Annotated in this window: 221 protein-coding genes and 2 pseudogenes (1 of these 223 cut by a window edge); 127 read left to right on the forward strand and 96 right to left on the reverse strand. The window is 50.8% G+C overall.

Annotation, left to right across the window (positions count from 1 at the left end):
• The first annotated feature begins 254 nt into the window (after window positions 1–254).
• The 6 genes from OGY83_RS02535 to OGY83_RS02560 all read left to right on the forward strand — a co-directional run bounded on the left by OGY83_RS02535 (window position 255) and on the right by OGY83_RS02560 (window position 11,499).
• On the forward strand, window positions 255–1,778 hold the full coding sequence (locus tag OGY83_RS02535; RefSeq protein ID WP_286635182.1) for a type I restriction-modification system subunit M: 1,524 nt from the start codon (window positions 255–257) through the stop codon (window positions 1,776–1,778).
• On the forward strand, window positions 1,768–3,030 hold the full coding sequence (locus tag OGY83_RS02540) for a restriction endonuclease subunit S (protein WP_286635183.1): 1,263 nt from the start codon (window positions 1,768–1,770) through the stop codon (window positions 3,028–3,030). Before OGY83_RS02535 ends, OGY83_RS02540 begins: the two co-directional genes overlap by 11 nt.
• A gap of 21 nt (window positions 3,031–3,051) precedes the next feature.
• Window positions 3,052–6,336 carry a type I restriction endonuclease subunit R gene (locus tag OGY83_RS02545; protein ID WP_286635185.1) on the forward strand — a complete coding sequence of 1,095 codons (3,285 nt, stop codon included), beginning with the start codon at window positions 3,052–3,054 and terminating at the stop codon, window positions 6,334–6,336.
• A complete protein-coding gene (locus OGY83_RS02550; RefSeq protein WP_286635187.1) occupies window positions 6,333–7,088 on the forward strand; it encodes a M48 family metallopeptidase in 756 nt (251 codons plus the stop codon). The genes OGY83_RS02545 and OGY83_RS02550 overlap by 4 nt, the downstream gene beginning before the upstream one ends.
• Window positions 7,089–7,226: 138 nt before the next feature.
• On the forward strand, window positions 7,227–8,984 hold the full coding sequence (locus tag OGY83_RS02555; protein WP_286635189.1) for a DUF262 domain-containing protein: 1,758 nt from the start codon (window positions 7,227–7,229) through the stop codon (window positions 8,982–8,984).
• Window positions 8,977–11,499, forward strand: a complete 2,523-nt coding sequence (locus OGY83_RS02560; protein WP_286635191.1) for a DUF262 domain-containing protein — start codon at window positions 8,977–8,979, stop codon at window positions 11,497–11,499. Before OGY83_RS02555 ends, OGY83_RS02560 begins: the two co-directional genes overlap by 8 nt.
• A 429-nt stretch (window positions 11,500–11,928) precedes the next feature.
• On the opposite strand, the gene OGY83_RS02565 is transcribed toward OGY83_RS02560, so the two are convergent.
• Entirely contained in the window at window positions 11,929–12,273 is a 345-nt protein-coding gene (locus tag OGY83_RS02565; protein WP_194210759.1) for a hypothetical protein, read from the reverse strand.
• 204 nt (window positions 12,274–12,477) lie between these two features.
• Here OGY83_RS02565 and OGY83_RS02570 point away from each other — a divergent pair, with 204 nt between their 5' ends.
• The 6 genes from OGY83_RS02570 (at window position 12,478) to OGY83_RS02595 (ending at window position 16,488) form a co-directional block, all read left to right on the forward strand.
• Window positions 12,478–13,167: a LolA family protein gene (locus OGY83_RS02570; RefSeq protein WP_286635194.1), complete on the forward strand. Its 690-nt coding sequence runs from the start codon at window positions 12,478–12,480 to the stop codon at window positions 13,165–13,167.
• A 12-nt stretch (window positions 13,168–13,179) separates the two neighbouring features.
• Window positions 13,180–13,650: an SRPBCC family protein gene (locus OGY83_RS02575; RefSeq protein ID WP_166465617.1), complete on the forward strand. Its 471-nt coding sequence runs from the start codon at window positions 13,180–13,182 to the stop codon at window positions 13,648–13,650.
• Between the two features lie 208 nt (window positions 13,651–13,858).
• Entirely contained in the window at window positions 13,859–15,001 is a 1,143-nt protein-coding gene (locus tag OGY83_RS02580) for a transglutaminase-like domain-containing protein (RefSeq protein ID WP_286635197.1), read from the forward strand.
• Complete coding sequence (locus OGY83_RS02585) at window positions 14,979–15,335, forward strand: hypothetical protein (RefSeq protein ID WP_079939955.1); 357 nt, start codon at window positions 14,979–14,981, stop codon at window positions 15,333–15,335. The genes OGY83_RS02580 and OGY83_RS02585 overlap by 23 nt, the downstream gene beginning before the upstream one ends.
• On the forward strand, window positions 15,332–15,613 hold the full coding sequence (locus OGY83_RS02590) for a heavy-metal-associated domain-containing protein (protein WP_003833910.1): 282 nt from the start codon (window positions 15,332–15,334) through the stop codon (window positions 15,611–15,613). Before OGY83_RS02585 ends, OGY83_RS02590 begins: the two co-directional genes overlap by 4 nt.
• A gap of 209 nt (window positions 15,614–15,822) precedes the next feature.
• On the forward strand, window positions 15,823–16,488 hold the full coding sequence (locus OGY83_RS02595) for a YecA/YgfB family protein (RefSeq protein WP_286635199.1): 666 nt from the start codon (window positions 15,823–15,825) through the stop codon (window positions 16,486–16,488).
• Window positions 16,489–16,515: 27 nt separating this feature from the next.
• Here the strand turns inward: OGY83_RS02595 and tyrP are convergent, their stop codons facing one another.
• Window positions 16,516–17,727 (reverse strand): tyrosine transporter TyrP, encoded by a 1,212-nt coding sequence (gene tyrP, locus OGY83_RS02600; RefSeq protein WP_123267408.1) that lies wholly within the window; start codon window positions 17,725–17,727, stop codon window positions 16,516–16,518.
• Between the two features lie 225 nt (window positions 17,728–17,952).
• On the opposite strand from tyrP, the gene OGY83_RS02605 reads away from it, so the two are divergent.
• Entirely contained in the window at window positions 17,953–18,192 is a 240-nt protein-coding gene (locus OGY83_RS02605) for a YecH family metal-binding protein (RefSeq protein WP_003034586.1), read from the forward strand.
• A gap of 45 nt (window positions 18,193–18,237) precedes the next feature.
• Here the strand turns inward: OGY83_RS02605 and ftnA are convergent, their stop codons facing one another.
• Entirely contained in the window at window positions 18,238–18,735 is a 498-nt protein-coding gene (gene ftnA / locus OGY83_RS02610) for a non-heme ferritin (protein WP_079939951.1), read from the reverse strand.
• A gap of 194 nt (window positions 18,736–18,929) precedes the next feature.
• Window positions 18,930–19,265: a YecR family lipoprotein gene (gene yecR / locus OGY83_RS02615; RefSeq protein WP_148361843.1), complete on the reverse strand. Its 336-nt coding sequence runs from the start codon at window positions 19,263–19,265 to the stop codon at window positions 18,930–18,932.
• Between the two features lie 267 nt (window positions 19,266–19,532).
• Here yecR and OGY83_RS02620 point away from each other — a divergent pair, with 267 nt between their 5' ends.
• Window positions 19,533–20,171, forward strand: a complete 639-nt coding sequence (locus OGY83_RS02620) for an RpiB/LacA/LacB family sugar-phosphate isomerase (protein ID WP_286635201.1) — start codon at window positions 19,533–19,535, stop codon at window positions 20,169–20,171.
• A gap of 33 nt (window positions 20,172–20,204) precedes the next feature.
• Here the strand turns inward: OGY83_RS02620 and OGY83_RS02625 are convergent, their stop codons facing one another.
• Window positions 20,205–21,626: an MFS transporter gene (locus tag OGY83_RS02625; RefSeq protein ID WP_286635203.1), complete on the reverse strand. Its 1,422-nt coding sequence runs from the start codon at window positions 21,624–21,626 to the stop codon at window positions 20,205–20,207.
• 129 nt (window positions 21,627–21,755) lie between these two features.
• Between OGY83_RS02625 and OGY83_RS02630 the strand changes: the two genes are divergently transcribed.
• Window positions 21,756–22,007, forward strand: a complete 252-nt coding sequence (locus OGY83_RS02630; RefSeq protein WP_003034595.1) for a DUF2766 family protein — start codon at window positions 21,756–21,758, stop codon at window positions 22,005–22,007.
• A gap of 139 nt (window positions 22,008–22,146) precedes the next feature.
• On the opposite strand, the gene OGY83_RS02635 is transcribed toward OGY83_RS02630, so the two are convergent.
• On the reverse strand, window positions 22,147–22,650 hold the full coding sequence (locus OGY83_RS02635; RefSeq protein ID WP_286635205.1) for a non-heme ferritin-like protein: 504 nt from the start codon (window positions 22,648–22,650) through the stop codon (window positions 22,147–22,149).
• 553 nt (window positions 22,651–23,203) lie between these two features.
• Between OGY83_RS02635 and OGY83_RS02640 the strand changes: the two genes are divergently transcribed.
• From OGY83_RS02640 to otsA, 6 genes are all read left to right on the forward strand, one after another.
• Window positions 23,204–23,761 carry a DJ-1/PfpI family protein gene (locus tag OGY83_RS02640; RefSeq protein ID WP_286635207.1) on the forward strand — a complete coding sequence of 186 codons (558 nt, stop codon included), beginning with the start codon at window positions 23,204–23,206 and terminating at the stop codon, window positions 23,759–23,761.
• Window positions 23,762–24,076: 315 nt separating this feature from the next.
• On the forward strand, window positions 24,077–25,066 hold the full coding sequence (locus tag OGY83_RS02645; protein WP_079939946.1) for an arabinose ABC transporter substrate-binding protein: 990 nt from the start codon (window positions 24,077–24,079) through the stop codon (window positions 25,064–25,066).
• Window positions 25,067–25,198: 132 nt separating this feature from the next.
• Complete coding sequence (gene araG, locus OGY83_RS02650; protein ID WP_123267404.1) at window positions 25,199–26,713, forward strand: arabinose ABC transporter ATP-binding protein AraG; 1,515 nt, start codon at window positions 25,199–25,201, stop codon at window positions 26,711–26,713.
• A 14-nt stretch (window positions 26,714–26,727) separates the two neighbouring features.
• On the forward strand, window positions 26,728–27,714 hold the full coding sequence (gene araH, locus OGY83_RS02655; protein ID WP_003034609.1) for an L-arabinose ABC transporter permease AraH: 987 nt from the start codon (window positions 26,728–26,730) through the stop codon (window positions 27,712–27,714).
• Window positions 27,715–27,889: 175 nt separating this feature from the next.
• Window positions 27,890–28,693: a trehalose-phosphatase gene (gene otsB, locus OGY83_RS02660; RefSeq protein ID WP_286635211.1), complete on the forward strand. Its 804-nt coding sequence runs from the start codon at window positions 27,890–27,892 to the stop codon at window positions 28,691–28,693.
• Window positions 28,668–30,089 (forward strand): alpha,alpha-trehalose-phosphate synthase, encoded by a 1,422-nt coding sequence (otsA, locus tag OGY83_RS02665; protein ID WP_286635212.1) that lies wholly within the window; start codon window positions 28,668–28,670, stop codon window positions 30,087–30,089. The genes otsB and otsA overlap by 26 nt, the downstream gene beginning before the upstream one ends.
• Before the next feature lie 17 nt (window positions 30,090–30,106).
• Here otsA and uspC read toward each other — a convergent pair whose 3' ends face one another.
• Window positions 30,107–30,535: a universal stress protein UspC gene (gene uspC / locus OGY83_RS02670; RefSeq protein WP_079939943.1), complete on the reverse strand. Its 429-nt coding sequence runs from the start codon at window positions 30,533–30,535 to the stop codon at window positions 30,107–30,109.
• A gap of 793 nt (window positions 30,536–31,328) precedes the next feature.
• Here uspC and flhD point away from each other — a divergent pair.
• The 6 genes from flhD to cheW all read left to right on the forward strand — a co-directional run bounded on the left by flhD (window position 31,329) and on the right by cheW (window position 36,754).
• On the forward strand, window positions 31,329–31,670 hold the full coding sequence (gene flhD, locus OGY83_RS02675) for a flagellar transcriptional regulator FlhD (protein ID WP_003034622.1): 342 nt from the start codon (window positions 31,329–31,331) through the stop codon (window positions 31,668–31,670).
• Entirely contained in the window at window positions 31,667–32,251 is a 585-nt protein-coding gene (gene flhC, locus OGY83_RS02680) for a flagellar transcriptional regulator FlhC (protein WP_008785071.1), read from the forward strand. Before flhD ends, flhC begins: the two co-directional genes overlap by 4 nt.
• A gap of 124 nt (window positions 32,252–32,375) precedes the next feature.
• Window positions 32,376–33,263 (forward strand): flagellar motor stator protein MotA, encoded by an 888-nt coding sequence (gene motA, locus OGY83_RS02685; protein ID WP_016153442.1) that lies wholly within the window; start codon window positions 32,376–32,378, stop codon window positions 33,261–33,263.
• Window positions 33,260–34,189: a flagellar motor protein MotB gene (gene motB, locus OGY83_RS02690; protein ID WP_016153441.1), complete on the forward strand. Its 930-nt coding sequence runs from the start codon at window positions 33,260–33,262 to the stop codon at window positions 34,187–34,189. The genes motA and motB overlap by 4 nt, the downstream gene beginning before the upstream one ends.
• Before the next feature lie 4 nt (window positions 34,190–34,193).
• Window positions 34,194–36,230, forward strand: a complete 2,037-nt coding sequence (gene cheA, locus OGY83_RS02695) for a chemotaxis protein CheA (protein WP_286635214.1) — start codon at window positions 34,194–34,196, stop codon at window positions 36,228–36,230.
• A 20-nt stretch (window positions 36,231–36,250) separates the two neighbouring features.
• Window positions 36,251–36,754 (forward strand): chemotaxis protein CheW, encoded by a 504-nt coding sequence (gene cheW, locus OGY83_RS02700; protein WP_003034638.1) that lies wholly within the window; start codon window positions 36,251–36,253, stop codon window positions 36,752–36,754.
• Between the two features lie 76 nt (window positions 36,755–36,830).
• Here cheW and OGY83_RS02705 read toward each other — a convergent pair whose 3' ends face one another.
• A complete protein-coding gene (locus tag OGY83_RS02705) occupies window positions 36,831–38,090 on the reverse strand; it encodes a dicarboxylate/amino acid:cation symporter (RefSeq protein ID WP_003833882.1) in 1,260 nt (419 codons plus the stop codon).
• Window positions 38,091–38,497: 407 nt separating this feature from the next.
• Between OGY83_RS02705 and tar the strand changes: the two genes are divergently transcribed.
• The 10 genes from tar to bglB all read left to right on the forward strand — a co-directional run bounded on the left by tar (window position 38,498) and on the right by bglB (window position 50,019).
• Window positions 38,498–40,153, forward strand: a complete 1,656-nt coding sequence (gene tar / locus OGY83_RS02710) for a methyl-accepting chemotaxis protein II (protein WP_286635216.1) — start codon at window positions 38,498–38,500, stop codon at window positions 40,151–40,153.
• 43 nt (window positions 40,154–40,196) lie between these two features.
• A complete protein-coding gene (gene tap / locus OGY83_RS02715) occupies window positions 40,197–41,798 on the forward strand; it encodes a methyl-accepting chemotaxis protein IV (RefSeq protein WP_286635217.1) in 1,602 nt (533 codons plus the stop codon).
• Window positions 41,799–41,817: 19 nt separating this feature from the next.
• A complete protein-coding gene (gene cheR / locus OGY83_RS02720; RefSeq protein ID WP_003833874.1) occupies window positions 41,818–42,690 on the forward strand; it encodes a protein-glutamate O-methyltransferase CheR in 873 nt (290 codons plus the stop codon).
• Entirely contained in the window at window positions 42,687–43,736 is a 1,050-nt protein-coding gene (locus OGY83_RS02725; protein WP_003833872.1) for a protein-glutamate methylesterase/protein-glutamine glutaminase, read from the forward strand. Before cheR ends, OGY83_RS02725 begins: the two co-directional genes overlap by 4 nt.
• 17 nt (window positions 43,737–43,753) lie before the next feature.
• Complete coding sequence (gene cheY, locus OGY83_RS02730) at window positions 43,754–44,143, forward strand: chemotaxis response regulator CheY (protein ID WP_003034656.1); 390 nt, start codon at window positions 43,754–43,756, stop codon at window positions 44,141–44,143.
• A 10-nt stretch (window positions 44,144–44,153) separates the two neighbouring features.
• On the forward strand, window positions 44,154–44,798 hold the full coding sequence (gene cheZ, locus OGY83_RS02735; protein WP_003034659.1) for a protein phosphatase CheZ: 645 nt from the start codon (window positions 44,154–44,156) through the stop codon (window positions 44,796–44,798).
• A 158-nt stretch (window positions 44,799–44,956) separates the two neighbouring features.
• Window positions 44,957–46,108: a flagellar biosynthesis protein FlhB gene (flhB, locus tag OGY83_RS02740; protein WP_079939875.1), complete on the forward strand. Its 1,152-nt coding sequence runs from the start codon at window positions 44,957–44,959 to the stop codon at window positions 46,106–46,108.
• The gene (gene flhA, locus OGY83_RS02745) at window positions 46,101–48,179 is read left to right on the forward strand and encodes a flagellar biosynthesis protein FlhA (protein ID WP_003034666.1); all 2,079 of its coding nucleotides are present in this window, start codon (window positions 46,101–46,103) and stop codon (window positions 48,177–48,179) included. The genes flhB and flhA overlap by 8 nt, the downstream gene beginning before the upstream one ends.
• Window positions 48,179–48,571, forward strand: a complete 393-nt coding sequence (gene flhE, locus OGY83_RS02750; protein WP_079939876.1) for a flagellar protein FlhE — start codon at window positions 48,179–48,181, stop codon at window positions 48,569–48,571. Before flhA ends, flhE begins: the two co-directional genes overlap by 1 nt.
• Window positions 48,572–48,879: 308 nt before the next feature.
• On the forward strand, window positions 48,880–50,019 hold the full coding sequence (gene bglB, locus OGY83_RS02755; RefSeq protein ID WP_286635218.1) for a beta-galactosidase BglB: 1,140 nt from the start codon (window positions 48,880–48,882) through the stop codon (window positions 50,017–50,019).
• On the opposite strand, the gene mrdA2 is transcribed toward bglB, so the two are convergent.
• Both mrdA2 and argS read right to left on the reverse strand, forming a co-directional pair.
• Entirely contained in the window at window positions 49,991–51,928 is a 1,938-nt protein-coding gene (gene mrdA2 / locus OGY83_RS02760; RefSeq protein ID WP_123267395.1) for a peptidoglycan DD-transpeptidase MrdA2, read from the reverse strand. The genes bglB and mrdA2 overlap by 29 nt on opposite strands.
• A 230-nt stretch (window positions 51,929–52,158) precedes the next feature.
• Window positions 52,159–53,892, reverse strand: a complete 1,734-nt coding sequence (gene argS / locus OGY83_RS02765; RefSeq protein ID WP_079939879.1) for an arginine--tRNA ligase — start codon at window positions 53,890–53,892, stop codon at window positions 52,159–52,161.
• 238 nt (window positions 53,893–54,130) lie between these two features.
• Between argS and OGY83_RS02770 the strand changes: the two genes are divergently transcribed.
• Both OGY83_RS02770 and cutC read left to right on the forward strand, forming a co-directional pair.
• Complete coding sequence (locus OGY83_RS02770) at window positions 54,131–54,697, forward strand: VOC family protein (RefSeq protein ID WP_003833855.1); 567 nt, start codon at window positions 54,131–54,133, stop codon at window positions 54,695–54,697.
• A gap of 2 nt (window positions 54,698–54,699) precedes the next feature.
• Complete coding sequence (cutC, locus tag OGY83_RS02775; RefSeq protein WP_191214397.1) at window positions 54,700–55,446, forward strand: copper homeostasis protein CutC; 747 nt, start codon at window positions 54,700–54,702, stop codon at window positions 55,444–55,446.
• Between the two features lie 230 nt (window positions 55,447–55,676).
• Here cutC and cmoB read toward each other — a convergent pair whose 3' ends face one another.
• The 5 genes from cmoB to OGY83_RS02800 form a co-directional block, all read right to left on the reverse strand.
• Complete coding sequence (gene cmoB / locus OGY83_RS02780; protein ID WP_003833851.1) at window positions 55,677–56,645, reverse strand: tRNA 5-methoxyuridine(34)/uridine 5-oxyacetic acid(34) synthase CmoB; 969 nt, start codon at window positions 56,643–56,645, stop codon at window positions 55,677–55,679.
• Window positions 56,642–57,385, reverse strand: a complete 744-nt coding sequence (cmoA, locus tag OGY83_RS02785) for a carboxy-S-adenosyl-L-methionine synthase CmoA (protein WP_003034686.1) — start codon at window positions 57,383–57,385, stop codon at window positions 56,642–56,644. Before cmoA ends, cmoB begins: the two co-directional genes overlap by 4 nt.
• A gap of 40 nt (window positions 57,386–57,425) precedes the next feature.
• Window positions 57,426–57,821, reverse strand: a complete 396-nt coding sequence (locus OGY83_RS02790; RefSeq protein WP_003833847.1) for an MAPEG family protein — start codon at window positions 57,819–57,821, stop codon at window positions 57,426–57,428.
• A 251-nt stretch (window positions 57,822–58,072) separates the two neighbouring features.
• The gene (locus tag OGY83_RS02795) at window positions 58,073–58,891 is read right to left on the reverse strand and encodes a DUF72 domain-containing protein (protein ID WP_286635221.1); all 819 of its coding nucleotides are present in this window, start codon (window positions 58,889–58,891) and stop codon (window positions 58,073–58,075) included.
• The gene (locus OGY83_RS02800) at window positions 58,888–59,454 is read right to left on the reverse strand and encodes a hydrolase (RefSeq protein WP_126317822.1); all 567 of its coding nucleotides are present in this window, start codon (window positions 59,452–59,454) and stop codon (window positions 58,888–58,890) included. Before OGY83_RS02800 ends, OGY83_RS02795 begins: the two co-directional genes overlap by 4 nt.
• Window positions 59,455–59,741: 287 nt before the next feature.
• Between OGY83_RS02800 and aspS the strand changes: the two genes are divergently transcribed.
• From aspS to ruvB, 6 genes are all read left to right on the forward strand, one after another.
• A complete protein-coding gene (aspS, locus tag OGY83_RS02805) occupies window positions 59,742–61,514 on the forward strand; it encodes an aspartate--tRNA ligase (RefSeq protein WP_123267390.1) in 1,773 nt (590 codons plus the stop codon).
• 1 nt (window position 61,515) lies between these two features.
• Complete coding sequence (nudB, locus tag OGY83_RS02810) at window positions 61,516–61,959, forward strand: dihydroneopterin triphosphate diphosphatase (protein WP_191228585.1); 444 nt, start codon at window positions 61,516–61,518, stop codon at window positions 61,957–61,959.
• Between the two features lie 28 nt (window positions 61,960–61,987).
• A complete protein-coding gene (locus OGY83_RS02815) occupies window positions 61,988–62,731 on the forward strand; it encodes a YebC/PmpR family DNA-binding transcriptional regulator (protein ID WP_003833836.1) in 744 nt (247 codons plus the stop codon).
• A 34-nt stretch (window positions 62,732–62,765) separates the two neighbouring features.
• On the forward strand, window positions 62,766–63,287 hold the full coding sequence (gene ruvC / locus OGY83_RS02820) for a crossover junction endodeoxyribonuclease RuvC (protein ID WP_003034867.1): 522 nt from the start codon (window positions 62,766–62,768) through the stop codon (window positions 63,285–63,287).
• An 80-nt stretch (window positions 63,288–63,367) separates the two neighbouring features.
• Window positions 63,368–63,979 carry a Holliday junction branch migration protein RuvA gene (ruvA, locus tag OGY83_RS02825; protein ID WP_043016727.1) on the forward strand — a complete coding sequence of 204 codons (612 nt, stop codon included), beginning with the start codon at window positions 63,368–63,370 and terminating at the stop codon, window positions 63,977–63,979.
• A gap of 8 nt (window positions 63,980–63,987) precedes the next feature.
• Window positions 63,988–64,998 carry a Holliday junction branch migration DNA helicase RuvB gene (gene ruvB / locus OGY83_RS02830; protein ID WP_003034872.1) on the forward strand — a complete coding sequence of 337 codons (1,011 nt, stop codon included), beginning with the start codon at window positions 63,988–63,990 and terminating at the stop codon, window positions 64,996–64,998.
• 78 nt (window positions 64,999–65,076) lie between these two features.
• Here the strand turns inward: ruvB and znuB are convergent, their stop codons facing one another.
• Window positions 65,077–65,862, reverse strand: a complete 786-nt coding sequence (gene znuB, locus OGY83_RS02835) for a zinc ABC transporter permease subunit ZnuB (protein ID WP_003034874.1) — start codon at window positions 65,860–65,862, stop codon at window positions 65,077–65,079.
• Complete coding sequence (znuC, locus tag OGY83_RS02840) at window positions 65,859–66,614, reverse strand: zinc ABC transporter ATP-binding protein ZnuC (RefSeq protein WP_003833829.1); 756 nt, start codon at window positions 66,612–66,614, stop codon at window positions 65,859–65,861. The genes znuB and znuC overlap by 4 nt, the downstream gene beginning before the upstream one ends.
• Window positions 66,615–66,692: 78 nt before the next feature.
• On the opposite strand from znuC, the gene znuA reads away from it, so the two are divergent.
• The 3 genes from znuA (at window position 66,693) to lpxM (ending at window position 70,063) form a co-directional block, all read left to right on the forward strand.
• Window positions 66,693–67,637 (forward strand): zinc ABC transporter substrate-binding protein ZnuA, encoded by a 945-nt coding sequence (znuA, locus tag OGY83_RS02845; RefSeq protein ID WP_003844151.1) that lies wholly within the window; start codon window positions 66,693–66,695, stop codon window positions 67,635–67,637.
• Window positions 67,638–67,652: 15 nt separating this feature from the next.
• The gene (gene mepM, locus OGY83_RS02850) at window positions 67,653–68,972 is read left to right on the forward strand and encodes a murein DD-endopeptidase MepM (RefSeq protein WP_079939887.1); all 1,320 of its coding nucleotides are present in this window, start codon (window positions 67,653–67,655) and stop codon (window positions 68,970–68,972) included.
• Between the two features lie 119 nt (window positions 68,973–69,091).
• Window positions 69,092–70,063, forward strand: coding sequence for a lauroyl-Kdo(2)-lipid IV(A) myristoyltransferase (gene lpxM, locus OGY83_RS02855; protein WP_286635225.1), 972 nt, complete (start codon window positions 69,092–69,094; stop codon window positions 70,061–70,063).
• A 46-nt stretch (window positions 70,064–70,109) separates the two neighbouring features.
• Here the strand turns inward: lpxM and pyk are convergent, their stop codons facing one another.
• Both pyk and OGY83_RS02865 read right to left on the reverse strand, forming a co-directional pair.
• On the reverse strand, window positions 70,110–71,552 hold the full coding sequence (pyk, locus tag OGY83_RS02860; RefSeq protein WP_003034890.1) for a pyruvate kinase: 1,443 nt from the start codon (window positions 71,550–71,552) through the stop codon (window positions 70,110–70,112).
• Between the two features lie 119 nt (window positions 71,553–71,671).
• Window positions 71,672–72,541 (reverse strand): MurR/RpiR family transcriptional regulator, encoded by an 870-nt coding sequence (locus OGY83_RS02865; protein ID WP_003034893.1) that lies wholly within the window; start codon window positions 72,539–72,541, stop codon window positions 71,672–71,674.
• Window positions 72,542–72,905: 364 nt separating this feature from the next.
• On the opposite strand from OGY83_RS02865, the gene zwf reads away from it, so the two are divergent.
• The 3 genes from zwf to kdgA all read left to right on the forward strand — a co-directional run bounded on the left by zwf (window position 72,906) and on the right by kdgA (window position 77,102).
• On the forward strand, window positions 72,906–74,381 hold the full coding sequence (gene zwf, locus OGY83_RS02870) for a glucose-6-phosphate dehydrogenase (protein ID WP_003833817.1): 1,476 nt from the start codon (window positions 72,906–72,908) through the stop codon (window positions 74,379–74,381).
• A gap of 233 nt (window positions 74,382–74,614) precedes the next feature.
• Complete coding sequence (gene edd / locus OGY83_RS02875) at window positions 74,615–76,426, forward strand: phosphogluconate dehydratase (RefSeq protein WP_286635226.1); 1,812 nt, start codon at window positions 74,615–74,617, stop codon at window positions 76,424–76,426.
• 34 nt (window positions 76,427–76,460) lie between these two features.
• Window positions 76,461–77,102, forward strand: a complete 642-nt coding sequence (gene kdgA, locus OGY83_RS02880; protein ID WP_250672111.1) for a bifunctional 4-hydroxy-2-oxoglutarate aldolase/2-dehydro-3-deoxy-phosphogluconate aldolase — start codon at window positions 76,461–76,463, stop codon at window positions 77,100–77,102.
• Window positions 77,103–77,169: 67 nt separating this feature from the next.
• Here kdgA and purT read toward each other — a convergent pair whose 3' ends face one another.
• Window positions 77,170–78,348: a formate-dependent phosphoribosylglycinamide formyltransferase gene (gene purT, locus OGY83_RS02885; protein WP_286635229.1), complete on the reverse strand. Its 1,179-nt coding sequence runs from the start codon at window positions 78,346–78,348 to the stop codon at window positions 77,170–77,172.
• Between the two features lie 132 nt (window positions 78,349–78,480).
• Here purT and yebG point away from each other — a divergent pair, with 132 nt between their 5' ends.
• The 4 genes from yebG to ptrB all read left to right on the forward strand — a co-directional run bounded on the left by yebG (window position 78,481) and on the right by ptrB (window position 82,141).
• Window positions 78,481–78,771 (forward strand): DNA damage-inducible protein YebG, encoded by a 291-nt coding sequence (yebG, locus tag OGY83_RS02890; protein WP_003034906.1) that lies wholly within the window; start codon window positions 78,481–78,483, stop codon window positions 78,769–78,771.
• Between the two features lie 121 nt (window positions 78,772–78,892).
• The gene (gene yebF, locus OGY83_RS02895) at window positions 78,893–79,246 is read left to right on the forward strand and encodes a protein YebF (protein WP_286635231.1); all 354 of its coding nucleotides are present in this window, start codon (window positions 78,893–78,895) and stop codon (window positions 79,244–79,246) included.
• A 94-nt stretch (window positions 79,247–79,340) separates the two neighbouring features.
• Entirely contained in the window at window positions 79,341–80,000 is a 660-nt protein-coding gene (locus OGY83_RS02900) for a tellurite resistance TerB family protein (protein WP_079939893.1), read from the forward strand.
• A gap of 86 nt (window positions 80,001–80,086) precedes the next feature.
• Window positions 80,087–82,141 carry an oligopeptidase B gene (gene ptrB / locus OGY83_RS02905; protein WP_286635233.1) on the forward strand — a complete coding sequence of 685 codons (2,055 nt, stop codon included), beginning with the start codon at window positions 80,087–80,089 and terminating at the stop codon, window positions 82,139–82,141.
• Here ptrB and exoX read toward each other — a convergent pair.
• The 3 genes from exoX to OGY83_RS02920 form a co-directional block, all read right to left on the reverse strand.
• Window positions 82,132–82,794: an exodeoxyribonuclease X gene (gene exoX, locus OGY83_RS02910; protein ID WP_191214405.1), complete on the reverse strand. Its 663-nt coding sequence runs from the start codon at window positions 82,792–82,794 to the stop codon at window positions 82,132–82,134. The two genes, ptrB and exoX, sit on opposite strands and share 10 nt — an antisense overlap.
• 23 nt (window positions 82,795–82,817) lie before the next feature.
• Window positions 82,818–83,474: a carbon-nitrogen hydrolase family protein gene (locus OGY83_RS02915; RefSeq protein ID WP_079939896.1), complete on the reverse strand. Its 657-nt coding sequence runs from the start codon at window positions 83,472–83,474 to the stop codon at window positions 82,818–82,820.
• A gap of 106 nt (window positions 83,475–83,580) precedes the next feature.
• On the reverse strand, window positions 83,581–83,811 hold the full coding sequence (locus OGY83_RS02920; protein WP_003034925.1) for a DNA polymerase III subunit theta: 231 nt from the start codon (window positions 83,809–83,811) through the stop codon (window positions 83,581–83,583).
• 143 nt (window positions 83,812–83,954) lie between these two features.
• Between OGY83_RS02920 and yobA the strand changes: the two genes are divergently transcribed.
• Genes yobA through OGY83_RS02935 form a run of 3 tightly spaced genes read left to right on the forward strand, consistent with a single transcriptional unit; the run spans window position 83,955 to window position 85,564 of the window.
• Entirely contained in the window at window positions 83,955–84,329 is a 375-nt protein-coding gene (yobA, locus tag OGY83_RS02925) for a CopC domain-containing protein YobA (protein WP_286635236.1), read from the forward strand.
• Window positions 84,330–84,332: 3 nt separating this feature from the next.
• Window positions 84,333–85,205, forward strand: a complete 873-nt coding sequence (gene copD, locus OGY83_RS02930; protein WP_079939898.1) for a copper homeostasis membrane protein CopD — start codon at window positions 84,333–84,335, stop codon at window positions 85,203–85,205.
• A gap of 20 nt (window positions 85,206–85,225) precedes the next feature.
• Window positions 85,226–85,564: a YebY family protein gene (locus OGY83_RS02935; RefSeq protein WP_286635239.1), complete on the forward strand. Its 339-nt coding sequence runs from the start codon at window positions 85,226–85,228 to the stop codon at window positions 85,562–85,564.
• A gap of 336 nt (window positions 85,565–85,900) precedes the next feature.
• On the opposite strand, the pseudogene OGY83_RS02940 reads toward OGY83_RS02935, so the two are convergent.
• Window positions 85,901–86,359, reverse strand: a pseudogene (locus OGY83_RS02940) (tyrosine-type recombinase/integrase); the annotation flags it as partial.
• 46 nt (window positions 86,360–86,405) lie between these two features.
• Between OGY83_RS02940 and OGY83_RS02945 the strand changes: the two are divergent.
• Both OGY83_RS02945 and OGY83_RS02950 read left to right on the forward strand, forming a co-directional pair.
• Window positions 86,406–86,768, forward strand: a complete 363-nt coding sequence (locus OGY83_RS02945; RefSeq protein ID WP_191214408.1) for a lysis system i-spanin subunit Rz — start codon at window positions 86,406–86,408, stop codon at window positions 86,766–86,768.
• Window positions 86,732–87,024: pseudogene (locus tag OGY83_RS02950) on the forward strand (DUF2213 domain-containing protein); the annotation flags it as partial. The gene OGY83_RS02945 and the pseudogene OGY83_RS02950, both read left to right, overlap by 37 nt.
• On the opposite strand, the gene OGY83_RS02955 reads toward OGY83_RS02950, so the two are convergent.
• Together OGY83_RS02955 and OGY83_RS02960 are read right to left on the reverse strand one after the other, a co-directional pair.
• Complete coding sequence (locus OGY83_RS02955; RefSeq protein ID WP_191214409.1) at window positions 86,991–87,467, reverse strand: HK97 gp10 family phage protein; 477 nt, start codon at window positions 87,465–87,467, stop codon at window positions 86,991–86,993. The pseudogene OGY83_RS02950 and the gene OGY83_RS02955 sit on opposite strands and share 34 nt — an antisense overlap.
• 366 nt (window positions 87,468–87,833) lie before the next feature.
• On the reverse strand, window positions 87,834–88,199 hold the full coding sequence (locus OGY83_RS02960) for a hypothetical protein (protein WP_286635243.1): 366 nt from the start codon (window positions 88,197–88,199) through the stop codon (window positions 87,834–87,836).
• A gap of 209 nt (window positions 88,200–88,408) precedes the next feature.
• Between OGY83_RS02960 and OGY83_RS25250 the strand changes: the two genes are divergently transcribed.
• From OGY83_RS25250 to OGY83_RS25160, 5 genes are all read left to right on the forward strand, one after another.
• On the forward strand, window positions 88,409–89,218 hold the full coding sequence (locus OGY83_RS25250) for a tail fiber/spike domain-containing protein (RefSeq protein WP_370616185.1): 810 nt from the start codon (window positions 88,409–88,411) through the stop codon (window positions 89,216–89,218).
• Between the two features lie 93 nt (window positions 89,219–89,311).
• On the forward strand, window positions 89,312–89,776 hold the full coding sequence (locus OGY83_RS02970; protein ID WP_286635245.1) for a hypothetical protein: 465 nt from the start codon (window positions 89,312–89,314) through the stop codon (window positions 89,774–89,776).
• Window positions 89,777–89,872: 96 nt separating this feature from the next.
• A complete protein-coding gene (locus OGY83_RS02975; RefSeq protein ID WP_191214411.1) occupies window positions 89,873–90,901 on the forward strand; it encodes an acyltransferase family protein in 1,029 nt (342 codons plus the stop codon).
• A 205-nt stretch (window positions 90,902–91,106) separates the two neighbouring features.
• Window positions 91,107–91,799 carry a tail fiber protein gene (locus OGY83_RS02980; protein ID WP_286635246.1) on the forward strand — a complete coding sequence of 231 codons (693 nt, stop codon included), beginning with the start codon at window positions 91,107–91,109 and terminating at the stop codon, window positions 91,797–91,799.
• A 59-nt stretch (window positions 91,800–91,858) separates the two neighbouring features.
• On the forward strand, window positions 91,859–91,942 hold the full coding sequence (locus tag OGY83_RS25160) for a tail fiber assembly protein (protein ID WP_075553027.1): 84 nt from the start codon (window positions 91,859–91,861) through the stop codon (window positions 91,940–91,942).
• Window positions 91,943–92,139: 197 nt separating this feature from the next.
• On the opposite strand, the gene OGY83_RS02985 is transcribed toward OGY83_RS25160, so the two are convergent.
• Window positions 92,140–94,047 (reverse strand): acyltransferase family protein, encoded by a 1,908-nt coding sequence (locus OGY83_RS02985; protein WP_286635247.1) that lies wholly within the window; start codon window positions 94,045–94,047, stop codon window positions 92,140–92,142.
• Between the two features lie 234 nt (window positions 94,048–94,281).
• On the opposite strand from OGY83_RS02985, the gene OGY83_RS02990 reads away from it, so the two are divergent.
• Both OGY83_RS02990 and pphA read left to right on the forward strand, forming a co-directional pair.
• Window positions 94,282–94,671, forward strand: a complete 390-nt coding sequence (locus tag OGY83_RS02990; protein WP_048235213.1) for a HumD family translesion DNA polymerase — start codon at window positions 94,282–94,284, stop codon at window positions 94,669–94,671.
• Window positions 94,672–95,091: 420 nt separating this feature from the next.
• Window positions 95,092–95,733 carry a protein-serine/threonine phosphatase gene (gene pphA, locus OGY83_RS02995; protein WP_286635250.1) on the forward strand — a complete coding sequence of 214 codons (642 nt, stop codon included), beginning with the start codon at window positions 95,092–95,094 and terminating at the stop codon, window positions 95,731–95,733.
• Here pphA and OGY83_RS03000 read toward each other — a convergent pair whose 3' ends face one another.
• From OGY83_RS03000 to yebS, 5 genes are all read right to left on the reverse strand, one after another.
• Window positions 95,734–95,925 (reverse strand): YdfD/YebW family protein, encoded by a 192-nt coding sequence (locus OGY83_RS03000; protein WP_003034941.1) that lies wholly within the window; start codon window positions 95,923–95,925, stop codon window positions 95,734–95,736.
• Between the two features lie 102 nt (window positions 95,926–96,027).
• Window positions 96,028–96,264, reverse strand: a complete 237-nt coding sequence (locus OGY83_RS03005; RefSeq protein WP_029139506.1) for a YebV family protein — start codon at window positions 96,262–96,264, stop codon at window positions 96,028–96,030.
• A gap of 100 nt (window positions 96,265–96,364) precedes the next feature.
• Window positions 96,365–97,786, reverse strand: a complete 1,422-nt coding sequence (rsmF, locus tag OGY83_RS03010) for a 16S rRNA (cytosine(1407)-C(5))-methyltransferase RsmF (protein ID WP_286635252.1) — start codon at window positions 97,784–97,786, stop codon at window positions 96,365–96,367.
• An 82-nt stretch (window positions 97,787–97,868) separates the two neighbouring features.
• Window positions 97,869–100,502 (reverse strand): PqiB family protein, encoded by a 2,634-nt coding sequence (locus tag OGY83_RS03015; RefSeq protein ID WP_286635254.1) that lies wholly within the window; start codon window positions 100,500–100,502, stop codon window positions 97,869–97,871.
• Window positions 100,471–101,754: a membrane integrity lipid transport subunit YebS gene (gene yebS, locus OGY83_RS03020; protein WP_079937509.1), complete on the reverse strand. Its 1,284-nt coding sequence runs from the start codon at window positions 101,752–101,754 to the stop codon at window positions 100,471–100,473. The genes OGY83_RS03015 and yebS overlap by 32 nt, the downstream gene beginning before the upstream one ends.
• Before the next feature lie 128 nt (window positions 101,755–101,882).
• On the opposite strand from yebS, the gene msrC reads away from it, so the two are divergent.
• From msrC to htpX, 4 genes are all read left to right on the forward strand, one after another.
• A complete protein-coding gene (gene msrC / locus OGY83_RS03025; protein WP_003034953.1) occupies window positions 101,883–102,380 on the forward strand; it encodes a free L-methionine (R)-S-oxide reductase MsrC in 498 nt (165 codons plus the stop codon).
• Window positions 102,381–102,476: 96 nt separating this feature from the next.
• A complete protein-coding gene (proQ, locus tag OGY83_RS03030; RefSeq protein ID WP_003833781.1) occupies window positions 102,477–103,163 on the forward strand; it encodes an RNA chaperone ProQ in 687 nt (228 codons plus the stop codon).
• Between the two features lie 19 nt (window positions 103,164–103,182).
• Window positions 103,183–105,231 (forward strand): carboxy terminal-processing peptidase, encoded by a 2,049-nt coding sequence (gene prc / locus OGY83_RS03035; protein ID WP_286635257.1) that lies wholly within the window; start codon window positions 103,183–103,185, stop codon window positions 105,229–105,231.
• A 192-nt stretch (window positions 105,232–105,423) separates the two neighbouring features.
• Window positions 105,424–106,305 carry a protease HtpX gene (htpX, locus tag OGY83_RS03040; RefSeq protein ID WP_003034964.1) on the forward strand — a complete coding sequence of 294 codons (882 nt, stop codon included), beginning with the start codon at window positions 105,424–105,426 and terminating at the stop codon, window positions 106,303–106,305.
• Between the two features lie 47 nt (window positions 106,306–106,352).
• Here htpX and OGY83_RS03045 read toward each other — a convergent pair whose 3' ends face one another.
• Window positions 106,353–107,726 carry an MFS transporter gene (locus OGY83_RS03045; protein ID WP_286635258.1) on the reverse strand — a complete coding sequence of 458 codons (1,374 nt, stop codon included), beginning with the start codon at window positions 107,724–107,726 and terminating at the stop codon, window positions 106,353–106,355.
• A 174-nt stretch (window positions 107,727–107,900) separates the two neighbouring features.
• Between OGY83_RS03045 and kdgR the strand changes: the two genes are divergently transcribed.
• The gene (gene kdgR, locus OGY83_RS03050) at window positions 107,901–108,692 is read left to right on the forward strand and encodes a DNA-binding transcriptional regulator KdgR (protein ID WP_003833778.1); all 792 of its coding nucleotides are present in this window, start codon (window positions 107,901–107,903) and stop codon (window positions 108,690–108,692) included.
• 114 nt (window positions 108,693–108,806) lie between these two features.
• Here the strand turns inward: kdgR and OGY83_RS03055 are convergent, their stop codons facing one another.
• Complete coding sequence (locus tag OGY83_RS03055) at window positions 108,807–109,046, reverse strand: YobH family protein (RefSeq protein ID WP_003034975.1); 240 nt, start codon at window positions 109,044–109,046, stop codon at window positions 108,807–108,809.
• A gap of 164 nt (window positions 109,047–109,210) precedes the next feature.
• Between OGY83_RS03055 and mgrB the strand changes: the two genes are divergently transcribed.
• The 6 genes from mgrB (at window position 109,211) to rlmA (ending at window position 113,553) form a co-directional block, all read left to right on the forward strand.
• Window positions 109,211–109,354, forward strand: coding sequence for a PhoP/PhoQ regulatory lipoprotein MgrB (gene mgrB, locus OGY83_RS03060; RefSeq protein WP_003034977.1), 144 nt, complete (start codon window positions 109,211–109,213; stop codon window positions 109,352–109,354).
• 74 nt (window positions 109,355–109,428) lie between these two features.
• Window positions 109,429–109,713, forward strand: coding sequence for a YebO family protein (locus tag OGY83_RS03065; protein WP_003833774.1), 285 nt, complete (start codon window positions 109,429–109,431; stop codon window positions 109,711–109,713).
• Between the two features lie 636 nt (window positions 109,714–110,349).
• Window positions 110,350–110,493: a DUF2627 domain-containing protein gene (locus tag OGY83_RS03070; RefSeq protein ID WP_003034983.1), complete on the forward strand. Its 144-nt coding sequence runs from the start codon at window positions 110,350–110,352 to the stop codon at window positions 110,491–110,493.
• 12 nt (window positions 110,494–110,505) lie between these two features.
• The gene (gene cspE / locus OGY83_RS03075; RefSeq protein ID WP_001062678.1) at window positions 110,506–110,715 is read left to right on the forward strand and encodes a transcription antiterminator/RNA stability regulator CspE; all 210 of its coding nucleotides are present in this window, start codon (window positions 110,506–110,508) and stop codon (window positions 110,713–110,715) included.
• Window positions 110,716–110,934: 219 nt separating this feature from the next.
• Window positions 110,935–112,680, forward strand: a complete 1,746-nt coding sequence (ftsI2, locus tag OGY83_RS03080; RefSeq protein ID WP_003833773.1) for a peptidoglycan DD-transpeptidase FtsI2/PBP3(PARA) — start codon at window positions 110,935–110,937, stop codon at window positions 112,678–112,680.
• Between the two features lie 63 nt (window positions 112,681–112,743).
• Window positions 112,744–113,553 carry a 23S rRNA (guanine(745)-N(1))-methyltransferase gene (gene rlmA / locus OGY83_RS03085; protein ID WP_123267377.1) on the forward strand — a complete coding sequence of 270 codons (810 nt, stop codon included), beginning with the start codon at window positions 112,744–112,746 and terminating at the stop codon, window positions 113,551–113,553.
• On the opposite strand, the gene mntP is transcribed toward rlmA, so the two are convergent.
• The 5 genes from mntP to manX form a co-directional block, all read right to left on the reverse strand.
• Window positions 113,550–114,116, reverse strand: a complete 567-nt coding sequence (mntP, locus tag OGY83_RS03090) for a manganese efflux pump MntP (protein WP_003021013.1) — start codon at window positions 114,114–114,116, stop codon at window positions 113,550–113,552. The genes rlmA and mntP overlap by 4 nt on opposite strands.
• A 432-nt stretch (window positions 114,117–114,548) precedes the next feature.
• A complete protein-coding gene (locus tag OGY83_RS03095; protein ID WP_003021010.1) occupies window positions 114,549–115,007 on the reverse strand; it encodes a DUF986 family protein in 459 nt (152 codons plus the stop codon).
• Window positions 115,008–115,067: 60 nt separating this feature from the next.
• The gene (locus OGY83_RS03100) at window positions 115,068–115,919 is read right to left on the reverse strand and encodes a PTS mannose transporter subunit IID (protein ID WP_003833769.1); all 852 of its coding nucleotides are present in this window, start codon (window positions 115,917–115,919) and stop codon (window positions 115,068–115,070) included.
• A gap of 12 nt (window positions 115,920–115,931) precedes the next feature.
• Window positions 115,932–116,732, reverse strand: coding sequence for a PTS mannose/fructose/sorbose transporter subunit IIC (locus tag OGY83_RS03105; RefSeq protein ID WP_003021004.1), 801 nt, complete (start codon window positions 116,730–116,732; stop codon window positions 115,932–115,934).
• Between the two features lie 58 nt (window positions 116,733–116,790).
• Complete coding sequence (gene manX / locus OGY83_RS03110; RefSeq protein ID WP_003841624.1) at window positions 116,791–117,753, reverse strand: PTS mannose transporter subunit IIAB; 963 nt, start codon at window positions 117,751–117,753, stop codon at window positions 116,791–116,793.
• Window positions 117,754–118,066: 313 nt separating this feature from the next.
• Here manX and OGY83_RS25255 point away from each other — a divergent pair, with 313 nt between their 5' ends.
• Complete coding sequence (locus tag OGY83_RS25255; protein WP_370766360.1) at window positions 118,067–118,225, forward strand: protein YoaL; 159 nt, start codon at window positions 118,067–118,069, stop codon at window positions 118,223–118,225.
• The gene (yoaE, locus tag OGY83_RS03115) at window positions 118,213–119,772 is read left to right on the forward strand and encodes a CNNM family cation transport protein YoaE (protein ID WP_079937505.1); all 1,560 of its coding nucleotides are present in this window, start codon (window positions 118,213–118,215) and stop codon (window positions 119,770–119,772) included. The genes OGY83_RS25255 and yoaE overlap by 13 nt, the downstream gene beginning before the upstream one ends.
• 6 nt (window positions 119,773–119,778) lie before the next feature.
• Here the strand turns inward: yoaE and pdeD are convergent, their stop codons facing one another.
• The 4 genes from pdeD to pabB all read right to left on the reverse strand — a co-directional run bounded on the left by pdeD (window position 119,779) and on the right by pabB (window position 125,005).
• Window positions 119,779–121,380 carry a cyclic di-3',5'-guanosine monophosphate phosphodiesterase PdeD gene (pdeD, locus tag OGY83_RS03120; RefSeq protein ID WP_286635261.1) on the reverse strand — a complete coding sequence of 534 codons (1,602 nt, stop codon included), beginning with the start codon at window positions 121,378–121,380 and terminating at the stop codon, window positions 119,779–119,781.
• A 130-nt stretch (window positions 121,381–121,510) separates the two neighbouring features.
• Window positions 121,511–122,875, reverse strand: coding sequence for an L-serine ammonia-lyase (gene sdaA / locus OGY83_RS03125; protein ID WP_079937503.1), 1,365 nt, complete (start codon window positions 122,873–122,875; stop codon window positions 121,511–121,513).
• A gap of 183 nt (window positions 122,876–123,058) precedes the next feature.
• Complete coding sequence (locus OGY83_RS03130) at window positions 123,059–123,637, reverse strand: CoA pyrophosphatase (protein WP_003020991.1); 579 nt, start codon at window positions 123,635–123,637, stop codon at window positions 123,059–123,061.
• 3 nt (window positions 123,638–123,640) lie between these two features.
• Window positions 123,641–125,005 carry an aminodeoxychorismate synthase component 1 gene (gene pabB, locus OGY83_RS03135; RefSeq protein ID WP_286635895.1) on the reverse strand — a complete coding sequence of 455 codons (1,365 nt, stop codon included), beginning with the start codon at window positions 125,003–125,005 and terminating at the stop codon, window positions 123,641–123,643.
• Between the two features lie 80 nt (window positions 125,006–125,085).
• On the opposite strand from pabB, the gene OGY83_RS03140 reads away from it, so the two are divergent.
• The gene (locus OGY83_RS03140; RefSeq protein WP_003020986.1) at window positions 125,086–125,265 is read left to right on the forward strand and encodes a YoaH family protein; all 180 of its coding nucleotides are present in this window, start codon (window positions 125,086–125,088) and stop codon (window positions 125,263–125,265) included.
• Window positions 125,266–125,271: 6 nt separating this feature from the next.
• Here OGY83_RS03140 and OGY83_RS03145 read toward each other — a convergent pair whose 3' ends face one another.
• Window positions 125,272–125,616, reverse strand: coding sequence for a RidA family protein (locus tag OGY83_RS03145; RefSeq protein ID WP_003020984.1), 345 nt, complete (start codon window positions 125,614–125,616; stop codon window positions 125,272–125,274).
• 140 nt (window positions 125,617–125,756) lie between these two features.
• Between OGY83_RS03145 and yoaA the strand changes: the two genes are divergently transcribed.
• From yoaA to rnd, 5 genes are all read left to right on the forward strand, one after another.
• The gene (gene yoaA, locus OGY83_RS03150) at window positions 125,757–127,667 is read left to right on the forward strand and encodes a DNA repair helicase YoaA (RefSeq protein WP_079937501.1); all 1,911 of its coding nucleotides are present in this window, start codon (window positions 125,757–125,759) and stop codon (window positions 127,665–127,667) included.
• Between the two features lie 58 nt (window positions 127,668–127,725).
• Complete coding sequence (tsaB, locus tag OGY83_RS03155; RefSeq protein WP_079937500.1) at window positions 127,726–128,421, forward strand: tRNA (adenosine(37)-N6)-threonylcarbamoyltransferase complex dimerization subunit type 1 TsaB; 696 nt, start codon at window positions 127,726–127,728, stop codon at window positions 128,419–128,421.
• 94 nt (window positions 128,422–128,515) lie between these two features.
• Window positions 128,516–129,100: a Slp family lipoprotein gene (locus tag OGY83_RS03160; protein WP_003020975.1), complete on the forward strand. Its 585-nt coding sequence runs from the start codon at window positions 128,516–128,518 to the stop codon at window positions 129,098–129,100.
• Window positions 129,101–129,304: 204 nt separating this feature from the next.
• A complete protein-coding gene (fadD, locus tag OGY83_RS03165) occupies window positions 129,305–130,990 on the forward strand; it encodes a long-chain-fatty-acid--CoA ligase FadD (protein WP_003020970.1) in 1,686 nt (561 codons plus the stop codon).
• 84 nt (window positions 130,991–131,074) lie between these two features.
• Complete coding sequence (rnd, locus tag OGY83_RS03170; protein ID WP_286635896.1) at window positions 131,075–132,190, forward strand: ribonuclease D; 1,116 nt, start codon at window positions 131,075–131,077, stop codon at window positions 132,188–132,190.
• A gap of 49 nt (window positions 132,191–132,239) precedes the next feature.
• On the opposite strand, the gene OGY83_RS03175 is transcribed toward rnd, so the two are convergent.
• From OGY83_RS03175 to dmlA, 4 genes are all read right to left on the reverse strand, one after another.
• Window positions 132,240–133,205 (reverse strand): PDR/VanB family oxidoreductase, encoded by a 966-nt coding sequence (locus OGY83_RS03175; protein ID WP_286635264.1) that lies wholly within the window; start codon window positions 133,203–133,205, stop codon window positions 132,240–132,242.
• Window positions 133,206–133,274: 69 nt separating this feature from the next.
• Window positions 133,275–134,399, reverse strand: a complete 1,125-nt coding sequence (yeaW, locus tag OGY83_RS03180; protein ID WP_286635265.1) for a carnitine monooxygenase, oxygenase subunit YeaW — start codon at window positions 134,397–134,399, stop codon at window positions 133,275–133,277.
• Between the two features lie 45 nt (window positions 134,400–134,444).
• Entirely contained in the window at window positions 134,445–136,046 is a 1,602-nt protein-coding gene (locus tag OGY83_RS03185) for a BCCT family transporter (protein ID WP_191228598.1), read from the reverse strand.
• Between the two features lie 251 nt (window positions 136,047–136,297).
• Window positions 136,298–137,380, reverse strand: coding sequence for a multifunctional D-malate/3-isopropylmalate/tartarate dehydrogenase (gene dmlA / locus OGY83_RS03190; protein ID WP_286635266.1), 1,083 nt, complete (start codon window positions 137,378–137,380; stop codon window positions 136,298–136,300).
• A gap of 103 nt (window positions 137,381–137,483) precedes the next feature.
• Here dmlA and OGY83_RS03195 point away from each other — a divergent pair, with 103 nt between their 5' ends.
• Window positions 137,484–138,401: a LysR substrate-binding domain-containing protein gene (locus OGY83_RS03195; protein ID WP_079937494.1), complete on the forward strand. Its 918-nt coding sequence runs from the start codon at window positions 137,484–137,486 to the stop codon at window positions 138,399–138,401.
• Between the two features lie 87 nt (window positions 138,402–138,488).
• Here OGY83_RS03195 and minE read toward each other — a convergent pair whose 3' ends face one another.
• The 3 genes from minE to minC are packed head-to-tail and all read right to left on the reverse strand — an operon-like array spanning window position 138,489 to window position 140,302.
• Window positions 138,489–138,755: a cell division topological specificity factor MinE gene (gene minE / locus OGY83_RS03200; RefSeq protein ID WP_003833739.1), complete on the reverse strand. Its 267-nt coding sequence runs from the start codon at window positions 138,753–138,755 to the stop codon at window positions 138,489–138,491.
• A 3-nt stretch (window positions 138,756–138,758) separates the two neighbouring features.
• A complete protein-coding gene (gene minD, locus OGY83_RS03205) occupies window positions 138,759–139,571 on the reverse strand; it encodes a septum site-determining protein MinD (RefSeq protein ID WP_003020956.1) in 813 nt (270 codons plus the stop codon).
• 23 nt (window positions 139,572–139,594) lie between these two features.
• Window positions 139,595–140,302: a septum site-determining protein MinC gene (gene minC / locus OGY83_RS03210; protein WP_191215697.1), complete on the reverse strand. Its 708-nt coding sequence runs from the start codon at window positions 140,300–140,302 to the stop codon at window positions 139,595–139,597.
• A gap of 126 nt (window positions 140,303–140,428) precedes the next feature.
• Here minC and OGY83_RS03215 point away from each other — a divergent pair, with 126 nt between their 5' ends.
• The 3 genes from OGY83_RS03215 (at window position 140,429) to ycgN (ending at window position 141,990) form a co-directional block, all read left to right on the forward strand.
• Complete coding sequence (locus OGY83_RS03215) at window positions 140,429–140,722, forward strand: YcgL domain-containing protein (RefSeq protein WP_003020949.1); 294 nt, start codon at window positions 140,429–140,431, stop codon at window positions 140,720–140,722.
• A gap of 69 nt (window positions 140,723–140,791) precedes the next feature.
• On the forward strand, window positions 140,792–141,451 hold the full coding sequence (locus OGY83_RS03220) for a fumarylacetoacetate hydrolase family protein (RefSeq protein WP_061548571.1): 660 nt from the start codon (window positions 140,792–140,794) through the stop codon (window positions 141,449–141,451).
• A 92-nt stretch (window positions 141,452–141,543) separates the two neighbouring features.
• A complete protein-coding gene (ycgN, locus tag OGY83_RS03225; protein ID WP_286635267.1) occupies window positions 141,544–141,990 on the forward strand; it encodes a cysteine cluster protein YcgN in 447 nt (148 codons plus the stop codon).
• Between the two features lie 29 nt (window positions 141,991–142,019).
• Here ycgN and OGY83_RS03230 read toward each other — a convergent pair whose 3' ends face one another.
• The 3 genes from OGY83_RS03230 to nhaB all read right to left on the reverse strand — a co-directional run bounded on the left by OGY83_RS03230 (window position 142,020) and on the right by nhaB (window position 144,688).
• Window positions 142,020–142,361 carry a TehB family protein gene (locus tag OGY83_RS03230; RefSeq protein WP_286635268.1) on the reverse strand — a complete coding sequence of 114 codons (342 nt, stop codon included), beginning with the start codon at window positions 142,359–142,361 and terminating at the stop codon, window positions 142,020–142,022.
• Window positions 142,362–142,471: 110 nt separating this feature from the next.
• A complete protein-coding gene (gene dsbB, locus OGY83_RS03235) occupies window positions 142,472–143,002 on the reverse strand; it encodes a disulfide bond formation protein DsbB (protein WP_194210791.1) in 531 nt (176 codons plus the stop codon).
• Window positions 143,003–143,143: 141 nt separating this feature from the next.
• Window positions 143,144–144,688: a Na(+)/H(+) antiporter NhaB gene (gene nhaB / locus OGY83_RS03240; RefSeq protein ID WP_043016062.1), complete on the reverse strand. Its 1,545-nt coding sequence runs from the start codon at window positions 144,686–144,688 to the stop codon at window positions 143,144–143,146.
• A 236-nt stretch (window positions 144,689–144,924) separates the two neighbouring features.
• On the opposite strand from nhaB, the gene fadR reads away from it, so the two are divergent.
• Window positions 144,925–145,644 carry a fatty acid metabolism transcriptional regulator FadR gene (gene fadR, locus OGY83_RS03245; RefSeq protein ID WP_079937490.1) on the forward strand — a complete coding sequence of 240 codons (720 nt, stop codon included), beginning with the start codon at window positions 144,925–144,927 and terminating at the stop codon, window positions 145,642–145,644.
• Window positions 145,645–145,746: 102 nt separating this feature from the next.
• Here the strand turns inward: fadR and OGY83_RS03250 are convergent, their stop codons facing one another.
• Window positions 145,747–147,279 (reverse strand): SpoVR family protein, encoded by a 1,533-nt coding sequence (locus OGY83_RS03250; RefSeq protein ID WP_079937489.1) that lies wholly within the window; start codon window positions 147,277–147,279, stop codon window positions 145,747–145,749.
• A 322-nt stretch (window positions 147,280–147,601) separates the two neighbouring features.
• Here OGY83_RS03250 and OGY83_RS03255 point away from each other — a divergent pair, with 322 nt between their 5' ends.
• Window positions 147,602–148,900, forward strand: a complete 1,299-nt coding sequence (locus OGY83_RS03255; RefSeq protein WP_286635269.1) for a D-amino acid dehydrogenase — start codon at window positions 147,602–147,604, stop codon at window positions 148,898–148,900.
• A gap of 12 nt (window positions 148,901–148,912) precedes the next feature.
• A complete protein-coding gene (dadX, locus tag OGY83_RS03260; RefSeq protein ID WP_286635270.1) occupies window positions 148,913–149,983 on the forward strand; it encodes a catabolic alanine racemase DadX in 1,071 nt (356 codons plus the stop codon).
• A gap of 106 nt (window positions 149,984–150,089) precedes the next feature.
• Here dadX and OGY83_RS03265 read toward each other — a convergent pair whose 3' ends face one another.
• Window positions 150,090–151,823: a potassium/proton antiporter gene (locus tag OGY83_RS03265; RefSeq protein ID WP_079937487.1), complete on the reverse strand. Its 1,734-nt coding sequence runs from the start codon at window positions 151,821–151,823 to the stop codon at window positions 150,090–150,092.
• A 97-nt stretch (window positions 151,824–151,920) separates the two neighbouring features.
• Window positions 151,921–152,835, reverse strand: coding sequence for a muramoyltetrapeptide carboxypeptidase (gene ldcA, locus OGY83_RS03270; protein ID WP_194210794.1), 915 nt, complete (start codon window positions 152,833–152,835; stop codon window positions 151,921–151,923).
• A gap of 98 nt (window positions 152,836–152,933) precedes the next feature.
• Here ldcA and emtA point away from each other — a divergent pair, with 98 nt between their 5' ends.
• Window positions 152,934–153,545, forward strand: a complete 612-nt coding sequence (emtA, locus tag OGY83_RS03275) for a membrane-bound lytic murein transglycosylase EmtA (protein ID WP_079937485.1) — start codon at window positions 152,934–152,936, stop codon at window positions 153,543–153,545.
• Window positions 153,546–153,556: 11 nt separating this feature from the next.
• On the opposite strand, the gene ycgR is transcribed toward emtA, so the two are convergent.
• Entirely contained in the window at window positions 153,557–154,291 is a 735-nt protein-coding gene (gene ycgR / locus OGY83_RS03280) for a flagellar brake protein YcgR (RefSeq protein ID WP_003020911.1), read from the reverse strand.
• A gap of 201 nt (window positions 154,292–154,492) precedes the next feature.
• Here ycgR and OGY83_RS03285 point away from each other — a divergent pair, with 201 nt between their 5' ends.
• The gene (locus OGY83_RS03285) at window positions 154,493–154,747 is read left to right on the forward strand and encodes a GlsB/YeaQ/YmgE family stress response membrane protein (RefSeq protein ID WP_003020908.1); all 255 of its coding nucleotides are present in this window, start codon (window positions 154,493–154,495) and stop codon (window positions 154,745–154,747) included.
• A 772-nt stretch (window positions 154,748–155,519) separates the two neighbouring features.
• Here OGY83_RS03285 and OGY83_RS03290 read toward each other — a convergent pair.
• The 17 genes from OGY83_RS03290 to OGY83_RS03370 all read right to left on the reverse strand — a co-directional run bounded on the left by OGY83_RS03290 (window position 155,520) and on the right by OGY83_RS03370 (window position 176,187).
• Window positions 155,520–157,490 (reverse strand): TonB-dependent receptor plug domain-containing protein, encoded by a 1,971-nt coding sequence (locus OGY83_RS03290; RefSeq protein ID WP_286635271.1) that lies wholly within the window; start codon window positions 157,488–157,490, stop codon window positions 155,520–155,522.
• Between the two features lie 23 nt (window positions 157,491–157,513).
• A complete protein-coding gene (modD, locus tag OGY83_RS03295; protein ID WP_286635272.1) occupies window positions 157,514–158,371 on the reverse strand; it encodes a ModD protein in 858 nt (285 codons plus the stop codon).
• Window positions 158,368–159,180, reverse strand: a complete 813-nt coding sequence (locus OGY83_RS03300; RefSeq protein ID WP_286635273.1) for a class I SAM-dependent methyltransferase — start codon at window positions 159,178–159,180, stop codon at window positions 158,368–158,370. Before OGY83_RS03300 ends, modD begins: the two co-directional genes overlap by 4 nt.
• 9 nt (window positions 159,181–159,189) lie before the next feature.
• A complete protein-coding gene (locus tag OGY83_RS03305; RefSeq protein WP_191214426.1) occupies window positions 159,190–159,951 on the reverse strand; it encodes an ABC transporter ATP-binding protein in 762 nt (253 codons plus the stop codon).
• Window positions 159,948–160,907, reverse strand: a complete 960-nt coding sequence (locus OGY83_RS03310) for a FecCD family ABC transporter permease (protein WP_502873096.1) — start codon at window positions 160,905–160,907, stop codon at window positions 159,948–159,950. Before OGY83_RS03310 ends, OGY83_RS03305 begins: the two co-directional genes overlap by 4 nt.
• 26 nt (window positions 160,908–160,933) lie before the next feature.
• On the reverse strand, window positions 160,934–161,956 hold the full coding sequence (locus OGY83_RS03315) for an ABC transporter substrate-binding protein (RefSeq protein ID WP_286635275.1): 1,023 nt from the start codon (window positions 161,954–161,956) through the stop codon (window positions 160,934–160,936).
• Between the two features lie 207 nt (window positions 161,957–162,163).
• Entirely contained in the window at window positions 162,164–163,876 is a 1,713-nt protein-coding gene (locus OGY83_RS03320; RefSeq protein WP_286635276.1) for an alpha,alpha-trehalase, read from the reverse strand.
• A gap of 170 nt (window positions 163,877–164,046) precedes the next feature.
• A complete protein-coding gene (gene dhaM, locus OGY83_RS03325) occupies window positions 164,047–165,477 on the reverse strand; it encodes a dihydroxyacetone kinase phosphoryl donor subunit DhaM (RefSeq protein ID WP_286635277.1) in 1,431 nt (476 codons plus the stop codon).
• A 10-nt stretch (window positions 165,478–165,487) separates the two neighbouring features.
• Window positions 165,488–166,120 carry a dihydroxyacetone kinase subunit DhaL gene (gene dhaL / locus OGY83_RS03330; protein ID WP_123267351.1) on the reverse strand — a complete coding sequence of 211 codons (633 nt, stop codon included), beginning with the start codon at window positions 166,118–166,120 and terminating at the stop codon, window positions 165,488–165,490.
• An 11-nt stretch (window positions 166,121–166,131) separates the two neighbouring features.
• Complete coding sequence (gene dhaK, locus OGY83_RS03335; protein ID WP_003833521.1) at window positions 166,132–167,202, reverse strand: dihydroxyacetone kinase subunit DhaK; 1,071 nt, start codon at window positions 167,200–167,202, stop codon at window positions 166,132–166,134.
• 325 nt (window positions 167,203–167,527) lie between these two features.
• Window positions 167,528–168,802, reverse strand: a complete 1,275-nt coding sequence (locus tag OGY83_RS03340; protein ID WP_079937475.1) for a Glu/Leu/Phe/Val family dehydrogenase — start codon at window positions 168,800–168,802, stop codon at window positions 167,528–167,530.
• Between the two features lie 322 nt (window positions 168,803–169,124).
• On the reverse strand, window positions 169,125–170,093 hold the full coding sequence (locus OGY83_RS03345) for a Csu type fimbrial protein (protein ID WP_286635278.1): 969 nt from the start codon (window positions 170,091–170,093) through the stop codon (window positions 169,125–169,127).
• A gap of 13 nt (window positions 170,094–170,106) precedes the next feature.
• The gene (locus OGY83_RS03350; RefSeq protein WP_286635279.1) at window positions 170,107–172,392 is read right to left on the reverse strand and encodes a fimbria/pilus outer membrane usher protein; all 2,286 of its coding nucleotides are present in this window, start codon (window positions 172,390–172,392) and stop codon (window positions 170,107–170,109) included.
• Between the two features lie 55 nt (window positions 172,393–172,447).
• The gene (locus OGY83_RS03355; protein ID WP_286635280.1) at window positions 172,448–173,170 is read right to left on the reverse strand and encodes a fimbrial biogenesis chaperone; all 723 of its coding nucleotides are present in this window, start codon (window positions 173,168–173,170) and stop codon (window positions 172,448–172,450) included.
• 14 nt (window positions 173,171–173,184) lie between these two features.
• Window positions 173,185–173,715, reverse strand: a complete 531-nt coding sequence (locus OGY83_RS03360; RefSeq protein ID WP_079937471.1) for a Csu type fimbrial protein — start codon at window positions 173,713–173,715, stop codon at window positions 173,185–173,187.
• A gap of 309 nt (window positions 173,716–174,024) precedes the next feature.
• A complete protein-coding gene (locus OGY83_RS03365) occupies window positions 174,025–174,756 on the reverse strand; it encodes a MerR family transcriptional regulator (protein ID WP_008784993.1) in 732 nt (243 codons plus the stop codon).
• Window positions 174,757–174,960: 204 nt separating this feature from the next.
• A complete protein-coding gene (locus OGY83_RS03370) occupies window positions 174,961–176,187 on the reverse strand; it encodes a diguanylate phosphodiesterase (RefSeq protein WP_286635281.1) in 1,227 nt (408 codons plus the stop codon).
• A gap of 318 nt (window positions 176,188–176,505) precedes the next feature.
• On the opposite strand from OGY83_RS03370, the gene ycgZ reads away from it, so the two are divergent.
• The 4 genes from ycgZ to OGY83_RS03390 all read left to right on the forward strand — a co-directional run bounded on the left by ycgZ (window position 176,506) and on the right by OGY83_RS03390 (window position 178,042).
• Complete coding sequence (ycgZ, locus tag OGY83_RS03375) at window positions 176,506–176,742, forward strand: regulatory protein YcgZ (protein WP_123267345.1); 237 nt, start codon at window positions 176,506–176,508, stop codon at window positions 176,740–176,742.
• Window positions 176,743–176,783: 41 nt separating this feature from the next.
• The gene (locus tag OGY83_RS03380) at window positions 176,784–177,056 is read left to right on the forward strand and encodes a hypothetical protein (protein WP_286635282.1); all 273 of its coding nucleotides are present in this window, start codon (window positions 176,784–176,786) and stop codon (window positions 177,054–177,056) included.
• Between the two features lie 34 nt (window positions 177,057–177,090).
• Complete coding sequence (locus tag OGY83_RS03385) at window positions 177,091–177,357, forward strand: biofilm development regulator YmgB/AriR family protein (protein ID WP_008784990.1); 267 nt, start codon at window positions 177,091–177,093, stop codon at window positions 177,355–177,357.
• A gap of 133 nt (window positions 177,358–177,490) precedes the next feature.
• Window positions 177,491–178,042 (forward strand): LuxR C-terminal-related transcriptional regulator, encoded by a 552-nt coding sequence (locus OGY83_RS03390; RefSeq protein WP_286635283.1) that lies wholly within the window; start codon window positions 177,491–177,493, stop codon window positions 178,040–178,042.
• Window positions 178,043–178,119: 77 nt separating this feature from the next.
• Here the strand turns inward: OGY83_RS03390 and OGY83_RS03395 are convergent, their stop codons facing one another.
• The 3 genes from OGY83_RS03395 to OGY83_RS03405 form a co-directional block, all read right to left on the reverse strand.
• Window positions 178,120–179,379 (reverse strand): MFS transporter, encoded by a 1,260-nt coding sequence (locus OGY83_RS03395; protein WP_286635284.1) that lies wholly within the window; start codon window positions 179,377–179,379, stop codon window positions 178,120–178,122.
• Window positions 179,380–179,444: 65 nt separating this feature from the next.
• A complete protein-coding gene (locus tag OGY83_RS03400) occupies window positions 179,445–180,392 on the reverse strand; it encodes a PfkB family carbohydrate kinase (protein WP_286635285.1) in 948 nt (315 codons plus the stop codon).
• A 30-nt stretch (window positions 180,393–180,422) separates the two neighbouring features.
• Entirely contained in the window at window positions 180,423–181,859 is a 1,437-nt protein-coding gene (locus OGY83_RS03405) for a glycoside hydrolase family 32 protein (RefSeq protein ID WP_286635286.1), read from the reverse strand.
• Between the two features lie 174 nt (window positions 181,860–182,033).
• On the opposite strand from OGY83_RS03405, the gene OGY83_RS03410 reads away from it, so the two are divergent.
• Window positions 182,034–183,029: a LacI family DNA-binding transcriptional regulator gene (locus OGY83_RS03410; protein WP_286635287.1), complete on the forward strand. Its 996-nt coding sequence runs from the start codon at window positions 182,034–182,036 to the stop codon at window positions 183,027–183,029.
• Between the two features lie 183 nt (window positions 183,030–183,212).
• Window positions 183,213–184,265, forward strand: coding sequence for a LacI family DNA-binding transcriptional regulator (locus tag OGY83_RS03415; RefSeq protein ID WP_416089226.1), 1,053 nt, complete (start codon window positions 183,213–183,215; stop codon window positions 184,263–184,265).
• Between the two features lie 40 nt (window positions 184,266–184,305).
• Here the strand turns inward: OGY83_RS03415 and OGY83_RS03420 are convergent, their stop codons facing one another.
• The 4 genes from OGY83_RS03420 to OGY83_RS03435 all read right to left on the reverse strand — a co-directional run bounded on the left by OGY83_RS03420 (window position 184,306) and on the right by OGY83_RS03435 (window position 188,637).
• The gene (locus OGY83_RS03420) at window positions 184,306–184,725 is read right to left on the reverse strand and encodes an RbsD/FucU family protein (protein WP_286635288.1); all 420 of its coding nucleotides are present in this window, start codon (window positions 184,723–184,725) and stop codon (window positions 184,306–184,308) included.
• 46 nt (window positions 184,726–184,771) lie between these two features.
• Window positions 184,772–185,536, reverse strand: coding sequence for an SDR family NAD(P)-dependent oxidoreductase (locus tag OGY83_RS03425; protein ID WP_191214444.1), 765 nt, complete (start codon window positions 185,534–185,536; stop codon window positions 184,772–184,774).
• A 109-nt stretch (window positions 185,537–185,645) separates the two neighbouring features.
• Window positions 185,646–187,520, reverse strand: a complete 1,875-nt coding sequence (locus OGY83_RS03430; RefSeq protein WP_191214445.1) for a TRAP transporter large permease — start codon at window positions 187,518–187,520, stop codon at window positions 185,646–185,648.
• Between the two features lie 73 nt (window positions 187,521–187,593).
• Entirely contained in the window at window positions 187,594–188,637 is a 1,044-nt protein-coding gene (locus tag OGY83_RS03435; protein ID WP_286635289.1) for a TRAP transporter substrate-binding protein, read from the reverse strand.
• 662 nt (window positions 188,638–189,299) lie between these two features.
• Between OGY83_RS03435 and OGY83_RS03440 the strand changes: the two genes are divergently transcribed.
• From OGY83_RS03440 to fucO, 6 genes are all read left to right on the forward strand, one after another.
• Complete coding sequence (locus tag OGY83_RS03440) at window positions 189,300–190,154, forward strand: amidohydrolase family protein (protein WP_286635290.1); 855 nt, start codon at window positions 189,300–189,302, stop codon at window positions 190,152–190,154.
• Between the two features lie 13 nt (window positions 190,155–190,167).
• Complete coding sequence (locus tag OGY83_RS03445) at window positions 190,168–191,547, forward strand: PTS transporter subunit IIC (RefSeq protein ID WP_079937456.1); 1,380 nt, start codon at window positions 190,168–190,170, stop codon at window positions 191,545–191,547.
• A gap of 28 nt (window positions 191,548–191,575) precedes the next feature.
• Window positions 191,576–192,571: an aldo/keto reductase gene (locus tag OGY83_RS03450; RefSeq protein WP_286635291.1), complete on the forward strand. Its 996-nt coding sequence runs from the start codon at window positions 191,576–191,578 to the stop codon at window positions 192,569–192,571.
• Window positions 192,572–192,618: 47 nt separating this feature from the next.
• Entirely contained in the window at window positions 192,619–193,719 is a 1,101-nt protein-coding gene (locus OGY83_RS03455) for a mandelate racemase/muconate lactonizing enzyme family protein (RefSeq protein WP_286635292.1), read from the forward strand.
• 29 nt (window positions 193,720–193,748) lie between these two features.
• The gene (locus OGY83_RS03460) at window positions 193,749–194,645 is read left to right on the forward strand and encodes a dihydrodipicolinate synthase family protein (protein ID WP_286635293.1); all 897 of its coding nucleotides are present in this window, start codon (window positions 193,749–193,751) and stop codon (window positions 194,643–194,645) included.
• Between the two features lie 79 nt (window positions 194,646–194,724).
• A complete protein-coding gene (gene fucO, locus OGY83_RS03465; protein ID WP_286635294.1) occupies window positions 194,725–195,876 on the forward strand; it encodes a lactaldehyde reductase in 1,152 nt (383 codons plus the stop codon).
• A 53-nt stretch (window positions 195,877–195,929) separates the two neighbouring features.
• Here fucO and OGY83_RS03470 read toward each other — a convergent pair whose 3' ends face one another.
• Entirely contained in the window at window positions 195,930–196,541 is a 612-nt protein-coding gene (locus OGY83_RS03470) for a GntR family transcriptional regulator (protein ID WP_079937451.1), read from the reverse strand.
• 555 nt (window positions 196,542–197,096) lie between these two features.
• Here OGY83_RS03470 and OGY83_RS03475 point away from each other — a divergent pair.
• The 4 genes from OGY83_RS03475 to OGY83_RS03490 are packed head-to-tail and all read left to right on the forward strand — an operon-like array spanning window position 197,097 to window position 201,034.
• On the forward strand, window positions 197,097–198,017 hold the full coding sequence (locus OGY83_RS03475; protein WP_286635295.1) for a helix-turn-helix transcriptional regulator: 921 nt from the start codon (window positions 197,097–197,099) through the stop codon (window positions 198,015–198,017).
• A gap of 38 nt (window positions 198,018–198,055) precedes the next feature.
• The gene (locus OGY83_RS03480) at window positions 198,056–199,153 is read left to right on the forward strand and encodes a chemotaxis protein (RefSeq protein WP_079937449.1); all 1,098 of its coding nucleotides are present in this window, start codon (window positions 198,056–198,058) and stop codon (window positions 199,151–199,153) included.
• Window positions 199,154–199,199: 46 nt separating this feature from the next.
• Window positions 199,200–200,771, forward strand: coding sequence for a cobalamin adenosyltransferase (locus OGY83_RS03485; RefSeq protein WP_286635296.1), 1,572 nt, complete (start codon window positions 199,200–199,202; stop codon window positions 200,769–200,771).
• Window positions 200,768–201,034 (forward strand): YkgJ family cysteine cluster protein, encoded by a 267-nt coding sequence (locus OGY83_RS03490; protein WP_048224059.1) that lies wholly within the window; start codon window positions 200,768–200,770, stop codon window positions 201,032–201,034. Before OGY83_RS03485 ends, OGY83_RS03490 begins: the two co-directional genes overlap by 4 nt.
• 171 nt (window positions 201,035–201,205) lie before the next feature.
• Here the strand turns inward: OGY83_RS03490 and ychF are convergent, their stop codons facing one another.
• Both ychF and pth read right to left on the reverse strand, forming a co-directional pair.
• Window positions 201,206–202,300, reverse strand: coding sequence for a redox-regulated ATPase YchF (ychF, locus tag OGY83_RS03495; protein WP_286635297.1), 1,095 nt, complete (start codon window positions 202,298–202,300; stop codon window positions 201,206–201,208).
• 115 nt (window positions 202,301–202,415) lie between these two features.
• A complete protein-coding gene (pth, locus tag OGY83_RS03500) occupies window positions 202,416–203,000 on the reverse strand; it encodes an aminoacyl-tRNA hydrolase (RefSeq protein ID WP_003020814.1) in 585 nt (194 codons plus the stop codon).
• A 274-nt stretch (window positions 203,001–203,274) separates the two neighbouring features.
• Between pth and ychH the strand changes: the two genes are divergently transcribed.
• The gene (gene ychH, locus OGY83_RS03505) at window positions 203,275–203,556 is read left to right on the forward strand and encodes a stress-induced protein YchH (RefSeq protein WP_003833480.1); all 282 of its coding nucleotides are present in this window, start codon (window positions 203,275–203,277) and stop codon (window positions 203,554–203,556) included.
• A gap of 123 nt (window positions 203,557–203,679) precedes the next feature.
• On the opposite strand, the gene lysC is transcribed toward ychH, so the two are convergent.
• Window positions 203,680–205,041, reverse strand: a complete 1,362-nt coding sequence (gene lysC / locus OGY83_RS03510; protein ID WP_286635298.1) for a lysine-sensitive aspartokinase 3 — start codon at window positions 205,039–205,041, stop codon at window positions 203,680–203,682.
• Between the two features lie 607 nt (window positions 205,042–205,648).
• Here lysC and OGY83_RS03515 point away from each other — a divergent pair.
• Together OGY83_RS03515 and OGY83_RS03520 are read left to right on the forward strand one after the other, a co-directional pair.
• Window positions 205,649–207,034: a diaminobutyrate--2-oxoglutarate transaminase gene (locus tag OGY83_RS03515; RefSeq protein WP_008784983.1), complete on the forward strand. Its 1,386-nt coding sequence runs from the start codon at window positions 205,649–205,651 to the stop codon at window positions 207,032–207,034.
• Between the two features lie 15 nt (window positions 207,035–207,049).
• Window positions 207,050–208,513 (forward strand): pyridoxal phosphate-dependent decarboxylase family protein, encoded by a 1,464-nt coding sequence (locus OGY83_RS03520; RefSeq protein WP_286635299.1) that lies wholly within the window; start codon window positions 207,050–207,052, stop codon window positions 208,511–208,513.
• A 97-nt stretch (window positions 208,514–208,610) separates the two neighbouring features.
• Here the strand turns inward: OGY83_RS03520 and dauA are convergent, their stop codons facing one another.
• The 4 genes from dauA to lolB form a co-directional block, all read right to left on the reverse strand.
• Window positions 208,611–210,293, reverse strand: coding sequence for a C4-dicarboxylic acid transporter DauA (dauA, locus tag OGY83_RS03525; RefSeq protein ID WP_079937422.1), 1,683 nt, complete (start codon window positions 210,291–210,293; stop codon window positions 208,611–208,613).
• A 124-nt stretch (window positions 210,294–210,417) separates the two neighbouring features.
• Window positions 210,418–211,365 carry a ribose-phosphate diphosphokinase gene (prs, locus tag OGY83_RS03530; RefSeq protein ID WP_001518537.1) on the reverse strand — a complete coding sequence of 316 codons (948 nt, stop codon included), beginning with the start codon at window positions 211,363–211,365 and terminating at the stop codon, window positions 210,418–210,420.
• Window positions 211,366–211,634: 269 nt separating this feature from the next.
• Window positions 211,635–212,486 carry a 4-(cytidine 5'-diphospho)-2-C-methyl-D-erythritol kinase gene (gene ispE / locus OGY83_RS03535; RefSeq protein ID WP_286635300.1) on the reverse strand — a complete coding sequence of 284 codons (852 nt, stop codon included), beginning with the start codon at window positions 212,484–212,486 and terminating at the stop codon, window positions 211,635–211,637.
• Window positions 212,483–213,106, reverse strand: coding sequence for a lipoprotein insertase outer membrane protein LolB (gene lolB, locus OGY83_RS03540; protein WP_079937420.1), 624 nt, complete (start codon window positions 213,104–213,106; stop codon window positions 212,483–212,485). The genes ispE and lolB overlap by 4 nt, the downstream gene beginning before the upstream one ends.
• Window positions 213,107–213,317: 211 nt before the next feature.
• On the opposite strand from lolB, the gene hemA reads away from it, so the two are divergent.
• The 6 genes from hemA to kdsA are packed head-to-tail and all read left to right on the forward strand — an operon-like array spanning window position 213,318 to window position 218,622.
• The gene (gene hemA, locus OGY83_RS03545; protein WP_003833420.1) at window positions 213,318–214,574 is read left to right on the forward strand and encodes a glutamyl-tRNA reductase; all 1,257 of its coding nucleotides are present in this window, start codon (window positions 213,318–213,320) and stop codon (window positions 214,572–214,574) included.
• Window positions 214,575–214,615: 41 nt separating this feature from the next.
• Window positions 214,616–215,698 carry a peptide chain release factor 1 gene (prfA, locus tag OGY83_RS03550; RefSeq protein WP_286635301.1) on the forward strand — a complete coding sequence of 361 codons (1,083 nt, stop codon included), beginning with the start codon at window positions 214,616–214,618 and terminating at the stop codon, window positions 215,696–215,698.
• Window positions 215,698–216,531: a peptide chain release factor N(5)-glutamine methyltransferase gene (prmC, locus tag OGY83_RS03555; RefSeq protein WP_286635302.1), complete on the forward strand. Its 834-nt coding sequence runs from the start codon at window positions 215,698–215,700 to the stop codon at window positions 216,529–216,531. Before prfA ends, prmC begins: the two co-directional genes overlap by 1 nt.
• Window positions 216,528–216,920, forward strand: a complete 393-nt coding sequence (gene sirB2 / locus OGY83_RS03560) for an invasion regulator SirB2 (protein ID WP_079937418.1) — start codon at window positions 216,528–216,530, stop codon at window positions 216,918–216,920. The genes prmC and sirB2 overlap by 4 nt, the downstream gene beginning before the upstream one ends.
• Before the next feature lie 2 nt (window positions 216,921–216,922).
• A complete protein-coding gene (gene sirB1 / locus OGY83_RS03565; protein ID WP_079937417.1) occupies window positions 216,923–217,732 on the forward strand; it encodes an invasion regulator SirB1 in 810 nt (269 codons plus the stop codon).
• Between the two features lie 35 nt (window positions 217,733–217,767).
• Complete coding sequence (gene kdsA, locus OGY83_RS03570) at window positions 217,768–218,622, forward strand: 3-deoxy-8-phosphooctulonate synthase (RefSeq protein WP_286635303.1); 855 nt, start codon at window positions 217,768–217,770, stop codon at window positions 218,620–218,622.
• 66 nt (window positions 218,623–218,688) lie between these two features.
• Here the strand turns inward: kdsA and bdcA are convergent, their stop codons facing one another.
• Window positions 218,689–219,402, reverse strand: coding sequence for an SDR family oxidoreductase (gene bdcA / locus OGY83_RS03575; RefSeq protein WP_079937416.1), 714 nt, complete (start codon window positions 219,400–219,402; stop codon window positions 218,689–218,691).
• A gap of 72 nt (window positions 219,403–219,474) precedes the next feature.
• Between bdcA and OGY83_RS03580 the strand changes: the two genes are divergently transcribed.
• Together OGY83_RS03580 and OGY83_RS03585 are read left to right on the forward strand one after the other, a co-directional pair.
• Window positions 219,475–220,068, forward strand: coding sequence for a TetR/AcrR family transcriptional regulator (locus tag OGY83_RS03580; RefSeq protein WP_286635304.1), 594 nt, complete (start codon window positions 219,475–219,477; stop codon window positions 220,066–220,068).
• Between the two features lie 120 nt (window positions 220,069–220,188).
• A complete protein-coding gene (locus OGY83_RS03585; RefSeq protein WP_353622044.1) occupies window positions 220,189–220,485 on the forward strand; it encodes an amidohydrolase family protein in 297 nt (98 codons plus the stop codon).
• A gap of 53 nt (window positions 220,486–220,538) precedes the next feature.
• Here the strand turns inward: OGY83_RS03585 and chaA are convergent, their stop codons facing one another.
• Window positions 220,539–221,639, reverse strand: a complete 1,101-nt coding sequence (gene chaA / locus OGY83_RS03590; protein WP_079937414.1) for a sodium-potassium/proton antiporter ChaA — start codon at window positions 221,637–221,639, stop codon at window positions 220,539–220,541.
• Window positions 221,640–222,038: 399 nt separating this feature from the next.
• Between chaA and chaB the strand changes: the two genes are divergently transcribed.
• A complete protein-coding gene (gene chaB / locus OGY83_RS03595) occupies window positions 222,039–222,269 on the forward strand; it encodes a putative cation transport regulator ChaB (protein ID WP_079937413.1) in 231 nt (76 codons plus the stop codon).
• Window positions 222,270–222,465: 196 nt separating this feature from the next.
• Window positions 222,466–223,161: a gamma-glutamylcyclotransferase gene (locus OGY83_RS03600; RefSeq protein ID WP_016156738.1), complete on the forward strand. Its 696-nt coding sequence runs from the start codon at window positions 222,466–222,468 to the stop codon at window positions 223,159–223,161.
• A gap of 54 nt (window positions 223,162–223,215) precedes the next feature.
• Here the strand turns inward: OGY83_RS03600 and OGY83_RS03605 are convergent, their stop codons facing one another.
• Window positions 223,216–223,461: a DUF1883 domain-containing protein gene (locus OGY83_RS03605; RefSeq protein WP_003020763.1), complete on the reverse strand. Its 246-nt coding sequence runs from the start codon at window positions 223,459–223,461 to the stop codon at window positions 223,216–223,218.
• A gap of 262 nt (window positions 223,462–223,723) precedes the next feature.
• Entirely contained in the window at window positions 223,724–224,077 is a 354-nt protein-coding gene (locus tag OGY83_RS03610) for a DsrE/DsrF/TusD sulfur relay family protein (RefSeq protein ID WP_047410733.1), read from the reverse strand.
• Between the two features lie 219 nt (window positions 224,078–224,296).
• Between OGY83_RS03610 and OGY83_RS03615 the strand changes: the two genes are divergently transcribed.
• Window positions 224,297–225,682, forward strand: coding sequence for a YchO/YchP family invasin (locus OGY83_RS03615; protein WP_286635305.1), 1,386 nt, complete (start codon window positions 224,297–224,299; stop codon window positions 225,680–225,682).
• A 21-nt stretch (window positions 225,683–225,703) separates the two neighbouring features.
• Here the strand turns inward: OGY83_RS03615 and narL are convergent, their stop codons facing one another.
• Window positions 225,704–226,354, reverse strand: a complete 651-nt coding sequence (narL, locus tag OGY83_RS03620) for a two-component system response regulator NarL (protein WP_003833392.1) — start codon at window positions 226,352–226,354, stop codon at window positions 225,704–225,706.
• Window positions 226,347–228,143 carry a nitrate/nitrite two-component system sensor histidine kinase NarX gene (gene narX / locus OGY83_RS03625; RefSeq protein WP_123267325.1) on the reverse strand — a complete coding sequence of 599 codons (1,797 nt, stop codon included), beginning with the start codon at window positions 228,141–228,143 and terminating at the stop codon, window positions 226,347–226,349. Before narX ends, narL begins: the two co-directional genes overlap by 8 nt.
• Before the next feature lie 340 nt (window positions 228,144–228,483).
• On the opposite strand from narX, the gene OGY83_RS03630 reads away from it, so the two are divergent.
• Both OGY83_RS03630 and OGY83_RS03635 read left to right on the forward strand, forming a co-directional pair.
• Window positions 228,484–229,875, forward strand: coding sequence for a NarK family nitrate/nitrite MFS transporter (locus OGY83_RS03630; protein WP_079937409.1), 1,392 nt, complete (start codon window positions 228,484–228,486; stop codon window positions 229,873–229,875).
• A gap of 515 nt (window positions 229,876–230,390) precedes the next feature.
• A protein-coding gene (locus tag OGY83_RS03635; RefSeq protein ID WP_191235268.1) for a nitrate reductase subunit alpha crosses the window boundary here: on the forward strand, window positions 230,391–230,686 show its start. 3,448 nt of this gene lie beyond the right edge of the window; only the first 296 of its 3,744 coding nucleotides appear in the window; the start codon lies at window positions 230,391–230,393; the stop codon falls past the right edge of the window.

Below are 230,686 nucleotides of genomic sequence, written 5' to 3' on the forward strand. Positions count from 1 at the left end.
ACTCCGGGTACCATGGGAAAGAACAGAATAATCAAAGCAATAAGCAGTGTCGTGAAACCACCTCCGGGTGGTTTTTTTGTTTTTGTCTATTACGTTCATCATCCTGCCCCATTGTTTTTTTCCTCTTTATTTTCTTATTTCATTTTGATTTCGGTCAGAGTATGACATGCCCCACAATATGTTTTCCGGTATTATTAGTCCATTAATTGCCAATGCTGAATGCTGGTGCAATCACTCTCGTAATTGGATGATTCATGAATAATAAAATCAGTCAGGATACTATCAACAAAGCCCTGTGGTCCGCGTGTGACACTTTCCGTGGCACTATCAGTGCTGATACCTATAAAGACTTTATCCTTACCATGCTGTTCCTCAAGTACATTTCGGATGTCTGGCAGGATCACTATGATGAATATAAAGAACAGTATGGCGATGCGCCGGAGCTGATTGAAGCCATGATGGCAAACGAGCGTTTTGTGTTACCGAAAAGCGCCAGTTTCTATGCACTGTATGAACGCCGTCATGAGCCGGGCAATGGCGAGCGTATCGACCAAGCCCTACATGCCATTGAAGAAGCCAACGGCACTAAGCTGAAAGATGCCGGGAAAAGCGTGTTCCAGGATATTTCGTTTAACACTGACCGCTTGGGTGAAGAAAAACAGAAGAACATCATCCTGCGACAGCTGCTGGAAGACTTTGCCGGTGAAGATCTTAACCTGAAGCCAAGCCGTGTAGGTACGCTGGACGTCATCGGTAATGCCTATGAATATCTAATCAAAAACTTTGCTGCCAGTGGTGGACAGAAGGCTGGGGAGTTCTATACCCCGCCGGAGGTCTCGGACCTGATTGCTGAACTGCTCGACCCACAACCCGGTGATACCATTTGTGACCCTGCCTGTGGTTCTGGTTCGTTGTTAATGAAGTGTGGGCGTAAAATTGTCTCCGGGCATGACAGCCGCAACTATGCATTGTTCGGTCAGGAAGCGATCGGTTCTACGTGGTCGCTGGCGAAAATGAATATGTTCCTGCACGGCGAAGACAACCATAAAATCGAGTGGGGCGATAGCATTCGTAACCCGAAGTTGCTCGATAAAAATGGCGACCTGATGCTGTTTGATATCGTGACCGCTAACCCACCGTTCAGCCTGGATAAGTGGGGACATGACGAGGCCGAGAACGATAAGTTTGGGCGTTTCCGTCGCGGTGTACCGCCGAAGACTAAAGGGGATTACGCCTTTATCTCGCATATGATCGAAACCCTGAAACCGGGAACGGGTCGTATGGGCGTAGTGGTGCCGCACGGTGTGCTGTTCCGTGGCTCCAGCGAAGGCAAAATTCGTCAGAAGCTGATTGATGAAAACCTACTCGATGCGGTGATTGGCCTGCCGGAAAAACTGTTCTATGGTACGGGGATTCCGGCTGCGATTCTGATTTTCAAAAAGCAGAAAGTGGATGATAAGGTGCTGTTTATTGATGCCAGCCGTGAATTTAAGGCGGGTAAAAACCAGAACCAGCTCAGCGCAGAAAATATCCAGAAGATCGTTAAAACCTATCGAGAAGGCGATAACGTCGAGAAATATGCGTATCTTGCCAGCCTGAAAGAAATTCAGGACAACGACTATAACCTCAATATCCCGCGCTATGTCGATACCTTCGAGGAAGAAGACGAGATTGATTTGCTGGCTGTGCGTGCTGAGCGTGAGCGACTGAAAGCGGAACTGGCGAAACTGGAAACGGAGATGGCGGGGTATTTGAAGGAGTTGGGTTATGGTGCCTAAGGGGTGGAAGCGAGTTGCCATTAAGGAAGTGTGCGAGTCAATAATTGACTGTGTTAATAAGACAGCACCAGTTGTAGATTATGAAACTCCTTTTAAGATGATTCGTACGACAAATGTACGTAATGGAAGGGTAAACACTGAAGATGTCAGATTTGTGACTGAAGATACTTATCTACAATGGATTCGCCGAGGGAAACCTAAAGTCGGTGATATCATTTTCACGCGTGAAGCACCAGTAGGAGAAGCAGGTGTTCTGCAAGATGCGGAGGGAGTTTTTCTCGGTCAAAGAACAATGATGTATCGAGCCGATAACCGCCTTTCAGATAATTATTTTCTATTTTACTCACTCTTGAGCCCCTTCTGCCAGAAACAAATCGAAGATTTTAGTAATGGCGGCACTGTTGCTCATATGAGAGTACCTGATTGCGGTGAGATTTTGGTTAATCTCCCTCCACTCGTAGAACAAAAGAAAATCGCCAAAATCCTTTCAACGTGGGAAAAGGCGATTTCGGTGACGGAAAAGCTTCTCGCCAACAGTCAGCAGCAGAAAAAATCCCTTATGCAGCAATTGCTTACCGGGAAGAAACGCTTGCTGGATGAGAGTGGGGTGAGGTTTAGTGGTGAGTGGAGCACTGTAAGCTTGGAGCATATTTGTAATATTAACCCCAGACGTCCACCTGAACCTTCTGACGGTATCGTTTCATTCATATCTATGGATTTGGTTTCAGAGGATGCGAAAATATTAAATACAGTAGAAAAACAATACTCAGATGTTTCGACAGGTTTTACTTCATTTATTGATGATGATGTTCTTATTGCTAAAATTACCCCCTGCTTTGAAAATGGGAAAGGGGCATATGTACAAGGCATGATGAATGGAATTGGCTTTGGCAGCACGGAGTTCCACGTTTTAAGAGCTAACCAAAAAGCTAACCCAAAATTCATTTATTATTTGACAAATACTACTGAGTTTCGAATCCGGGGAGAAGCGAATATGCAAGGTTCCGCTGGGCAGAAACGAGTTACCACTGATTATTTAAAAGCTCTGATAGTTTCGCTACCATCGACTATTGAAGAACAACAAAAAATCGCCGATGTCCTGTCCGCAGCCGACGCCGAAATCTCCACGCTGGAGAAAAAACTCGCCTGCCTCAAAGACGAGAAAAAAGCCCTGATGCAGCAGTTACTGACTGGCAAACGTCGTGTCTCCGTGCCAGTAAAAGTGGAAGAGAAAGAAGCCGTTAGTGCATAACGCGAAGAACAAGGAACGCTCATGAATCAGACGTACACGCCAAAATTCCAGGAAGAATACAGTGCCAAAATTCCGGCGCTGACGTTACTGACCAGCCTCGGCTGGTCGTTTTTATCTCCGAAACAGATTATGGATTATCGGGGCTACAAACAGGATGAGGTGGTGCTGCGTCCGGTTCTTCGTGAGGCGTTGTCTAAGCGTTCCTTTATGGCGAGCGGTAAAACTTGCCAGTTATCGGAAAAGGCACTGGATAACCTGATATCGCAGGTTTGTTCTCCGGCGCTGAATGAAGGGCTGCTGAAAGCCAATGAGCGGATGTACAACCATCTGCTCTACGGTATCGCCGTCACCGAATTTGTCGATGGCAAGAAGGTCAACCCCACCATAGCACTGGTTGACTGGGAACACCCGGAAAATAACCAGTTCCACTTTACTGAGGAATTTACAGTATTGCGGTCGGGCGGTGTTGAAACCCGCAGGCCGGATATTGTCTGTTTTGTGAATGGTATCCCGCTGGCAGTCATTGAAGCGAAAAGCCCGGCAGGTCACGGCAAGAAAGGGCCAACCATTGACGAAGGGATATCCCAGAGTATCCGTAATCAGCTCAACGATGAAATCCCGCAGCTGTTTGCCTATAGCCAGTTATTACTTTCAATTAACGGGCATGACGGACGCTATGGTACCTGTCATACACCAATGAAATTCTGGGCGGCATGGCGCGAAGAGGATATAACCGATCCTCAGATGTATGCTCTGCGCAACCATCAGTTATCGACGGAACAAATTCATGCGTTGTTTGATCATCGTCCTTCAGCCGATCTCGACTGGTACCAACAGTTAATAGCCGCTGGTGAACTGGCCGTCAGCGGGCAGGATAAACTGCTTATCAGCCTGCTTTCGCCGGAACGTCTGCTGGAGATGACCCGCTTCTTCACCCTGTTTGATAAAAAGACAGGGAAGATAGTCGCTCGCTATCAGCAGGTGTTCGGCATAAAAAGACTGCTGGAACGCATCAGTACTCGCAGACCGGATGGGGGCAGGGAAGGTGGGGTGATCTGGCATACCACGGGGTCAGGTAAATCGTACACCATGGTGTTCCTCAGCAAGGCGCTGATCCTTCATGACAGCCTGAAGCAGTGTCGTATTGTGGTGGTGACGGACCGTATCGATCTTGAAGAACAGCTCAGCGGTACCTTTGCATCCGGCGGCGAGTTGGCCGGGAAAAAAGACAAAGCCAATGCAATGGTGACATCCGGGCAGATGCTGGCGAAACAGATTGGTTCCGGTAAAGAACGCATCATTTTCACCCTAATCCAGAAATTTAATTCAGCGACAAAACTCCCTGAATGCGTCAATACCTGCCCCGATATCATCGTACTGATTGATGAAGGACACCGCAGTCAGGGCGGTGAAAACCATGTACGTATGAAACTGGCCCTGCCGAATGCCGCCTTTGTGGCATTTACCGGTACGCCATTGTTGAAAGAAGATAAAACCACCAATAAATTCGGACCGATTGTCCATGCTTATACCATGCAGCGGGCTGTCGAAGATAAAGCCGTTACGCCTCTGCTCTATGAAGAACGTATCCCGGATCTGGAAGTGAATGATAGGGCGATTGACGCCTGGTTTGACCGCATTACCGATGGGTTAAGCGAAGCGCAAAAAGCCGACCTTAAGCGTAAATATGCCCGTAAGGGTGAGGTTTACAGTGCAGATGACCGTATCCGTCTAATTGCGTTAGATATCGCCACGCACTTCTCGAAGAATATTGATGAGGGGCTGAAAGGCCAGCTTGCCTGCGACAGCAAGATTTCCGCCATCAAATATAAAAAGTATCTTGATGAAGCCGGGTTGTTTGAGTCAGCTGTAGTTATCAGCCCGCCGGATACCCGGGAAGGGAATACCGAAGTGGATGAAAGCAAACTGCCGGAAGTGACGAAATGGTGGAAGGATAATGTCGGCACGCAGGATGAGTCTGTGTATACCCGTAATATCATCAGTCGTTTCGATACCGATGATAAGCTCAAATTACTGATAGTCGTTGATAAACTGCTCACCGGGTTTGATGAACCAAAGAATACCGTGCTGTATATCGACAAGCCGCTTAAATCCCATAACCTTATCCAGGCGATTGCCCGGGTAAACCGTCTGCATCCACTGAAAAAGTTTGGCCTGCTGATTGATTATCGCGGCATTCTGGCTGAACTGGACACGACTATCGGCAAATATCAGGATCTCGCCTCCCGAACCCAGGGAGGATACGACATCAAGGATATTGACGGGCTGTACAGCGCCATGAGCTCTGAATATAAACGTCTGCCGCATCTGTATAACCAGTTGTGGGCCATATTTGCCGGTGTTAAAAACAAAAATGATACTGAGCAGTTACGTGCAGTACTGGTGCCTAAAATGGAAGAACGTGACGGAGAGATGGTCGACATCCATCAGAAAACCCGTGATGATTTCTTCGAGGCGTTAACGGCCTTTGCCGGATGCCTGAAAGTGGCACTGCAGTCCGCTACCTTCTTCACCGACAAGAGCTTTACGGAACAAGACCGAAATCTCTATAAAGAAACCGTAAAACAGATGTCCAGCCTTCGCCAGTGGGCGATGCAGGTAAGTGGAGAGCAGGTCAATTATGACGACTACGCTGAGCAGGTGAAAAAATTACTGGATAAGCATGTCACCGGCGTTGAGGTTCGTGAACCGGATGGCGTGTATGAAGTCGGTAAAATGGGCAAGAGCGAAAAACCCGAAGAGTGGGATAACAATAAAACCCGCAATGAAACCGACATCATTAAAACCCGTGTGACGAAGATGATTGAGCAGGAGCTGCGTGATGACCCGTACGCTCAGGAGGCATTTTCCAAACTCCTGCGCATGGCTATCGAAGAAGCAGAAAAACTGTTCGACCATCCACTAAAACAGTATCTCCTATTCCGTGAGTTTGAAGAAAAAGTGGAAGCCCGTAAGCTCAGCGATATCCCGGATGCGCTGGCGGTGAACAGGTATGCTCAGGCGTATTACGGTGTATTTAAAAAAGAGCTACCTGAGGTTTTTGCGGTAAACGATGTTCAGGTGCAGGAGAAGTGGACGAAGCTGGCTTTTGAAGTGGACAGTATTATCGTCAAAGCAGTAGAAGAAAATTCCCTGAACCCTCAGGATATAGAGAAAGCGGTCAAGACAAATATTTTACCGCTGCTGTTTACGTCCTGCCGGGAGATAGGGGCTGGAATGATCCAGGTGAACCGTATTGTGGAAACCATCATCCAGATCCTGCGTGTTGGCTTGATGAAATCATGAGTGAAAAAGAATCGCCATCAATGAAAGCGCTACGCATTGTTTATGGTGATGAGGTCATCACCGTACAGTGTATTCCGCGTCAGGTCGTAAAGGGCAGAGTACTCATCAAGGTACATCCCGATTGTCGGGTTGTGGCCTCTGTACCGCCAGAAACACCGGAGCACGAGGTATTGTCTGCGCTGAAAAAACGAGGGCGCTGGATCTATCAGCAACTGCGTGATTTCAGGGATCAGCAGACACATATTGTTCCGCGTCAGTATGTCAGCGGGGAAAGCCATTACTATCTTGGCAAGCAATATCAGTTGAAAGTGACAGAAGACGCTACGGTGCCGCAACGAGTGAAAATGTTGCGTGGGCGACTGGAAGTGACGGTCAGGCACAAATCGGCAGAAAAAGTTAAAGCGTTGCTGGCCGAATGGTATCGGGAACGCGCCAGAGATGTCTTTCAACGCAGGCTTGATTTATTGATACCGCAGACCCTTTGGGTCAGTGGACGTCCGCCGATACGTTTACGGGCGATGCAAACGCAATGGGGTAACTGTTCTGCAAAAGGCTGTCTGACCCTGAATCCATGGCTGGTTAAGGCATCCTCAGAATGCATCGATTATGTATTGCTGCATGAGTTATGCCATGTGGCTGAGCACAACCACAGCGAGGAGTTTTACCGTCTGATGGGGCAGGTTATGCCGGGCTGGGAAAAGGTTAAGAAGCGACTGGATGGTATGGCTGGGATGTTGTTGGCAGATATGTAGTTTCTAACTTATTCCAATGGGCTCATTTGTCTAGGGGAGTCAGGAACGAGTTAATTAGATTTTCCAAGTTCAAGCCTAAAATACAAATTTGACAGCATCAAATCCTTCGATAGTGACAACACGGGAAGTTGAACAACGATGAATACAGCTCATTCAACAGAAAAGCTTTATCTTAGAAATATCTATGAACTTTTGGGAGAAAATTATTACATACCTGCTTATCAGCGGGGATATCGCTGGGGGGCGATCCAAGTAAAAGAACTACTGGATGATATCTGGGAGTTCAGTCAACCGCATGGCGGTAATGATTCTTCATTTTACTGTCTACAGCCTGTTGTTGTGGTTCGAGGGGAAGATTGTTGGCAGGTCGTGGATGGGCAGCAAAGGCTAACCACGTTACGTCTTATCCTGCACTTTTTGGAGCAAGAGCACCTGAAGAGACCCTTAGAGGAGGCATACAAAAAAAGCGTGTATATGTTGAAGTATGAGACCCGACCGGGATGTGAAGCATTTTTGCAGGGGATTCATAAAGAATCCAATACTGACAATATTGACTTCTTTCATATGGTCCAAGCGTATAATGCTATTAGAAATTGGTTCTCCGACAAAGATTATAATGATAATAATAAACTCTTGGCGACGTTATTAGCTAAGTCTACTGAAGAACGCTCTGTAAAGGTTATTTGGTATGATTTAAGTGACGAATGCCTTAACAACGATTATGCCATTGATGTTTTTTCCCGTATCAATATTGGTAAAATACCTCTGACCAATGCTGAGTTGGTTAAAGCATTGTTTTTACAGCGAAGTCATTTTCACAATGATCAAGCAAGATTGAAGCAGTTACAGATTTCGACGGAATGGGATATTATTGAAAAGCGGTTGCAGGAACCAGCATTCTGGTATTTCATAAGTAATTCAAGTAAACACTACCCAACACGAATTGAATACATCTTCGATTTAATGAAAGGGAAAAAGTCTAATGACGAGACATTTTTCACTTTCCATAAGTTCCATGAAGATTTCAAGTCTGGCACGGCTAATATTGAGCATCTGTGGCAAGGGATAAAGCGTTATTTCCTGAGCTTTGATGAATGGTTCCAGGACAGAGAACTATACCATTTGATAGGCTTTTTGGTTGATTGCGGTGAGAAAGTTGCGGATTTAAAAGCTGAGTCGGAGCGAGAGAATTCAACGAAAACAGAGTTCAAAAAATATTTGAAAGATCGTATTCGTCTCCAGGTCAGGTGCCAGTTAGATGAGCTTTACTATGATGAGCCTGTCATTAAAAAATTGCTTCTGCTCTTCAATATTCAAACTTTATTGTCAACGAGGGAAGCAGATATACGTTTTCCTTTTGACCGCTATAAGCAAGAAAAATGGGATATTGAGCACATTCGGTCCCAGACAGATTCTGCCCCTGTTGGGGTTGCCCGCAGGGTGTGGTTAAAGGACATTGAGGTTTACTTCAGTGGTAGTCGGTTTAAAGGGGATTCTTTAGAAAGAGAACAAGAATTTGCTGCCATAGCCACTGAACTCTTGACCTTGGAACATATCGATAATGAATTTGACAGGCTTTATAATGAGGTAATTAGTTACTTTGGCCAAGATGAAGTGTCCTGGGGAGATGAGCTAGGCAACTTGGCACTGCTGGACTCTTCAACCAACCGCAGTTACAAAAATGCCTTGTTTCCAATTAAACGCGCCCGCATCATAGACAATGATAAGCGCGGAGTTTTTGTCCCCATTTGTACCAAGAACGTCTTTTTAAAATATTATAGCCAGTCTGTAACTGAACTTGTTCATTGGTCAGAATCTGATGCTAAATATTATCAGGAAGCAATAGGTCAAACGTTGAAAGACTATTTGCCTGACCAAGGAGAGAATAGTGAGTAATATAAAAATCGATTCGCGTTCGGGTGCACGACTCAGTTTTTTTCAGTTGTTTGAACAAAGATATATGCAGGTAGAAATCCCTATAATCCAACGGGATTATGCCCAAGGCCGGATAGAAGTTGCAGAGGTTAGAGATACCTTTTTACAAGCATTACATGGCTATTTGGAAAAAGGTCTGCCTTTTCAGGATTTGGACTTCGTTTATGGTAGCGTGATTAGCAATGATACTGGACGGCATCGTTTCATCCCCTTGGATGGTCAGCAACGATTGACCACCTTGTTCTTACTACACTGGTATCTTGCTCAAATTGCAGATCAGCAAGAATCCTTTCGACGGGTATTAAGTACGGACGGGAATTCCCATTTTACCTATGAAACTCGCAGCAGTTCGAGAGAGTTTTGCAATGCATTGGTTGGCAATAATATAGATTTCGGTGCTTTGTTGCTGGAGTCTGGTACTGAGTGTCTGAGTAAGACGATTAAAGACAGGTCATGGTTCTATTTATCGTGGGAGAGTGACCCTACTATTAGTTCAATGCTGACGATGCTGGATGCGATTCATCTCCAATTTTCTGGAAATGTAGATTACTTTGATAAGCTTACCGACAAAGACAAACCGGTAATTACATTTAGATTTCTTAACCTTTCTGAATTCAACCTCACGGATGATTTGTATATCAAAATGAATGCCCGAGGCAAGCCGCTGACAGAATTTGAAAACTTTAAGGCAAGGCTGGAAAAAACCATTAAATCATTCACCGGAGATTGGCCGGAATATAGACTAAGTTTCAAAGATACGCCTGTGTCTGGCTATGAATATTTCATTCATAAAATTGATACGGATTGGGCTGATCTGTTCTGGTGCTATCGAAATGTTGTAACCAAAGATAATTCTTTTGATGATGAGTTAATGAACTATGTTGCCATATATGCAGCCAACTTTCTGTTACTGCAAGAAGCAGAGGATAGTTATAGCTTACAAAAGCAACTGTTTGGTTCGGGTGGTAAAGTTAACTCATTATCCTTTATGGAGTATGAACAGTATGGATATTTGTCACAGCCGCTAATAGCTGAATTGATTATGCAACTGGATCTGTTACGTGGTCATGCTAGTTCATGCTCGGGTTTGTCCATATATCTGGATAATAACAGATATTATGATGAAGAATCTATTTTCAAAAAAATCATTACTAATAACTCAAGTTTTTCGGAAAAGGTTAGGTTTCATGCTTTTTACGCTGGTGTAGCGAACGGCAAGATAGGGGAGGAGTTAGCATCCTGGATGCGAGTTGTATTCAACCTCACGGAAAACACTATTTTCAATACTATAGATGATTATCATAAAGCATTGCTGTCTATCAATGAATTGTCCCAACGTGATGACACTGTGCTGAATTTACTCATCCAGGATGTAATGATAAAAGGTTTTCTCGCGGTTCAAGTATCTGAAGAAAAACTGAAAGCTCATCTTTTGATAAAATCTTCTGAGTGGAAGGAGGCTATTCTTGCACTTGAAAACCACGAATATTTCAGGGGGCAAATAGGTTTCGCATTGAAGTTCAGCGGTATTGCTGACTACTTTAACAGTCACGGAAACGTTGATTGGGATGATGTGAAGGAAAACTATTTTACACGATTCAAACACTATGCAGATACTAGTTCGGCAGTATTTAGTGCAATAGGCGAAAGCTCGAAAGTATTAGATTTTGCATGGGAGCGTGCTGTGCTTTCAAAAGGTGACTATCTTACCTCGACAACAGCGGATAGATTCAACCTTCTCAGTTCACGTACAAATAAGAATAACGTCGACCGCGATCATTCCTGGCGTCGTCTATTGCGGCAAGACTCAAATATTCTTTGGAATGCAAGGCAACAACATGTTAAAGCCGTGTTGGATGATTCGGATTTTGATATGGGTGATTTAAGGGGTGGATTAGAGAGGATTTGTGCTAAGGCATTAAGTGAGCAGCCATTTAACTGGCGTACTATCTTGATTGAGAAGTCAGAGTTATTTAGCCTTTCTAATCAGGGGTTTATTGTATTAAATACTCACGAGAGCGTATTGTTACATGAGTCTCAGCGAAATCACTATCAAAGTGAAATTTATTCCAAGTACTTAGAGTTGGAATTAAAAGATAGAAAACTGAATACAGCTCCTTTCAAGCACAAGTTCTACAATAGCGTACGTAGTGGGGAAGATATATCATTTCTACATTTAAGTGGTTTTTCTCTTCATGGGCAACAGGTTGAGTTGGAAATATTCTTCAGAGACAACCAATATAACATCTTGTGCTACCGAAATGATGAGACAGTACCATTCTTAGATGAACTGCAGAGTGCTATGGAATCTTGTGGATTTATTGTTCTAGCTGATTCGAAGGATTACAATCCTGAAGACTGGCAATGTAGTGATGATAATTATGTGTACTACTGTGAAGAGCCTGATCGCGCATTAGCAATAATATCCAACCTTTGCACTCGGCTAAGTGATCTAACCCGCGAGCAATTGTCATAGCATTAAGTGAGGTTGCTGTATGTGAATACATGCAGTAACCCGAAACCACCGTGTGGTCAGATACAACGTGACACACGGTGAGTTTCAGCTATGTGCTGATTCTGTGTTCAGCGTTACCCAAGTCTATCTATTTACAGCCAATTACAGTAAAGTAGAAGGACAACTACAGCAAAGTTTCGCAATACACTGCTATGTAACTCATTGATTCTGCGTAGAATTTAAAATCACTCGGCGTTCGCGCTGTGTGGGTTCAAGTCCCACTCCGGGTACCATGGGAAAGAACAGAATAATCAAAGCAATAAGCAGTGTCGTGAAACCACCTCCGGGTGGTTTTTTTGTGTCTGTTTTTTAAAAGCCATAGATACCTTGCGTCAGGTAGCCTGCCAGAAACGTAAACTGCCCTCTATATACTCACTATTGCTAATCAATCTATCGCCGAATCGGCGCGTTAAACATAAAGCCCCCTCGGGCAGGGTTGTTGATAAACCCATCGCGGGCGGGATTATAGTTGTGGTCCTGGAAACCATTCATCAGGATGGGATCGCCAAAGCCATCCTGTATCGCCAGCTGTCTGTGGATTCGGTTTCGTGCCCTGAGCGTGAAAGCGAAATCATCCGTCCCGCCAATGATGATCACGCCATTACCAGCTCGAAGTGCTGCGCTTAACTCTTGCTCTCTGACAGCCTGGTTTTGTAACGCACTGGCTGTGGCAGACGATGACGCCAGCAGCAGTAATATGAGAACGGCGCATGAAAATACCGATGGCAGTTTCATGATTAATACCTATTAAAAGTATGGCTATTAAAGTATAGCTTTATGTTGTCATCTCAACTGAAAACAAAACCAATAATTTAAACCTTCTGTCCATACTGAGTCTGAGGGGCCGGAAGAGCCGTGCCATGCAGTTAAGGACTATAATAAAACCAGTCGACAGGTGATGACTTCTGTTTGCAGACAGGGCTGGTTCAGGGGGCTGTTATGAACATTTCATCTTTTCCGATAGTTATGTTCGCAGCATTGCTTACCTTTAGTTGTTCAGCAGGTTCGGTGGAAAAAGGGGATATCTTTTCGCAGAATGTCAGGGATACGGATCCCATAGCATTTTCCCAACAGTTATTTAATAACCTGACGTCTTATCAGGTCATGATGCGCTCCTCGCCGCCATCCGATGAAAGCAAAATAATCCGCTACAGCTTTCAAAAGCCCGGCTATGTGCGGATGGATTTTACCCAACCGCATTCAGGTGCGGTACTTATCTTTAATCCTGTCAGCGGTAAAGTGACGTTATGGCCATTTGGTGTGGGTACGTTGCCCATTTTGCACCTGTCGCCTACTAATTCATTGATCCAGGATGAGCGTGGTCATCGGGTGGATCGCTCTGATATCGGCGTGTTGTTGGGCAATATTCGTCATCTGCAACGTGAAGGGGCAACGACCACTATTGGTAAGGAAAACCTTGCAGGACGGGCGACGACGCACGTATCTGTGGTTGGGCCTGGAACAATGGCGGTTGATGGTGTTCACCGCTATGACGTCTGGCTGGATAATTATCACGGACTCCCTGCCAAAGTGATCAGCTATGCGCCAGATGGGCAGCGATTAGAAACCGTGTTTCTGGATACTATGGTCATTAACATCCGTTTTCCTGCCAATTTCTTCTCGCCTTGAGGAGCCCGCTCTATGGCTGACTATCAGTTTTCCACCGTCTGGCGGGTTGAGGCTTCAATTCAGGAAGTATGGGATGTTTTATCTCATCCCGATCAGTGGCCTGAATGGTGGGGAAGTCTGGAACGCATCGTTGAGATTAAAAAAGGTGATATACAGGGCATTGGGGCGCTGCATCGTTATACCTGGAAAGGAGCGCTTCCTTATCGCTTAACCTTTGACATCAACGTGTTGAATATTTTGCCTTGCTCACTGCTTGAAGGGCAAGCCAGTGGGGCGGTTGAAGGGCGAGGCGTGTGGTCTTTTTCGGCCAGTGGCGCAGAAACTATCGTCAGATATGACTGGAATGTGCGTACCACGATCCGCTGGATGAATTATCTTGCCCCGCTGGCAGCACCTGTTTTTCGCTGGAATCACGATATGGTCATGCGCGAGGGGGCCAGAGGGCTAGCCCGTAAGCTGGCTACGAATGTCTATATTTTCTGAACTCGCCCTCACGGCTGTACTTTTTGCCTGTCTATGGCTTACTATCTGTCGCGCAGTTTCATATTTCATTCACAGTTAACAGGTCTGTTATTGATGAATAACCTCCATCGGCTCACCTTTTTATGTCAGCGTCTGTCTGCTGTGATGATCGCATACGGTTTTTACCTTCTTAGCCGTAGCCCAGCTCTTACAACATGGACAGACAGCAATGCAACGTCGACAATTTCTCAAAAATAGCGTTCTCCTTTCCGCCGCCGGTTTAGTCGGTCCTGCGGTTATTAGCCAGACGGTTCACGCCGCTGAGCCATCCGTTGCACCCGTCGCGCGTCGGCGCTTTGTGTTATCCCAAACGTATAAACTTACTCCTCCAAAGGGGTCGAGCGGCGTAGTGAAACTGTGGATCCCGCTTCCGGTAGATACCGCGTTTCAACAAATGACGGCCCTTGCCTTCAGTGGAAACTACAAGCAGGCGTACGTTACCACTAATAATACTTATGGCGCGAAAACGCTGTTTGCCACCTGGCCTGACTCGCAGGGCGAACTTTTGATTAACGTTGATATCGACATTGAAACTGCCGACTGGGAACCGTTGAAGCAGGACGCGTTAAAAAGCTGGCAAGCGCCGGAGCAGATTATTTATCCACTGGAGGTAAAACCGTACCTGCTGCCGACGACACATACCCCAGTTGATGGGCAGGTTCTGGAAACCGCGCGTAAAATTACCGGTAATGAGCAGGATCCGCTGAAAAAAGCACGCCTGATTTACGAGTGGGTGAGTAGCCATATGGAGCGCGATAACGACGTCATTGGCTGCGGTACGGGGGATGTGGCGGAGATCTTAAAAAGCGGTAAGCTCAAAGGAAAATGCACCGACATGAGCTCCGTTTTTGTGGCTCTGGCACGGGCCAGCGGCATCCCGGCGCGGGAACTGTTCGGCATCCGTCTGGGCAAAGCCAATAAGCTCGAACGTTACTCGAAAAGTGCTTTTGGCAAAGCAGACAGCACAGGTGTTGCTGATGTGAGCGGCGGACAACATTGCCGCGCCGAATTCTATCTGGCCGGTTACGGCTGGTTACCTTGCGATCCTGCTGATGTGACCAAAATGCGTCTGGCAGAGAAAAAATCGCATCAGGACGCCGATGTCCAGGCGGTAAACACTTACCTGTTTGGTAACTGGGAAATGAACTGGGTTGGATTTAACTACGGGCGTGATTTCGAGCTGTATCCGGCAACGGAACAGGGAGCCATGAACAACTTTGGCTATCCTTACGCTGAAGTTGATGGCGACCCGATCAATTTCTACGATCCTAAAGCGTTCTCCTACAGCTATGTCGCCACAGAACAACGCTAAAGGGGCGGGACTCACCCTGTTGACGGCCGCTGCGGCTGCCGTCACCGCCGGCTTATGCTGCGTTGGACCGCTGCTCTACCTGCTGTTTGGTATTTCGGCGGCGAGCTTTGCTGTCTTCACCCGGTTCGAATTCTTGCGAATTCCCCTGATGCTGGTGTCATTGGGCTTATTACTGCGCGTTTTCTGGCGGCTCTATTTTTCCAAACGACTGTGGTGCTCCGGGTGGCTAACGCTGAAGCAAGCGCGCATTCTCTACTGGTGCGCGCTGGCGTTGATTTTGCCGGTGCTATTTTATCCAACGCTCGTTGCCTGGTTTTATGAGGTATTTGAATGAAAATCTTCACATTAGTTGCATGCTTGTTGCTGCCGCTGTGGGCCCAGGCGGCCAATCAAAAAGTGGTGCTGGATATACAAAATATGACCTGCTCGCTGTGCGTTATTTCGGTCAATCAGGCACTACGTGAAACCGACGGTGTGATTAAAGCAAAATCCTCCCTAAAAACCCGACAAGCAGAAGCGATCGTGCCAGAAGGTTTCCCAACCGATACTTTACTTAACGCGGTAGCGAAAACGGGCTATACCGCAACGCTCAACCGTATTGAACAACAGTAAACCACCTGCGGGTGGTTTTATTGTTTTTTCCCGGTATGATGCCCGGCGGCTTAGTGTTCTCTTTTGTGCGTTAACTTCCGGAATTCCCCTCGTTTCCTGTTAACCTGAACGGGCGGCAACTGTATGCCGCATATGCCCATTTGTATCTGTTATCCCTCCAGCCATGTAGGATGATCACAGGCAAGATTTTTTGACTAAGGAAAAGCGTTATGAAAACGGGACCATTAAACGAGAGCGAACTGGAATGGCTGGATGATGTACTGACTAAGTACAATACGGACAAGGCTATTCTGGATGTGTCAGAACTGGATGGTTTGCTGACGGCGGTGCTGAGTTCACCGTATGAAATTGAACCAGAGCAGTGGCTGGTCGCGATTTGGGGCGGTGCGCAGTATGTCCCTCGCTGGTCTTCCGAAAAAGAAATGACGCGTTTCATGAACCTGGCGTTTCAACATATGGCGGATACGGCCGATCGTCTGGATGAGTATCCTGAGCAGTTTGAGCCGCTGTTTGGTTTGCGTGAAATTGACGAGCATGAACTGACTATCGTTGAAGAGTGGTGCTTTGGTTATATGCGCGGCGTCGCACTGTCAGACTGGTCCGCGTTACCGGACACGCTAAAACCAGCACTTGAGGCTATTGCGCTGCACGGTACGGAAGAGAACTTTGCGGTGGTTGAGAAACTAACGCCGGAAGCATTTGAAGAGAGCGTGGACGCCATCCGCCTGGCTGCGCTGGACCTGCATGCTTACTGGATGTCGCATCCTCAGGAAACGCCGGTCAAAGTACCGGTGAAGGTGGATGCCAAAGTAGGGCGCAATGACCCTTGCCCGTGTGGCAGCGGCAAGAAATATAAGCAGTGCTGTTTGCATTAACAGAAAGGGGCGAAAGCCCCTTTTGTTTTAACCCACTTCTGGTAGTAATCCTGCTGCAATAGAAAACTGTACTGCTATCACCACAATGCCGCACAAAAATACCAGCGCCAGCGCCGGAGTACCGCCTGTTACGCGGTAGTTGGCCTGCGGATTATGTTTTCTGCTCTGCCAGGCCAGCATCGAGGGAATGAGCAGCGCCAGCACCGCCAGGGCAACGCCCGCATACCCCAGCGCCATGACAAAGCCACGCGGATAGAACAGCGCGAATGCCAGAGGCGGCAGGAAGGTCACCACGCCGGTTTGCATTCTTCCCGCTACGGTATTGCGGCGCTGGAAGAGATCGGCCAGGTAGTCAAATAATCCCAATGCAACGCCGAGGAAAGAGGTTGCCAGCGCGAGGTCGGCAAACAGATGCACCGCCAGTTCGACGTGCGGCGAAGCCACGACCTCACGCAATGCCTGCAATAAGCCATTTAAGCCTGCGTGGTTGGCTAAAAGCCCCATGAACGTTGTCGAGTTAATGCTGCCAAGCGTCGCCAGTTGCCAGAAGATATAGGCGACCAGCGGAATAGCGCTACCCGTAATAAACACCCAACGCAGTTTACGAATGTTGCCGTTCATATAGCTGACGATACTGGGAACACTGCCGTGAAAACCGAACGAGGTGAAGATGACCGGGATTGCGGAGAGCGCCAGCCCCTGTTGCAGCGGCAGCGTAAGCAGGTTCACTTTATGAATATGCGGCATTAACAGAGCCAGCATCGCCACCAGGAAGATTATCTTGGCACTGAATAGCAGACGGTTGAACAGATCGACCAGCGAGGTCCCAACACAAACCACGCCACCGGCAACAAAGGTGAACAGCAGTACGCCTGTTGTCGGGGATATATTTGTTCCAGTCCAGTCGCTGATGCTGGAGGCCAGCAGTTCACCTGCGCCACTGATATACGCTGCCGTCAGGGCGTACATTAAAAACATCATGCTAAAGCCCGTTACCCATTGTCCGTAACGGCCAAGATAACGTTTTGCCAGCGTACCCAGCCCGGTGTCTGCCGGGACATGTTGATACACTTCAAGTAGCAACAGCGCGGTGTAGCACATGAGTGCCCAAAGACTGACTAACAACACCAGCGTGACGCTAAACCCCACGCCTGCCGCAGCCAACGGCATTGCCAACATACCGGCACCAATCGTGGTTCCCGCCACGATAAAAATACTACCCAGGGTTCTGTTTTTCACGCTTTCCTCTGTCCCAGAGATAATCAACGGTTATATCTGCGGCGCAGGTTAAGGCAAAACGCTATTTTCGTCAAATCACCGTTACAATGACTGTACATTAATATTTACAGTATTTTGACCATTAAGATGTATAACAAATGACATTTATCTGCGGAAAAACCTGCGTTAGCGCAAAGCGGCGCCGTGCGGTTCACATTAGGCTACGGACTTTATTAAGGAGGTTGTATGGAATCTATTCACGGTCACGAAGTGCTTAACATGATGATTGAATCTGGTGAGCAGTATTCAAATGCCAGCCTTGAAGCGGCGATTACGGCACGTTTCGGCGAGCAGGCGCGTTTTCACACTTGTTCTGCGGCGGATATGACGGCAGGCGAGTTGGTGGCGTTTTTAGCGGCGAAGGGAAAGTTTATTGCAAAAGAAGACGGCTTCTCTACGCACGAAAGCAAGATCTGCCGTCACTGATTTTAATGGGTAATGATGGCGGGTTGCCTTCATTACCCCAAAATATTAATTCTGTGTATCAAGCGTAGCCAGTTCTTTATCGATGAAATAAAGACCTTCGCCGCTTTTTCCTGCCAACGACAGCTTATCAATAACAGATTTAAATAATTTCTCTTCTTCATGCTGCTCGGCAACATACCATTGCAGGAAATTAAAGGTTGGATAATCCTGATGGGTCATTGCCGCGTGTGCCAGCTCATTAATTTTCTGGGTGATTAGCTGCTCGTGTTCGTAAGTAACACGGAACAGTTCGTCCAGAGACGCATATTCAGCAAAGGGTGAAGAAACGGTATTAATACGCGGCAAGCTGCCGGTATCGGTCAGGTAGTCGAACAGACGCTGCATGTGCGTCATCTCTTCCTGGGCGTGACGGCGCAAAAACGCGGCGGCACCTTCAAAGCTGTGATAGCTGCACCACGCGCTCATCTGTTGGTAGAGCAGGGATGAATATAATTCAAGGTTCATTTGCTCATTCAGTTGGTCGATCATTTCTGCTTTCAGCATGGTTCTGCTCCACAAACGTTATTATATATTGACGTGGCGTCACTATAATTTGTTATTTAATTATTTGCAAAAGGTAAAATAATAAATTCATTTATTAAAAATACGAATGGGAATAAAACGCATTAACGCTATTAAACAGAGGATATAAATAATAAAAGGACAGAAGACCAGCAATAATGTGCTGGTCGGAAATATTAATAACTCAAGGAAGGCGACTGGGGTACCGCGACGCCGTGGCACTGCCACGCGAGCGTAATTTTGGTATTCAAACATAAAGAACCGGCATATACGCTACAGGTTGACACCGGCTGACCAAACGCTTCAGCGCTGGCATAGCCCAGGCGCTGACACTCTTTGGTGGCTGTCCCTTGAGTAACGTAGTCATCGGTACGTGCCGTTTGCAACATGGCCTGATTATAAGTCAGGCGAACCACACCAGTAATGGCGCTGGCTTCGCTGACCTGTGCCTGTTTTGTAATTGTGCATCCTGTCAGCACGAGCGGCAAAAGCGCAAGGATAAAAGTCTTCATGAGATCGCTCTGAAAGTTCGAAGATACACTATCATGGCATACAGAGGCCCTCATCAATGGCTTGAATAGCCCGAAGATCACCTGTGATTAATCACAACGAGGTCATTTGTTTGAGGCAATTCTGAACTGTTCAGACAAGAATGTGAGCGTCACTTTATTTTTTAAAACCAAATTTCATTAAATTTGAAAGTATGATTGCAAAATAGTAATGTGGCTGAATGTTATGACTTTCAGCGGGCTACCGCAGCGCATTCAGGAGAGTACAGAATGAAAATTGCATTGATGATGGAAAACAGTCAGGCAAGCAAAAACGCCATCATCCATAACGAGCTTAAAGCCGTTGCGGATGAGAAGGGTTTTCCGGTCTATAACGTTGGGATGAGCGACGAAAATGATCATCATCTGACTTACATCCATTTAGGAATTATGGCCAGCATCCTGCTTAATTCCAAAGCTGTAGACTTTGTTGTTACAGGTTGCGGTACGGGCCAGGGGGCAATGATGTCACTGAATATCCATCCGGGTGTGGTGTGTGGCTATTGCCTCGATCCTGCAGATGCGTTCTTGTTCTCTCAGATCAACAACGGCAACGCGCTTTCTCTGGCATTCGCCAAAGGTTTTGGCTGGGGGGCTGAGCTGAATGTACGCTATATGTTTGAAAAAGCGTTCACCGGGCGTAACGGCGAAGGCTACCCGCCGGAGCGTAAAGAGCCGCAGGTGCGTAACGCCGGTATTCTGAATCAGGTGAAAGCAGCTGTGGTAAAAGAAAATTATCTGGACACGCTGCGCGCGATCGATCCTGAGCTGGTGAAAACCGCTGTATCAGGCCCGCGCTTTCAGCAGTGCTTCTTTGACAACTGCCAGGACAAAGCAATCGAAGCATTTGTACGCGAGGTGATTGGCTAAATCCTGTTGGCCCGGCGGCGTTCACCCTCCGGGCTACCTGTTCTTATTCGATACTGCGCTTCCTGCATCACGGGTGAGCCGCAGCGTATCCACCATACCTACCAGACAAATAATGGCAATAGCGACAAAGGCCAGCCGGAAACTGATCCCCGGAATATTGCCCAATGCCAGCCTTTCACTGACCACATCGCCAATGCGGATGCCAATAGCGGCTAAAGAAATGCCCAATCCCACCGCTAATTGTGTTGCCGTACTGAACAGCGTATTAGCGTAGCTCATTTGTGCTGCGGGGACGTCCGCGAAGGCAAGCGTGCTGACGCCGGTAAACTGAATTGAGCGGAACACGCCACCCAGATACAACACCAGCAAAATAACCCACACGGGGGTCTGCTGCGTAATTAATGCACAGGCCAGCAGCGCCAGGACGTTAAGCGCACCGTTAATCAACAGCAGTTTCTTAAAGCCCAGCCAGCGTATCAACGGTGTGGTGGCAGGTTTAATTGTCAGATTGCCGACAAATACCGCCAGCACCAGCGAACCCGCGTGAAAAGCGTTCATGCCAAAACCTACCTGAAACATTAACGGCAGCAGAAACGGCACGGCGCTGATAGAGGCACGAAACAGCGATCCGCCATACATGGTGACGCGAAAAGTCGGGACGTTCATGGCATCAAGGCGAATCATTGGCCAGGCGGTGCGACGAAAATGATGCAGGGCAAACAGAAAGGTCACTGTTCCTAGCGCCAAAAGCCCGGCGGTCAGCCAGCCCTGAGGCTGTTGGGTTCCCAGTAACTCCATGGCATACACCAGGCTCACCATCGCAACAGAGGTTGCGATAAATCCAGTTATATCAAATGGGCGGCGCTCGTCGTCTTGAATATCCGGGATAAAACGTAGCGCCAGCGCAATCGCCAGTATTCCGAGCGGTACATTAATGAAAAAAATCCAACGCCAGTTGGCATAGCTGGTAATGAATCCGCCAAGGGGAGGGCCAATGATGGGCGCGACTAACGCGGGCCAGGTCAGGGTCGCAATAGCGGTGATCAACTGATGTTTAGGCGTGGTGCGCAATACCGCGAGTCGGCCAACAGGAACCATTAGCGCGCCGCCTACACCCTGTAAGATTCGCATGGCGACAAAGCTCTCAAGGCTTTCGGAAAAACCGCATAAAACCGAGGCGAGAGTAAATATCGCCAGCGCCAGGGTAAACACTTTTCGGGCGCCGAAGCGATCCGCAATCCAGCCGCTGGCGGGAATCAGCACCGCGAGGGTGATCAGATAGGCGCTGATACCTATGTTCAGGTCAACTGCCTGTACGCCAAAACTTTTTGCCATGTCGGGCAGAGCGGTGGCAATCACCGTGCCGTCAATAAACTCCATAAAGAAAGCCCCGGCAACAAGTAATGCAGCCGGGGATAGACCGCGTTTGTTCTCAACCGCTAAATGTTCACTCATGTTGTGCTTGCCATCTCAAAAGAAACTGACTGGAACTTTTTTTATTTTCAGCGCATTCGTAATGCCTGCGCGGCTATCGTTTCGTTCGTTGAATGGGTACTATGACGACCTTTCTATAAGGAGCTCACTATGTCCCAAACACTGAATGCCGATCAGGAACTGCTCTCGGACGTTGTTGCCTGTCAGCTGGTTATCAAGCAGATTCTGGATGTTCTTGATGTTATTGCCCCAGTAGAAGTTCGGGAGAAAATGTCCAGCCAGCTGAAAAGCATCGACTTTTCCAGCCATCCTGCAGGCGCCGATCCGGTCACTATGCGCGCAATACAAAAAGCGGTTGCCTTGATCGAGTTGAAATTCACGCCGCAGAATGAATCTCACTAAAATAAACCGTTGTTTCAGGTTTTAGAAAGGTTTTTTTGCGCCTCGTAGAATGAGAGGCGTGAGTGTAGAGATAATTTAGCGCCAGCCGGATAAGGTGCGTCGCATCGTTATCCGGCATTAACATGATGAAAATTGAAGATTAGTGATGTTGATAGTTCACGACGTTCAGCAGGTGCTTATCGGTTTGTGCCATGCACAGTCCCGCACGTTTAGCGCTGCGTACTTCATCAAGAATCGTCTGTAACAGCACGCCATCCTGCTGCTGATCTTTTTCCAGATCGTGAAGAAAATCAATGGTTGTTGCATCATTCAAGGCTTCTGCTTCATTGGTTAAGCGAGATAGCTTGCTGTAACGCTGTTGGTATTCATCCAGCGTTTTCTGAAACAGTTCTTCAAGGGAAGTTAGTTCATCACCCGGAACATCAATAGCCTTGACGATGGGGTTAGCCCCGGCACTTTTCATAAAATTAAACATACGCATCATTTGAGTCACGTTACCTTGCGCCTGGGTGCGTAGAAAGGTTGCGGTGCCAGTCAGGCTGTGTTCGTAGCACCATTCACTGAGATGCAGGTAAAGATTCGATGCGTAGAACTCGAGGTTCATTTGTGTGTTGAGTTTATGAACAATTCCAACTGCAGCCATATCAATATCCTTATTTCCAGAAAGGGGGATGTACGTTACTTACGTCAGTGCAACGGGCTGCCGCTACACTTCACCTCTACGTACAATTAAAACTGTTAGCAGAATAAATCCGTTCCGCCGGTCCTTTAGTGATCACGAATTATATTCGCTCCCGATCGAGATTCAGCATAACGCCTGTCCCAACATAAGAAAATCCTTAAATCTGCGTATTTATGATTTTTTACATATTGTCATAGCAATATTAGTGATTTTTCTGCTTGTGCATATAAATCATGTGAATGTAAGAGATTGATATTTATATCATTAAAGCGAAATGTTGATATTGAAATGGTGTTTCATATCACGAAATTGAATTTCACAATCAGGTATTGTCTGTCACCAGATGATTATCTGCTCTTAGGATGAAGAAATTTCACCATTGAGATGTGTGGTTGAACGTTATCTGCTGACTAATTTTTTGCGCCAGATCAGTTTTGTGGAAACTAATAAAGTTAAGCACCTGAATGATTCGGCATTTATTGTTAGGTGTATTTGGAAAAATCGAGGAGTGTGTATGAAAAAGGTTGCCGTGCTACTGGCACCTGGTTTTGAAGAGGCGGAAGCCATTGTTACCATTGATATTCTGCGCCGCCTGCAGATCGAAGTTGAAACACTGGCCTGCGCCGAGTCCCGTGCGGTGGTGAGTTACCATGACGTGCCGATGGTGACGGACAGCACGCTGGCTGTGCGCCAGACGGATCTTTACGATGCCGTTGTGTTACCCGGCGGGCCGCAGGGCAGCGTTAATCTTGCCGCCAGTGAGGCTGTCATCCAGTTTATCGCTCGCCATGACGAGGCAGGAAAACTCATTTGCCCGGTGTGTTCTGCGGCTGCGCGCGTGCTGGGTGGCAACGGCCTGCTGAAGGGGCGTCGCTACGTGTGTTCGGGGGATCTGTGGCAAAACGTCACGGATGGGGAATATATCGATGCGCCGGTTGTGGAAGATGGCAACCTGATTAGCGGTAAAGGGTTAGGGCATATTTTCGATTTTGCTTTCACGCTTGCGGCGCGTCTATTGGGAGATGACCTTCCGGTTCGCGATCACGCTGACCACATTTATTACCGATGGTAATCATTCTCCCGAATGCTTCGGTATTCGGGAACAAGGATTCGTTGGCTGACCTTATGGACTAATCTGCTATCTCTCTTTTTTCCCGTCGACAAAACCGCGTTTTTTTATGTCATTTCCCGCTGAATTTATGTACGCAATTACTGTAATTCTGTGGTGTGATGCCGCTCTCTTATGGAGAATCAATTTCCCGCTAAAAATACTCTCAGCACTGGCATTAATCTTATCAATAAAAGGTAATGCCTTGTTTTACGTCCGAATTACAAAAAATCGTCTGATTTTACCCTACATAAAAGAACGTTAAAGCTGGAGTTAACCATGCACAAATTCACTAAAGCGCTGGCTGCCATCGGTCTGGCTGCCATTATGTCACAATCCGCTATCGCTGAATCCATGAAGCTCGGTTTCCTGGTCAAACAGCCGGAAGAACCGTGGTTCCAGACGGAATGGAAATTTGCCGATAAAGCCGGTAAAGACCTTGGTTTTGAGGTGATTAAAATTGCCGTTCCGGATGGCGAGAAAACCCTGAACGCCATCGACAGCCTGGCTGCAAGTGGAGCAAAAGGGTTTGTGATTTGCACGCCAGATCCAAAACTGGGGCCAGCCATTATGGCTAAAGCGCGTGGCTACGATATGAAAGTCATTGCCGTCGATGATCAGTTTGCCAACGCGAAAGGTAAGCCGATGGATACCGTACCGTTGGTGATGATGGCGGCAACCAAAATTGGTGAGCGCCAGGGTCAGGAGCTGTACAAGGAGATGCAAAAACGCGGTTGGGATGTGAAATCCTCCGCCGTAATGGCCATTACCGCCAACGAACTGGATACCGCACGTCGTCGTACTTCTGGCTCAATGGAAGCACTTAAAGCCGCAGGCTTCCCGGAAAAACAGATTTACCAGGTCCCAACAAAATCGAATGACATCCCCGGCGCATTCGACGCCGCCAACTCCATGCTGGTTCAGCATCCTGAAGTCAAAAACTGGCTGATTGTCGGCATGAACGACAACACCGTGCTGGGTGGCGTACGTGCGACCGAAGGGCAGGGCTTCAAAGCGCCAAACGTGATTGGTATCGGGATTAACGGCGTTGACGCGGTTAGCGAACTGTCTAAAGGCGAAGCGACCGGGTTCTACGGCTCACTGTTGCCAAGCCCGGACGTGCACGGCTACAAATCCAGTGAAATGCTCTACAACTGGGTAACGAAAGGTGCAGAGCCACCGGCATTCACTGAAGTAACAGATGTGGTGCTGATTACCCGCGATAACTTCAAAGAAGAGCTGGCGAAGAAAGGCTTAGGCGGTAAGTAACAGAAATGCTGCCATGTTGCAGGCCGGATAAGGCGAAGCCGCCATCCGGCGCAATGCCCGGTAGCGCTGTGCTTACCGGGCCTACGTCCGGCGGTTTTCCAGGCCGGCAAAATCCTGACTCACGGAGACGTTATGCAACAGTCTACCCCGTATCTCTCATTTCGCGGCATCGGCAAAACGTTCCCGGGCGTTAAGGCGCTGACGGATATCAGTTTCGACTGCTATGCCGGACAGGTGCATGCGCTGATGGGCGAAAATGGCGCCGGGAAATCAACACTCTTAAAAATTCTCAGCGGTAACTATGCGCCAACGACGGGATCTTTGACGATCCGCGGACAGGAAGTTTCGTTTGCGGATACCACTGCCGCACTCAACGCCGGTGTCGCCATTATTTATCAGGAACTGCATCTCGTCCCGGAAATGACCGTTGCCGAGAATATTTATTTAGGGCAGTTACCGCACAAAGGCGGGATTGTGAACCGCTCGCTGCTGAACTATGAAGCAGGAATCCAGCTGAAGCATCTGGGAATGGATATCGATCCCGATACCCCATTGAAATACCTCTCCATTGGTCAGTGGCAGATGGTGGAGATTGCAAAAGCGCTAGCGCGAAATGCCAAAATTATCGCCTTTGATGAACCCACCAGCTCCTTGTCGGCTCGCGAGATTGAGAATTTATTTCGCGTTATCCGTGAGCTGCGCAACGAAGGACGCATCATTCTGTACGTTTCGCACCGTATGGAGGAGATTTTTGCCCTTAGCGATGCCATCACCGTGTTTAAAGATGGTCATTACGTCAAAACGTTCACGGATATGCAGCAGGTCGATCATGATGCGCTGGTGCAGGCGATGGTCGGGCGCGACCTCGGGGATATCTATGGCTGGAAATCCAGGCCGTATGGCACAGAGCGTCTGCGGCTGCATGAAGTCAAAGCTCCAGGCGTGCGTACGCCAATCAGTTTATCTGTGCGAAGCGGTGAAATTGTCGGACTGTTTGGCCTGGTGGGGGCCGGACGTAGCGAATTAATGAAAGGGTTGTTCGGCGGTACGCGTATCACGGCGGGCCAGGTATTTATTGATGAACAGCCTATCGATATCCGTAAACCAAGCCATGCCATTGCAGCAGGGATGATGCTGTGCCCGGAGGATCGCAAAGCCGAAGGGATCATTCCGGTCCATTCAGTGCGCAACAACATCAACATTAGTGCACGGCGTAAGCATGTTCTGGGGGGATGCGTGATCAACAACGGCTGGGAAGAGACCAATGCCGATCACCATATTCGTTCACTCAACATCAAAACGCCGGGTGCAGAGCAACTGATCATGAATCTCTCCGGCGGTAATCAACAGAAAGCTATCCTTGGTCGTTGGTTATCGGAAGAGATGAAAGTGATTTTGTTGGATGAACCTACACGCGGCATTGATGTGGGCGCCAAGCATGAAATTTACAACGTGATTTATGCCCTCGCAGCGCGCGGTGTGGCCGTATTGTTTGCTTCCAGTGACCTGCCAGAAGTGCTCGGTGTCGCCGACCGTATTGTGGTGATGAGAGAAGGCGAAATTGCCGGTGAGTTACTTCATGAACAGGCGGATGAGCGCCAGGCGTTGAGCCTTGCTATGCCTAAAGTCAGCCAGGCTGTAGCCTGAATAAGGAGAGTATGATGTCTTCCGTTTCTACATCGGGTTCTGGCGCAGCGAAGTCGGCGCTAAATCTGGGGCGCATTTGGGATCAATACGGCATGCTGGTGGTGTTCGCCGTGCTGTTCCTGGTTTGTTCCCTCTTTGTGCCAAACTTTGCTACTTTTATCAACATGAAGGGGTTAGGGCTGGCGGTATCGATGTCGGGTATGGTTGCCTGCGGGATGCTGTTTTGCCTGGCATCCGGTGATTTCGATCTGTCTGTCGCATCTGTGATTGCCTGTGCTGGTGTTACCACTGCCGTGGTCATTAACATGACCGAAAGTCTGTGGATTGGCGTGGCTGCCGGGCTGCTGCTCGGTATTCTGTGTGGTCTGGTGAATGGGTTCGTGATTGCGCGGTTAAAAATTAACGCCCTGATCACTACTCTTGCGACAATGCAGATTGTACGTGGTCTGGCCTATATTATCTCCGACGGTAAGGCAGTCGGGATTGAAGACGAGCGTTTCTTCACACTCGGCTATGCTAACTGGTTTGGTCTGCCGGCGCCTATCTGGATCACGGTCGTTTGTTTCATTGTCTTTGGCTTACTGCTGAACAAAACCACGTTTGGGCGTAATACGCTGGCCATTGGGGGCAATGAAGAGGCGGCGCGCCTGGCAGGGGTTCCGGTTGTTCGTACCAAGATTATTATCTTTATTCTTTCCGGTCTGGTATCCGCCATTGCCGGGATTATCCTCGCATCGCGTATGACCAGCGGCCAGCCCATGACCTCAATCGGTTATGAGTTGATCGTGATTTCAGCCTGCGTGCTAGGGGGCGTTTCGCTTAAAGGCGGCATCGGAAAAATCTCATATGTGGTGGCCGGGGTGCTGATCCTGGGTACAGTTGAGAATGCGATGAACCTGCTGAATATCTCTCCGTTCGCGCAGTATGTAGTACGCGGCCTCATCCTGCTGGCGGCGGTGATCTTCGACCGTTACAAGCAAAAAGCGAAGCGTACCGTTTGATGATTTAAACCCCAACTTTTTAGTCTAGCTTCTGCCCATCGCCAGCCGCTACCCGGCTGGCGATTGTTTTTCCAAATGGCGAGCATGGTCACACTGTCTATACTTATATCCGTCATACATCATCTATACGCCGCGATCCGCGTGGCGTTCTGACCATGATGAGGAGGATAACCGGGTGACAGCATCACTGATCTTACCCCCTGAACAATCTGCAAACTGTGCTTATTTTTTTGATCTCGATGGGACACTTGCTGAGATTAAACCCTTTCCCGACCAGGTCGTTGTCCCTAAGACAATCCTGCAATGTTTACATCAGTTAGCGACGCATAATGCGGATGCGCTGGCATTGATTTCAGGGCGCTCAATGGCTGAGCTTGACGCACTCACTACTCCGTTTCGTTTTCCGCTTGCCGGAGTGCATGGGGCAGAACGCCGTGATATCAATGGTCAAACGCACATAGTACACCTGCCTGAAGGTATCGAGCGTGAAGCCGGGGCGTTATTACACGCAGCGTTAGTGACATTACCAGGGGCAACGCTGGAAACCAAAGGCATGGCTTTCGCGTTGCACTATCGCCAGGCACCCGAACATGAAGCGGCGCTGATTACCCTGGCAGAACACATCACGCGCAGATGGCCGCAGCTTGCTTTACAGCACGGTAAATGTGTCGTGGAAATAAAGCCTAAGGGCAGCAATAAAGGCGACGCGATAGCTGCATTTATGCAGGAAGCGCCTTTTGCGGGCCGGATCCCTGTGTTTTTTGGTGACGATCTGACAGATGAAACAGGATTTGCTGTGGTTAACCGCGCTGGTGGTATTTCCGTAAAGGTGGGGATCGGGCCGACGCAGGCGACATGGCGTCTGGATGGCGTCAGGGATGTCTGGCGCTGGCTGGAGAAAATTAACTCTTCGCAGCAAGAATCGAAAGCAACGAATAACAGAAGAGGTGGCTATGAGTCGTTTAGTCGTAGTATCTAATCGTATCGCCTCACCAGATGACAAAGGGAGCGCGGGTGGGCTCGCGGTCGGTGTACTGGGCGCGTTAAAAGCTGCTGGTGGTTTGTGGTTTGGCTGGAGTGGTGATACAGGTAATGAGGATAAACCGTTAAAAAAGGTCACGCGTGGCAATATCACCTGGGCCTCGTTTAATTTGAGTGAGCAAGATTACGAAGAGTATTACTGCCAGTTTTCAAATGCCGTTTTATGGCCTGCGTTTCACTATCGCCTCGATTTGGTACAGTTTCAGCGCTCTGCCTGGGAAGGCTACCAACGGGTTAATGCCTTACTGGTGGATAAACTTCTGCCGCTGCTTGGCGATGACGATATTATCTGGGTTCATGATTACCATCTGTTGCCGTTTGCCAGCGAACTGCGTAAACGCGGTGTGAATAACCGCATCGGTTTTTTCCTGCATATTCCTTTTCCGACGCCGGAAATTTTTAATGCGCTCCCCCCACATCAGGCGCTGCTTGAGCAGATGTGTGATTTCGATTTACTCGGTTTCCAGACCGAAAACGATCGTCAGGCTTTTCTGGACTGTCTCGCAGCCCAGACTCGGGTGTCCACGCATAAAGATAAGCACCACCAGGCATGGGGAAAAGCGTTTCGCACTCAGGTCTATCCCATCGGTATTGAACCTGATGAGATTGCACGACAGGCGTCCGGACCGCTGCCGCCAAAACTGGCACAGCTAAAAGCGGAGCTTAAAAATGTGCAGAATATTTTCTCCGTGGAGCGTCTGGATTACTCCAAAGGCTTGCCGGAGCGCTTTCAGGCCTATGAGGCTTTACTGGAACATTATCCGCAGCACCACGGTAGAATTCGCTATACGCAGATAGCTCCGACCTCGCGTGAAGAGGTGCAGGCCTATCAGGATATTCGCCACCAACTGGAAACAGAGGCAGGGCGAATCAATGGCAAATATGGGCAACTGGGCTGGACGCCGCTTTATTATTTGAACCAGTACTTTGATCGTAAATTGCTGATGAAGATCTTCCGCTACTCTGACGTAGGGTTGGTGACTCCGTTGCGCGATGGTATGAACCTGGTGGCGAAAGAGTTTGTGGCCGCACAGGATCCTGCTAACCCTGGCGTGCTGGTGTTATCGCAATTTGCCGGGGCTGCGAATGAGCTTACTTCCGCGCTTATTGTTAATCCCTATGATCGGGATGAAGTGGCAGGCGCATTAAACCAGGCGCTGACGATGCCACTTGCTGAGCGTATTTCCCGCCACGCTGAGATGCTTGCAACGATCATTAAAAATGATATCGACAGCTGGCAGGCGCAGTTCATTTGCGATCTGGAAAAAGTGTCCCTACGCCAGAGTAAACAGCCATTGCCAGGTAACGTTTCTTCCTGCTCTAAACTGGCGTGACGTTCAAAAAATGAAGATCAATCTCCAGCCAGCGGAACTAACAGAACGTCCACCTGGCTGGCACCGACCACGCTTTTCGCTGAACAGGACGCGCGCGAAAAAAAACTGTGGTTATGGTTGCCGTAAATGACCAGATCAACAGCGTGTTTACGGCAGACATCCAGGATATGTTCATTCAGAGCCCCATAGGTAATGAAGGTATGTTCAATGGGGTATTCTGCTTCTTTGCTGAGCTTGTCGATAAAATCCTGAGTCTCCTCCTGCATCACTTCACGCAGGTCTTCCAGCATGGGGGCAGCAAACTGGTTATACAGTTCGGGGTCTGAGACCAGTGTAATCAGGCTAATTCGGGCGTTGACAGGACGAGCGATAGAAACCGCCCTGGCTAACAACTGCTGACTTTCAGGGGTGGCGGCAACAGCAACAAGAATGTGCGAATAGCTCATAACTCGCTCCTTTTTTTCAAGAATTATGAGAGGATTTTTCAGTTTTACTCAGCTTACTCCATACTGCAACGTTTCCTTCCTTCATAGTGTGAATGTCATCATGATTATTCATTAATTATTCTTATAAATAGAATAATCGATTCATATTGGTTGCAGATATGTTCAGGTAACTTAAGTAAAACCCACTGCTAATGAAAACAATGTGTTAATAAAAAATAAACATATTTTAACATTTAAGCGGTTATCACTGTCTGGTATTAATTAATCAACCTTATTATTTAAGTCTTTGTTTACAAAGCATTTAATTAAAATAACGCTTTACATTAAATATGTGATCCAACTCGCTATTTCACGACGTGATATTAACGTTTGTGAACAAAATACTATTCGCTTTTAATGCAAGAATATTCGTACGCCAGGAATTGAAATGAAGAATATGGGGTCAGAAAATAAGCAAAGTAAAAGCCGCGCTGATGGATTTATGTTAAGTGTTTGGCTGATTTATGTGATCTTGATCACATATTCTTTAAATTCGCAGTATAGCTCCGTTGTATGTGTAACTGACGGCGGGTAGAGTTGCGTCGAATTAGGAAAAATCTTAGACATTTGTAAGAATTGATGTGAGCTTGTAAGGGACGCTGCCTTCTTAAGAAGGAATGTTTAGACAACGCGTAAGTGTCGTCACGCTGCTATGTATTTGACCTTTTGCTTTTTTTTACCGGGCCTTCCCGGCGACATCACGGGGTGCGGTTTTGCCGCATGAAAACAATGTTGGTTATTATGGATGCAAATAATGCATACATCCGAGTTGCTGAAACACATTTATGACATCAATTTGTCATATTTATTGCTTGCACAGCGTTTGATCGTTCAGGACAAAGCATCTGCGATGTTTCGCCTTGGTATCAGCGAGGAAATGGCGGACACGTTGGCAACATTAACACTTCCTCAAATGGTCAAACTGGCCGAAACAAACCAACTGGTATGTCATTTCCGTTTCGACGATCACCAGACTGTTACTCGCCTGACGCAAGACTCCCGCGTTGACGATCTTCAGCAAATTCATACCGGTATCATGCTTTCAACACGCCTGTTAAGCGACATTGATGATGCAGCACGTAAGAAAAGGGCTTGATGATGAGCGAAAAAAGCATTGTTCAGGAAGCGCGTGATATCCAGTTAGCAATGGAATTAATCACATTAGGCGCCCGTTTGCAAATGCTGGAAAGCGAAACGCAATTAAGCCGTGGTCGACTTATCAAGCTGTACAAAGAATTACGCGGTAGCCCTCCGCCAAAAGGGATGCTGCCGTTCTCCACCGACTGGTTTATGACGTGGGAACAAAACATTCATGCTTCAATGTTTTGTAACGCATGGCAATTCCTGCTCAAAACCGGTTTGTGCAGCGGCGTGGATGCCGTGATCAAAGCGTACCGTTTATATCTTGAGCAGTGCCCGCAGCCGGAAGAGGGGCCGCTGCTGGCGCTAACTCGCGCATGGACGCTGGTTCGTTTTGTCGACAGCGGATTGCTGGAGTTGTCCCAATGCAATTGCTGCGGTGGGAATTTTATCACCCACGCACACCAACCCGCAGGTAGCTTTGCCTGCAGTTTATGTCAGCCGCCATCACGGGCCGTAAAAAGACGTAAACTTTCCCAGAATGCTGCCGATATTATTCCACAACTGCTGGATGAACAGATCGAACAGGCTGTTTAACTGATACGGTGTGGATAAACACTCCAGCAGCGGTAAGCGATTACCGCTGCTTTTTTTTGTCCTGACCTTACGTTAATTGCCCGACTGCGCATCCTGTCATAGTCAATTGCGAAAGGATGATGTCGTGCTTATCTTATTAGGTTACCTGGTTGTTATTGGTACAGTTTTCGGCGGTTACATGATGACCGGCGGACACCTTGGGGCACTCTATCAACCGGCTGAGCTGGTGATTATCGGTGGCGCGGGTATTGGGGCATTCATCGTCGGCAATAACGGGAAAGCCATCAAAGGGACGATGAAAGCGATCCCGATGCTTTTTCGTCGTTCAAAATACACCAAAGCGATGTATATGGATCTGCTGGCGCTGCTGTATCGCCTGATGGCCAAGTCACGTCAGCAGGGCATGTTCTCGCTTGAACGCGACATCGAAAACCCCAAAGAGAGCGAAATCTTCGCTAGCTATCCGCGCATTCTTGCGGATGCCGTAATGCTTGATTTCATTGTCGATTATCTGCGTTTGATCATCAGCGGCAATATGAATACGTTTGAAATTGAAGCGCTGATGGACGAAGAAATTGAGACTCACGAAAGTGAGGCCGAAGTTCCGGCTAACAGTCTGGCAATGGTGGGTGATTCATTACCGGCGTTCGGCATTGTGGCGGCGGTCATGGGGGTTGTTCATGCGCTGGCTTCTGCCGATCGTCCGGCGGCTGAGCTGGGTTCGCTGATTGCGCATGCGATGGTAGGGACATTCCTCGGTATTTTACTGGCCTATGGATTTATTTCTCCGCTTGCCAGCGTTCTGCGGCAGAAAAGCGCTGAAACAACCAAAATGATGCAGTGTGTGAAGATAACGCTGCTCTCCAATCTGAATGGTTACGCGCCGCCAATTGCCGTCGAGTTTGGTCGTAAGACTCTGTATTCCAGCGAACGACCATCGTTTATCGAGCTGGAAGAGCATGTTCGTGCGGTGAGAAATCCAACTGCGCAGCAGACGACCGAGGACGCATGAAAAATCAGGCCCATCCCATTATCGTTGTAAAGCGACGCAAGCATAAAGGTCACGGTGGTGGGGCGCATGGTTCGTGGAAAATCGCCTACGCCGATTTTATGACCGCGATGATGGCCTTCTTTCTGGTTATGTGGCTCATTTCTATTTCCAGCCCTAAAGAATTGATCCAGATTGCCGAATATTTCCGTACACCGCTGGCCACCGCAGTGACCGGGGGAAATCGTATTTCGAATAGCCAAAGCCCGATTCCAGGCGGCGGGGATGATTACACCCAGCAGCAGGGCGAGGTGAACAAGCAGCCGAATATTGATGACCTGCGAAAACGTATGGAACAGAGCCGTTTGAGCAAACTTCGCGGCGATCTCGATCAATTGATTGAATCCGATCCCAAACTGCGAGCGCTGCGTCCGCATTTAAAGATTGATTTAGTTCAGGAAGGGCTGCGGATACAGATTATCGACAGTCAGAATCGGCCGATGTTTAAGACTGGTAGCGCTGAAGTTGAGCCGTACATGCGCGATATCCTGCGCGCGATTGCTCCGGTGCTCAACGGCATCCCTAACCGGATCAGCCTTTCCGGTCACACGGATGATTACCCTTACGCGAATGGTGAGAAAGGGTACAGCAACTGGGAATTGTCCGCCGATCGCGCAAATGCATCGCGTCGCGAGCTTGTTAGCGGCGGTCTGGATGATGGAAAAGTATTACGTGTGGTAGGTATGGCCGCCACGATGCGTCTGAGCGATCGCGGTCCCGAAGACGCTATCAACCGCCGTATTAGCCTGCTGGTTCTCAATAAGCAGGCGGAAGAGGCCATTTTGCATGAAAACGCTGAAAGCCAGAATGAGCCGGTAAGTGTCTTACAACAGCCAGCGGAACTTCCGCCGGCAAGCGTTCCCACATCGCCACCAGCCAATCCGAGGTGATAGCGTGAGCATGGATATTAGCGATTTTTATCAGACATTTTTTGATGAAGCTGACGAACTGTTGGCTGATATGGAGCAACACCTTCTTGATTTGGTTCCTGAAGCCCCGGATTCCGAACAGCTGAATGCCATTTTTCGTGCAGCGCACTCGATTAAAGGCGGGGCGGGCACCTTCGGCTTTACCATTTTGCAGGAAACGACCCATCTGATGGAAAACCTGCTGGATGAAGCGCGGCGTGGCGAGATGCAGCTCAATGCCGACATTATCAACCTGTTTTTGGAAACGAAAGATATTATGCAGGAACAGCTCGACGCCTATAAAAGCTCAGTGGAGCCTGATGCCGAAAGTTTTGAGTACATCTGCCAGGCATTACGGCAGTTAGCGCTCGAAGCGAAAGGTGAAACCGCACCGGCAGTAGTCAACTCAGCAAAACTGAGCGTTGTTGACAGCGCCGCGATGCAGGAAGAGGCGGTTGCAAAGCCAGAATCCGCCAGTGAAGAGAGTAAAAAACGCATTACTCTCTCGCGTCTGAAAGCCAGCGAAGTGGATTTACTGGAAGAGGAACTGGGGAATCTGGCGACCTTAACCGATGTGGTAAAAGGAAGCGACACGTTATCAGCAACGCTTGATGGCAACCTTGCAGAAGATGACATCATCGCGGTGCTCTGCTTTGTCATTGAAGCTGACCAAATTGAATTCGAAACCGTCAGCGCAGCGCCTGTGGCAGTAGAACCTGAAGAGGTGACTGTTGTCACTGAGCCGCAGCCGGTTGCTGTGGCACCTGCGGTGAAAGCTACCGCCAGTGAAGCACCACATAGCCGCGTGGAACGTGAAAAACCAGCCCGCGCCAGCGAGTCGACCAGTATCCGCGTAGCGGTTGAAAAGGTTGATCAGCTTATTAACCTGGTCGGTGAGTTGGTGATCACGCAGTCGATGCTGGCCCAGCGCTCTAACGAACTGGATCCTGTCAATCATGGCGATCTCATCACCAGTATGGGTCAGTTACAACGTAACGCCCGAGATTTGCAAGAGTCGGTGATGTCGATTCGTATGATGCCAATGGAGTATGTGTTCAGCCGTTTCCCTCGTCTGGTGCGCGATCTGGCCGGTAAGCTGGGTAAACAGGTCGAGCTGACGCAGGTAGGTAGCTCAACCGAACTCGATAAGAGCCTGATTGAACGCATCATCGATCCGTTGACGCACCTGGTGCGTAACAGCCTCGACCATGGTATCGAACTGCCGGAAAAACGCCTTGAATCCGGTAAAAGCCCAATTGGCAATCTGACGCTTTCCGCGGAGCATCAAGGCGGGAATATTTGTATTGAAGTGACCGATGATGGCGCTGGCCTGAACCGCGAACGTATCCTGGCTAAAGCTGTCTCTCAGGGCATGCCGATCCACGAAAACATGAGCGATGACGAAGTGGGTATGTTGATCTTCGCGCCAGGCTTTTCGACCGCCGAACAGGTGACGGATGTTTCCGGACGCGGCGTGGGTATGGATGTGGTGAAGCGAAATATCCAGGAGATGGGCGGCCATGTTGAGATCCAGTCTAAACAGGGACAGGGGACTACTATTCGCATTCTGCTGCCGCTGACGCTGGCGATCCTCGACGGGATGTCCGTGCGCGTGGCGGATGAGGTCTTCATTCTGCCACTGAATGCCGTGATGGAATCGCTGCAACCGCGCGAAGAAGATCTCCATCCGCTGGCCGGAGGAGAGCGCGTGCTGGAAGTGCGTGGCGAATATTTACCGCTGGTTGAGCTGTGGAAAGTCTTCGAGGTTGAAGGCGCAAAAACAGAAGCAACTCAGGGCATTGTAGTGATTTTACAAAGTGCAGGACGTCGCTATGCGCTGCTGGTCGATCAGTTAATTGGCCAACACCAGGTGGTGGTCAAAAACCTGGAAAGTAACTACCGCAAAGTGCCAGGTATTTCTGCTGCAACGATCCTCGGCGATGGCAGCGTCGCGCTGATTGTCGATGTCTCTGCATTGCAGGGGTTAAACCGCGAACAACGTGTGGCGATCACAGCCGCCTGATTGAGTGAGAAGGGAATAATATGACCGGTATGAGTAATGTAACTAAACTGGCCGGCGAACCGTCAGGTCAGGAATTCCTCGTGTTTACGCTGGGGGATGAAGAGTACGGTATCGATATCCTGAAAGTGCAGGAAATCCGTGGTTATGATCAGGTGACGCGCATCGCTAACACGCCTGCGTTTATCAAAGGTGTCACGAACCTGCGTGGTGTGATTGTGCCTATCGTCGACCTGCGCGTGAAATTTAGCCAGAGCGATGTGGATTACAACGAAAACACCGTGGTGATTGTGCTGAATCTGGGTCAGCGGGTGGTTGGGATTGTGGTAGACGGCGTCTCGGATGTCCTGTCGCTGACGACGGATCAAATCCGTCCGGCACCAGAGTTTGCGGTCACGCTGTCGACGGAATATTTGACGGGATTGGGTGCGCTGGGTGACCGGATGCTGATTCTGGTCAACATTGAGAAGCTGCTGAACAGCGAAGAAATGGCGCTGCTGGATATTGCCGCTTCCCACGTCGCATAATCGCCATAACTCATCCGGCCTACAATGATTGCTGTTGTAGGCCGGATTAGCGTAGCGTATCCGGCAGATTTCCCTCTTACGCTTCCCGCTCAACCAGCTCCGGTTCTTCTTCCAGTAAACCTTCATCCTGCGCCAGCATCGCCGTTGCAATCCCGTTACCTAATACGTTGATTGCTGAACGTCCCATATCCAGGAAGTGGTCAATTCCCATCAGTAACAGGATCCCGGCGACCGGAATATTAAAGCTCGGGATGGTTGCAGCCAGCACCACCAGTGCTGAACGCGGCACACCGGCAATCCCTTTGGACGCCAGCATCAGCGTCAGCATCAGGACGGTGATTTCTGCGAAGGAGAGGTGAATATTATAGGCCTGCGCGATAAACATGGAGGCAAATGAACAGTAGACCATGGAACCAACCAGGTTAAACGAATAACCGATAGGCAGCACGAATGACACGATGTTGGGTGAGCAGCCAAATTTAGTTAATTGCTCCAGCGTTTTCGGATAAGCGGCCTCAGAGCTGCTGGTAGTGAATGCGACCAGAACCGGGTCTTTCAGCATGCTTACCAGGCGAAATACCTCTTTTTTCAGCATGACATAACCCACCGCCAGCAGAACCAGGCAGGTCAGTAAAATCGCCACATAGTAGCCGCCGATAAACGACGCATAGTTAAGCAGGATCCCCAGCCCCTGGGTGGAGATTACGGAGGAGATGGCGGCAAAAATAGCCAGCGGTGCAACGTACATCACGTAGCCAGTCACTTTCAGCATAATGTGGGAAACGACATCCAGCGCCGCAACCAGCGGGGCGTTGAATTTCTCACCAAGGGATGCGCCACCAATACCGAAGAACATCGAGAACACCACAATTTGCAGGATCTCATTGTTAGCCATCGCTTCGGCGATACTGGTTGGAATGGTATGCGTCAGAAAACCTTTCAGGCTCATGCCGCCCACGGCGAGACCGGTGTCGGTGGCTTCCAGCGGGATCGCCAGGTTCAGCCCGCTGCCGGGTTGCTCAAGGGAAACCACAAACAGACCGACCAGAATAGACAATATAGAAGAGCTGATAAACCAGATCATGGCTTTCCCGCCCACACGACCGATGGTGGACGTTTCCCCCAGACGCATAATACCAACGGTCAGGGTGCTGAATACTAAAGGCGCGATCACCATCTTAATCAGACGTAAAAAGATGTCGGTGAGAAGCGTAATATTATCGGCCCAGGCGGTTACAACGCCGGGGGAGGCATAAGAGTGGATCACCGCACCCGACAGGATCCCCGCCAGCATGAAGATCACGATAAACAACGTGAGTTTGTTTGCATTTGCCACTAAAAAGCCCTCAGTAAGGATTTAACATTTATTGATCGGTTACTCATTTTTTATACTTATTAAGTGGTAACGAAGTATTCATCATATAAATTGGATTAAAGCGTAAGCGGATACAACTTTTTTTAATTTTTTATCCATTTTGTTGTGGTATTTACAAAGTGATTGTGTGATCTAAATCACACAAAAAAGCGTGTTTCAGCCAATCTGACCGTGCTCACCGATGAATATAAATGTTATTTGCATGATAATTATGGTGTTTTTATGTGAATGATTTGTGGTTGTTGCGCACCCGTTTTTACCTTCCCCTCGCCAGGCTTCACATCCCTTCAGGATTTCCTTTTCGCAAACGTAAAGTTATCTCAGCCACTGCCGATAACGTTGATAACTCGTTTTCAGGAAGGTGCCTTATGTTTAACCGTATCCGCGTTGTCACAATGCTGATGATGGTGCTGGGGGTTTTCGCACTGCTACAGCTTGTTTCCGGTGGTCTGTTGTTTTCTTCATTGCAGCAGAATCAGCAAAGTTTTGTTATTTCTAACGATCTTCGACAGCAGCAAAGTGAACTCACCTCAACATGGGATCTGATGCTGCAAACACGAATCAATTTAAGCCGTTCTTCTGCGCGCATGATGATGGATGCGTCTAACCAGCAAAGCAGCGCCAAAAACGATCTGCTGAAGAATGCGAAAGCATCGCTTGCGCAGGCTGAAACGCATTACGCAAAATTTAAAAACATCACACCGTTGCCGGAAATGGCAGAAGCCAGCGGCAACGTAGAGGAAAAATATCAGCAGTACCATGCGGCCCTGGCAGAACTGGTTCAGTTTCTGGAAAGCGGCAATATGGACGCCTACTTTGCGCAGCCTACGCAGGGAATGCAAAACGCGCTCGGCGAGGCGCTGGGCAAGTACGCCAGCGTTAGCGAAAAGCTTTACGTTCAGGCATTTGATCAAAGCGCGCGGGATTACCATTTCTCCCAATGGCAGCTTGGCGTGCTGGCCGTCGTGCTGGTACTGATTCTGGTGGTGGTCTGGTACGGTATCCGTCATACCCTTCTAAATCCTCTTTCCCGCGTTATTGCCCATATTCGGGAAATCGCCAGCGGTAACCTGACCGCAACTCTCACCGTTAGCGGTCGTAACGAAATCGGCGAGTTGGCCAGTACGGTTGATCATATGCAGCGCTCGCTAACGGAAACCGTCACTCTGGTGCGTGAAGGCTCTGATGCGATTTATTCCGGTACCAGCGAAATTGCCAGCGGAAACACTGACCTTTCATCTCGAACGGAACAGCAGGCGTCTGCGCTGGAAGAGACCGCAGCCAGCATGGAACAGCTGACCGCAACCGTGAAGCAAAACGCGGACAACGCGCGTCAGGCCTCGCAACTGGCGAAAAGCGCTTCTGACACCGCGCAGCATGGCGGAAAAGTGGTTGATAGCGTGGTGAACACCATGCACGAAATCGCCGATAGCTCGAAGAAAATCGCCGACATCATCAGCGTCATCGATGGCATTGCCTTTCAGACCAACATTCTCGCACTGAACGCGGCGGTTGAAGCAGCACGCGCCGGTGAGCAAGGCCGCGGCTTTGCCGTGGTGGCGGGCGAAGTGCGTAATCTGGCAAGCCGCAGTGCGCAGGCGGCAAAAGAGATCAAAGCGTTGATTGAAGATTCCGTTTCCCGGGTTGATACCGGTTCTGTACTGGTGGAAAGCGCAGGGGAAACGATGAACGACATCGTCAATGCCGTGACGCGGGTGACCGATATCATGGGTGAGATTGCCTCAGCCTCCGACGAGCAAAGCCGGGGGATTGATCAGGTTGCGCTCGCGGTCTCTGAAATGGATCGCGTTACGCAGCAGAACGCCTCTTTGGTACAGGAGTCAGCTGCCGCAGCGGCCGCTCTTGAAGAACAGGCCAGTCGCCTGACGCAGTCGGTATCGACTTTCCGTCTTGCGTCACGTCCAGCCTCGACAAAACCACGCGATACACGATTACCAGCGGCCCCGAGCGCATCCTATCCGCGCCAGAGCATTGAACAAGATACGAATTGGGAAACATTTTGACTGATAGTTAAACCGCGGCCAGTGCCGCCCGATGGGAGCGTTGATGTTTAATCGTATTCGAATTTCGACCACGCTGTTTTTGATTTTAATCCTCTGCGGTGTTTTGCAGATTGGCAGTAATGGCTTGTCCTTCTGGGCATTTCGGGACGGTTTTCAGAACCTGAATCAGGTCGAACGGAGTAATCAGCAACGCGCTGCGCTGGCACAAACCCGCGCTGTGTTATTACAGGCCAGTACGGCCCTTAATAAGGCAGGGACGCTGACCGCCCTGAGCTATCCGCCAGAGGACATCAAAACGCTGATGACCCTCGCGCGCGATAGCCTGGCGCAGTCTGAATTGATGTTTAAACGCTTTATAGCGACGTCGGATTCGGCGGAACAAGGAAAGGCGCTGTTTGGTGCAACGGAGAATAGTTTCAGCCAGTGGCACAGCGCCCTCGCGCATCAGGCCACCTGGCTTGAAAATAATCAGTTGTCAGATTTTCTGACCGCGCCGGTGCAGGCGGCTCAGGATGCTTTTGATGCGAATGTGAATGCGTGGCAGAGCAACATTGACAGCGTGTTGCAAACGGCAGGGGAGCAGAGTCAGCGCAATTATCACATGTCGGGGGTGATTTTCGCCACCATGGTGGTACTGGCGGCACTGCTCACCAGCGGTGCGCTGTTCTGGTCGCGCAAGATGATCGTTCAGCCGCTGGCGATTATTGGCAGCCATTTCGACAGTATTGCCGCGGGAAATCTGGCACGACCGGTAGCGGTTTATGGGCGCAATGAGATCTCGGCCATTTTTGCCAGCCTGCAGAAGATGCAAAAGGCGTTACGCGAAACGGTAAGTGACGTTCGTCAGGGCAGCTCAGCCATGCATAGCGGTATTTCAGAAATCGCGATGGGCAATAACGATTTATCTTCGCGAACCGAACAGCAGGCGGCTGCGCTGGCACAAACGGCAGCCAGTATGGAACAACTAACCGCCACCGTCGGCCAGAACGCTGATAACGCGCGCCAGGCGTCAGGAATTGCCAAAAGTGCGGCAGACACAGCGCATAAAGGTGGCGAGCAGACGTCCCGGGTCACCAGCACCATGCATGAGATTTCTGCCAGCTCGCAGAAAATCGGCGACATCATTGGCGTGATTGACAGCATTGCCTTCCAGACCAATATCCTGGCGTTGAATGCCGCGGTAGAGGCCGCCAGGGCGGGGGAGCAAGGGCGTGGTTTTGCCGTCGTCGCTGGTGAAGTGCGCAATCTGGCAAGCCGTAGCGCGCAGGCGGCGAAAGAAATTAAGGGGCTCATTGAGGAGTCTGTCACCCGGGTGCATCAGGGCTCGCAGCTGGTGGATATGGCGTCGCGCACTATGACGGAAATAGTCAGTTCGGTGACCCAGGTTAACGACATCATGGGCGAGATTGCCTCGGCATCCGATGAACAGCGCAGAGGCATTGAGCAGGTGGCGCAGGCCGTCAGCCAGATGGACTCAGTGACGCAGCAAAACGCCGGGCTGGTGGAAGAAGCCGCATCCGCCGCCGGACAACTTGCGACGCAGGCCGATCATCTTTCTGCCTGTGTCGCATTTTTTAAACTTGAAGAGCAAACCGTAGCAAAACAAGAGTTGGCGCAGCCTCAGGTTGCGCCCGTTGTATCCTGAATGTGATTGAGAAGGCGCTATGACATCATCTCTGCCCTCCGGGCAAACGTCATTATTGTTACAGATGACACAGCGCCTCGCGCTGTCTGACGCGCATTTTCGTCGGATATGTCAATTAATCTACCAGCGTGCGGGGATAGTACTGGCCGACCATAAGCGGGACATGGTTTATAACCGCCTGGTCCGCCGTTTGCGAACCCTGGGGCTGGATGACTTTGGTCGCTATCTCAGCATGCTGGAAGCTAACCAGAACAGTGCTGAGTGGCAGGCTTTTATTAACTCCCTGACTACCAACCTGACCGCGTTTTTTCGCGAAGGGCATCATTTTCCGGTGCTGTCAGATCATGCTCGTCGGCGCAACGGTGAATACCGCGTCTGGAGCGCGGCGGCGTCAACCGGAGAAGAACCCTACAGCATTGCGATTACGCTTGCCGATACCTTAGGTATGGCACCGGGCCGCTGGCGTGTTTTTGCCAGCGACATTGATACCGAAGTGCTGGAAAAGGCCAGAAATGGCATTTATCGCCTCGATGAGCTAAAGACGCTGTCACCCCAGCAGCTGCAGCGTTATTTCATGCGCGGCACCGGACCGCATGAAGGGCTGGTACGCGTTCGGCAGGAACTGGCAGGTCATGTTGAGTTTTCCAGCGTGAACTTACTGGATAAACAGTACAACGTGCCAGGCCCTTTTGATGCCATATTTTGCCGTAACGTGATGATCTATTTCGATAAAACGACGCAGCAGGACATTTTGCACCGTTTTGTTCCTCTTCTTAAACCCGATGGGCTGCTGTTTGCAGGTCATTCAGAAAACTTTAGCAACCTCGTGCGCGAGTTTAGCCTGCGTGGACAGACCGTGTATGCGCATGCGCCAGGTAAGGATAAAGCATGAGTAAAATCAGGGTGTTGTCGGTAGATGATTCTGCATTGATGCGTCAAATCATGACCGAAATTATTAACAGCCACAGTGATATGGAAATGGTGGCGACGGCGCCGGATCCGTTGGTCGCCCGGGATTTAATCAAAAAATACAATCCCGACGTCCTGACGCTGGACGTGGAAATGCCGCGCATGGACGGCCTCGACTTCCTTGAGAAGTTGATGCGCCTGCGTCCAATGCCGGTGGTGATGGTTTCTTCACTGACCGGTAAAGGTTCAGAGGTCACGCTGCGGGCCCTGGAGCTGGGGGCGATTGATTTTGTCACCAAACCGCAACTGGGGATCCGCGAAGGAATGCTGGCGTATAGCGAGATGATTGCGGAGAAAATCCGCACCGCATCGCGGGCAAAACTGGCGGCCCATAAGCCCATGGCGGCACCGACGACCTTGAAAGCGGGGCCATTACTCAGTTCGGAAAAACTGTTGGTGATTGGCGCCTCAACCGGAGGAACAGAGGCAATTCGCCATGTACTCCAGCCATTGCCGCTTTCAAGTCCCGGTATTCTTATAACCCAGCATATGCCGCCTGGATTTACCCGTTCGTTCGCCGAACGTCTGAACAAACTGTGTCAGATAACCGTGAAAGAAGCAGAAGACGGAGAGCGCGTACTCCCGGGGCATGCATATATCGCGCCGGGTGACAAGCATATGGAACTGGCGCGCAGCGGCGCGAACTATCAAATCAAAATTCATGACGGTCCGCCGGTTAATCGGCATCGACCCTCAGTGGATGTGCTGTTCCATTCGGTGGCGAAACATGCGGGGCGCAATGCCGTCGGGGTGATCCTGACCGGTATGGGCAACGATGGCGCAGCCGGAATGTTAGCGATGAACCAGGCGGGAGCCTGGACCATTGCGCAAAACGAAGCAAGTTGTGTGGTGTTCGGCATGCCGCGCGAGGCCATCAATATGGGTGGCGTAAGCGAAGTGGTCGATCTTAGCCAGGTGAGCCAGCAAATGCTGGTGAAAATTAGTGCCGGACAGGCAATACGTATTTGAATCAGGAGTTTATTTTTATGGCGGATAAAGAGCTTAAGTTTTTGGTTGTGGATGACTTTTCCACCATGCGTCGCATCGTGCGTAACCTACTCAAAGAGCTGGGATTCAACAATGTTGAAGAAGCTGAAGATGGCGTGGATGCGCTGAACAAGCTACAGGCTGGGGGATTCGGCTTTGTTATTTCTGACTGGAACATGCCGAACATGGATGGGCTGGAACTGCTGAAAACCATCCGTGCCGATGGCGGGATGGCTTCTCTGCCGGTACTGATGGTCACGGCAGAAGCCAAAAAAGAGAACATCATTGCGGCAGCACAGGCAGGTGCCAGTGGCTATGTCGTGAAACCGTTCACAGCGGCGACGCTGGAAGAAAAACTGAATAAAATCTTTGAGAAACTGGGCATGTGAGGGTGTGATGATGATGCAACCACAAATTAAACCTGCTGACGAGCACTCTGCAGGGGACATCATCGCGCGCATCGGCAGTTTGACCCGAATGCTGCGCGACAGCTTGCGTGAACTGGGGCTGGATCAGGCCATTGCCGAAGCGGCAGAAGCGATTCCCGATGCCCGCGATCGTCTCGATTACGTTGTACAGATGACCGCTCAGGCGGCAGAGCGCGCGCTGAACAGTGTAGAAGCTTCGCAGCCGCATCAGGACGCGATGGAAAAAGGGGCCAAAGACCTGACCAAACGCTGGGATGAATGGTTCGAAAATCCGATCGAACTGTCCGACGCTCGAGAACTGGTCACCGATACCCGTCAATTCCTTGGTGATGTGCCCGGACATACCAGCTTTACCAATGCCCAGTTGCTGGACATCATGATGGCGCAGGATTTCCAGGATCTCACCGGACAGGTCATCAAGCGCATGATGGATGTTATCCAGGAAATTGAACGTCAGCTGCTGATGGTTCTGTTGGAAAACATTCCGGAACAGGGCGCTCGTCCAAAACGTGAAAACGAAAGCTTGCTTAACGGCCCGCAGGTTGACGCCTCGAAAGCTGGCGTAGTGGCAAGTCAGGATCAGGTTGACGACCTGCTGGATAGCCTCGGGTTCTGATGAGTATTTGCCGGATGTGAGGCGTGGACCTCTCATCCGGCTTACGCGCAATTCTGCTTAAAGCCATAAATCCCGTCTTTTTTACCGCTTACTCTTCCCATTGCTGGATAGCTGTTCTGGCATCATTCTCGCCTATATCTCTATCCAGGGTCTGATGCGTGGCAGAAGAAAGCGACGACGACAAAACAGAAGCCCCCACACCCCACCGACTTGAAAAAGCACGGGAAGAAGGGCAGATCCCCCGATCCAAAGAGCTGACCTCACTACTTATTTTGCTGGTGGGTGTGTGCATTATCTGGATTGGTGGGGAGTCGCTTGCCCGCAGACTGGCTGGCATGCTGTCGACCGGATTACGTTTTGACCACAGTATGGTCAACGACCCGAATCTGATCCTGAGCCAAATCATCCTGCTGATTAAAGACGCGATGATTGCGCTGTTGCCGTTGATTACCGGCGTCGTTCTGGTGGCACTAATCTCCCCGGTGATGCTTGGTGGCTTGATTTTCAGCGGTAAATCCCTGCAACCCAAATTCTCTAAGCTGAATCCGTTACCGGGCATTAAGCGCATGTTTTCCGCGCAAACCGGCGCAGAACTGCTCAAAGCGATACTGAAGTCCACGTTAGTGGGAAGCGTGGCCGGATTTTATCTCTGGCATAACTGGCCGGCGATGATGCGTCTGATGGCGGAGTCACCGATTACGGCGATGGGCAATGCCCTGGATTTAGTCGGTATGTGTGCACTACTGGTGGTGCTTGGCGTCATTCCGATGGTGGGGTTCGACGTCTTTTTCCAGATCTATAGCCATCTGAAAAAACTGCGTATGTCGCGTCAGGATATCCGCGATGAATTTAAGCAAAGCGAAGGTGATCCGCACGTTAAGGGCAAAATTCGTCAAATGCAGCGCGCGGCCGCTCAGCGTCGCATGATGGCGGATGTACCAAAAGCAGACGTTATTGTCACTAACCCTACGCACTACTCAGTGGCGTTGAAGTATGACGAGAACAAAATGAGTGCCCCGAAAGTTGTCGCTAAGGGGGCCGGACTGGTTGCGCTGCGCATTCGTGAAATTGGCGCAGAGCACCGTGTTCCTACGTTAGAAGCGCCACCACTGGCGCGTGCGCTCTATCGCCATGCTGAAATAGGTCAGCAAATACCGGGTCAATTGTATGCCGCCGTTGCCGAAGTACTGGCATGGGTATGGCAGCTAAAACGCTGGCGTCTGGCTGGCGGCAAGCGTCCACCACAACCTGAAAACCTTCCGGTGCCTGAAGCACTGGATTTCATGAACGAGAAGAATACTGATGGCTAATCTGGTCGCGATGCTGCGTCTGCCCAGCAACCTGAAATCCACGCAATGGCAAATCCTTGCCGGACCGATCCTCATCCTGCTGATCCTGTCGATGATGGTGCTGCCGCTGCCGGCTTTCGTCCTCGATTTGCTGTTCACCTTTAACATTGCGCTGTCGATCATGGTGCTGCTGGTGGCGATGTTCACCCAGCGTACGCTGGAGTTTGCCGCATTCCCGACGATTTTGCTGTTTACCACATTATTACGTCTGGCCCTGAACGTCGCGTCGACCCGTATCATTTTGATGGAAGGACACACCGGTGCAGCGGCGGCGGGGAAGGTAGTTGAAGCCTTTGGTCACTTCCTGGTGGGCGGTAACTTCGCGATCGGTATCGTGGTCTTCGTGATTCTTGTCATCATTAACTTTATGGTAATCACTAAAGGTGCAGGACGTATCGCCGAGGTAGGTGCGCGCTTTGTACTGGACGGAATGCCCGGCAAGCAGATGGCGATTGATGCGGATTTGAATGCCGGTCTGATTGGCGAAGATGAAGCTAAAAAACGACGCTCGGAAGTGACCCAGGAAGCGGATTTTTACGGCTCAATGGACGGTGCGAGTAAATTCGTCCGTGGAGACGCCATCGCCGGTATTTTGATCATGGTGATCAACGTAGTCGGCGGTCTGTTAGTTGGGGTGTTGCAGCATGGTATGAGCATGGGCAGCGCTGCGGAAAGTTATACCCTGCTGACCATCGGTGACGGGTTGGTGGCACAAATTCCTGCGCTGGTTATCTCTACCGCGGCGGGCGTTATCGTGACCCGCGTGAGTACCGACCAGGACGTTGGTGAACAGATGGTGACCCAGCTGTTCAGCAACCCCAGCGTTATGCTGCTCAGTGCGGCGGTACTTGGACTTTTGGGCCTGGTTCCGGGCATGCCGAACCTGGTGTTTCTGATGTTTACTGCCGCATTACTGGGCCTGGCCTGGTGGATGCGCGGTCGTGAGCAAAAAGCGCCGGATGAACCGCAGCCGGTGAAAATGCCGGAAAACAACTCCGTGGTGGAAGCCACGTGGAACGACGTGCAGCTGGAAGATTCGCTGGGCATGGAGGTAGGTTACCGCCTGATCCCAATGGTGGATTTTCAACAAGATGGTGAGTTGCTGGGGCGAATTCGCAGTATTCGTAAGAAATTTGCCCAGGATATGGGCTTCCTGCCGCCGGTGGTACATATCCGTGACAACATGGATCTGCAGCCGGCCCGCTATCGAATTTTGATGAAAGGGGTGGAAATTGGCAGCGGTGACGCCTATCCGGGACGCTGGCTGGCCATTAACCCAGGTACTGCCGCCGGGTCGCTGCCGGGTGAGAAAACGGTCGATCCGGCTTTCGGACTGGACGCTATCTGGATTGAAAGCGCATTGAAGGAACAGGCGCAGATTCAGGGCTTTACGGTGGTTGAAGCCAGTACTGTTGTCGCTACGCATCTAAACCACCTGATTGGGCAGTTCGCCGCTGAGCTGTTTGGCCGTCAGGAGGCGCAACAGCTACTGGATCGTGTGTCGCAGGAGATGCCGAAGCTGACGGAAGATCTGGTGCCGGGTGTTGTGACGCTCACCACGCTGCATAAAGTGCTGCAGAACTTGCTGGATGAGAAAGTACCGATTCGCGATATGCGCACCATTCTTGAAACGCTGGCGGAACATGCGCCACTGCAAAACGATCCGCATGAGCTTACCGCGGTCGTCCGTGTTGCGTTAGGACGCGCCATCACTCAGCAGTGGTTCCCGGGTAATGAAGAGGTTCAGGTTATCGGTCTTGATACTCCACTCGAGCGTTTGCTGCTGCAAGCACTACAGGGCGGCGGCGGCCTGGAGCCTGGGCTTGCAGACCGACTGCTGGCCCAGACTCAGGAAGCGCTGTCCCGACAGGAAATGTTGGGCGCGCCGCCGGTCTTGCTGGTTAATCACGCGTTACGTCCGTTACTGGCGCGGTTTTTACGTCGCAGCATCCCGCAGTTGGTGGTGTTATCGAACATGGAGCTTTCCGATAACCGCCATATCCGCATGACGGCGACCATTGGAGGTAAATAATGCGAAAGCTACTGTGGTTGTTGTTTTTTCCTCTGATGGCGCAGGCTGCCGGAGAAGGAGCCTGGCAGGCAAGCGGAATGGGGATCACCTTAAATCACCGTGGCCAGTCAGCCTCGTCTGCACCTCTGGTTCCCAGCCAGCCGGTCTCGGGTTTGATGACGCTGGTGGCCTGGCGCTATGAGCTGAATGGCCCCACGCCCGCAGGTTTGCGGGTGCGTTTATGTTCTCAGTCCCGATGTGTCGAGCTGGACGGGCAAAGTGGAACCACCAACGGGTTCAATAATGTTCCGGCCATTGAACCGATGCATTTTGTCTGGGAAGTCCCTGGCGGTGGTCGCCTGATCCCCGCGTTACGCATTCAGAGCAATCAGGTGATTGTGAACTACCGTTAACACCCTCCGTCATTCAGACCAGCAGTGGAAACTGCTGGTTGTTTCAACATTTAATCCTCTCATTCAATTAAATAGAAACGATGTTTTATAAAATAAGTGACGTACGTTGCCGGGCTCTTTGTATCCTTGCCATTTCACGAATCCTTCTGGCAGAAATAGAAAGGTTTCACTTCCTGTTAGCTTTTACTGTGACTCTATAAGGATGCCCATTGTCAAAGCGAGGATTGCGGGGCCTCCCAAATAAAGCTGCTGCGCCGCAACAGGGGCAGGTCACAGCATTGAATCCGACATTGACAGAGGTTAAGTAAATGATTGTTTACCCGGTTAAACATAGCCCGTTATTGAGTCAGCCAGAACATTTTATTGCCAGGGATGAATTAAAAACACTGATCAAAAAGGTGACGCATAACCTCGTCAATATTCATGACGAAACCGGCGAGTTCTTGCTGCGTCTGGACGATGGACGCGTAATTGATACCAAGGGCTGGGCGGGATGGGAGTGGACCCACGGCATCGGTTTATACGGGATGTATCAGTACTATCTGCAAACCGGCGATGAAACGATGCGCGATATCATCGACAGCTGGTTTACCGATCGCTTTGCTGAAGGTGCAACCACCAAAAATGTGAATACCATGGCGCCATTTTTAACGTTGGCGTATCGTTATGAAGAGACGCGTAATCCCACGTATCTGCCGTGGCTCGACAGCTGGGCTGAGTGGGCAATGCATGAGATGCCGCGTACTGAATTCGGTGGTATGCAACACATCACGCTGGCGGAAGAAAACCACCAACAGATGTGGGATGACACGCTGATGATGACGGTTTTACCGCTGGCGAAGATTGGCAAGCTACTCAATCGCCCGGACTATATCGAAGAGGCAACGTATCAGTTCCTGCTACACGTGCAAAACCTGATGGATAAAGAAACGGGGCTGTGGTTCCACGGCTGGAGCTATGAAGGAAATCACAACTTTGCCAATGCCCGCTGGGCGCGTGGCAACAGTTGGTTAACTATCGTGATCCCGGACTTCCTTGAATTACTTGATTTACCGGAAAACAATGCTGTTCACCGCTATCTGGTTCAGGTCCTGAACGCGCAAATCGCGGCGCTGGCGAAATGCCAGGATAAAAGTGGCTTGTGGCATACCTTGCTGGACGACCCGCAGTCGTATCTGGAAGCATCGGCAACTGCCGGATTTGCCTATGGGATCCTCAAAGCAGTACGTAAACGCTATGTTGGGCAAGAGTATGCGCTGGTGGCTGAAAAAGCCATTCGCGGCATTGTGCAGCATATTTCACCGGAAGGTGAACTGCTGCACACCTCGTTTGGTACCGGGATGGGACACAATCTCGATTTCTACCGCAACATCCCTCGGACCTCTATGCCTTACGGACAGGCGATGGCGATGCTGTGTCTTACCGAATACTTGCGAAAGTATTTTTGATATCGGTATTCGATGGCGATGCTGCTATCGGAACTGATTGTTCAGCCGTTGCTGTTTGTTCCGTGTTGTCCTGCGGGGCAAACAGATGATCCATGATTTGACGCATAACCGGCGCGGCGGTGACACCATCGCTGCCGCCGTTTTCCAGAATTAACGCCACCGCGACTTTCGGGTTCTTATAGGGTGCAAATGCGGTATAAAACACGTGGTCGCGCAAGCGGACAGGGATCATCTTCGCATTGTAGGTCTGATTTTCTTTCAGGCTAAAGACCTGTGAGGTGCCACTTTTCGCCGCAATGCCATAAGGCGCGGTGTGAAAGAACTTATAACCTGTACCATTTGGTTCATTCGCCATGCCGAACATCGCCTGACGCACCAGTCCCCAGTAGGGCGATGAGGCTGAGGCGATTTGTGACGGTGCTTCTGGAGCCTGATACGGCGTGATGGTTTTGCCGCTCTCTTCATCGAGCAGCAGGTGAGGGACGATAACCTTGCCGTTGTTAATCAGTGCGACCATGGCTTTTACCATCTGGATAGGCGTGGCAATCCAGTAGCCCTGGCCGATGCCAACTGAAATAGTATCCCCCTGATACCAGGCTTTTTTGTGCACTTTTTGCTTCCATTCACGGCTCGGGAGCAGGCCGTTATACTCCTCATCAAGATCGATGCCGGTCGGTTTACCGTAACCAAACTGGCTGAGCATGCTGTTAATCCGGTCGATCCCCATCATATACGCTACCTGATAGAAGAACGTATCGGCAGACTCTTCTATCGCTTTGGTGACATCCAGCATACCGTGGCCCGTTTTTTTCCAGTCACGGTAATGTCGCTCGGTGCCGGGTAGCGTCCAGGTAGGGGCACCGAAGAAACTGGTCTGCGGCGTGATCACACCATTCAGTAATGCCGACATCGCCATATACGGTTTGACCGTTGAAGCGGGAGGGTACAACCCCTGCGTGACGCGGTTGATTAATGGCAGGTCTTTATCCTGAAGTAGCTTGTTATAGTCCTGATAGCTGATGCCTTTGACAAACGGATTGGGGTCATAGCTGGGGTTTGAGACCATCGCCAGTACGGAACCGTCGTGTGGATCTTCAACCAAAACGGCGGCACGCTGGCCAGCCAACAGGCTTTCAATGTATTGCTGTAAATGTAAATCCAGCGTCAGATGGATATCTTTTCCGGCAACGGGCGGCACATCTTTGATCAGGCGTACGATGCGTCCGTGGTTATCTACTTCCACCTCCTGATAACCGGTCTTTCCATGCAGTTCGTTTTCGTAATAGCGCTCAATACCTTGCTTACCGATGTTGTGATCGGCGGCGTAGTTCTCTGCCTGACCCTTTTGATCCAGTGCTTTCAGGTCGTTGTCATTGATTTTTGAAACATAACCCAGGACATGCGCCAGCGCCGCGCCATAGGGATACTGGCGGTCTTCGTAGCTATTGATGTTGACGCCGCTAAAATGAAACTGGTTTACCGAAAAACGGGCGATTTCGACATCGGTTAGCGCATTTTTTAGCACCACAGGACGATAGCGGCTGCTGGCTTTCAGCTCATGGCGAAACTGGTCTATGTCATCAGGAGTGAGGTCAACGATCGGCGTGAGCTGCTGGATTAACGCATTCATATCGCTGATTTTATAAGGTGTAACGGAAATATCGTACCAGGTGACGTTGCGCACCAGCGGGATGCCGTTGCGATCGTAAATCATGCCACGCGTTGGTGCGACGGGCAGCATTTTGATGTCGTTTGCATTCGACCGGGTGGTGTAATACTGGTGCTGACAGATTTGTAAGTTATACAGATTGTAAATCAGGATGCCAAAACAGATGACTACCAGGCCAAAGGCCACCAATACACGCCGCTGGAAGAGTTTTTCTTCCGCCTCAAAATCTCTGAATGTCATTGACCCGTACCCGATTAATTCGCCGCCTAATGATACGGAGGCTTAGACGGGATGACAGGCAAAAGATGTTCCATATCTCTAGGGAAATGTGTCATTCCTTGTGGGTTGTTACAAATTACAGTAAGCGTAGCCGTTTCTCGCCGGCCTGAGAGCGCTGACTACGAGGGTGGTCATTCGGGAAAATAAAAAAGCCCGCGACATAGCGCGGGCTTTCACAGTACTGGAGGTGATTACATACGTTCTACGGTTTCGATACCCAGTGTATCCAGACCCAGCTTCAGGGTTTTCGCTGTCAGTTGTGCCAGTTTCAGTCGGCTGTTGCGAATCTCTTCGTTTTCAGCGCTGAGAATAGGGCAGTGCTCGTAGAAGCCGGAGAACAGACCAGCAACGTCGTACAGGTAAGCACACATCACGTGTGGCGTACCTTCACGCGCAACGACGGTCAGCGTTTCTTCAAACTGCAGCAGACGCGCCGCCAGTTGAGCTTCGCGATCTTCGCTGATAACGACCTGCGCATTTGCCAGCGCGCTTTCGTCGATATCTGCTTTACGGAACACGGACAGTACGCGGGTATAGGCGTACTGCATATATGGCGCGGTGTTACCTTCGAACGCCAGCATGTTGTCCCAGTCGAAGATGTAGTCGGTAGTACGGTTTTTGGACAGGTCCGCATATTTTACCGCGCCGATACCGACCGCATTTGCCAGCTTTTCCAGCTCGTCGGCAGGCATGTCCGGGTTCTTCTCCGCGACCAGACGACGTGCGCGCTCCAGCGCTTCATCCAGCAGATCGGCCAGTTTCACCGTGCCGCCTGCGCGGGTTTTGAACGGCTTGCCGTCTTTGCCCAGCATCATACCGAACATGTGGTGTTCCAGCGGCACTGAATCCGGCACATAACCAGCTTTACGTACGATGGTCCAGGCCTGCATTAAGTGCTGATGCTGACGGGAGTCGATGTAATAAAGTACGCGATCGGCATGCAGGGTTTCGTAACGATACTTGGCGCAGGCGATGTCGGTTGTGGTGTAGAGATAACCGCCATCTTTTTTCTGAATGATAACGCCCATCGGTTCGCCTTCCTTGTTCTTATACTCATCAAGGAATACGACGGTAGCGCCTTCGCTTTCAACAGCCAGGCCTTTCGCCTTCAGATCGGCCACGATACCAGGCAGCATCGGGTTGTACAGGCTCTCGCCCATGACGTCGTCACGGGTCAGGGTAACGTTGAGGCGATCGTAGGTTAACTGGTTCTGCGACATGGTAATGTCGACCAGTTTGCGCCACATCTCGCGGAAGTATTCGTCGCCGCCTTGCAGTTTCACGACATAACTACGGGCGCGTTCCGCGAAGGCTTCATCTTCGTCGTAATGTTTTTTCGCATCACGGTAGAAACCTTCCAGGTCAGCCAGCGCCATCTCCCCGGCATTTTCCTGCTGCTGTTTTTCCAGCCATGCAATGAGCATACCGAACTGAGTACCCCAGTCGCCAACGTGGTTGGCGCGGATAACTTTGTGACCGAGGAACTCCAGCGTACGCACCGCCGCGTCACCAATGATGGTGGAACGCAGGTGACCAACGTGCATTTCTTTCGCTACGTTAGGCGCGGAGTAGTCAACCACGACGGTTTGTTTAGCCGGTTGAGTGACGCCCAGACGATCGGAAGCCAGCGCCTGCTGAACGTGCTGCGCCAGAAATGCCGGATCGAGGAAAATATTGATAAAGCCTGGGCCTGCAATTTCAACTTTGCTGGCAATCCCGTTGAGATCCAGATGAGTCAGCACCTGCTCAGCCAGTTGTCGCGGCGCCATACCCAGTTTTTTAGCGACAGCCATCATGCCGTTAGCTTGATAGTCGCCGAACTGTACTTTTGCTGACTGACGAACCTGCGGTTCGCAATCTGCAGGCGCGCCTGCAGCAATCATGGCCTGACTGACTTTTTCTGAGAGAAGAGCCTGAATATTCACCGGAATACCTTACATTTATGAAGCGGCCTAAAATTCACCGCACCAGTTTAAGAATTAAGGGCGGGAGTATACTGCAAATGCCCGTTGGCGTCAGCATTGTGTGTACCGCCAGTAGCCTGAAATATAAACAATGCAATGGTGTAAATTTTTTCATGATGTGTTCGGAAAAAACAGCTGTTGGATGGCGCAGCGCAACAGAGTAAATTAGCGACTTTGAACATGGATATGAGCTTTTAATATGGCGAACTGGCAAACCGTTGCAGAACTACAGGATATTTCTGCAGATTTACCGCATTTCACGCAGGCATTAACGGAACTTTCTACCCGTCTTGGGCTGGATATCACAGGCCTGGAAGCCGATCACATTTCCTTGCGTTGCCATCAAAATACCACCGCAGAACGCTGGCGTCGTGGGTTTGAGCAGTGCGGTGAATTGTTGTCAGAAAACATCATTAACGGCAGACCTATTTGTCTTTTTAAACTGCATGAGCCGGTTTGTGTGCAACATTGGCAATTTTCCATCGTCGAGCTGCCGTGGCCGGGCGAAAAACGCTACCCACATGAAGGCTGGGAACATATTGAAATTGTTCTGCCGGGAGAGGCGGAAACGTTGAATGCGCGCGCGCTGGCGCTGCTTTCCGATCACGGTCTGAGTCAACCGGGCATATTTGTGAAAACCAGCTCGCCAAAAGGTGAACGTGAGCGTTTACCGAATCCGACGCTGGCGGTCAGCGATGGCAGCGTAACGATAAAATTCCATCCGTGGTCGATTGAAACCATCGTGGCAAGCGAACGTCAGGAGTGAGCATGGCTTTACTGGAAATCTGCTGTTACAGCATGGAGTGTGCGCGTACGGCGCAGCAAAACGGCGCGGATCGTATTGAACTTTGCTCGGCACCCAAAGAAGGGGGCTTAACGCCGTCACTGGGCGTCTTGCGTTCTGTTCGCCAGCACATTTCGATTCCCGTCAATCCCATTATTCGCCCACGTGGAGGGGACTTTTGCTACACCGAAGGTGAATTCGCTGCAATGCTGGATGATATTGCGATGGTCAGGGAACTGGGATTCTCAGGGCTGGTGACCGGCATTTTAGATGCGGATGGCAATGTCGATATGCCGCGCATGGAGAAAATAATGATTGCCGCCGGTTCGCTGCAAGTCACTTTTCATCGGGCCTTTGATATGTGTGCTAACCCACTCAATGCGCTTAAAAAATTAGCTGATTTGGGCATCGCCAGAGTACTCACTTCAGGGCAAAAATCAGATGCGGCGCAAGGTTTAACAAAAATAATGGAACTTATTGCGCAGCCCGGTGCTCCAATCATTATGGCCGGAGCGGGGGTTCGCGCCTCGAATTTGTCCCTGTTCCTTGATGCTGGGGTGCAGGAAGTCCACAGTTCTGCCGGAGTATGGCTGGCTTCACCAATGCGTTATCGCAATTCGGGGTTGTCGATGTCTTCGGATGCGCAGGCGGATGAGTATTCTCGCTATGCGGTAGACGGGACGGCGGTTGCTGAAATGAAAGCAATCATTGCACACCATCAGGCCAGCTGATTTTACCGTTGCATCATGTCGCCCAATATGATGCTTGCTCGTACCAGGCCCCTGCAATTTCAACAGGGGCCTTTTTTTATCCTTCTCCTGCATATTTCGGTCTGTTACTGCGTTGGCTTTCCTCGCGCACCCCGGTCACGTAGTTATCTACGCTCCCGAGGATTTGCTGCGTCGCCGCCTTGTCGCAAACCGAACTATTTTGGAGAAAATGTGCCACCAGTCAAAAATGACTAGGGCTTACGCGCAATCAATACCGCGCGTAATGGAGCAGGGTAGCCTTCTACCGTTTTGCTGTGGTCGTTTGGGTCGAGGAAGTCGGCCAGCGACTCGGTTACCATCCACTCGGTGCGGCGCTGCTCTTCGGTGGTGGTGACGCAGACATCGGCGATGCGCACATCAACAAAACCACATTTTTCCAGCCAGTTTTTTAGCGCCAGCGCAGACGGAATAAAGTAGACGTTACGCATCTGCGCGTAGCGATCGCCTGGCACCAGTACGGTATTTTCATCACCTTCGACGACCAGCGTTTCCAGCACCAGTTCGCCATCTTTAACCAACTGATCCTTTAACTGCCACAGATGTTCCAGCGGCGAGCGGCGGTGATAAAGCACGCCCATGGAGAACACAGTGTCAAAGGCGTTGAGCGCTGGAAGTTGCTCAATGCCCAGCGGCAGCAGGTGAGCGCGCTGGTCATTGCCCAGCAGTTTACGCACCGCCTCAAACTGGCACAGGAACAGTTGCGTAGGATCGATGCCAACCGCCAGATGCGCTCCAGCGCCAATCATGCGCCACATGTGATAGCCACTGCCGCAGCCGACGTCAAGAATGGTACGACCGGTGAGATCAGACAAGTGCGGCAGGACACGATCCCACTTCCAGTCGGAACGCCATTCGGTATCGATATTGACGCCGTACAGCGAGTACGGCCCTTTACGCCATGGCATCAGGTTACGCATCAGGGTGTCGATACGTTTAAGCTGACCTTCGCTGAGCGGCTCTTTGCTTTCTGCAGTAACGCTGTGCAGTAAATCCAGACGATGCGGCGTCAGCTCGGGCAGAAACTCGACGGCGTTTGACCATTGCTTAAAAAGACCGTGCTGATCGCGCTGCCAGGCAGCGATTTGTGCCGGAAGCGTTTCCAGCCAGTGGGAAAGATGGTTTTTGGCTATCAGCTGATAAAAGTTACCAAAGTCGATCATGCACTAACCTCAGCTTTCAGCGCCACCAGAGAACCAAAGTTGAAGCACTGGAACCACAATTCGCTGTGTTCGAAGCCTGCCTGATGCAGCCGTGCTTTGTGCGTTTCGACCGAGTCGGTCAGCATCACGTTTTCCAGCATGCTGCGCTTCTGGCTAATTTCCAGTTCGCTGTAGCCATTGGCCCGTTTGAAGTCGTGGTGCATGTTGAACAGCAGTTCGCCAACGTTAGCGTCTTCGAAACTGAATTTTTCAGACAGCACCAGCGCGCCGCCGGGATTCAGCCCTTGATAAATCTTATCCAACAATGCCTGGCGCTCAGGTGGCTCAAGGAATTGCAGGGTAAAATTCAGCACCACCATCGAGGCGTTTTCGATAGTAATGTTGCGAATATCGCCTTCGACAACCTCAACCGGGGTCGGTGCCTTATAGGCGTCAATATGACGACGGCAGCGCTCAACCATCGCCGGGGAGTTATCGACGGCAATAATTTTGCAATTTTCGTGATGAATATTGCGACGCACCGAGAGCGTCGCCGCGCCCAAAGAACAGCCCAGATCGTAGACCTGCGTGTTGGGTTGTACGAAACGTTCGGCCAGCATACCAATCATAGAAATGATATTGGAATAGCCAGGAACGGAACGCTGGATCATATCCGGGAAGACTTCAGCTACCCGTTCATCAAAGGTCCAGTCACCCAGACTGGCGATAGGCGCAGAAAAAAGCGTGTCGCGGTGAGACATAACGTAAAAATCCGGGAAAAATAAAGTGGCGTATTGTGCGCTAATGCAGGGAGAAAACCAACTCCCAGGGCATATACCAAAGATTCGCCAGCACCATTAGCAACAGCGAACACCAGGTTGCGCTCATGCCCGAACGGCGCCAGCGGAATAGCCGGTGGTGGAATCCGTAATAATGCATCAGTCGTCCGGCAATCAACATCAGCCCGCAAATATGCACCATCCACGTCTCTGCGCCGTTCATTTCCATAAATAACAGCAGCACTAATGCGACGGGAATATATTCCACCGCATTACCGTGAATGCGGATAGCGCTTTGCAGCTCGCTAAAACCTCCATCGCCATAGGCAACGCGGTATTGCATGCGCAGGCGAACGACGTCAAAGGAGAACTTTATTAACAATAACGCACCCAATACGGCATAAAGCGCGCTTACCATACAAACTCCCTTTACTCGTCATACTTCAAGTTGCATGCGCGGTGGCTGTAGATACTCGACCCATCCCTGGGTCTCGCCCCATTCGGGGCCGCTGCAGGCCGCGTTCAAATCTGCTCCCGGCAGATTTGTCGCTCCCCTCAGTCACTTACTAATGTAAGCTCCTGAGGATTCTCTCCCTTGCCATCTTCCTGCAACTCGAATTATTTAGAGTACGGTTGGGTTGATGGCACTGACTATGATAGGTGGCATTTTCAGAAAAGAGAAGATTGCTGTGGAATAGAGGGAGCTGATCCGATCTGTGGCAGAGCACTGCGTAAATCCGCCCATAGCGTATCAACAAGCTCCGGGGCCTGCGCGATGTCCGGTGTATGCAAAAACAGATACGGCGTCGTGGTGCGTTGCCATTGCGGCAGCTTGGTCAGCCAGACGGCAAAAAGTTCGCTGTTTTGCGCCATATTATCGCTACCGATAAAGCGTACCATCGGATGGTTTGCCGTCACCACGGCATGCACCGGAACCTTCGGTTTCTTGCGCTGGGCGTCACGTATCGCTTCAGTATGCGGGATTGCGGCATGCACCGGACGGCTGTCCAGAATCACCCGGTTTACTCCACGCTCGTGTAAACCGCGATTAAATAGCTGTTCGGCTTCGCCTTTGGCAAAGAACTCCGGATGGCGAACTTCCACACCGTAGGTAAAGGATTTCGGGAGCGCATCGAGAAACTGCCACAGGGCAGGCAGGTCGCGTGGGCCAAAAGTCGCGGGTAATTGCAGCCAGTATTGTCCAATACGTGACTCCAGCGGCGACATGCGCGTAAAAAATTCCTGTACCTGGTCATCACAATTACGCAGCGCAGCCTGGTGCGAAATAGTCGCCGGAAATTTAAAACAAAATCGAAACGCATCGGTAGTCTGTGCCTGCCAGCGGGAAACAATAACGGCTTTTGGCAGCGCGTACAGCGTAGTGTTGCCCTCCACGCAGTTAAAGTGGCGGGCATACTCTTCAAGGCTGGTGATCCCCAGACGCACCCATTTTGGATGCGACCACTGGGGTAAACCGATGTAGATCATAGCGCTTGCAGAATCTCCTCCACGCTGCGAACGCGCGCAATGCGCGGGAAAATATGGGTCATGCTGCCCTGGTGTTGCTCAGCACTGGCGGCGCTACAGGCATCCTCTGCAATGATAAGACTGAAACCCAGCTCCCACGCATTTCGCGCCGTCGACTCAACGCCAATGTTCGTCGAGATCCCGCACAGAACGATGGTATCAATACCCCGGCGACGCAGCTGCAATTCCAGATCGGTGCCATAGAAGGCTCCCCACTGGCGTTTAGTCACTTCGATATCGCTGGCGCATTTCCCCAGAGCCGCCGGGTAATCCCACCAGTTTTCGGGCAACGCTTTTGCCGGAGTCTGAGCATCTACGGGTTGTTTCAGCGCTTCGGCGTAATCGTCAGACCAGCCGACGCGCACCATTACCACCGGGGAACCGTGGGCACGGAATTTTTCCGCCAACTGCGCGGCGCGGGTAACCACATCATGTGCCGTATGAGGCCCGCCAGCGAAAGGCAGGATCCCTTCCTGTAAATCAATCACGACAAGGGCGGTTGTTTTAGCGTTCAATTCCAGCATGGTCACTCCAGTAATAAAAGAATTCCGTTACACCTTAATCGCGAATCAGTGTGAAAGGGGCGACAATTTTTGTTATTTTTTGTGAGATTACGCAATGCCCGTCCAGGAAACAGGCGTACAGTCAGTACCGGACTGAGAGTCTATCCCAGTAGGCTCTTATCGTGCGGCAGAATTTCCAGTATAATAGCCGCCTTTTTTCATTCAGTTGTGACATTCAGCTAAAGCTGCGACTTCGTCATCTGCGAGACAGGTGACAATCCGCCTGCGGCAAAGTTAAGGGATATCTCATGCGTACAGAATATTGCGGACAGCTACGTCTGTCCCACGAGGGGCAGCAGGTGACTCTGTGTGGTTGGGTCAACCGTCGTCGTGATCTTGGTAGCCTGATCTTTATCGATATGCGCGACCGCGAAGGTATCGTGCAGGTATTTTTCGATCCGGACCGTGCGGACGCGTTAAAGCTGGCCTCCGAACTGCGTAATGAGTTCTGCATCCAGGTTACGGGCACCGTGCGTGCGCGTGACGCGAAAAACGTCAACGCCGATATGGCAACGGGCGAAATTGAAGTGCTGGCCTCCGATCTGACCATCATCAACCGTTCAGACTCGCTGCCGTTGGACTCTAACCACGTCAACACCGAAGAAGCGCGACTGAAGTATCGCTATTTAGACCTGCGTCGCCCTGAAATGGCGCAGCGCCTGAAAACGCGTGCCAAAATCACCAGTCTGGTGCGTCGTTTTATGGACGACCACGGCTTCCTCGACATTGAAACACCGATGCTGACCAAAGCGACGCCGGAAGGTGCGCGCGATTACCTGGTACCTTCTCGCGTACATAAAGGTAAATTCTACGCACTGCCGCAATCACCTCAGTTGTTTAAACAGCTGCTGATGATGTCTGGCTTTGATCGCTACTATCAGATCGTAAAATGCTTCCGTGATGAAGACTTACGTGCTGACCGTCAGCCAGAATTTACCCAGATCGACGTTGAGACTTCCTTCATGACCGCACCGCAGGTGCGTGAAGTGATGGAAGCGCTGGTGCGTAATCTGTGGCTGGAAGTGAAAGGTGTGGATCTGGGTGATTTCCCGATCATGACCTTTGCCGAAGCTGAGCGTCGTTACGGTTCCGATAAACCAGACCTGCGTAACCCGATGGAGCTGGTTGACGTTGCCGATCTGGTGAAAGACGTTGAGTTCGCAGTGTTCTCTGGTCCGGCAAACGATGCGAAAGGCCGCGTAGCTGCTCTGCGTGTACCGGGCGGTGCTGCACTGAGCCGTAAGCAGATCGACGATTACGGTAACTTTATTAAGATTTACGGCGCGAAAGGCCTGGCTTACATCAAAGTCACCGAGCGTGCAAAAGGCCTGGAAGGTATCACCAGCCCGGTTGCTAAGTTCCTGAACGCAGAAATTGTGGAAGCGATTCTGGCACGTACCGGTGCGCAAGACGGCGACATGATTTTCTTCGGTGCCGACAACAAGAAAGTAGTTGCCGACGCGATGGGCGCGCTGCGTCTGAAACTAGGTAAAGACCTGAACATCACCGACGAAGCCAAATGGGCGCCGCTGTGGGTTATCGACTTCCCAATGTTTGAAGACGATGGTGAAGGCGGACTGACCGCCATGCACCACCCGTTCACCGCGCCGAAAGATATGACGGCCGCTGAGCTGAAAGCTGCGCCGGAAGACGCGGTTGCCAACGCGTACGATATGGTCATCAACGGCTATGAAGTGGGCGGCGGTTCCGTGCGTATTCACAACGGCGACATGCAGCAAACCGTATTCGGTATTCTGGGCATTAACGAGCAAGAGCAGCGTGAGAAATTCGGCTTCCTGCTGGATGCGCTAAAATACGGTACACCGCCGCATGCGGGCCTGGCATTTGGTCTGGATCGTCTGACTATGCTGTTGACCGGTACTGATAACATTCGTGACGTTATTGCTTTCCCGAAAACCACGGCTGCAGCGTGTCTGATGACTGAAGCGCCAAGCTTTGCCAACGAAGCAGCGCTGGCGGAACTGAGCATTCAGGTTGTTAAGAAGGCCGAGAATAACTGATATGACATATAAACAGCCTGTCTCGGTGTTAGTCGTGATTTATGCAAAGGACACCGGGAGAGTGCTGATGTTACAGCGACGCGACGATCCTGATTTCTGGCAGTCGGTCACCGGCAGCCTTGAAGAAGGTGAAACCGCGTCGCAAGCCGCCATGCGCGAAGTAAAGGAAGAAGTCGCCATTGATGTTGCAACTGAGCAACTGACCTTAATTGACTGTCAGCGCACGGTGGAGTTTGAAATTTTTAGCCATTTACGTCATCGCTATGCGCCGGGAATTGAGCGTAATACTGAATCCTGGTTTTGTCTGGCACTTCCCTCAGAACGAGAGATCGTGTTCACCGAACATCTGACCTATCGTTGGGTTAATGCGGTTGAAGCCGCCCAATTAACCAAGTCGTGGAGTAACCGGCAGGCGATTGAAGAGTTTGTAATTAACGTCGCCTGAAAAGGCGCGCTTTTTGGAGATATTATTTATGGCAGGTCATAGTAAATGGGCCAACACCAGACACCGTAAAGCAGCGCAGGATGCTAAACGCGGTAAAATTTTCACCAAAATAATTCGTGAGCTGGTGACGGCGGCTAAACTGGGCGGCGGCGATCCGGACGCTAACCCGCGTCTGCGTGCAGCGGTTGATAAAGCGCTGGCTAACAACATGACCCGTGACACCCTGAACCGTGCAATCGCGCGCGGTGTGGGTGGTGATGAAGATTCCAACATGGAAACCATCATCTATGAAGGTTACGGTCCTGGCGGTACAGCCGTTATGATTGAATGTCTGTCTGACAACCGTAACCGTACCGTTGCGGAAGTGCGTCACGCGTTCACGAAAACGGGCGGCAACCTCGGTACCGACGGTTCAGTGGCTTACCTGTTCAGCAAAAAAGGCGTTATCTCCTTTGAACAAGGCGATGAAGACGCCATCATGGAAGCAGCACTGGAAGCTGGTGCTGAAGACGTTGTGACCTTCGACGACGGCGCAATTGACGTTTACACCGCGTGGGAAGAGATGGGCAAAGTACGTGACGCGCTGGAAGCGGCTGGTCTGAAAGCGGACGCGGCTGAAGTGTCTATGATTCCATCCACTAAAGCAGATATGGATGCAGAAACAGCGCCGAAGCTGATGCGTCTGATCGATATGCTGGAAGACTGCGACGACGTGCAGGAAGTTTACCATAACGGCGAGATCTCTGATGAGGTTGCAGCTACCTTAGAATGAGGTGGCTGTACCGCAACCTGACAGGAGGTGCGTGATGTCTATTATTCTCGGCATTGACCCGGGGTCGCGCATCACCGGTTATGGCGTAATCCGTCAGGTCGGCAGACAGCTGACCTACCTCGGCAGCGGCTGCATTCGTACCAAAGTTGACGATCTCCCGTCACGTCTGAAGTTGATTTACGCGGGCGTGACGGAAATCATCACCCAGTTCCAGCCGGACTATTTTGCCATTGAGCAGGTCTTTATGGCGAAGAACGCCGACTCGGCGCTAAAGCTGGGACAGGCACGCGGCGTGGCAATCGTTGCGGCGACCAATCAGGATCTTCCTGTCTTTGAATATGCGGCCCGCCAGGTGAAACAGACCGTGGTGGGGATCGGTAGCGCGGAAAAAAGCCAGGTCCAGCATATGGTTCGCACGTTGCTAAAACTCCCGGCGAATCCGCAAGCGGATGCCGCGGATGCGCTGGCGATTGCCATTACCCACTGCCATGTCAGTCAGAACGCCATGCAAATGAGCGAGTCGAGGCTGAATTTGGCGCGAGGTCGATTACGTTAGTGACAAATGAGGCTGGATATCTATCCAGCCTTTTTTTATGATAGCGCATTACCTTTTAGCCCTTAACGCAGGAGCGTCACGTGATAGGCAGACTCAGAGGCATCATTCTTGAAAAACAACCCCCGCTGGTCCTTCTGGAAACGGGCGGGGTAGGCTATGAAGTGCATATGCCGATGACCTGTTTCTACGAGTTGCCGGAAGCCGGACAAGAAGCGATTATCTTCACCCATTTTGTGGTGCGAGAAGATGCTCAGCTATTGTATGGCTTTAACAACAAGCAAGAACGCACGCTGTTTAAAGAGTTAATCAAAACCAATGGCGTGGGACCGAAGCTGGCACTGGCGATCCTCTCCGGTATGTCTGCGCAGCAGTTCGTTAATGCCGTTGAGCGCGAAGAGCTGGGCGCGCTGGTGAAATTACCGGGTATTGGTAAGAAAACCGCAGAACGCCTGATTGTTGAAATGAAAGACCGCTTTAAAGGTTTGCATGGCGATCTCTTTACACCAGCGGCAGATCTGGTCCTGACTTCTCCGGCAAGCCCGACAACGGACGACGCCGAGCAGGAAGCGGTTGCTGCGCTGGTGGCGTTGGGCTATAAACCACAGGAAGCCAGCCGCATGGTGAGCAAAATTGCCCGCCCTGATGCCAGCAGTGAAACCCTGATTCGTGAAGCGCTTCGCGCGGCATTGTGAGGTAAAGGATGATTGAAGCAGATCGCCTGATTTCGGCTGTCAGCACGACCCCTGAAGATTTGGTGGATCGTGCGATCCGCCCAAAATTGCTGGAAGAGTATATTGGCCAGCCTCAGGTCCGCTCGCAAATGGAGATTTTTATCCAGGCGGCGAAGCTGCGCGGTGACGCTCTCGATCACCTGCTGATTTTCGGTCCTCCTGGCCTTGGTAAAACCACGCTTGCCAATATTGTCGCCAATGAAATGGGCGTTAATCTGCGCACCACGTCCGGTCCGGTACTGGAAAAAGCGGGTGACCTGGCGGCAATGCTTACCAACCTTGAACCCCACGATGTGCTGTTTATCGATGAAATCCATCGTTTATCACCGGTGGTGGAAGAGGTGCTGTATCCGGCGATGGAAGATTATCAGTTGGACATCATGATTGGTGAAGGGCCGGCTGCACGTTCGATTAAGATCGATCTGCCGCCGTTCACGCTAATCGGGGCGACGACGCGCGCCGGGTCATTAACCTCTCCGCTGCGTGACCGTTTTGGTATTGTGCAGCGTCTGGAGTTCTATCAGGTGGCTGACCTGCAGCACATTGTTGGGCGTAGCGCACGCTTTATGGGCCTGGAAATGAGCGATGAAGGCGCACTGGAAGTGGCGCGTCGGGCCCGCGGTACGCCGCGTATCGCCAACCGTTTATTACGCCGGGTACGCGATTTCGCTGAAGTGAAGCATGACGGCACGATTTCGGCTGATATTGCTGCCCAGGCGCTGGATATGCTCAATGTGGATGCGGAAGGGTTCGATTATATGGACCGTAAGCTGCTGCTGGCGGTTATCGATAAATTCTTCGGCGGACCGGTAGGGCTGGATAACCTGGCGGCGGCGATCGGGGAAGAGCGTGAAACCATTGAGGACGTGCTGGAGCCGTATCTGATTCAGCAAGGTTTTCTGCAGCGTACGCCGCGCGGAAGAATGGCAACCGTGCGCGCCTGGAACCATTTTGGCATTACTCCGCCACAAATGCCTTAGTGCCTGATGTCGCTACGCTCATCAGGCCTGGGCGATTTTGTAGGCCCGGTAAGCGCAGCGCCACCGGGCAACGCATGCCTAGCTCGCTTGCTTTTTCATCATGCTGAAAATAAACAGCAGCGCGGCGCACAGCACCACGGAAGGACCCGCTGGCGTGTCATAGAAGGCCGAGAAGGTCAGCCCGCCTGTAACTGCTATCATTCCCACACCAACGGCAACCCCTGCCATCTGTTCCGGCGTACGGGCAAAGCGGCGGGCGGTCGCCGCAGGGATGATAAGCAGTGAGGTGATAATCAGCGCCCCGACAAACTTCATCGCCACGCCAATCGTTAACGCCGTAACCAGCATCAGCAGCAGCTTCACGCGTTGCAGCTTCACGCCATCGACAAATGCCAGATCCGGACTGATGGTCATCGACAGCAGGTTGCGCCACTGCCAGAACAGAATCGCCAGAACAATAACCACGCCAATGGCGATGGAGATAAGATCTTCTGGCGTCACGGCGAGCAAATCACCAAACAGGTAAGCCATCAGATCCACACGGATGTTGGACATCAGGCTGACAACAACCAGCCCCAATGACAACGCGCTGTGCGCCATAATGCCCAGTAAAGTATCGATCGCGAGGTGAGGGCGCTTCTCCAGCCATACCAGACCGCCAGCCAGCAACAGGGTGACGGCGATAACCGCATAGAAAGGATTTACATCCAGCAGCAGGCCAAAGGCAACCCCCAGCAGCGAAGCATGGGCCAGCGTATCACCGAAATATGACATCCGACGCCAGACTACAAACGAGCCGAGTGGGCCAGCGGCACAGGCCAGCATGATCCCGGCTAACCAGCCGGGTAATAACAATTCAATCATGAGTGACCATTTCCCCGGCGTAAGACGATACGACCCTGTAAATCGTGGCGGTGATTGTGATTATGACGGTAAATTCCGAGTTGTTCAGCGCCGCGTTGCCCGAACATTGAGATGAATTCCGGGTGCATAGAAACCACTTCCGGCGCACCGGAACAGCAAATATGATGGTTCAGGCACAGTACCTCATCGGTTTTGGCCATCACCAAATGCAGGTCATGGGAAACCATCAGTACGGCGCAATCCAGTTCACGTCGCAACTGGTCGATAAGGTCGTACAGTGCGACCTGCCCATTGACATCCACGCCCTGGGTTGGTTCATCAAGCACCAGTAGCTGGGGTTTATTCAATAAAGCACGCGCCAACAGGACGCGTTGCGTTTCCCCGCCAGAGAGCTTTTGCATCGGCGCATCCATCAGATGCCCGGCCTGAACGCGCTTCAGTGCCGGAAGGATATCCTCTTTTTTGGTGCCGGGACGTAAGCGCATAAACCGACTTACCGTCAGCGGAAGCGTAGTATCGAGGTACAGTTTTTGCGGTACATAGCCAATCCGCAATTGACCATTACGCTTGATAACTCCCTCATCAGCCGCTACCAGTCCTAATACAACGCGCACCAACGTAGACTTCCCGGCACCATTGGGGCCGAGAAGCGTTAAAATTTTACCGGGTCGAAGTTCAAGCGATACGTCAGACAGGACGCGGCGTTGACCATAAGAGACCGAGACATTTTCCAGTGAAACCAAAGTCGTCATTTCAATTTTAGTCTTGCAGAAGTTATAGAATGTTATAATATCACATTTCTTACATTCATTACGATGATTGGTCGCATTATGTTACATAAAAATACGCTTCTTTTCGCAGCATTATCCGCTGCTCTTTGGGGTAGTGCAACACAGGCAGCAAATGCCGCTGTGGTGGCCTCGCTCAAGCCGCTGGGATTTATTGCTTCAGCCATTGCAGACGGGGTAACAGACACTGAGGTTCTACTGCCTGACGGGGCTTCAGAACACGACTACTCACTGCGTCCATCAGACGTAAAACGCTTACAGGGCGCGGACTTAGTTGTTTGGATTGGACCTGAGATGGAAGCGTTCATGGAAAAATCAGTCAAGAATATTCCTAACGCGAAACAGGTAACGATTGCGCAGCTTAATGACGTGAAACCGTTACTCATGAAAGGTGCTGATGACGACGATGACGATCATGGACACAATGATGCTGGCAGTGAAAAAAGTGACGAGCATCACCATCATGGCGATTACAACATGCATCTTTGGCTTTCCCCAGAGATAGCGCGGGCCTCAGCGGTTGCAATCCATGAAAAATTAGTGGAACTTATGCCGCAAAGTCGAGCCAAACTTGACGCCAACCTGAAGGATTTTGAGGCACAATTAGCCGCAACCGATAAGCAGGTAGGTAACGAGCTCGCACCGCTCAAGGGAAAAGGTTATTTCGTTTTTCATGACGCCTATGGCTACTACGAAAAACACTACGGACTAACACCGCTTGGTCACTTTACCGTGAACCCTGAGATTCAACCTGGTGCGCAGCGTTTACATGAAATAAGAACACAGTTGGTTGAGCAAAAAGCAACCTGCGTTTTTGCTGAGCCACAGTTCAGGCCAGCGGTCGTTGAAGCCGTCGCGAGAGGGACATCCGTTCGAATGGGAACGTTGGATCCGCTCGGAACGAATATCAAACTGGGTAAAACAAGCTATTCAGCGTTTTTGAACCAATTAGCCAACCAGTATGCGAGCTGCCTGAAAGGAGATTAATGAGGAAGTGAATACGTGCAACAGATAGCCCGCTCTGTCGCTCTGGCATTTAATAATCTGCCGCGACCCCATCGCGTTATGCTGGGGTCGCTTACCGTACTGACATTGGCCGTCGCCGTCTGGCGGCCTTATGTTTACCATCCTGATTCTGCACCCATCGTTAAAACTATTGAGCTGGAAAAAAGCGAGATTCGCTCACTGTTGCCTGAGGCCAGTGAACCTATCGATCAGGCCGCGCAGGAAGACGAAGCCATTCCGCAGGATGAACTGGATGACAAAACGTCTGGTGAAGCTGGCGTGCATGAGTATGTCGTCTCCACGGGCGATACGCTGAGCAGCATTCTGAATCAGTACGGCATCGATATGGGCGACATCAGTCGGCTCGCTGCTTCCGATAAAGAACTGCGTAATCTGAAAATTGGTCAGCAGCTTTCGTGGACCTTAAGTGCGGAAGGTGACCTGCAGCGTCTGACCTGGGAAGTGTCCCGCCGTGAAACCCGTACTTACGATCGTACTGCGACAGGTTTCAAAATGAGCAGCGAAATGCAGCAGGGCGATTGGGTTAACAGCCGTATCAAAGGCACTGTGGGCGGAAGCTTCGTCGCCAGCGCCAAAGAGGCCGGACTGACCAGCTCTGAAATCAGCGCGGTGATTAAAGCCATGCAGTGGCAGATGGATTTCCGCAAACTGAAAAAAGGCGATGAGTTCTCGGTGCTGATGTCTCGCGAAATGCTGGACGGTAAGCGCGAGCAAAGCCAACTGCTGGGCGTGCGTTTACGTTCTGAAGGCAAAGACTATTACGCCATTCGTGCTGAAGACGGTAAGTTTTATGACCGTAACGGTACCGGGCTGGCAAAAGGCTTCATGCGTTTCCCGACGGCGAAACAGTTCCGTATCTCCTCGAACTTTAACCCGCGTCGCCTGAATCCGGTGACTGGACGCGTAGCGCCGCACAAAGGTGTCGACTTTGCGATGCCGCAGGGGACGCCGGTACTGTCGGTGGGCGATGGTGAAGTGGTTGTAGCGAAGCGTAGCGGCGCCGCCGGATACTATGTTGCGGTACGTCATGGTCGCACCTACACCACCCGCTATATGCACCTGCGTAAGCTGTTGGTCAAACCTGGTCAAAAAGTGAAACGTGGCGATCGTATCGCGCTGTCAGGTAACACCGGGCGTTCAACCGGTCCACATCTGCACTACGAAGTGTGGATCAACCAGCAGGCCGTGAACCCTCTGACGGCGAAACTGCCGCGCACAGAAGGTCTGACCGGCTCGGATCGCACCGATTATCTGGCGCAGGTGAAAGAAGTTATGCCTCAGCTACGTTTTGATTAATTAGCACACTGATAAAGCCGGTACGCGATGCGTGCCGGCTTTTTTATTTTGTACGGCGCACGGTGCGCCGCTACACTATCAGCAGATTTACTTTTCGCGGCACCAGACACTGGAAGAGCATGGAAACGAAAAAAAAGAATATTGAGTATATCCCTGAGTTTCATAAATCATTTCGCCATCCGCGCTACTGGGGCGCCTGGCTGGGTGTAGCGGCGATAGCTGGGATTGCGTTAACGCCTGCGTCGTTTCGCGATCCTATTCTGGCAAAGCTCGGACGGATGGCTGGACGCTTGGGAAAAAGCTCACGTCGCAGAGCACTGATCAATTTATCCCTTTGTTTTCCAGAACGCAGCGAAGCTGAGCGCGAAGCCATTGTCGATGAGATGTTCGCGACAGCCCCTCAGGCGATGGTCATGATGGCGGAGCTGGCCCTACGCGGTCCGGAGAAAATTCAGAATCGGGTTGACTGGCAGGGCCTTGAAATCATCGAAGAGATGCGCCGTAACGATGAAAAAGTGATTTTTCTCGTTCCACATGGTTGGGGCGTAGATATCCCGGCGATGCTGATGGCTTCCCAGGGACAGAAAATGGCTGCGATGTTCCACAATCAGGGAAACCCGGTGTTTGATTACGTCTGGAACAAGGTACGCCGTCGCTTCGGTGGTCGTTTGCATGCGCGTAATGATGGCATCAAACCGTTTATTCAGTCTGTACGTCAGGGATATTGGGGATACTACCTGCCGGATCAGGACCATGGGCCTGAGCACAGCGAGTTTGTCGATTTTTTTGCTACCTATAAAGCCACGTTACCGGCAATTGGTCGCCTGATGAAGGTTTGCCATGCGCGAGTAGTGCCGCTGTTTCCGGTGTATGACGGAAAAACGCACCGCCTGACGATTAAGGTCCGTCCTCCGATGGATGACATCCTGACAGCGGATGACCACACCATTGCCAGACGAATGAACGAAGAGGTGGAGATTTTTGTCACGCCTCATGTCGAACAATACACCTGGATACTGAAATTGCTTAAGACGCGTAAACCCGGCGAGATTGAGCCCTATAAGCGCAAAGATCTCTATCCGAAGAAATAAAAAAAAGCCTCTCAAACGAGAGGCTTTTTTACATCAAACTCTGGTGTTACTCGACGGTCAGGATACGCGTGGTGTTAGTTGAGCCAATGGTGCTCATCACATCGCCCTGTGTCACAATCACCAGGTCGCCGGAAACCAGATAGCCTTTATCGCGCAGCAGGTTCACTGCTTCATTGGCGGCAACGACGCCATCTGTTTCGCTGTCAAAGTGTACCGGAGTGACGCCGCGATACAGAGAGGTCAGATTCAGCGTACGTTCATGACGAGACATCGCGAAAATTGGCAGGCCGGAACTGATACGAGAAGTCATCAGCGCAGTACGACCGGACTCCGTCATAGCGATAATAGCGGTAACCCCTTTCAGGTGGTTAGCGGCATACATCGCTGACATGGCAATCGCTTCTTCAACGTTATCAAACTGCACGTCAAGGCGGTGTTTAGAGACGTTGATGCTTGGGATCTTCTCTGCACCCAGGCAAACGCGCGCCATTGCTGCGACGGTTTCCGCCGGGTACTGACCTGCTGCTGTTTCGGCAGAGAGCATCACGGCATCGGTGCCGTCGAGGACGGCGTTAGCCACGTCCATTACTTCCGCACGGGTCGGCATTGGGTTGGTGATCATCGACTCCATCATCTGCGTGGCGGTGATGACCGCACGGTTCAGCTGACGCGCACGGCGAATCAACGCTTTCTGAATACCCACCAGCTCAGGGTCACCGATTTCAACACCCAGGTCGCCACGGGCTACCATGACTACGTCAGAAGCCAGGATGATGTCATCCATCGCATTCTGGTCGCAGACGGCTTCTGCACGTTCTACCTTGGCGACAATTTTCGCATCGCAACCGGCGTCGCGCGCCAGACGGCGGGCATAGTTTAGATCTTCGCCGCAGCGCGGGAAGGAGACAGCCAAATAGTCAACGCTGATTTGCGCTGCGGTAATGATGTCGGCTTTGTCTTTTTCGGTCAGGGCTTCAGCAGAGAGACCGCCGCCCAGTTTGTTGATGCCCTTGTTATTGGACAGCGGGCCACCGACAGTGACTTCGGTGAAGACTTTCATGCCCTGAACTTCCAGCACTTTAAGCTGTACGCGACCGTCGTCGAGCAGCAGGATATCGCCAGGCACAACGTCTGCAGGCAGACCCTTATAATCAATGCCGACTTTTTCTTTGTCGCCTTCGCCTTTACCGAGGTTGGCGTCTAACAGGAACTTGTCGCCAACATTAAGAAAAACTTTACCTTCTTTAAAGGTGGATACGCGGATTTTAGGTCCCTGCAGGTCACCCAAAATAGCTACATGACGTCCCAGTTTTGCGGCAATTTCACGGACCTTATCCGCCCGCAGTTTGTGATCTTCTGGAGAGCCGTGGGAAAAGTTCATACGTACTACGTTCGCACCCGCGGCGATAATCTTCTCAAGGTTGTTATCGCGGTCAGTTGCCGGGCCTAACGTGGTAACGATTTTGGTTCTGCGAAGCCTTCTGGACATGTAATACTCCGTTGACTGAAACAACTAGGTGTTGCGTGAACATTAATCCGGCCGTTCTCAAACATTAACGGTAAAATGAACGACCCGGATGATAAAAGGGTAGAACATTGTTATTGCTTTTAGCGGTCATCACTCTTGATGAGTAATTCTTTATCAAAACGCGATTCCTTGAGCGCTTCCTTGACACGCTTCAAGTTATCTCTAAATTTTGCCCCTCGGCGCAAAGTAAATCCTGTAGCCAGCACATCTATCACGGTCAGTTGAGCAAGTCGAGAGACCATGGGCATATAAATGTCAGTATCTTCCGGTACATCGAGGGTAATAGCCAGCGTGGCTTCACGCGCCAGTGGCGTGCCGGGAGAGGTGAGGGCGATAACCATAGCGTCGTTTTCCCTTGCTAACTGCGCCAGTTCAACCAGACTTTTGGTTCTTCCGGTATGAGAAATAAGCACAATGACGTCGTCGTCGCTACAATTCATACAACTCATTCGTTGCAGGACAATGTCGTCGGAATAGATTACCGGTACGTTAAAGCGGAAAAATTTGTTCATCGCGTCGTGCGCTACCGCGGCGGAAGAACCTAAACCAAAGAAGGCGATTTTCTTCGCCTGGGTTAACAAGTCTACCGCCCGGTTTACTGCCGCGTTATCCAGCGACTGGCGAACGTGGTCAAGGCTTGCCATTGCCGATTCGAAGATTTTCCCCGTATAAGATTCTACGCTGTCATCCTCATCCACATTGCGATTAACATAAGGGGTACCATTTGCCAGACTTTGTGCCAGATGCAGTTTAAAATCAGGGAAGCCGCGCGTATCCATGCTACGACAGAAACGGTTCACCGTCGGTTCACTTACGTTGGCTTCTACAGCAAGTGCGGCGATGCTTGAGTGAATTGCCCGCTCGGGAGAGGCAAGAATAATGTCGGCGACTTTACGCTCTGACTTGCTCAAATGTTCCAGTTTTAACTGGATTTTTTCCAGCATATTCATGATGTAGGTAGACTCATGGGTCATGGGCAAAAACGATTTCAACGATAAGGGGAAATCGAGCGGTAACTCTGGTAGATAGTACCCTTGCTAGTGCAGTAACGGGGCAAAATGGACAGAATAGTTGTTGTTTTTTTTCATTACATGATCGGAGTCGGATTTTCATACTTCTTCATGGGTACGAAAAAGACGACTTTTTTATCCATTTTGATGGGTTATACGCCAATAAAGCGGCTGTTCGCGGTAACAGCACGGCTGGATAAGCGTTTACGGTTTCCGGATTCACGTAAAAGCAGTACAGTGCACTGTAATAAAATTACAACCAGTGTCTGGCAAAAGCACCAGGCACTTAATTGAGGAGAATGACATGGCGGTAACGCAAACAGCCCAGGCATGTGATCTGGTCATTTTCGGCGCGAAGGGCGACCTGGCGCGACGGAAATTGCTGCCTTCCCTGTATCAACTGGAAAAGGCCGGCCAGATTAACCCGGATACCCGCATCATTGGGGTTGGGCGTGCCGACTGGGACAAAGCAGCCTATACCAAGGTTGTGCGCGAAGCGCTCGAAACCTTCATGAAAGAAAAAATTGATGAAAGCTTGTGGGAAACCCTCAGCGGTCGTCTTGAGTTTTGTAACCTGGACGTCAACGACACCGCCGCGTTTAAACGTCTGGGCAAAATGCTGGATCAAAAATCGCGTACCACCATCAACTATTTCGCAATGCCGCCGAGCACCTTTGGCGCGATCTGCAAAGGTCTGGGTGAAGCAAAGCTGAATGCTAAGCCTGCCCGTGTGGTGATGGAAAAACCGCTGGGAACGTCACTGGCAACATCCCGTGAAATCAACGATCAGGTTGGCGAGTATTTCGAAGAGTGTCAGGTTTACCGCATTGACCACTATCTCGGCAAAGAGACGGTACTGAACCTGTTGGCACTGCGTTTTGCCAACTCCCTGTTTGTGAATAACTGGGATAACCGCACTATCGACCACGTAGAAATTACCGTGGCCGAAGAAGTGGGCATTGAAGGGCGCTGGGGCTACTTTGACCAGGCCGGTCAAATGCGCGACATGATCCAGAACCACCTGCTGCAGATCCTGTGCATGATCGCGATGTCTCCGCCGTCCGATCTGAGCGCCGACAGCATCCGTGATGAAAAAGTGAAAGTACTGAAATCACTGCGTCGCATCGATCGTTCGAACGTACGTGAAAAGACAGTTCGTGGTCAGTACACCGCCGGTTTTGCCCAGGGCAAAAAAGTTCCGGGATACCTGGAAGAAGAAGGCGCGAACAAGAGCAGCAACACGGAAACGTTTGTGGCGATCCGTGTGGATATCGATAACTGGCGCTGGGCGGGCGTACCGTTCTACCTGCGTACCGGTAAACGTTTACCGACCAAGTGCTCTGAAGTGGTGGTTTACTTCAAAACACCTGAGCTGAATCTGTTCAGAGAGTCCTGGCAGGATCTGCCACAGAACAAGTTGACCATCCGTTTGCAGCCTGATGAAGGTGTCGATATCCAGGTACTCAACAAAGTGCCGGGGCTGGATCACAAGCATAACCTGCAAATTACCAAACTTGATCTGAGCTACTCCGAAACCTTCAACCAAACGCATCTGGCCGACGCTTATGAGCGCCTGCTGCTTGAAACGATGCGCGGCATTCAGGCGCTGTTTGTGCGTCGAGATGAAGTTGAAGAAGCATGGAAGTGGGTCGACTCTATTACCGAAGCCTGGGCAATGGACAACGACGCACCGAAGCCGTATCAGGCCGGGACCTGGGGACCAGTTGCCTCTGTGGCCATGATTACCCGTGATGGCCGTTCCTGGAACGAATTCGAGTAAAATATCATCTAGCCCATAGGTGTTATTTTACCGGTAACATGATCTAACACAGATTGTAGAATAATTTTTGCACTTTTAAGCCTCGCGTGGATTCACCCGCGGGGCTTTTTTTATTACACTGCCTGAAACGATTTTGCCCCTGAGCTACGGCTAACAAGCGATTCAGCTGCTTTTAACCCAACTGAAACACATTGTTGATCCAACGCTCTGACAGATAAATTTTAGGAGCCTCTATGAATCCGAATTTGTTACGCGTAACAAAACGTATTGTCGAACGTTCTCGCGACACGCGTTCCGCCTATCTTGCCCGTATTGAACAAGCGAAATCGACTACCGTTCATCGTTCACAACTGGCGTGCGGTAACCTGGCGCATGGTTTTGCTGCCTGCCAGCCGGATGACAAGGCCTCGCTGAAAAGCATGCTGCGTAACAATATCGCGATCATTACCTCCTATAACGACATGCTTTCCGCGCATCAGCCGTACGAACATTATCCGGACATCATTCGTAAAGCGCTGCATGAAGCCAATGCGGTAGGCCAGGTTGCTGGCGGTGTTCCTGCGATGTGCGACGGTGTAACCCAGGGACAGGATGGGATGGAGCTTTCGTTGCTGAGTCGCGAAGTGATTGCGATGTCGGCTGCTGTCGGCCTCTCACACAATATGTTCGACGGCGCGTTATTCCTTGGCGTGTGCGACAAAATTGTCCCGGGTCTGGTGATGGCGGCACTGTCATTTGGTCATCTGCCTTCGATCTTTATTCCCTCCGGCCCGATGGCGAGTGGCCTGGCGAACAAAGAAAAAGTGCGTATCCGTCAGCTGTATGCTGAAGGCAAAGTCGATCGCATGGCGCTGCTTGAATCCGAAGCGGCGTCTTATCACGCACCGGGGACCTGTACGTTCTATGGCACGGCAAACACCAACCAGATGGTGGTGGAGTTTATGGGGATGCAACTGCCAGGCTCCTCATTCGTACACCCGGATGCGCCGCTGCGAGAAGCGTTGACCGCCGCGGCTGCTCGGCAGGTAACGCGTCTGACCGGCAACGGCAATGAATGGATGCCGATCGGTAAAATGATCGATGAAAAAGTGGTTGTGAACGGTATTGTTGCGCTGCTGGCGACCGGGGGCTCAACCAACCATACGATGCACCTGGTTGCGATGGCGCGCGCAGCCGGGATTCTGATTAACTGGGATGACTTCTCCGATCTGTCCGATATCGTGCCGCTGATGGCGCGTCTGTACCCGAATGGTCCGGCAGATATCAACCACTTCCAGGCGGCGGGTGGCGTGCCGGTGTTAATGCGTGAACTGCTGAACGCGGGTCTGCTGCACGAAGATGTGAATACCGTTGCTGGATTCGGTTTATCGCGTTACACCATGGAACCCTGGCTCAACGAGGGTGAACTGGACTGGCGTGAAGGGGCTGAGAAGTCGCTGGATAGCAACGTGATTGCCACCTTTGATCAACCGTTCTCCCACCACGGCGGCACCAAAGTGTTGAGTGGAAACCTAGGCCGTGCGGTGATGAAAACGTCGGCGGTTCCGGTAGAAAATCAGGTGATTGAAGCACCCGCGGTTGTTTTTGAAAGTCAGCATGATGTATTGCCGGCCTTCGATGCGGGACTGCTCGACCGTGATTGCGTAGTCGTTGTGCGCCATCAGGGACCAAAAGCAAACGGAATGCCAGAATTACATAAACTCATGCCGCCACTTGGTGTATTATTGGACCGTTGTTTCAAAATTGCGTTAGTTACCGATGGACGACTTTCTGGTGCTTCAGGTAAAGTGCCTTCAGCAATCCATGTAACTCCAGAAGCCTACGATGGCGGGCTGCTGGCAAAAGTACGCGATGGCGACATCATTCGTGTGAATGGACAGACAGGTGAATTGACGCTGCTGGTTGATGAAGAGGAACTTGCTTCTCGTCAGCCTCACATTCCTGATCTCAGCGCATCGCGTGTGGGCACAGGCCGTGAAATGTTCAGCGCGTTGCGTGAAAAGCTGTCCGGTGCGGAACAGGGCGCAACCTGTATCACTTTTTAAGACTTATTTTGTAATCAGGCGAGAGAAAACTCTGATGAAAAACTGGAAGACAAGTGCAGAAGCAATCCTGACCACTGGCCCGGTTGTACCGGTTATCGTGGTTAATAAACTGGAACACGCAGTGCCGATGGCAAAAGCGCTGGTTGCAGGCGGCGTGCGCGTTCTGGAAGTGACCTTACGTACCGCATGTGCGATGGATGCCATTCGCGCGATCGCAAAAGAAGTTCCGGACGCTATCGTTGGTGCAGGTACTGTACTGAATCCACAACAGCTGGCTGAAGTTACCGAAGCCGGTGCACAGTTTGCTATCAGCCCGGGTCTGACCGAGCAGCTGCTGAAAGCCGCTACGGAAGGCACTATTCCGCTGATCCCTGGTATCAGCACCGTGTCTGAACTGATGCTGGGTATGGACTACGGTTTGAAAGAGTTCAAATTCTTCCCTGCTGAAGCAAATGGTGGTACCAAAGCGCTGCAGGCAATTGCGGGTCCGTTCTCTCAGGTGCGTTTCTGCCCAACCGGGGGGATCTCTCCGGCGAACTACCGCGACTACCTGGCACTGAAAAGCGTGCTGTGCATCGGTGGTTCCTGGCTGGTTCCGGCGGATGCACTGGAAGCGGGTGATTACGATCGTATTACCAAACTGGCTCGTGAAGCAGTAGAAGGCGCGAAGCAGTAATCCGTTAATGCGTAAACCGTAGGTCGGATAAGGCAGCAATGCTTTATCCGACCTACGGGTCTGGTTCTTATCCTGCGACTTTCACCTGTGCGGCTGCGTCTTTCGCGCGTATCACTGCATCTTCAATGCTCTGTGCTGTAGCCAGCACAACGCCCAGACGACGGCTCCCCTCGATTTCCGGCTTGCCAAAGAAACGCACTTGCATACCCGCACCTACAGCGGCCTGCACGTTATCAAACGTGATATTCTGGCTGGTAAGTTGCGGCAGGATAACGGCGGAAGCAGACGGTCCATACTGGCGGATTTCACCAACGGGCAGACCGAGAAATGCGCGAACGTGCAGGGCAAACTCAGACAGATCCTGCGAAATTAAGGTCACCATACCCGTGTCGTGAGGGCGAGGGGAGACTTCGCTGAAAATGACCTCATCACCGCAGACAAACAGCTCCACGCCAAACAGTCCGTGACCGCCCAGCGCCAGCACCACCTTGCGGGCAATCTCCTGCGCGCGCGCCAGCGCCAGTTCACTCATCTGCTGCGGCTGCCAGGACTCGCGATAATCGCCATCTTCCTGGCGATGACCTACCGGCGCGCAGAAATGCACGCCATCAACGGCGCTGACGGTTAGCAGGGTGATTTCAAAATCAAAATTTACTACGCCTTCGACGATAACGCGCCCGGCACCTGCCCGGCCTCCCTGTTGAGCATAGTTCCAGGCCTCGGTGAGCTGATCGGCTGAACGAATAAAGCTCTGCCCCTTACCGGAAGAACTCATTACCGGCTTGACGATGCAGGGATAGCCGATTTCGGCGACGGCCTCACGAAAGCGGGCTTCGCTGTCGGCAAAGCGGTAAGAAGAGGTCGGCAGAGACAATTCTTCGGCGGCGAGGCGACGAATTCCCTCACGGTTCATGGTCAGTTGAGTCGCTCGTGCGCAAGGCACAACGTGTTGGCCTTCCTGTTCCAGTTTGACCAGCATATCCGTGGCAATCGCCTCTATTTCCGGCACGATATAATGTGGTTTTTCACGCTCGACAAGCTGGCGTAATGCCTCGCCATCCAGCATGTTAATTACGTAGGAGCGATGGGCAACGTGCATGGCTGGCGCGTCGGGGTAACGATCCACGGCAATGACTTCCACACCCAGGCGTTGGCATTCAATCGCCACCTCTTTACCCAGTTCACCTGAACCTAATAACATCACTCGCGTTGCTGCGGGACGCAGCGCTGTGCCTAATAACGTCATAAATTAATCCCCTGTTTTATCTGGGCGCAGTATATACGAAAACGTTTGCGTCTGTCTTTATTACCAGGTTGATTTCAGGGCCTAAAAAGAATATACTGTACATAAATACAGGTAATTTAAGAGGCTGCAAAAATGGCGGTTGAAGTTAAATACGTAGTCATTCGGGAAGGTGAGGAAAAAATGTCGTTTACCAGCAAAAAGGAAGCCGATGCGTATGACAAAATGCTGGATACAGCAGATCTGCTTGACACATGGCTGGAACAATCGCCGGTAGCGCTCGAAGACGAGCAGCGTGAAGCACTTTCCCTGTGGCTGGCTGAGCAAAAAGATGTGCTGAGCGCCATTCTTAAAAACGGCAAGCTGCCTTCGCCACAGGCGGTCGAAAACGATGCGCACGCTGGGGATGATACTCAGGCTGCCTGAAACAACTTGCGCTCCTGACGTTTTGTACCATGCTTTTCCCTGAATCATTGTGCAATCCCTGACGTTATTTCACGTTGCCGCAGGCAATCTGAAGGATGAAGGGGAGATTAAGGAGAAAAGGATGTATAAAAAAAGAGCGTTGTTGAGCCTGCTGTTACTGTCTGCCAGCGTATCGGTATTTGCGGCAAATATGGAAAGCAAGAATGTTCAGTTCCCCAAATGCGAAGGACTGGATGCTGACGGTATTGCGGCAAGCGTGAAACGTGACTATCAGCAAAATCGCATCGCGCGCTGGGCTGACGATCAAAAACGTGTCGGGCAAGCCGACCCTGTCGCCTGGGTTAGCACGCCCGATATTACGGGCAAAGACGGGAAATGGTCAGTTCCCCTGACGGTTCGTGGTAAAAGCGCGGATATTCACTATCAGGTAAAAGTCGACTGCAAAGCCGGAACGGCGGAGTATCAGCCGCAGTAACGCAGGTATTTGCACATCTTTTGATGACCTGAACACTTCCTGACATCCCCTCGGGTACGCTTTGATGATTATTCGTCTGTACTTGAGGGGCAAAATGGCTAATTGGCTGAATCAACTACAATCTCTTCTTGGGCAAAAAGGATCCTCCGCGTCATCTTCTGGCGAACAAGGGCTGAGTAAACTTTTGGTTCCCGGCGCGTTAGGCGGTCTGGCAGGATTACTGGTTGCCAATAAATCTTCACGTAAGTTACTGAGTAAATACGGCACTAGCGCGCTTCTGGTGGGCGGTGGTGCGGTTGCAGGTACCGTGTTATGGAATAAGTACAAGGATAAAGTTCGCGCTGCGCATCAGGATGAGCCGCAGTTCGGCGTACAAAGCTCGCCGCTGGATGAGCGAACCGAGCGTCTGATCCTGGCTCTGGTTTTTGCGGCGAAAAGCGACGGTCATATTGATGCTAAAGAACGAGCGGCCATTGAGCAGCAGCTCCGTGAAGCGGGTGTGGAAGAGCAGGGCCGCGTTCTGATTGAACGTGCCATTGAACAACCGTTAGATCCTCAGCGCCTGGCGCAGGGCATCCGCAACGAAGAAGAAGCGCTAGAAATTTACTTCCTGAGCTGTGCGGCGATTGATATCGACCACTTTATGGAGCGTAGCTATCTCAATGCGCTGGGCGATGCATTAAAGATCCCGCAGGATGTTCGTGAAGGCATTGAACAGGATCTCAAAGAACAAAAACAGGCTTTACCGGGTTAATTACTTACCGCTAAGGCGCATGTTTCGCTTGCATCATTGCTGTCTTTTGCCACCCTTATAGGATGTTTAAGCAAAAGAACAATGACATGCTACCAAAAGCTTCTCGTATTCCTCACGCCATGACGCAGCATGGCGATACTCGTGTTGATAATTATTACTGGTTGCGAGATGACACCCGCTCGCAGCCAGAAGTTCTGGATTATCTGCAACAAGAAAACGCGTATGGCCGCCAGGTTATGGCCTCGCAGCAGGCTTTGCAGGATCGCGTCCTGAAAGAGATTATCGACCGTATCCCGCCTCAGGATACATCAGCCCCCTATGTGAAGAATGGTTATCGCTACCGGTATATTTATCAACCGGGGTGCGAATATGCCATTTATCAGCGTCAGTCTGCCTTCAGTGAAGAGTGGGATGATTGGGATACTCTATTGGATGGAAACCAGCGCGCGGCACACAGCGAGTTTTATACGCTGGGAGGACTGGCGATATCACCGGATAACACCATCATGGCGCTGGCCGAAGATTATCTCTCTCGCCGGCAATATGGCGTGCGTTTTCGCAACCTGCAAAGCGGCAACTGGTATCCGGAAGTACTGGAAAACGTCGAAGCGGATCTGGTCTGGGCGAATGATTCTCAGACTTTCTATTACGTGCGCAAGCACGAAACGACGTTATTGCCGTATCAGGTCTGGCGACATACAGTCGGCTCGCCATCGTCACTGGATGAGCTGGTGTATGAAGAAGCCGATGATATGTTTTATGTCAGCCTGCATAAAACCACCTCGCTACACTATGTGGTTATTCATATCGCCAGTGCGACCACCAGTGAAGTTTTGTTGCTTGATGCAGAACTGGCAGATGCCGAACCGTTGGTCTTTTTAGCGCGACGCAAAGACCACGAATACAGTCTCGATCACTATCAACACAATTTTTATCTGCGCTCCAACCGTCAGGGGAAAAATTTCGGCCTGTACCGTACCCGCGTTCGTGATGAGCAAGCCTGGGAGACGCTGATCCCTGCGCGCGACAACGTGATGCTGGAGGGCTTTACGCTATTCACCGACTGGCTGGTGGTAGAAGAGCGTCAGCAGGGCTTAACCAGTCTGCGGCAGATAAATCGTAAAACGCGCGAAGTGGTCGGGATCGCCTTTGACGATCCGGCGTATGTGACCTGGCTTGCCTATAATCCAGAGCCGGAAACATCGCGCCTGCGCTATGGCTATTCCTCAATGACCACCCCGGACACGTTGTTTGAACTGGATATGGATACCGGGGAACGTCGTGTACTTAAGCAGACGGAGGTCCCCGGATTTGAAGCGGCGAATTACCGTAGCGAACACGTATGGATAACTGCACGTGATGGCACCGAGGTTCCGGTTTCGCTGGTTTATCATCAAAAGTATTTCCTGAAAGGTAAAAATCCGTTACTGGTTTATGGCTATGGCTCATATGGCGCCAGCATGGACGCCGATTTCAGCAGCAGCCGTTTGAGCTTACTGGATCGCGGCTTTGTTTATGCCATCGCCCATGTGCGTGGCGGTGGTGAATTAGGACAACAGTGGTACGAGGACGGTAAGTTTCTGCACAAGAAAAATACCTTTAATGATTACCTCGACGTCTGTGATGCGTTACTAAAAATGGGCTATGGCGCGCCTGAGTTATGTTATGGCATGGGAGGAAGCGCAGGAGGCATGTTAATGGGCGTCGCCATTAATGAGCGCCCAGAACTCTTTCATGGTGTTATCGCTCAGGTACCGTTTGTCGATGTGGTGACTACGATGCTGGATGAGTCAATTCCTCTGACGACCGGTGAGTTTGAAGAGTGGGGTAATCCGCAGGACGAAGAGTATTACGCTTACATGAAAAGCTACAGTCCGTATGACAATGTAACCGCGCAGGCATACCCGCATCTGCTGGTCACGACGGGATTACACGACTCCCAGGTGCAATACTGGGAACCGGCAAAATGGGTGGCAAAACTGCGTGAGCTGAAAACGGACGATCGACTACTGTTACTCTGCACAGATATGGATTCCGGGCACGGCGGCAAATCCGGGCGTTATAAATCTTACGAAGGCGTGGCCCTTGAGTACGCTTTTTTGATTGGACTGGCGCAGGGAACACTGCCTGCTCAGGCGTGATCCAAATAGTGTTTTAGCGTTAATCGCAGTTCCGGGCTCATATTATCAAGGTTATTAAATAACCAGCGCAGGTAGCCCGGATCGCGTTCAGCCACTTCTGATACCGGTTTTCCGCGGTACTTACCAAAAGTAAAAGTAGTGAGTAACGCGGGACGGCCGGTAATATCGGCCATTTGATCGGCTGTCCAGCCTGACGTCTGCATGATGTCGATCAGCAGTGCCGCAGTAATGTAGCAGTCGTACAGGGCGCGGTGATGGTGGAGACCCGCTGGCGTCTGGACGCTCAGCTTGCGCGATTTATACAACGCCATGTTGCTGTATTTGATCCCCGGCCACAACCGACGGGAGAGCTTCATAGTGCAAATCCATTCCCCGGGCATGTCGGGCAATACGCGGCGGTCAAAGCTGGCATTGTGCGCCACGTACCACTCGCTGCCGTAATACTGCGGGATGACGTCTTCAATCCACGGCTTATCGGCCACCATTGCTTCAGTAATGCGATGGATAGCCATTGCCTGTGGGCTGATGGGGCGGTCAGGGCGTACCAGGTGGCTCATGGGATTGACTATTTTTCCGTCAACCACGTCGACAGAAGCAATTTCAACAATGCCTCCCTGTAGACCACAGGTTTCTGTATCTATTATGCGCAACATGCCATGCTCCTGACCCAAAACGACTAGCGTAATGGAATGATATCACCTTGCCAACCCCGCGGTGTGCGTTGGCCGGTTAACAGCAATGAACCGCTACCTGCGCGAACAATCAATCGTCCTCGCTCATCCCATAACGCACTGCTTCCTCGCGCATTGGCCATTAACACCGCGATGGCGAATTTATGTGAGAAACTTTGTAGGCGAGATGTGGAGGAGAGCAGTTCCGGTTCACTGACTGACTGGCAGCTGGTGAACAGCGAATAAGCCGGGTCGATATCAATTCCTTCCGGTTGGCTATCTACAACGCTGATGGCATTTCGCTGTCTGGCAATACAGGCCCCGTGGCTCTGATGGAAGGTTAATGGTGAAGTCATCCAGGGGGAGAAAAGCGCAATGCCTTTCACGAACCGGTTGTTATGTTCTACCGATAGTCCCGCAATTATCGTCATGCGATAAGTCGCGGCGGCATGTGCGAGAGGTTCTAACAGCGCTTCGTCGGGTGGGGCAGGAAGCGCGTCATTCTCATCAACACAACCCAACAATGAGAGGGAAGGGAAGACCAACAATTCGCATTGGCATTGAGCTGCCGCATGAATGAATTGCAGGTGATGCGCGACATGTTCGGTAACTGAAGTGTGAAGAGGTTCGTATTGTGCTGCTGCGATTTTCCAGTATGACATAATGATTTCCTTTTCATAGTGCCTACAACCATCCTTAATTTGTGGATTAAGAATATGCTTATACTGTAGCAGGCGTCATGTAAGGAATCGTAACGTAATATAAGTTTTATTTAACTTTAGGCTCGTAAGGTAAACGTGAAAGCGAAACGGATGCCAGGCGGTGCGCGATGAGTCTTTCGCGGAACCAGTCGCGTAAATGTTCTGGCTGTTCGCGTTCAACAACTTCGGCAACAACGGGCATATTGTATCGCTCCTTAAATGCCACTCCCGCCGCAGCCAGATCGACATTGACCTTATCCATTTCCGCTTGCTCAAGTTTCGCCAGATTGATGTTCATGGGCTTCTCCTTTTCTCTGTCTTTCGGCGCGCAAAGTTACTAAGAGTATGCGTTAATGGCAAGACAGAAATGATGATTCTCGACTCGACCATTGTAGAAGGTTATTCTCTACAGGTTAGACATAACAAAAAGGAATAGTTGAAATGGCTTCATCTGCATCTATGCTTCGCAACGCGCTCATCGTACTCGCCAGCGTTCTGGCAACACCTGCGGCATTGGCGCATGCCCACCTCACAAAACAAAGTCCGGCGGCTAACGCTGAAGTTGCAGCATCTCCTCAGGCGTTGACGCTGAATTTTTCTGAAGGCGTAGAGCCGGGATTCAGCGGTGCAACGCTGACCGGTCCTAACAAAGAACAGATCAAAACGGGCAAGGCATCTCGCAGCGAGCAGGACAATACGCAACTGATTGTTCCGCTTGCTCAAACGCTTGAAGCAGGAAAATATACGGTCGACTGGCACGTTGTATCCGTGGATGGTCACAAGACGAAGGGGCAATATACCTTTACCGTGAAATAACCAATGCTGGCATTTACCTGGGTCGCACTACGGTTTATTCATTTTACCACTTTGATGCTGGTGTTTGGCTGTGCGCTTTACGGCGCATGGCTGGCACCCGTTTCGGTTCGTCGTTTAATGATGCGTCGTTTTTTACGTCTGCAACGGCATGCTGCGACGTGGAGCTTTATCAGCGCGGCGCTGATGCTGGCGATTCAGGGTGGGTTAATGGGCTCAGGCTGGCGGGACGTTGTCTCTACTGATGTTTGGCTCGCCGTATTGCAAACGCAATTTGGCGGCGTCTGGTTATGGCAGATTATCCTCGCGTTGGTCACGCTGGTGGTGACCATCATGGTGCCGCGCAGCATGCCGCGATTGCTGTTAATGCTAACAATTGCGCAGTTTATTTTGCTGGCTGGCGTCGGACATGCGACGCTGCACAGCGGTATCCCAGGCGCAATCCAGCAGGTTAACCACGCCTTACATTTGGTATGCGCTGCCGCCTGGTTCGGTGGTTTGCTTCCCGTACTTTACTGTATGCGAATGGCGCAAGGTCGCTGGCGGGAACAGGCCATCAGCACCATGATGCGCTTCTCACGCTATGGGCATCTTTTCGTTATCGGTGTTTTACTTACCGGTATTATGAATGCGCTGTTTATTGTCGGTTTTTCTGTTCCCTGGCACATGGCTTACGGGCGACTGCTTTTGTTAAAAGGTGCCCTGGTCATGCTAATGGTGGCGATTGCGCTGGTGAATCGGTATGTTCTGGTACCACGTATGCGGCAGGATAACCGCGGCATGACTCTCTATTTTATTTGGATGACTAAGCTGGAATGGGGTATAGGAGCCGTTGTGCTGGCGATTGTCAGCCTGTTTGCAACCCTTGAACCTTTCTGATTGATGGACTGGCGAAACGCATGAAAAAAATCATTATCTCTTTATTACTCCTGGCAAGCTCCGGAGCCGCGCTGGCTGCGCCGCAGGTCATTACCGTCAGCCGTTTTGAGGTTGGCAAAGATAAGTGGGCATTTAATCGGGAAGAGGTGATGCTGACCTGCCGTCCGGGTAACGCGCTGTATGTCATCAATCCCAGTACGCTGGTGCAATACCCGTTGAATGATGTTGCCAGACAGCAGGTGGAGAGCGGAAAAACCACGGCAAAGCCGATCGAGATTATCCAGATTAATGATCCGGCGAAACCGGGCGAAAAAATGAGCCTGGCACCGTTTGTAGAGCGTGCAGAAAAGCTCTGCTAATTGTCAGATGTAGCAGTCTGATTTCCAATAAAAAACCGCAAGGATCTCGCAGGAGAACTTGCGGTTTTTGCGTTTGGATGCGTAACAAACGTCCTTTTTTTCCGGCCACTTTAGTCGCGGACTGGAAAACCTGGCGCTGTCATCTATTCTTAAATGGCAGGGTAACTTAGCCTGCATTAATGCCAACTTTTAGCGCACGGCTCTCTCCCAAGAGCCATTTCCCTGGACCGAATACAGGAATCGTATTCGGTCTCTTTTTATATGCTTGTTTTCATTGTGTTTTTTCGGTACCTTCACGAAAACCCACGAAAATTACTCGAAATTTCCATATCCTGTCTAAACCATAACATATTCTGCACCGCGTGCGTCCAGGTATTTTTTGGTCATTGTTAAATTTTTATGCCCCAGCAGTCTCTGTGCGAAATCCTCTCCGCGCTCCCTTTCAAACAGTCTGCTCGCCAAGCTCCTGATCTCATGGAAAGGAGGAGGGTTGGGACCAAACTTTAACTCTGTAGAATCTCTGATATCAGAAAATGCCTGGGTAATTCTGTCTGGAGTTAACGGACCGGGCTTCCTTCCGCCACGTCTCACCGCTGAATACAGCATGAAGTCTGACGGATTGTTTTTCCTGCAACGATCGATAACATCCTGCAATAGCAAATCAGCAGAGTCCAGTCGCAAATCAAGTGGCAACGCCAATTTGTGACCTGTCTTTTCCTGCGTGACAAACAACCTTCCATCCCTGATATCGCTGAATCTGAACAACGATACGTCCTCTCTTCTTTGCCCCGTGACACGCCAATTTCAAAGAGGCTGGCGGTGCGGTAAACGAGCCAAAATCATGAGCAGGCTAACCGCAATCATCATTGCCGTTGTCTTCTGCATCATAGTGTCGCTTGGCTGGGCTGTTAATTACTACCGCGACAACGCCATCACCTACAAAAACCAGCGTGATAAGACCACTGAGAAGCTAGGCCTAGCGAACGCCACTATCAAAGATATGCAGACCCGCCAGCGCGATGTCGCTGAGCTGGATACTAAATACACCGGGGAACTGGCTGATGCGAAAAAGCAGTTTGATGATCTGCAGCGTTGCGCTAGAGAGCTAATCGTCACAGTGACGAAGCAGGTCGGCTACCTGCAGGACTATATCCGCCAGCAGTGTATATTCGTGGTGCGGTTCCGATCGTCGATGACATCGTGATGAATGGCAGTCTGTATCCGGCTGAGGAGATTAACAATTGCTACCAGACTATGGAGCGCAAGTTAATGCCGCTCGGCCATCCGATGGTAAGCGCCTAATCGCCAGGCTCGATGAAATGATCGCAGGGACAAGTTCCGAGCCGATTCATCTCTCTACAAGGCTGCTGCTTAACAAAGAGCAAAAGGCTGGCGAGTCGAAAGGCAAGAAATACTCTTGGGTCGCTCACAACATGCAGTTCGACCACATCGCTATCCTGCGTACTGCGTCAACGTTATCGCGCTCGTCATTCGCACCTGTGATCAAGAATTGCGGCTCACCATGAGGGTCCCGGTAGTTGCCCATCCCAGCACCGACTCCGAACTCTTTTGGTTTCTGCGGGCCGACTGACAAACGATTACTGATGATCCCGAAGTGCTCGCGTGGCTGCCCTTTCAGCTTGCCTGACGCTTCGTGCACGTACGCGGCATAGTTGGCTGAGTAACCAATGTGACCAGTGATTAGCACACCGCCAGCGTCAATTTCCCTAAACTGGCTGTTGATCAGCGTGGAAGTGTCGATCGGAGTGTAATAGGCCGCTCGGGCTCCGATAAGAATCATCGCCGACTGCAGCGCGCCTATTACCTTTCGCCTCTTAACGTCGTTGATGACATCGTTCAAGTGCATCTTCGCCTGGCTGATGCCTTTCACTTTGATGCCCATGGTTGTCTCCAGGCAATAAAAACCCCCGCCTGAGCGAGGTTTGATGTCATTTAACGGTGAATCAAAAAGGGAGCATTGCGCGGATTTAAGTGTACCAATGGTTAACCACAGGGATGTCCTCCAGGAGCCAGAAACCTAAAACAATCATCGCCATGCCCATTACCATGTGAAAAATGATGCTGAACCAGAATTCAATAGGTTTGTCATCCTTGTGGATGTACTCCTTTCGGCTCGTTCCTTTAAAGGTTTTGGTATAAACACCGCGACGACAGTAGACAAATGATTGGGCCAACCAAAAAGACTGCGCCCACCGTGAACCAATATTGAAATCCCATGACCTTTCAATCCATTTAATGATTTTCCCTATTATTGCACAGGCAGGTCAGATTCCGGCAGGATGGCGTAATCATCCGCCTGGCGCTCGAACGTGTCGGCGTAGCGGATAACCTGCCGCACCTCATCAGCACCCGCCACAACCGGGTCGGGTTCTGTCGACGCACCAATCAGCAAGAAATCACCCGCAGCGGTCAGCGCAAACTCCGTCCAGATGGTGTTCTTCACGACGATTTCAGCGCTGAGGCTGGCTAACTTCTTGCTGAGCCCGCCCTCATAATCACAGAGGATTTGCTCAGGTTCGGCATAGCCCAAAGAATCGCCGTATTCGTCATTGCCTTCCAGTTTGCGCCAGATGGTGGTTGTGGCAGTGTAAGACCAGTTCTCAACGCTAGACATCGCTCACTCCTCAAAGCTCTGGTAGCGGCACCGTCATACCTGCCATGCTATGTGTGCAGTCATTCAGGAATTGAATATGTCCATCTGTCACAAATGAATGGCAGGTACACGCGTTGTCTTTCGTGGCGTCGTCAAATTCCTCTGGGCCATCGTTGGCATGAGGCCAGTAACTAACCCGGCCATAGCGCCGGGCTTTTTATGGAAATAATATGGCTACGCAACCTACTAACCTGCCAGTACCAAGTGAATCCCCGCGCGACCTGAAATTTAATGCAGGGAAGATTGACGAGTTTGTCACATCATTACAGCGTGAATATGAAGACAGATTCGGCAATAAGCATTACACCATTGAAGGATTAAGATGGTTTGCTCAGCAGGCTATTGCTCAGTTTGGTTGGATTTCTGTGGGCACTTTCCAAACAGGAGCAACCCTCTCAACACCAAACCAGATCCTGAAAGATACTACCGATGGCGAGTATTACCGATGGGACGGAATTTTTCCAAAAGTAGTTCCTTCAGGATTAACGCCATCTTCATCTGGAGGTGTGGGAACAGGAGCGTGGTTAAGCGTTGATGATTCAACATTGCGAGCAACGCTTGCTTCGCCAGCAGGTGCTTCAAATATCGGTGAAACAGGAGGAGAGGTCGGGGTCCACCTTTTGGATAATGGTAATGTAGTCGCACATTCAAGAGCATACGCAACATCTGATGGAGAGGAGGTGCAAAAAATATATATAAGTTACAGCGCATTTGATCAGTGGGAGTTTTTATCAAGCGTTGTCACATCAGACGTAAAGGGTGATTTAGTTCAATTATCAAATGGATATGATAATAACCAGTTATGGGCGCTTACTTGTGCAAACGGCCGCTCAGATAGCAGCGTAGGTAGAACAGACTATAGGGTGTGGCTTAGTAGGGATCTAAAAACATGGGATAAATCACCAATTACTGGAATTAACACTGATTCAGTGGGCTATATTTCATCAACAGGAGATGATGACGGTAATGGAATAATATGATCCTCTGGATCAGACGAGTTTTTTGGTATATGGTTTATTTATATTATCCAGAACTACATTAGTGGGGGAATATATTCATTAAATGGCAATAAATTGAAAGGAGTTTATAACGCCCATAGCGATAGTGTCCTATCATCAGGAGCTTTAAATAGTTACGAGTTATATATAAATAAAAATAATGAGTCACTATGTATTAATTACAATATCTCAGGGGAAAGGATACTCCAATTTGAAGTTAATAATAGCTCAACATTCGTACTGGATAGCTCATTTACTGGTAATAGCATTAATGTAGATGATGTTGATATAGTTTCTCTTGGCAGTGGAAACTTTACTCTGAGCGGATTAACTGGTGGATATGTGGGGAAAACTATATGCAACATGTCGTTATCCACAATTGACAATATTAAGTTAAAGCGACAATCATCAGATATGGCTGCTGGGGATAGATTTTACTTTGCAAGTACAGGGTCAAATAATGCTTTACAAATTTCTTATACAACCATTGCAATGATTGGGGTAACAAAAAAATTAACGGATGGATTACTGATGCTATAGCAAACATCACTATATAACCTATTTATTTATACAGTACACGCAATGTTATTATTGTGTTATAATTGCATAACGTGCAATTTTTAAATTTGGTATGCTATGGAAGCTTATAAAGAAAGACTTGATTGGATTGATTATTTAAGATTCATAACAATGTTTTATATTTACCTTGGGCATTTTGGTGGCGCCGCAGGTAAAATGTACCCATTTGTTTTTACATTTCACGTTCCTTTGTTCTTCTTTATATCCGGTATTCTTGTTAAATCCCCAAGGACAAATATAGAAGTAATTAAGTGTTTGAGTAATTCTTTTAAAAGGATAATGTTACCGTATGCTGTTTTTTCAATCATAGGAATTATTTTTTTAACAATAAAAGATGGAAGAGACTTTACCAATATTCTGCAGATGTTTGAAATGAGTGTTTATGGAGTAAGGAACAATACACCTTTAGCCACATTGTGGTTTTTCCCATGTCTATTTATTGTGTTCACTTATTATTATATTTTGCACAGAATGGTTTCAAGCAGGATTGTTGTTTTTATTTTTTCTCTGATTGTTTACACTCTTTCTCCTATTTGGTTTGGACAAGGTATACCTAAACTGTTCTGGAACATAGATAGCGCTGCTTATTTTCTTGTTTTCTTTTCTGCAGGCGCTCTTCTAAGTGAGCCTCTCAAAAATGGGTTGTTTTCTTTTAAATATAATTCAAAGAACGCTATAAACATTATTGCTATATCAGTTCTTGTTCTATATGCAGCCGCCTGTTATCAAAAAGGGACGTTTACTTTTTACAAGTCCTTGCCAAGTCTGGAGTTGCAATATTTTTGTTTCTTTTTTGCTGCATTCGCGTTGTTCATACCAAATATTTATTTGGCAAAATACATTGAGAGTAAGGCAAAATCATTTAATTTGAGGCCAATACTTATTCTTGGAAAAAATACCTTGGTTTTATGCGGAACTGAGCAAATTCTGAAATATTCTATAATTGCTGCGTTTGGGATGTTTGGAATAAAAGCTGAGCCTCACAACCCTCTTGAGTCGCTTCTTTTTACTGCATTCTGTTTCATTGTTGCGTACTTTAGCACAGTAAAATTATATTATTTCTTTAGCATGAAAAACAAACAATAGAAAATGATTTGTAGAATTATTAATTCTGCGTAAATGCAGATGAAAATGTGGATGGCGGGTGAAGTAACGAACAAAAATATTTATGCCCGCATAGAACTAAGCCCACTCAGGTGGGCTTTTTACTTTCTTTGGTTGTTGGGAGCTCTACCAAATCCCATCGCAATCACGCATTGATGACGACAACACGCTTGTAGCAACTTCCGTAGTGGTAAAAATTGCTTATGACGTTGCCGTTAGCAAGTACTCTGCTGTAGATGCGACAACTTCACGGAAAGGAATAGTTCAATTAAGTTTTGCCACAGACAGCACCAGTACAACACAGGCAGCCACCCCACCAGCAGTAAAGTCAGCTTATGACCTTGCTTATGGGAAATGGACGCCTGTTGATGGAATTACATCTCAAAAGAGTATAGTAAGACTAAGCGGCGGAGTAACCAATGCAGATGACACAATGGCTGCCACGTCTGGAGCTGTAAAAACTACATATGATGCAGCAGCAGGTCCAGCGCCTGGAAGAGGGCAAACGTTACAGGATTTAAAAACATCACGGGGTGTTGGTGTGGACTACAAAAATTCGACCGGATTTCCGATTGCTGTTTATGTCCGTATCACGGGTTCTACATCAGCCAACTTAGTAGCATATGTTAACGTAATAGAGTTTGGTGGCGGCGGGTCTATTGCAGCACAAATATCCGTAGCAACTGCGTTATTCATTGTACCAAATGGTGCAACGTATCGTGTTGATGCAACCTATATCAAGCCAGGGCTGACAGCAATAAGCGAAGAAGAAGCATTAAAGTTAGCGGCTAACCCTCCCAGAACAAGGGAGCGACTGATCAATATTGCAGTCGCGGAAAAGGCTGGTTTATACGCTAAGGCAACACTAGAAATTGCGTAGTGTCAGAATTCGGTTGATCTGAACAAGGTGACTGAAGATATAAAAACACAATTGACTGCATGGAAAAATACAGACTGCAATTGCATAACGTCGATACTGGAACTGCACCTGACATTAAGTGGCCATTACTGCCGTCGGCGTAGATGCTAAGATAAGATAAAGGTAGTTGTCATTTGATATAATTAAAATGGCTGCTTTCGAGCAGCTTTGTTGGTTTTATGCAACCTACCATTTTTAATAATCATCAACAGTATTACTATATTTCGTCTTTTCCCGTGGTTACAGAGTTATATAAATATGTATCGATGGGTGTTAAGGCGGGCATAAGCCCGCCACCAAACTATTTTGTTAATTCAGGAAGGTTTTCTTTAGCCCACTTAGCAAATTCATTTCCAACAGACATACTTCCAAATTCTGATAGATGCTTAAATTCGTCACGATACATTGGCAAACCTTCTTTTACTGAAGAGCATTTATTTTCATCACAAAATGCAGAGTTTGGGTTAAAGAATAATGTTTCTGGATATGCTTTGCTCACTTTGTTTTTTAGATGTGAAAATTTTTCTTGAATATGTTTCAGCTCTGAAAGGTCTGATGTGCAATCTTTATTTGGCCTTTTAAGCGGTCTGCTGAAACATTCTTTAATATCATCTGATAGCTGTACATGGGGATAGAATATTACTACTTTCGCACCGTTTGAAGTAATGATTGACATTCTTTCAATTAAGTCATTAATATAACTATCATCAGCGTCAATTGTTATTCCGCTGATTAGTATATATTTGATGGATTTTGTATGTAATATAATATTGTTGATGAATTCAGCTTGTTCTGTCTGAAGAGCAGTTCTACTTCCTGAAATGCCATCAACTACATTTGCTATACCTATAGAGAGCACATTAAGATCTTTTAAGTGGGTATTATTTGCAATCCCAGGATACAAATGATTAGCATAGCTGTTACCTAAAATAAGCACGTCAGGATCGGCATTACGCTTCAGAGAGCAAAACCACCAAGGTAATGAACTCGACAATGAAGTTTTAAATCTTTCCAGACATGCTTCGTTTTTAGCATAAGGCCACATGGGGCCGATTAATAGTCTGCTTACCTCTTTGCTTATTTTAATATTAGAACGATTGTCAATTCCGTTCATAGTATATGTCTTATACCCTGTAACTCCGATTATTAGCATTAGTATTAGCATTGGGATGGTTTTTTTCTTCCATGATCTTACTTTTTTTAGTGGTCTTTCAATTAAGTAGTATGTAAGTGTGGCCAGCAGAAATGACAAGACTGTTAATAACAGCATTAGCCAATCAGGAGGTGTACTTCCATTTATAATGTATGCAAGAGAAAATAAAGGCCAGTGCCAAAGATAAAGTGGATAGCTAATTAAACCAATAAATACAAATGGTTTGGATGTAATAACCGATTTAATTGGCCCCGCATCTTGCGCAGACCATATCAGTAATACAGAGGCAAAAACGGGGAGAAGTGCATACCATCCAGGAAACGCAACTGTAGAATGTAGTGTGAGCGCAGTAATAAGAATGACTAAAAGAGAAACTGCGGCAACAGGTGTTGCAACTAACGTATGAGGTCGTTTTGCTTTTTCTCCATGTACCGTAAGCGAAAGTATTGCACCAAAAAGAAGTTCCCAATGGCGATATTGAGGAAGATAAAAAGTTCTCTCTATATTTTCATTAATACTCAGTATGTTTAATAGAAAAGATAGCGCTGCTAGTAGCACTACAATGAAAAGTATATTTACTTTTCGTTTGTATGCCAGATAAAGCACTAGAGGGAATATAAGATAAAATTGTTCTTCTATACCAAGAGACCAAAGATGCAAAAGAGGTTTTGTCGGAGATGTAGCGTTGAAATATCCAGTTTCACTATAAAAGACAATGTTAGACAAAAAGCCCGCACTACCCGCTAATTGTTTCCCCAGTTGCATAAACTCATCTGGAAAGAGCGTGAACCAACCAAAGATGAACACTGAAAACATTACAAGCAATAATGCTGGGAATAAGCGATCGATCCTGCGCCGGTAAAAATCTTTTATTGAGTGTTTATTATTTGATATATTGAAATTCAAAATTGAAGTTATTAAATATCCTGATATAACAAAGAATATGTCTACACCTATAAAACCACCAGGAACAAGGTTTGGAAATGCGTGATAAGTAATCACTAAAACTACAGCAATGGCGCGTAAGCCATCAATATCAGGCCTATATTTTAACATCAGTTTCCCCTGTGATTTTTATTGGCCTGATTTTAACACACCGATGTGCATCGAAAAAAGATAGACATACTAATATTTCTATAATGTACTATTATCTGCGTTGTAGAGATATTCTGATAGTTTTCAAGACTATAGTTGTTATGGAGCCAAGCATTAGCGCTCTTAAAGACATATCAACTGTCGAAGGGGAAAATATTGCTTTCATGCGTTTTACCCAAACGGGGGTCTATAGTCATGGGATTCCCTTCACTGGTTAGTTATTATGCTGAAACAAGTAGAGCCCTCGATCAGCAGCTTATCAGCCAGCCATCAGCAACTTATTTCATGCGGGCATCGCGTTCACATTTCAGGGAGGGAATACCCCAGGGGGCGCTGCTTGTTGTGGATGCGTCGATTTCAGCCTGTGATGGCTCGCTGCTGATATGTGCAATAGACGGGCAGTTCAGTATCAAGCGATATCAAATTTACCCTCAACCCTACCTGATAAATCTGGAGAACGGGAGAAGGGAAGCACTGCCAGTAGATGATTACGGTTACTGTTCTGCACCCGCTATATTTGGGGTGATCACATACATCATTAATGATGCCAGAAACGCGGAGTTCGATGACTGCCCCGTGATGTAATCATATTGGCCTGATTAGTCCAGGTCTCTACTTTTCACGATCCCAACGGTACGCGCACACGGTGTGCCGTATAATTTTCTATGCCGCTGTTTCGATCCCGAAAATTTCCCGACGACATCACGAATTCAATGGTAACTAATTGATCTTGAACAGGTGCAATAGTAAGTATTGGGAGGTGTTTTTTAGTGGGTTTTGGTTGTAACTGTTTGAGTTTAATGGAGGATTACGTTTTACATTGTAAACAGGAATCGTATTCGGTCTCTTTTTATGTGGTGAATGCGGTGCCATCCTGGGCAAAACACGGTGTATCGCATGCTGCATTCTCAGTAAACCATACCATACTCCAACCCACGATCGTCCAGGCTTTTTTACCATCATTGCTAAAATTATAACCAGGTACCCTTGTACTCTGGAGGCGACATGGGACGACCTGGAAATATCTATCAACGAATCGACGGTACGCAGTGGCGCCACGTTTGGGTGGTTGGGGATATACACGGCTGCTTCTCGATGCTGATGGCTAAACTGCGCCAGTACCGTTTTGATCCCTGGCAGGATCTGCTGGTTTCAGTGGGGGATGTTATCGACCGAGGACCAGACAGTTTGCGTTGCCTGAAATTATTGCGTAAACGCTGGATTGTCGCGGTCAGGGGGAATCATGAACAGATGGCGCTGGACGCGCTGGCGACAGGGGAGCAATTCATGTGGTTTATGAATGGTGGCTCGTGGTTCGAGCAGGCGGAGCAACCGGCAGCGAAGCTTGCTCTTGAAGAGTGTTGGCAATTACCCTGGATTCTGGAGCTGCATTGTCAGAACGGCATACACGTTATTGCTCATGCCGATTATCCGGATGATGATTATCAGTGGCTAAAAGAGATAGATTTACAGCGCGTGCTGTGGGACCGCTCGAGACTGATGAACAGTGGCTGTGCGATTCGCGGCGCGGATCACTTCTGGTTTGGCCACACGCCGTTGCGCCATCGGCTGGATCGCGAGAATCTGCACTATATTGATACCGGTGCTGTATTTGGCGGCGAGTTAATGCTGGTACAACTGCAATAATCAAAAGTCGCTGTATTCCTGGGCCGGATGCCAGAAACTGTCGATGTAGTCATCCGCAGGTAAACATCCGCCGTTACGAATACGTTGATCGTCCATCGATATCAGGCACTGCTGCTCAGTTTTGTAGACATCAACCACGATATCTTCACAACCGCCATCCAGATAGCACACAAAAAGAACCAGCGTGAACATTCCATCCTCAAATGGTAAAGCCATACCTGTAGTGTAGAAGATGTTGATAGATGAGGGAAATTAACCAAGAAATAACCCGTCTGGCGACGGGTTCTTTTTGAATCAGGCAAGGCGCATGATCCAGGCATCTGACTTACGATCGTAGTGTTCGCGAAATAGTACTGAATGTTCTCCGTTCAACAGGGCCGGGACACTGGTATCGGCATCCCAGGCATCCAGTTGCATACATAAATCCGGATCGGATTTACACGGAATGGTTAACGTTCGGTCCCCCGGCGATTCGCCATGTAACTCGGCGTCGTCGATTTCAAAAGCGCCAATGCGCACACTGGTTTTCATCATCGTGCTCTCCGTTTATCTGCTGGTTGTGGTACGACCAGTTAAGTCGTCCATTTTTCAGCGTAGTCAACGTTAGCAAAAGCGCCAGTAAAAACGTGCGTTATCCCGTAAAGAGTTTGCCATCCCGGACAAGATCGCGTGGGTAGCTATTCTTCAGTCGCGATCCAATACGTTTTGCCAGACCGATAGGCTGATGCTGGAATGTAACCAGTACGTCGTCACTCGTCGGTGCGGTTTGCGGATAAACATCTCTACCGCGATACCACTCTTCTGCTTCGGCAAGGGTAAGTTCGAATGCATGGCTGTGGTTCGGATCGGCGAGGGCGATAATGGCCTCATGCTGCCAGCGATACCCTTTATTGTGGGTTTCAGCCAGTTTGACCCCGAGTCGGGAAAAGCGAACCTTGCCAATCAGAGGTTCAATTTCAGTCGGGAACAGCCAGATCTCTTTATCGCGCTGCCACAGGCGTAAATTATCTTCCCACTGCAGTCCACAAGCTCTCGCGGCTTGCGTGACAAGCGCGGATTCACGTCCTTTAAGCGGGCTAAACGGGAAGTTACCGACTTTATATGTCGGCGTGGGTAGTGCAGGGATTGCAGCTGTTTTGCGCAAACGCGCAACGAAGAAACCTTCGCAATCGTAAATCTGCGGAAACACATGCAGGAATCCTTCCGGCGTCAGGGCGCGCTCGGCCTCCGGGAATAAATCGCCCAGAGGTAAAAACTCGACGGCGTCCGGGTAGGTTTCAATCAACCACTGCATGATATTTTCATTTTCGTCACGATTAAGCGTACAGGTCGAGTAAACCAATGTGCCACCGGGACGCAGGGCGTGGAAGGCGCTGTCGAGCAGTTCGCGCTGGGTCGCGGCAATTTCCAGATTACTTGCTACAGACCAGTTTTTTAGCGCATCGGGGTCTTTACGCACCACGCCCTCACCGGAACACGGTGCATCGAGCAATATGGCATCAAATGATTCCGGCAACGCGGCACCAAATACGCGTCCGTCAAAATGGGTCAGGGCGACGTTAGCTATCCCGCAACGGCTGATATTGGCATGCAGGACTTTGACGCGACTGGCAGAAAACTCATTCGCCAGAATCGCACCTCGATTATTCATTTTTGCGGCAATTTGCGTGGTTTTGGATCCGGGGGCTGCCGCGACATCCATTACGCGTTCCGGGGTATTGCCTTCGGCGAACAGCGCGGCGACAGGCAGCATTGAGCTGGCTTCCTGAATATAAAACAGGCCGCTTAAATGTTCTGCTGTGCTGCCGAGCGGCACTGACTCTTCATCATCGCGTTCGATCCAGAAACCTTCAGCGCACCAGGGAACTGGAGTGAGAGACCAGTTGTAAGGTACAGTCAGCGCGAGGAAATCGGCAACGGAGATTTTCAGCGTATTGACGCGAATGCTGCGGCGCAACGGGCGCTGACAGGCAGCGAGAAATTCATCGAATGAGAGCGTGGAAGGCATTGCTTCACGCATTTGGGTCAGAAAGGCGTCGGGAAAATAAGCCACTTGGTACCACCGGCAAAAAAACAGGTGCGCAGTGTAGCATAACTGCTCCGGCGTACGTACTCACGCCGGAGCAGTGGATACATTAACGTGGCAGGGCGGTGCCCCATTCACGCCACTCTTTCGGTTCGCTTTCCAGCAACAGGAAGTGTTTACCTGCCTGTGCTTTAGGAGCCAGCGGCGTACCCGGTGGAGTCGCGAAGGCGATGCCGCCGCGAATGAACTGGTTGAAGGTACCAGTCTTCACGACACCGCCGGTCAAACCGAAGTCGAGATTGTAGCCGGATGCCAGCCAGAATACGGAGTTGTTGCGCACCAGATGCTGATAGCGCTGGCTAATGCGCATGGCAACCATCACGCGATCGGAAAGCGAGCCCAGCGTCAGCCCGGTGACGGTCCCCACTTCAATACCTCTGAACAGGACCGGGGTTCCGATATTCAGCGAACCTGCTTCTGGTGCTTCCACCACAATACTTAGACCATCGAGGTAACGAGAGTCGGTAATGGTGGCTTCCTGTAGCTCAAAATCACGGCGCGGATTGCCGCGTCCTGGTTCAACGTTGATATACGGCTGCAGGATTGTATCCAGATGCTCCACGCCCGCTGCCGAAATTTGCGGGGTGATCACGGAGAAGCGCGTACCGCTTCGGGCAAAGGTCTGCACGTATTCCGGGTACAGAACCGCTTTTGCCTGAACTTCGTTACGGGCGGTGATGAGCTCAAGCGTCTGGATCTGGCCGATATCTATTCCCAGATAGCGAATCGGCATACCGGCAGCGAGTTTACCGGCATCGAACGCATGCAGAGTTATCTGGCCGCCTACCGCACGCGCGGCGGTTTCCGAAGCATAAAGAATACGCTTGTCGCCTTTACGTTGGCTGGCGCTGGCGCCGCTTAAATTATCGAAGCTGATCGCCCCTTTGAGCGCACGTGAAAGGGGAGATGCCTGTACGGTTAATCCGCTGCCGTTAAGCTGAACTTTTGCTCCGCCTTCGGCCCAGAACACGCTGTTGCTGGTCAACAGGTTGCGATATTCCGGTTTGATATGCAGATCGATATCAAACGCATCGGCGCGAGGACGAACGCTAATCACTTCACCGACCTCGAATTTGCGGTACAGAACTACCGAGCCGGCCTGCACATCAGGCAGCGTTTCGGCGCTCAGGCTGAGCGTGGTGGTTGGCAGATCGCTCAGGCTGTTTTCAATCGCTTTCTCCAGGTTAGCGTACAGCGGGTAGCTTTTTTTCATTTCACCCTTAGTACCGGGCAAAATACGAATGCCGCCGCTGAGCCACTCACTGGCGCTGGCGCCAAGGAACTCCACGCCATCAAGTCCGACTTTGACATCCACGCGGCTGTTAACCACGAACTTACTGTCACCTTGTACCAGGTCACGATGCTGTGGTTCGACAGCAACGATAAATGAGACGCCTTTGCTGGAAAGCGTACGCTCAATCACCTGACCGACCTGTACGCCGTGGAGAATCAGCGGCTGGCCAGCATCAATACCGTAACTCTCCGGCGCGGTCAGCGTAAACGTCATGACGCCTGGATCGTGTAACAACGACTTCTCAGCGGGAATAACGACAAACTGGTTACGCGGCTCGCCTTCGCCAGGTACAAGCTCGAAAGTTTTACCTGTCAGCAGCGAACTGAGATTCGCATTGCTTAAAGATAATTTAGGGCTGTGTAATTCAATTCGTGTGTTATCACGCAGCAGCGTTACGACGCTGGGATCGACCGTCATTTCGCCGGTGACTTTACCGCTTGGGTTTAAATCCAGTTTTGTGAGCTGACCGACTTCTAATCCTTGATACATCAGCGATGTTGAGCCTGCTTTGAGTCCATCTCCGCTGGGTAAATCAAGCTTGACGATCACTCCACGTTGGCTGTGAGCGAGATCCTGATATAGACCAAACGTGTCGTCTGCCGCAGCGGGTTTTGAGTCTTCGGGGGAATCAAAAGCAATGGCGCCGTTGACCAGCGCCGCCAGACTCTCCAGTTTTACCTTCGCACCGCTAAGGCTGACATCCGCATCCACACCGGAGACATTCCAGAAGCGGCTGCCTTTTTTCACCAGATTGGTAAAACGGCGTTCGATCAGCACGTCGATGGTTACACCCTGGTTATTTGGGTTAATGGTGTAGTCATAGACCCGGCCCACCGGAATCTTACGGAAATAAACCAGCGAACCGCTATTAAGCGATCCGAGATCTGGGGCCCGTAGATGCAACATTAAATCGCCATTATCCAGACGATACTTGGGCTGAGTGTCGAGTGCGACGAAATGATCCTCGGCCTCGCCAGTACCGGGCATCATGCCGATATAGTTGCCGCCAACCAACGCATCCAGACCAGAAACTCCAGCCAGCGACGCCTTTGGCGTGACCAGCCAGAACTGGGTATCTTTGCGTAGAGCATCTTTCATGCTCGATTTGATGCTGACGCGGACTTCAATTTTGCGTAGATCTTTGCTGAGGTTGATATCCTGCACCGTACCCACTTCAACGCCCTGATAGCGAACGGGAGTTCGGCCTGGCACAATGCCGTCCGCAGACATAAAGTCAATGGTCACGGTATTGCCGCGATCTTCATAGCTTCCCCAGATAAGCCATCCTGCGATCATCAGCGCGATGAACGGCAGTAGCCAGAACGGGGAGATACGGCGTTTTGTTTTAATCTGCGCTTCAGTCTGCGAAGCGGGCGTTTCCTGACTCATGTGCATCCCAAAGTAAGCGGCTGTCCAGCCATTCCACAGCAAGAATAGTCAATATTACCGCTGCGCCGAAATAAAACGCAGCCGGTCCCATAGTAAAAGCAAGTATCTGATCGCGATTTATCAGCGACATGGTTAACGCGATAACAAAGAGATCCAGCATCGACCAGCGGCCAATCCAGGTCACCATACGCAGTAGTTTTATACGGGTGCGCAACCCTTGTTCACATTTAAAGTGGATACTGATTAGCAACGTAAACATCACAATCACTTTGGTAAATGGCACCAGTATACTGGCGATAAAAACGATCGCCGCTACGCCGACATTACTGTTTGCCAAAGACATTATGCCTGACAGGATTGTGTCTTCCTGCCGACCACCGTTGACATAAATTATCGAGATGGGCAGCAGGTTAGCAGGCAAAAGCAGGACAATCGAGGCCAGCAGAGCCGCCCAACACTTTTGGATACTTTGATTTCTGCGCCAGCGCAACGGGATATGGCAACGCGGACAGCGACCCCGGGCGTCCGGATAACCTGTAAAATGGCAGCCAAGGCAGGCACGGAGCTTTTCATCGGGCCGACGAGCCGGTCTTTGTGGGTAGAAACGGTCCCAAAGTTGCTCAACGTTAAGATGAGACAGTGTCAAAATACTGAGGATCACTAGCGCAATAAAAGCAAACAGCCCCACGCCTGGCTGCAAAAAAGCATAGTCCTGAACCTTGATTGATGCGACGCCGATACCCACAAGGTAAATATCGAGCATCACCCACTCTTTGAGCCTTTCCAGCATCAGCAGCACCGGACGCAGGTTCATCCCGAGAATATTGCCAAACCACAGATAAGCAATTGAGGTCACCAGAATTAGCGGCGCGCCGGCGACGCAAAAAAGCACGAAGGAGGCGGTGAGTGGGTCACCTTGTCGGGTCATTTGCCAGATGCCTTGCATCACATTGGCATCAATGCGCACGCCTAATAAATAGATGTGCAGGAGTGGTTCTCCCCAGGCAAAGGGCATCAGCAGCAACATGGTGAAAGCCATTGCCGCCAGTCGCGTTAACGACCAGTCGCGTCCGTCACGAATTTTTGCCTGGCAGCGTGGGCAAAAGGCACTTTGGTGCGAACGCATTTTAGGCAAGCTAAATATCAGGTCACATTCAGGGCAGCGATGATAATGCGCACGAGGTAGTGCCTCACCGATGGACCTGATGGCTATTTTTTTAGTTGGCGTGATGCGTGGTGTCGTTAAGGCCATGTATCGCGAATCAAATTGTTGAAGTAATGTTATCTTAACTCATGACGGGAATGATCTTGAGCATTAACGCATTTAATGTTTATTTTAGTAGGCTGCAGTTTTAAGTAAGACAACTAAGTGATTATATAATGAACAAAATAGAGCTATACACGGATCTGAACCGTGATTTTCAGGCATTGATGGCAGGTGAAACCAGTTTTCTGGCAACGCTGGCGAATACCAGCGCATTGTTGTACGAGCGTCTTGCAGAAGTGAACTGGGCCGGTTTTTACCTGCTTGAGGACGATACGCTGGTGCTTGGTCCCTTCCAGGGCAAAATTGCCTGTGTGCGGATCCCGGTAGGGCGCGGTGTGTGCGGTACTGCAGTGGCGCAGAACCAGGTTCAGCGTATTGAGGACGTACATGCTTTTGATGGGCATATCGCTTGTGATGCCGCCAGCAACGCTGAAATCGTCCTGCCGATCACCGTCGAAAATCAGATAATCGGCGTGCTGGATATCGATAGCACGGCGTTTGGACGCTTTACTGAGGAAGATGAACAAGGTCTGCGTACGCTGGTGGCACAGCTTGAAACCGTGCTTGCAACGACGGATTACAAAAAATTCTTTGCGCACGTCGCAGGATAATCAACGGATAACGTAGCAATTACTGATGACGTCATTATAATGTCGCCTGTTCATGCCTGCGCTTGTTGGCTACGTCCGTTGTAATCAGGAAATTTCATGGAAAATCAACCTAAGTTGAATAGCAGTAAAGAAGTCATCGCGTTTCTGGCCGAACGCTTCCCGCAGTGTTTTAGTGCGGAAGGCGAAGCGCGCCCACTGAAAATTGGCATTTTTCAGGATCTGGTAGAGCGTGTTGAGGGCGAAATGAACCTCAGCAAGACTCAGCTCCGTTCTGCCTTACGTCTCTATACTTCAAGCTGGCGCTATCTGTATGGCGTTAAATTGGGCGCAACGCGTGTTGATCTCGACGGCAACCCTTGTGGTGAGCTGGATGAACAACATGTTGAACATGCTCGCAAACAGCTGGAAGAAGCTAAAGCCCGTGTTCAGGCGCAACGCGCAGAGCAACAGGCGAAAAAACGCGAAGCGGCCGCTGCTGCCGGTGAAAAAGAAGACGCACCGCGTCGCGAGCGTAAGCCGCGTCCTGCACCGCGTCGTAAAGAAGGTGCTGAGCGTAAACCTCGCGCTGAAAAACCAGCAGCAAAAGCACCGCGTGCTCCTCGCGAAGAACAGCATACCCCGGTATCTGATATTTCAGTACTGACGGTAGGGCAGTCTCTGAAGGTGAAAGCAGGAAATAATGCGATGGATGCCACCGTATTAGAAATCACCAAAGATGGCGTCCGTGTACAGCTGAATTCGGGTATGTCTTTGATTGTACGCGCAGAACACCTGGTGTTCTGAAACGGAGGCCAGGCCTGGCATGAACACTTTTTTTAGGCTTACTGCGTTAGCTGGTCTGCTTGCATTAGCAGGCCAGGCACTTGCTGTGGAAGACATCACGCGTGCCGATCAAATCCCCGTTTTAAAGGAAGAAACCCAGCATGCGACGGTAAGCGAACGTGTGACGTCGCGTTTTACGCGATCACACTATCGCCAGTTCGATCTGGATCAAGCGTTTTCGGCAAAAATTTTTGACCGCTATTTGAATTTGCTCGACTACAGCCACAACGTGCTGTTGGCGAGTGATATCGAACAGTATGCAAAAAAGAAAACGGTCCTCGGCGATGAACTGCGCACCGGCAAGCTGGATGTCTTTTACGATCTCTATAATCTGGCGCAAAAACGCCGATTTGAACGTTATCAGTACGCATTAAGCGTACTGGCACGTCCAATGGATTTCACCGGTACCGACACCTTTAACCTCGACCGAAGCAAAGCGCCGTGGCCGAAAACCGAAGCAGAGCTTAACGCGCTGTGGGATGGCAAGGTTAAATTTGACGAACTCAGTCTGAAGCTGACCGGTAAAACCGATGCGGAAATTCGTGAAACGCTGACGCGCCGCTACAAATTTGCGATTCGCCGTCTGGCGCAGACCAACAGCGAAGATGTGTTCTCACTGGCGATGACCGCGTTCGCCCGTGAAATCGACCCGCATACTAACTATCTCTCTCCTCGCAATACCGAGCAGTTCAATACTGAAATGAGCTTGTCTCTGGAAGGTATTGGTGCGGTTCTGCAAATGGATGATGACTACACCGTCATTAACTCCATGGTGGCAGGTGGTCCGGCAGCCAAGAGCAAGGCGATCAGCGTTGGCGATCGTATTGTCGGCGTCGGGCAGACGGGCAAGGGCATGGTCGATGTGATTGGCTGGCGTCTGGATGATGTCGTGGCGCTGATCAAAGGACCAAAAGGCAGCAAGGTACGCCTTGAAATTCTGCCTGCCGGTAAAGGTACCAAGACGCGCACTGTGACGCTAACGCGTGAACGCATTCGTCTCGAAGACCGCGCCGTGAAAATGTCCGTGAAAACCGTTGGCAAAGAAAAAGTTGGCGTACTGGATATTCCTGGCTTCTATGTAGGCCTGACTGATGATGTCAAAGTCCAGTTGCAGAAACTGGAAAAACAAAATGTCAGCAGTATTATCATCGATCTGCGTACCAACGGTGGTGGAGCACTGACTGAAGCGGTTTCGCTTTCCGGTCTGTTCATTCCTTCCGGCCCGGTGGTTCAGGTTCGTGACAATAACGGTAAAGTGCGTGAAGACAGCGACACCGACGGCGTTGTGTACTACAAAGGCCCGTTGGTGGTATTGGTCGATCGCTTCAGCGCCTCAGCATCAGAGATTTTCGCTGCGGCAATGCAGGATTATGGCCGAGCGCTGATCGTTGGTGAACCAACCTTCGGCAAAGGCACCGTCCAGCAGTATCGCTCCCTGAACCGTATTTACGATCAGATGCTGCGCCCGGAATGGCCAGCGCTGGGTTCAGTTCAGTATACGATCCAGAAATTCTACCGCGTAAACGGTGGCAGCACGCAGCGTAAGGGCGTTACGCCAGATATCATCATGCCGACAGGTAATGAAGAAACTGAAACCGGCGAGAAGTTTGAAGATAACGCGCTGCCGTGGGACAGCATTGATGCTGCGACCTACACCAAGTCAGATAATCTGACGCCGTTTGGACCTGAATTGCTGAAAGAGCACAATGCACGTATTGCGAACGATCCCGAGTTCCAGTACATCATGAAGGACATTGCGCGTTTCAATGCGATGAAGGATAAGCGCAACATCGCTTCTCTGAATTACGCTCAGCGTGAAAAAGAGAATAACGAAGATGACGCAATGCGTCTGGCGCGCATTAACGATCGGTTTAAGCGTGAAGGCAAACCGCCGCTGAAGAAACTGGACGATCTACCGAAGGATTACCAGGAGCCAGATCCATACCTGGATGAAACGGTAAAAATCGCGCTCGACCTGGCGCATCTTGAAAAAGAAAAGCCAGCGGAACAGTCCGCGACCAGTCAATAACCTCAAACAGGCACAAGAAATTGTGCCTGTTTTTTTAACAAGTGCATGAAGACGTCAGTCTGATACGATAAAATGTAAAGTTGTGTCTTTCTGGTGACTTAGCACCTATGGATGCTTGAAAATAGCCATAAGACCCATACGATATGGGTAATCGCATAGTGCGTTTTGTTAAATTGAGGTTAAAAGAAAATTATGATGCGAATCGCGCTCTTCCTGCTGACGAACCTGGCTGTGATGGTCGTTTTCGGGCTGGTATTGAGCCTGACAGGGATCCAGTCAAGCAGCGTTCAAGGCTTGTTGATCATGGCACTGCTGTTTGGTTTTGGTGGTTCCTTCATTTCGCTGCTGATGTCCAAATGGATGGCGTTAAAATCCGTTGGCGGGGAAGTGATTGAACAACCTCGCAATGAAAGAGAACGCTGGCTGATGAATACAGTCGCGAATCAGGCCCGCCAGGCCGGGATCGCTATGCCGCAGGTTGCAATCTACCATGCGCCAGATATTAACGCGTTTGCTACCGGTGCCCGGCGGGATGCCTCGCTGGTGGCTGTAAGTACTGGCCTGTTGCAAAACATGAGTCCGGATGAAGCCGAAGCGGTTATCGCGCATGAGATCAGCCACATTGCTAATGGCGATATGGTTACCATGACGTTAATTCAGGGTGTGGTGAACACCTTCGTTATCTTTATCTCGCGTATTCTTGCGCAGATTGCCGCTGGGTTTATGGGCGGCAACCGCGATGAGGGAGAAGGTAGCAACGGTAACCCGTTAATCTACTTTGCGGTAGCAACGGTACTGGAGCTGGTATTTGGTATTCTGGCGAGCATTATTACGATGTGGTTCTCACGCCATCGTGAATTCCATGCGGATGCCGGCTCAGCGAAACTGGTGGGTCGTGAAAAAATGATCGCCGCGCTGCAGCGCCTGAAAACCAGCTATGAGCCGCAGGAAGCGACCAGCATGATGGCGTTCTGCATCAACGGTAAATCCAAATCGTTGAGTGAGCTGTTTATGACTCACCCGCCGTTGGACAAACGTATTGAAGCGCTGCGCAGCGGTGAATATCTGAAATAATTGGCAGCAGAATAAAAATAAAAAGCGCGTCGACAGACGCGCTTTTTTTATGCCTGAACTCGCGGTTGTGTGATACGTAAGCCGCTCACGATTGCGGCCAGCGAAGCCAGAATGCCTGCTGTTATCAGCGAGACGTGTGTTCCGCTGTCACCAAACTGATTTAGCATCAGCGCAACCAGTGCGGCCCCGGTACTCTGGCCCAGTAAACGCGCCGTTCCGAGCATACCGCTCGCGCCTCCGCTACGATCACGCGGCGCGGAGGTGATGATGGTGTGATTATTCGGTGACTGGAACAAGCCAAAACCCGCACCGCACAGAATCATCGGCCAGATGATATTAAAATCGGAAGGTGATGCGGGGAGCAACACCAGCGAAAACAGCCCACACGCCATCACTGCCATGCCCAACGCGCCCAGCAGACCCGCATGAACACGTTCAATCAGATATCCCGCCAGTGGGGCCATCACCATGGTTGCCAGCGGCCACGGCGTCAGCAGCAGGCCCGTTTCAACCTCGCTGCGTCCGAGAACCGTTTGCATGAAAAAGGGCAGGGAAACCATTGCCAGCATTTGCGCGCTGAATGAACAGATTGAGGTACAAATAGAGAGTGAAAACAGCGGAATGCGTAGCAGATCAACCGGCAATAACGGTACTGGTAATGCGAGTTGGCGGCGGATAAAGAAGAATCCCACCACGAGAAGCACCACAAGTTCAGCACCAATCAATTTTAGCGACTGTCCCTGTGCAAACCCGCTGAGTGCCGTGATTAACAAACCGAATGTTAAGGCGTTCATCACTGCGCTGGGCAGATCAAAGCGCGGTTTATTGCTACGTGAAGAATTGGGGGGCAAAAAACGCATGGCCAGTAGCAGGGCGATGATCCCCAGCGGGACGTTAATCAGAAATAGCCATTTCCACGAGGCAATAGAAAGAATTGCCGCAGCAATAGTCGGACCCGCTGCCGAGGAGACTGCCACAATAAAGGAGTTAATACCCATTCCGCGGCCAAGCTGGCGCTGAGGATAAATGAGTCGGATCAATGCCGTATTAACGCTCATCAGCGCCGCGCCGCCAAACCCCTGAGCCACGCGCGCTAACGTCAGCATATGCAGCGAGTCTGATAAGGCACAAAACAGCGACGCCAACAGAAACACAACCAGACCACACTTATAAATGCGTCGGTAGCCAAACATATCACCTAAAAAAGAGAGCGATAACAGCGAAACAACGATCGCAATTTGGTAGGCGTTCACAATCCAGATTGAGCTGGCGGGTGAGGCCTGAAGATCGGTGGCGATAGTGGGGAGGGCAACGTTTGCTATTGCGCCATCGAGTACTGCCATAGATATGCCAATAACAATGGTTAAAATTGCGCCATATCGCTGGGGCAATGGCAGACCATCGGTCTGAGTTTTTTCCATAGGAAGTCAATATTGTCGGAATTTATGATGAGAATAATAATTTTAGCATTGATATTCAGGCGTTAGGTCGCAGATTTGTAACTAAGTAAGCAAAGAGCGATTGCGAGGGCTGATACGTGAAATTATAATAAAAACCGGTTCTGATTTTTATAAAACACTCGAAAGGGGTGATAAATGGCAATCGCAGATCTGGATAAACAACCCGATTCTGTATCTTCCGTGCTGAAGGTTTTTGGCATTCTGCAGGCGCTGGGTGAAGAGCGCGAAATTGGTATTACCGAGTTGTCGCAACGCGTCATGATGTCGAAAAGCACCGTTTATCGCTTTTTGCAGACCATGAAAACGCTGGGTTATGTGGCACAAGAAGGGGAGTCTGAGAAATACTCACTGACCCTGAAATTATTCGAGCTGGGTGCTCGCGCGTTACAAAACGTCGATCTTATCCGTAGCGCTGATATTCAGATGCGCGAACTTTCTCGCCTGACCAAAGAAACAGTACACCTTGGCGCACTGGATGAAGACAGCATCGTCTACATCCATAAAATCGACTCCATGTACAATCTGCGCATGTATTCTCGCGTAGGTCGCCGTAATCCGCTGTACAGCACGGCTATCGGTAAAGTTCTGCTGGCATGGCGTGACCGCGATGAAGTGAAGCAGATTCTGGACGGTATTGAGTACAAACGCAGCACCGACCGTACTATTACCAATACTGATGAGCTGCTGGTACTGCTGGATAAAGTACGCGAGCAGGGCTACGGTGAAGATAACGAAGAACAGGAAGAAGGTCTGCGCTGCATCGGTGTACCGGTATTTGACCGTTTCGGTGTAGTGATTGCAGGCTTGAGTATTTCATTCCCGACGCTGCGTTTCTCAGAAGAACGTTTGCACGAGTATGTGGCGATGCTGCATACGGCGGCGCGTAAAATTTCAGAACAAATGGGCTATAACGACTATCCGTTCTAATCTGACGTAATAGCGTCAACGTAAAAACCCCAGGTATTTTTGTATCTGGGGTTTTTTATGAACAGTCATAACGTTAGTTGGTGCAAATAACGTAGCGAATGTATTGTTGCTATATTAACCGTTATCAATAATGACCGTACTTTTTCTTAACAAAGGACAATCCGACAGGCCAATGATACCGCTGTTTGTGTGGACGTATTGCGCGGTGCTGGTTCCGCGGGCGGTCAGATATTGGCATTGCAAACCCAGACCCGCTGCATTCTCCTTACTTCCAATCAAAATTCCGTAGCCGCTCAGTAATAAACCGATCCAAACCAGAGCTAACAACACAATAGCGCGGATTATCAGACGCATTACAACCTCTTATCTTTTCTCGTTATTCTTAGATTAGCCTGTACACGGGATGAAACAAGTCAATCATTCCTAAAAAGATTGAATGCCGATACAGTTAACGCTGGGTTTAGGTAACGCATGATAATTTATAGACATAAGATGTAGATTCGAAGAGTGGAGCTGGAGTGAAAAAAATTCGCTGGGTAGTGCTGATTGTTGTCGTACTGGTATGCATACTGATGTGGGCGCAAGTGTTCAACATCATGTGCGATCAGGATGTACAATTTTTCAGCGGCATTTGTGCCATTAATAAATTTATTCCCTGGTAAGCGCATTTTTGCCACAGTTGATTACCTTCTTGTGCGGCAGTGGTAAACTACGCTGTCTACATTGAGGTGGTGAAATGAACGAAGTTTTGAATTCTGGCGCGTTGAGTTTGGCGTCTTTGGCTGTATCGGTGGTGATTCTGGTTGTCGGGCTCGTACTGTGGTTTTTCGTCAATCGGGCAAGTTCGCGTACTAATGAGCAGATTGAGCTGCTTGAAGCATTGTTAGACCAGCAAAAAAGACAGAACGCGTTGCTCCGTCGCCTTTGCGAAGCTAACGAACCTGAAAAAGCGGCAGAGCCTGCTGCGGTCACAGCGAAGGATGAAGATGATGACATCATCCGCCTGGTAGCTGAGCGGTAAAAACGGTATGACAGGGTGAGGATCTGTTGCTTTTGTTCTCAGATGTTTCATCCTGTCGCCAGCGTGCCAGATTATTTTCTTCTGCACATGTCGTGTAATTAGCAATCTGATACGCGCGTAAACTCAGTATCTTCAGATGCTCCAACCAATTAATATCTTATCTCCGGTCTGATATAAATATAATTTCCCATACGATAAAAATATGATTATGTCATTTTTGTGATAACGATCGTTTTATTAACAGCGAAACGTTTCTCTAACTTTTTTTGTGCATTGTCATCATTCTTTCATTATTTTGGTGCAAAAGCAGAAGGCGGATCTCATTTTTACGCTTGTGACATTTTATGCATTACTAAGCATAAAAAATGATATCCGGCACACCTGGTAACAGCTAATCTGGAACAACCGAAGCTATTGAGCTATGGTAGAAATGTCCCGGCTATGGTGCAAGCCTGGCGGGGGATAGGGCGAGCGGCGGGAATATAACACTACGCGGTGTGGCGCATAACTGTGCAGTTGCTGTTTGATGAGTGACGGGATTTGTGCGACCGATCGAGACACGTTTAAAAATGGCTTGCCATTATTAACGTTGTATGTGATAACACGTTTTGGGTTAAACGAGGTACAGTTCTGTTTATGTGTGGCATTTTCAGTAAAGAAGTCCTGAGTAAACACGTTGACGTTGAATACCGCTTCTCTGCCGAACCTTATATTAGTGCCTCAAGCAGTAATGTCTCAGTTTTATCTATGTTATGCCTGCGGGCGAAGAAAATACTCTAAGGAATTTTGCAAATGGCAAAGATTAAAGGTCAAGTTAAGTGGTTCAACGAGTCTAAAGGTTTTGGTTTCATTACTCCGGCTGATGGCAGCAAAGACGTGTTCGTACACTTCTCCGCTATCCAGGGTAACGGCTTCAAAACTCTGGCTGAAGGCCAGAACGTTGAGTTCGAAATTCAGGACGGCCAGAAAGGTCCGGCTGCTGTTAACGTAACAGCTATCTGATCGACACCACTGATTTGAAGCGCATATGCGCAACCATCTCAGATATAAAGCCTCGCCTATGCGGGGCTTTTTAATTCGAAATACGTCTAAATATTTCTAAACGCCCATCCATTAGCGCTTTGTTGCAAAGGCGTGATGTTCGTAGCATAGTTTTCCCCGCTTTCTTCCGACATTTCTCGTTAAATCAGACACCTGAAAAACTATCTTGCTGGAGACCAGGTGAAAAAGAAAAACGACGGCGACGCGCGCAATTTTACTCCCGTACGTTTTGCCCTGCTTTGTGTGGCAATATTATTGAGTCTGGGATTGCTGCTGGGTCGGGTTGCGTGGCTGCAAATTGTCACGCCAACGAGCCTGGTGAAACAGGAAGACATGCGTTCGTTACGTGAGGTAACTATTGCCTCGCCGCGCGGGATGATTACCGACAGAGAAGGGCGACCGCTGGCGGTAAGTGTTCCGGTTAACGCCGTATGGGCCGATCCTAAGACCATCATCAGCAAGGGAGGCGTGGGTTATAACGAACGCTGGCAGGCTCTGGCAAGGACTCTGCATCTGTCGCTGAGTACGCTGGCGGAACGCGTTAACAGTAATCCTGGCGGACGTTTTATTTATCTGGCACGACAAATTTCGCCTCAGCAAGCTGAGTGGGTCGATGATCTTAATCTCCCGGGCATCAACCTGCGCGAGGAATCCCGCCGGTTCTATCCCGCAGGCCACGTAGCGGCAAATCTCATTGGTTTTACCAACATTGATGGACAAGGCATTGAAGGACTGGAAAAGAGCTTTAATAACCAGTTGATGGGTAAACCTGGCTCCCGTCTGGTACGTAAAGATAAATTTGGCCATGTCATCGAGAATATCACCGAAGTTACGCCTGTTCCTGCGCACGAACTACAGCTCAGCATCGATGAACGTCTGCAGACGGTCACCGAAGATGCGTTGGACAATGCCGTTACGTGGAATAAAGCAGAATCAGGAGCCGCAGTGCTGGTCAACATTGCTACCGGTGAAATACTGTCCATGGCGAGCTTCCCTGACTTCAACCCCAATAATCGTGACGGCGCGGTACTGGATGATTTTCGTAACCGTGCAATTAGCGATACGTTTGAACCCGGTTCAACCGTTAAACCGCTGGTGATCATGACTGCACTCCAGCAGGGGATAGTACAACCCGACAGCGTGATTGATACCCATCCTTTTTATCTTGATGGACATCGTATTCGTGACGTCGGATTTTATCCGGAACTGTCGTTGACCGGCATTTTGCAGAAATCGAGCGATACCGGCGTGTCGCACCTTTCACTGGCTATGCCTGTTCAAAAATTGCTGGATACCTATAAGAGCTTTGGTTTTGGCGATCCAACCGGACTGGGATTAACCGGTGAAAGTAGCGGTTTAATGCCTCAACGCCGCTACTGGAGTGATTTGGATCGTGCGACCTTTGCATTTGGTTATGGATTAATGGTAACGCCGCTGCAGTTGGCGCACGTATACGCAACCATTGGTAGTTTTGGTATCTATCGGCCCCTTTCGATTACCCGTATTGACCCACCGGTAATCGGTACCAGAGTGATGCCGGAGGCGCTGGTTCACCAGGTCGAACATATGATGGAAAGCGTCGCCCTACCCGGTGGTGGGGGAACTAAAGCCGCGGTCAGGGATTATCGCGTGGCGGTTAAGACCGGAACGGCAAAGAAAATTGGCGATGATGGCAAATATGTCGATAAATACGTGGCTTATACGGCAGGCGTTGCGCCAGCGAGCGACCCGAAATTTGCACTGGTGGTCGTCATCAATAATCCGCAAAACGGTGCTTATTATGGTGGGGCTGTCTCTGCGCCTGTCTTCAGCCAGATAATGGGCGATGTCTTGCGTCTGGAGAACGTTAAACCGGATGGCATGCCTGCCGACTCCGATCATCTGCTGGTGATGCACGGCAGCAACGTATCCTCGCCGTCGCTGTAAGTTATTTTCCCAGGGCGCAATTCGCGTTACACTTGCGCCCTTAAGTCACCTGCCGGAGTTGTCATGTCGTTTTCCTGTCCTCTTTGCCACCAGCCTCTTACTCAAGCGAATAACAGTTTTGTCTGTCCCGGGCGGCACCAGTTTGACGTGGCGAAAGAAGGGTATGTCAACTTACTGCCGGTTCAGCATAAGCGGTCGCGAGATCCGGGTGACAGCGCTGAGATGATGCAGGCGCGACGGGCATTTCTTGATGCTGGGCACTATCAACCGTTGCGTGATGCGATTGTGAATGTGCTTAAAGAGAAGTCGAATTCAGAAGATGCAGCGATCCTGGATATTGGCTGTGGGGAAGGGTATTACACCCATGCGTTTGCCGACGCGCTGACGGGCTGTACAACCTTTGGTCTTGACGTCTCCAAAGTGGCGATTAAAGCCGCAGCCAGACGCTATCCGCAGGTGACCTTTTGCGTTGCCTCCAGCCATCGTCTGCCATTTGCAGATGAGTCAATGGATGCCATCATCAGGATCTACGCGCCCTGTAAAGCGCAAGAGCTGGCTCGCGTGGTTAAACCGGGTGGATGGGTTATCACCGCCACGCCGGGACCGCGTCATTTAATGGAACTGAAAGGGCTGATTTATGATGAGGTGCGTTTGCATGCGCCCCATACTGAGCAACTGGACGGTTTTGTTCTGCAACAGAGTATTGCGCTGGGGTATCAGATGCAGCTTCAGGGCAGCGAGGCCGTTGCGTTACTGCAAATGACGCCGTTCGCCTGGCGGGCAAAGCCGGAGGTGTGGGAAACGTTAGCGGGGAAAACGACGTTTGACTGCCAGACCGACTTTAGTATTCATGTCTGGCAGCGTCTGAATTAGCCGTGGAAGTGTGCCCAGAGGATCTGGGCACCGATACCAATCAGCACCACCCCACCCAAAATTTCAGCTCGTTTGCCCAGCATTGGGCCAATGAAACGACCGATCATCATGCCGAGCGTGGACATAATCAATGTGGCGCAGCCGATAGCCAGCGCGGTGGCAATAATGTTGACCTGCAGGAAAGCCAGACCCACCCCGACGGCCATTGCGTCGAGGCTGGTGGCAATGGCGGTGGTAACCAGCAGCCAGAAACCGTGACGGCGCTGCGGCTCTTCCTCTTCATCACCGTTATCGCGAAAACCTTCGATTATCATTCGCCCGCCTAAAAAGATCAGCAGAATGAAGGCGATCCAGTGGTTCCACTCCAGTACGAATTTGCTGGCCAGCATTCCCATGCCCCAGCCAATCAGTGGCGTAAGCGTTTCAACTGCGCCGAATATCAGACCGGTGCGCAATGCTTCAGAAAATTTGGGTTTATGCAGGGTGGCACCTTTGCCAATTGATGCAGCGAAAGCATCCATCGACATGCCGAAAGCGAGAAGAACGGTAGCGGTGAGATTCATAACAGCGTCCTGACCGGGGTATCCATAAAACACATCACTGCCCCCAGTAACCATGCACATAAGCTGGAATCACTGTAAATACAGTGCCATTCAAATATGCATTGCAGTTGATGTGCCTATGGTCTCGCCTGACTGAACCTGTAAATTCAGTCCGTACGCGCCACGTTTTTCAACGAGTATGTTGACACGTACATTTCCGGAGTCTGGAAATCGGCTACTCCCCAACGACGGGCGCAACCTTAACATATTTTGAGAATATAAAACAAGAAACGCAGAAATAATATTTGACTTCTAATTGAAAACGATTTTCATTTAGATTTATTTATAAATAAAACGTTAAAATAAATAACATTGTGGACAGTGAAATATAGCCTTGGCTATGTTTGTTTTTATGCGGATATATAAAAACATAGTTCAGGCTATATCTGTAACTTATTGATTTGAAATTAAAAGTTTATATATTCTCTCGAGATCGTCTATATTTCGTACGCGAATCAACAATCTTCGATGTTCTAATTGCATCACCAATACACCGTCTTCAGATAAATTCATCTCTTTAATGCGGTTATATTCAATCCAGACGTTGGCGAAGAAAAAGCCTTTCTGCTTGAAGATGATTTTTGGCGTACGGATCCAGAACAGATACAACCCCATCAATACCAGTGCACATAATAACCATGTGGTAAATTGCGCGCCGTGGCTGGTGATGTTGTTGTAGATAAGAATAGCCACCAGGCCAAGGAAGATAACGCTGTCGACTCTGCTGCGGGGAAGCAGGGCGACAGTAAGCAGAGTAGGGCCATTACGGCGGGGCATGATGAACTGATCGTAAATGGCATACGCCAGCAGCGAAAAGATAAATAGAACCAGCACCAGGTCCGTGATAGTCATGAATCCTCAACCCTCTAAATAGAAAAACCGGGGGCAAGCCCCCGGTGATGTACAACAGTCTTACAGGCCGAGCAGACCGACAGCGTAGCCCGCGATACCGATGACGAAGAAGCCAACGATGATCCACAGCGGGTTCACTTTCTTACGCAGCAGCCACATACAGGCGAATGTCAGCAGCAGAGGAACCAGACCCGGCATCAGCTGGTCAAGGATAGTCTGCACAGTGGTCACACGCGTCTGACCATCCTGACCGGTGATAGTAGAAACCACCAGTGGGATGTTTACGTGCGTCCACTTGTTAACCAATGCCCCCATGACAAACAGGCCGAGGATTGACGCCCCCTCAGTCAGTTTCTGCAGGAAGCCGCCGCCCATATCTTTAACGATATCGACACCTTTACGGTAACCGTATGCCACACCGTAATAACGGGTTGCCAGACGAACCAGGTTAAACAGGATGAAGAACAGCAGTGGTCCCAGCAGGCTGCCGCTCATTGCGATACCTGCGCCGAGTGCGGCGAATACCGGACGAACGGTACCCCAGAAGATCGGGTCGCCGACGCCTGCCAGCGGACCCATCAGACCAACTTTGATACCGTTAATGGCACCATCGTCAATCTCTGCGCCGTTTGCACGCTGTTCTTCCATCGCCAGCGTAACGCCCAGTACTGGAGCCGCTACGTACGGATGAGTGTTAAAAAATTCCAGGTGACGCTTAATAGCCTGCTTACGTGCGTCGTTGTTTTCCGGGTACAAGCGGCGGATGGCCGGTACCATGGAGAAACAGAAACCCAGCGCCTGCATACGTTCGAAGTTCCATGAACCCTGAAACAGGTTAGAACGAATGAACACGCCACGAATGTCACTCGGAGTGAGTTTTTTCTCGGTGGTAGTTTTAGTCATATCAACCATTTCGCTCACCTGCTAGTCCAGTTCGTTATCGAGATCGTTATTGCCAGCCGCCGCAGCAGGTGCACCGGCTACGCGGTTATATTTCGGGCTCAGCTGAATGTAGAGGATGGCCATGACTGCGCCAATCACACCCAGAGCAACCAGGTTGAAGTTAGTAAATGCCGCGGTGACGAAGCCGAGGTAGAAGAATGGCATCAGATAGCCTGCGCGCATCATGTTGATGACCATCGCATAACCAACCACTACGATCATACCACCTGCGATGTTCAGACCGCCGGTCACGACTTCCGGAATGGCGTTAAGCATGCTCTGAACTTCACTGGTACCAACAGAGATCGCTACGATTACCGCCGGGATAGCGATACGCATAGCCTGCAGGAACAGAGAGGATACGTGCAGCCAGGAGAGCGCCGTCAGGTTACCGTTTTCGGCCGCCTTATCCGCTGCGTGCTGGAATGCTACGGTGATAGTACGAACGATAATGGTCAGTACCTGGCCTGCTGCTGCCAGTGGGATAGCCAGCGCGATACCGGCACCAATGCTTTGGTGTCCCGCGATAACCAGAACGGTAGAGATAATTGAGGCCAATGCGGCATCTGGTGCAACCGCAGCACCGATGTTCATCCAGCCCAGGGCGATCATTTCCAGGGTACCACCGATGATAATACCGGTTTTCATATCCCCGAGAACGGCGCCAATCAGCGTACAGGCCACCAACGGACGGTGGAACTGAAATTCATCGAGTACCGACTCCATACCCGCGATACATGCGACGATGAACACCAGCACAATCTGAAGAGTGGTAATCTCCATTGTACTTCTCCTATTGCTATACAGACTTAAGTGTGAAAACTAAGTAAATGCCAGGGAATTATTTCACCTTGGCAATCAAATCCATCATTTTCAGTTTCTGATCGGTAGAAACCTTACGGGCCTCGAGCTCAATACCGCGTTCGTTGAGCTTCTTGAAGGCTTCGATGTCTTTGTCATCGACAGAAATTGCGTTGTTTACCTGCGTTTTACCCTGACGGAAAGCCATACCGCCAATGTTCACGGAGGTAATTTTCACACCACCTTCAACGATACGTTCTACGTCGGTTGGATTGGTGAACAACAGCATCACACGCTCACCTGCATATTTAGGGTTGTTGTAGACGCGGATCATTTTCGCGACATCAACCACATGCGCCGTCACACCCGGAGGTGCTACCTGAGTCAGCAGCGTTTTACGCACGGTATCGGCGGCAACTTCATCACTGACGACGATAATGCGTGTTACGTTGGTTTCTTTGGTCCAGCGAGTTGCCACCTGACCATGGATTAAGCGGTCATCAATACGCGCCAGGCCGATCTGCATATAATCGTTCGGACCCATCGGTTTCGCGGGGGCTGCTGCTTTAGGTGCTGCGACAGGGGCAGGAGCGGCTTTTTCCACCGGTTTCGCTTTCAGCGCTTTCACGCCTTCGCTACCGGTTTCAACGGCCAGTGCCACTAATTCATCGAAGCTCGGGTTGTCATCACGTGCCATGAAGGTTTCAACCAGCATGGGAATGTTCACACCGGCGATAACTTCGTAATGCTCTTTATCGACGACAATGCGGCTCGCAGCGTTAAACGGGCTGCCTCCCCATGTGTCAACGAGAAACAGCACGCCTTTACTGGTATCGAGTTTTGCTAACTGAGCGTTATACTTTTCGATCAGCGTTTCGGCATTTTCGCCTGGAACGAAATCGATCCAGCCGACGTTTTCCTGCTCGCCTAACAGCATTTCTGCCGTCTTAAGTAACTGCTCTGCAGCCCAACCATGTGTGCCTATTACAATAGCAATGGTCACTTGCTACCTCCTTTATTATCGTTAACACATCAACGTGAAGATGTATTTGAATCGTCGTCCGCAATCGAATCGATTCAGATAAGGGTTACAAAGAAAAACCTATGATTTTCGTGAATTATTTTAGATATCGAAAAAAATATTTTATGTGATGAAGATCCGTAATTTAACTTCCGATTAAAAGAAATTTCGAAGGGTAAAATATCTCCGAAACAACTTATTGCAAAGGAAGGTAAATCTTTGCTAAAAACCGCTTCTCTCTGTTATGTTTAGCATCTGTTTAATTACTCAGGAGTATAGGGCAGTAGCCCACCATATGGATCGTCACCGACGTCATTTCACCTTCAGGCCGTATCAAGCCTGTCAGATTGGCACTTTTTGCCACAAATTTTCTCTGCATATCGCTTTAACGCCTGAGATCCTCAGCGCGCAGTTTGGTCATTCCTTAAGCAGGAGCTTGTCATGGAATTATTAATGGACCCGCAGATTTGGGTGGGTTTGCTCACGCTTGTCGTTCTCGAAATTGTTCTGGGTATTGATAACCTGGTCTTCATTGCGATCCTGGCTGATAAGCTGCCGCCGAAACAGCGAGATAAAGCGCGTTTAATCGGTTTGTCACTGGCACTGATTATGCGTCTGGGCTTGTTGTCTGTGATTTCGTGGATGGTGACGCTGACAAAGCCGCTGTTCACAGTAATGGACTATGCATTCTCGGGGCGCGATCTGATTATGCTGCTGGGGGGTATCTTCCTCTTGTTCAAGGCTACGACAGAGCTGCATGAGCGGCTGGAAAACCGTGAACATGATACCGGGCAGACGAAAGGGTATGCGAGTTTTTGGGTGGTCGTAACGCAGATTGTCATCCTCGATGCGGTGTTCTCGCTGGATGCCGTGATTACGGCGGTCGGTATGGTCAACCATCTGCCAGTGATGATGGCGGCAGTAGTGATTGCCATGGCCGTGATGTTGCTGGCTTCTAAGCCGCTGACACGTTTTGTGAACCAACATCCGACGGTGGTGGTGCTGTGTCTGAGCTTCCTGTTGATGATTGGTCTGAGCCTGGTTGCCGAAGGGTTTGGCTTCCATATTCCGAAAGGCTATCTGTATGCGGCGATTGGTTTCTCGATCATCATCGAGCTGTTTAACCAGATTGCCCGTCGTAACTTTATTCGTCACCAGTCGACGCTACCATTGCGTGCGCGTACTGCCGATGCAATTCTGCGTCTGATGGGCGGTAAACGTCAGGCCAGCACGCAGATGGAATCTGACAATCCGGTGCCAGTTCCCGTCCCGGAAGGCGCATTTGTAGAAGAAGAACGCTATATGATTAACGGCGTACTCTCTCTGGCGTCGCGTTCATTACGCGGCATTATGACGCCTCGTGGCGAAATCAGCTGGGTTGATGCCGACCTGAGCGTGGCGGAAATTCGTGAGCAGTTGCTTTCGTCACCTCATAGCCTGTTCCCGGTATGCCGTGGCGAGCTGGACGAAATCATCGGTATTGTGCGTGCTAAAGAGCTGCTGGTGGCGCTGGAAGACGGTGTGGATGTGGCGGCGATTGCCTCTGCCTCTCCGGCTATTGTTGTTCCGGAAACGCTGGACCCGATCAATCTGTTAGGCGTTCTGCGTCGTGCCCGCGGTAGCTTCGTTATCGTCACTAACGAGTTTGGCGTAGTACAGGGTCTGGTCACGCCGCTGGACGTATTAGAAGCCATCGCCGGTGAATTCCCGGATGCCGATGAAACGCCTGAAATTATAGCTGATGCAGGCGGCTGGTTGGTTAAAGGCGGTACCGATCTGCATGCGTTGCAACAGGCGCTGGACGTGGATACGTTAGTGAATGAAGACGAAGACATCGCCACGGTGGCAGGTTTAGTCATTGCGGCTAACGGCCATATTCCTCGCGTGGGTGATGTTATCGAGGTTGCACCGCTGAGCATTACGATTGTCGAAGCGAATGACTATCGTGTGGATTTAGTTCGCATTGTTAAAGAACAACCCGCTCACGACGAACACGAGTAACCGGGTTTAGCGAAACGGCATGACGGGCATACTGTGTCGCCCGTTATGTCGGGTGGGCGGCGGCGTGCTGCCCGCCAGCCATTTTGGAAAATCGCGCAGCGGCATTGGTTTGGCATACAGAAAACCTTGCAATAAATGTACGCCGTGTCGGCGCAAATGCTGAGCCTGCGCCTGTGTTTCAACGCCTTCCGCCACCAGCTCTATATTCAATTTTTTCCCCAAAGCGATAATGATGTCTGTGACGGTTGAGTTCACGGCGTCTGTTCCTATTGCCGAAGTAAATGATTTATCGATCTTCAACACATCCGGGCGGAGTTTTTCCAGCCAGGAGAGCGAGCTATTGCCGGTGCCGAAATCATCAATCGCCAGTTTTACGCCAAGTCGATTTAATTCGCGTACGACCCGGTAATCCACATCCAGTAACGCATCGCGTTCGGTCAATTCGATAACCAACTGCTGGATTGGGTGCTGGCTGAACCAGTACTGATTAAGATCTTTTAGCAACGTGCCGTTACGAAAATGGCTGGCGGCGACATTAATCCCGATATGAAACTGGCTGCTCATCGGGAAAACGTGTCGTTGCTGAATGGTTTCTGCGATGACATGACGGGTAAGCGGCACAATCAGGTTGTGCTCCTCGGCGATGGGAATAAACACCTCCGGAGAGATCCAACCCTGGCGTGGGTTATTCCAGCGTAAAAGGATTTCCACGCCCATGCATTGCTGGGTTTGCGCATTAAGCAGCGGCTGGCAAAACAGCTCGAATTCCCGAGCAGCAAGAGCCAGATTAATCTCCCAGGAAAAACTCATTCTGCTGGCGGTCGCCAGCCATGCCAGGTAACCCACTAATAAACTCAGGATCACCGCCAGCGGCAGCTGTGTTGGCAGGTGTTTTACCGCCAATTCACTGGGACCGGGGCCGGTGACGCTAATGGTGAATGGGAAATGTTGAGATGAAAGCTGGTAGCGTTTTTCATCATTTAGCTTAGGCAGAGTATCGACAACACCTTGATCATACAGTAGATGCCGATTACCAACGGTTAAGCTGGCATCGGTGATCTGCGGTGGCTGGGGTTCAAGCAACATAGACGACAATAAATCAATATTGACGATTTCCAGCACGCCATCTTCACCATCGGCAGAGGACGGGTACCACTGCGTCAGAATCGGGCTGCCTTTTATCAGCGAACGGTCGGTAGACAGCAGCAGCAGTGGCTCCCGGCTGGGTAATTCAGGCTCTAGTTGACGAATAGGCACATTGCGGTAACCAAAAATGCTGGAGCAATAAAGGATCCCACTTTGTATCAGGCTGATAGAACGCACCGTTTGCAACCTGGCGGCATGTTTGCTTAACGGTAAACGTGCCACTGAGCAGGGGAGGCCAATTAACGGCAGCAATACATCACGTCCGGTCTGCAAGGGTAAAAGCACGTCATCCAGTTCTTCTACAGCATGGTTGGCAAAGGTGACGATATTTCGGTGATTTAAATTACGCTCCGAAATAAATCGGACAGTTAATGTGAGGATGAGCGTCAGTAGTGCACATACTGTGCAGACGATTAAGCGATTCCGGCGATAATTTTTGATGATCCGTTGTGCTGTTTGCATGCGGGCCGCCCGATAAGCCGTTGGTCACAGAAGCCAACAGCAACAGAGCAAGTGTAGTGGGGAAAATTACAGTAGACGAGGGAGAGGGGGCAAATTCGCCCATCCGTCGCAGATGGGCGAAAATTAAGTATTAGTCACATTGAACTTTGATTGCCAGGCCACCGCGTGACGTTTCGCGGTATTTGGCGTTCATGTCCTTACCTGTTTCGTACATGGTCTCAATGACTTTATCCAGCGAGACGCGCGGCGCGCTGGTACGGCGCATTGCCATACGCGCAGCGTTGATCGCCTTCACTGAAGCAATAGCGTTACGCTCAATGCACGGAACCTGTACCTGACCGGCAACCGGATCGCAGGTTAAGCCGAGGTTATGTTCCATGCCGATTTCGGCAGCAATACACACCTGCTCAGGGCTCGCGCCTAACAGTTCAGCCAGACCCGCGGCAGCCATGGAGCAGGCTACGCCCACTTCACCCTGACAACCGACTTCTGCACCAGAAATTGAGGCGTTCATTTTGTACAACGCGCCAATCGCACCGGCCGCCAGGAAATAGCGGGTATAGATATCCGGGCTGACGGACTCAATGAAATGGTCGTAATAGGCCAGTACCGCAGGCACGATACCGCAGGCACCGTTGGTTGGCGCTGTCACTACGCGACCGCCCGCGGCGTTTTCTTCGTTAACGGCCAGCGCGAACATGTTCACCCAGTCGATCACGTTCATCGGATCGTTGGACAGCTTATCGCTGGAAACCAGCATACGACGCAGAGCTGAAGCACGACGAGGAACGCGCAGCGGACCCGGCAGCACGCCTTCGGTGTTCATGCCACGATCGATACAGGCCTGCATGGTTTGCCAGACGTGGCCAAAGTACTCTTCAATCTCTTTTTTACTGTGCAGAGCAAGTTCGTTCTGCATCGCCATACCAGAGAGAGACAGGCCGGTGGTATTGCAGTATTCCAGCATTTCAGTGGCGGATTTGAACGGATAAGGCACGCTGACCTCGCCCACGGCATCCTGACCAAAATGTTCTTCATCAACGATGAATCCACCGCCGATTGAGTAGTAGGTTTTGCTATAAATGACGGTTTCGCCATTGTACGCATGGATCTGCATTCCGTTCTCATGCAGCGGCAGGTTGCCGTTGTGAAAACGCATCCCGTCATTCTGCGGGAAATCCACTTCGTGCTGACCCTGCGCGAGCAGCAGGCGTCCACGCGTTTCTACGTCGCGGATAAATCCGGGGATGCTATCAATATCCACGGTAGCAGGCTCATTGCCCGCCAGACCCATAATAATGGCGATATCGGTGTGGTGACCTTTACCCGTGAGCGACAGTGAACCATACACGTCGACGGCGACACGAGTAACGCTGTCCAGTAATCCTTTTTCGACCAGGTCATCGACGAACTGTTTACCCGCCTTCATAGGCCCTACGGTATGGGAAGATGAGGGACCAATCCCCACCTTAAACATGTCGAATAGACTAATCACGATAATACTCCTACAGGGCGACTGGGCTTTCCAGTAACGATGTTATAACTGCGCATAGTGTAAGAGGGAACGCGGCGATCGGCTTAACTATTCACATGAATTAAACTAATAGATAACCGCGGTTTTACTAATGTTGTGACCTGAGTTTCAAGTTGTCTATGGTGCGCGTAAAGATAAGTATAGTCAGGGCTTGACGCCAATTTGCAGCGCCAGCTCACGAATTATTCCGGCAGTCATTCCCCAGACGAAATATTGCTCATACCAGGAAAGCCATACGCGATGTGAATCGCCGCGGCGGTAGATATCCAACGGGTGGTAACGACCTAAATGCAGGGCCTGGGCCAGCGGCATTTCGAACACGGCGGAAACTTCATCTTCACTGGCGCGGTACGGCAGATTAGGGGGGATAATACCTACCACTGGCGTGACCTGGAAACCGGTCACGCTGTCGACCGGCGGCAGAACGCCAATCACTTCTACGCATGAAGGTGGGATCGCCACCTCCTCCTGCGCTTCGCGAAGGGCGGCGGCAATTAACGAGGCATCACTGCTATCCACCGCCCCACCGGGGAATGCGACCTGTCCGGCGTGCTTGCGCAGATGAACGGAACGCTGGGTTAACAGCAATCCCGGCTGTGGACGACGCACGACGGGGATCAGTACGGCGGCCTGGCGCTGGTTTAACGCGGCATGATTGACCTGCGGGCGCAGGAGTTGAAAGCGCGATAAAAAATCATCAAGCGTCAGGCTGCTGTATTCCACGTCTCAGTTCTCCAGTTGGTGCAAAATACGATTCACTTTATCAAATGTTTCCTGATATTCAGCGTCTTCCTGACTGTCCGCCACTATGCCGCCGCCAGCGGAACAATAAATTTGTCCGTTTGTGGCCGTCAGCGTGCGAATGGTGATGCTGGTATCCATATTGCCGCAAAAACTCAGATAGCCAATGCTGCCACACCAGGCATTACGTCTTTGTGGCTCCAGTTCGTCAATAATTTCCATCGCCCGCACTTTCGGCGCACCGGTAATAGAGCCGCCAGGGAAGGCGGCACGCAGCAGGTCGGTGGCGTGCAATGACGCTGGCAATTGCGCGGTAATGGTACTGACCAAATGATGGACGGCAGGGAACGGTTCGACGACAAACAGCTCCGGAACCTGTACCGAACCCGGCACGGCAACGCGGCCAATATCATTACGCATCAAATCGACGATCATCAGGTTCTCCGCACGATCCTTCGGAGAATTCGCCAGCCGCCGGGCCTGCTCACGATCGGCATCAGCATCTTCAAGCCTGGGCAACGTGCCCTTAATAGGACGCGTCTGGATATGCTGATTCTCCAGCAGAATAAAACGTTCCGGCGAAAGGCTGAGGATAACGCCTTCCTCAAAACGAACAAATGCGCTGAACGGGGCGCGGTTAGCGTGATTGAGTTTGACAAATGCCTGCCACTCATCGCCCTGGTAATGCGCCTGAAAACGCTGGGCAAGATTGACCTGGTAACAGTCGCCGCTGTGCAGATAGCCCTGCACCTGGCGGAATTTTTCACCGTACTGGGCGCGGCTCATATTGGACTGCCACGCCGAGGTTAATGTAAACGGCTCACGCGTTGGCGGTTGTTGCGCGTTGAGCCATTTCAGGCGAGCCTCGACATCGGTATGGCTGAGCAGGGATACGGTCTGCAACTGGTGATCGACAATCAGCGCCCAGTCGTAAATACCAACGGCCATATCCGGTAGCGTAATATCGCGCTCTGCAATAGTGGGCAGAGATTCAAAGCGTCGGCCCAGGTCGTAGCCAAACAGGCCTAACGCGCCGCCCTGAAACGGCAGATCGGGGTGATACTCGGGGTGAATCTTGTGTGCAGCTAGCGCGGAATATAATACCGTCATAGGATCATCAAGCGAGCGTGTGGTTGCGTGCCCGTCCTGCACTACGGTCTCTGTAGCTCGCGTAACCAGCGTGGTGACAGGATCCGCCACCAGAATATCAAAGCGGTTATGCGGATGGTCGGCTTGACCCGAATGCAGCAGCATCGCCCAGGGTAGATGGCTTAAGGTCGAAAAATAGCGTTCAGCGGCGTCCTGACGCCAGGGTAATGTGATTACTGCGGGAGATAACGTCTTCATCAGTCCTGACTCGTTGCTACTCTACTGGCTAACTGCCCGGTAGCATGAAATAATTAGCGCAGACAATTTAGCAGGAGTTAACAATGTTTGCAGGTTTACCTTCACTCAGTCATGAGCAGCAGCAAAAAGCGGTAGAGCGTATTCAGGAACTGATGTCGCAGGGGATGAGCAGCGGACAAGCTATTGCTCTTGTTGCTGAAGAGTTACGCGCCAGTCATACCGGCGAGCGGATCGTGGCGCGTTTTGAAGATGAAGACGAATAACGCCGCTTAAACTGCAGCGATAATCTTAATCTCAACTTTGTATTTGGGGTTCATCAACCCGGCCTGAACGGTACAACGTACCGGCGCGTGGCCAGCAACGACCCACGCGTCCCAGGCTTTGTTCATGGCGGCAAAATCGTTTTTGTCTGCCAGGAACAGGGTGGCATCAAGAATACGTGACTTGTTGCTGCCCTGTTTTTCCAGCACCGCATCAATTTGCGCCAGTGTATTTGCCGTCTGCTCAAAAGCGTCTGCATCCAGATTTTCCGGCACGCCGGTGTAATACAGCGTGTTGTTGTGGATCACCACGTCGGACCAACGCGCTTCGGCATCAATGCGCACAATCGTCATAAATCATTCCTCATTTACGTTTTTTCAAATAGCTTTGGGTTGCGCCAAGACTGCCATAATGTTGTGCCTACGTCACCTCTTCAACTGGCGAAAGACCCGCTGGCCTGACATAATCCCTGTTCAAATGAACAGGGGGCAGTGTGACGGACGATTTTGCAGCAGACGGTCAGTTGGCTAAAGCGATACCGGGTTTTAAACCGCGTGAACCACAGCGGCAGATGGCTTTCGCGGTCAGTCATGCTATCGAAAAATCACAACCGCTTGTGGTAGAAGCCGGAACCGGAACGGGTAAAACCTACGCTTATCTTGCCCCTGCACTACGCGCCGGAAAGAAGGTCATTGTCTCCACGGGCTCGAAGGCGTTGCAGGATCAGCTTTACAGCCGCGATCTTCCGACCGTGGCGAAAGCGCTGGAATTCACCGGTAAACTGGCACTGCTGAAAGGGCGTTCAAACTATCTGTGCCTTGAGCGTCTTGAACAACAGGCACTGGCAGGCGGCGACCTGCCGGTCCAAACCTTAAGCGACGTCATCCTTCTGCGCTCATGGTCAAATCAAACCCTTGATGGCGACATCAGCACCTGCGTCAGCGTGGCGGAAGACTCTCAGGCCTGGCCGCTGGTGACCAGCACTAATGACAACTGTCTGGGCAGCGACTGCCCGCTGTATAAAGAGTGTTTTGTCGTTAAAGCGCGTAAAAAAGCGATGGATGCGGATGTTGTCGTGGTTAACCATCATCTGTTTCTCGCCGATATGGTGGTAAAAGAGAGCGGGTTTGGCGAACTGATCCCGGAAGCTGATGTGATGATCTTCGATGAAGCGCATCAGTTACCGGATATCGCCAGCCAGTACTTTGGTCAATCGCTCTCCAGTCGCCAGCTGTTAGACCTGGCGAAAGACATCACCATTGCCTATCGCACCGAGCTGAAAGACACTCAGCAGTTGCAAAAGTGCGCCGATCGCCTTGCGCAAAGTGCTCAGGACTTCCGCTTACAGCTTGGTGAGCCGGGCTATCGCGGAAATCTGCGGGAACTGCTGGCCGACCAGCGCGTACAGCGCGCGTTTTTGCTGCTCGATGACACGCTGGAGCTGTGTTATGACGTGGCAAAGCTGTCTCTTGGTCGTTCGGCGTTGCTGGATGCCGCGTTTGAGCGCGCCACGCTTTATCGTGCGCGTCTGAAGCGCCTGAAAGAGATCAACCAGCCAGGCTTCAGCTACTGGTATGAATGCACCTCCCGCCATTTCACCCTCGCGCTGACGCCGCTTACGGTGGCGGATAAATTCAAAGAAGTGATGGAACAAAAGCCGGGCTGCTGGATTTTTACTTCCGCGACGCTGTCGGTAAACGACGATCTTCATCATTTCACCGCACGACTGGGTATTGAAGATGCCGAGTCTATGCTGCTGCCGAGCCCTTTTGATTACACGCGCCAGGCGCTGCTGTGCGTGCCGCGTAATCTCCCGCAAACCAACCAGCCGGGGGCTGCGCGCCAGTTAGCATCCATGCTGCGACCTATTATCGAAGCGAACAACGGTCGCTGCTTTATGCTGTGTACTTCGCACGCGATGATGCGCGATCTGGCAGAACAATTCCGCGCCACCATGACGCTTCCCGTACTGTTGCAGGGCGAAACCAGCAAAGGACAACTGCTACAGCAGTTTGTCAACGCAGGTAATGCGCTATTGGTTGCCACTAGCAGCTTCTGGGAAGGCGTGGACGTGCGCGGTGATACGCTGTCGCTGGTGATAATCGATAAACTGCCCTTTACCTCGCCGGACGATCCGCTGTTAAAAGCCCGAATGGAGGATTGTCGACTGCGCGGCGGCGATCCGTTTGAAGACGTCCAGTTGCCGGATGCGGTAATCACCCTGAAGCAGGGGGTAGGGCGTCTGATACGTGATGCTGACGATCGCGGCGTGCTGGTGATTTGCGACAATCGTCTGGTTATGCGGCCATACGGCGCCACCTTCCTGGCGAGTCTTCCACCTGCGCCGCGAACGCGTGACATTGCTCGCGCGGTTCGCTTTCTTGCCATACCAACGACTGAGTAATTTGTTACGGAGTGTGGTAAGATGCGCGCCAAATTTATTGATCTGATCACAAACACCCATGCGAATTCTGGCTATCGATACCGCCACAGAGGCGTGCTCTGTTGCCCTGTGGAATGACGGTACTATCAAGGCTCACTTTGAGCTTTGCCCACGAGAACATACCCAACGAATTTTACCGATGGTTCAGGAAATCCTGGCCGCTGGCGATCTCACGTTAACCGATATCGACGCCCTGGCGTTTGGCCGAGGTCCCGGCAGTTTCACCGGCGTGCGTATCGGTATTGGCATTGCTCAGGGGCTGGCGTTAGGCGCAAACCTACCGATGATCGGCGTCTCCACCCTGGCGACCATGGCGCAGGGCGCCTGGCGTAAGTCGGGCGCGACTCGCGTACTGGCGGCGATTGACGCGCGAATGGGCGAAGTCTACTGGGCCGAATACCAGCGTGATGACAACGGTAACTGGCACGGTGAAGAAACCGAAGCGGTGTTAACCCCCGAGCAGGTGCATGCGCGTTTACTGCAGCTGTCTGGCGAGTGGGTAACTGTCGGGACGGGGTGGCCGGCCTGGCCTGAGCTTGGTAAAGACAGCGGTCTGACGCTTAGCGATGGTGACGTGCTGCTTCCTGCGGCTGAAGATATGCTGCCAGTCGCCACGCAAATGCTGGCAGCGGGTAAGACCGTAGCGGTCGAACACGCTGAACCGGTTTATTTACGTAACACCGTGGCGTGGAAGAAACTTCCCGGTAAAGAATGAATCTTAGTAGTACACCCCCGGTTAATTTTCATCGACGTCAGTGCACAGCATTGTGAACAGGCCGGGGCAGAAGCTAAGAAAAGGGAGTCGCAATATGGCGGTGCAAAAGCAGTTATTGAAAGGTGTGTTGGCGGGGGCCTTGGCGTTAATGCTTAGCGGCTGCGTCACCATCCCGGATGCAATTAAAGGTTCGAGCCCGATGCCGCAGCAGGATCTGGTGCGGGTGATGAATGCGCCGCAGCTGTATGTCGGACAGGAAGCGCGTTTCGGTGGCAAAGTGGTGGATATTCAGAACCAGCAGGGAAAATCCCGTCTGGAAATTGCCACCGTTCCTCTTGATAGCGGGGCGCGTCCCGTGCTGGGTGAAGCCTCTCGCGGGCGGATATATGCTGATGTGAATGGCTTCCTCGACCCAGTAGATTTTCGCGGGCAACTGGTCACCGTCGTCGGTCCGATTAGCGGTACGGTGGACGGAAAAATCGGTAATACGCCGTATAAATTCATGCTGATGCAGGTAACCGGTTATAAACGCTGGCATATTACTCAGCAGATTGTCATGCCGCCTCAGCCTATCGACCCCTGGTTCTACGGTGCGCGTGGCTGGCCCTACGGTGGCTACGGCGGATGGGGCTGGTACAATCCCGGTCCGGCACAGGTTCAGACCATAGTAACAGAGTAACTCTTTGTTTTATTGGTAAAAGAAACAGCGGCTCGTCCGCTGTTTCTGCATTAACGTGGATATAAGAAAAATAAATAGTGACGTGCTTCGCAACCTTGTCGTTGTGTAATAAACAAACTGGTACGCTGAGTTAATATTATGTTAACAGTTTGTTTATTGTCTGGGGTTGTGATGACGACGAATACGCATTTTAGAGGTGATGTATTGAAAAAGGTTTGGCTTAACCGTTATCCCGCTGGTGTTCCTGCGGAGATCAATCCTGACCGTTATCAATCCCTGGTGGAACTCTTTGAACACTCAGTAAGACGGTATGCCGATCAGCCCGCGTTTGTAAACATGGGGGAGGTGATGACCTTCCGCAAGCTTGAAGAGCGTAGCCGTGCGTTTGCCGCTTATTTGCAACAGGGGCTCGGGCTGAAAAAGGGCGATCGCGTCGCGCTGATGATGCCGAATCTGCTGCAATATCCGGTCGCACTGTTTGGGATTTTACGTGCCGGCATGATCGTCGTGAACGTGAACCCGTTGTATACGCCTCGCGAGCTGGAACATCAGCTCAACGATAGCGGCGCGTCGGCGATTGTCATCGTATCTAACTTTGCCCACACGCTGGAAAAAGTAGTCGACAAAACGTCTGTGCAACACGTGATCCTGACGCGTATGGGCGATCAGCTGTCGACTGCCAAAGGAACGCTGGTTAACTTCGTCGTCAAATATATCAAGCGCCTGGTGCCGAAATATCACCTGCCGGATGCCATCTCGTTTCGCAGTGCGCTGCAAAACGGTTATCGCATGCAGTATGTGAAGCCCGAAGTGGTGTCGGAAGATTTGGCGTTCCTGCAATATACCGGCGGGACAACCGGCGTGGCGAAAGGTGCGATGCTCACGCACCGCAACATGCTGGCCAACCTGGAACAGGTTAATGCCACCTACGGTCCGTTGCTGCATCCGGGTAAAGAACTGGTGGTGACGGCCTTACCGCTGTATCACATTTTTGCGTTAACAATGAACTGCCTGCTGTTTATTGAGCTGGGTGGTCAAAACTTGCTGATTACTAACCCGCGTGATATTCCGGGGCTGGTAAAAGAGCTGGCTAAGTATCCGTTTACCGCGATGACCGGCGTCAATACGCTGTTTAACGCGCTGCTGAATAACAAAGAGTTCCAGCAACTGGATTTCTCTTCACTGCACCTCTCGGCAGGCGGCGGAATGCCGGTTCAACAGGCGGTAGCTGAACGTTGGGTGAAGCTGACGGGTCAGTATCTGCTGGAAGGCTACGGCCTGACTGAGTGCGCGCCGCTGGTAAGCGTCAACCCTCATGATATTGACTATCACAGTGGCAGTATCGGGTTACCGGTGCCTTCCACCGAGGTCAAGCTGGTGGACGACGACGACAACGAAGTGCCGCCGGGAGAACCGGGGGAGCTGTGCGTGAAGGGCCCGCAGGTGATGCTGGGCTACTGGCAGCGACCAGACGCCACTGACGAAATAGTCAAAGACGGCTGGCTGCACACCGGAGATATTGCGGTGATGGATGATGAAGGCTTCCTGCGTATTGTCGATCGCAAGAAGGACATGATTCTGGTGTCCGGCTTTAACGTCTATCCGAACGAAATTGAAGACGTGGTTATGCAACATCCTGGCGTGCAGGAAGTGGCTGCGGTTGGTGTTCCGTCAGGTAGCAGCGGTGAAGCGGTGAAAATTTTCGTGGTGAAGAAAGATGCCTCGTTAACCGATGAAGCGCTGGTCACTTTCTGTCGTCGTCACCTGACAGGCTATAAAGTACCGAAGCTGGTGGAGTTTCGCGATGAGTTGCCGAAATCTAACGTCGGTAAAATTTTGCGACGAGAATTACGTGACGAAGCGCGCGCCAAAGTGGACAATAAAGGCTGAGCGTTAAGTCAGCCAGCAGAAAACGCCGGGTAATCCGGCGTTTTTTTTGGCGCAAACCTAAGAGAGCACGATTTGAATTATCAAATGATCACCACGGACGACGCGTTAGCCACGCTGTGCGAAGCCGTCCGTGAATTTCCGGCGATAGCCCTGGATACAGAATTTGTTCGCACGCGTACCTATTATCCGCAGTTGGGGCTGATCCAGCTGTTTGATGGCAAACACGTTGCTCTGATTGATCCGCAGGGGATCACCGACTGGTCGCCGCTGCGCGATATTCTGCGTGATACTGCCATCACCAAATTCCTGCATGCAGGTAGCGAAGATCTGGAAGTGTTTCTCAACGCTTTTGGCGAACTGCCGCAGCCGTTGATTGATACACAAATTCTGGCTGCTTTTTGCGGTCGTCCGCTGTCGTGGGGTTTTGCCGCGATGGTGGAAGAGTTTACGGGGGTGGCGCTGGACAAAAGCGAATCCCGCACCGACTGGCTGGCCAGACCGCTGACCGAGCGTCAGTGTGAGTACGCGGCGGCTGATGTCTGGTATCTATTACCGATCACCACAAAACTGATGGCCGAAACTGAAGCCAGCGGCTGGCTGCCAGCCGCGCTGGACGAATGCCGCTTAATGCAGCAGCGTCGTCAGGAAATCCTGGCACCTGAGGATGCCTGGCGCGACATCACCAACGCCTGGCAACTGCGTACCCGTCAGTTGGCCTGCCTGCAACTGCTTGCCGACTGGCGACTGCGCAAAGCGCGCGAGCGCGATCTGGCGGTAAATTTCGTAGTGCGTGAAGAGCATCTGTGGTCGGTCGCTCGTTATATGCCAGGAAGTCTGGGGGAGCTGGACAGCCTCGGCCTTTCGGGGAGCGAAATTCGCTTCCACGGCAAAACGCTGATTTCTCTGGTAGAAAAAGCGCAAGCTTTACCGGAAGAGTCGCTGCCGCAGCCGCTGCTAAATTTGATGGATATGCCAGGGTATCGCAAGGCGTTCAAAGCCATCAAGGCGTTGGTTGCTGAAGTTAGCGCGGAACAAAATCTTAGCGTCGAACTGTTGGCTTCACGTCGTCAGATCAACCAGCTACTCAACTGGCACTGGAAATTAAAGCCGCAGCAGACTCTGCCGGAACTGATTTCCGGTTGGCGTGGCGAACTGATGTCCGATCGCCTCAACGCACTGCTGCAGGAATACCCTCAGTAAGTCACCAGGCTCGCCGGGTTGCGCCATTGCTGACCCGGCCTGCGCAACGTTACAAATCAAGCACCAGGCGCTTACCTTTAGCGCGCGAACAGCAGATGAGCATGCTTTGCTGGCTGGCTTTCTCGTCGTCGCTGAAATACTGATCGCGGTGATCCGCTTCTCCTTCAAGAATCGTCGTTTCACAGGTGCCGCAAACACCTTCCCGGCACAGGCACTCAACGCGCGCGGCTTTGTTATTTTCGATAACCTGCAAAATGGTCATCTCTTCCGGGACCACAAACTCGCGTCCGGAACGCGCCAGAACCAGGGTAAAGGCATCACCGCTCTTATCTTCCAGCGCAAATTGTTCGAAATGTAGCGTATTGCTGTCCAGTCCATGGAGGGAAGCCGCTTCTCTGACGGCATCGTTGAGCACTGCAGGCCCGCAGGTGTAAATATGTGTGCCGGGTTCAACATCAGCCATCAGGCGAGCTAAATCAAGGCGGGTGCCTGCACTGGACAGATGCAGATGAATGCGATCGGCGCTGGGGTGCTGCAGGAGTTCGTCATAAAACGCGCAGTCGTTCTGGCTGGGAGAGCAATAATGCAGTTGCCACTCAGCCTGAGAGTGTTCTAGTTCCGGGATCTGCGATAAAAACGGTGTGATGCCGATACCTCCAGCAATCAACAGATGTTTCTGTGCCTGAGGGGCGAGGGCGAACAGATTGTTTGGTGTGGAGATCGTGAGCGTGTCGCCGGGTTTCACGTTTTGATGCAGATATCGTGAGCCGCCTTTGGACGCCTCCTCCAGTCTTACGGCGATTTGCCAGGTGCTTGTATCGAGTGGTGAGCTCATCAACGAGTATGCATTGCTGTACGAATTCTCACCATCGCGCATCTGCACGATAATATGACTGCCACCCTGAAACGCGGGCAACGGCTCGCCTGATGTCGCCGTTAAGGTGAAGCGTTTTACCTGCGCGGTAATCGTTTCAATCTGGCTGACCCGGACTTCTTGCATTTGATAATCAGACATTGCGGTACTCCCTAAAAAACCTGTCCGGCGCAGTTCAACGACGCGCCGGAACCTGTCGTTACAGCCCGGTTATCCCTGAAACACCTGGGCGACCAGATTATGGAAATGGGCAATGCCATGTTCGGAGATACCGCTGCCGCTGGTGTCCGCCATAATGCGGCCCTGACCGCGATACCCGCGTGATTTCAATCCTTTTTGTACGCTTTCAACCAGACGTAAATCTTCAGGACGAAAGACGTTGCGATACCACTCGATCAATTGTTTCTGTTCTTCGGTCAGTTCTTCATTCGTAAAGTAGATGTCATAGTTTTGCAGGGTAGTTTCCGCATCCACCGGGAATTCGTAGATAACGGTCATCATGCCTTTGATAGGCGTTACGTTGAGCATGGTGCACGGCCACAGCCAGAAACCGTGAAAGGCGGCATCAACCCCTTCTTCGAACTTAAATGACTGCTCTGAGGGTTTGGCGAAACCGTATTGCAGCGTCCAGTTGCCGTGCATGGTGTGCCAGTAACGGTCAACCTGAACTGAGTCGGAAAAACCTGGGTGAGCCGGGCCGCAGTGGTAGCACTCCAGATAGTTATCAACAATATTCTTCCAGTTGGCCGGGGTACGAGTTGTAAAGCGTGCAGCCAGTTTCAGGTCATGCACGTCTGGGCAGGCTTCGATAACTTTGTCCGCAAGGCCAGGGAGTTGTTCTTCTACACTGCCCGCGTGCGGATCCATGTTGATAAACACGAATCCGGCATATTCTTCCAGACGAACCGGCGTAAGGTGCGCTTTTTCGCTGTCGAAGTTGGCGACGTTTTCGCAGTTACGCGCATGCGCCAGATTGCCGTCAAGTTTGAACGCCCATGCGTGGTAAGGGCAGGTAATCACATTTTTCGCTTTCCCTTCGCCGCTCAACAGCTGATGACCGCGATGCGGACAGACGTTGTAGAATGCGCGCAGCACGTTATCTCGACCACGTACCAGCACAATGTTCTCGCCAATCACTTCACGCGTAACATAATCATTGGGTTTCGCCAGTTCGCTGCTGTGGGCGACGCAAATCCAGCTTTTAGCGAATACTTTCTCCTGTTCGTGTTCAAAGGCCTGATGGTCGGTATAGAATCGGGCCGGGATAGTCCAGGCGTCCTGCGGGTTGGCACAGAAATTTTGCGGCAGAATAAACTCAGGGCTCAGATTGCTCATTGGAATACCTTTAATTTGTGAGTAAGAGGATTTTTGTACTGACGATTAATTGTCGCCTTTGAGTAATGCCCCGGCCGGTGGCGCTACGGGGGCGTTAACTGGCGCTTCGGGAAGATGATTTTCAATCTGATGCGCAGGAACGTGGGCATAGTCCTGCCGTACCCAGCGAAGAAAACCGCCGACCTTCACCAACAGAATGACGAGGAAGGGAAGTGCGGTCAGAACCACCGTGGTCTTCATGGTTTCAAGGGATGCGCCGGTGAACAAAATCGATAATGGGATTAGGGTGATGACCACACACCAGAACAGACGTAAGCTACGCTGCGGATCTTCTCCTTCCTGCAGGTTGCGCGTACTGGTGGCCGCCATGGTGTAAGCGACGGCATCCATATGCGAGGCGAGAAAAATAATCATGATCGCCAGATACGCCACCAGGAATAGTTTCCCGGCAGGCAACGACATCAACACTTGCTGTACGGCCGTTTCGCCGCCCAATGTCGCCATAACCTGTGGTACGTCGATTACACCGTTCACAAACTGGTGAATGGAGTAGCTTTCCATCACGCCAAAGAAGAACCAGCAGCCAACGGTACTGCCGAGGATTAACGCCCAGATAACCTCTTTGATTTTGCGACCACGGGACACGCGAGTGACAAACATCGCCACGCCTGGGGTGTAGGAGATCCACCATAACCAGTAGAACACCGTCCAGTTACGGGTGAATTCACCGTTGCCTAGTGGGTCGGTGAACAGACTCATCTGCAAAAAGTTTTGTGTCGTCAGGCCAATGGCATTGATGATGTTATTGGTGATGAACTCGGTCGGGCCGACGATAAGCACCAGCAGCGGCAGTAAAAATGCCCCCCAACCGACCATTTTACTCAGGCGCTGCAAACCGTTATTGATGCCAATCCAGGAGCTAAGGCAGAAAATACCGCCAGAGAACAGGATCACAAACGCCTGAACGGTAAAGTTATCTGGTAAACCCGTGAGGGCAGACAAACCGCGGGTAAAAGTGGCGGCGGTGACAACCAGAGAAATGGTTAACGCACCAACTGTGGCGATTAGGAACATCAAATCAACCAGGCGGCCCCAGACGCCCTGCGGATGCACACCGGTGATAGCGGCGATAATTCCGGACAGGCTCAGCCCTTTGTTTTTCCGCACATGAAAGTGGTAGGCCATGGTTAATGAAGCAAGAGTGTAGGTTGCCCAGGCGCTGATCCCCCAATGGAAAAAGGAGTAGGGTAAGCTGTATTCCAGCGCTTTTTGCGAGTGCGGTGCAATATTCAGACCCGGGGTCTGGTAATAATAGGCCCACTCAGCAACGCCCCAGTAGAGCGTGGAGGAGCCTAGTCCGGCACAAATAAACATAAACAGCCAGGACAGCGTGCTGTATTCCGCTTTTCCTTCTCCCAGACGAATGTTGCCGTATTTACTGGTGGCCAGCCAGACGACCAGACCCATCGCCATCAGAACGAGGATCTGCACGGCGGAACCCAGCATCCGGGTAACGCCGTTAAAAAGGGTATTTGCGACTTGTGCTGACTGCTGAGGGAAGAGACTAAGCGTGGCGGCGATGAAAAGAATAGCCACCAGGCTGATGGCTATCAGCGGCATGTCTTTTTTCTTTACGTTGCTCAACATGGGATCTCCTGGGCACAGTTGCCCGCGTATGGCATTAGCCTGTCGTTGTTATCATGCTGTAGGGAATCAGTGATTTTGTTTTTAACAATTTTATTATTTGTTCTTTACATGAATTAAACAATTGCTCGATGCGTGAAGCAATAAAACACGGAACGGAAATAATAAAAGGTGAATTGGCGCAGGTTATTGGCGCGATGAAACAAATAAAAAAGCCGCGTCAGTGACGCGGCTCATATTTCGTGGTTTGACCTCTAACGCAGTGCCAGAGAGATGGCTTCACCCACCTGTTGAGTGGTAGCATTGCCTTTCATATCCGGCGTTTTCGGGCCGCTGGCAATAACCTGTTCAATTGCCGCCAGAATACCGTCGTGGGCTGCTTTATAGTTGGCATCACCGTTGCCAAGGAAGTCGAGCATCATGGCGCCAGCCCAGATAGTAGCAATAGGGTTGGCGATGTTCTTGCCGTAGATATCAGGGGCCGAACCGTGTACTGGCTCGAACAGGGACGGGAAGGTGCGTTCCGGGTTCAGGTTGGCAGAAGGTGCAATACCAATCGTTCCGGTACAGGCCGGGCCGAGATCGGAGAGGATGTCGCCAAACAGGTTGGAGGCAACCACGACGTCAAAACGCTCCGGCTGCATCACAAAGCGGGCGCAAAGTATATCGATATGTTGTTTATCCCAACGGATCTCGGGATAGTTAGCCGCCATTGCTTCAACGCGCTCGTCCCAGTACGGCATGCTGATGGCCAGGCCGTTGGATTTGGTCGCCGAGGTTAGGGTTTTGCGCGGGCGATGTTGTGCCAGCTCGAAAGCGTAACGCAATATACGATCCACGCCGCGACGGGTGAAGACCGACTCCTGGATAACCACTTCGTGTTCGGTACCTTCGTTCACGCGTCCGCCGAGTGAAGAATATTCCCCCTCGGTGTTCTCGCGCACCACATAGAAATCAATGTCACCAGGCTGCTTGCCCGCCAGCGGACAAGGGACGCCCGGAAACAGGCGTACCGGGCGCAGGTTGACGTACTGGTCGAATTCGCGGCGAAACTTAAGCAGTGAACCCCATAGTGAGATGTGGTCCGGTACGGTGTCCGGCCAGCCAACGGCACCAAAATAGATAGCATCGAAGGGTTGCAACTGCTCATGCCAGTCATCCGGCATCATCTTGCCATGATGGGCGTAGTACTCGCAGCTGGCCCATTCCATTTGCTCAAAGCTGAGTGACAACCCCCAACGCTCGGCGGCTGCCTGCAATACCTGAATGCCTTCAGGCAGGACTTCTTTACCAATGCCATCTCCGGGGATAGCGGCAATACGACAGGTTTTCTTCATAGCAGCTCTCACTTGTACGCCATCAAAATTGACTTTCCCCGTATCCTATAATTGACTGATTAATAGTTAATCCCCCTAACTGGTGAAACATAAAACACAGATCATGAATAATCTGCCGCTGCTAAATGATTTACGCGTCTTTATGCTGGTTGCACGTCGTGCGGGATTTGCCGCCGTTGCCGAAGAGCTGGGCGTATCACCGGCTTTTATCAGTAAGCGAGTTGCCCTGCTGGAGCAAACGCTGAACGTGGTGCTGCTGCACCGAACAACGCGGCGCGTAACCATCACGGAAGAAGGGGAACGGATTTACGAATGGGCACAGCGGATCCTGCAAGATGTCGATCAGATGATGGACGAGCTGTCCGATGCCAGGCAGATCCCGCAGGGGATGCTACGAATTATCAGTAGCTTTGGTTTTGGCCGCCGGGTGGTCGCTCCGGCGCTGTCTGCGCTGGCAAAAGAGTACCCGCAGTTAGAACTGAGGTTCGATGTTGAAGACCGCCTGGTAGATATGGTCAATGAGGGCGTCGATCTCGATATTCGTATCGGAGATGATATTGCGCCAAACCTGATTGCCCGCAAGCTGGCGACTAACTACCGTATTCTGTGCGCCTCGCCGGAGTTTGTGGCGCAGTATGGGGCGCCGAAACAACTAAACGATCTTGCCACTTTTCCCTGTCTGGTCATTAAAGAGCGCGACCATCCGTTTGGTATCTGGCAAATGCGCAATAAAGAGGGCGCACACTCAATAAAAGTTACGGGTCCTTTGTCGTCTAACCATGGTGAAGTGGTGCATCAGTGGTGCCTTGATGGGCAGGGAATAGCCCTGCGGTCGTGGTGGGACGTTTGTGACAACATTGCCAGTGGACATTTGTTACACATACTTCCCGAGTATTATCAACCAGCGAATATTTGGGCAGTATATGTTTCTCGGCTGGCGACGTCGGCAAAAATCCGTATTACGGTTGAGTATTTGCGCCGCTATTTTGCCGAAAACTACCCGAAGTTTACTTTGGAATAAAAGGTGCTATAGGTTGGCAAGAGACAGAAAATATAAAAGGCAGAATAATCTGCCTTTTTCGTAACCATAATTTAGTGGCAAAAGAGTTTATTTAGACTCTTCTGCTTCAGGTAATGTCACGTTAAGTTCGAGGATCGAGATATCGCCGTCTTTTTGTTCAAGTTGTACGGTGACCATTTCGGGATCAATTTGTACATACTTGCAGATAACGTCGAGAATATCCTTGCGCAGCTGCGGTAAATAATGTGGCTCGGCGTCACTACGACGACGTTCCGCAACAATAATCTGCAGTCGCTCTTTAGCGATGTTCGCTGTGCTCTTTTTCCGCGAGAGAAAAAAATCCAGTAATGCCATAACTTATCCTCCGAACAGGCGTTTGAGGAAACCTTTCTTCTCTTCTTCAATGAAGCGGAAAGGACGTTCTTCTCCCAACAGACGGTCTACGGTATCAGCATAGGCTTTACCGGCATCAGCATTGATGTCGAGAATAACCGGCTCACCCTGGTTAGACGCGCGCAGGACTGACTGATCTTCAGGAATCACGCCAACCAGCTTGATTCGCAGAATTTCCAGTACGTCTTCCATGCTCAGCATGTCACCTTTATTTACGCGGCCAGGGTTGTAGCGCGTAAGCAGTAAATGCTCTTTAATTGGATCTTCACCGTTTTCCGCGCGACGAGATTTCGACGCCAGAATACCCAGAATACGGTCAGAGTCACGTACAGAGGAGACTTCCGGGTTAGTAGTAATAATCGCTTCATCGGCAAAATACAGGGCCATCAGCGCTCCGGTTTCAATACCCGCCGGAGAGTCGCAGACGATGAAGTCGAATTCCATCGTTTTTAGATCGTCCAGAACTTTCGCGACGCCTTCACGCGTCAGCGCGTCTTTATCGCGAGTTTGTGAGGCCGGAAGAATAAAGAGATTTTCGGTGCGCTTATCTTTGATTAACGCCTGATTTAACGACGCATCGCCCTGAATAACGTTGACGAAATCGTAAACGACGCGGCGTTCACAACCCATAATCAGATCGAGGTTACGCAGGCCGATATCAAAATCAATAACGACAGTTTTCTTTCCCTTCTGGGCCAAACCTGTAGCGATGGCCGCGCTGGAGGTGGTTTTGCCAACGCCCCCTTTACCCGAAGTAACAACAATAATGCGTGCCATAGAAATTCCTTGTTAAAAAGGGATCAATTCAACGGTTGAACTGTCAAAGCGTTCTCTGCTAATTGCAGACGTGCCGCTTTGCCATAAAATTCTGCTGGGATTTTATCACTCAGCCAATAAACACCTGCGATAGACACCAGTTCTGCCGTCAGATGGGTACAAAAAATTTGCGCTTCCCGGTCACCGCTTGCCCCTGCCAACGCACGGCCTCTCATCATTCCATAAACATGAATATTGCCATCAGCAATAAGCTCTGCGCCTGCACTGACGTGGCTTGTAACAATCAGATCACATTGTGGTGCATAAATGCGCTGACCGGAACGAACCGGCACATTTATTAATCGTGTTTTTGTGATGGGAGTAACGTTTTGTGGCGGAGCGACGGGAGTCGGGGCCTCAACGGGCGCAGGACGAATCGCTTTTTCTTTACCTTCAGTCAGTAAAGGAAGACCCATTTCGTCGATTTCAGCCTTGAGTCTGGCGTCTTTGCATCCGCTAACGCCGATAATGCGCAATCCGGTAGACGCGACAACTTTCTGCAGCGCTGACCAGTTTACCGGGCTTTCAAGACCACTCACGTTAACCACGACGGGAGCATGTTTTAAAAAAGCAGGTGCCTGCGCGATTTTGTCTTCCAACGCCTGACGAATAACCTCGGGTTCTGCTTCATGTAAATGAACCACTGACAAGGTGAAGCTACTGCCTTTAAGCTCGATTGGCGTGTTTGACATCCTGGCCTTACTCAATTTGCTATTTATCATCCCCAGCGCGGGGTGATATTCCGAAGACTATAAGGCATGTTATAGTCAGTATTATATTGAGGCAAGCCACCATTCCGTGAATTCAGAGTAAAAGATATGTTTTGTGTGATCTACCGAAGCAGTAAACGTGACCAGACCTATTTATATGTCGAAAAAAAAGACGATTTCTCGCGAGTTCCTGAAGAACTGATGAAAGGGTTTGGTCAGCCGACGCTGGCAATGATGTTGCCGCTTGATGGCCGTAAAAAGCTGGTTAATGCCGATCTGGAAAAAGTAAAACAGGCACTCACCGAGCAGGGCTATTATTTACAAATACCACCGCCGCCAGAAGATTTACTTAAACAGCATCTGGCCGCGGCGAAACAAAATACACCAGACGCTAAACGTTAAACTGCATCCGGCAGCAGCACGCCCCATCGATGCAGTACCTGAAATTGATAACTACGTTAGGGGAAAATAATGTATCAACATCATAACTGGCATGGTGCTCTGCTGGATTATCCGGTGAGTAAGGTGGTTTGCGTAGGGAGTAATTATGCCAACCATATTAAAGAGATGGGCGGAACGCCTCCGGAAGAACCGGTATTATTTATCAAACCGGAAACCGCGCTGTGCGATTTGCGTCAGCCGCTGGTGATCCCATCTGATATGGGTTCGGTACACCATGAGGTTGAGCTGGCGGTGCTGATTGGCGCGACCCTACGTCAGGCGACGGAAGAACATGTGCGCAAAGCCATCGCGGGCTATGGCGTCGCGTTGGATCTGACCCTGCGTGATATTCAGGGTAAAATGAAGAAGGCGGGGCAACCGTGGGAAAAAGCGAAGGGCTTTGATAACTCTTGCCCGCTGTCAGGGTTTATTCCGGTGGCGGAATTTAATGGTGATCCCCAGGATACGATACTGGGATTAACGGTCAACGGTGAAACACGCCAGCACGGCTCCACGGCGGATATGATCCATCAAATCGTTCCTTTGATTGCCTATATGAGTCGTTTCTTTACCCTCAAAGCGGGCGATGTTGTGTTGACGGGGACGCCAGCGGGCGTTGGGCCGTTAAACAGCGGTGATGAGCTGGCCATCAGTTTTCATGGTCAAACGCTGACGACACGCGTGCTGTAACCTCTTCTTGCCGCCTTTTCGGGCGGCAAAACTTGCATCAGCGTGCCAGACTGGTTATAAGGTGCAGCTTTATTGCAATAGCGGATACCCTGATGAGCGACATACCTTTCTGGCAAAGTAAAACCCTGGATGAAATGACCGATGCCGAGTGGGAGTCATTATGTGACGGGTGTGGTCAATGCTGCCTGCATAAGCTGATGGATGAAGACACCGGCGAAATCTATTTTACCAACGTCGCGTGTAAGCAGCTCAATATCAAAACCTGTCAGTGCCGTAATTACGAGCGCCGATTCGAGTACGAGCCTGACTGTATCAAACTGACGCGCGACAATCTGCCTACCTTTGAATGGCTGCCGATGACCTGTGCGTATCGTCTGTTAGCGGAAGGTAAAGGGCTGCCGGAGTGGCATCCGTTGCTGACGGGATCCAAAGCGGCGATGCACGGTGAACGTATTTCAGTACGTCATATTGCGGTGAAAGAATCGGAAGTGCGTGACTGGCAGGACCATATTCTGAACAAACCTTCATGGGCGGACTAAGCCGCCCATCAGTTAGCAGGCGTGAAGGCTTAAGACTTTTTCGCCTGATACATCTCATCTCCATGGTTGTCATCTTCAACCCAGAAATTGATGTTGAATTGCGCGTCGTCGCTTAATTCAACACGATGCCAGTACTGCGGCGGGCTGGTCGCGAACTGACCGGCATTAATCACCACTTTCACTTCAGGTTCTTTTGCGTCTTTATTGGCAAAGCCGTAATACGTTACTGTACCTTCCATCACGCAAAGCTGGCCAAAAACGCCTGCCGCGGTGTTATGGTGAGAAAGAAGTGCTGCGGGGACATTGTCTTTGGTAAAGAAGGGAGTAGAGCGTTTAACTTTCCAGTTTGCCGGGATGCGTAAATGGGACATAAGACATCTCCTTGGTGTGGCATCTATAAGATGTATTTAATATACATCTTATAGATGCCAGCAGGCAATGAATTTAAGGCAAAAAAAACGCTCCCGAAGGAGCGTCTCTGTTAGCGACCGAAGAGGTCACGTTTTTTCGGCTTGAACGGCTGTGCTATCACCACCAGCACGGCGACCACCAGGTAGGCGGCGAAGATACCCAACAGCCACTGCGGCATTTCCAGGGTTAAAAAAGACCACTGGCGCTCAGCACAGTCACCGGACGCTAAAAACACCTGCGGCAGCCATTTGTCCAGTGGCAGCCAGCTTGGGAAGCGTGCGGCAAAATCACAGGTCATAAACGGTGATGGGTGCAGCTGAATTATGGTGTGCTCATACGCTAACTGAAGTCCGCGCCAGGCACTGTAAATCCAGATTATCATCGCCACATAGCGCAGCGGTGTTTTTGGTGCGATAGCACCCACCAGCCCTGCACCCATCACGCCAAATAATGCGCTACGCTCGTAAATACACAACACGCAAGGTTTTAGCAGCATGACGTGCTGGAACCACAGCGCGACGAGCTCCAGCGCAAAGGCGGTTAACGCCAACAATAACCATGCTCCACGACCTCGGGAGCACTGGTTTAAAAATCGCAACATAATCATTTCCCTGCAACATGCGTAGAGACCGCAGTTTAAACCAATTCACTTTATGCGCCACTAGCGGGAATTGAAAATTTGCGTAATCGGATATTTATCATGCAAAAAGTCAAACCGGGCAGTGATTTGCCCGGTTAATTGTTATGAAAGTGTAGCTAACCAGCCTGTTTGGGTCATCCATTCGGTCACCGGGACAAGCGTGAACTCGACGCAAAGCAGACCGACGAGCGTCAGGACGAGAGTATAAGGCAGAGCCATCCACACCATGCGGCCATAAGAGAGGCGAATCAACGGTGCCAGTGCAGAGGTCAGCAGGAACAGGAATGCGGCCTGGCCGTTTGGTGTGGCCACGGAAGGCAGGTTGGTCCCGGTATTGATTGCCACCGCCAACAGCTCATACTGGTTGAGACTGATAGTCCCTTGTTCCAGCGCGGCTTTGGCTTCGTTAATGTAAATAGTGCCGACAAAAACGTTATCAGAGATCGAAGACAGCAGGCCGTTGAAGAGATAAAACAGCGTCAGTTGAGCATGCTCAGAAGACTGCAAAACAAACTGAATTATCGGCGAAAAGAGCTGTTGATCGATAATCACCGCGACAATAGAGAAGAACACGGTCAGCAGGGCGGTGAAGGGCAGCGACTCGGTAAAGGCTTTTCCTATCGCATGTTCGTCGGTGACGCCCGTCAACGAGGTTGCCAGAATGATGACCGACAAACCGATCAATCCGACTTCTGCCAGATGCAGGGCCAAAGCAACTACCAGCCAGACGCCAATAATCGCCTGGACAATCAGTTTGATTTTGTCCTGGCGGGTACGTTGTTGGCGGCTCTGATCGTCAAACTGTTGCAGGACATCACGGACGGTCTCCGGCAGCGTTTCGCCATAACCAAACCAGCGCAATTTCTCGACCAGCACGCAGGTTAACAGGCCGCAAATCAGTACCGGGACGGTAACCGGCGACATGCGCAGGAAGAAGTCGCCAAAATGCCAGCCAGCCGCTTTGGCGATAATCAAGTTTTGTGGTTCGCCCACCATGGTCATCACGCCGCCTAACGCCGTACCGACCCCCGCGTGCATCATCAGGCTACGCAGAAAACCCCGGAACTGCTCAAGAACGACCTTATTGTGCTGATCGATATGGCTGTCATCGAGCATGTTGTTGTCTTCCGCGCGGGAAGAGGCAACGCGATGATAGATGCCATAAAAACCGACCGCAACGCTGATTACCACGGCCACGACGGTCAGCGCATCAAGGAACGCCGAGAGGAAAGCGGCCGCAACACAAAATGCCAGCGACAGCAGCGTCTTGGAGCGAATAGTGAGCAGCAGACGCGTGAAAATAAACAGTAATAACTGCTTCATAAAGTAGATGCCTGCCACCATAAACATCAGCAGCAATAGCACCTCAAGGTTTGCGGCAACCTCTTCACGAACATGCGTGGCGCTGGTCATACCAATAATGACAGCTTCGATAGCCAACAGCCCGCCGGGCAGTAGTGGGTAGCATTTTAACGCCATCGCCAGCGTGAAAATGAACTCGGCCACCAGCAACCAACCGGCGATAAAAGGGTTGATGAAAAAAATAATCGGGTTAACGACTAAGAAGACAAGCAGTGCAAGTTTGTACCAGTCTGGTGATTGACCTAAAAAATTGCGCCACATCGCGCGGCCCCATGATAGCTCCATGGTGATTTCCCTACCTTTAAAAATGAAATCATGTTTTTATGTTTGACCGCAAAGCTTAGCGGGAGGAGGGAGTACAGGCAAGCTATTCACGAGACTGGCAAGGTTGGCTGTACTGTAGCGTTATTTGGAAAATGAAGCCTTGATCCACTTTTTCTTCATTGCGTCAGCTATCAGCTAAGATACCCATCTGGTATGATGTGTGTAACTATGTTTTGCTGTGTAATGGAATTTTTACTATGGTCATTAAGGCGCAAAGCCCGGCTGGGTTCGCGGAAGAGTACATCATTGAAAGTATCTGGAATAACCGCTTCCCACCTGGCACTATATTGCCTGCTGAACGTGAACTCTCCGAACTTATTGGGGTGACACGTACCACGCTACGCGAAGTATTGCAGCGGCTGGCGCGAGATGGCTGGTTGACCATTCAACACGGCAAACCGACGAAGGTGAATAACTTCTGGGAAACCTCCGGGCTGAATATTCTTGAAACGCTGGCGCGTCTTGATCACGAGAGTGTCCCGCAGTTGATTGATAATCTGCTGTCTGTGCGTACCAATATTTCGACGATCTTTGTTCGTACCGCGTTTCGCCAGCATCCTGATAAAGCACAGGAGGTTCTGGCGACGGCAAATCAGGTGGCCGACCACGCTGACGCATTTGCCGATCTGGATTATAACATTTTCCGCGGTCTGGCATTTGCCTCCGGCAATCCGATTTACGGTTTAATCCTCAACGGTATGAAAGGATTATATACCCGCATTGGACGTCATTATTTTGCCAATCCGGAAGCGCGCGCGCTGGCGCTGAGCTTCTACCGTAAGCTGTCAGAACTCTGCGAGCAGGGCGCTCATGAGCAGGTGTATGAAACGGTGCGCCGCTATGGTCACGACAGTGGCGAGATTTGGCATCGCATGCAGAAGAACCTGCCGGGCGACTTAGCTATTCAGGGACGTTAATCGCTCCATGCCGGATGGCGACGCCAAAGCGTGTTATCCGGCCTACAATGCGTGCACTTCGTAGGCCGGATAAGGTGTTTACACCGCCTCCGGCAATAAGATTTAAAGACCGTTCATCCTTGGCGGGCAACGCTCCAACAACTCCACGCTGCCATCTTCATTTTGCTGCTCCAGCATCACGTCAAAACCCCATAGCCTGTGTACGTGCTTGAGCACTTCTTTGCGTCCTTTATCCAGCGGTGCGCGGTTATGCGGAATATAGCGTAAGGTGAGCGAACGGTCGCCACGCAGATCGACATTCCAGATTTGAATATTCGGTTCCAGGTTGCTGAGGTTGTATTGCGACGACAACCTGTTGCGGATCTCACGATATCCTTCCTCATTATGAATCGCAGAAATCTCCAGGTAGTTGTGACGATCGTCATCCAGCACGGTGAACAGGCGGAAATCACGCATCACCTTTGGTGACAGGAACTGACTGATAAAGCTCTCATCTTTGAAATCGCGCATCGCGAAATGCAGGGTTTCCAGCCAGTCCGAACCCGCTATATCCGGGAACCAGTATTTGTCCTCCTCGGTCGGCGACTGACAAATACGTTTGATATCCTGGAACATGGCAAATCCCAGGGCATACGGGTTTATCCCGCTATACCACGGACTGTTGTAGGGGGGCTGAAATACCACATTGGTATGGCTATGCAGAAACTCCAGCATAAATCGTTCGGTAACTTTACCTTCATCATAAAGGTGGTTCAGGATGGTGTAATGCCAGAAAGTGGCCCAGCCCTCGTTCATCACCTGCGTCTGTTTCTGCGGATAAAAATACTGGCTGACCTTGCGTACAATGCGCAGCACTTCGCGTTGCCAGGACTCCAGTAGCGGGGCGTTCTTCTCCATGAAGTACAGCAGATTCTCCTGTGGCTCAGAGGGATAACGCCGGGCTTCCGCCACGGTTTTCTCTTCCTCTTTCTTCGGCAGCGTGCGCCACAGCATATTCACCTGACTTTGCAGATACTCCTCACGATTTTTCTGACGGGCTTTCTCTTCCTGTAGGGAGATTTTTTGCGGGCGTTTGTAACGGTCCACACCGTAGTTCATCAGCGCATGACAGGAGTCGAGGAGCTTTTCGACTTCATCCACGCCGTAACGCTCTTCACATTGGGTAATATAATTTCGCGCGAAGATCAGGTAATCGACAATGGAACTGGCATCCGTCCAGCTACGGAACAGGTAGTTGTTTTTGAAGAAGGAGTTGTGTCCGTAGCAGGCATGCGCCATCACCAGCGCCTGCATGGTGATGGTGTTCTCCTCCATCAGATACGCGATACACGGATTGGAGTTGATAACGATCTCATAGGCCAGCCCCTGCTGACCATGCTTATACAAGCGCTCGGTTTCAATAAACTTTTTACCAAACGACCAGTGAGGATAGTTGATCGGCATCCCGACGCTGGAGTATGCGTCCATCATCTGTTCGGAGGTGATCACCTCGATTTGGTGCGGGTAGGTATCCAGTCTGTAGAGTTTCGCCACGCGGTCTATCTCTGCCAGATAGACATCCAGCAGATCAAACGTCCAGTCGGGTCCATCGCTTAACCGTGTGCTGTCCTTGTTCATGGAATCAATCGTAGCCATTCGCGCACCCTCATTGTTGGCGGCACTCTCTGTCTGGAGTACCTCATTTCAAGCATAGATCATGGTGTTAAAAAACGTGCTGCGGCAGAAATTTTTTCTTTGCGATTTCTCGTTAGCGAGGCGTTGAAAAACGGCATGGTCACAAAATTTTATGCTGGATAAAAATAACGCACAGCAGGAGATGCCAAAGCAGAGAGTTCCCCGCCATCACCGCTATATGTGAGGTAAGTCACCATAAAAAAGCCATATGTTGAATAATATTTTCAACTGAGTTATCAAGATGTAATTAGATGATTGTTCTTTTACTGTTAACGGAGTGGCTATGCGAGTTGTCATACTGGGAAGTGGTGTCGTTGGCGTGACCAGCGCCTGGTACTTAAGTCAGGCTGGACACGATGTCACCGTCATTGATCGTGAGCCCGGTCCGGCACTGGAAACCAGTGCGGCGAACGCGGGGCAAATCTCTCCAGGTTATGCAGCACCATGGGCGGCACCAGGCGTACCGCTAAAAGCAATTAAGTGGATGTTTCAGCGCCACGCTCCGCTGGCCGTTCGTCTTGACGGAACCCAGTTCCAGTTGAAATGGATGTGGCAGATGCTGCGCAACTGCGACACCAGCCACTACATGGAAAATAAAGGGCGGATGGTGCGCCTGGCGGAATACAGCCGAGATTGCCTGAAAGTGCTGCGCGCCTCTACTGGTATTGAGTACGAAGGGCGCCAGGGCGGAACCCTGCAACTTTTCCGTACCGCTCAACAGTATGAGAACGCCACCCGCGACATCGCCGTGCTCGAAGACGCTGGCGTGCCATATCAGTTGCTGGAAGCAAACCGTCTGGCGGAAGTCGAACCGGCACTGGCAGAAGTGGCGCACAAACTGACCGGCGGTCTGCGTTTACCGAATGACGAAACCGGTGACTGCCAGCTGTTTACCCAGCGTCTGGCGCAGATGGCGGAGCAGGCGGGCGTTAAGTTTCGCTTTAACACCCCGGTCGATAAGCTGCTGAGCGATGGTGAGCAAATTTATGGCGTCCAGTGCGGCGAAGAGATAGTTAAAGCCGATGCCTATGTGATGGCGTTTGGTTCGTACTCCACGGCGATGCTGAAAGGGATCGTTGATATCCCGGTCTATCCGCTCAAAGGCTATTCGTTGACTATTCCGGTGGCGCAAGACGACGGTGCACCGGTTTCTACTATCCTTGATGAAACCTACAAAATCGCTATTACCCGCTTTGACAATCGTATTCGCGTTGGCGGCATGGCGGAGATTGTCGGCTTTAATACAGAACTGTTACAACCTCGTCGTGAAACGCTGGAAATGGTCGTACGCGATCTCTTCCCGCGCGGCGGTCATGTAGAGCAGGCAACCTTCTGGACCGGATTGCGTCCGATGACGCCGGACGGTACGCCGGTGGTGGGGCGCACCCGCTTTAAGAATCTGCTGCTCAATACCGGCCACGGCACGCTGGGCTGGACCATGGCCTGCGGCTCCGGTCAGCTGCTGAGCGATATCCTTTCTGGCCGCACGCCAGCTATACCTTATGACGATCTGAGCGTGGCGCGTTACAGTCCGGGGTTTACCCCCTCTCGTCCACGGCATTTACATGGCGCACATAACTGATAAGGACGTGAGATGACCCGCCCGATACTGGCCAGCATTGACCTGCAGGCGTTGAAACAAAATCTGACCATTACCCGCCAGGCCGCGCCGGACGCTCGCGTCTGGTCGGTGGTGAAAGCCAATGCGTATGGACACGGCATTGAACGCGTCTGGAATGCGTTGGGCACAACCGATGGTTTTGCCATGCTCAATCTTGAAGAGGCGATAACCCTGCGCGAGCGCGGATGGAAAGGCCCGATACTCATGCTGGAGGGTTTTTTCCACGCCGAAGACCTGACGGTATATGACAATTATCGACTGACCACCTGTGTGCACAGTAACTGGCAGTTAAAAGCATTGCAGAATGCGCGCCTGAAGGCACCGCTCGATGTTTACCTGAAGGTGAACAGCGGTATGAACCGGCTTGGTTTTTTACCGGAAAGAGTTCCCTCGGTCTGGCAACAGCTGCGGGCGATGCCCAACGTCGGCGAAATGACGCTGATGTCCCATTTCGCCGATGCGGAGCACCCGGATGGTATCCAGGAAGCTATGGCGCGTATTGCGCAGGCGACTGAAGGGCTGGAGTGCAGACGATCGCTGTCGAATTCGGCCGCCACGCTGTGGCACCCTGAAGCGCATTATGACTGGGTTCGTCCGGGCATTATTTTGTATGGCGCATCGCCTTCGGGACAATGGCGAGACATCGCTAACACCGGCCTGAAGCCAGTGATGACTCTGAGCAGCGAGATAATCGGCATACAAACGCTGAAAGCTGGCGATCGGGTGGGTTACGGTGGCCGTTACACTGCCAGAGGCGAACAGCGTATTGGCATTGTAGCGACCGGCTATGCAGATGGTTATCCGCGCCATGCGCCAAGCGGAACGCCTGTGCTGGTGGACGGTGTACGTACCGGGACGGTGGGGACAGTCTCAATGGATATGCTGGCTGTGGACCTGACGCCGTGCCCGCAGGCAGGGATCGGGACGCCGGTAGAACTGTGGGGCAAAGAGATTAAAATTGACGATGTGGCCACCGCCGCAGGTACGGTAGGGTACGAGTTAATGTGTTCTCTGGCGCTGCGCGTGCCAGTTGTGACGGTGTAACTTTATATAGAATTGCCTGATGCAGCTGCGTTTATCAGGCCTTCAGAGTCAGTGCATTTTGTAGGCCGGGTAAGGCGCAGCCGCCACCCGGCAAAAAATATCCGCTTTACTCATCCTCATCTTCAGCAACGCGAACACCGACCTTCAGCACTGCATTATCTTCCTTCTCGGCCACAGTCCAGATCATACCCGCGAATTCCACCTGGTCACCGACGACGGGCGCGGCACCAAGCAGATGCTGGACAATTTCACCCAGCGTTTGCTGCTTATCACGATACTCTGTGCCATCTTCCAGGCCATAAATCAGCGCCACATCGGCATATTTTGCGCTGGCTTCAAGAATAAAATCACCGAAGAATCGCTGGTCTAACGACACCGGCGGCGACTGGCTGAACAGCTTGCCGAGAGCCGGGAGATCGCGCTCGCGGCCAATGACGCACAGAACGTCACCTTCACGTAGGCGCGTACTGCCGGAGGGGTGAAACAGCACGTTGTCACGAAACAGGGCGGCAATTCGTGTTTCTTCCGGCATATGCAGGTCGCGCAGTGCGGCGCCCACACACCACTTATCCGCGCTGAGCTGATAAACAAACTGCTCCCACGGGTTATCCGGGTGAATATCAAGACCAATGCGCGACACGGGCCAGCCGACGGGAGGGACCACCACTTTGGCTTTTTTAGCGGCCCATGAAAGCGACGTTCCCTGAAACAGCAACGAGATAAGTACCACGAAGAAGGCGACGTTAAAGAACAGGCGCGCGTTCTCCAGACCCGCCATCATTGGGAAGACGGCGAGGATAATGGGTACCGCACCTCGCAGCCCCACCCAACTGATGAAAATGCGCTCGCGCAGATTAAAGCCACGAAACGGCAGCAGTCCGGCGAAGACCGAAAGCGGGCGGGCAATGAAAATCATCCACGCAGACAAAATCAGCGCAGGGATTGCGATAGGCAGCAGGTCGGACGGCGTAACCAGCAGTCCGAGCACCAGAAACATAGCGATTTGCGCCAGCCAGGCCAGACCGTCGAAGTTTTGCAGAATACCAAATCGGTTGCGGATGGGGCGATTACCCAGCAGGAAACCACACAGATAAACCGCCAGAATACCGCTGCCTTCCAGCGCAGTGGTCAGGGCAAAAATCAGGATCCCACCGCTTAACGCCAATAGCGGATAAAGTCCGGCAGGCAGAGAAATGCGGTTAATCATCTGCTGGAGCATATATCCACCGCCCAGACCGATAGCGATGCCTAAGCCAAACTGCTGGATAATGTGCACCGCGAACATCCAGCTTAAACCGGTCTCGTGGTTTTGGATCATGGCGATGAGAGTGATGGTCAAAAACACGGCCATCGGGTCATTACTACCGGATTCAATTTCCAGCGTAGAGCCAACGCGTTCGTTAAGCCCCTTACCGCCAAGCAGAGAAAAGACCGCCGCGGCGTCGGTTGAACCAACAATCGCGCCAATCAGGAGTCCTTCGATAAGATCCAGATGAAACAGCCACGCGGCCATCATGCCGGTGAGTCCGGAAGTAATCAGCACACCGACCGTCGCCAACGATAGCGCCGGGCCTAACGCAACGCGAAAAGAGCTGGCCTGGGTGCGCATCCCGCCGTCGAGCAGAATAACCGCCAGTGCCAGGTTACTCACCATGTAGGCGAATGGATAGTTATCGAAAGGTATGCCGCCTATACCATCCACGCCCGCTAACATACCGATAGCGAGAAATATCACCAGAATTGGGATACCGAGACGTGATGAGAATGAACTGAGTAAGATACTGCAGGTGACGAGAACGGAACCCAAAATAAAAAGGCTAATAATTGCTGCGGCATCCAACGTTCGGTTACTCCTGAATTACGCTGTTTCGTATTAATAAACCCTACCATAATAACGACAGAAACAGCGTTTTACTTAGCCCTATTAGCCGCTTTTTTTACGATTTTAGTACCGGATGCCCGCTTAAGGTGAGCTGAGTGCCGTTTTTATCATTTTTCAGCACCGCATTGGCTCCCAACGGCAGGGTGACGGTACGTTGTTCATGGCCAAAATCGAGGCCGCCGATCAACGGAACGGACAGTCTGGCGCGCAGAAAATCACAAACTGAATCAAGATTGTAACCAGCGTCGTAATCATTCGGCGCGCTGCCGCTAAAACTGCCGAGGATAATGGCGTTTTGCTGGGCCAGTATTCCGGCGTGGTACAGCTGCAGCAGCATGCGTTCGACACGGAATGGATGCTCGTTAATGTCTTCCAGAACCAAAATGCCGTTTTTGATAGCCGGCATCCACGGCGTACCCATTAGCGAAATGATCATCGCCAGATTTCCGCCCCACAGTGTACCTTCAGTTGCGCACTGAGGACCGTCACCCTGCCATTCGAGGGTAAATTGGGCATTACGCAAAGCCTGCCAGAAATGGTGCTCGGTGAATGCGTTCATCTCCTCGGCGCCGAAGTTCGCCGCCAGCATCGGGCCGCTGAAGCTAATCACATTCCCTTGAGACAGCAGACCACACTGGATCGCCGTAAAATCGCTGTGTCCGCACAGCAGCAGCGGATCTTGTTGCTGGCGAGCAGCCAGCCCCTGCCAGTCAATCTCTGCCAGTAAACGGCTCGCGCCATAGCCGCCGCGTACAGCCATCACAATGGTATCGGGGGTTTTCAGATTAACGAGCGAGTTCACATCAGCAAGTCTTTCGGCCTCTGTCCCCGCAAAACGCTGGCAGCGGCGCGCAATGACTGCTGAATTATCGACCTGATGACCGGCCTCAGTAAGACGCGCAAGCCCACGTAAGGCAGCCTGCTGATTGATACAGTAGCCCGACGGGGCAATTAAGTGAAACCGGGACATGGCATTTCCTTGCTACAACTAAAACCAAATGTATATCATGCCGCGTAGGTATGTCGTTGTCACCTCAGCGACAGGTTCCGGCTATAAGGATAGATGACGTGAAATTGAGATGGTTTGCTTTTTTGGTTGTATTACTTGCGGGCTGTAGTTCAAAACATGATTACAAAAACCCGCCGTGGAATGCTGAAGTCCCGGTTAAACGCGCAATGCAATGGATGCCGATCAGTGAAAAAGCCGGTGCGGCCTGGGGTGTCAGTCCACAATTGATTACCGCTATTATCGCCATTGAATCAGGCGGAAATCCGAATGCGGTCAGTAAGTCCAATGCGATTGGTCTGATGCAGTTGAAAGCCTCAACTTCAGGACGCGATGTTTATCGCCGCATGGGATGGAGCGGAGAGCCGTCGACCAGCGAGTTGAAAAATCCTGAGCGCAATATCTCAATGGGGGCCGCATATCTGAGTATTCTTGAGACCGGACCGCTGGCCGGAATTGAAGATCCGCAGGTGATGCAATATGCGGTGGTGGTGTCGTACGCCAACGGGGCGGGCGCGCTGCTGCGAACGTTCTCCTCCGACAGGAAAAAAGCGATCAATAAGATCAACGATCTCAGTCCGGATGAATTTATTGATTATGTGGCTGATAATCATCCGGCGCCGCAGGCTCCGCGCTATATCTGGAAGCTTCAACAAGCGCTGGATGCGATGTAATTCAGGTGATGCTAATCGCGCACCTTGTTTGACTTTTCCCGGGCCTCGCGTTCAAGGGAAAAAATAATCCGCTGTAAGTTCCGCTCCACCGCCGGGCCGACGTTGAGAAAACGAAAGCTCAGGCGGGGAGTGGTAATGGTTTCGTTTTTACTGTCGATAACTTTGCGTTCGCTAATGGAAATAAGCTGGGCGTCAACGTGATACACCCCCCATTGTTCCATGTTCAGTTCAACCTGCGCGAAGCGTATACCTTCTACCAGTCCTTCTGGTTTTGCCGTTTCTAACAGCCCGCCCATACCGCCAAGCGACAAATCGAATAAGCGAAAACACAGCGTGCTGTTGTCCGGCATTTTTGCCGTGCAGCGATAGGGAGGGTGCAGCGGAGCGCCGATGCGGAAATATTCCCGACGCTGAACAAACCACAGGGAAGGCGGCAAGGATGAAATAAACGCCGGCAGTTGCTGATACTCGCCTTTTTTAAGTTGTGGCAGGGTGAATTCTACTTTGGCTCCCTGTGTTTCGGCGATAATCGAGATCTGGCTGGCCCGCTGTACGGCCTGGTTTTCATATTCCTGGCTGCCAAAATCCATGACCAGTTCGTCCGGGCTTACGGCCAGAACTTTGCTGATGAACTGGCCGCCTGACCAGGAGATACGCAGTGGAACCTGCTGCGACTTTAAGTCCCGAAGTACACCTAACACCGCTAACGGATTTTGCTTCAGGAACTGCTCATTGTAGTTACTCACACCTAATGACTCCTGGATGCCTGGTTTGTCGTTGGGTTATCGGCATTAACTGACAGAACTTAATACAAATGGATGAAATTTTTTACCAAACCCAATGAATTAAGTCTGCGTGATAAAAGCATGTCGTGACGGCTTGCCTATACTTTAAGTGCTGGCGCAGGAATGTCTTGCGCGTGCGTTCACTGGAAAGAGGGCCTGAAAATGGGAATTATTGCCTGGATTATTTTTGGTCTGATTGCGGGGGTTATCGCCAAACTGATTATGCCGGGGCGCGATGGCGGTGGATTTATCCTGACCTGTATTCTGGGTGTCGTCGGTGCTGTGGTCGGTGGATGGCTGGCAACGATGTTTGGTATTGGCGGCGATGTCAGCGGGTTTAATCTCCACAGCTTCCTGGTGGCCGTGGTCGGCGCAATTGTTGTACTGGGAGTCTTCCGGCTTGTTCGACGAGATTAATCGAACGGCCCCCGAGCGGTAACGCCGTTCAGTTAAGCATTTATGGTGAACATGTAATTCTTGCTCAGGGTTCCGTTCACCTCAGCGGTGTCATTTCTCTGAAGCGCTGATGCCCGTGAACGTGCAAGGGAGGCTCGCCGCCACCTCCCTTGCATCCCAGGCTCCCGGCGGGAAAATCGTCGCTGCGCGAGTTATTCGTCTTATGCCGTCTGCCTGTCGGGTCGGGGTCGAGCCTGCGTCCATGCAGGCCGTCCCCTCTGTCCGCATCCCTGCGGACAGCCCCGGTCAGCCGTCAACGCCTCATCGATTTTCAGCCGGACCGGGGTCATCGCTTCAACGCTCTGACTTCCAATTAAATCTATTTTGCTGTTTTAACAAAAAACGCAGAAGGTGAGGTGTGAGTTGGTCCGGCTGAAAATTGCCGACGTGTTTCCGTAAGGCCGGGAGAACCCGCATGGATGCGGGTTCAGGGCGCGCTTTGCATGGATGCTACCTCGCGCCCGGCCCGGTAGCCTGAAGGAGTAAGCGGAGGGAACCACGAAGTGGCAATTTTCCCGCCGGGAGCCGGGATTGTAAAGGGCGTGACGGAGAACGCCCTTTACACGTTCACAGGAATCGGCGTTTCAGAGAAACTATGAACATGAGGTGAACGGAACCCTTTTTCTGAGAGAGCATATTCAAAACTTCTACCCACACCGGCGATACTTTCTGAAACTAAGGCGTTAACTGAAGAGCATTACTCCGAGTGGGGCCGTTTCTTTGCATCGTTAAATCAGAACTGGTACTCAATTCCTGCCCAGTAGTTGCGACCTTCTTCGATAAATCCTTCGCTGTACACGTATTGTGTATCGAACAGGTTATTGACCGAAGCGTTAACGCTAAACCCGTGACCGATGGCGTAGTCAGCGCATAAATGGGTAATGGCGAAACCAGCGGCTTTCTGCGAGCCGTCGCTATTGCTATAGCTCGATGAGCGGGCCTCTTCTGACAGCGTAATGCTCAGCGGATCCCACGGTTTCAGCGTCATCCAGGCAGTGAGGGTTTGCGTCGGCAAATCGGTTATTTTGCCGATATCGCTGCGTTTAACATCCGCATGAATCAGGCCATAGCTCAGCCCAACATCCAGCATATCAAAGACTTTACCTTTAACGCCTGCATCCAGACCGGTGTAATCCACCCGGCCGCTGTTCTGATTCTGGATGGTATCGGCATCAATGTTGTGTGAAAGAATGGCATCGCTGATGCGGTTGTAATAGACGCTGGCTTCGAATCCCCAGTCTTTGCCAAGTGAACCATTCCAGGTCAGATCCACGCTGCGGGCGCGTTCCGGTTTAAGCTGCGGATTGACCAGCGCCACCTGGTTATAGGCCGGTTTCGAGGTCGTATAGCGTTCTTTCAGCGTTGGGAAACGTGTTCTGTCAGAGTATGACAGTGCTAATGTGTCGGCATTTTCGAAGTGATATTTGGTCATCATCTGCCAGTTGAAAGCTGACTGATTGTTGTCATCATAGTGGGTAACGCTGCCATTTTTCTCGTGCTTCATGCCTTCCAGACTGTCGCGCCAGTCATAGCTTATTCCCGCCACTACATCGACATTATCCGCCGCTGCCCACTGATATTCACTGGCAACAGACCAGGTGCGGTCTTCGTAACGGTCGTAAGCCGCATTAGGTGCGCCTTTCTCGCGGTGAACATCATCCTTCCAGTTCACCGCGAAAGAGAGCTGGTCGTTTTCACGCATATCCGCAGCGAGCTGCAAACCAGCTCCATCGCTATAGTCTGAATAATGACTGTAGCTGCCTTTTTTATTTTTCAGATCGGCAAGCGAGTTGTACATCATCAACGTATTTTCAAATGTGTCGCGATACAGACGGCTTTTCAGGGTAAAACGGTCGCCCAGATGGGTAGTGCCCTGATAGTAATAGCTCTCTTTATCGTACTGTGGCCATTGCCAGTAGCGTGATTTCTGACTGCTGGTTCCAGCGTACGGAGGGTTATCTTTTTCACCGTCCTGATTAATATAGGTCAGCACATATTCGTCATCACCACGTGGGGTAAAGCCCAGCTTCACGATGCCGCGTTTGTCATCGGCAGAGGAGTTGATCATTTTGCCGTTGCTGCCCGCAATAGGGTTGTCCACGCCGTGCGGTAACCCAAGGAAATCCTGCTTCAACTGACTGCCACTGAGCTGGATGTAGCCGAGATCGTTGCTGGCGCCAAATGAAGCGTGCATATCGTGGGCATTGTCTTTGCTACGACTCCAGCCCTGGCGATAGCCAATGCTGCCTTCAATCGGTTTGGTAGGTCTTTTGGTGGTGATATTGATGGCGCCACCCATCTGGTTCGGCCCTTGTAGCAGAGACGAATAGCCTTTGGATACTTCAACCGAAGCGATATCGGAGGTCAGAAAACGGCCTAAATCGAGGTTGCCGTCATAGGGGATGTATACCGGCACGCCGTCAAAATAGACGGGAACCTGACGGCTGTCAAAACCGCGGACTTTCACCTGCTGCTCATTGCGGTTGCCTGACTTTTGCAGCACGACGCCGGGGACAACGCTCAGCGCCTGCGCCACGTTTTGCTTATCCAGTTGCTGCATCGTTTCCTGGCCGAGAACCGTAGTGGTTGCGGCGGAGGCCGGGCTTGACCAGACGGTCATGGTTTCGCTTTCCTGCCCAGCAAAAGCACTGTGCGCGAAAGCAAACGACAGGGCTGTGTAAAGACAACTTTTGTTGAAATTCATTATTCTTAGTCCATTTATAAATGTTATATGCGACGTGCGTCCGGGCTCAGGCTTACTTTGATATCCGCAGGCGGAGCGTAGTAAGGCGCGGAAGTGATGAAAAGTCTGATGCCACAGTCGAGATAACTCGCCAGTGAGGCGAGGGTAATGCCGCCAGTCAGCGCCAGCGTGCAATGAGGGGCCAGAGAAGGGGCCTGGCGGACAATTTCTGTTGCTTGCTCAGGGGTAAATTTGTCGAGTTGCAGGACATCGGGTGCGGCGCGTAGCGCGGCTAATGCCTCATCTGGCGTATCTGCTTCAACCACGATCTTTTTTTCTGGTGCGTGGCTGCGTAAGCGCGCAATCGCGCCGGCCCAGTCGTTTGGGTTGGTAAGAAAATGGCGGTGATTAGCAAACAGCAGCACCGTTTCGGCGCATCCTCCGCGATGGATAATGCCTCCCGCGGCGAGTATTGCCTGAGTCGCCAACAAACGCGTGCCGGGAATGGCTTTGCGGGTACAGGCAATCTGCCCGTCGGGATAGCGTTGGCGTAGCACGTTCAGCATCTCGTCGAGATAGCGCGATACGCCGCAGCTCCATTCCAGCACATTTTGTACCGCCTTCCAGCCCTGGTGCAGCGCCGCCGCATTCCCATGTGCGCGAATCAATCGCTGTTCTGCACATACCTGTTCACCATCGGCCACTATGTCGCTGACGGTCAGCCCTAATGAGGTGAGCATTTGTCTGGCAACGGCGGTGCCGCTAACGCATCCGCCCTGGCGATGATAAAACTCCATAACGCCTGGCTGTGTGCCGATTTCCAACGCGCGGGTAGTCAGATCGCCGCCCTGAATATCTTCCAGCAGCAGCGCGTCGGTTTGCGCCTGCGAAAAGTAGATCATCGCAGCGCCTCCCGCGGCACGCTGTCCCACCAGATAAGCGCCCAGTCACGGCTGGCGGGGGCAATCGCGCGTGGATCCTGCTGCTGATACCAGGTTTCCAGACGTTCGACCTCGTTGGCGCTCAGCTCCCCCATACTCCAGCGCACGTTTTCCAGAAAACGCGTCCAGGTGCTGTTGTCCTGCTGACAGTTGGGCCCGCGGATAAAATCAACATGCGCGTGGATCCCCATCTGATACAGGACATTAAGCGCGTAGATATAGTTTGGAAGCTCAATCACTTCGCGGCCCAGCGCACGTTGAATGGTGGGGGAAACGAAAGATGAGCTGACGAGATGAGTGGTGTAAACCCGCAGCCGGGCCTGATTATTCAGTTTAGTCATTGCCTGGCGCATATCGGCAACCAGCGTAGAGCGCGAGGCGACGGCGATATCGCACTGGGGTAAATCATCCCAGTGTTCCTCCCAGGCCCGCTGCACCCACTGTACGTGACGGGCGTTCATTTGCGCAGCGCGGCGGGCAGCTACGCTAAGCATTCCCTGGCTGTAATCTACGCCGTAAATTATTGGCATCTTTTTAGCCAGCGCCAGCGAGACCGTACCGGGACCGCAGCCCATGTCAAACAGCGACTCCGCCCCTTTCAGGTCGATTTTTCCCAATAGTTGCAGCAGATAGCTGTCGGTTAATGAGGCGCAATTTTCCGCCATTTTTTCCGCACGCCTATCCCAGTGCTCCGGTTTTTTCTCGGTTCTGTTCGCCAGCTGTAACTGTTTACGGTAAAGATCGGCAAAATCAATGTCGTCAATGAGCATTCTTATTCCTTAGTTGTGTGAGCCAAAGAGGTGATGGGCGATTTGTGACGGTGTAACGCGATACAGAGCAGCCAGACGATCGGTGGCGAGCTGCTGTTCAGGAAGCCCCTGTGACACTTCACCGTTCGGTTCAACGCGAACAACACTGTCGGCGATTGCCCGGGCGTGCAACGGATGATGGGTCGACATTAGCAGGGCCATACCTGAATTTTTCAGCGTCACCAGTGTGTCGAGCAGACGGATCTGATGCCCAAAATCCAGGCTGGAAGCGGGTTCATCCAGCAACAAAAGGCGCGGGCGTTGCGCCAGCGCGCGGGCAATTAACACCAGTTGCCGCTCTCCGCCACTCAGCGTGTTCCAGCGCCGGGGCGCCAGGTGAGAGATTCCCAGCATCGCCAGCTGTTGATGAGCAATTTCGCGCTCTCTAGCGCCGGGAACCGCAAATGCCTGCAGTTGCGGGGCCAGCCCCATCATCACCATGTCCAGCGCAGTGAAGGCAAACGCACCGTCATGCGCCTGAGGGACCCAGGCGATAGCGGCGGCGCGTTGCCGATCGTTGAGATGATTTATGGCGATGCCATCAAGCAGAATGTCACCGTGAAGCGGCGAAAGAACGCCGAGAATGGTGCGCATCAGAGTGGTTTTTCCACTGCCGTTGGCCCCAATCAGACAACAGATGGAGCCGGGCGAAACCTGAAATGAGACATCGCGTAACACGGGCTGGTGACTGTGGTATCCCAACGACGCATGGCGGACGGTCAGTAGCGTCATGGGCGATTTCCCCGTAGCAAAAGCAGCAAAAAGAACGGTGCGCCAATAAATGCAGTCAGGATCCCCAGCGGAATTTCCGTGCTGCTCAGCGTACGGGCGAGGGTATCGGTGAGCAGCAGCAAAATGGCACCGACCCCCATGGAAACCGGCAGCAACTGCTGATGGTTATTGCCACTGAGGAGTCTGCCGATGTGCGGCACAACCAGCCCAATCCAGCCGATAATGCCCGCGATGGCGACGGTACAGGCGGTGATTAACGTTGCGCAGACGATCAGTCCCAGTCGCAATCGCGAGACGTTGATCCCAAGCGATCGTGCTTCATCATCCGACAGGGTGAGCAGGTTCATGCGCCAGCGCAGCAGCAATAGCGGGACCAGTCCTGCGATGATCAGTGGTGCCGAGAACGACAGATCGTGCAGTGTAATCGTCGATAAACCGCCAAGCAGCCAGAAGGTGATAGACGGGAGTTGGGTATATGGGTCGGCCAGCGTTTTGATAAGCGAAATTCCCGCGCCACAGACCGTACCCAGCGCAATCCCGACCAGAACCAGCGTTAACACCGGATCGTGTCGCTTAACTCGCAGGGTAATTAACCAGACACCGGCGACCACGAATAAACCGCCCATGAACGCATACAGCTGAATGAAGAGGATCGGTAAACCTAACAGGATTGCTAAACAGGCACCTAAACCCGCACCCGCCGCCACGCCGAGAATGTCTGGCGAGACCAGCGGGTTGCGGAACATGCCCTGATAGGTGGTTCCTGCGCCCGCCAGCGCCGCGCCGAGTAGCAATGCAGCCAGTATGCGTGGCAGGCGGATTTGCCAGAAGACGATTTTGTCCTGCATCGGAACGCCATCTGTACCGGTCACGAGATTCAGAACCTGTTGTGCATCCAGGCGGTACGCGCCCGATACCGCAGCGACGCTCGCGCAGAGGACCACCGCCGCGATCATCAGAAAACCGAGGGTAGATGTTCTCATCAGGCGGTCACCAACCTTTGATACTGTACGTCGCTTAGCGTGGTGTGCCAGAACAATTCACTATAGCGCTGCATATCGGTTTTAAAGCGCGCTTCAACCTGCGGATCAAGCCAGGCATGCAGGCGGCGTAACCCCAGTAAACGGTTGATGCCAGGAGGTGCATCCAGCCAGCCAAACGGCAGACCGCTGAGAAACAGAATGCGCCGGTCAGCAACCGCTTTGACCCCTTGCCAGACCGGATCTTCTCGTAGGAACTGCGCTGTCACCGCATCCTGCACCAGAATAATATCCGGCTGCCAGCTGAGCAGATTTTCCATTGAAACCTGTGTGAGTCCCTGTCGCCCGGGGATGTGCGCCACATTGTGTAGCCCCAGTAGTTCTGCCGCTTCGGTATGCAGAGAACCTTGTAAACCTGTCTCAAGTCCTCTGGCACCGCGCGCGGCATAAAAACGCAGGTTCGCCGCGGGTGTGTGCGAGAAAGCCATTGCATCATCGATCAATCGACGGGCCAGCGCGGCCTGCATTGTGGTTCGCGAGACGACGCCCAATACTTCACCGGCTGCGCGCAACTGTTCTGGGGTATGGCGCAGTTCGCCGTTAATCAGCAGCCAGGGAATGTGTGTTTGTGCGTTCACTTGTCTGGCCTGAGAAAGCCAGGTTTCATCGGCATTACCGCAGTCAATAACCAGGTCGGGTTTAAGCGCCAGGAGTGCTTCAAGCGAGAGCGTGCTGGCGCGCCCCGCCAGCCTGCCGAGCTTCGGCAAGCTCCGAATATCATCGTGAAACGGGATGGCGGTCTGGCGAGAAAAATCAAAGGAGGAAAGCCCCACCAGTTTTTCCGGTGCGACGGCCAGCAACAGCATGTCAGCAGGCGCGCCAGCACTGACCACGCGTTGGGTCGTTTCTGGCTTCGGAGAGTCTCCAATGGCCACGGTCAGCGACGTTTGAGCAAACGCGGGTAGATGGCGCAGCAGCAGTGCAGATGCCATAAGCTGGGCAAACATCCGTCTTGTCAGCGGCATTATTGGTATCCTGAAGGTTACAAAATCGCTATATATTTACATATACAACGAATAAAAACATGTTCAGAATCAATTTCTCATGGATGAAAACCGCGGATACCCCATAAGGGCTAGAGGTCATAGAGACAGCCGGAAGGGGGGAATATAAGACAGAAAAATCCGCGACGAAGCGCGGATTCGGGGAGTAAAACGGCTCAGGCCATGATGTTATGGCGTCGGTTGAGTCTGTTTTTTAGGCTCGGCTGGTGTTGCGCTTGCCGGGGTAGGTCGTGATGCGGGGACGTTGTCGCAGGGCTTGTCTTTGGCGCAAATCAGGTCGAGCATTTTTAGCGTTACGCCGTTGGTCCAGCCGAAACCATCCTGCAACGGATACTCACCGCCGCCACCGCCGGTTCCAGTGGAGCTCACGTCATACTTCTCAACCAGCTTTTTCTCGCGATCGTAGGTGTGTTGAACATTGGTGAGGAATCGCCAGGTGACGTCCATGGCGACGTTATCCTGACCATAATTCTGTAATCCAGATGCCGCGACCCACTGGAGCGGGGCCCAGCCGTTGGGAGCATCCCACTGTTGGCCGCTTTTCACTGATGTGGTCGCAAGGCCGCCGGGCTGCAACAGATGCGCCTGGGTTGCCGTGGCCACTTTACTGGCGCGATCTTTTGCCGCCGCATTGACATACAGCGGGAACAGGGCAGCAGCAGTGAGCTGGTTGCGTACTTTGTGACTCTTCAGATCGTAGTCGGCATACCAGCCCTCTTTGTCGTTCCACAGGTATTTTTCGATCCCTTTTTGTCGGGCATTAGCGAAGCCATCGTACTGCACCGCTTTGGCATCATCACCGGCAGCCTTGCTGGCAAGGGCAATCATTTTTTCCATTTTGTACATCAACGCATTGAGATCGACCGGAACGATGCTGGTGGTGCGCAGAGTGCCCAGCTGATTAGGATTGTCCATCCAGCGGGAACTAAAATCCCAGCCGGATGCAGCAGCTGAACGCAGGTCGCGGTAGATTTCTGTGGCTGGGCGGTTTGGGTTGCTTTTAGCGGTGGCAATATCTTCTACCCAGGACTCTGGCCTCGGCGTATCGCGGTCATCCCAGTAGCGGTTCAAAATGGTGCCGTCATCCAGTTTAATCACGCGCTTATTTTGCTGGCCGGGCTGGAGTGTTTCGACGCCTTCCATCCAGTAGCTGTATTCTTTTTGCATCTGCGGGAGGTATTTTTTCAGCGCATCATTTCCGTCGTGTTGCGCCAGTAGTTCAACCATAAAGGCAAAGAACGGCGGTTGCGAACGGCTCAGGTAGTAGGTGCGGTTGCCGTTAGGAATGTGTCCCCAGGAATCAATCTCGTAAGCGAAGTTTGCCACTATGTCCGAGACTTTATCCCAGTGATTGCTCTCGGCAAGCCCTAGCATGGTGAAATAGCTGTCCCAATAATATATTTCGCGAAAACGCCCGCCAGGTACCACATACGGTTCCGGGAGCGGCAGCAGCGAATCCCATTTTTCAGCGTCGGTGGTCGAACGAGTGAGTACCGGCCACAGTCCGTCAATATGTTCGCGCAGTGATTGCCCTGCCGGGGGGACGTATTTCTCGCCTTCTTTCGGCAAGGTGAAATTCACTTGTACAAAATGGCGTAGGTCGAATCCGGACTGATTTTTCTGCATCCGGTAATCGGCAAGGATCATTAATGGATCGCTGTTAGGTACCGCGTCCGCAAAGGTTTTCTGGTCAGGAAACAGTTTGGCTGTTTGTACATCGTTAAACAGGGGACCAAGCAGAATATCAGGCGGCGCAGGCGTAGTGGCTGGCGCGTCCTCGGCGTTGGCGGCAAAAGAGGAAAGGGCAAAAAAGGTGCTTGCGAGCGTCAGTTTTATCGCAACAGAGAGCAGGCCAGGATGGCGAGTTGCTGGCGTTATCATCGGTTAATCTCCTTAGCGGCGTGCCGAAGTAGCGGCATTTACCATGAGAAAACCTTAGTTCAGGATCGACCGTTGCGCGTGATCGGCTCCCCATTTTGCGAATAAACAGACATTTCCCGACGCGAATAGAGAAGAAGCACACCCTTTATTGGAAAGGGTGTGCTTCGGTATCAGTTTGCGCGGGTTATCCGCTGTGTGACACAGTCAATGGTCAGAGAATCGCCCATCTTGATGCTATCGAGAGCCGCGCCTTGCTGACACATCCAGCACAGACCCATTTCACGAGCGATAATCGCCGGGTGGGAGGCTTCGCTGCCGTCCCGCAGGCAGATACCTTTGATGGTCTTCGGATCGAGTTGCAGTACCGTAGACGGATAAATGACATCAGCTACCAGGATAGTGGGGCGCAAGAACGCGGGAATTTGTGCGCTCTCTCCCGTCAAATGTTGCAGTGAACGAGACAGCAAATCTTCAATATCAATGTATCGCGCCTGCAGATAAGGATCATCGAGCTGTAAATACTGCTGGCTGAGATCGCTCAGCACGTTTTGCCAGGCCCAGGCGGCACTGCATTGCTTTTCACGCATTACATCGCAGGCCATCTCAAACAGTTCAGGATCGTCCAACAGCGTGTGGTGACCGGAGAAGATGGCGGCGATATCAGCGGAATATCGCTCTTCTGCAAGCGCAGTGAGTTCGCTCAGATCGTTCAGCGTGCTTTGGATGGCAGCTTGTAATCGTTGCTGCTCAGCCTGGAGTGATGCAGTGGGTTGCGGGTTTACCTCGGGCGAGAACGGCGTGTAACAGAATGCCGTCCCCGTGACTTTTGAGGGAGCCTGAGTTGCCTTGTTATCAGCATTAGCGGACTCGAGCGATTCACCAAAATTCTCTGCTGCCAGCTGTTTGAATGCGGCCAGCGCATCCTCTGCCTGTTCGCCCTTGGCAATCAGGCGTAGCGTGTCATTACAGCGTACCTGCAGCAGAGCTATCTGATTCAGGCTATCAGGGACCACACACTTGCCGTTTTTCTCCAGCCACATGTCGGCGTTAAAACCAGACAACGCAGAAACCAGCCGGGAAGCTGGGCGAACGTGGATGCCGTTAGGGTTTTTCACCACAATGGCAACAGAACGGGCATCTGCATCGGGAGAAAGTGCTGCGGATGCGGGTTTCACTGCGGATGGCGAAGGTAAACCCAGTTGCTCACATTTAGCGTCGAGGGCGTTCATGGCATCACGGATGACCCGCTCGATATCAGCACCCGCGGCGGCGCTAACCGTCGCAGCCAGTGTGCCTTCAACCAGTGGTGCTGCGCACAAACGCACTTTGGCGGCAATGTTTGGGTCGAGCAGTTCCAGCGCGGTTTCCGCACTCAGTAATGCACTACCGATATCCATCATCACCAGCACGTGGTCCGTATCGGCCACGGACTCGATGGCTTCCATCACCTTAATCGGATCGGTGCCAATCGGATTCTCAGGATCATCAATGCCAGCGGCAATGGCGATTTTGCAATCACCGCCCATTAACATCTGCCGGGCCAGCGCACCGACGCCTTCGCCCAGTTGGGCGCTGTGAGAAACAATAACCAGGTTTACCATCGCTTTATCCTTACTCTCTGGACGCCTGAGCCAGCATTTGCATCATAAACATGACCGACGTTGCGCCGGGATCCTGATGCCCAATACTGCGCTCACCAAGATAGCTGGCACGGCCTTTGCGAGCCTGCATGGTGATGGTGCTTTGCGCCGCGGCTTCCGCTTGCTGGCTTGCCGCTTCCAGCGCCGCCTGTACACTCAACTTTTGTTCACAGGATTGACGTAAAGACTCGACTACTGGCAGCCAGACGTCGCACATAGTTTTATCGCCAGGTTCAGCCTTACCGCGGCTAATCACACCTTCTGCGCCATCACGCATCATTTGATACAGCTCTTCAAGCGTCAGGCTTTGATGAGCCTGAGTCACCTGGGCGGCGCGAATAAAAAAAGTGCCAAACAGCGGTCCACTGGCCCCACCGACGCTTGAGAGCAGCACCATACCGGTGTTTTTCAAAATAAAGCCGATGTCTTTATCTGCGATGGATGGCAGCTTTTCAACGACTTTGCTGAAACCACGATGCATGTTCAGACCGTGGTCGGCATCGCCGATCTCCCGATCAAGTCCGGTGAGAAAATCACTTTCAGTGGTGAATATATCGCCGCAGCGATAGAGCCAGTTAACAATTTGCGTTCTGTTGAGGGACATCATGAATCTCCTTATTTACCCCAGTTGAGAGCAGGGGTGTGAACCGGCGCATCCCATAAGCTCAGCGTTTCGTCATCCACCTGTAACAGGGTGATTGAGAAACCGGTCATATCCAGAGAGGTACAGTAAGAACCGATCAGGTTGCGCTCAATGACGATGCCTGCATCCTGACAACGGCTTTCGAGGCGGTTATACACGCCGAAGAGTTCAGACAACGGCGTCGCACCGAGATTATTGACCAGCGCAATAACGCGATCGCCACTTTGTAACGCACGCTTGCTTTCTTTACCTTCCTGCCATGCGCCCTGGACGTTGTCCCAGTGGCGGAGCGTACGGCTGTAGTTACCGTTTTCCAGTAGGGTATCGAACATTTCATCAACGGTCTGATCGAGAGAGGTGAAGGGGCGACGGTCAATGCCGGGTTCCCCATGGATACCTACGCCAAACTCCATCTCGTTATCCTGCAACGTGAACGAAGGTTGTCCGGCTGCCGGAACGGTACAGGCGCCAATGGCTATGCCAATGGAGTGGCCCTGGTTATTCAGCTTACGACCCAGCGCCGCACAGGCTTCCAGCGAGTCACCGCGTTCGGCGGCTGCGCCGACCAGTTTTTCGATCAATACGGTATTCGCCACGCCACGACGACCGGCGGTATACAAACTGTCTTTCACCGCCACGTCGTCATCCACCACCATGGTGGTGACTTTGACGCCGCTTTCATGCAGCAGCTCGGTAGCGGTTTCGAAATTAAGAATGTCGCCGGTGTAATTTTTGATTATCAGCAGCACGCCTTCGCCACCGTCAATTTGCATGGCGCATTCGAACATTTTATCCGGCGTGGGTGAGGTAAAAATCTCACCCGGGCAGGCGCCAGAGAGCATGCCCTGACCAATGTAGCCGCAGTGCATAGGTTCGTGTCCGCTGCCGCCGCCGGAAAGCAGCGCCACTTTGCCCATCACCGGCGCATCTGCGCGGGTGACATATACCGGATCCTGATGCAGTGCCAGGGAAGGATACGCTTTCGCCAGTCCGGCGAGTTGTTCATTCAGTACGTCTTCAACACGGTTGATCAATTTTTTCATTATTTATGCTCCGCAGACAGTCCTGGATGGCTGCCAAATTCGGGCAGACATCTGATGTAGGGTATCGGTTGGTTCAACGTCACGGCGACCGCTCGCTGCCGATAAGGTAATTTTGCACACGGGTTTGCAAAAGAAAATTGCTGAGCGGAGCGTTTCATTACGGAACAACATCATTTTATAACGTTCCATATTGAAACGTGATGGTGCATAAAACAGCGAAAATGAGAGATCGGGCAGTATTTTATGGGGAAAGACTACGTGCAGGATTTTGCTAAAAAAAACCACCTGCCGGGCAGGTGGTTTATGCGAGGGGAAATTATCGGTATTAGCCCGGATAAATTCCGCGATCTTTTCGTGCCAGCAGAATGCGTTCGCAGGCAACAATGTAGGCTGCGGTACGCAGGGAGCAGGATTTCTCAGCTGCTTTTTCCCATACATGCACCATCGCATCGGTCATGATTTTGTCCATGCGATTGTTGATCTCTTCTTCACTCCAGAAGAAGCTTGCCATGTCCTGAACCCATTCGAAGTAGCTGACGGTTACGCCGCCGGCGTTACAGACCACGTCAGGCACAACCACGATACCACGGCTTGCCAGCACATCGTCGGCATCCGGATAGGTTGGGCCGTTAGCGCCTTCAAGTACCAGTTTACAGGTCAAGGTTTCCGCACGGTGACGGGTGATCTGACCTTCGAGCGCGGCCGGAATAAGAATATCCATCTCCAGGCTCCAGAAGGCTTCGCTGGCAATGGTTTCAGCGCCCGGGAAACCGGCAATCTGTTTGTGCTCTAACTGCCAGGCAGACAACGCGGCCATGTCGATACCCGTGGAGTTAAACAGCGTAGCGGTGTGATCCTGAATCGCGACTACACGCGCACCCGCAGCGGCGAACAGGCGGGCGGCTTCGCTGCCGACGTTACCGAAACCTTGTACCGCCACGCGAGCGCCTTCAACTTCAATGTTGGCACGGCGTGCTACTTCCAGACCGCTGACGAAAACGCCGCGACCGGTGGCTTTATCACGACCTAATGAACCGCCAAGGTGAATCGGTTTACCGGTGACCACGCTGGTCACGGTGGTGCCGTGGTTCATGGAGTAGGTATCCATCATCCATGCCATGACTTTTCCGTTAGTACCTACATCCGGCGCAGGAATGTCTTTCTGCGGCCCAATGATAATGCCGATTTCGCTGGTATAACGGCGGGTTAAACGCTCCAGTTCACCTTCAGACAGTGAGAATGGATCGACGCGCACACCGCCTTTAGCGCCGCCGTACGGCAGGTTCAACGCCGCGCATTTGATGGTCATCCATGCGGACAGGGCCATCACTTCATTAAGATCAACATCAGGATGATAACGCACACCGCCTTTGCCCGGACCGCGGGAGAGGTTATGTTGCACGCGATACCCTTCAAAATGACGGATAGTGCCGTCATCCATCTGCACCGGGATATCGACAATCAGCGCGCGTTTTGGGTGACGCAGGGTATCCACCCAATGGGAAAGTTCGCCCAGGTAAGGGGCCACACGCTCGATTTGTTGCAGGTAGGTATTCCAGGCAGATGTGCTGCTATCTGAAGCGTAAGATAACTTATCCATGATAAACCTTAGTTATAAAAGTAATATGTTCTTAATTTGGCCGTGGTATACAGTGAATCTCACCATATAAACCTAAATTTAACATTTTTTTCATAGAACGGCCTGCCTGGCCAGCACGGATTATCGGCATAAATAGTGTGGGCTTTGGTTTGGCAGTGAATAGTTATTCTTTGTATTTGCTTGTATTGCGGTTTTTTTGCGATTTATTTAATTTAATATGCATAAATTGTAAAAATCGCAATTTGTCATATTTATGACGCACCTCTAAAAGTAAATAATATGATAATAAAATGTATTTGCTTTATTGCTGTTAAGCTGGGCGTCAGTAGGTCACGGCGATGGTGACAGTATCGGCATAGTTGTCTGGCGTGTAGTTCGCGCTGGGAACGGTGGCGTAAACCGGGTAGGTTGTCGTTGTCCCCGTACCGTTGCCCGCAACGGTATTGAGCGATGTATTGCCCCAGACCATCCCGGAAGGACCTGGTGTCGAACTAAGCTGGTAGGGGACTTTATCCGTATTTGACCCCGTGCCCGCCATCACGCCGCTGCCTGCCGTATTGCCGTTGGAGGGCTGAAGCCCGATGGTGTAAGGCGTGTTATTGGAACAGGCTACGCCTACGGTATTTGAAGCCGTGAGATTACGCCCGGTCGCCCTGGCTGGCGCAAAGCTAATATCGCTTGCAGAGGTGATGTTGCACTGTTTGCTGACGGTCGCCGATACGGTGAAAGGCAGCCTGGCGGCAACGGTATCGCCACAGGTTGTTGGCGGGAAAAGTAATCCGGGATTGAGAGTGACAAGGGCTGTGGCCGTCGTATAGCTATCCTGATAGTTTCCGGGGACGGCTGAAGTTTGTGGCGTGACGATCTGCGCCGAAACCGTGAGTGAACCCGTCACTGGCGTCAGATTCAGCAGGCTAAGCTGTACCATGGGAAAAGTGGTTCCCGACTGATACTGACTTCCCCAGACTTTGGTGTGCCCGCTATCCTGGTAAAGCTGGTATGCCAGCGTTCTGGCAGGCGTGCCGCTTAATGACATATTTCGCGGTGTCACCTGGCCACTGACGGCCGAGGCGCCAATATTAAAACAGAGATTGATCCCAGCCAGCGCGTCACCAAGCTCTTTGGTGCAGGTGTAACTGAACGTCATTGATGACGTAGCGCCTGTCGCAGACAGTGGATTGACCGAACCTAAATTTATGGGTTGCACATTGCTCACCGAACAAGTTACCGCATGGCTAATTGCCGGGCAAAAAAGTACGGCAGCGATGAGTAGCAGATGTCTTAACCTCATGAGCGCACTCCTGTTAGTGTGGGCGACAAACCAGCGGGCCTATATACACAATCCCCTTTGCTGACGCGGGATAGTCAAATTGCACACGGCAACTACCGGTGTCCGTATCAACGCGCAGCGTGTTGTGCTGCTCCAGGGTGTCGAACCAGGTCATCCCATCAAAGCCAACGATAGACGACTGTCCTTTTCCGTTGATGGCGTAAGCCATGCTGCCTTCAGGAATTGGCTTACCCTGATTGTCGACGAGGATAACCTGCGCAGCGCGGACGGGAGTGATGCCAAAGCTAACCAAAGTACCGGAACGATCGGCAGGCGTGGCATTCGCCTCAACGCGTGCGATCCGCATATTGGTGGGGAGATCCATCGGGTCAATACTGATCAGGTTTTTTTGATAACTGTTGAGCGGCGTGACCAGCAGTAGTCCCTGGTCATCGCTGCGACCAATCAGGTTATTTTGCAATTTGACCGGAACATCAGGCACGCCGTCAGTTGAGACGACGGCAAAACCATTGTTGATTTCTCTTGCTGCAAACAGGCCGCCTCCCATGGTTACCAGCGATCCGGTTGCGCCTGCATAGCCGTAATGGTTATCCGGTAAACGGCTGAATCCCACGTACGCTTTACCATAACGCCCCAGATATCCCACTTCTCCCTGGCCACTTTGCCGGGAAGCCTGCTGACTGGCGGCCAGATTCCAGCCCCAGCCGCCGTCGGCAGGGGGCGTCAGGCTAGCGTTGAGCTGGTAGCCGGTTTCGTCGTTGGTACGTTGTAGGGTGCTGCTGGCGCTCAGATTGTTGTCGGTAGCGATCGTCACCATCAAATAGAGACTGCGATCGCGGTTATCGTCAATGTTCTGGTTGAATCCGGCATTCAGAGAGATGTTGTCTGTAACAGACTTAAACCAGCTGGCGTTGGCGTAGCGCACCGCATTTTCGTGTGGATAACGAAACTGCAAATAGCTCAGGCTGACATTACCGGCAGCTTCCAACGAATAGCCAATGACTGTGTTGCTGTTAAGCGTGGGAGGAGGCTCGCCGTAATGGGTGGCGACATCGCGATAATCGCCGGAAGTTGCCGTGGTACTGGTACTGAAATTAAACCGTTCACCGGACCAACGGTAACCAAAACTGTACAAAAAACCGTTCTTTCCTGAGTCGGTACTTGTGGCAAGTGAGGTCGAAAACGTGCCGCTACGGGTTCCCGGGATCCAGTCGTTACTGAAGCCCGCGTTAATCAGTCCATCGCTGGTTTCCGCATGAGTCCCGGCGGTGAACGTATTGCTAAACCCGCGACGCCACGTAGCGCTCAATACTGGTGCGCTGGCATAATCAAAAGAGGAGTAACCATAATTTTCGCGTACCGTGCCTAATTCTGCCGACCAGGCGGTTAATCCTTCCCGCAGGAGTTGCTGATCGTTGTAGAACGAGAAATTTTGTACGCTCGTTCTGCCCAGCGCATCTGTCATCATTACCTGACCCGTTCCCGCGCCGCTGATGTTAGGCATTGTGTTGATCTGAAAGCTACCTGCGGGGACTTCTCCGTTGTAGTACCTGACGCCGTCGACGTACAGCTCAACGTTTGATGGTAACGTCGCGGATCCCAGATATGCAGGGAGCGGGGTGGTTGGCATATAAGGCTGCAACCCAAAATCGGTGCCTATCTGAATGCCGCCGATACGCGTCGGTCGGGACCAGATGAGTGAACTTGTCAGGGTATCGCCTACGGTTAACGCCAACATCGTATCAGGAAATGACGTACGCCAGCCGGTATCAAGGCGTTCAAAGCTGTTATCGGCATATTCCTCGGTAGAGTACTGCGTCAACTGGGTGGTGCTGAGCACGCCGGCCGCATTGAAGGCGCGAATTTCGCTGAAGGTATTGATTGCGCTTTCATCCCCCTGTTGGGTATAGATATCATAATTGAGCAGCGCCCCACGTGATGTTGTTGCCGTTGGCGCTGTTTCGGTGGGCGAGTTAAGCTGCGTGGTCGCAAGATCGAGTGAACTGAGTGGCGCGGTAAGCGAGAGCGTTTGCAACTGAACGTTGTAGTCAATGGTTAGCTGCGGGATATCGTTAAGGCAGACGGCGTTAGTGGCGTCTGAAGCAAAGCGAAAGCCCATTTTACGCAGGGTATCTGCTCCCGCATAAAGCTTTCCATTATCGTAGCCAAAATGTACCAGCCCAACGGGATTTCCATTTAAGGTGACGTCGAGATACAAATCGACTCCCGTAATCTGCGAGGTGCTATTAATAACACCACCTTCGCTCTGGTTATTATTCAGCGTTTGTGCGCAAACCATTCCCGATATTAATACTCCATTGAGAAAGCAATATTTCACCAGAAGCCAGGATCTGTTACAGATCTTGTACTGTTTTTTGGCCATTGATTGTGACTTCAACTTTCCCGCCATAATGATTATTACTGGCCGACGGGGAGACTATCCAGCGCATTGTTGAGCCGGGTAAAACGTAGCCTAATAGTCCGGGTGTAATGACTTTTTTAGTACCATCAGGGCTTATAAATGTTGCAGCAGATAACTGTGCATGCCCATTTCCCTGATTACTGACTTCAATAAATTTTTTGCCATCCAGTTGTTGTAATTTCCATTGCAGTTTTGCCTGCGTTTGCGCCGCTGATGTTGGTTGAATGAAAACGGGAACGGAATAATGCAGCACAAACTGAAGCTTGTTTTTTTCGACTTTTGCAGGCGGTAACTCATCTATCGATAAACGATAAGCGTCTTCGGCATGTGCCGAGGGAGGGGTTGTGCGAATAACTCGGATCAACTGACGTTCTCCAGGGGCCAATGCCAACATCGGCGGGCTAATCACCAGCCCCTGAGAGGGGGAAAGCTTGTCGTCATAAGCGCTTTGGTTCCAGCGAAAAACCCGAACCTGGGCATTGAGCACATTTTCACCCGCGTTACTCAGCCAGATACCATCGGCATTTTGCGTCGCTTGCAACGTTAACGTGACCGGGGCTATTTGCAGCCCACTGGCGGTGGCAAGGTTGATGCTCGCAACTATCCCTGACAGGCATGCGCAGGCACACTGCTTAACAGGCAGTTTTACTCTCATGTGGCTTCCTGAAGTTAGTAGTTAACGTTAACCGTTACCGTGTCGGAATAGTCGTCAGGAGTGAAGTTGGCGCTTGGTGCCGTGGCATAAACAGTGTACGTCTGCGCCAGACCCGTCCCCGTCGCCGCTACGCCATTTCCAGGCGCAGTGTCTGTGGCGGTATTCCCCCACACCGGACCTGTTGCTGACGTACGATTTAGCTGATAGGGCACTTTATCGGTATTGGTGGCTGCGTTAGCAACGGAGGACATGGCGCCAGATCCTGTTGTCGTCCCTCCATTGGCAGCCGACGGTGCCAGGCCGATAAAATAGGGCGTGGTTTTTGAGCAATTAATTGAAATAGTGTTGCTTGCACTGGTATTGGTCGCCGTGGTATTCACCGGACCAAGTGTGATATTTGAAGCCGAACCCGCAGTCACGGTACAGGCCTTTTGAATCGTCATCAACACCTGAAATGTTCCGTTAACGGTTGCTGCATTTGCCACAGAAATAATGGAAAAGGCGCAGCAACAAAGAATTAAGCGTTTGTCTAAGACTAGAGCCATATCCTTTACCTTTTTCAAATAACCACATTTATTACTTTAGAAAAACAATAATGCGGCACAAGAAGACATAATTTAACCCTAGAATAAGTATTAGACGTACGCCAGTTGATCTAATAAATTTTACTTAGGAAAAAGGTGATGTCGTCTACAAAAAAATAATACCAATGGGTGAGTATGTTGTTTTGTTTTTATGCTACGACCGGGGTTAAGTCAGGAGGATAGGGGGCAACATATTCCTTGGGTGGTACTCAAAATAACTACCCAAAAAATGAGAGCCGCATGGTTTATCTTACACGTATTACGTGTTGATTACGGGCTGTGGAAAATGACCTTATAACCTTGTTCATTCCAGTGTTGTAGCAGTTCATTTTGTCTGCGGGTTGGCGTAATACCGGTCCAGACAAAAAGGGTTTGCCCAGGGAAAAGTTCTGGTCTTGGCGATTCAATGGGTTCAGCCAGAACAGCAATATGCCAACCAGATTGCGATAAACGCCAGGCTTCGAGCCACAGACGGGTTCTGTCTTCAACATCCCAGGCCATCAGGAGGGCATCCTTTCCTGACTTGCGCCTCGTTTCAGACAGCAGTGTGGCAACATACTCAATCAATGCGCCATCAAGCATGCTGTTCATTATGCGGGATGTATTATGGTCAAGTATCAGCCGTTGACGTACGGGAAGATAAACGTGATCAATCAGCGCATCTACGGGGTGAACGCGACCGAGTGCGGTAATTTTGGCTCGCAGCTTCGGCGGATGTGCCATGCGAAGAATGCTCATCATCTCTTCTTGTAATTGATTCCAGTCGTCGTCAGCTTGACGGGTACTGGTTTCCAGCAATGCCTTAACTTTGCCAACAGGTATGCCATTGCTAATCCAACGTTTTATTTCTTCAATACGCTGAATATCTTCTTCATCAAAGAGTCGGTGGCCACCTTCACTGCGTTGAGGTTTGAGTAAACCGTAACGTCGTTGCCATGCCCGAAGGGTGACAGGATTTATCCCGCAACGTTCTGCGACATCCCCAATGCTGTAATAAGCCATAGTTCCCCCGGACACTCCTGATTCTCCGTCACCGATATGCGGTTCCTGTTACTTTGTACAACATGCATTAAATTGTACAAAACATACAGAGGATTCTAGCAAAAATAAGATTTACTTTACTATCACGCAGGGAGTAAATGCTGAATTTTTATGCTCAGCATGAGAGAGGGCAGGGATTGTTGTTTACTAACAATGTGTTAGTTGTTATTGCTCTGAGAAATCATTTTTCTCTGGCCATGCAACAGAGGGAATACCATTCAGGCAGGCTTGTGCAAAAAGGTTACCCTGGAAGATTTCAATACCTGCGGACTCAAGCCACATCCACTCTTCAGGTTTTTCAACGCCGACCGCGGAAATCATGATTTCCAGTGAAGTGCAGCATTTGATAATTGCCTGAATGATGGCCTGTCCTGGTCCACTTTTATGCACATCCGTGATCAGCTCGCGGCTTATCTTAATTCGGTCGGGTTGAAAACGAGACAGAAGCTGAAGCCCGGCAAAACCTGCCCCAAAATGATCTATCGCCACACAGATCCCCGCAGCCTTGAGTGACTTTACGGCCTGCGCGAACGTATCAAAGCGCGAAATAACTTCGCTTTCGGTAAACTCTACAATGATTTGTTCAGGCACCAGTCCGTGCGCCGCGATTTCGTTTATCAGAAAGCTGACTGCATCGGGTTTGTTTACCAGGGTCATGGGAAGCAGATTGACTGACAGCATTTTGTCGTTAAGTCCCAGCGCGCTTGCCATTGCAAAAGCAGTCTTTTTGCTCTGCAGATCCGCGGTATACAGTTCCTCAGGATTTAAGTTGCCAAAATAAGTTGCGGGCGTTTCACCGTCTCTTCCACGAATAAGTGCTTCCAGGGCAATGACACGTTGCGACATAGGATCGATAATTGGTTGAAAAGCAAAGCTGAAATCGATATTGGACGGGAGTGCGCTTTTATCCAGGAGAGTACAAGAGTTGTCGGCAATAAAACTCCAGTAATCAGGTGCAGGGATTTCAAAATAGCTCGATTTTTCCGTCGCGAGGACAAATGTGCGGAAAAACTGTAATGCACGGTCATCATAGGTGAGCTGAAATTTTGATGTCCCCTTATTCAGCACCGCTTGCAGAACGTCATTGCGTTCATGTTTTTGTAGATCAAATAACTCCATTCCCACTTTTCCGAATCTTCTCGCAGGAGCGTAATCACACATCAGCTCAACGATATTGTGGTGCCGTGAATCGTTACAAATACAACGATAAATCTCTTTTACCTGCTCCTCAGGGCCTTCAAGCAGTTGGAAAAAGTGGTGACCGTTAAAGAGTAAGATCCCCGTAACATCAGATCGCCTGTTTTTGATATTTGCGGCTGTCACCATATCCTCAAGCGCTCTGAGGGGGGCGTCATCACGGAGATGGCTACGGTAAATAATGGTCGTGAGCATGGACAGTCCGGGATCTAAGGGAGGGGAAGAAGTATGGACAGTATCAAACAAACCAGCTTATGTCCTGATTTTAATACATTATTCTAACTTTATTTTTACAATAAAGGCCTTTAAACAGATCAAATTCATTCGTTAAACGAAGTGGATTGTACAACTGAAGTTGATTTTATGTAACTTGATTTTTATGTAACTAACTGATTATATTGATTTAGCACTTTTTGACAAAAATTGATGATTCATGTTGTACACATTTTCGGTACAACTTTGCTACTGTTATAAAACTTAATATTCACCAGCATTTTGTTACAGGAGCATGACATGCAGCAGCATACCGTTCGCACTGATACTGCAAGCGCGATTTCTCGTTACTTTGCGAAGGCGCATCTGCCAACTCAACAGGAAACATTGGGAGAAATCGTCACTGAGATACTCAAAGATGGACGCAATCTGAACCGCAAATCACTTTGCACCAAGCTTCTGTATCGTCTTGAAAAAGCATCAGGGGAGAAAGAACAGAAACATTACAATGCGTTAATTGGCCTGCTTTTTGAATAAAATAAACCCCTTATATGATAGGGGTAAGTAGTGAAGGAGTTATGAAGAAAACTGTTAGTGAACGCCTTAAACATGAAATTACAGGTTTGGCTGTGCTAGAAATTTTGCGAATGCATACAGACGTTTCGTTAGCTGCAGTGATTAAGCAATTGCGACTTATGCAGGCCAGTGAAATAGATGGTACACGCAAGCAATTAATTGACAGCGTTATCAATGATTTTACAAACCTTAATCCGGGGAAGATAAGCAAAAAACCGGATAAAACCAGAAATGAGAGTGCTTTCAGTGCCAGCAAAAACCCTAAATTACATTAAAGATAATCTTCCAGACTATACAAGCGAGGTTACCATGCTTCATGAAATTAATGTCCACAGTGTAATGACGGATAAAGCTTTATCAAGTTACTTCCATAATGCAGGTGAGCTATTAGCAGATGAGTCTGTGGTATTGGGGCAGGCGGTAACAAATGTAATTCTGGCAGGTGATAATGTTAATAATAAAAACATCATTTTAAGCCTGATTAGTTCTCTGGAGTCAACAGTTGACGTTGTGCAGGCAGATGTTATCAGAAAAACCCTGGAAATAGTGTTGCGCTACACAGCTGACGACGTCTAAAAAGTCTTCATATTAATATAATATGTACAGTACCTTTGTTATATGCTGAAAGCACTCATGCTGAGCATTTTTTTGATTAAGACTATACATAGCACCTTCTCTGGAACAATTGTGATTTTTCATTGAGGCCATAATGATGAACATCGTTCAGGAATACACTGGAAACGCAGAATTATGGATTAATGATATCTTTATCAGGCAAGGATTGAAGAATATCCTTGCAGATATCGTTTTTGAAGATGATCAGACGCAGCTGGTGTTCTTTACCGCGAATCACTTTGACGCGGTAAAAAGGCAAAATTATGATCTGAATACGCATCGTCTGGTGCTGCTGATTGACGGTCATCTGTACCAGTATCTCAATGAGTTATCACTTTACAGGCTGCCAATAGACGTTAGCGTTGCCACATTCAAACAATTTATTATTGATATTACTCGTTCTAGCGGTATACACGAGAATCAGTCGGAACTAAATATTTCGCTGACTGCGCGAGATAAATATATTTTAACGCAGCTAGGAGAAGGTCGAACTATTGTTGAGATATCCGCCTTATTAAATCTACACTTAAAAACGATTTACCAGGCCAGGCAGAATCTGATCAAGAAACTTGGTTGTTCCGGGCTGATTGATTTTCAGGGAATACTGCGAGCGAAAATATTCCGCAACTGGCTGGAACATGCCTGAGTAAATCGACAGTTCGTACTTCTTGTTGAGGGTGTACGACAGGGCCAATGGCCCTGTCCGATATAATTAAAACTTCGCTACTCTGTCACCAGTTCATTTTCCACCTTCTGCTGATGATGCTTTTTGCTCAACGAGAAGTAGCCAAATATTAGCGTTATTACCACGATGCTGGCCATAATCAGGAAGATTTCCTGATAGCCCACTTTATCAAACAACTTACCGACAGGCAGAGACAGCACGATGATGCCAATGGAACTGGCGATATTGAAGCCAATAAGGTATATCGTTGACGACAGGCGCTTATCAAAATTCGCTACGCTGAATTTAAACACTGAAATAACAAACAGTGGGACTTCCAGCGCATGGAGCATTTTAATCAAGGAGATAATATAAATATCGGTGAACAGTGCTGAACCCAGGATTCGACAGGTCATGATTGTGCCACCCAGCAGCAATGCGGATTTAGGCCCGATGCGGTTAATCAGGAACGGAACCAGCGCCATGCCGACAGCTTCCATAAACACCTGTACCGAGTTGAGGTAGCCGTATACGCGTGGTGCCAGTTCGGGATCGTCAAATAAGCTGGCGTAAAACACCGGGAACATCTGCTGGTCGTAGATGCTATAGAACGACCAGGTACCGACGACAAAAATGACGAAAAACCAGAACTGCGTATCTTTAAAGATAGTGAGAAAATCCTTTCTGGTCAGCGCGTCGGGTTCAGGAGAAAGCGTTTTTTCAGAAGATGGGGCGGGTGAGTTGGTTTTGAACAACACGTTAATCAACAGGAATAACACCCCCATTACCGATACGCACCAGAAGTTAATGTGTGGGTTGATGCTGAAAAAGATACCTCCAACAAAAGTCCCTGCGGCGTAGCCAAGCGATCCCCACAAGCGGGCGGTGCCGAATTCAAAGTTGAATTTGCGGCTCACTTTTTCGACGAAGCTTTCTACCAGACCACAACCCGCGAGATAGCCAAGGCCAAAGAAAATGGCTCCCAGCGCCATACCAAGCTTGAAGTTGGAGGTCAGCAGCGGTTCGTAAACATAAATCAGGAACGGGCCGCTAAGCGTGATGACTATCCCCATCAGCCAGATAAGGTGTTTACGGGTGCCGAGCTTATCCTGCAGAAAACCGTAGACCAGCATAAACAGCATGCTAAAGAACTGGTTTACGGCATACAGCATTCCCAGCTCCGTTCCAGACAGGCCGAGTTTATTTTTTAGCCATATGGCATAAAAAGACCACCACAACGACCAGGCGGCAAAGAAAAAGAGCAGATACCCGGATGAGTACCGATATTTGTCATTACTGAACGGCATATTTATCTTCATGATTTTTCCAATCCAGATCAGGTCATTGTAAGGTCTTTTTGATACGACATAATGCGTGCGCCGTATTACGGGGTAATCGTTCTCCGTAGCGACGGTTGTGACTGAATAAAGCTGCTCAGGTGTTGGCTGTCGGGAAAAGCGCTTAGCGCGCCAAGCCGGGTGGTCGCCAGAGCACCACAAGCGCTGGCCTGCTCGATAAGCGGAAGTAGCGTTGACGTAGATGTGGGCCAGCCTTCTCCGGCGAGTGCCGCCAGCAGTCCGGCCATAAAGGCGTCACCGGCGCCGGTGGTATCGATGCTTTCGACGCTATAGCCACTTAAAGTTAGCCTGCTGTTTTGCCAGAAAGCGATAGCGCCGTCGGCACCGCGGGTGACGATTTTCAGGCGTGCAGGAAAATCTACCAGGCGTTCGCAGGCGCTACTGAGACAGTCGGATTGTGTTAGCCACAGCAGTTCTTCTTCCGACATCTTCAGAATGTCGCTCTGCCGGGCAAACTCGCTGACATGGTCAAACATCTGCATCTCGTTGCTCCACATCTGCGGACGCAGATTGATGTCAAAGCTCAGCGTACCGCCGGTCTGTCGCAATGCGGCCATTGCCTGGGCGAGGGTGGCGCGGCAGTCAGGGGCAACCAGCGCCAGCGAGCAGAAGTGCAGAATATCGGCACCAAAGTCGGGCAGGCTCGCCGGGCTGAGAAATTGATCGGCAGACGGATTGACCAAAAACTCAAACTGCCGCTCGCCGTTGGGAGCCAGTGAAACCAGTACGGTACTGGTGTGCTGATGTGCATCAAACTCCATACTTCCTGTATCCACCTGGGCTTTAGCCAGCGTCTGATGCAGAAAGCGACCAAAAGTGTCATTGCCCACACGGCCAATAAAACCGCTGGCGTGGCCAAGGCGAGCGACGCCGATTGCCACATTGAAGGGAGCGCCTCCCGCGCAGGCTTCAAACTGCATATTGTCGCGCGGCAATAAATCCACCACGGCGTCTCCGAGCGTCCAGATAGTCATTATTTTTCCCCAAAGCAGTAAGACGGGTGTTTATTTGGCGCTGAGCGGCCAGGCATGCCCTTGATTAAAAATGGCGTGTCCGTTCTGGCTGAATAAGGTCAGTTGACGATCGTCCGGTTCAGGATAAATACGACTGCTAAGGGTATATTCACCGTCATTGACAAATACCTCTACCGAGGAGCTGTCGATAAATAAGCGCAGATCCAGCAGGTCACCAACTGGCAGCGGCACGCTGCGATAACCAGAGAGACCATGCTGCGGGTAGCGACGATCCAGCACCAGACGCTGTGCCTGAGCATCGACGTAGACCCGTAGTCCGTCACCCAGCGCGATACCATATTCTTCAGCGCTGCTGCGGGTAATATCGAGGCTCAGTTTGAGTTCGATGGCGAGCGCCCGTTCTTCGACTATTAAGGTTCGATTGTACAAGTCGCTAACTGGCCAGACATGGAGCGGACCGCGCAATGATTCCAGTTCTTTAATTGGGTTCATACGCAGCCGCTGATTGGTATCGAGCGTCACCTCGCGGGGGAGGGTAAGCATGCCCGCCCAGCCGTCGGCCTGCTCTGGCATTGGCGATTCCCACATCGACAGCCAGCCAATCACAATTCGGCGCCCATCCGGGGTGACAAATGACTGGGGGGCGTAAAAATCATGCCCGTGATCCATCTCCTGGAAGGTGTGGGTGACGTGAAAATGGAGATTATCCTGCCATTCGCCGACCATATAGCCGCTCTGGAACAGGTTACGGTAAGCGTATCCGTTTGCGGAGATGCCCTGCGGCGAGAACATGAAGACGTGCTTATCGTTCAGTGGGAAGAGGTCCGGGCACTCCCACATGTAACCCATGCCGTCATCGGCCCTGCCGAGCGTGCTGGCAAACTGCCAGTGCTGTAGATCCTGCGAGCGATAGAGCTGCACTTCGCCCACGTCATCAACCCGGGCACCCACCACCATGTACCAGCTGTCTCCCTCTTGCCAGACTTTTGGATCGCGAAAATGGTGTACGCCTCGCGGGGTATCCAGAATCATGCCCTTGCGTTCAAAGTGGATCCCGTCGGTGCTGGTGGCCAGGCACTGTACCTGATACAGGTTTTCCTCTTTCGCCTCGCCGTCAAACTTGTGTCCGGTGTAGATCAGGGCCAACTTATTGCCTTCAACCACCGCTGAACCGGAAAAACAGCCGTCTTTATCTTCCGGCCCTTCTGGTGCCAGTGCGATGGGTAAGTACTCCCAGTTCACCATATCGCGGCTGCGCGCATGGCCCCAGTGCATTGGTCCCCAGACCGGCTGCCACGGATAGTGCTGATAGAACGCATGGTAGTAACCATCGAACCAGGACAGACCGTTGGGATCGTTCATCCAACCCGCCGGTGGTGCCAGGTGGTAGTGTGGATACCAGCGCGGGTTTACAAGGTCTTTCTGCTGACTTAAGGCTTCGTTGGCTTTGGAAAGTAGTGAGGTCATTTGCTTGTCCCTGTAAGTGAATTGATCAAAAGATAACGTTAACATTCTCGGTTTTCTCGCAAATTTGGTGGTAATATCGATGTTAATCACAAAAGTTAACGTTAACATTTTGCAGGTGTTATCGAGATCGCATTTTCAGATCCCAGCAAAGTGAACACCGGCGAAGGAGAGGGTATGGCATCTTTAAAGGATGTGGCGCAGCGGGCTAACGTCTCGTTAATGACCGTATCGCGGGCAATTAACGAGCCCGAACGACTACGGCCTGAAACCTATAAAAAGGTGATGGAAGCGGTAGATGCGCTGGGGTATGTCTCCGATCTCTCCGCTAAGAAAATTCGTGGCGCGAAAACCACGGCTAACACGATTGGGGTGCTGGCGCTGGACACCATGACTACGCCATTTTCCGTGGAGATAACGCTCTCTATCGAAGAGACCGCGCGGGCGCACGGTTGGAATAGCTTTGTGGTGAATATGTTCAGCAATGACAAGCCAGAGAAAATGGTTGATCTGCTGCTGGCGCATCGTCCGGACGGTATTATCTACACCGCGATGGGGCTGCGCCAGGTACCGGTACCGGAAAAGCTGCATAAGTATCGCTGCGTGCTGGCGAACTGTGAAAGCACAAGCGGCCCTTTTCCCACCTATATTCCCGATGATGAACAAGGGCAATATCTTGGCGTGAAAGCGCTGTTGGCCGCAGGCTATCGTCGACTGCTGTGCATCCACCTGCCGAAAGGAATTGTGGCGACCGATCGCCGTCGGGCGGGAATGGAGAGGGCCTGTCGTGAAGCGGGTGTCGACCCTGATGCAATGTTCCACCACTATCTTCCGCCGGGCGAGAGCCACCATATTGATGCGGCGGAGATTGCCGGGCATTACCTGAGCGGCGCGCGCCCGATGTTTGATGCGGTGGTGTGCGGTAACGACCGCGTGGCTTTTGTTATTTACCAGGTCTTGCTGGGGCGAGGGCTGCGCATTCCGCAGGACGTCGCCGTGCTGGGTTATGACAATATGGTGGGCACTGGTGAGCTGTTTTTACCGCCGCTATCAACGGTACAGCTACCGCACTATGAAATTGGCCGTCTCAGTGCACTGCACCTTATCCAGGGGATCGAGCACCGGGATACTGTACGGGTAGACAGCCCCTGGCTTCCGCGCGCTTCAATATGATTCACCTGACGTGGCTATTCTATTTCAAGCGTTTGCAACGCGTCTCGTTATTACATGCATAGTTTATTTTGCCAGAAACATTGCATTGACAGCGCAATCTGTAACGTTACACTAAACCGTTGTAGTTCATGATTTCTAAGAAGATGGCAATGCCGGGAATGAGAGTCTTCCGCCATTCATCGATTGCTGCAAAGGAGATGTATGGCGAATATTCGTGATGTCGCAAAGCATGCTGGCGTTTCCGTCAGTACGGTATCCAATGTGCTCAACGGTCGTACCGATCAAATGCGGGCTGAAACGTTGGCGCGTATCCAGCAAAGCATGCAGACGCTGAATTATTTTCCAAATCGGGTGGCGCAACAACTCAAGACCGGACAGGCGAAAATGATTGGCCTGCTGGTGCCGTCCATTGTGAATCCCAGTTTTGCCGCGCTGGCCCGTGAAGTCGATCTGGCCGCCAAAAAGTATCAGTACCGGGTGCTGATTGGTAATACCTACCGGCAGATTGAAGAAGAAGAAGCTTTTCTGGACGATATGTTTTCCCATGGCGTCCGCGGGATTATCGTTGCCGCCTGCGATATTGAAAAAGCGCATTTTGCACGAGCGGCAGAGCAGGGCATGGTGATGGTGAACTATGATGGCCGTATGCCTGCGCGCGCACAGTCCGACCATTTTGCGCTCGACAGCGTATCCATGGACAATATTGACGCCGGGCGAATGGCGGCAGAACACCTGATCGCCCAGGGATGTCGTCGTCTCGCGTTTGCCACGGTAGAAGGGATGACGCCCAGCCGTGCACACAAAATCGACGGTTTTCTCCGCGCGGTGCAAGATAACGAGCTATATCGGGAAGGGATGATCATTGAAGGTCAGGCCATGGCGGCGTATGGCGACACGGAAATGACCGAACTTGGACGAGCGCTAGCGTTGAAAATCAGCCAACAGCCGGTGCTCCCGGATGGTATTGTGGCGATCAACGATGCGCTGGGTATTGGGCTGATGGCCGGTCTGCATCAGGCCGGGATACATGTGCCGCAACAAATTTCGATTGTAGGTATCGATAATATCCCACTGTCCGGGCTGGTTTTCCCTGGCCTGACTTCAATCATGCCACCGCTCCGGGAAATGGCAGCGGTGATGGTAGACCGGTTGATTGAACGGACAGAAAACCCCTCAATTCCACCCGAGGAGTTTTTGTTCTCTCCGTCGTTGGTTTGCCGACAATCGGTACGCTAGCGACGTGATAGGAGAAGAATTGCGCATTCTTCTCGTTTTGTCATATCAGCGTTGGTGCCACAGTCAGCAGGATATTGGCGAAGCGGCGGGTTTCACCGGACGCGATGACCAGGATTGTGTCGGACGATTTGGCTTGCGAGTAAAACGCGTTACGCTCGACATGCTCGATCTCGATCGCCTCCGACAGCATGCCGCGGTATTCGCATTCGATCGTATTATTAAAATCCACCGGGCTTGCCATTAATGTGACTTTTTCCACATTAATATAGGCGAGAATTTTTTCCAGAATAATGACGCTACTGATCATCCCCGGAGAAAAATTAAGCCAGATGATCCTCGCCTGCGTAGAGGTATTAGTTAAAAAAGAGTAATTTGCATCGGTGATTAAAATATTGGCCTTATGTCCGCACTGTGCCAGCGCCTGTAATAAATCTGGATGAATAATATCCGACTTGATCATATGTCATACCTGTTAACGCTGGCGGGCATTATTGCCCGCCACATATTTATGCCCGGTAAATACCGCCATTAATGTCGATAGTTGCGCCGGAAATGAAACCATCATATTCTGAAGCGAGAAAACAGATAGCCCTTGCCACATCTTCCGGTGTGCCAGCTCTTCCCAGAGGAATGGCTTGTATTGTCTGATCTGCTGAGGCTTGCGTGGTGTGTTGATTATGAAAACGCGTACCCAGAATCAGTCCCGGAGCAACCGCATTGACGCGGATGCCGTGTTCACCGAGTTCTGCAGCAAGCGAACGTGTCCAGGTTAGTACTGCGCCTTTGGTGGTGGAATAAACCAGAGAACCTGCATGACCGCCAGAGCGTCCGGCCAGAGAGGCCAGGTTGACGATACTGGCTCCGTCCGGCGCGTCTTTCAGCCAGGGTAATGCTTGCTGAGTGACATTCAGCATCGTCGTCATATTGACGTCGATGACCGTGCGCCAGAAATGTGGCTCAATCTCACCAAGCCATTTGCGGGAAATAATGCCGCCAACGTTATTAACCAGAATATCAATACCACCAAGAAATTCCGCTGCCTGCGCCACACAGTGGGCTGCATCTTCTTCATTGGTTAAATCGGCGAAACCACAGGCCGCCCGACAGCCCTGTTGTTCGGCGAGAGCCATTAATTCTCGTGGGCCTTCATCACCACTGAAATAATGAATATAGATATCGCATCCTGCCTCAATCAGTTTTTTCGCACTCTCTTTACCAATACCTTGTTCTGCACCCGTAATAAACGCTTTCTTACCCTTTAATAATCCCATTTCATACTCCCGTTATTCATATTTAAACGGCATCAGACTATGACGTTTTACCGCTTTTTGTGCGTGGATATCCCTGCCACCCGAGGGTGGCAAATAAAGGATTTAATTATCAGTAACCAGCCAGTCCAGGCAGCCAGGTGGTTAAGGGAGGGGCCATAGCGACAATAATGATGCCGACAAAAACCACCGCCAAATATTTTGTCATAGGTTTAATAACGTGTTTCATTTCCACGCCGCAAATGGCGCAGGTAGTGTAAAGACCAAGGCCGATCGGGGGTGAAAACAGGCCAAAACCCATTGCCATGATCATCACAATGCCAAAGTGCAGTGGGTTGAAGCCTAGCTGAATGGCAATCGGCACCAGAATTGGGGCGAAAATGATCAGCGCAGGTGCGCCTTCGAGAACCGCTCCAAAGATGATCAGAATGACAATGGTTAACATCAGGAAAAGCCAGGCACCTTGCTCCATACCAATCCCGACCAGAAGTTCAGCGATCTGTTGTGGGATCATTTGAATGGTCAGGGCATAAGAGAGGCTGGTCGCACAGGCCACGATGAACAACAGGACGCCGGACATTGCCGCGATATCTACGAACATTTTCACCGTTGCTTTCAGAGTCAGTTCACCAAATGCCAGGCGGCCTACCACAATGGCGTAGATCACCGCAAAAGCAGAAATTTCCGTGGAGGTGGCGATCCCCATCATGACTCCGCGGCCAATCATGAAGATCATGACCAGACCGACGGCAGCACCAAGATAAAGCTGAGTTCGTGGACGTAATACGGGGTAGGCTTCGTTGACGTTAATTTTCCCGCCGAAACGGTTGGCGGCGACCATTAACAGTACCAGCAGACAGGCTGCTGGGATCAGGCCAGCGATAAACAACGCTCCGATTGAGATGTTGGCGACAAAGCCCATCACGATCAGATTCACGCAGGGAGGAATAGTCTCCGCCATCACCGCGGATGCGGCAAATACACCGGCGGCTTCTTCGCTGTCCTGCTTCGCGCGGCGTACCGCAGGCATTAATACTCCGCCGACGGCTGCCACATCAGCCAGTTTGGAGCCGGAGATACCGGAGAAAAAGGCCATCGATAGCACGGTTGTCATGTTCAGACCACCGCGAAAGCGTCCCATACCACGTACAATCAGTTCGACCAGACGCGTGGACATGCCGTTGATTTCCATTGCTGCACCAGCGAGCAAGAAGAATGGAATCGCCAACAGAACAAAGTGGTCTACACCCGCAGCCACCTGCTGAGAGAAAAAGACAAAGGGCAGGGAAGGGTCGCAGATAAAAAAGACCATTGCGGACATGCCAAGGGTGAAGGCGATCGGTACGCCGGCCAGAATGCCGAGTACGAAGCAAATCAGCATCAGGCCTGCCGCCGCGCTGGCAGGATCGGCCATCAGCGAAAGTTTTAGATAACCTAGTGCCGCCAGAACGATGATCCCAACACCGCTAAGCAACACCACTCTGGCGCGTTCATGCAGGGCATGCTCCAGTGCGGCCACCATCATCACCACTGAGCCGATTAATACCGGAATGACATAGATGGTCTGTGGCAGACCAGTCTCGGTGGTTTGTAATCGCGCAGCTTGCACCAGATCATAACTGGAAACGACCAGCCCGACGGAGACCAGGAACAAGATCCAGCGGCTGGCATGGACAACGTAAGGACGAACGTTTTCAGGCAGGAAGCGTAAGAACAGATCGACGCCAATGTGTCCGCCTCTGCCGGTCGAGGTAGCGACGCCAAAAAAGACCAGCGCTATCATCAGCGCACGCGCCACTTCTTCCGCCCAGTGGATCGGTGAGTGCAGAGCGTAGCGCCAGATCACCGAAGCGAATACCACCAGCACGTTGATAAACAGCACCAGCGCCCCAGCCCAGGACGTTAAGGTTGTCAAAAACCGACTCAGCCGCCCCAGCAGCGTCAACAAAGAATTTTCATCCTTTGTTTTTATTGAAATATCTGCCATGGTGAATTCCTTTCATGGTTTGTTTGGGCAACATCGCCGACCGGCGGAACTGCACAGGTCGACGATGTATGGCTTATGGATTCTCGCTCGGCGCGACAGCGCTGATTTCGTCCACCATCGGTTTCAGAAGCGGGTATTTATCAAGGAAAGTTTTCCAGACAGGTTGTACGGCCTGCGCGAAGAACACGCGATCGGTTTCCCTGAAAGTGACGCCTTTGGCTTCGAGGTTTTTAATCGCTTCCTGCTCTTTCTGACTAGCTTGCTTACGCTCATATTCCGTCGCTTCTTTCGCAGCTGCCAGCACGTCGGCACGTAATGACTCTGGGATCTGCTCAAAGCTCTTCTTATTCATGGCAATCATCAGCGGGTTAAAGCTGTGCCGGGTCAGCGTGCCATTCTTGATGATTTCATAGTATTTGCTGGCGTAGATGGTAGGTGCATCATGCTCTACGCCATCGATCACGCCCATTTGCAGGCTGGAATAGACTTCCCCGCCCGGCATTGGAATGGCTACAGCACCCATGTGATTCAGCGTGGCGATAAAGTTAGGTACCGGCAGTACGCGGATTTTCAGATTCTTTAAATCCTCCGGTTTTTCAATCGTTTTTTTGGTGTACACGTTGCGCGCGCCGAGGTTATAGCCATAGCCCAGCACCATCACGTTCGCTTTATCCATCATCAGCTTAGAAAGCTGCTCGCCCGCTTTACCATCCAGTGCTTTCCCGACCTGGTCGTAGTCTTTGAACAGATATCCCAGATCCAGTACACCCACTTCAGGAACTAGCGTAGCCCAGATTGAAGTACCTGAAATCATCATGTTAATTGCACCGATACGGACCTGCTGCGTGGCATCGGCTTCTTTTCCCAGCATTGCGTTGGCGAAATAATTAAGTTTAATCTGGCCTTTTAACTTCTCGTTTTTATTAAGATTTTCCTGGAAACGGTTGAACCAGATATAGTGCGCAGAAGACTCATCTCCCGGAAGAGATGAGTAAACACGAAAGTTGATTGCCGCTTGGGCTGAAGCACTCAGCACACTGCCTGCTATCAGGGCGCTACTAAGGCAAGCGAGCGCCAGAAAACGTCTGGCTGAACAAAACGGTGTTGTTTTCATCATGATTATCCTTTCTCACAGTATAGAGGTCGTGATAACGCCATCTGGCAGGGTGCTTCGCCAGCTTGTTTAACGAAAAAATTGCTGATTCTGTTTTCTGTAACGTTTTAGTGTAACGTTACAGACGCTATCCGACTCACTACGTAAATGCAATATGCTTCCTTTCATCAACTGGAGGGATGTGTGAATTATGTGGTGGATATCGCTAATTTGCTGGTGGATGTTACAAAACTGAAACGTGGGGGTGCTGTTTAGTCACTGTTTAGCACGCAAGGCTCGAAGTTGGGTCGTGTATTAAACTCTCGCCGAAATTTAGGGTTTCAAAAAAATAACCGTTATTTATTAACGCGAACGTACCAATACATCGTCACTTACGAAACGCTCACATTTCAGTTCGTACCTACCCATCCATCGCTTTTCTCTGCTCATTCTGCTTCTGTAACTTCAGTGGGGGGACAAGCGTCCAGCACATTAACCACATGCAATAGTTCAGCTCAGTGACATCGGATTCTACGGCGGTTATGGCATTTACGTCCCTTTTTTAGCCTACAGATAAACCGTGAAAATTGTGATCCCGTACTCAGATAGTGCATTCCGTGGTTGCCTTTTAATCACATACTTTTATTGTATTCTCATTGTATACAATTAGAATACAGGAGGTGAGTATGAGAGTGATTGATACCCATAACCATGTTTGGCAGTGCCAGGGGGAACATTTTTCCTGGATTACAGACGATCTGGCGGCAATTCGCCGCGATTTTCTTATTGACGATTTGCAGGCTGTATTGGCTGAAAACAGTATCGAAGGCGCCATTTTAGTACAAGCCATCCCTTCAATTGAGGAGACCGAATGGCTGCTGGATATAGCTGAGCAGCACGATGAAGTAAAAGGTGTTGTTGGATGGGTGGATATAAACCACGGGGCTGAGATTGCAGAGGATTTGCAGAGACTGCTGAGAAAATCCAGCTACCTGAAAGGGATCCGCTATATGTCTCAAGGCTTGCCTGAGAGTCATTTAGTGACCCCGCAATTTATTCAGGGGGTTCGCTGTGTTGGGGAGCTGGGGTTGGTGTATGAACTGCTGGTTACGCACCAACAGCTGGAGGCGGCTAGTCAGCTTATCTCTGCTTGTCCAGAGGTGACCTTTGTTATCGAGCATGCGGCAAAACCCGTAGTTCGCGACGGGGAAATTACCCGCTGGCGTGAACAGTTAATGTTGATTGGTGAGGCTTACAACAATGTTTTTTGCAAACTATCAGGCCTTGTCACGGAAGCGGATTACGCCCGCTGGGCGGGACCTGAGCAGGCGAGCCAGGAGCTTGAACCTTATTTTAGCGCAGTTTTTGCCGCATTTGGCCATGAGCGAGTGATGTATGGATCCGACTGGCCAGTTTCTCTACTGGCATTACCGTACGCCGACACTTTAGAGCTTTACCAGAACTACCTGCAATCTCACCAGGCTCTTTCCAGCGATAACTTTTTTTATCGCGTGGCAGAGAAGGTTTACTCATTAAAGTAACAGGGGGGCACTTATGGAAGTCGTTCAATATATTCTCGGATTTGGCCCGGCAGTGGTCATTCCAATGATTATGTTTTTATTTGCCGTGCTCTTTGGCGCAAAACTTGCCGATGCGGCGAAAAATGCAATGACGGTAGGTATTGGTTTTCTCGGTCTTTCGTTGCTGATTGGTTTTATGGTGACATCACTCAGCAGCTCGACAGAAGCGATGGTAAAAAACCTCAATCTTCACTATGAAGTGTTGGATCTGGGTTGGCCGCTCATTAGCGCCTTCAGTCTGGCTGCGCTCTCTCTGCCGATTGTGTATGCGTTATGTTTTGTCACCAATCTGTTGATGATTTCAACCAATACCACCAAAACCCTTAACGTTGATTTTTGGAATTACTGGCACTTTGTATTTGCCGGAATCATTGTTGAACAGGTGACGGGTTCATTTTGGATGGGGATTTTCGCCAGTTGGATCACATTTATTATTACGCTAAAAATCGCCGATTACATTGCCCCACATGTGCAGAAATTCTGTGACACGCCGAACGTAACTATTACTCAGGCGGAGATTGTCGCCTGGGCTCCGCTGGCATTTTTGATGGATCGTGTAATTGATCGTATTCCGTTGATTAACAAAATTGACCTTAATCTCAGCAAAATTGAAGCCAAACTAGGTTTTTTTGGTAGTCCGTTAGCCATGGGAGCCATTCTGGGGGTGATTATTGGTATGCTTGGCGCGCTACCGTTCAGCGATATTATTAAGAGCGGGATGAATTTTGCGGCGGTAATGGTGTTATTGCCGACGATGGCGGGGGTGCTGGTCAGTGGTCTGGTACCAATTACAGAAATTGCCTCTGAATGGGTAAAGAAACGTTTTCCAACAAAATCACTTTATTTTGGTATCAGCGGCGAAATCGCTTTTAAAAATCCTGCGGTATTGTCTGTAGGTATTTTGATGGTGCCACTCACTATCCTGATCAGTACTGTTTTGCCTTTTAATACCATGATGCCATTCGCTGATATCCCTTATCTGCCGATATTTGTTGTCTTTGGCACGGTTGCATGCAACGGAAACATGTTCCGTGGATTAATTAATGGCATTGTCATCGTGTGTGGGATCCTATGGTTTGGTTCGGATCTCGCTGTTGTGTCGCAGGCTTTGGCCGAAAAGGCGCAACTGAATGTGCCAAAAGAGATGATGGCCTCATCAATTGATGGTGGTTCACATGCTATATCCTATATTTTCTACAAAATGTTCGAACTGTTAAAAGGAATGAATCCTGCACTCTTGTGTCTTTTTTCTATCGTAGTGACCGGGATTATTATTTATGTGCTGAAGTTGATTTTCAATATTAATAATAAATCAACGACAGCGCCCTCATTAACTGCAAAAAAAGTTGACTAAGAATACTGATAAACATCAGGGGAATATTATGATTACTCAGAATACAATTAAAAGTGTAGGGCTTCGTGTACCTTCTTTAACCTTCGGTGCGGCCAGTCTGGCTAATTTATTCAGAACGCTGAGCAATAACGAAGCCATGGATATTGTTGATAAGGCCATTCAGGTTGGCTGGCGCTACTTTGATACTGCACCACATTATGGCAGCGGACTTTCTGAGTTGCGTTTAGGTCTGGGATTACGCGGACTGGAGCGTAGCGAATATGTTTTGTCCACCAAAGTTGGCCGTTTGCTGCAATCCCGGAAACAAGAGCCTGGTCTTGAGGCGGGGGAGTTCTTCTATGACGAGAACCCGTTTAACCGCCAGGCTGATTACTCCTATGAGGGCATCATGCGCTCATACGAAAACTCCATCCAGCGACTGGGTACCCGTTATATCGACATTCTCTATGTACACGATCTCGGCACTTATACCTACGGCAATACAGAACTGGAACGCCAACATTTTAAAACCTTCTGCGAGTCAGGGCAGAAGGCATTAGAAGAGCTAAAGCGCAATGGCGATATCAAAGCCTGGGGCGCAGGCGCGAATGAAGAGGCAATCCTGATGGAGGTGATGGATAACGCTGCCCCGGATATCTTAATGCTCGCCAACCGCTACAACCTGCTGGAAACAGACCGCCAGGCGTTCTTTGCTAAATGTGAAAGCAACAATGTTTCGGTGGCTGTTGCCGCACCTTTCGCTACCGGAGTTTTAGTCGCGAAAGATAAATCTAAGGCGTTGTATGAATACGGTTCCGCGCCAGCGCAGGTTATTGAAAAAGTAAATGCGATAGAAGCGTTATGTGCAAAACATGCCGTGCCGATTGGCGCCGCGGCGCTGCAATTCCCATTAAGAAACCAAAATGTGGTCACCGTAACCTGCGGCGTTCAATCCGTGGAGCAAGCGTTGACTAATTTTGCCTGGGCTAACTGGGAAATTCCGCAGGGATTGTGGGATGAACTGGCCAGTATTGGTATTCAGTAAGCATCATTTGTAACTTTGCGAAAAAATAAACAGATATTGAGGATGTAATGAAAATAGTTAAAGCCGAAATCTTTATGGTTGATTTGAAACCTAAAGTGAAACGTGTCGATGCGATTCAGTCTTTTGTATCACAAGAGACACCGATTATTCGTTTAACAACATCGAGTGGGGAAATTGGTGAAGGTTATACCTACACCATTGGCACCGGCGGCTCATCTGTGGTTGCGCTGTTACGAGATCACCTGTTACCGAAATTGATTGGCCAGGATGCGACGATGATTGAGGGCATCTGGGAGTCATTGCTGTTCTCAACTCATGCGACCTCTGTTGGCGCCATTACGTCTCTGGCACTGGCAGCCATTGATACCGCATTATGGGACTTGAAGTGTAAGCGCATGAATTTGCCGCTGTATAAAGTCGCAGGTGGCGCGAAGTCGCGCATGAAGTTATACACCACCGAAGGGGGCTGGCTGCATTTAACTACTCAGGAATTAGTTGATGATGCGCTGGCCGTTAAGGCCCAGGGGTTCTGCGGTTCTAAAATCAAAATTGGTTCTGAAAGTCCGGTGCGTGATATCGAGCGTTTGACTGCTGTACGTGAAGCGGTAGGGGATGAGTACGTGATCATGACTGATTGCAACCAGGCGTTTAAATTCTCGGAAGCCAAACAGCGAGCAGCATTGTTGGAGCATATTAATCTTTCATGGATTGAAGAGCCGTTTCTGGCGCATGATGTTGATTCTCACCAAAAATTGTGTGAGTCAACCACCATTCCTGTTGCGGTGGGTGAGTCCATTTATTCCATCCAGCACTTCAAAGAGTATTTACAGAATAATGCCGCAGATATTATTCAGGTTGATGTGGCTCGTATTGGCGGTATTACACCATGGCTTAAAGTTGCACATATGGCGGAATGTTTTAACAAAATTGTCTGTCCACATTTCTTGATGGAATTGCATATATCATTATGTTGCGCCATTACAAATAGCCGTTGGTTGGAATATATACCACAGCTTGATAGTGTTACTCTGAATAAGGTGAATATTCGCGAAGGATATGCTTTTCCGCCAGAAGATCCCGGTTTGGGTATTCAGTGGGACTGGCCGAAAATACAGACTGATACTGTTGTTTATCATGTCATTGAATAAAACAATTCTTATTTTCTCAGGAATATATTATGTCTGAAAATCATGCTCAATTTCACGGTGCATGGTGCCCATCAATTACGCCTTTTGATCAACAAGGAAATATTGATTTATCGGCACTGCAGCAGCATTTGCGACGGTTGGAAGAGGCTGGGACTCATGTCGTATTGCTAATGGGAAGTATTGGGGAGTTCACCGCATTAACGCTGGATGAACGACTGATGCTTATCCGTGAGGCACGGAAAATGTCATCGCTGCCGCTGGTGGCAAATATCTCCGCTACCTGTATGGCGGATATGATACGTCTGGCAGAAGAGGCCTGGCATTGCGGGTATCAAGCAGTGATGATTCTACCTCACTACTATTTTCAACAAACGCCGGCCCAACTATTGGCATACTACCGCGATCTGGGGCAGCGCCTGAATGGAAAATGGTTCGCATACAACTTTCCTGCGCGAACTGGATGCGATCTGGACGCGACTCTGGTGGCGCAATTAGCGGCAGAATTTCCCAATTTTGTGGGTATTAAAGATACTGTTGATTGCCTCTCTCATACTCGCGCCATTATTCAGTCAGTCGCGTCCGTTAGAGACGATTTTGTTGTTCTGTCCGGTTATGATGAATATCTCATCCCAAATCTTCTCGCGGGTGGCGCGGGAGTTATTTCAGGATTGAATAATATTTGTCCCGAACTTTTTGTGCAGGCAATTAAAGCATGGGATGAAAATGATCTTACCCGGCTTACTGGCATACAGCGTGAGATAAGCAGACTTTCTGCTATTTATAATGTTGGTAATGATTTTGTTACCACAATTAAAACTGCGGTGGCTCATAATTTTCAGTATTCTGGGGAAAAATCAAGAAACTTCGCGGGGGAACTAACCCGTCAGGAATCGCAACAGATCGACATAATGTTCAGTGTCAAATAATCAAAAATCAATAACAGCATACATTGTACTACGGCAATACGGTATTGCTGTTATACCTCTCTGTTATAAGGTATAGAATATGTCTTATAGAATGATATTAAATGAAACCTCATATTTTGGTGTGGGTTCAATCAACGCTATCGTTGATGAAGTTAAAAAGCGAGGTTTTAAAAAAGCGCTGGTAGTTACTGACCACGATCTTATCCAGTTTAATGTGGCGACCAAGGTCCTTAATATTCTTGATAGCGCAGGGTTGCCTTACCAAATTTTTGATAAGGTCATACCTAACCCTACGATTGACGTCGTGCAGCAAGGTGTTGAGGCATTTCGTGAGGCGGGCGCGGATTACCTGGTCGCCATTGGCGGTGGTTCTCCACAGGATACGTGTAAAGCGGTAGGGATAATTATTAACAACCCTGAATTTGCCGATGTTCGCAACCTTGAAGGTGGGGCTGACACTAAAAATGCCGCTGTACCGATGATTGCTATTCCAACGACCGCGGGGACGGCAGCTGAGGTGACTATTAACTATGTGATTACCGATGTAGAGAACCGACGTAAGTTCGTTTGCTACGATCCTCATGCTATTCCGGTCGTTGCCATTATTGATGCTGACATGATGGCCAGCATGCCGCCCAGTTTAAAGGCGGCAACCGGGGTCGATGCATTGACTCATGCCATCGAAGGATATATTACGAAAGGGGCATGGGAATTAACCGATACGCTTCATTTAAAGGCGATTGAGATGATAGGGCGTTCGCTACGCGGTTCGATACAGGGAATAGCTCAGGACGCTGAAGGCATGGCGGTGGGGCAGTATATTGCCGGGATGGGCTTCTCTAATGTCGGATTGGGTCTGGTACATGGGATGGCCCATCCTCTGGGGGCATTCTATGGTACACCGCATGGCGTCGCCAATGCGGTGTTACTGCCGCATATCATGGCTTACAATGCTGAGTTTACAGGAGACAAATATCGCCAGATTGCGAAGGCTTTGGGCAACACTCAGGCCATGGTGATGCCGATCGAAGAGGCGCGTCAGGCGGCCGTTGAAGCCGTGGCACAGCTTAACCGAGACGTAAATATTCCTGCCCGACTGCGCGATATCGGCATGAAATATGAAGATATTGATGCATTGGCCGTTGCGGCAATGGCGGACGTCTGTACCGGTGGAAACCCTCGAGATACCTGTGTTGAAGAGATTAAGGCGTTGTACCGACAGCTCTACTAATGTTTAACTTTCCACACGACCGGGAGAAATTCCGGTCGTGTTATTTGTATAGCCTATTTAAAGCTGGAGAACAGGCGGTTGTAGGAGTTGTTGACGTGGTGGGCAATGGCTTCGCGGGTTTGTTCTATATCACGGGCAATAATACCGGCGCATATTTTCAAATGTTCTTTGGATGAATCAATGATTGAATCATTTTTCATTTTGTCTGAACGCAGCATGCGTAACCGGTCATACATGAAGGTCAGCGTTTTAGTCACAATAGCGTTGTGGCAATCGGATAGCATTTGTTCATGTAGTTCGTTATCAGCTTCGAGTAATAAAGACACATTCGAATCATGAAAACCGGCTTCAATTTTATCTTTAATTGTCTGGTAGCGTTGCGGGTCCTGGTTCTCCCATGACAAATTCAACACCATGATTTCAATGTCTTTTCGGATCTGAAAAATATCGCGTATTTCACTGAGTGTAATGGGTTTAATGGTTTTCGTTTTATTTTTGGAAGGCTCAATCCAGCCTTCAGTCATCAGACGAAACAAAGCCTCACGCAACGGCGTTCGACTGACATTAAGTTCCTGACATAGCTCATTTTCTGAGATAGCCCCTACCAACTCATTGGCGATGATTTTGGCCTTCAATTGATGATATGTTTTTTCGCTGATGTTCATAGTCTGGCTTTAATGAGGGTCATAATCATGTTTAATGAGATACAAATTAGCCCCTTGTCACTATGAAATCAATGGGTAAGCCTGGTTGTACAACGAATTAGCTTGTGTTTCAACGCCTCTGCCAGCACTGTCTGAATCAGTCCTCCGGACGGCTAAGGTGGGTTTGCAGACTCACAGCCCGTAACAGCGACTGTTTCGCAAACCGATCAGTGGTTGTTGAAGTGTAAAATCCTCCATTTCGATCTTCTGTTGTCAGCGCAGCCACATCCTTCTACGGATGATGTTTTTTTACTCAACGTTCAATTTGGCTTACTAGAAGAGATAGCCGTTAGCCAGTTTGTTGAGGATGTATGCAGGCGGTATTTTGGCTGTCATGTCTCTGGTATTTACTCTTGATGAGGGGAGCTTTTTGCCCCTAAAGATTGCCCAATACGACTAACGGTCAAATAAATTGCCGATTTCTCTAAAAAAAATGATCAGCGTGCCGATACACTGACAGGATATGTCAGCATTTTATATATAATTCATGTCAGGAAAACAGAAAAGTAGGTGCTTATGGCTGATTCAGCAAGGAGTTGCTCAGCAGAACGTTTAGTCGATATCCTATTAGAGCTACAAACTTGTGGCGTTGTGAATCGCTATCAGTTGATGAAGAAATTTAATATCACTGAACGAACGGTCTATCGTGATCTTAATATGCTTTCTTCCTTTATTGAGGGCTGTGGTGGCGGAGAGTATCGATTGATACCGATTCGAGCACAGAATAATAGCGCCTATGCCCTGCATGACCCACTGGCAAAGCTGCTGGACGCCGACGCGGTTTTTCCTGACAGAGATGAGGATTTTTGGCTTAGCTTAGAAAAACGAGCTGCAGAACAGCATGTTAGAGTTCAGTTTGGTCGCCCGGAACATTCAGTCAGAAATGATTTGCGAAAGTATTTTAACTTATTGGAAAAAGCGATTCAGAAAAACAGCGTCTGTCATATTTTATATAAAGACAAAACGCGCACCGTTCATCCTTATAAATTAGTTAACCAGAAAAATATTTGGTATCTGCAGGCGACTGAGGACGGAAAGCTAAAGTCTTTTTCGTTAAGTAAAATTCGGTGGCTGGATCTCCGGAAAGAGCATTTTGCGGTCGATACACCCACACTGTCATTAATTGATGAGCATCGCGATCCTTGGGTGTGTGAAGAGACGTTTGAGGTTCGGGTGCGTATTAAACACAGTATTGCTGGCTACTTCGCAAGACGAGATTTACTGCCCCAGCAAGAATTGGTTCGCGAAGAGAATGATGGCGTGACTTTACTTTGCAAGGCAGCACATCAGAATCAAATTATTCCACTCATTCTATTCTGGTTACCGAATATAGAAATTCTGGAACCAGAATGGTTGAAAAAAACGGTCATCAACTTACTGCATAACTACATCACTGGCGATCGCGACTCAGTTCCTGTTCAGGAATGTGATGCGTAGCGGGTAACAACGACTTATTGCACAGGAGATTATTATCTATGGCATTACCCTTCATTATTCTGGGCGTCGCGGCAGCGGCAACGGCGTTTGGCGGCAAAAAAGCTTATGATGGCTACCAGAAAAAATCGGAAGCTGATGATGTATTAGATCGCGCACAGCGTCGCTTTGATAAGCATAAAGAGAGCTTTGATCAGGCGAATGAAACAACGTCGAAAAAACTGGCCGAGCTGGGTGAAAAAGAGCTGAAGATCGGTAAAGATTTCAATGAGTTTAAAACGATTGCCGACGATCTGCTGGCGCGTATGGCGAAAGATGGGCATAAAGATCTTCGTCTGAAGGTACCACAGCATAACATCAATAAAATTCAGAACCTGGCTATTTCCGCCACGGAATACCTGACGACGGTCGTCGGTGCCGGGGTGTCTGGTGCTGCCGCTGGTTTCGCCGTATACAGCGGTGTGATGGCGTTTGCAGCAGCTTCTACCGGTACGCCGATTGCAGCTCTGTCTGGTGCGGCGGCGTATAACGCCACAATGGCGGCGATTGGTGGTGGCTCTTTGGCTGCAGGCGGTTGGGGGATGGCTGGTGGCGCGATGGTGCTTGGCGGTGCGGTGGTGGCTCCGCTGATTGCTATTGCGGGCTGGGCTTACGATAGCCATGCCGAAAAAGCGCTTAACAATGCTTATCAAAGCTCCCGTGAAGTGACTGCGGCGGTGGAAAAAATGAATGCGGCTGAAGCGCAGCTGACGAAGGTGCAGCAGTATGTAAATAGCATTTATGAATCAATCACCCGTATGCATAGCGTCTTTATCCAGCACTACTTTGAGCCGCTGAAAGCGATGCATGCCATCATTGTTGAACGCCATGAGAAGAATATCACTACCGAGATTAGTGAGTCGGAAGAGATCATGGCGATTATCGACCATGGTTATGAATTAGCCGCCATCATGACCGACGTGATCACCACGCCGCTGTTCAAGCCGGTGACGCAGGAAAACGGTGAAGCCGTTATCGAAGATGGCGTGATCCAACTGCAGACCGACAGCAACGGTATGAACCTGCTGAACAAAGAGATTCTGGACGAAAAACTGGCGGCTTCTGCTTCAGAGTTTGACGCATTTTCTTCTCGTATTTAATCGACTCGCCGGGCGAGTCTGCCCGGCATTGCTATGGGCGAGCACAATGAACACAGCCAGGTTTGACTGGGGTGAAGAGTTACATCAGACGGTGGTCAAGAGTCTGACCACCTCTTTTGGGTTGGATTTTCTCTTGCTGGAGGATAAACACGGCGGCGATGTGAATACCATTCATAACGCTCGCGAGGGAGTGTATGCCACCGATGCCGAGCGTCAACGGTACGAGCAACGTGAAGGATATGATTCTCATCATTACCATAGCCACGAAAACTACATTGCCAACAACCGGGCGGGAAAAAAGGCGCACGAGGCCGGTACGTTGACCGATACCTACACCGGTGAGAAATTTGCGGCTAATGATAAAAAGAACCTCGACCATATTATTGCCGCCCATGAAATTCACAACGATCCAGGGCGTATCCTTGCCGAATGCGATGGTGCCGATCTGGCTAATGATTCATCAAATCTGACCTTCACGAATGAGTCGCTGAATAAGGCGAAGAAGGCGAAAACGATGGATGCCTTCGTGCAAACGCTACAAGAACAGCATGCTGTGACCTCGCAGGAAATTGCCCGTTTACGCAGCCAGCCAACGCTTTCCGAGCAAGAGCAAAAACAACTGAATAAGCTGGAGAATAAAGCCGCCGCCGATTTTGAACGGATGAAAGAGGCCGACAAAAAGGCGCGGGCAAAATACAACAGTACAATCAATCAGGAATATTACACCAGCAGCAAGTTTGCGAAGAATGTCGCCACCGCCACAATGAACAATGCATTTCGCATGGGAACGCGGCAGATGTTGGGGCTGGTTCTGGCAGAGACCTGGTTTGAGTTCCGCGAACGTATTCCCGTGATGTTTGAGAAGCATCGTCGTTCATTCGATGCCGGAGACTTCCTGCAAGATGCGGCGGAGGCATTACGCGCAGTCTGGCAGCGAGTGCAGGGTAAATTCAGCACTTTCCTGACGTCCTTTAAAGACGGTGCCATCGGTGGCGTGCTCTCCAGCATTACGACGACGCTCTTCAATATCTTCTTTACGACTAAGAAGATGATGGTGCGCCTGATTCGTGAGATGTGGAACAATTTGGTACAGGCCTTTAAAGTTATGGTCTTTAACCCTGAGGGGTTAGCGCCGGGGCAGCTAGCTAAAGCGGTGAGCAAGCTGGTGGCTGCGGGTGTAGCCGTGGCTGCTGGTGTGGTGGTTAACGAAGCTTTAGCCAGGATGCTCGTATTTCCTTTTGGTCCTGAACTGGCCGCTTTCTGCGGTGCGCTGGCGACAGGTATTCTGACGCTGGTAATGAACTACTTCCTTGAACACAGCGCATTGATGAAAAAGGTCTGGGCGTTTCTGGATACGTTTAAAGATAAGTATCAGAAAGCACTAGAGTATTATCAGCAGGTGAATGCTGAACTCGATCGTTATCTACTGGAGCTTTCGGCGTTAGAGTTTGCTATTGATACGTCTGCGTTATCGCGTTTCTCGCTGCATCTTAACGCGGTGAATAGTGAAATTGAGCGCGGTTTGTTGCTGCGTGCAGAGGTTGAGCGCCGTAATATTGCGCTACCGTTTGAAGCTGGTAATACCCGCTCTGTGCGTAGCTGGTTAAGTAAGCTATGACGCTAACGCCCGCGTTTCCTTGTAACCAGTGCGGCGCTTGTTGTCGCCACGTCGATCGCGCCAGTGAAACGCAATTTCTCGATCGCGGTGACGGCATTTGTCGGCACTATCAGATGGAGACAAAGCTGTGCGCGATTTATGAAACACGTCCGCTTATTTGCCAGGTAGAGAAGCAGTATCAGCTTAACTACCAACAGCAATATAGCTGGCAGGAGTTCATTACACTTAATCGTGAAGCGTGTTTAATTCTGGAGAAACTGTAGGGTGGGTGCCTCACGAATGAATCAGAGTCAATATGTGCGCATTATGGGCTGCGTTGTTACGAGATGAGTTGAGACTCCATGAAATGAAAAATCCACGCAATTGCGTGGATTTTGTCGGTTTTTGCGATTCTTATGAGATGTGTTGAGATCTCATGAGACAACAAATTTTATTTAGACGTTGAACAGGAAGTTCATGATATCGCCATCTTTGACGATATAGTCTTTACCTTCGGCACGCATTTTCCCAGCTTCTTTCGCACCTTGCTCACCTTTATAGGTGATGAAATCTTCAAACGCGATGGTTTGTGCGCGGATAAAGCCTTTCTCGAAGTCGGTATGGATTTTACCGGCTGCCTGCGGAGCCGTGGCACCGACAGGAATGGTCCATGCACGGACTTCTTTCACGCCAGCGGTGAAGTAGGTCTGCAGGTTCAGCAATTCGTAGCCAGCACGGATAACGCGGTTCAGGCCCGGCTCTTCCAGACCCATTTCAGACATGAATTCTTCACGATCAGCATCATCGAGTTCTGCGATATCAGCTTCAACGGCAGCGCAAACGGCAACTACAACAGAACCTTCAGCTGCCGCGATTTCACGCACTTTATCGAGGTACGGGTTATTTTCAAAACCGTCTTCGTTGACGTTGGCGATGTACATTGTTGGCTTCAGCGTCAGGAAACTCAGGTATTTGATGGCCGCTTTGTCTTCGTCAGTCAGCGTTTTCAGTGCGCGCAGCATGCCAGCGTTTTCCAGCTGTGGCAGGCATTTTTCCAGCGCAGCCAGTTCTGCTTTAGCGTCTTTGTCGCCGCCTTTAGCCTTCTTCTGCACGCGATGGATAGCGCGCTCACAGGTGTCGAGGTCGGACAACGCCAGCTCGGTATTGATAACTTCAATGTCGTCAGCCGGATCCACTTTGTTATTAACGTGGATGATGTTGTCGTTTTCAAAGCAACGCACCACGTGGCCGATAGCTTCGGTTTCACGAATGTTGGTCAGGAATTGGTTACCCAGACCTTCACCTTTGGACGCACCTTTTACCAGACCGGCAATGTCGACGAATTCCATCGTTGTTGGCAGGATACGCTGCGGTTTGACGATTTCAGCCAGCTGATCCAGACGCGGATCGGGCATCGGGACAACACCGGTGTTCGGCTCAATAGTACAGAACGGGAAGTTTGCCGCTTCAATACCCGCTTTTGTGAGCGCGTTGAACAGGGTGGATTTGCCTACGTTTGGCAAACCGACGATACCGCATTTGAATCCCATGTTTAAATCACCTTAATCTTTTGATATTCAACCTGTTATGGAAAACAGATTGTAGAAATGTAAATAACTTTGCCTATTATACACAGCACGCGAGAAAAATGCCGCACATCGCTGCTTATTGCGCTTTAAAGGTGTGTAACCGGCTCGTCGCTTTGGTCAGGCCATCTTTGAACAAAATCTCGGTACAACGTGCCGCTTCGTCAATCGCTTCATCAATTAACTTCTGTTCTGAAACAGGCGGTTTGCCTAAAACAAATCCGACAACTTTGTTTTTATCGCCCGGATGGCCAATTCCAACGCGTAAACGATGAAAGTTGGGGTTATTACCTAACTTGCTAATGATGTCTTTCAGGCCATTATGTCCGCCATGACCGCCGCCAAGCTTAAATTTGGCCACGCCAGGTGGCAGGTCTAATTCGTCGTGTGCGACCAAAATTTCATCGGGGTTAATACGATAAAAACTGGCCATCGCACCGACAGCCTTGCCGCTCAGATTCATAAATGTGGTTGGCACCAGCAGACGGACGTCTTCACCTTCAAGCGTAACTCTGGAGGTGTAGCCGAAGAATTTCGGCTCATCGCGCAGGGGAGCGCGTAATCTTTCTGCCAGCAGATCGACATACCATGCGCCTGCATTGTGTCGCGTTGCCGCATACTCTGCGCCGGGGTTCGCCAGGCCGACAATCAATTTAATCGCCACGTGTTTTGTCCTGAGTGTTTCGATAAACGACGTGTAGTTTACTGTCTGACGATGCTGTTGACAAAAAACTGCGTGCTTATCGCCAAAAGCTGAATAATTGCACAAATGGACTATTAGAAAATGAGTATGTTCAGTGGCTTATTTGTAAAGTTATGTTGCATGAGTGTTTGTAATTGTGATCGCTCCCGCACTTGCGAACGGCAGTGTTGTCTATACTTTACACATAAGGATTAGGGGTATTCCCTGTAACAACCCAAAGTTCCGGAGGTGACACATGAAACGCAAAAACGCTTCGTTACTCGGTAACGTGCTCATGGCTTTAGGGTTGGTGGTGATGGTGGGTGGTGTTGGTTACTCTATTTTAAACCAACTGCCGCAATTTAATCTGCCACAGTTTTTCGCACATGGTGCCGTGCTCAGTATTTTTGTTGGTGGTGTCCTCTGGTTGGCAGGTGCCAGAGTAGGGGGGCACGAACAAATCAGCGATCGTTACTGGTGGGTGCGCCATTATGACAAACGCTGCCGTCGCGGTGATACCAATCATCGGCATAACTAAATAATTCTCCCAACTCGGAATGCAGTTGTTTGAACACAAAGTCCTGGTTGAAAAACCAGGGCTCTGTTTGTTCGTCATTCCTGCATAAAACGACGTCTACTCATGGTGGTATGCAAAGAAGCGTTATTCGAATAACCGATAATGTAACGCTTTGATCGCGCTGTCTGCATTGTCAGCGGGCAACAGGATGCTCAGGTTGTCGTTTGATGCCCCATGACAAATCATTCGTACCGTATGCTCTTCAAGCCAGGCAAAAACGTCTTTGCAAACTCCCGCAGCCTGTGTGAGTTGATTCCCCACCAAAGTGACCAGCGCCAGTCCGGTTTCCACCTCCACACGACAGTGGGAGGACAAGGCGGTAAACAATGCGGTGGTCAGCACATGGTCTTCACCTGAAGTTGCATGAGTGGCGTCCAGCGCCAGCGCAATACTATTCTCTGAGGTTGTAACCAAATCCACCGTGACCGCGTGGCGAGCTAAAATGGCGAAGGACTGCGCCAGGAAAGAACAGGAAGGTTGCGTCTCCAGACTGTGTAACCGCAACAGCGTCTGTTTACGACGCACTGCGAGCGCACGATAGCGAGGTGGATTATCGGTGGTGTTGTGCACCAGCGTACCTCCGGCGGCAGTATCCTTACTTGAGCCAACAAAGACCGGAATGCTTTTACGCATTGCCGGGAGCAGTGTCGCCGGGTGGAGGACCTTCGCACCGTAGGCGGCCATATCGCTGGCCTCGGAAAACGAGATATGGTCGATTCGTCTGGCCCGCGGAGCAATGCGTGGATCGGTGGTGTAGATCCCTGCGACGTCGGTCCAGATGTCAACGCGTGTGGCGTGAAGCGCCTCACCGAGAAGCGTAGCCGTGTAATCACTACCGCCGCGCCCAAGCGTAGTGGTGTGTCCTGCGGCATCACGCCCGATAAATCCCTGAGTCACCATGATCGCTTGCTCAAGACGATGGCGCAGGTGAGTCTCCACCTGATGGTGCAGTGTGCCAAGCTCGGGTTCGGCACAGCCGAAGTTCGAGTTAGTACGCATCACGCTGCGGGCGTCAAACCACCCGGCCTCGGCATGCCGTTCACGTAAGACTTCAGTAAACAGTAGCGAGGACATCAGCTCGCCATGGCTGACTAATTCATCGCTTAACGCATCAGATGGTGAAACCATCGCCGTTTGTGCAAGACGACGTATATTGTTGAGAAGATTATCGATTTCCGTGCTGATAACGGACGGCTGCTTCAGGCGGGAAATAATGTTGTATTGGATAGCGCGTAAAGTCTCAATCTTATCTGATTGTTGAGGTGTTTCCAGACCTTCAGAAAGCTCAACCAGTAAGTTTGTCACGCCTGCTGAAGCAGACAAAACGACTAAACGGACATCTTGATCAGCAAGGACAATGCTGGCGCTTCGGTTCATCGCATCAAAATCAGCGACGCTGGTGCCGCCAAATTTGGCAACGACGGATGGTGGATAAATGCGAGTCATAACAATCTCATATCAGGGCGCCATAAAAGTATGGCTAGAAAATTTTCATTCTCGGCATAAGGGAACGAAGTTCACCTTACGAAATGTCCGCCCGCGAACATTTCTGCTGACAACCCAGGGAATACCTGTTGTCGATAACGAGTGTCGCCTGTACGCGTTACCGGGTGCTGCGCATTAATTTATCTACATAGCCTGTAAATAAGCGCGCCATACTAAGTGATTTATATTTAGGGATCGACTTTTTTATTCGATTTATCGACAAATAAGTGAAAAATCATGTTGTCACAAGATATCACGAGCATCATTAATGGTAAAAACGTGTAAAAAAATAATAAAAACACGAAAATTTCATGGTTTTTATTACATTGTCGGCGTTGCAACTAGCTACAATATTGTTAATTAAATAGCTATATTTCTTTAGGATTTAGTAATAGTGAATAATTGTTATGCTTTGAATTTAAAGGGAAAAGTTGTTATTTTTGATGCCAAAAAATAAATGATTGAGTCCAAAGCTAAAACAACATATATTAGCCGCGCTTTTTTACAGGTAATCCTTATAACCATTTATTCAATCAGGCGTTAATCTACACCTGGTTGTAGGAGTGATATGATGACGGATAAAGTCCGTATTGATACTTTAAGTGCTAATTCATTACCACAGAGCAATGATACCTTTTTAGCAAGACAGGCTGAGTTTGAATCTAATGTCCGCAGCTATCCACGTAAACTGCCATTAGCGATCGCTAAAGCGCAGGGCGTCTGGATTACTGATGTAGAAAATAATCAATATCTTGATTGCCTGGCAGGTGCCGGAACCCTGGCGCTTGGTCATAACCATCCTGAAGTGCTGCAGAGCATTCAAAGTGTCATCACAAGCGGCTTACCGTTACATACGCTTGACCTTACCACGCCGTTAAAAGATGAATTCTCATCATATTTACTTTCTTTATTACCGGGCCAGGGCAAAGAATATTGCCTGCAGTTCACCGGTCCGTCCGGCGCAGATGCTGTTGAAGCCGCGCTGAAGCTGGCGAAGAAAGTCACCGGCCGTTCCAGCATCATTAGTTTCTCCGGCGGCTACCACGGGATGACCCATGGCGCGCTGTCCGTGACCGGGAACCTGTCGCCGAAAGAAGCGGTCAGCAACATGATGGCGGAAGTGCAGTTTATGCCGTATCCGCATCAGTACCGTTGCCCGTTGGGTATCGGCGGCGACGCTGGCGTCAAAGCATTAACTTACTACTTCGAAAACCTGATCAACGACGTTGAAAGCGGCGTGCGTAAACCGGCTGCCGTGATCCTCGAAGCGGTGCAGGGAGAAGGCGGCGTGAATCCGGCTCCGGTCGAGTGGCTGCAACGCATTCGTAAAGTGACGCAGGAACACGGCATTCTGCTGATCATCGATGAAGTTCAGGCTGGCTTTGCACGTACCGGTAAACTGTTCGCCTTCGAACACGCCGGTATTGAGCCAGATATCATCGTGATGTCCAAGGCGGTTGGTGGCGGTCTGCCACTGGCGGTACTGGGCATTAAAAAGCAGTTCGATGCGTGGGCTCCGGGCCACCACACTGGTACTTTCCGCGGCAACCAGCTGGCGATGGCGACCGGTCTGACAACGCTGAAGATCCTCAAAGACGACAAGATTGCCGATAAAGTTGCTGCCCAGGGCGAGTGGCTGAAAGGCAAACTGGCTGACCTGCAGAAACGCTACCCGGTTATCGGCCAGGTGCGCGGTCTGGGTCTGATGATCGGCCTGGAAATCGTGAAGCCGAACGAAGCGCAGGATCACATGGGCTGCTACCCGGCCGATGGCGAGCTGTCCGCGTTGCTGCAGAAAAAATGCTTCGAAAACGGGCTGATTCTGGAGCGCGGTGGCCGCAACGGTTGCGTACTGCGCCTGCTGCCGTCACTGCTGATCACCAACGCTGAGCTGGAAATCTTCCTCGATAAATTCGAAAACGCCCTGCTGGGCGCTGGCGTGAAGCCGGTTTAAACGGAGTTGGATCGAATGTCAGACGTAAACCCGATTCTGTCCGGCTCGGCGCAAAGCATCGCCGCCTATCAGGACGCTATCGAGCAGAGTACGCAAGCGGTCGTTGAATGGTTGAAGCAGCCTGAGATGTATCAGGGTAAAACCGTTGAGCAACTGCGTGAACGTATCAACCTGAATTTTACGTCTCAGGGCCTGGGCAACCAGGCCGCTATTGAGCGTGCGGTTGAATACTTTCTCAAAGACAGCTTGTTGGTTCACCATGCGCAGTGCGTGGCGCATCTGCACTGCCCGAGTCTGGTAATAAGCCAGGCGGCGGAAGTGCTGATCAACGCCACCAACCAGAGTATGGACTCCTGGGACCAGAGCCCGTCGGCCACCATCATTGAGATCAAGCTGATCGAATGGCTGCGTGAGCAGGTGGGCTATGCGGCAGGCGATGCGGGTGTTTTCACCAGCGGCGGCACCCAGAGCAACCTGATGGGCCTGATGCTGGCGCGCGACGCCTTCTTTGCTCGTCAGGGGCATTCCATTCAGCAGGATGGTCTGACCGGTGATCTGAGTAAAATCAAAGTGTTCTGCTCTGAAAGCGCGCACTTCTCCGTGCAGAAGAACATGGCGCTGATGGGGCTGGGCTACCGTTCTGTCACCCAAGTGAAGACCGATGCGTTTTCACGCATGGATCTGACTGACCTGAAAGACAAGCTGGCCCAGGCGAAAGCCAACGGCGAGCAGGTGATGGCAATCGTCGCCACTGCTGGTACTACCGATGCGGGCGCAATCGATCCGTTAGCGGATATTGCAGCGCTGGCGGCAGAACATCAGATCTGGATGCACGTGGATGCCGCATGGGGCGGGGCGTTACTGCTTTCTGAGAAGTATCGTGACTTCCTGAACGGCCTTGAGCTGGCAGATTCCGTGACGCTGGATTTCCACAAGCAGTTCTTCCAGACCATCAGCTGCGGTGCGTTCCTGTTAAAAGATGCGCGTCACTACGAGCTGATGCGCTACCAGGCGGCGTACCTGAACTCTGATTTCGATGAAGAGGCTGGCGTACCAAACCTGGTATCAAAGTCGCTGCAGACCACGCGTCGTTTTGATGCGCTGAAGCTGTGGATGGGCCTCGAAGCGCTGGGCAAAAAGCAGTATGCCGAAATCATTGATAATGGCGTAACGCTGGCGCGCGATGTTGCTGAGTTTGTCAAAACCCAGCCGCATCTTGAGCTGGTGATGGAGCCGCAGCTGGCAAGCGTGCTGTTCCGCTTCCGCCCGCAAAATGACGACATGGCGTTTGTTGCGCTGCTGAACCAGCGTATTGGCGACGTTCTGCTGGCTTCTGGTAGCGCCAACGTCGGCGTGACCGAAGCAGATGGTGTCACCTGCCTGAAGCTGACGCTGCTCAATCCTACGGTATGTCTGGAGGATGTCAAAGTCCTGCTGGCAAGCGTGAAGGCAACGGCTGAGAAACTGCTGAACGCGTAAGCAATAAGCTTGTTATAAAAATGGCTCCCACGCACGGGAGCCATTTTTTTGTCTGTCATTTGTCATCCGGCGGCGTTTCGCCTGGCTGGGCTACACGTTAGCGGATATCCGCCAGCGCGGCGTCTTTATTCGGGAAAAACGTTAGGCGCCCGGCAATCGGCTGAATACCCGCGCGCGCCATCGTACGTAGCGGCTGGAATTCCAGATTACTGATGCGTAATTCACAACCTTCCGGCAGACGTTTTACAAAGCGCTGGAAAGCGTCCAGACCACCGGCATCCAGTACCGGGACCGCATCCCACTTCAGGACTACGATGCGTTTACCTTCAATACGTGACTCGAGATCGGTAAATAGTCCTTCCGCCGCGGCAAAGAACAGCGGACCAATAACGCGCAGTACCAACACATCGTCCGGTACGTCTACGTTGACCGGCGCCAGACGTGTCATGCGCGCAATACGACGCATAAACAGCAGAGAGGCGAGAACGATACCGACGCTGATGGCAATAACCATGTCGAACAACACCGTCAGCGACATACACATCAGCATGACGATAATGTCATCTTTCGGCGCATGACGCAGCAAATCCACCACTTTATGCGCTTCACTCATGTTCCATGCCACCATCAGCAGCAGGGCGGCCATGGCGGAAAGCGGTAACCAGGAAAGCAGCGGTGCAAGTACCAGCAGGGCGAGGATCACCAGAATCGCGTGGATTACCGCAGAGACTGGCGAGGTCGCCCCGGCGCGGACGTTTGCTGCGGAGCGGGCAATTGCCGCAGTGGCGGTGATACCGCCAAAGAACGGTGCCACGATGTTACCCAGCCCCTGGCCAATCAACTCGCTGTTGGCTTTATGCTTGGTGCCGGTCATCCCATCGAGTACGACGGCGCACAGCAGAGATTCAATTGCCCCCAGCATCGCCATCGAAAACGCTGCCGGTAATAGCGCCTGTAACGAGCTCCAGCTCAGGGTAAAGTTTGACTCCGGCATATTCCACGGCAGAACCAGCTGCGGCAGCAGTTGTGGGATACCATTACCCTGTGAGCCGTCGGCCAGAATGTAGTGGAACTGAGAACCAATGGTGGCAACATGGCCGCCGGTCAGATTCACGATACCCATTACCGCACAGCCAGCCAGCAGTGCGGGAAGGTGGCCCGGCAGTCGGATCCCCAGGCGCGGCCAGAAAATCAGGATCCCCAGCGTCACTACACCAATGGCGGCATCGCCAACGTTGATGGTCGGCAAGGCCATAAATAGCGCGCCGACCTTCTGCAGATAGTGCTCCGGGACATGGGCCATTTGCAGGCCAAGAAAATCTTTTATCTGCATGGTACCGATGGTGATACCAATACCCGATGTAAAACCTAACGTTACCGACACGGGGATATATTCGATCAGGCGACCAAAACGAGCGAGGCCGAAAAGGATCAGGAATATCCCGGACATGAGCGTGGCAACCAGCAGGCCTGCCAGCCCAAACTGTTGCGACACCGGATACAGAATCACCACGAAAGCGGCGGTTGGGCCAGATACGCTAAAGCGCGATCCCCCGGTAAGGGCGATGACAATCCCAGCGACGGCTGAGGTATACAGGCCGTACTGCGGCGCAACGCCACTGCCTATTGCCAGGGCCATCGCCAGCGGAATGGCGATGATCCCAACGGTTATCCCGGCGATCAGGTCACGGGTAAAGCGAGAGGCAGTATATTTTTCTTTCCAACAAGCGTCGATGAGGGCGCGGAAAGGCATCACATGTGAGGAAAATAATCTGTTCACAATAATGTTTCATCCATGAGCGCATCATCTGTCAACTAAATGGCAGGTGAAGGAGGCATAAGTCATACAAATAAGTATTACAGATAAAAAAACCCGCCGCAGCGGGTTTTTGAGCCGGGCTCGATTAATGCTCGAACATAGCAGAGATGGATTCTTCGTTGCTGATACGACGAATCGCTTCGGCCAGCATACCCGACAGGGTCAATGTACGCACGTTTGGCAGCGCTTTGATTTCGTCAGTCAGTGGAATAGTGTCACAGACAACGACTTCATCAATCACTGAGTTGCGCAGGTTGTTTGCCGCATTGCCTGAGAAGATCGGGTGAGTGGCGTAAGCAAATACGCGTTTTGCACCACGTTCTTTCAGTGCTTCTGCTGCTTTGCACAGCGTACCGCCGGTATCGATCATGTCATCAACCAGAACACAGTCACGACCTGCAACGTCACCAATAATGTGCATCACCTGAGAAACGTTCGCACGCGGGCGACGTTTGTCGATGATAGCCATGTCGGTATCGTTCAGCAGTTTAGCGATAGCGCGGGCACGCACGACGCCACCGATGTCCGGAGAAACCACAATCGGGTTATCCAGGTTCAGCTGCAGCATGTCTTCTAACAGGATCGGGCTACCGAATACGTTATCAACCGGTACGTCGAAGAAGCCCTGGATCTGTTCAGCATGCAGGTCAACGGTGAGGACGCGGTCAACGCCAACGCTGGACAGGAAATCAGCGACGACTTTAGCGGTAATCGGTACACGAGCGGAACGTACGCGACGATCCTGACGTGCATAGCCGAAGTAAGGAATAACGGCGGTGATACGGCCTGCGGAAGCACGGCGCAGCGCATCAACCATAACGACCAATTCCATCAGGTTGTCGTTAGTAGGGGCACAAGTGGACTGGATGATGAAAATATCACCACCGCGTACATTTTCATTAATTTGTACGCTGACTTCGCCGTCGCTAAAGCGACCTACAGCGGCGTCGCCGAGTGAAGTGTACAGGCGGTTGGCAATACGTTGTGCTAGTTCCGGGGTGGCGTTACCAGCAAAAAGCTTCATATCAGGCACGAGAAGAACCTCAGGCATGCGTCCATTGGTGGAAAGAATCTGCCGAAAACTGTGCGGGCCAGGCAGTATCCTCTCCATGCGGTGTATTAAAGAGCGCGATGCAACGTCTGGAACAGGGTGACGTTGTCACCGCAACTCAGCTTGCCCGGCTTACTCGTTATCTTTCGCGTTTCATTTGTGCTGGCATCAATTCCTCACACCAGCTACATACTGAAGTTGTATGCATCTGGCGATTCGTCATTTCGCCATTTTCCTGAAACCCGAAGGATTTAGAGTAACGCTCTGTGCAATGGGGAGAGGTTGACGCCTTTCGCCACAAAGCCTTTGAGCCATTCCGGGGCTTGCTCAAGCACCTGGCGAGCACGAGACTCAGTGTCAAATTCAGCAAAGACACAAGCCCCTGTACCAGTCAGGCGCGACGGCGCGTATTCTAACAGCCAGGAAAGCGCCGCATCAACCTCGCGAAAACGTTTTCTTGCGATAACCTCGCAATCATTGCCGAATTCACATTTTAGTAACGTTTTTATTGACCTTTTTGGCGTGTTGCGCGGGAGGTCGGGATCGTTAAAAATCACCGGCGTCGGAATACTGACTCCCGGGTGTGCAACCAGATACCATTTTTCCTCTGGCTCGACCGGTGTAAGAATTTCTCCTACGCCTTCGGCAAAGGCCGCATGGCCGCGCACGAACACGGGAACGTCGGCCCCCAGCGTTAAGCCGAGTGCCGCCAGTTCATCAACCGAAAGTCCGCACTGCCAGAGATGGTTCAGCGCCACCAGAACGGTCGCCGCATTAGACGAACCTCCGCCAAGGCCGCCGCCCATCGGCAGGCGTTTGTCGATACTGATGTCCGCACCGCTCCCTTTGGTAAGGCGATTGCTTTCAGATGCCGCTTTCACCAGCAAACGTGCCGCGCGGACGATCAGATTGTCTTCATGCGCAACGCCTTCCACCGGGGTTAACAGGTGGATTTCGCCGTCGCTACGCAGTGCAATATCTATCGTGTCGCCATAATCAAGAAACTGAAACAAGGTTTGCAGCGTGTGGTAACCGTCCGCACGCTGTCCGGTAATGTATAAAAACAGATTCAGTTTCGCCGGAGAGGGCCAATGGGTCATCATTTCACAATCCAGTTGTCCATTTTGAGCTTAATACGCTGTGAGCCGTCGGATAGCTCCATGTTTGCTGGCATCGCGGGCTGGGTTTTGCTGTCGTAGGCGCTATAGACGACTTTCCAGTTTTTACCGTCTTTGCTGTAGTTCACTTCACTAAGGCGATATTGGTCGTCGAGCTTGTAATCGGTGGCGTCACCCGGCAGACCAAGGATCCACTGGCGCAGGCTGTTCAAAGGAATAGGCATGCCGGTCAGTTTACCAATCATCTCTTCGGCGTCGTCGGCGTTATAATGCTTGCCTTTGTTATCGACCAGTTCGACGTTGCCCGGCTGCGCATTGAGTTCCAGTTCAGTGCTGCCCAGTGGGTTGGTCAGCAGGAGACGATAGCGATCCTGACCGGTTTGCTGCCAGAAAAAGCGGGCATACACTTTCTGTTGATCGGAAATATACGCAAACGCACCACGCGTCTGATACTGGTTCAGGGCGCGAACTTCCTGCTGGTGCTGGCGCCATTGTGGGGAATCGGGGCTTTTACCGGGACCTTTCGGTGCGTTGAGCGTACAGGCAGTAAGAACCAGGGCCGCCAGCGGCAGCAGGCGAATCAGGCGAAAATCAGGCAGGGTCATAGTGATGACAAATCCTTGAGATACGTTGCAGTTATAACTCTTAATGCTAGCGCCGCCATCAGACGTCGTCTACGTTCAAGTTATCTTAAATCGCTCAAATTTGTGCACTAAGCTATTACTCCAAAAGGGGTCAGTCTCTTTTATTGACCGCACGCATCCTGTATGATGCACCCAGTCTAACCTTATCAACGCTGGTACTATTCCCGCACACATGACCCTTTTAGCGCTTGGTATTAACCATAAAACGGCACCTGTATCGCTGCGAGAACGCGTAACGTTTTCGCCGGATACGCTCGATCAGGCGCTGGACAGCCTGCTCGCGCAGCCAATGGTGCAGGGCGGGGTAGTGCTGTCGACGTGTAACCGCACGGAGCTGTATCTCAGCGTTGAAGAGCAGGATAACCTGCAAGAAGCGCTGGTTCGCTGGCTGTGTGAATACCATAACCTCAATGAAGAAGATCTGCGCAACAGCTTGTATTGGCACCAGGACAACGACGCAGTCAGTCATTTGATGCGTGTTGCCAGTGGTCTGGATTCACTGGTACTCGGTGAACCGCAAATTCTGGGGCAGGTGAAAAAAGCGTTTGCAGATTCGCAAAAAGGTCACCTGAACGCCAGTGCGCTGGAACGCATGTTCCAGAAATCATTCTCTGTCGCTAAACGTGTACGTACAGAAACTGACATCGGTGCCAGCGCCGTGTCGGTGGCGTTTGCCGCCTGTACCCTGGCGCGGCAGATATTTGAATCGCTCTCCACGGTAACCGTGCTGTTGGTCGGTGCGGGCGAAACCATCGAGCTGGTCGCGCGACATCTGCGCGAGCACAAAGTGAAGAAGATGATCATCGCCAACCGTACGCGTGAGCGTGCGCAGGTGCTGGCGGATGAAGTCGGCGCTGAGGTGATTTCACTGAGTGATATCGACGCGCGTTTACAGGATGCCGATATCATTATTAGTTCTACCGCTAGTCCGCTGCCGATTATCGGCAAAGGAATGGTGGAACGTGCGCTTAAAAACCGCCGCAATCAGCCTATGCTGCTGGTGGATATCGCCGTACCGCGCGATGTCGAGCCGGAAGTGGGTAAATTGTCTAACGCCTATCTGTACAGCGTTGATGACCTGCAAAGCATCATTTCGCATAACCTGGCCCAGCGCAAAGCGGCGGCGGTGGAAGCCGAAACGATAGTGGAGCAGGAAGCCAGCGAGTTTATGGCCTGGCTACGCGCCCAGGGCGCAAGCGACACTATCCGCGAGTATCGCAGTCAGTCAGAACAGATCCGTGATGAACTGACCGCCAAAGCGTTGGCTGCTCTTCAACAGGGCGGTGATGCGCAAGCCATTATGCAGGATCTGGCCTGGAAACTGACCAATCGCCTGATTCATGCACCAACCAAATCACTTCAACAGGCCGCCCGTGACGGGGATAGTGAACGCCTGAATATTCTGCGCGACAGCCTCGGGCTGGAGTAGCAGCACACCAATCTTATTTTTTACAGGGTGCATTTACGCCTATGAAGCCTTCTATCGTTGCCAAACTGGAAGCCCTGCATGAACGCCATGAAGAAGTTCAGGCGCTGCTCGGTGATGCGGGTACTATCGCAGACCAGGATCGCTTTCGTGCGCTGTCGCGCGAATATGCGCAATTAAGCGATGTATCTCGCTGTTTTACGGACTGGCAACAGGTTCAGGAAGATATCGAGACGGCTCAGATGATGCTCGACGATCCTGAAATGCGTGAAATGGCGCAGGATGAACTGCGCGAAGCAAAAGAGAAATGCGAGCAACTGGAACAGCATCTGCAGGTCCTGCTGTTACCTAAAGATCCCGATGACGAACGTAACGCCTTCCTCGAAGTGCGCGCGGGAACCGGTGGTGATGAAGCGGCGCTGTTTGCCGGCGATCTGTTCCGCATGTACAGCCGTTACGCTGAATCGCGTCGCTGGCGGATTGAGATCATGAGCGCCAGCGAAGGCGAGCATGGCGGATTTAAAGAAGTCATTGCCAAGATTAGCGGCGAAGGCGTTTACGGGCGACTGAAGTTTGAGTCCGGCGGCCATCGTGTGCAGCGCGTACCTGCGACTGAATCACAGGGGCGTATTCATACCTCTGCCTGTACGGTCGCGGTTATGCCGGAACTGCCGGATGCCGAACTGCCGGACATCAACCCGGCCGATCTGCGTATTGATACCTTCCGTTCATCAGGCGCGGGCGGTCAGCACGTTAACACCACCGACTCCGCAATTCGTATTACCCACTTACCGACCGGTATCGTGGTGGAATGTCAGGACGAACGTTCGCAGCATAAAAACAAAGCCAAAGCGATGTCGGTGCTGGGGGCGCGAATTCGTGCCGCCGAAGTGGCAAGACGTCAACAGGCGGAAGCCTCTGAACGTCGTAATCTGTTGGGCAGCGGCGATCGCAGCGATCGTAACCGTACCTATAACTTCCCGCAGGGTCGTGTGACCGATCACCGCATTAACCTGACGCTCTACCGTCTGGATGAAGCGATGGAAGGCAAACTGGATATGCTGATTGAGCCGATTGTCCAGGAATACCAGGCCGACCAACTGGCGGCGTTGTCCGAGCAGGATTAATGGATTATCAGCACTGGCTGCGTGAAGCGATTAGCCAATTACAGGCAAGCGAAAGCCCGCGCCGTGACGCCGAGATTTTACTCGAGTTCGTTACTGGCAAAGGGCGCACCTTTATTCTGGCTTTCGGCGAAACGGAGTTAACCGAGGCGCAGCGTCAACAGCTTGATACGTTACTGGAGCGACGCCAGCGGGGTGAACCGGTGGCACACTTAACCGGTGTGCGCGAGTTCTGGTCGTTGCCGCTGTTTGTGTCTCCAGCCACGCTTATTCCGCGTCCGGATACCGAGTGTCTGGTGGAGCAGGCACTGGCTCGCCTGCCGGCTTCTGCGTGTCGTATTCTTGATTTGGGAACAGGCACGGGTGCCATTGCGCTGGCACTGGCGACTGAACGTCCGGATTGCGCGGTGACGGCGGTCGACCGTATGCCGGATGCCGTAGCGCTGGCTATGCGCAATACGCAGCACCTGGCTATCGACAATGTTTGCGTGCTGCAAAGCGACTGGTTTAGCGCTTTGCAGGGGCAGCAGTTTGACATGATTGTCAGCAATCCGCCGTATATCGACGAACAGGATCCGCACCTGGCGCAAGGCGACGTTCGCTTCGAACCGCTGTCGGCGCTGGTGGCGGGCGAGCAGGGGCTGGCGGATATCGTGCATATCATCGACCAGTCTCAGAACGTGTTATTGCCTGGCGGCTATCTGTTGTTGGAACATGGCTGGCAGCAGGGTGAGGCCGTGCGCGATGCCTTTACTCACGCGGGTTATCTGGCGGTTGAAACCTGCCGTGATTACGGCGGCAACGAAAGAATTACGCTTGGGCGCCTCCCGTCATGAGTACCTTCAGTGTGTTACTCAACGTTCATCTCATCAGCATTGCGCTTTCCGTTGGCCTGCTGACGCTGCGTTTTTGGTGGCGTTACACCGACTCACGCCTTGCCAGTGCGCGCTGGACGCGCATCGTGCCGCCGGTTGTCGATACCGTTTTATTACTCAGCGGCGTGGCATTAATGGTTAAAGCGCACATCCTGCCATTCACTGAGCACGGGACATGGCTGACTGAAAAGCTGTTTGGGGTTATCATTTACATCGTTTTGGGTTTTATTGCGCTCGATTATCGTCGGGCGCGCAGCCAGCAGGCGCGATTAGTCGCATTTCCGCTGGCGCTGGTGGTGCTGTACATCATCATTAAACTCGCCACCACAAAAATACCGTTACTGGGGTAAGCATGAGGTCGTTAGCTGATTTCGAATTTAATAAAGCGCCATTGTGTGATGGGATGATCCTGGCGTCGGAGTCTATCCGTCTGGATTTTCCAACACAAACTGTCTATGACGAACTGGAACGTCTGGTCAGTCTGGCGCAAGAAGAAATTAGCCAGCTCCTGTCTCAGGATGAGCAACTGGAAAAACTGCTGGCAATTTTTTACGGCGAGTGGGGGTTTACGGATACCCGCGGCGTCTATCGTCTTTCTGATGCACTCTGGCTTGACCAGGTACTGAAAAATCGCCAGGGCAGCGCCGTGTCGCTGGGTGCGATCTTATTATGGATTGCCAACCGACTGGAACTGCCGCTGGTACCAGTGATTTTCCCGACACAACTCATCCTGCGTATTGAATCGCTCGATGGCGAAATGTGGCTAATCAATCCGTTCAATGGCGAAACGTTAAATGAGCACACGCTGGAAGTGTGGCTGAAGGGGAATATCAGCCCGGTCGCGGAACTGTTTAACGAAGACCTGGATGAGGCGGATAATGCAGAAGTAATCCGCAAGCTGCTCGACACACTGAAATCATCGCTGATGGAAGAGCGGCAAATGGAGCTGGCGCTGCGTGCCAGTGAAGCACTATTACAGTTTAATCCTGAAGATCCGTATGAAATACGCGATCGTGGATTAATATACGCGCAGCTGGAGTGTGAACATGTTGCGCTGACAGATTTAAGTTATTTCGTTGAGCAGTGTCCGGAAGACCCGATCAGCGAAATGATTCGTGCGCAGATTAATACTATTTCGCACAAGCAAATTGTATTGCATTGATTAATGACACTTTACCTACCGTTTAAGGCGATCCTATGAAACAAAAAGTGGTTAGCATTGGCGACATCAACGTGGCAAATGACCTGCCGTTCGTGCTGTTTGGCGGAATGAACGTGCTGGAATCCCGCGATCTGGCGATGCGCATTTGTGAGCACTACGTAACCGTTACTCAAAAGCTGGGTATCCCTTACGTGTTCAAAGCCTCCTTTGATAAAGCCAACCGTTCTTCCATCCACTCTTACCGTGGACCGGGCCTTGAAGAAGGGATGAAAATCTTCCAGGAACTGAAGCAGACTTTTGGCGTAAAAGTGATCACCGACGTTCACGAAGCCAGCCAGGCTCAGCCTGTTGCTGAAGTGGTGGATGTGATTCAGCTGCCGGCCTTCCTCGCTCGTCAGACCGATCTGGTGGAGGCGATGGCGAAAACCGGTGCCGTTATCAACGTGAAAAAACCGCAATTCGTAAGCCCGGGCCAGATGGGTAATATCGTGGATAAATTCCATGAAGGCGGTAACGACAAAGTAATTCTGTGTGACCGTGGCGCGAACTTTGGTTACGACAACCTGGTTGTGGACATGCTGGGCTTCAGCGTGATGAAGAAAGTCTCCGGCAACTCACCGGTGATTTTTGACGTTACCCATGCGCTGCAATGCCGTGACCCGTTTGGCGCAGCAAGCGGCGGTCGTCGTGCGCAGGTTACCGAACTGGCGCGCGCCGGTATGGCGGTAGGTCTGGCAGGTCTGTTTATTGAAGCACATCCGGATCCAGCCAATGCGAAATGCGATGGTCCATCCGCGCTGCCGCTGGCGAAACTGGAACAATTCCTGACCCAGATTAAAGCAATTGATGACCTGGTGAAAAGCTTCGACGAGCTGGATACCGAGAACTAAGAAAGTGTTGCAGTCCGGAGAGATATCTCTTCGGACTGCTTTTTGAAAAGGTGTTAAGGGTGGCCGTCAGGCGCCAAACGCACCGTCAATTGTATGCATTGCCCCCGTCACAAACCCAGCCTCAGGGCCTGCAAGCCAGGCAACCATTCCCGCAACTTCTTCTGGTCGACCATGTCGTTTTAGCGCCATAAAACTGTGCATCACCTCTTTCAGTGGGCCATCTTCCGGGTTGGCATCGGTATCAATAGGACCTGGTTGAACCACGTTTACCGTAATGCCGCGCGGGCCGAAATCACGCGCCAGGCCACGGGCCAGCCCTTGCAGCGCTGATTTACTCACTGCGTAAGAAGCCAGGCCGGCAAGAGGCATTCGGTCGCCATTCACAGAACCAATAATGATAATGCGTCCGCCGTCAGGCATCTGCCGTGCCGCTTCCACGGCCGCATAGTATGGGGAGTGAATGTTAATCCGGAACAGGCGTTCAACGTCATCAGGATCCTGCTCCAGCGCATCACCAAACAGAATAATGCCTGCATTAACTACCAGCACGTCCAGTGGGCCGCTTTCGCGTACACGGTTAATGACGGCGTTGCGATCGGCGCTATCGGTTTGCGCAGCCTGGGTACCCGTCTCATCAGCAAGCGCTTTGGCAGCGTCAGGGGATCCTGAATAGGTAAAGGTAACCGATGCGCCATCCGCGGCAAAACGGCGCACGATAGCTGCGCCAATCCCACGACTGCCGCCAAGAACCAGAACTGACTTGCCGTTAAATGAGGGCATAATATACTCCTTGAACAATTATGTAGTGATCGATATATAATAGGTGCATAGTTTTCTGTCAATGGATTTGTAATGAGCACTACAAAATGTACTCGCGCACCTGGTCGACCACGTAATTTTGATCCAGAAATGGCGGTTGCCAAAGTACAGCCCTTATTTCACGCACATGGATATGACGCCGTTAGCGTGGCGGATGTTACCGCGGCGTTGTCGATCAAGCCCCCCAGCTTCTATGCTGCTTTTGGGAACAAAATCGGTCTTTATAAACGTGTTCTTGATCGCTACGTACAAACCGAGGCGATCCCTTTTGATGACATTCTGCGCCCCGACAAGCCCGTTTCTGCATGCCTTACCGATCTGCTTGAAGAGGCGGCGCGACGTTATGCCGCAGATCCGCATGCGCCGGGATGTTTGGTCCTGGAGGGCACGCACAGTAACGATCCGCAGGCGCGGAAGGTCGCGCGGAATTTCTACTCGGCTGCCGAACATAAAATTCACGACTTTATCGCACAGCGCTACCCCCAAGAGGCTGACAGCCTGACTGATTACGTCAGTACCACAATGCTTGGCCTGTCGGGAAAAGCGCGTTGCGGGCATACGTTCGAACGTCTGCTAGCCAGCGCAAGAATCGCCAGCGTAGCGGTGCTGCATCAGCTTTCCAGATGATCATCACATGAAAAGGTAGATAAATATGATGAGGAAAAGGGGAACTTAATCAGGCGCGCCTCATATCAACCCGCATCAGAGCAGGGGGTTATCGTTGTAGGTGGTACGGATGCGACGCGGATTGGCATTGCAGGAGTTTGGCATGCCATTGAATATCATGTAACAGGTAAAGCGCTCGACGGCTCGGTACGTCATGATACGCGCCAGTTAAGCCGAGAAGATGCGTTAAAAATATATACCCTCAATGCCGCCTGGATAGCTTTTGCAGAACAGCAGAGGGGAAGTTTGCGGACAGGTAAGCTCGCCGATTTTGCGGTGCTTAACCAGGATATTATGGCTATTCCGGCAGACAAATTGCACCAAACGGAGTCGTTATTAACATTTGTCGATGGTCAACAGGTTTATCCGGAGCAGTGAGCGGTAAAAGAAAACGGCCCTGAGAAGGGCCGTGGGTTCTACCAAAAGACTAATCAGGCGAATATCGTCATCAGATAGGCGATAAACAGCGCCAGATGCGCCGCACCGTTAAGCACGTTGGTGCGCCCAGTGGAGAAAGAGATGTGGCACAGTACCAGTGATGAAACCATCACAATCATCTCTGGCGCGCCCAGCGCAAAGACCAAATCATTCCCGGTTGCCCATGCGATCAGGGTCACTACCGGAACGGTCAGTGAAATGGTGGCTAACACCGAACCGAAGAATAAATTCATCGCCCGCTGTACCTGATTACTCAGAACCGCTTTCAGCGCGCCGAGGCCTTCAGGAGAGAGGATCAGCAATGCGACCAGGAAACCGGTAAATGCCACTGGGGCATTCAGTTCAGTCAGCAATGTTTCCAGCGGGCTGGCGTTCATTTTGGTCACGGCAATAACAGCGATCAGATGAATGATAAGCCAGGCGGCATGCCACAAATTGCTGTGGGCTGACGGTTTACCGTGATGCGGGTCGTCGTCGTCACCCTCGTCTTCATGCTCATAAATGAACAGGCTCTGATGCGTTTTAGTTTGAATTAGCAAAAATACGCCGTACATCGCCGCAGAAATCAATGCCACTAACAGCGCCTGCGCGGTGGTGAAATTTGCTCCCGGTAAAGCCATCGGGAACACCAGTACAATAATGGCCAGTGGGAACAGGGCGATTAAATACTGTTTAATACCAAACAGATTCATATACTGAGTAGCAAATTTACGGCCACCTAACAGTAATGAAAAACCGACCAGACCACCGGTTACGATCATAATGATTGAATAGAGCGTGTCGCGCATGAGCGTAGGCGCGGCATCGCCGGTCGCCATTAATGCGGAGATTAAGCTAACTTCAAGTATAACAACGGACAAGCTGAGGATCAGCGACCCGTAGGGTTCGCCAAGTCGATGCGCTAATACGTCCGCATGACGGACAACGCTGAATGCGCTGCTTAATATACCAATAAGGGCCAGCGCATTAATGCCGATGACCACTGGTAGTGACTGACTGCTCCCCCAAAAGAACAGTACTACCAGCGCTAAAATCGGGAAGACGAGAGAGGTCTCCTTGTGGCGGGTTTTGACCGCCTCTTGTACTTGTGTCATTGAATTAATTCTCCGTCTCTGCAGGTATTTATGCCCGTCATACTTCAAGTTGCTTATGCGTTGGCTACGCTCGCTCACCCCAGTTACATAGTTATCTATGCCCTGGGGATTCACTCCCTTGCCGCCTTTAAGCAACTCGAATTATTTAGGGTATATAATTATAAAAAGTATTAAAGAATGTAAAAAATAACAGAAAACCTGGTTTTGTAGGTGACATTTTACGAAATTTTACTACATCACTTATTTTTCCTCTCAAAGCGGTCAAAAACAAATTTCTTGTTTATAGACTGTTTAATTAACAGAAGGTTAGATGAAGAAGGTTTCTAAAAATGTCTATTGTTGGCGCATCGCCGCATTGTTAACCACACTTAAGGTTTAGCCTAAAAAGGGGAGTTTACAATGCCGTATAAATCCAAAAGCGATCTGCCTGACAGCGTGCAGCATGTTCTGCCAGCCCATGCTCAGGATATTTACAAAGAAGCTTTCAACAGCGCCTGGGAGCAGTATAAAGATAAGTCCGATCGCCGTGACGATGCCACACGTGAAGAGACGGCACACAAAGTGGCGTGGGCTGCGGTCAAAAATGATTATCAAAAAGGTGATGATGATAAATGGCATAAGAAGGCGTAACAATATCAATTATAATGCCTTTATAAACTAGCCGGCATCAGGCGTTAGCGAATCGTGCTACGCCGCGCCGTTGATGCCTTGCAAGCGAGCGGTGAATTGCCTATTGTCCAGCTATTGGTTTCAAAATGAGCAGTAAAAAAGCCCGGAAGGCGTCAAAAAAGTTGTCGCAGGGAAGCAGCAGTGGCGGAGGTGTAAGGTGTTAACGCGTGATTTTTTATTGAATGCTGACTGTAAGACGGCATTTGGTGCTATTGAAGAATCACTACTCTGGTCAGCGGAACAACGTGCAGCCTCACTGGCCGCCACGCTCGCTTGCCGACCAGATGATGGACCGGTGTGGATCTTCGGTTATGGATCGTTGATGTGGAACCCGGCCTTAGAGTTTGAAGAGTCCTGTACCGGGACGTTAGTCGGCTGGCACCGAGCCTTTTGTCTGCGCCTGACGGCGGGGCGAGGAACGGCGTGTCAGCCAGGACGTATGCTGGCCCTTAAAGAGGGCGGACGCACCACCGGTGTGGCCTACCGCTTGCCAGACGCGTCCCTGGAACAAGAGCTTTCTCTGCTGTGGAAGCGAGAAATGATCACTGGCTGTTATCTGCCGACCTGGTGTCAGTTGGCGCTTGATGATGGTCGGACGGTGAACGCACTGGTCTTTATTATGGATCCGCGTCATCCGCTGTTTGAGTCAGACACGCGCGCGCAGGTGATTGCGCCGCTTATCGCCGCAGCGAGCGGACCTTTAGGCACCAACGCCCAGTATCTGTTCTCACTGGAGCAAGAGCTGGTCAAGTTGGGGATGCAGGATGATTGTCTTAACGATCTGGTGATCACGGTCAAACGATTGTTAGGAGAGAACCTGCCGGAAGGTGTTATGCGCCCAGGGTTTGCCTGAATCTAGCCTGGAACTGAATGCCCGAAATCCAGGCGCTTTTCGGGCATTTAACACTTAGGCTGCAATATAACTTATCGAATGCTCCAGCGACTGGCTGTGGCTGTCGATCAGCACATTCCAGATGCCGGTATACGGTACGGTCAACCATGCGTTATCACGATCCTGCACGCTTAAGATGTCGGACTGCGTGTCTTTGACGTGATTTTTCTCGCTCATCAGATGGATGTGACAGCGCTCGGAACAGCGCACAACCACCGTATCGCCACCAAATAACTTTAAACTCGCCTTCACTAATGCCATTTTTCACCCCGTTCTTGAAAACAACGTACTTTCTGTCGAAAGTGCTGCGTGATGTTGTTCACATTTCACTCATTGCATAACACCAAAGGGGGAGCAACAGGATGCTGATTTTGATCAAAAAATGGCATAACGATTAAACAAAAGTGACAAAATTCCTCAAAAGGATTGAAAGGGCGTGCTAACGTTCAACGAAACCGCGCCCATCTACGATTAAATCCGGAAATTATCGACACTTTCAGTGTGCTTGCCTGAAAGCGGTGTATCAGAAGGTCAGCACTTTATCTGCAGCCAGCGTCCATTGAGCCAGTTCTACCAGCGTGCCGACGGCTACTCCGTCAATTAACGGCAGTTCGGTTATGCCACGGCCATCGGTGCAGGTTTTGCACAGTTTGACTGGCACATTTTGCGCCGTCAGGATCTCCAGCATTTGCTGAATATTATATCCTTCCGCAGGTTTTTGACCGCGTAAGCCCGCCGTTACCGCGTCCGACATTAAAAACAGACGCAGGTCGAGATCCGCTTCCTGTTCGCGTAGTGCAATGGCCAGACGCAGGCTGTTAAATAACGATTCGCTTCCATAGGCTGCACCGTTCGCGACGATCACTATCTTTTGCATTTTTACTCCTGTTATCAGATGGAAGGGATAATGCCTGGTGTGTATGTTACTCCCTGTTGGCTTAAGTAGAAAAGAAAGCATGATTGCAGAAGTGGGTACCTCTTATTATCCGGGTCGGAAAATCCCGAAAACGGGGATAAAGGCTGCAATTAACAGCCGAAGACGTTATGGTTTAACTTAGGTATGCCTAATTAATTGATGTAAGAAACAACTGACGATTTGAGCCGTAATATTTATTTTTCTCTCGCTGTATTCTCACTCTTGCCGCTGGCAGGCGGTATTGCCAGCGCGCAGCCGTCTTTTGTGTACCAGGCTGAAAACCCTTTTGATAACAATAGTGATGGCTTGCCCGATCTCGGCATGGCGCCGGAGTCGCGGGCAGGCGAAAAGCATTTTGCCGAAATGGTCAAAGCCTTTGGTGAAGCCAGCATGACCGATAACGGGCTTGATACGGGTGAACAGGCGAAGCATTTCGCGTTTGGTCAGGTGCGTGACACGGTCAGCGAACAGGTGAATCAGCAACTGGAATCCTGGCTCTCTCCCTGGGGAAACGCCAGCGTTGGATTGCAGGTGGATAACGAAGGCAGCTTTACCGGAAGTCGGGGAAGCTGGTTTATCCCGTGGCAGGACAATCAACGATATTTAACCTGGAGCCAGTTAGGGCTGACGCAACAGGACGAAGGTTTAGTCAGCAATGCGGGGATTGGGCAGCGCTGGGTACGCGACGGCTGGTTTCTGGGTTACAACACCTTTTATGACAACCTGTTGGATGAAAATTTGCCCCGGGGAGGCCTCGGCGCCGAGGCGTGGGGCGAATACTTGCGCTTATCCGCTAACTATTACCAACCGTTGTCCTCCTGGCAGGAGCGTTCCGCAACCCAGGAACAACGGATGGCCCGCGGTTACGACCTGACTGCGCAAATGCGTATGCCGTTCTATCAACACCTCAATACCAGCGTCAGCGTGGAACAATATTTTGGCGACCGGGTGGATCTGTTTCATTCCGGAACCGGGTACCACAATCCTGTGGCGGTGAATCTGGGATTGAGCTATACGCCGGTGCCGTTGATTACCGTGACGGCACAACATAAGCAGGGCGAAAGTGGAGTCAGCCAGAATAACCTCGGCTTAACGCTGAATTACCGATTTGGCGTACCGCTAAAAAAACAGCTGATGGTCAGCGAGGTGGCAAACAGCCGATCGCTGCGCGGCAGTCGTTATGACGATCCGCAGCGTAACAATCTGCCGACGCTGGAATATCGCCAGCGTAAAACGCTGACGGTATTTTTGGCCACGCCGCCCTGGGATCTTAAGCCTGGAGAGACGGTGGCGCTGAAGCTGCAGGTGCGTAGTTTGTATGGGATCCGCCATTTGACCTGGCAGGGTGATACTCAGGCGTTGAGCTTAACGGCTGGCAGCAATGCGCGAAGCACGCAGGGATGGACGATTATTATGCCGAAGTGGAACAACAGCGAAGGCGCGACAAACCGCTGGCGACTGTCAGTGGTGGTAGAAGATGAGCAGGGTCAGCGTGTCTCTTCCAATGAGATCACGCTATCACTGACCGAACCGTTTATTACCGTTTCGGAAAATGATCCTCGTTAGCACTGAAACATCAACGCGTTATCAGAAAATGCGTTCCTGATGTACCCATACCGCGGCTTCAACGCGTGATTTGAGCTTCATTTTCTTCAACATATGTTTCACATGGACTTTTACCGTACTTTCAGTGATGTCCAGGCGACGGGCGATCATCTTGTTCGGCAGACCCTGGGCAATGAGCTTGAGAATGTCGCGTTCACGCGGTGTCAGTTGGGTGACATCACGGTCCGACGTTGCACGATTAGCACGCAGGCTGGCGGCCAGAACCGGCGTTAAGGCTTCACTCAGCACCATTTCACCGGCCGCTGACTGCTGTAAGGCTTTGAGTAAATCTTCCGGCTCCATATCTTTCAGCAGATAACCGTCAGCGCCGCGTTTCAGTGCGGTAACTACGTCTTCTTCATGATTGGACACGCTAAACACAACGATACGGCCCGACAGTGATTTTTCACGCAGCTTATCGAGGGTTTCCAGACCATTCATGCCGGGCATATTGAGATCAAGCAGGATCAGATCGGGATCAAGGGATTCAGCCAGCTCGATACCCTGCTCGCCATTGCTGGCTTCGCCGACAACGGTAATATCGGGCGCCATGCTGACAAGCTGTTTTACACCGGTTCGCAGCATCGGATGATCGTCGATCAGCAGGATGGTTGCCGGTTCCAGATTACTCATGGGTATCTCCTTGGACTTCTGTGAAGTTTGTTTCGGGAATAAAAGTGACAGCAACTTCAGTACCGCCCGTCTCGCGACGGCGTACGCGGCAATCGCCGCGCAAGCTCTGCGCACGGTCGCGCATTATAATCATGCCGTAGTGGTTACTGCGTTCGGCGTTTTCCGGTACGCCGCAGCCGTTATCTTGCACTGTTAGTTTGACCTGCTTGCCATTTTGCACCACCGTCACGACAACTTCATTGGCCTGAGAGTGTTTAAGTGCATTGCTCAGGGCTTCGCGCGCAATTTGTAGCAGGTGAATCGCCTGATGCGAAGGGACCAGGCGTGGCGGTAGCTGATAATCCAGCTTAACCGTAAATCCAAAACGGGCGCTGTACTCCTGACAGCTGGCTTCCAGCGCCGGTCGTAATCCAGGTTCCGTGAGCTGTAAACGGAAGGTGGTTAACAGTTCACGCAGCTGCGCCCATGAAGCATTTAGCTCGTTACGAATCTGGCTGAGCAATTCGCGACAGTTATCTGAAAGCGCATCACCCTGCATCTGCAAACAGCTAACCTGCATCTTCATACAAGAGAGCGATTGTGCAATAGAATCATGAAGTTCGCGTGCAATGGTGGCACGCTCTTCCATCACGATCAACTGCTGCTGACGCTCCTGATGTCTGTCGAGCGCGAGCGTTGCGGTCAGTTGCTCAACCAGGGTATCAACCAGCTGCTGCTGATCGTGACTGAGATGGCGTCCGTTCGGCAAGGTGGCGAGCAGAATACCATACTGGGTATGCGCATCGGTCAGCCGCCATTTCAATGTAATCCCGCCGTCAATCGCGGGTAGCGTTCCGCGAGGACACAGATGGCAGCCTTTTTCATCGCAGCTGGCATTTGACTGACAGGTAAATTCCTGATGATTGTCTTCATCTTCCAGGTCGTAAACCCGGAGTTCAATATCATGCAGTAAGGTCAGATTTTGCAGACCATTCAGTACCGGAGAGAGGCGTTCGCACAACGGTACCTGAGAGTGCAGGCGGCGGTTGGCTTGCCAAAGGAAAGAAAGGATCTGATTTTTGTGCTCCAAACCTGCCGTTTTCTCTTTCACCCGCTGTTCCAGCACGGCGTAACTTTCGGCCAGTTCTTCCGACATATTATTCAGTGCCGAACCCAGAGCAGCCATCTCATTGCGTCCGCTGATACGCGCGCGTTGGGTAAAATCACGCTGGCTGACGGCTCGCGCCATCGCCAGCAGCTGTTTCCACGGCTCTAACAGGCGCACGCGTAGCCAGATAATGGTGAAAACCAGCAGCAATGCCATAAATACGGCCATCAGGCGATGCAGCAGGACGACGCGTTCAATGCGTAATTCGGTGGTATGGTCAAAGGCGGTAACCAGCTTATCCAGACCGCCTACAAAGCGCGTTACATCCTGCGCTACCGCATCAGGCGTTTGCGCATGCGCAAGTCCCGGCGCCAGTTCAGTGTGCCAGTAATCCTGTAGCGCTTTTAACTGCGCCTGTTGTCCGTCTCGCTTTGCGGCACGCGTCAATTCCGGGCTAAACGCCGTTTGCTCCATTTCATCCAGCAGCGGTTGATCGCTCGCGTCAAGCGGCACGGCTGCCAGTAGGCGATAGCTTTGCATGCGCAGCGATCCCGCTTTGTTGATTGCATGGGCGCTACCCTGAACGCCCTGAACCAACCAGCCAGAGACAGCCATACCCGCCACGCCGATGGCTGTGGACAATAAAACAATAAGCGCCACCTGGTTGACCAGCGTAAGCGGGGAGAGACAGCGTTTAAACATGGTGACTTGTTCCTTCGGGTTTTCGTCGAACAGAAAACCTTATTGAATGACGATTCTGCTGCAGGCAGTGGCGTTATTCTCGGCGATACACTGGAGTATACCCATACCTCAAACGGGCTACCTCTTAATTGCCAGTTGAGGGAGAGATCCTGGGCGAGGGGGAGTAGGGGGCGACAGAAGCGTGAAAAACCACATCTTTTTTACCGAAGTTATGTACTCATTAAGGGTAATGATAAATTTTAGGCATGAATAATGACACCTTTTCCTTTGATTTATATCAACTTACCTCCAGCTGTAAACCCTAATGTTGCAGGCATCGAAACAAGTATCAGAGGTGTCTATGAGTCACTCATCTGCCCCGGAAAGGGCATCTGGAGCTGTAATTACCGAATGGCGGCCGGAAGATCCCGCCTTCTGGCAGCAGCGTGGTCAACGAATCGCCAGCCGTAACCTGTGGATTTCCGTCCCTTGTTTGCTGCTGGCGTTTTGCGTGTGGATGTTATTTAGCGCCGTGGCGGTGAACTTACCGAAAGTCGGATTTGATTTCACCACTGAACAGCTGTTCATGCTGACGGCATTACCTTCGGTGTCTGGCGCGCTGCTGCGTGTTCCGTACTCCTTTATGGTCCCCCTGTTTGGTGGGCGTCGCTGGACGGCATTTAGCACCGGTATCCTGATCATTCCTTGCGTATGGTTAGGGTTTGCGGTGCAGGATACGTCCACGCCGTTTAGTACCTTTATTATTATCTCCTTGTTGTGCGGCTTCGCTGGTGCGAACTTTGCGTCCAGCATGGCAAACATCAGTTTCTTCTTTCCAAAACAGAAACAGGGCGGTGCGCTGGGTCTGAACGGTGGTCTGGGCAACATGGGCGTCAGCGTGATGCAGTTGGTTGCGCCGCTGGTGGTTTCACTGTCAATCTTTGCCGCATTTGGTAGCCACGGGGTTGAACAACCGGATGGTACGCAGCTTTATCTGGCAAACGCCGCATGGATTTGGGTACCGTTCCTGGCTGTGTTAACGCTGGCTGCATGGTTTGGTATGAATGAACTGGCAACCTCAAAAGCGTCGCTGAAAGAGCAATTGCCGGTGCTGAAACGTGGGCATCTGTGGATTATGAGCCTGCTGTATCTGGCAACCTTCGGTTCATTCATCGGTTTTTCTGCCGGTTTCGCGATGCTGTCAAAAACGCAGTTTCCTGAGGTGCAGATCCTGCATTACGCCTTCTTTGGACCGCTGATTGGCGCACTGGCTCGTTCAGCGGGCGGCGCAATCTCTGACCGTCTGGGCGGGACCCGTGTAACGCTGGTGAACTTCGTGCTGATGGCTATTTTCAGTGCCTTACTGTTCCTGACGCTACCATCAAACGGTGTCGGTGGTAACTTTATCGCTTTCTTTGCAGTGTTCCTGGCATTGTTCCTGACGGCGGGTCTGGGGAGTGGCTCAACCTTCCAGATGATCTCCGTTATCTTCCGCAAGCTGACGATGGACAGAGTGAAAGCTGAAGGCGGTTCAGAAGAGAGAGCAATGCGCGAAGCAGCAACCGACACCGCGGCAGCGTTGGGCTTTATCTCAGCCATTGGTGCGATTGGCGGCTTCTTTATCCCGAAAGCATTTGGTACGTCCCTGGCGTTAACTGGTTCGCCGGTCGATGCGATGAAAGTATTTCTGATCTTCTATGTCGCTTGTGTGGTGATCACCTGGGCGGTATACGGACGTCATTCTAAAAAATAAAAAAGTTGTATACACAAAATCATTCGAACTGCCTCAAGGCGGCAAGTGAGAAATCCCCAGGCGCATACTGAAGTAAGTGACTGGGGAGAACGAACGTAGCCAATGCAGAAGCAGTTTGAAAGATGACGTGTAGGTTGATTATCCATTGCGCGGTGTTAGACCGCGCTTTTTTTTGCCCGTAATTAGTTACAACATACTTTTGTATGGTGACATGACAACAGCCTGTAAGAACGGTGCTCACAATATGCTAAGCAGGGGGGATACCCCTTAATACCCACTTGTAAAGAATTTAACATTTGAATGATAAGTGAATTTAAGAAAATCATTTAAATTCAATCTATTACGCCAGATATCAATATCCTACTTTGGGGGTATGTAAAAACCAACTCTCATTTTTCATCCCTGCCTGCCTTGATCGTTATCAATTCTCACGCCCTTTCAGAGCGTTACCTTCGCTCTCAATCAAGCAATGTCGATTTATCAGAGAGCCGTCAGGCTCCTACAGGAGAAAACCGATGAGTAAATTCCTGGACCGGTTTCGCTACTTCAAGCAGAAGGGCGAAACCTTTGCCGATGGGCATGGCCAGCTTCTCAATACCAACAGGGACTGGGAGGACGGATACCGCCAGCGTTGGCAGCATGACAAAATCGTGCGTTCAACCCACGGGGTAAACTGCACCGGCTCATGCAGCTGGAAAATCTATGTGAAAAATGGTCTGGTGACCTGGGAAACTCAGCAAACCGATTATCCGCGTACCCGTCCGGACCTGCCAAACCACGAGCCTCGTGGCTGCCCTCGTGGTGCAAGCTA

The organism is Citrobacter sp. Cpo090, assembly GCF_030332665.1.
Lineage (GTDB): Bacteria > Pseudomonadota > Gammaproteobacteria > Enterobacterales > Enterobacteriaceae > Citrobacter > Citrobacter portucalensis.

Excerpts from the sequence above, each read along its gene's own strand:
- OGY83_RS03360 (WP_079937471.1), bottom strand. The coding sequence starts at position 173,715 with ATGGCTCTAGTCTTAGACAAACGCTTAATTCTTTGTTGCTGCGCCTTT.
- OGY83_RS03390 (WP_286635283.1), top strand. The coding sequence starts at position 177,491 with ATGATGAACATCGTTCAGGAATACACTGGAAACGCAGAATTATGGATT.
- sirB1 (WP_079937417.1), top strand. The coding sequence starts at position 216,923 with ATGAGGTCGTTAGCTGATTTCGAATTTAATAAAGCGCCATTGTGTGAT.
- OGY83_RS03255 (WP_286635269.1), top strand. The coding sequence starts at position 147,602 with ATGCGAGTTGTCATACTGGGAAGTGGTGTCGTTGGCGTGACCAGCGCC.
- bglB (WP_286635218.1), top strand. The coding sequence starts at position 48,880 with ATGATTGTTTACCCGGTTAAACATAGCCCGTTATTGAGTCAGCCAGAA.
- lysC (WP_286635298.1), bottom strand. The coding sequence starts at position 205,041 with ATGACTCGCATTTATCCACCATCCGTCGTTGCCAAATTTGGCGGCACC.
- motB (WP_016153441.1), top strand. The coding sequence starts at position 33,260 with ATGAAAAATCAGGCCCATCCCATTATCGTTGTAAAGCGACGCAAGCAT.
- ftnA (WP_079939951.1), bottom strand. The coding sequence starts at position 18,735 with ATGCTGAAAGCAGAAATGATCGACCAACTGAATGAGCAAATGAACCTT.
- OGY83_RS03095 (WP_003021010.1), bottom strand. The coding sequence starts at position 115,007 with ATGACTATCACGGACCTGGTGCTGGTTCTATTTATCTTTTCGCTGCTG.
- OGY83_RS02545 (WP_286635185.1), top strand. The coding sequence starts at position 3,052 with ATGAATCAGACGTACACGCCAAAATTCCAGGAAGAATACAGTGCCAAA.
- OGY83_RS02640 (WP_286635207.1), top strand. The coding sequence starts at position 23,204 with ATGAAAAAGGTTGCCGTGCTACTGGCACCTGGTTTTGAAGAGGCGGAA.
- dsbB (WP_194210791.1), bottom strand. The coding sequence starts at position 143,002 with ATGTTGCGATTTTTAAACCAGTGCTCCCGAGGTCGTGGAGCATGGTTA.
- OGY83_RS02550 (WP_286635187.1), top strand. The coding sequence starts at position 6,333 with ATGAGTGAAAAAGAATCGCCATCAATGAAAGCGCTACGCATTGTTTAT.
- bdcA (WP_079937416.1), bottom strand. The coding sequence starts at position 219,402 with ATGCCCTCATTTAACGGCAAGTCAGTTCTGGTTCTTGGCGGCAGTCGT.
- OGY83_RS02575 (WP_166465617.1), top strand. The coding sequence starts at position 13,180 with ATGGCTGACTATCAGTTTTCCACCGTCTGGCGGGTTGAGGCTTCAATT.
- cmoB (WP_003833851.1), bottom strand. The coding sequence starts at position 56,645 with ATGATCGACTTTGGTAACTTTTATCAGCTGATAGCCAAAAACCATCTT.
- OGY83_RS03410 (WP_286635287.1), top strand. The coding sequence starts at position 182,034 with ATGGCATCTTTAAAGGATGTGGCGCAGCGGGCTAACGTCTCGTTAATG.
- ruvB (WP_003034872.1), top strand. The coding sequence starts at position 63,988 with ATGATTGAAGCAGATCGCCTGATTTCGGCTGTCAGCACGACCCCTGAA.
- OGY83_RS03315 (WP_286635275.1), bottom strand. The coding sequence starts at position 161,956 with ATGCCGCTGACAAGACGGATGTTTGCCCAGCTTATGGCATCTGCACTG.
- OGY83_RS02540 (WP_286635183.1), top strand. The coding sequence starts at position 1,768 with ATGGTGCCTAAGGGGTGGAAGCGAGTTGCCATTAAGGAAGTGTGCGAG.
- OGY83_RS03515 (WP_008784983.1), top strand. The coding sequence starts at position 205,649 with ATGATGACGGATAAAGTCCGTATTGATACTTTAAGTGCTAATTCATTA.
- araH (WP_003034609.1), top strand. The coding sequence starts at position 26,728 with ATGTCTTCCGTTTCTACATCGGGTTCTGGCGCAGCGAAGTCGGCGCTA.
- OGY83_RS03605 (WP_003020763.1), bottom strand. The coding sequence starts at position 223,461 with ATGGCATTAGTGAAGGCGAGTTTAAAGTTATTTGGTGGCGATACGGTG.
- dhaM (WP_286635277.1), bottom strand. The coding sequence starts at position 165,477 with ATGGTAAACCTGGTTATTGTTTCTCACAGCGCCCAACTGGGCGAAGGC.
- OGY83_RS03460 (WP_286635293.1), top strand. The coding sequence starts at position 193,749 with ATGTCTGAAAATCATGCTCAATTTCACGGTGCATGGTGCCCATCAATT.
- yebS (WP_079937509.1), bottom strand. The coding sequence starts at position 101,754 with ATGGCCTTAACGACACCACGCATCACGCCAACTAAAAAAATAGCCATC.
- OGY83_RS03320 (WP_286635276.1), bottom strand. The coding sequence starts at position 163,876 with ATGATAACGCCAGCAACTCGCCATCCTGGCCTGCTCTCTGTTGCGATA.
- OGY83_RS02565 (WP_194210759.1), bottom strand. The coding sequence starts at position 12,273 with ATGAAACTGCCATCGGTATTTTCATGCGCCGTTCTCATATTACTGCTG.
- OGY83_RS03065 (WP_003833774.1), top strand. The coding sequence starts at position 109,429 with ATGAACGAAGTTTTGAATTCTGGCGCGTTGAGTTTGGCGTCTTTGGCT.
- cheY (WP_003034656.1), top strand. The coding sequence starts at position 43,754 with ATGGCGGATAAAGAGCTTAAGTTTTTGGTTGTGGATGACTTTTCCACC.
- ycgZ (WP_123267345.1), top strand. The coding sequence starts at position 176,506 with ATGCAGCAGCATACCGTTCGCACTGATACTGCAAGCGCGATTTCTCGT.
- OGY83_RS02625 (WP_286635203.1), bottom strand. The coding sequence starts at position 21,626 with ATGAGTGAACATTTAGCGGTTGAGAACAAACGCGGTCTATCCCCGGCT.
- ycgN (WP_286635267.1), top strand. The coding sequence starts at position 141,544 with ATGAGCGACATACCTTTCTGGCAAAGTAAAACCCTGGATGAAATGACC.
- copD (WP_079939898.1), top strand. The coding sequence starts at position 84,333 with ATGCTGGCATTTACCTGGGTCGCACTACGGTTTATTCATTTTACCACT.
- pphA (WP_286635250.1), top strand. The coding sequence starts at position 95,092 with ATGGGACGACCTGGAAATATCTATCAACGAATCGACGGTACGCAGTGG.
- flhA (WP_003034666.1), top strand. The coding sequence starts at position 46,101 with ATGGCTAATCTGGTCGCGATGCTGCGTCTGCCCAGCAACCTGAAATCC.
- hemA (WP_003833420.1), top strand. The coding sequence starts at position 213,318 with ATGACCCTTTTAGCGCTTGGTATTAACCATAAAACGGCACCTGTATCG.
- OGY83_RS03455 (WP_286635292.1), top strand. The coding sequence starts at position 192,619 with ATGAAAATAGTTAAAGCCGAAATCTTTATGGTTGATTTGAAACCTAAA.
- OGY83_RS03350 (WP_286635279.1), bottom strand. The coding sequence starts at position 172,392 with ATGGTTTGCGCACAAACGCTGAATAATAACCAGAGCGAAGGTGGTGTT.
- nhaB (WP_043016062.1), bottom strand. The coding sequence starts at position 144,688 with ATGGAGCTATCATGGGGCCGCGCGATGTGGCGCAATTTTTTAGGTCAA.
- OGY83_RS03290 (WP_286635271.1), bottom strand. The coding sequence starts at position 157,490 with ATGAATTTCAACAAAAGTTGTCTTTACACAGCCCTGTCGTTTGCTTTC.
- kdsA (WP_286635303.1), top strand. The coding sequence starts at position 217,768 with ATGAAACAAAAAGTGGTTAGCATTGGCGACATCAACGTGGCAAATGAC.
- dhaL (WP_123267351.1), bottom strand. The coding sequence starts at position 166,120 with ATGTCCCTCAACAGAACGCAAATTGTTAACTGGCTCTATCGCTGCGGC.
- tap (WP_286635217.1), top strand. The coding sequence starts at position 40,197 with ATGTTTAATCGTATTCGAATTTCGACCACGCTGTTTTTGATTTTAATC.
- rnd (WP_286635896.1), top strand. The coding sequence starts at position 131,075 with ATGATCACCACGGACGACGCGTTAGCCACGCTGTGCGAAGCCGTCCGT.
- OGY83_RS02770 (WP_003833855.1), top strand. The coding sequence starts at position 54,131 with ATGGCGAACTGGCAAACCGTTGCAGAACTACAGGATATTTCTGCAGAT.
- OGY83_RS03490 (WP_048224059.1), top strand. The coding sequence starts at position 200,768 with ATGACGCTAACGCCCGCGTTTCCTTGTAACCAGTGCGGCGCTTGTTGT.
- OGY83_RS25255 (WP_370766360.1), top strand. The coding sequence starts at position 118,067 with ATGGATCGTCACCGACGTCATTTCACCTTCAGGCCGTATCAAGCCTGT.
- OGY83_RS03185 (WP_191228598.1), bottom strand. The coding sequence starts at position 136,046 with ATGTTGAGCAACGTAAAGAAAAAAGACATGCCGCTGATAGCCATCAGC.
- OGY83_RS03310 (WP_502873096.1), bottom strand. The coding sequence starts at position 160,907 with ATGATCGCGGCGGTGGTCCTCTGCGCGAGCGTCGCTGCGGTATCGGGC.
- cspE (WP_001062678.1), top strand. The coding sequence starts at position 110,506 with ATGGCAAAGATTAAAGGTCAAGTTAAGTGGTTCAACGAGTCTAAAGGT.
- narX (WP_123267325.1), bottom strand. The coding sequence starts at position 228,143 with ATGTTTAAACGCTGTCTCTCCCCGCTTACGCTGGTCAACCAGGTGGCG.
- OGY83_RS03485 (WP_286635296.1), top strand. The coding sequence starts at position 199,200 with ATGAACACAGCCAGGTTTGACTGGGGTGAAGAGTTACATCAGACGGTG.
- OGY83_RS03005 (WP_029139506.1), bottom strand. The coding sequence starts at position 96,264 with ATGAAAACCAGTGTGCGCATTGGCGCTTTTGAAATCGACGACGCCGAG.
- OGY83_RS03445 (WP_079937456.1), top strand. The coding sequence starts at position 190,168 with ATGGAAGTCGTTCAATATATTCTCGGATTTGGCCCGGCAGTGGTCATT.
- OGY83_RS02645 (WP_079939946.1), top strand. The coding sequence starts at position 24,077 with ATGCACAAATTCACTAAAGCGCTGGCTGCCATCGGTCTGGCTGCCATT.
- OGY83_RS02635 (WP_286635205.1), bottom strand. The coding sequence starts at position 22,650 with ATGGCTGCAGTTGGAATTGTTCATAAACTCAACACACAAATGAACCTC.
- OGY83_RS03000 (WP_003034941.1), bottom strand. The coding sequence starts at position 95,925 with ATGTTCACGCTGGTTCTTTTTGTGTGCTATCTGGATGGCGGTTGTGAA.
- OGY83_RS02580 (WP_286635197.1), top strand. The coding sequence starts at position 13,859 with ATGCAACGTCGACAATTTCTCAAAAATAGCGTTCTCCTTTCCGCCGCC.
- OGY83_RS03420 (WP_286635288.1), bottom strand. The coding sequence starts at position 184,725 with ATGATCAAGTCGGATATTATTCATCCAGATTTATTACAGGCGCTGGCA.
- OGY83_RS03345 (WP_286635278.1), bottom strand. The coding sequence starts at position 170,093 with ATGAGGTTAAGACATCTGCTACTCATCGCTGCCGTACTTTTTTGCCCG.
- lpxM (WP_286635225.1), top strand. The coding sequence starts at position 69,092 with ATGGAAACGAAAAAAAAGAATATTGAGTATATCCCTGAGTTTCATAAA.
- purT (WP_286635229.1), bottom strand. The coding sequence starts at position 78,348 with ATGACGTTATTAGGCACAGCGCTGCGTCCCGCAGCAACGCGAGTGATG.
- chaB (WP_079937413.1), top strand. The coding sequence starts at position 222,039 with ATGCCGTATAAATCCAAAAGCGATCTGCCTGACAGCGTGCAGCATGTT.
- OGY83_RS03610 (WP_047410733.1), bottom strand. The coding sequence starts at position 224,077 with ATGCAAAAGATAGTGATCGTCGCGAACGGTGCAGCCTATGGAAGCGAA.
- OGY83_RS03430 (WP_191214445.1), bottom strand. The coding sequence starts at position 187,520 with ATGGCAGATATTTCAATAAAAACAAAGGATGAAAATTCTTTGTTGACG.
- OGY83_RS03055 (WP_003034975.1), bottom strand. The coding sequence starts at position 109,046 with ATGCGTCTGATAATCCGCGCTATTGTGTTGTTAGCTCTGGTTTGGATC.
- dhaK (WP_003833521.1), bottom strand. The coding sequence starts at position 167,202 with ATGAAAAAATTGATCAACCGTGTTGAAGACGTACTGAATGAACAACTC.
- OGY83_RS02585 (WP_079939955.1), top strand. The coding sequence starts at position 14,979 with ATGTCGCCACAGAACAACGCTAAAGGGGCGGGACTCACCCTGTTGACG.
- OGY83_RS03105 (WP_003021004.1), bottom strand. The coding sequence starts at position 116,732 with ATGGAGATTACCACTCTTCAGATTGTGCTGGTGTTCATCGTCGCATGT.
- znuA (WP_003844151.1), top strand. The coding sequence starts at position 66,693 with ATGTTACATAAAAATACGCTTCTTTTCGCAGCATTATCCGCTGCTCTT.
- uspC (WP_079939943.1), bottom strand. The coding sequence starts at position 30,535 with ATGAGCTATTCGCACATTCTTGTTGCTGTTGCCGCCACCCCTGAAAGT.
- OGY83_RS02570 (WP_286635194.1), top strand. The coding sequence starts at position 12,478 with ATGAACATTTCATCTTTTCCGATAGTTATGTTCGCAGCATTGCTTACC.
- edd (WP_286635226.1), top strand. The coding sequence starts at position 74,615 with ATGAATCCGAATTTGTTACGCGTAACAAAACGTATTGTCGAACGTTCT.
- fadR (WP_079937490.1), top strand. The coding sequence starts at position 144,925 with ATGGTCATTAAGGCGCAAAGCCCGGCTGGGTTCGCGGAAGAGTACATC.
- OGY83_RS03475 (WP_286635295.1), top strand. The coding sequence starts at position 197,097 with ATGGCTGATTCAGCAAGGAGTTGCTCAGCAGAACGTTTAGTCGATATC.
- OGY83_RS03470 (WP_079937451.1), bottom strand. The coding sequence starts at position 196,541 with ATGAACATCAGCGAAAAAACATATCATCAATTGAAGGCCAAAATCATC.
- OGY83_RS03520 (WP_286635299.1), top strand. The coding sequence starts at position 207,050 with ATGTCAGACGTAAACCCGATTCTGTCCGGCTCGGCGCAAAGCATCGCC.
- yobA (WP_286635236.1), top strand. The coding sequence starts at position 83,955 with ATGGCTTCATCTGCATCTATGCTTCGCAACGCGCTCATCGTACTCGCC.
- yeaW (WP_286635265.1), bottom strand. The coding sequence starts at position 134,399 with ATGAGCAATCTGAGCCCTGAGTTTATTCTGCCGCAAAATTTCTGTGCC.
- OGY83_RS03140 (WP_003020986.1), top strand. The coding sequence starts at position 125,086 with ATGTTTGCAGGTTTACCTTCACTCAGTCATGAGCAGCAGCAAAAAGCG.
- ychH (WP_003833480.1), top strand. The coding sequence starts at position 203,275 with ATGAAACGCAAAAACGCTTCGTTACTCGGTAACGTGCTCATGGCTTTA.
- OGY83_RS03400 (WP_286635285.1), bottom strand. The coding sequence starts at position 180,392 with ATGACTATCTGGACGCTCGGAGACGCCGTGGTGGATTTATTGCCGCGC.
- OGY83_RS03355 (WP_286635280.1), bottom strand. The coding sequence starts at position 173,170 with ATGAGAGTAAAACTGCCTGTTAAGCAGTGTGCCTGCGCATGCCTGTCA.
- OGY83_RS03160 (WP_003020975.1), top strand. The coding sequence starts at position 128,516 with ATGGCGGTGCAAAAGCAGTTATTGAAAGGTGTGTTGGCGGGGGCCTTG.
- kdgA (WP_250672111.1), top strand. The coding sequence starts at position 76,461 with ATGAAAAACTGGAAGACAAGTGCAGAAGCAATCCTGACCACTGGCCCG.
- OGY83_RS02795 (WP_286635221.1), bottom strand. The coding sequence starts at position 58,891 with ATGATCTACATCGGTTTACCCCAGTGGTCGCATCCAAAATGGGTGCGT.
- ispE (WP_286635300.1), bottom strand. The coding sequence starts at position 212,486 with ATGATGACCCATTGGCCCTCTCCGGCGAAACTGAATCTGTTTTTATAC.
- OGY83_RS02555 (WP_286635189.1), top strand. The coding sequence starts at position 7,227 with ATGAATACAGCTCATTCAACAGAAAAGCTTTATCTTAGAAATATCTAT.
- cheW (WP_003034638.1), top strand. The coding sequence starts at position 36,251 with ATGACCGGTATGAGTAATGTAACTAAACTGGCCGGCGAACCGTCAGGT.
- minD (WP_003020956.1), bottom strand. The coding sequence starts at position 139,571 with ATGGCACGCATTATTGTTGTTACTTCGGGTAAAGGGGGCGTTGGCAAA.
- minE (WP_003833739.1), bottom strand. The coding sequence starts at position 138,755 with ATGGCATTACTGGATTTTTTTCTCTCGCGGAAAAAGAGCACAGCGAAC.
- OGY83_RS03015 (WP_286635254.1), bottom strand. The coding sequence starts at position 100,502 with ATGAGTCAGGAAACGCCCGCTTCGCAGACTGAAGCGCAGATTAAAACA.
- rlmA (WP_123267377.1), top strand. The coding sequence starts at position 112,744 with ATGTCGTTTTCCTGTCCTCTTTGCCACCAGCCTCTTACTCAAGCGAAT.
- cheR (WP_003833874.1), top strand. The coding sequence starts at position 41,818 with ATGACATCATCTCTGCCCTCCGGGCAAACGTCATTATTGTTACAGATG.
- OGY83_RS02790 (WP_003833847.1), bottom strand. The coding sequence starts at position 57,821 with ATGGTAAGCGCGCTTTATGCCGTATTGGGTGCGTTATTGTTAATAAAG.
- OGY83_RS02535 (WP_286635182.1), top strand. The coding sequence starts at position 255 with ATGAATAATAAAATCAGTCAGGATACTATCAACAAAGCCCTGTGGTCC.
- aspS (WP_123267390.1), top strand. The coding sequence starts at position 59,742 with ATGCGTACAGAATATTGCGGACAGCTACGTCTGTCCCACGAGGGGCAG.
- kdgR (WP_003833778.1), top strand. The coding sequence starts at position 107,901 with ATGGCAATCGCAGATCTGGATAAACAACCCGATTCTGTATCTTCCGTG.
- OGY83_RS03175 (WP_286635264.1), bottom strand. The coding sequence starts at position 133,205 with ATGTCTGATTATCAAATGCAAGAAGTCCGGGTCAGCCAGATTGAAACG.
- OGY83_RS03385 (WP_008784990.1), top strand. The coding sequence starts at position 177,091 with ATGCTTCATGAAATTAATGTCCACAGTGTAATGACGGATAAAGCTTTA.
- OGY83_RS25250 (WP_370616185.1), top strand. The coding sequence starts at position 88,409 with ATGGCTACGCAACCTACTAACCTGCCAGTACCAAGTGAATCCCCGCGC.
- OGY83_RS02960 (WP_286635243.1), bottom strand. The coding sequence starts at position 88,199 with ATGTCTAGCGTTGAGAACTGGTCTTACACTGCCACAACCACCATCTGG.
- ruvC (WP_003034867.1), top strand. The coding sequence starts at position 62,766 with ATGTCTATTATTCTCGGCATTGACCCGGGGTCGCGCATCACCGGTTAT.
- modD (WP_286635272.1), bottom strand. The coding sequence starts at position 158,371 with ATGATCTACTTTTCGCAGGCGCAAACCGACGCGCTGCTGCTGGAAGAT.
- OGY83_RS02975 (WP_191214411.1), top strand. The coding sequence starts at position 89,873 with ATGGAAGCTTATAAAGAAAGACTTGATTGGATTGATTATTTAAGATTC.
- OGY83_RS02800 (WP_126317822.1), bottom strand. The coding sequence starts at position 59,454 with ATGCTGGAATTGAACGCTAAAACAACCGCCCTTGTCGTGATTGATTTA.
- OGY83_RS02620 (WP_286635201.1), top strand. The coding sequence starts at position 19,533 with ATGAAAATTGCATTGATGATGGAAAACAGTCAGGCAAGCAAAAACGCC.
- OGY83_RS03230 (WP_286635268.1), bottom strand. The coding sequence starts at position 142,361 with ATGTCCCATTTACGCATCCCGGCAAACTGGAAAGTTAAACGCTCTACT.
- ldcA (WP_194210794.1), bottom strand. The coding sequence starts at position 152,835 with ATGTCCCGGTTTCACTTAATTGCCCCGTCGGGCTACTGTATCAATCAG.
- OGY83_RS03425 (WP_191214444.1), bottom strand. The coding sequence starts at position 185,536 with ATGGGATTATTAAAGGGTAAGAAAGCGTTTATTACGGGTGCAGAACAA.
- OGY83_RS02955 (WP_191214409.1), bottom strand. The coding sequence starts at position 87,467 with ATGGGCATCAAAGTGAAAGGCATCAGCCAGGCGAAGATGCACTTGAAC.
- mrdA2 (WP_123267395.1), bottom strand. The coding sequence starts at position 51,928 with ATGACATTCAGAGATTTTGAGGCGGAAGAAAAACTCTTCCAGCGGCGT.
- prfA (WP_286635301.1), top strand. The coding sequence starts at position 214,616 with ATGAAGCCTTCTATCGTTGCCAAACTGGAAGCCCTGCATGAACGCCAT.
- pyk (WP_003034890.1), bottom strand. The coding sequence starts at position 71,552 with ATGTCCAGAAGGCTTCGCAGAACCAAAATCGTTACCACGTTAGGCCCG.
- prmC (WP_286635302.1), top strand. The coding sequence starts at position 215,698 with ATGGATTATCAGCACTGGCTGCGTGAAGCGATTAGCCAATTACAGGCA.
- OGY83_RS03340 (WP_079937475.1), bottom strand. The coding sequence starts at position 168,802 with ATGGATAAGTTATCTTACGCTTCAGATAGCAGCACATCTGCCTGGAAT.
- msrC (WP_003034953.1), top strand. The coding sequence starts at position 101,883 with ATGAACAAAATAGAGCTATACACGGATCTGAACCGTGATTTTCAGGCA.
- OGY83_RS03450 (WP_286635291.1), top strand. The coding sequence starts at position 191,576 with ATGATTACTCAGAATACAATTAAAAGTGTAGGGCTTCGTGTACCTTCT.
- pdeD (WP_286635261.1), bottom strand. The coding sequence starts at position 121,380 with ATGCAAACAGCACAACGGATCATCAAAAATTATCGCCGGAATCGCTTA.
- cmoA (WP_003034686.1), bottom strand. The coding sequence starts at position 57,385 with ATGTCTCACCGCGACACGCTTTTTTCTGCGCCTATCGCCAGTCTGGGT.
- tar (WP_286635216.1), top strand. The coding sequence starts at position 38,498 with ATGTTTAACCGTATCCGCGTTGTCACAATGCTGATGATGGTGCTGGGG.
- OGY83_RS03250 (WP_079937489.1), bottom strand. The coding sequence starts at position 147,279 with ATGGCTACGATTGATTCCATGAACAAGGACAGCACACGGTTAAGCGAT.
- OGY83_RS03215 (WP_003020949.1), top strand. The coding sequence starts at position 140,429 with ATGTTTTGTGTGATCTACCGAAGCAGTAAACGTGACCAGACCTATTTA.
- prc (WP_286635257.1), top strand. The coding sequence starts at position 103,183 with ATGAACACTTTTTTTAGGCTTACTGCGTTAGCTGGTCTGCTTGCATTA.
- narL (WP_003833392.1), bottom strand. The coding sequence starts at position 226,354 with ATGAGTAATCTGGAACCGGCAACCATCCTGCTGATCGACGATCATCCG.
- fucO (WP_286635294.1), top strand. The coding sequence starts at position 194,725 with ATGTCTTATAGAATGATATTAAATGAAACCTCATATTTTGGTGTGGGT.
- zwf (WP_003833817.1), top strand. The coding sequence starts at position 72,906 with ATGGCGGTAACGCAAACAGCCCAGGCATGTGATCTGGTCATTTTCGGC.
- OGY83_RS02630 (WP_003034595.1), top strand. The coding sequence starts at position 21,756 with ATGTCCCAAACACTGAATGCCGATCAGGAACTGCTCTCGGACGTTGTT.
- OGY83_RS03045 (WP_286635258.1), bottom strand. The coding sequence starts at position 107,726 with ATGGAAAAAACTCAGACCGATGGTCTGCCATTGCCCCAGCGATATGGC.
- yoaE (WP_079937505.1), top strand. The coding sequence starts at position 118,213 with ATGGAATTATTAATGGACCCGCAGATTTGGGTGGGTTTGCTCACGCTT.
- lolB (WP_079937420.1), bottom strand. The coding sequence starts at position 213,106 with ATGACCCTGCCTGATTTTCGCCTGATTCGCCTGCTGCCGCTGGCGGCC.
- flhD (WP_003034622.1), top strand. The coding sequence starts at position 31,329 with ATGCATACATCCGAGTTGCTGAAACACATTTATGACATCAATTTGTCA.
- OGY83_RS03405 (WP_286635286.1), bottom strand. The coding sequence starts at position 181,859 with ATGACCTCACTACTTTCCAAAGCCAACGAAGCCTTAAGTCAGCAGAAA.
- OGY83_RS03220 (WP_061548571.1), top strand. The coding sequence starts at position 140,792 with ATGTATCAACATCATAACTGGCATGGTGCTCTGCTGGATTATCCGGTG.
- OGY83_RS25160 (WP_075553027.1), top strand. The coding sequence starts at position 91,859 with ATGGAAAAATACAGACTGCAATTGCATAACGTCGATACTGGAACTGCA.
- chaA (WP_079937414.1), bottom strand. The coding sequence starts at position 221,639 with ATGACACAAGTACAAGAGGCGGTCAAAACCCGCCACAAGGAGACCTCT.
- OGY83_RS02990 (WP_048235213.1), top strand. The coding sequence starts at position 94,282 with ATGGGATTCCCTTCACTGGTTAGTTATTATGCTGAAACAAGTAGAGCC.
- OGY83_RS02865 (WP_003034893.1), bottom strand. The coding sequence starts at position 72,541 with ATGAATATGCTGGAAAAAATCCAGTTAAAACTGGAACATTTGAGCAAG.
- cutC (WP_191214397.1), top strand. The coding sequence starts at position 54,700 with ATGGCTTTACTGGAAATCTGCTGTTACAGCATGGAGTGTGCGCGTACG.
- otsA (WP_286635212.1), top strand. The coding sequence starts at position 28,668 with ATGAGTCGTTTAGTCGTAGTATCTAATCGTATCGCCTCACCAGATGAC.
- flhE (WP_079939876.1), top strand. The coding sequence starts at position 48,179 with ATGCGAAAGCTACTGTGGTTGTTGTTTTTTCCTCTGATGGCGCAGGCT.
- OGY83_RS03580 (WP_286635304.1), top strand. The coding sequence starts at position 219,475 with ATGAGCACTACAAAATGTACTCGCGCACCTGGTCGACCACGTAATTTT.
- OGY83_RS02945 (WP_191214408.1), top strand. The coding sequence starts at position 86,406 with ATGAGCAGGCTAACCGCAATCATCATTGCCGTTGTCTTCTGCATCATA.
- dadX (WP_286635270.1), top strand. The coding sequence starts at position 148,913 with ATGACCCGCCCGATACTGGCCAGCATTGACCTGCAGGCGTTGAAACAA.
- yecR (WP_148361843.1), bottom strand. The coding sequence starts at position 19,265 with ATGAAGACTTTTATCCTTGCGCTTTTGCCGCTCGTGCTGACAGGATGC.
- ptrB (WP_286635233.1), top strand. The coding sequence starts at position 80,087 with ATGCTACCAAAAGCTTCTCGTATTCCTCACGCCATGACGCAGCATGGC.
- OGY83_RS02985 (WP_286635247.1), bottom strand. The coding sequence starts at position 94,047 with ATGTTAAAATATAGGCCTGATATTGATGGCTTACGCGCCATTGCTGTA.
- OGY83_RS03285 (WP_003020908.1), top strand. The coding sequence starts at position 154,493 with ATGGGAATTATTGCCTGGATTATTTTTGGTCTGATTGCGGGGGTTATC.
- yebG (WP_003034906.1), top strand. The coding sequence starts at position 78,481 with ATGGCGGTTGAAGTTAAATACGTAGTCATTCGGGAAGGTGAGGAAAAA.
- OGY83_RS02915 (WP_079939896.1), bottom strand. The coding sequence starts at position 83,474 with ATGTCATACTGGAAAATCGCAGCAGCACAATACGAACCTCTTCACACT.
- exoX (WP_191214405.1), bottom strand. The coding sequence starts at position 82,794 with ATGTTGCGCATAATAGATACAGAAACCTGTGGTCTACAGGGAGGCATT.
- OGY83_RS03370 (WP_286635281.1), bottom strand. The coding sequence starts at position 176,187 with ATGCTCACGACCATTATTTACCGTAGCCATCTCCGTGATGACGCCCCC.
- yebF (WP_286635231.1), top strand. The coding sequence starts at position 78,893 with ATGTATAAAAAAAGAGCGTTGTTGAGCCTGCTGTTACTGTCTGCCAGC.
- OGY83_RS03435 (WP_286635289.1), bottom strand. The coding sequence starts at position 188,637 with ATGATGAAAACAACACCGTTTTGTTCAGCCAGACGTTTTCTGGCGCTC.
- dmlA (WP_286635266.1), bottom strand. The coding sequence starts at position 137,380 with ATGAAGAAAACCTGTCGTATTGCCGCTATCCCCGGAGATGGCATTGGT.
- mntP (WP_003021013.1), bottom strand. The coding sequence starts at position 114,116 with ATGAATCTCACCGCTACCGTTCTTCTCGCTTTCGGCATGTCGATGGAT.
- tsaB (WP_079937500.1), top strand. The coding sequence starts at position 127,726 with ATGCGAATTCTGGCTATCGATACCGCCACAGAGGCGTGCTCTGTTGCC.
- OGY83_RS03145 (WP_003020984.1), bottom strand. The coding sequence starts at position 125,616 with ATGACGATTGTGCGCATTGATGCCGAAGCGCGTTGGTCCGACGTGGTG.
- htpX (WP_003034964.1), top strand. The coding sequence starts at position 105,424 with ATGATGCGAATCGCGCTCTTCCTGCTGACGAACCTGGCTGTGATGGTC.
- OGY83_RS02605 (WP_003034586.1), top strand. The coding sequence starts at position 17,953 with ATGGAATCTATTCACGGTCACGAAGTGCTTAACATGATGATTGAATCT.
- OGY83_RS03305 (WP_191214426.1), bottom strand. The coding sequence starts at position 159,951 with ATGACGCTACTGACCGTCCGCCATGCGTCGTTGGGATACCACAGTCAC.
- sirB2 (WP_079937418.1), top strand. The coding sequence starts at position 216,528 with ATGAGTACCTTCAGTGTGTTACTCAACGTTCATCTCATCAGCATTGCG.
- cheZ (WP_003034659.1), top strand. The coding sequence starts at position 44,154 with ATGATGCAACCACAAATTAAACCTGCTGACGAGCACTCTGCAGGGGAC.
- OGY83_RS02595 (WP_286635199.1), top strand. The coding sequence starts at position 15,823 with ATGAAAACGGGACCATTAAACGAGAGCGAACTGGAATGGCTGGATGAT.
- OGY83_RS03195 (WP_079937494.1), top strand. The coding sequence starts at position 137,484 with ATGAATAATCTGCCGCTGCTAAATGATTTACGCGTCTTTATGCTGGTT.
- OGY83_RS03100 (WP_003833769.1), bottom strand. The coding sequence starts at position 115,919 with ATGGTTGATATGACTAAAACTACCACCGAGAAAAAACTCACTCCGAGT.
- minC (WP_191215697.1), bottom strand. The coding sequence starts at position 140,302 with ATGTCAAACACGCCAATCGAGCTTAAAGGCAGTAGCTTCACCTTGTCA.
- araG (WP_123267404.1), top strand. The coding sequence starts at position 25,199 with ATGCAACAGTCTACCCCGTATCTCTCATTTCGCGGCATCGGCAAAACG.
- proQ (WP_003833781.1), top strand. The coding sequence starts at position 102,477 with ATGGAAAATCAACCTAAGTTGAATAGCAGTAAAGAAGTCATCGCGTTT.
- OGY83_RS03440 (WP_286635290.1), top strand. The coding sequence starts at position 189,300 with ATGAGAGTGATTGATACCCATAACCATGTTTGGCAGTGCCAGGGGGAA.
- OGY83_RS02935 (WP_286635239.1), top strand. The coding sequence starts at position 85,226 with ATGAAAAAAATCATTATCTCTTTATTACTCCTGGCAAGCTCCGGAGCC.
- znuB (WP_003034874.1), bottom strand. The coding sequence starts at position 65,862 with ATGATTGAATTGTTATTACCCGGCTGGTTAGCCGGGATCATGCTGGCC.
- OGY83_RS03480 (WP_079937449.1), top strand. The coding sequence starts at position 198,056 with ATGGCATTACCCTTCATTATTCTGGGCGTCGCGGCAGCGGCAACGGCG.
- OGY83_RS02590 (WP_003833910.1), top strand. The coding sequence starts at position 15,332 with ATGAAAATCTTCACATTAGTTGCATGCTTGTTGCTGCCGCTGTGGGCC.
- OGY83_RS02815 (WP_003833836.1), top strand. The coding sequence starts at position 61,988 with ATGGCAGGTCATAGTAAATGGGCCAACACCAGACACCGTAAAGCAGCG.
- OGY83_RS03365 (WP_008784993.1), bottom strand. The coding sequence starts at position 174,756 with ATGGCTTATTACAGCATTGGGGATGTCGCAGAACGTTGCGGGATAAAT.
- OGY83_RS03630 (WP_079937409.1), top strand. The coding sequence starts at position 228,484 with ATGAGTCACTCATCTGCCCCGGAAAGGGCATCTGGAGCTGTAATTACC.
- znuC (WP_003833829.1), bottom strand. The coding sequence starts at position 66,614 with ATGACGACTTTGGTTTCACTGGAAAATGTCTCGGTCTCTTATGGTCAA.
- OGY83_RS03070 (WP_003034983.1), top strand. The coding sequence starts at position 110,350 with ATGTGTGGCATTTTCAGTAAAGAAGTCCTGAGTAAACACGTTGACGTT.
- OGY83_RS03395 (WP_286635284.1), bottom strand. The coding sequence starts at position 179,379 with ATGAAGATAAATATGCCGTTCAGTAATGACAAATATCGGTACTCATCC.
- OGY83_RS02725 (WP_003833872.1), top strand. The coding sequence starts at position 42,687 with ATGAGTAAAATCAGGGTGTTGTCGGTAGATGATTCTGCATTGATGCGT.
- OGY83_RS02920 (WP_003034925.1), bottom strand. The coding sequence starts at position 83,811 with ATGAACATCAATCTGGCGAAACTTGAGCAAGCGGAAATGGATAAGGTC.
- OGY83_RS03300 (WP_286635273.1), bottom strand. The coding sequence starts at position 159,180 with ATGCTCATTGACGACATTGATTTTGCCGATCTTTACCGTAAACAGTTA.
- ychF (WP_286635297.1), bottom strand. The coding sequence starts at position 202,300 with ATGGGATTCAAATGCGGTATCGTCGGTTTGCCAAACGTAGGCAAATCC.
- nudB (WP_191228585.1), top strand. The coding sequence starts at position 61,516 with ATGACATATAAACAGCCTGTCTCGGTGTTAGTCGTGATTTATGCAAAG.
- OGY83_RS03380 (WP_286635282.1), top strand. The coding sequence starts at position 176,784 with ATGAAGAAAACTGTTAGTGAACGCCTTAAACATGAAATTACAGGTTTG.
- OGY83_RS02900 (WP_079939893.1), top strand. The coding sequence starts at position 79,341 with ATGGCTAATTGGCTGAATCAACTACAATCTCTTCTTGGGCAAAAAGGA.